215 protein-coding genes and 4 pseudogenes (1 of these 219 only partly in view) are annotated in these 228,477 nt (G+C 67.4%); 110 read left to right on the forward strand and 109 right to left on the reverse strand.

The genetic code is table 11. The annotated features are described in order from the left end of the window. From ACL03I_RS06470 to ACL03I_RS06505, 8 genes and pseudogenes are all read left to right on the forward strand, one after another. The coding region (locus tag ACL03I_RS06470) for a phosphotransferase (RefSeq protein WP_412805372.1) at positions 1-366 on the forward strand (366 nt) is incomplete at its 5' end. Between the two features lie 128 nt (positions 367-494). Further along, a pseudogene (locus tag ACL03I_RS06475) lies at positions 495-647 on the forward strand (zinc-binding dehydrogenase); the annotation flags it as partial. 144 nt (positions 648-791) lie between these two features. Continuing rightward, positions 792-1,433: a TetR/AcrR family transcriptional regulator gene (locus ACL03I_RS06480; protein ID WP_412805591.1), complete on the forward strand. Its 642-nt coding sequence runs from the start codon at positions 792-794 to the stop codon at positions 1,431-1,433. Between the two features lie 605 nt (positions 1,434-2,038). Continuing rightward, complete coding sequence (locus ACL03I_RS06485; RefSeq protein ID WP_412805373.1) at positions 2,039-2,923, forward strand: SCO6745 family protein; 885 nt, start codon at positions 2,039-2,041, stop codon at positions 2,921-2,923. Between the two features lie 35 nt (positions 2,924-2,958). Then, positions 2,959-3,882, forward strand: coding sequence for an alpha/beta fold hydrolase (locus ACL03I_RS06490; protein ID WP_412805374.1), 924 nt, complete (start codon positions 2,959-2,961; stop codon positions 3,880-3,882). A 133-nt stretch (positions 3,883-4,015) separates the two neighbouring features. Continuing rightward, positions 4,016-4,720, forward strand: a complete 705-nt coding sequence (locus ACL03I_RS06495) for a hypothetical protein (protein WP_364433891.1) — start codon at positions 4,016-4,018, stop codon at positions 4,718-4,720. Between the two features lie 450 nt (positions 4,721-5,170). After that, positions 5,171-6,700 carry a long-chain-fatty-acid--CoA ligase gene (locus ACL03I_RS06500; protein WP_412805375.1) on the forward strand — a complete coding sequence of 510 codons (1,530 nt, stop codon included), beginning with the start codon at positions 5,171-5,173 and terminating at the stop codon, positions 6,698-6,700. A 254-nt stretch (positions 6,701-6,954) separates the two neighbouring features. Further along, positions 6,955-7,284, forward strand: a complete 330-nt coding sequence (locus tag ACL03I_RS06505; protein WP_412805376.1) for a TetR/AcrR family transcriptional regulator — start codon at positions 6,955-6,957, stop codon at positions 7,282-7,284. Between the two features lie 117 nt (positions 7,285-7,401). Here the strand turns inward: ACL03I_RS06505 and ACL03I_RS06510 are convergent, their stop codons facing one another. Further along, complete coding sequence (locus ACL03I_RS06510; protein WP_412805377.1) at positions 7,402-7,794, reverse strand: CSLREA domain-containing protein; 393 nt, start codon at positions 7,792-7,794, stop codon at positions 7,402-7,404. 275 nt (positions 7,795-8,069) lie between these two features. Further along, on the reverse strand, positions 8,070-9,425 hold the full coding sequence (locus ACL03I_RS06515; protein ID WP_355074381.1) for an MFS transporter: 1,356 nt from the start codon (positions 9,423-9,425) through the stop codon (positions 8,070-8,072). A gap of 533 nt (positions 9,426-9,958) precedes the next feature. Here ACL03I_RS06515 and ACL03I_RS06520 point away from each other — a divergent pair. From ACL03I_RS06520 to ACL03I_RS06580, 13 genes are all read left to right on the forward strand, one after another. Beyond that, entirely contained in the window at positions 9,959-11,614 is a 1,656-nt protein-coding gene (locus ACL03I_RS06520) for an ABC transporter substrate-binding protein (RefSeq protein ID WP_412805378.1), read from the forward strand. A 3-nt stretch (positions 11,615-11,617) separates the two neighbouring features. Then, the gene (locus ACL03I_RS06525; RefSeq protein WP_356967601.1) at positions 11,618-12,622 is read left to right on the forward strand and encodes an ABC transporter permease; all 1,005 of its coding nucleotides are present in this window, start codon (positions 11,618-11,620) and stop codon (positions 12,620-12,622) included. Next, positions 12,619-13,470, forward strand: coding sequence for an ABC transporter permease (locus tag ACL03I_RS06530; protein ID WP_355074376.1), 852 nt, complete (start codon positions 12,619-12,621; stop codon positions 13,468-13,470). Before ACL03I_RS06525 ends, ACL03I_RS06530 begins: the two co-directional genes overlap by 4 nt. Continuing rightward, the gene (locus ACL03I_RS06535) at positions 13,470-15,119 is read left to right on the forward strand and encodes a dipeptide ABC transporter ATP-binding protein (RefSeq protein WP_412805379.1); all 1,650 of its coding nucleotides are present in this window, start codon (positions 13,470-13,472) and stop codon (positions 15,117-15,119) included. The genes ACL03I_RS06530 and ACL03I_RS06535 overlap by 1 nt, the downstream gene beginning before the upstream one ends. Positions 15,120-15,213: 94 nt before the next feature. After that, positions 15,214-16,119, forward strand: coding sequence for a LysR substrate-binding domain-containing protein (locus ACL03I_RS06540; RefSeq protein ID WP_356967595.1), 906 nt, complete (start codon positions 15,214-15,216; stop codon positions 16,117-16,119). A gap of 287 nt (positions 16,120-16,406) precedes the next feature. Next, positions 16,407-17,603, forward strand: a complete 1,197-nt coding sequence (locus tag ACL03I_RS06545; RefSeq protein ID WP_412805380.1) for an acyl-CoA dehydrogenase family protein — start codon at positions 16,407-16,409, stop codon at positions 17,601-17,603. Next, on the forward strand, positions 17,600-18,940 hold the full coding sequence (locus tag ACL03I_RS06550; protein ID WP_412805381.1) for an LLM class flavin-dependent oxidoreductase: 1,341 nt from the start codon (positions 17,600-17,602) through the stop codon (positions 18,938-18,940). The genes ACL03I_RS06545 and ACL03I_RS06550 overlap by 4 nt, the downstream gene beginning before the upstream one ends. Beyond that, positions 18,940-20,289 (forward strand): NtaA/DmoA family FMN-dependent monooxygenase, encoded by a 1,350-nt coding sequence (locus ACL03I_RS06555; RefSeq protein WP_355074366.1) that lies wholly within the window; start codon positions 18,940-18,942, stop codon positions 20,287-20,289. Before ACL03I_RS06550 ends, ACL03I_RS06555 begins: the two co-directional genes overlap by 1 nt. Next, complete coding sequence (locus tag ACL03I_RS06560; protein ID WP_355074364.1) at positions 20,286-21,326, forward strand: aldo/keto reductase; 1,041 nt, start codon at positions 20,286-20,288, stop codon at positions 21,324-21,326. The genes ACL03I_RS06555 and ACL03I_RS06560 overlap by 4 nt, the downstream gene beginning before the upstream one ends. Continuing rightward, entirely contained in the window at positions 21,323-22,360 is a 1,038-nt protein-coding gene (locus ACL03I_RS06565; protein WP_412805382.1) for an aldo/keto reductase, read from the forward strand. The genes ACL03I_RS06560 and ACL03I_RS06565 overlap by 4 nt, the downstream gene beginning before the upstream one ends. 61 nt (positions 22,361-22,421) lie before the next feature. Next, complete coding sequence (locus ACL03I_RS06570) at positions 22,422-23,642, forward strand: acyl-CoA dehydrogenase family protein (RefSeq protein WP_412805383.1); 1,221 nt, start codon at positions 22,422-22,424, stop codon at positions 23,640-23,642. Positions 23,643-24,904: 1,262 nt separating this feature from the next. Beyond that, positions 24,905-25,711, forward strand: a complete 807-nt coding sequence (locus ACL03I_RS06575) for an alpha/beta fold hydrolase (RefSeq protein WP_355074359.1) — start codon at positions 24,905-24,907, stop codon at positions 25,709-25,711. A 44-nt stretch (positions 25,712-25,755) separates the two neighbouring features. Next, positions 25,756-26,754, forward strand: coding sequence for a class I SAM-dependent methyltransferase (locus tag ACL03I_RS06580; protein ID WP_412805384.1), 999 nt, complete (start codon positions 25,756-25,758; stop codon positions 26,752-26,754). A gap of 243 nt (positions 26,755-26,997) precedes the next feature. Here ACL03I_RS06580 and ACL03I_RS06585 read toward each other — a convergent pair whose 3' ends face one another. The 3 genes from ACL03I_RS06585 to ACL03I_RS06595 form a co-directional block, all read right to left on the reverse strand. Next, positions 26,998-27,783 (reverse strand): SDR family NAD(P)-dependent oxidoreductase, encoded by a 786-nt coding sequence (locus tag ACL03I_RS06585; protein ID WP_412805385.1) that lies wholly within the window; start codon positions 27,781-27,783, stop codon positions 26,998-27,000. A gap of 212 nt (positions 27,784-27,995) precedes the next feature. Next, positions 27,996-28,907, reverse strand: coding sequence for an NAD(P)H-binding protein (locus tag ACL03I_RS06590; protein ID WP_355074356.1), 912 nt, complete (start codon positions 28,905-28,907; stop codon positions 27,996-27,998). A 106-nt stretch (positions 28,908-29,013) separates the two neighbouring features. Continuing rightward, on the reverse strand, positions 29,014-29,307 hold the full coding sequence (locus tag ACL03I_RS06595) for a hypothetical protein (RefSeq protein WP_412805386.1): 294 nt from the start codon (positions 29,305-29,307) through the stop codon (positions 29,014-29,016). A gap of 632 nt (positions 29,308-29,939) precedes the next feature. Here ACL03I_RS06595 and ACL03I_RS06600 point away from each other — a divergent pair. Together ACL03I_RS06600 and ACL03I_RS06605 are read left to right on the forward strand one after the other, a co-directional pair. Beyond that, on the forward strand, positions 29,940-30,683 hold the full coding sequence (locus tag ACL03I_RS06600) for a thiamine pyrophosphate-binding protein (RefSeq protein ID WP_412805387.1): 744 nt from the start codon (positions 29,940-29,942) through the stop codon (positions 30,681-30,683). 339 nt (positions 30,684-31,022) lie between these two features. After that, positions 31,023-31,421: a nuclear transport factor 2 family protein gene (locus ACL03I_RS06605; protein ID WP_355074351.1), complete on the forward strand. Its 399-nt coding sequence runs from the start codon at positions 31,023-31,025 to the stop codon at positions 31,419-31,421. Between the two features lie 276 nt (positions 31,422-31,697). Here ACL03I_RS06605 and ACL03I_RS06610 read toward each other — a convergent pair whose 3' ends face one another. Then, a complete protein-coding gene (locus ACL03I_RS06610) occupies positions 31,698-32,270 on the reverse strand; it encodes an NADPH-dependent FMN reductase (RefSeq protein WP_412805388.1) in 573 nt (190 codons plus the stop codon). 274 nt (positions 32,271-32,544) lie between these two features. Beyond that, complete coding sequence (locus tag ACL03I_RS06615) at positions 32,545-33,579, reverse strand: zinc-dependent alcohol dehydrogenase family protein (protein ID WP_412805389.1); 1,035 nt, start codon at positions 33,577-33,579, stop codon at positions 32,545-32,547. Between the two features lie 239 nt (positions 33,580-33,818). Between ACL03I_RS06615 and ACL03I_RS06620 the strand changes: the two genes are divergently transcribed. The 3 genes from ACL03I_RS06620 to ACL03I_RS06630 all read left to right on the forward strand — a co-directional run bounded on the left by ACL03I_RS06620 (position 33,819) and on the right by ACL03I_RS06630 (position 35,345). After that, on the forward strand, positions 33,819-33,968 hold the full coding sequence (locus ACL03I_RS06620; RefSeq protein WP_412805390.1) for a hypothetical protein: 150 nt from the start codon (positions 33,819-33,821) through the stop codon (positions 33,966-33,968). A 228-nt stretch (positions 33,969-34,196) separates the two neighbouring features. After that, entirely contained in the window at positions 34,197-34,661 is a 465-nt protein-coding gene (locus ACL03I_RS06625; protein ID WP_412805391.1) for a hypothetical protein, read from the forward strand. Positions 34,662-35,081: 420 nt separating this feature from the next. Next, entirely contained in the window at positions 35,082-35,345 is a 264-nt protein-coding gene (locus ACL03I_RS06630) for a hypothetical protein (protein ID WP_412805392.1), read from the forward strand. A gap of 112 nt (positions 35,346-35,457) precedes the next feature. On the opposite strand, the gene ACL03I_RS06635 is transcribed toward ACL03I_RS06630, so the two are convergent. The 8 genes and pseudogenes from ACL03I_RS06635 to ACL03I_RS06670 all read right to left on the reverse strand — a co-directional run. Next, a complete protein-coding gene (locus ACL03I_RS06635) occupies positions 35,458-38,214 on the reverse strand; it encodes a TIR domain-containing protein (protein ID WP_412805393.1) in 2,757 nt (918 codons plus the stop codon). Between the two features lie 338 nt (positions 38,215-38,552). Continuing rightward, positions 38,553-38,714: a recombinase family protein gene (locus ACL03I_RS06640; protein WP_412805394.1), complete on the reverse strand. Its 162-nt coding sequence runs from the start codon at positions 38,712-38,714 to the stop codon at positions 38,553-38,555. Positions 38,715-38,764: 50 nt separating this feature from the next. Continuing rightward, on the reverse strand, positions 38,765-39,046 hold the full coding sequence (locus tag ACL03I_RS06645; RefSeq protein WP_412805395.1) for a hypothetical protein: 282 nt from the start codon (positions 39,044-39,046) through the stop codon (positions 38,765-38,767). A 314-nt stretch (positions 39,047-39,360) separates the two neighbouring features. After that, complete coding sequence (locus tag ACL03I_RS06650; protein WP_412805396.1) at positions 39,361-39,708, reverse strand: DoxX family protein; 348 nt, start codon at positions 39,706-39,708, stop codon at positions 39,361-39,363. 9 nt (positions 39,709-39,717) lie between these two features. Then, on the reverse strand, positions 39,718-39,846 hold the full coding sequence (locus tag ACL03I_RS06655; protein WP_412805592.1) for a fumarylacetoacetate hydrolase family protein: 129 nt from the start codon (positions 39,844-39,846) through the stop codon (positions 39,718-39,720). Next, the gene (locus ACL03I_RS06660) at positions 39,789-40,034 is read right to left on the reverse strand and encodes a fumarylacetoacetate hydrolase family protein (RefSeq protein ID WP_412805593.1); all 246 of its coding nucleotides are present in this window, start codon (positions 40,032-40,034) and stop codon (positions 39,789-39,791) included. Before ACL03I_RS06660 ends, ACL03I_RS06655 begins: the two co-directional genes overlap by 58 nt. Then, the gene (locus tag ACL03I_RS06665) at positions 39,965-40,219 is read right to left on the reverse strand and encodes a hypothetical protein (protein WP_412805601.1); all 255 of its coding nucleotides are present in this window, start codon (positions 40,217-40,219) and stop codon (positions 39,965-39,967) included. Before ACL03I_RS06665 ends, ACL03I_RS06660 begins: the two co-directional genes overlap by 70 nt. 80 nt (positions 40,220-40,299) lie before the next feature. After that, positions 40,300-41,110 (reverse strand): annotated as a pseudogene (locus tag ACL03I_RS06670) (AMP-binding protein); the annotation flags it as partial. A gap of 23 nt (positions 41,111-41,133) precedes the next feature. Here ACL03I_RS06670 and ACL03I_RS06675 point away from each other — a divergent pair. Both ACL03I_RS06675 and ACL03I_RS06680 read left to right on the forward strand, forming a co-directional pair. Further along, positions 41,134-42,237: a bifunctional 3-(3-hydroxy-phenyl)propionate/3-hydroxycinnamic acid hydroxylase gene (locus ACL03I_RS06675; RefSeq protein WP_412805397.1), complete on the forward strand. Its 1,104-nt coding sequence runs from the start codon at positions 41,134-41,136 to the stop codon at positions 42,235-42,237. Between the two features lie 14 nt (positions 42,238-42,251). Further along, positions 42,252-42,401, forward strand: coding sequence for a hypothetical protein (locus ACL03I_RS06680; RefSeq protein ID WP_355074340.1), 150 nt, complete (start codon positions 42,252-42,254; stop codon positions 42,399-42,401). Positions 42,402-42,555: 154 nt separating this feature from the next. Here the strand turns inward: ACL03I_RS06680 and ACL03I_RS06685 are convergent, their stop codons facing one another. Further along, a complete protein-coding gene (locus ACL03I_RS06685) occupies positions 42,556-43,233 on the reverse strand; it encodes a TetR/AcrR family transcriptional regulator (RefSeq protein WP_364433841.1) in 678 nt (225 codons plus the stop codon). A gap of 113 nt (positions 43,234-43,346) precedes the next feature. Between ACL03I_RS06685 and ACL03I_RS06690 the strand changes: the two genes are divergently transcribed. Beyond that, positions 43,347-44,936, forward strand: a complete 1,590-nt coding sequence (locus ACL03I_RS06690) for an MFS transporter (protein ID WP_412805398.1) — start codon at positions 43,347-43,349, stop codon at positions 44,934-44,936. 38 nt (positions 44,937-44,974) lie between these two features. After that, positions 44,975-45,370, forward strand: a complete 396-nt coding sequence (locus ACL03I_RS06695; RefSeq protein WP_355074448.1) for a transposase — start codon at positions 44,975-44,977, stop codon at positions 45,368-45,370. Positions 45,371-45,472: 102 nt separating this feature from the next. Here ACL03I_RS06695 and ACL03I_RS06700 read toward each other — a convergent pair whose 3' ends face one another. The 4 genes from ACL03I_RS06700 to ACL03I_RS06715 form a co-directional block, all read right to left on the reverse strand. Next, complete coding sequence (locus tag ACL03I_RS06700) at positions 45,473-46,708, reverse strand: FxsB family cyclophane-forming radical SAM/SPASM peptide maturase (protein ID WP_412805399.1); 1,236 nt, start codon at positions 46,706-46,708, stop codon at positions 45,473-45,475. Positions 46,709-46,730: 22 nt separating this feature from the next. Beyond that, positions 46,731-48,524: an HEXXH motif domain-containing protein gene (locus ACL03I_RS06705; RefSeq protein ID WP_412805400.1), complete on the reverse strand. Its 1,794-nt coding sequence runs from the start codon at positions 48,522-48,524 to the stop codon at positions 46,731-46,733. Positions 48,525-48,540: 16 nt separating this feature from the next. After that, positions 48,541-49,779 carry an FxsB family cyclophane-forming radical SAM/SPASM peptide maturase gene (locus ACL03I_RS06710; RefSeq protein WP_355074332.1) on the reverse strand — a complete coding sequence of 413 codons (1,239 nt, stop codon included), beginning with the start codon at positions 49,777-49,779 and terminating at the stop codon, positions 48,541-48,543. Between the two features lie 67 nt (positions 49,780-49,846). Then, positions 49,847-49,999 carry a hypothetical protein gene (locus ACL03I_RS06715; RefSeq protein ID WP_354957206.1) on the reverse strand — a complete coding sequence of 51 codons (153 nt, stop codon included), beginning with the start codon at positions 49,997-49,999 and terminating at the stop codon, positions 49,847-49,849. A gap of 1,467 nt (positions 50,000-51,466) precedes the next feature. On the opposite strand from ACL03I_RS06715, the gene ACL03I_RS06720 reads away from it, so the two are divergent. Together ACL03I_RS06720 and ACL03I_RS06725 are read left to right on the forward strand one after the other, a co-directional pair. Further along, a complete protein-coding gene (locus ACL03I_RS06720; protein WP_412805401.1) occupies positions 51,467-53,257 on the forward strand; it encodes an HEXXH motif domain-containing protein in 1,791 nt (596 codons plus the stop codon). Beyond that, a complete protein-coding gene (locus ACL03I_RS06725; protein WP_412805402.1) occupies positions 53,250-54,488 on the forward strand; it encodes an MFS transporter in 1,239 nt (412 codons plus the stop codon). The genes ACL03I_RS06720 and ACL03I_RS06725 overlap by 8 nt, the downstream gene beginning before the upstream one ends. Before the next feature lie 130 nt (positions 54,489-54,618). On the opposite strand, the gene ACL03I_RS06730 is transcribed toward ACL03I_RS06725, so the two are convergent. Further along, positions 54,619-55,071, reverse strand: a complete 453-nt coding sequence (locus ACL03I_RS06730; RefSeq protein ID WP_412805403.1) for an Lrp/AsnC family transcriptional regulator — start codon at positions 55,069-55,071, stop codon at positions 54,619-54,621. Between the two features lie 158 nt (positions 55,072-55,229). Here ACL03I_RS06730 and ACL03I_RS06735 point away from each other — a divergent pair, with 158 nt between their 5' ends. Then, the gene (locus ACL03I_RS06735) at positions 55,230-56,255 is read left to right on the forward strand and encodes a DMT family transporter (RefSeq protein WP_412805404.1); all 1,026 of its coding nucleotides are present in this window, start codon (positions 55,230-55,232) and stop codon (positions 56,253-56,255) included. 92 nt (positions 56,256-56,347) lie between these two features. Here ACL03I_RS06735 and ACL03I_RS06740 read toward each other — a convergent pair whose 3' ends face one another. Together ACL03I_RS06740 and ACL03I_RS06745 are read right to left on the reverse strand one after the other, a co-directional pair. Then, positions 56,348-57,313 (reverse strand): alpha/beta fold hydrolase, encoded by a 966-nt coding sequence (locus ACL03I_RS06740; protein WP_412805405.1) that lies wholly within the window; start codon positions 57,311-57,313, stop codon positions 56,348-56,350. A 677-nt stretch (positions 57,314-57,990) separates the two neighbouring features. Beyond that, positions 57,991-58,857, reverse strand: coding sequence for a LysR family transcriptional regulator (locus ACL03I_RS06745; protein WP_412805406.1), 867 nt, complete (start codon positions 58,855-58,857; stop codon positions 57,991-57,993). A gap of 80 nt (positions 58,858-58,937) precedes the next feature. Here ACL03I_RS06745 and ACL03I_RS06750 point away from each other — a divergent pair, with 80 nt between their 5' ends. After that, positions 58,938-59,420 (forward strand): cupin domain-containing protein, encoded by a 483-nt coding sequence (locus ACL03I_RS06750; protein ID WP_412805407.1) that lies wholly within the window; start codon positions 58,938-58,940, stop codon positions 59,418-59,420. A 59-nt stretch (positions 59,421-59,479) separates the two neighbouring features. Then, positions 59,480-59,842, forward strand: a complete 363-nt coding sequence (locus tag ACL03I_RS06755; RefSeq protein WP_355074320.1) for a DoxX family protein — start codon at positions 59,480-59,482, stop codon at positions 59,840-59,842. A 34-nt stretch (positions 59,843-59,876) separates the two neighbouring features. On the opposite strand, the gene ACL03I_RS06760 is transcribed toward ACL03I_RS06755, so the two are convergent. The 3 genes from ACL03I_RS06760 to ACL03I_RS06770 form a co-directional block, all read right to left on the reverse strand. Further along, on the reverse strand, positions 59,877-60,236 hold the full coding sequence (locus ACL03I_RS06760) for an aldo/keto reductase (protein WP_412805408.1): 360 nt from the start codon (positions 60,234-60,236) through the stop codon (positions 59,877-59,879). A gap of 336 nt (positions 60,237-60,572) precedes the next feature. Continuing rightward, complete coding sequence (locus ACL03I_RS06765; protein ID WP_412805409.1) at positions 60,573-62,099, reverse strand: amidase; 1,527 nt, start codon at positions 62,097-62,099, stop codon at positions 60,573-60,575. Positions 62,100-62,368: 269 nt separating this feature from the next. Further along, positions 62,369-63,037 carry a TetR/AcrR family transcriptional regulator gene (locus ACL03I_RS06770; RefSeq protein WP_379253465.1) on the reverse strand — a complete coding sequence of 223 codons (669 nt, stop codon included), beginning with the start codon at positions 63,035-63,037 and terminating at the stop codon, positions 62,369-62,371. Between the two features lie 97 nt (positions 63,038-63,134). Between ACL03I_RS06770 and ACL03I_RS06775 the strand changes: the two genes are divergently transcribed. Beyond that, positions 63,135-64,580, forward strand: a complete 1,446-nt coding sequence (locus tag ACL03I_RS06775; RefSeq protein WP_412805410.1) for a DHA2 family efflux MFS transporter permease subunit — start codon at positions 63,135-63,137, stop codon at positions 64,578-64,580. Next, positions 64,577-64,852: a hypothetical protein gene (locus ACL03I_RS06780; protein ID WP_412805411.1), complete on the forward strand. Its 276-nt coding sequence runs from the start codon at positions 64,577-64,579 to the stop codon at positions 64,850-64,852. The genes ACL03I_RS06775 and ACL03I_RS06780 overlap by 4 nt, the downstream gene beginning before the upstream one ends. A 14-nt stretch (positions 64,853-64,866) precedes the next feature. Here the strand turns inward: ACL03I_RS06780 and ACL03I_RS06785 are convergent, their stop codons facing one another. Continuing rightward, on the reverse strand, positions 64,867-65,517 hold the full coding sequence (locus tag ACL03I_RS06785; RefSeq protein WP_356967508.1) for a TetR/AcrR family transcriptional regulator: 651 nt from the start codon (positions 65,515-65,517) through the stop codon (positions 64,867-64,869). A 212-nt stretch (positions 65,518-65,729) separates the two neighbouring features. After that, entirely contained in the window at positions 65,730-66,857 is a 1,128-nt protein-coding gene (locus tag ACL03I_RS06790; protein ID WP_412805412.1) for an NADH:flavin oxidoreductase, read from the reverse strand. A gap of 111 nt (positions 66,858-66,968) precedes the next feature. Here ACL03I_RS06790 and ACL03I_RS06795 point away from each other — a divergent pair, with 111 nt between their 5' ends. Next, complete coding sequence (locus ACL03I_RS06795) at positions 66,969-67,436, forward strand: MarR family winged helix-turn-helix transcriptional regulator (RefSeq protein WP_355074309.1); 468 nt, start codon at positions 66,969-66,971, stop codon at positions 67,434-67,436. Positions 67,437-67,572: 136 nt separating this feature from the next. Here ACL03I_RS06795 and ACL03I_RS06800 read toward each other — a convergent pair whose 3' ends face one another. The 4 genes from ACL03I_RS06800 to ACL03I_RS06815 form a co-directional block, all read right to left on the reverse strand. Beyond that, complete coding sequence (locus tag ACL03I_RS06800) at positions 67,573-67,845, reverse strand: hypothetical protein (RefSeq protein WP_355074307.1); 273 nt, start codon at positions 67,843-67,845, stop codon at positions 67,573-67,575. A gap of 119 nt (positions 67,846-67,964) precedes the next feature. After that, positions 67,965-68,525 carry a choice-of-anchor K domain-containing protein gene (locus tag ACL03I_RS06805; RefSeq protein WP_412805413.1) on the reverse strand — a complete coding sequence of 187 codons (561 nt, stop codon included), beginning with the start codon at positions 68,523-68,525 and terminating at the stop codon, positions 67,965-67,967. A gap of 526 nt (positions 68,526-69,051) precedes the next feature. Continuing rightward, a complete protein-coding gene (locus ACL03I_RS06810; RefSeq protein ID WP_355074304.1) occupies positions 69,052-70,335 on the reverse strand; it encodes a serine hydrolase domain-containing protein in 1,284 nt (427 codons plus the stop codon). A gap of 265 nt (positions 70,336-70,600) precedes the next feature. Beyond that, on the reverse strand, positions 70,601-71,365 hold the full coding sequence (locus ACL03I_RS06815) for a potassium channel family protein (RefSeq protein ID WP_364433777.1): 765 nt from the start codon (positions 71,363-71,365) through the stop codon (positions 70,601-70,603). Positions 71,366-71,697: 332 nt separating this feature from the next. Here ACL03I_RS06815 and ACL03I_RS06820 point away from each other — a divergent pair, with 332 nt between their 5' ends. Then, positions 71,698-73,032, forward strand: coding sequence for a carotenoid oxygenase family protein (locus ACL03I_RS06820; RefSeq protein ID WP_412805414.1), 1,335 nt, complete (start codon positions 71,698-71,700; stop codon positions 73,030-73,032). A 195-nt stretch (positions 73,033-73,227) separates the two neighbouring features. On the opposite strand, the gene ACL03I_RS06825 is transcribed toward ACL03I_RS06820, so the two are convergent. Continuing rightward, complete coding sequence (locus ACL03I_RS06825; RefSeq protein WP_412805415.1) at positions 73,228-73,920, reverse strand: dienelactone hydrolase family protein; 693 nt, start codon at positions 73,918-73,920, stop codon at positions 73,228-73,230. 477 nt (positions 73,921-74,397) lie between these two features. Then, entirely contained in the window at positions 74,398-75,348 is a 951-nt protein-coding gene (locus tag ACL03I_RS06830) for a zinc-binding dehydrogenase (RefSeq protein WP_412805416.1), read from the reverse strand. Between the two features lie 77 nt (positions 75,349-75,425). Here ACL03I_RS06830 and ACL03I_RS06835 point away from each other — a divergent pair, with 77 nt between their 5' ends. Continuing rightward, the gene (locus ACL03I_RS06835; protein WP_355074295.1) at positions 75,426-76,034 is read left to right on the forward strand and encodes a TetR/AcrR family transcriptional regulator; all 609 of its coding nucleotides are present in this window, start codon (positions 75,426-75,428) and stop codon (positions 76,032-76,034) included. A gap of 191 nt (positions 76,035-76,225) precedes the next feature. On the opposite strand, the gene ACL03I_RS06840 is transcribed toward ACL03I_RS06835, so the two are convergent. The 3 genes from ACL03I_RS06840 to ACL03I_RS06850 all read right to left on the reverse strand — a co-directional run bounded on the left by ACL03I_RS06840 (position 76,226) and on the right by ACL03I_RS06850 (position 78,274). Further along, a complete protein-coding gene (locus tag ACL03I_RS06840) occupies positions 76,226-77,056 on the reverse strand; it encodes an LLM class F420-dependent oxidoreductase (RefSeq protein ID WP_355074294.1) in 831 nt (276 codons plus the stop codon). Positions 77,057-77,352: 296 nt separating this feature from the next. Then, positions 77,353-77,583 (reverse strand): DUF6400 family protein, encoded by a 231-nt coding sequence (locus tag ACL03I_RS06845; protein ID WP_355074292.1) that lies wholly within the window; start codon positions 77,581-77,583, stop codon positions 77,353-77,355. Positions 77,584-77,821: 238 nt separating this feature from the next. Then, a complete protein-coding gene (locus ACL03I_RS06850; protein WP_355074290.1) occupies positions 77,822-78,274 on the reverse strand; it encodes a winged helix-turn-helix transcriptional regulator in 453 nt (150 codons plus the stop codon). A 90-nt stretch (positions 78,275-78,364) separates the two neighbouring features. Between ACL03I_RS06850 and ACL03I_RS06855 the strand changes: the two genes are divergently transcribed. Together ACL03I_RS06855 and ACL03I_RS06860 are read left to right on the forward strand one after the other, a co-directional pair. Then, the gene (locus ACL03I_RS06855) at positions 78,365-78,655 is read left to right on the forward strand and encodes a dihydrofolate reductase family protein (RefSeq protein WP_355074288.1); all 291 of its coding nucleotides are present in this window, start codon (positions 78,365-78,367) and stop codon (positions 78,653-78,655) included. 46 nt (positions 78,656-78,701) lie between these two features. Next, entirely contained in the window at positions 78,702-79,133 is a 432-nt protein-coding gene (locus ACL03I_RS06860) for a pyridoxamine 5'-phosphate oxidase family protein (protein WP_412805417.1), read from the forward strand. Positions 79,134-79,151: 18 nt separating this feature from the next. Here ACL03I_RS06860 and ACL03I_RS06865 read toward each other — a convergent pair whose 3' ends face one another. After that, positions 79,152-79,544 (reverse strand): hypothetical protein, encoded by a 393-nt coding sequence (locus ACL03I_RS06865; protein ID WP_355074285.1) that lies wholly within the window; start codon positions 79,542-79,544, stop codon positions 79,152-79,154. Between the two features lie 227 nt (positions 79,545-79,771). Between ACL03I_RS06865 and ACL03I_RS06870 the strand changes: the two genes are divergently transcribed. Beyond that, the gene (locus tag ACL03I_RS06870; RefSeq protein ID WP_412805418.1) at positions 79,772-80,428 is read left to right on the forward strand and encodes a VC0807 family protein; all 657 of its coding nucleotides are present in this window, start codon (positions 79,772-79,774) and stop codon (positions 80,426-80,428) included. A 50-nt stretch (positions 80,429-80,478) separates the two neighbouring features. Here ACL03I_RS06870 and ACL03I_RS06875 read toward each other — a convergent pair whose 3' ends face one another. From ACL03I_RS06875 to ACL03I_RS06885, 3 genes are all read right to left on the reverse strand, one after another. Further along, positions 80,479-81,225 (reverse strand): ABC transporter permease, encoded by a 747-nt coding sequence (locus tag ACL03I_RS06875; RefSeq protein ID WP_412805419.1) that lies wholly within the window; start codon positions 81,223-81,225, stop codon positions 80,479-80,481. A gap of 165 nt (positions 81,226-81,390) precedes the next feature. Then, positions 81,391-82,824, reverse strand: coding sequence for an aminobutyraldehyde dehydrogenase (locus tag ACL03I_RS06880; RefSeq protein WP_355074281.1), 1,434 nt, complete (start codon positions 82,822-82,824; stop codon positions 81,391-81,393). A 495-nt stretch (positions 82,825-83,319) separates the two neighbouring features. Continuing rightward, positions 83,320-83,742 (reverse strand): VOC family protein, encoded by a 423-nt coding sequence (locus ACL03I_RS06885; protein ID WP_412805420.1) that lies wholly within the window; start codon positions 83,740-83,742, stop codon positions 83,320-83,322. A gap of 93 nt (positions 83,743-83,835) precedes the next feature. Here ACL03I_RS06885 and ACL03I_RS06890 point away from each other — a divergent pair, with 93 nt between their 5' ends. Then, positions 83,836-84,837 (forward strand): helix-turn-helix transcriptional regulator, encoded by a 1,002-nt coding sequence (locus ACL03I_RS06890; RefSeq protein WP_412805421.1) that lies wholly within the window; start codon positions 83,836-83,838, stop codon positions 84,835-84,837. Between the two features lie 139 nt (positions 84,838-84,976). On the opposite strand, the gene ACL03I_RS06895 is transcribed toward ACL03I_RS06890, so the two are convergent. Further along, positions 84,977-85,381, reverse strand: a complete 405-nt coding sequence (locus tag ACL03I_RS06895; protein WP_412805422.1) for a hypothetical protein — start codon at positions 85,379-85,381, stop codon at positions 84,977-84,979. 481 nt (positions 85,382-85,862) lie between these two features. On the opposite strand from ACL03I_RS06895, the gene ACL03I_RS06900 reads away from it, so the two are divergent. Continuing rightward, positions 85,863-86,303, forward strand: coding sequence for an RICIN domain-containing protein (locus ACL03I_RS06900; protein ID WP_355074272.1), 441 nt, complete (start codon positions 85,863-85,865; stop codon positions 86,301-86,303). Positions 86,304-86,462: 159 nt separating this feature from the next. Here the strand turns inward: ACL03I_RS06900 and ACL03I_RS06905 are convergent, their stop codons facing one another. From ACL03I_RS06905 to ACL03I_RS06945, 9 genes are all read right to left on the reverse strand, one after another. Then, positions 86,463-87,689, reverse strand: a complete 1,227-nt coding sequence (locus tag ACL03I_RS06905) for a vWA domain-containing protein (RefSeq protein WP_412805423.1) — start codon at positions 87,687-87,689, stop codon at positions 86,463-86,465. Beyond that, positions 87,686-88,330, reverse strand: coding sequence for an SRPBCC family protein (locus ACL03I_RS06910; RefSeq protein WP_412805424.1), 645 nt, complete (start codon positions 88,328-88,330; stop codon positions 87,686-87,688). The genes ACL03I_RS06905 and ACL03I_RS06910 overlap by 4 nt, the downstream gene beginning before the upstream one ends. 13 nt (positions 88,331-88,343) lie before the next feature. Next, positions 88,344-89,231, reverse strand: coding sequence for an AAA family ATPase (locus tag ACL03I_RS06915; RefSeq protein WP_412805425.1), 888 nt, complete (start codon positions 89,229-89,231; stop codon positions 88,344-88,346). Next, positions 89,228-89,821 carry a nucleotidyltransferase family protein gene (locus tag ACL03I_RS06920; RefSeq protein ID WP_412805426.1) on the reverse strand — a complete coding sequence of 198 codons (594 nt, stop codon included), beginning with the start codon at positions 89,819-89,821 and terminating at the stop codon, positions 89,228-89,230. The genes ACL03I_RS06915 and ACL03I_RS06920 overlap by 4 nt, the downstream gene beginning before the upstream one ends. Next, positions 89,818-90,711, reverse strand: a complete 894-nt coding sequence (locus ACL03I_RS06925; RefSeq protein WP_412805594.1) for an XdhC family protein — start codon at positions 90,709-90,711, stop codon at positions 89,818-89,820. Before ACL03I_RS06925 ends, ACL03I_RS06920 begins: the two co-directional genes overlap by 4 nt. A 26-nt stretch (positions 90,712-90,737) precedes the next feature. After that, positions 90,738-93,128, reverse strand: a complete 2,391-nt coding sequence (locus ACL03I_RS06930; protein WP_355074263.1) for an aerobic carbon-monoxide dehydrogenase large subunit — start codon at positions 93,126-93,128, stop codon at positions 90,738-90,740. Further along, positions 93,125-93,643 carry a (2Fe-2S)-binding protein gene (locus ACL03I_RS06935; RefSeq protein WP_355074262.1) on the reverse strand — a complete coding sequence of 173 codons (519 nt, stop codon included), beginning with the start codon at positions 93,641-93,643 and terminating at the stop codon, positions 93,125-93,127. Before ACL03I_RS06935 ends, ACL03I_RS06930 begins: the two co-directional genes overlap by 4 nt. Positions 93,644-93,645: 2 nt before the next feature. After that, a complete protein-coding gene (locus tag ACL03I_RS06940) occupies positions 93,646-94,536 on the reverse strand; it encodes an FAD binding domain-containing protein (RefSeq protein ID WP_355074261.1) in 891 nt (296 codons plus the stop codon). 80 nt (positions 94,537-94,616) lie between these two features. Then, positions 94,617-95,750, reverse strand: a complete 1,134-nt coding sequence (locus ACL03I_RS06945; protein ID WP_355074259.1) for an XdhC family protein — start codon at positions 95,748-95,750, stop codon at positions 94,617-94,619. Positions 95,751-95,814: 64 nt separating this feature from the next. Here ACL03I_RS06945 and ACL03I_RS06950 point away from each other — a divergent pair, with 64 nt between their 5' ends. Together ACL03I_RS06950 and ACL03I_RS06955 are read left to right on the forward strand one after the other, a co-directional pair. Beyond that, complete coding sequence (locus tag ACL03I_RS06950; RefSeq protein WP_355074257.1) at positions 95,815-96,771, forward strand: LysR family transcriptional regulator; 957 nt, start codon at positions 95,815-95,817, stop codon at positions 96,769-96,771. A gap of 153 nt (positions 96,772-96,924) precedes the next feature. Then, positions 96,925-98,127: a phosphatidylserine decarboxylase gene (locus ACL03I_RS06955; RefSeq protein WP_412805427.1), complete on the forward strand. Its 1,203-nt coding sequence runs from the start codon at positions 96,925-96,927 to the stop codon at positions 98,125-98,127. 127 nt (positions 98,128-98,254) lie between these two features. Here ACL03I_RS06955 and ACL03I_RS06960 read toward each other — a convergent pair whose 3' ends face one another. Beyond that, positions 98,255-99,232, reverse strand: coding sequence for an ADP-ribosylglycohydrolase family protein (locus ACL03I_RS06960; protein ID WP_355074253.1), 978 nt, complete (start codon positions 99,230-99,232; stop codon positions 98,255-98,257). A 408-nt stretch (positions 99,233-99,640) separates the two neighbouring features. Here ACL03I_RS06960 and ACL03I_RS06965 point away from each other — a divergent pair. From ACL03I_RS06965 to ACL03I_RS06975, 3 genes and pseudogenes are all read left to right on the forward strand, one after another. Further along, positions 99,641-99,796, forward strand: a pseudogene (locus ACL03I_RS06965) (TetR/AcrR family transcriptional regulator); the annotation flags it as partial. Between the two features lie 12 nt (positions 99,797-99,808). Continuing rightward, positions 99,809-100,300, forward strand: coding sequence for a TetR/AcrR family transcriptional regulator C-terminal domain-containing protein (locus ACL03I_RS06970; RefSeq protein WP_412805595.1), 492 nt, complete (start codon positions 99,809-99,811; stop codon positions 100,298-100,300). Between the two features lie 826 nt (positions 100,301-101,126). Next, positions 101,127-106,583 (forward strand): ATP-binding protein, encoded by a 5,457-nt coding sequence (locus tag ACL03I_RS06975; RefSeq protein WP_412805428.1) that lies wholly within the window; start codon positions 101,127-101,129, stop codon positions 106,581-106,583. Positions 106,584-106,768: 185 nt separating this feature from the next. On the opposite strand, the gene ACL03I_RS06980 is transcribed toward ACL03I_RS06975, so the two are convergent. Further along, the gene (locus ACL03I_RS06980; RefSeq protein WP_412805429.1) at positions 106,769-107,653 is read right to left on the reverse strand and encodes a universal stress protein; all 885 of its coding nucleotides are present in this window, start codon (positions 107,651-107,653) and stop codon (positions 106,769-106,771) included. 813 nt (positions 107,654-108,466) lie between these two features. On the opposite strand from ACL03I_RS06980, the gene ACL03I_RS06985 reads away from it, so the two are divergent. After that, positions 108,467-109,084 carry a hypothetical protein gene (locus ACL03I_RS06985; RefSeq protein WP_412805430.1) on the forward strand — a complete coding sequence of 206 codons (618 nt, stop codon included), beginning with the start codon at positions 108,467-108,469 and terminating at the stop codon, positions 109,082-109,084. After that, on the forward strand, positions 109,081-109,731 hold the full coding sequence (locus tag ACL03I_RS06990) for a hypothetical protein (RefSeq protein WP_355074245.1): 651 nt from the start codon (positions 109,081-109,083) through the stop codon (positions 109,729-109,731). The genes ACL03I_RS06985 and ACL03I_RS06990 overlap by 4 nt, the downstream gene beginning before the upstream one ends. 61 nt (positions 109,732-109,792) lie before the next feature. On the opposite strand, the gene ACL03I_RS06995 is transcribed toward ACL03I_RS06990, so the two are convergent. Beyond that, entirely contained in the window at positions 109,793-110,236 is a 444-nt protein-coding gene (locus ACL03I_RS06995; RefSeq protein ID WP_412805431.1) for an FAD-binding oxidoreductase, read from the reverse strand. A gap of 218 nt (positions 110,237-110,454) precedes the next feature. Between ACL03I_RS06995 and ACL03I_RS07000 the strand changes: the two genes are divergently transcribed. Both ACL03I_RS07000 and ctaD read left to right on the forward strand, forming a co-directional pair. Then, positions 110,455-112,248 carry a thiamine pyrophosphate-requiring protein gene (locus ACL03I_RS07000; protein ID WP_412805432.1) on the forward strand — a complete coding sequence of 598 codons (1,794 nt, stop codon included), beginning with the start codon at positions 110,455-110,457 and terminating at the stop codon, positions 112,246-112,248. Positions 112,249-112,276: 28 nt separating this feature from the next. Continuing rightward, positions 112,277-113,974: an aa3-type cytochrome oxidase subunit I gene (gene ctaD / locus ACL03I_RS07005; protein WP_412805433.1), complete on the forward strand. Its 1,698-nt coding sequence runs from the start codon at positions 112,277-112,279 to the stop codon at positions 113,972-113,974. 20 nt (positions 113,975-113,994) lie between these two features. On the opposite strand, the gene ACL03I_RS07010 is transcribed toward ctaD, so the two are convergent. Further along, a complete protein-coding gene (locus ACL03I_RS07010; protein ID WP_412805434.1) occupies positions 113,995-115,431 on the reverse strand; it encodes a short-chain fatty acyl-CoA regulator family protein in 1,437 nt (478 codons plus the stop codon). Between the two features lie 154 nt (positions 115,432-115,585). On the opposite strand from ACL03I_RS07010, the gene prpD reads away from it, so the two are divergent. The 6 genes from prpD (at position 115,586) to ACL03I_RS07040 (ending at position 122,828) form a co-directional block, all read left to right on the forward strand. After that, a complete protein-coding gene (prpD, locus tag ACL03I_RS07015) occupies positions 115,586-117,088 on the forward strand; it encodes a 2-methylcitrate dehydratase PrpD (protein WP_412805435.1) in 1,503 nt (500 codons plus the stop codon). Beyond that, a complete protein-coding gene (prpB, locus tag ACL03I_RS07020) occupies positions 117,088-118,002 on the forward strand; it encodes a methylisocitrate lyase (protein ID WP_355074235.1) in 915 nt (304 codons plus the stop codon). Before prpD ends, prpB begins: the two co-directional genes overlap by 1 nt. Continuing rightward, complete coding sequence (locus tag ACL03I_RS07025) at positions 117,999-119,105, forward strand: bifunctional 2-methylcitrate synthase/citrate synthase (protein WP_356967428.1); 1,107 nt, start codon at positions 117,999-118,001, stop codon at positions 119,103-119,105. The genes prpB and ACL03I_RS07025 overlap by 4 nt, the downstream gene beginning before the upstream one ends. A gap of 429 nt (positions 119,106-119,534) precedes the next feature. Then, positions 119,535-120,227, forward strand: coding sequence for a DUF6069 family protein (locus ACL03I_RS07030; RefSeq protein WP_412805436.1), 693 nt, complete (start codon positions 119,535-119,537; stop codon positions 120,225-120,227). Positions 120,228-120,484: 257 nt separating this feature from the next. Then, complete coding sequence (locus ACL03I_RS07035; RefSeq protein WP_412805437.1) at positions 120,485-120,799, forward strand: hypothetical protein; 315 nt, start codon at positions 120,485-120,487, stop codon at positions 120,797-120,799. A 316-nt stretch (positions 120,800-121,115) separates the two neighbouring features. Continuing rightward, on the forward strand, positions 121,116-122,828 hold the full coding sequence (locus ACL03I_RS07040; protein ID WP_412805438.1) for an acyl-CoA dehydrogenase family protein: 1,713 nt from the start codon (positions 121,116-121,118) through the stop codon (positions 122,826-122,828). Between the two features lie 260 nt (positions 122,829-123,088). On the opposite strand, the gene ACL03I_RS07045 is transcribed toward ACL03I_RS07040, so the two are convergent. Next, a complete protein-coding gene (locus ACL03I_RS07045; protein ID WP_412805439.1) occupies positions 123,089-123,985 on the reverse strand; it encodes an SDR family oxidoreductase in 897 nt (298 codons plus the stop codon). Between the two features lie 134 nt (positions 123,986-124,119). Here ACL03I_RS07045 and ACL03I_RS07050 point away from each other — a divergent pair, with 134 nt between their 5' ends. Further along, the gene (locus tag ACL03I_RS07050) at positions 124,120-124,764 is read left to right on the forward strand and encodes a TetR family transcriptional regulator (RefSeq protein ID WP_412805440.1); all 645 of its coding nucleotides are present in this window, start codon (positions 124,120-124,122) and stop codon (positions 124,762-124,764) included. A gap of 244 nt (positions 124,765-125,008) precedes the next feature. After that, positions 125,009-126,238, forward strand: coding sequence for an erythromycin esterase family protein (locus ACL03I_RS07055; RefSeq protein WP_412805441.1), 1,230 nt, complete (start codon positions 125,009-125,011; stop codon positions 126,236-126,238). A gap of 118 nt (positions 126,239-126,356) precedes the next feature. Here the strand turns inward: ACL03I_RS07055 and ACL03I_RS07060 are convergent, their stop codons facing one another. After that, entirely contained in the window at positions 126,357-126,677 is a 321-nt protein-coding gene (locus ACL03I_RS07060) for a TetR-like C-terminal domain-containing protein (protein WP_412805442.1), read from the reverse strand. Here ACL03I_RS07060 and ACL03I_RS07065 point away from each other — a divergent pair. The 4 genes from ACL03I_RS07065 (at position 126,668) to ACL03I_RS07080 (ending at position 131,640) form a co-directional block, all read left to right on the forward strand. Next, positions 126,668-127,822 carry a hypothetical protein gene (locus ACL03I_RS07065; protein WP_412805443.1) on the forward strand — a complete coding sequence of 385 codons (1,155 nt, stop codon included), beginning with the start codon at positions 126,668-126,670 and terminating at the stop codon, positions 127,820-127,822. The genes ACL03I_RS07060 and ACL03I_RS07065 overlap by 10 nt on opposite strands. A gap of 86 nt (positions 127,823-127,908) precedes the next feature. Further along, positions 127,909-128,751 (forward strand): dienelactone hydrolase family protein, encoded by an 843-nt coding sequence (locus tag ACL03I_RS07070; protein ID WP_355074216.1) that lies wholly within the window; start codon positions 127,909-127,911, stop codon positions 128,749-128,751. 105 nt (positions 128,752-128,856) lie between these two features. Next, positions 128,857-130,083 (forward strand): thiolase family protein, encoded by a 1,227-nt coding sequence (locus ACL03I_RS07075; RefSeq protein WP_412805444.1) that lies wholly within the window; start codon positions 128,857-128,859, stop codon positions 130,081-130,083. A gap of 3 nt (positions 130,084-130,086) precedes the next feature. Further along, entirely contained in the window at positions 130,087-131,640 is a 1,554-nt protein-coding gene (locus ACL03I_RS07080; RefSeq protein ID WP_412805445.1) for a class I adenylate-forming enzyme family protein, read from the forward strand. A 72-nt stretch (positions 131,641-131,712) separates the two neighbouring features. On the opposite strand, the gene ACL03I_RS07085 is transcribed toward ACL03I_RS07080, so the two are convergent. From ACL03I_RS07085 to ACL03I_RS07140, 12 genes are all read right to left on the reverse strand, one after another. After that, positions 131,713-132,999 (reverse strand): uracil-xanthine permease family protein, encoded by a 1,287-nt coding sequence (locus ACL03I_RS07085; RefSeq protein WP_379253663.1) that lies wholly within the window; start codon positions 132,997-132,999, stop codon positions 131,713-131,715. Positions 133,000-133,308: 309 nt separating this feature from the next. Next, positions 133,309-134,634: a UDP-glucose dehydrogenase family protein gene (locus tag ACL03I_RS07090; protein WP_412805446.1), complete on the reverse strand. Its 1,326-nt coding sequence runs from the start codon at positions 134,632-134,634 to the stop codon at positions 133,309-133,311. Beyond that, positions 134,627-135,577 carry a glycosyltransferase family 9 protein gene (locus tag ACL03I_RS07095; RefSeq protein WP_412805447.1) on the reverse strand — a complete coding sequence of 317 codons (951 nt, stop codon included), beginning with the start codon at positions 135,575-135,577 and terminating at the stop codon, positions 134,627-134,629. Before ACL03I_RS07095 ends, ACL03I_RS07090 begins: the two co-directional genes overlap by 8 nt. Next, on the reverse strand, positions 135,568-136,257 hold the full coding sequence (locus ACL03I_RS07100) for an SDR family oxidoreductase (protein ID WP_355074207.1): 690 nt from the start codon (positions 136,255-136,257) through the stop codon (positions 135,568-135,570). Before ACL03I_RS07100 ends, ACL03I_RS07095 begins: the two co-directional genes overlap by 10 nt. Positions 136,258-136,278: 21 nt before the next feature. Further along, a complete protein-coding gene (locus ACL03I_RS07105; protein ID WP_355074205.1) occupies positions 136,279-137,661 on the reverse strand; it encodes a PfkB family carbohydrate kinase in 1,383 nt (460 codons plus the stop codon). Continuing rightward, a complete protein-coding gene (locus ACL03I_RS07110; RefSeq protein ID WP_355074204.1) occupies positions 137,658-138,221 on the reverse strand; it encodes a D-sedoheptulose-7-phosphate isomerase in 564 nt (187 codons plus the stop codon). The genes ACL03I_RS07105 and ACL03I_RS07110 overlap by 4 nt, the downstream gene beginning before the upstream one ends. Continuing rightward, a complete protein-coding gene (locus ACL03I_RS07115; protein ID WP_355074202.1) occupies positions 138,218-139,261 on the reverse strand; it encodes a glycosyltransferase family 9 protein in 1,044 nt (347 codons plus the stop codon). The genes ACL03I_RS07110 and ACL03I_RS07115 overlap by 4 nt, the downstream gene beginning before the upstream one ends. Next, positions 139,258-140,757 (reverse strand): HAD-IIIA family hydrolase, encoded by a 1,500-nt coding sequence (locus ACL03I_RS07120; RefSeq protein ID WP_412805448.1) that lies wholly within the window; start codon positions 140,755-140,757, stop codon positions 139,258-139,260. Before ACL03I_RS07120 ends, ACL03I_RS07115 begins: the two co-directional genes overlap by 4 nt. Next, on the reverse strand, positions 140,754-142,376 hold the full coding sequence (locus tag ACL03I_RS07125; RefSeq protein WP_355074199.1) for a carbamoyltransferase family protein: 1,623 nt from the start codon (positions 142,374-142,376) through the stop codon (positions 140,754-140,756). The genes ACL03I_RS07120 and ACL03I_RS07125 overlap by 4 nt, the downstream gene beginning before the upstream one ends. A 120-nt stretch (positions 142,377-142,496) precedes the next feature. After that, entirely contained in the window at positions 142,497-143,468 is a 972-nt protein-coding gene (locus ACL03I_RS07130) for an NAD-dependent epimerase/dehydratase family protein (protein ID WP_355074197.1), read from the reverse strand. Positions 143,469-143,476: 8 nt separating this feature from the next. Continuing rightward, positions 143,477-144,784 (reverse strand): glycosyltransferase, encoded by a 1,308-nt coding sequence (locus tag ACL03I_RS07135; RefSeq protein ID WP_412805449.1) that lies wholly within the window; start codon positions 144,782-144,784, stop codon positions 143,477-143,479. 31 nt (positions 144,785-144,815) lie between these two features. Next, entirely contained in the window at positions 144,816-145,793 is a 978-nt protein-coding gene (locus ACL03I_RS07140) for a glycosyltransferase (RefSeq protein ID WP_355074195.1), read from the reverse strand. Positions 145,794-145,952: 159 nt separating this feature from the next. Between ACL03I_RS07140 and ACL03I_RS07145 the strand changes: the two genes are divergently transcribed. From ACL03I_RS07145 to ACL03I_RS07160, 4 genes are all read left to right on the forward strand, one after another. Beyond that, positions 145,953-147,344, forward strand: a complete 1,392-nt coding sequence (locus tag ACL03I_RS07145) for an aldehyde dehydrogenase family protein (protein WP_412805450.1) — start codon at positions 145,953-145,955, stop codon at positions 147,342-147,344. 89 nt (positions 147,345-147,433) lie between these two features. Beyond that, on the forward strand, positions 147,434-148,321 hold the full coding sequence (locus ACL03I_RS07150; RefSeq protein ID WP_355074192.1) for a polysaccharide pyruvyl transferase family protein: 888 nt from the start codon (positions 147,434-147,436) through the stop codon (positions 148,319-148,321). Further along, entirely contained in the window at positions 148,318-149,202 is an 885-nt protein-coding gene (locus ACL03I_RS07155; RefSeq protein WP_355074191.1) for a glycosyltransferase family 2 protein, read from the forward strand. Before ACL03I_RS07150 ends, ACL03I_RS07155 begins: the two co-directional genes overlap by 4 nt. 3 nt (positions 149,203-149,205) lie before the next feature. Then, on the forward strand, positions 149,206-150,102 hold the full coding sequence (locus ACL03I_RS07160) for a glycosyltransferase family 2 protein (RefSeq protein WP_355074189.1): 897 nt from the start codon (positions 149,206-149,208) through the stop codon (positions 150,100-150,102). A gap of 35 nt (positions 150,103-150,137) precedes the next feature. Here ACL03I_RS07160 and ACL03I_RS07165 read toward each other — a convergent pair whose 3' ends face one another. The 3 genes from ACL03I_RS07165 to ACL03I_RS07175 form a co-directional block, all read right to left on the reverse strand. Further along, positions 150,138-151,115, reverse strand: a complete 978-nt coding sequence (locus tag ACL03I_RS07165; RefSeq protein ID WP_412805451.1) for an acyl-ACP desaturase — start codon at positions 151,113-151,115, stop codon at positions 150,138-150,140. A 115-nt stretch (positions 151,116-151,230) separates the two neighbouring features. Then, positions 151,231-152,013 carry a sigma 54 modulation/S30EA ribosomal C-terminal domain-containing protein gene (locus ACL03I_RS07170; RefSeq protein ID WP_412805452.1) on the reverse strand — a complete coding sequence of 261 codons (783 nt, stop codon included), beginning with the start codon at positions 152,011-152,013 and terminating at the stop codon, positions 151,231-151,233. Positions 152,014-152,253: 240 nt separating this feature from the next. Continuing rightward, positions 152,254-152,868 (reverse strand): hypothetical protein, encoded by a 615-nt coding sequence (locus ACL03I_RS07175; RefSeq protein ID WP_412805453.1) that lies wholly within the window; start codon positions 152,866-152,868, stop codon positions 152,254-152,256. Between the two features lie 827 nt (positions 152,869-153,695). Here ACL03I_RS07175 and ACL03I_RS07180 point away from each other — a divergent pair. After that, positions 153,696-154,295 carry an SLATT domain-containing protein gene (locus tag ACL03I_RS07180; protein ID WP_355074183.1) on the forward strand — a complete coding sequence of 200 codons (600 nt, stop codon included), beginning with the start codon at positions 153,696-153,698 and terminating at the stop codon, positions 154,293-154,295. On the opposite strand, the gene ACL03I_RS07185 is transcribed toward ACL03I_RS07180, so the two are convergent. Genes ACL03I_RS07185 through ACL03I_RS07195 form a run of 3 tightly spaced genes read right to left on the reverse strand, consistent with a single transcriptional unit; the run spans position 154,204 to position 156,209 of the window. Beyond that, a complete protein-coding gene (locus tag ACL03I_RS07185; protein ID WP_412805454.1) occupies positions 154,204-155,022 on the reverse strand; it encodes a TVP38/TMEM64 family protein in 819 nt (272 codons plus the stop codon). The genes ACL03I_RS07180 and ACL03I_RS07185 overlap by 92 nt on opposite strands. Positions 155,023-155,034: 12 nt before the next feature. Beyond that, a complete protein-coding gene (locus tag ACL03I_RS07190) occupies positions 155,035-155,442 on the reverse strand; it encodes a VOC family protein (protein WP_355074179.1) in 408 nt (135 codons plus the stop codon). Positions 155,443-155,453: 11 nt separating this feature from the next. Continuing rightward, positions 155,454-156,209: an arsenate reductase/protein-tyrosine-phosphatase family protein gene (locus ACL03I_RS07195; RefSeq protein WP_412805455.1), complete on the reverse strand. Its 756-nt coding sequence runs from the start codon at positions 156,207-156,209 to the stop codon at positions 155,454-155,456. 139 nt (positions 156,210-156,348) lie between these two features. On the opposite strand from ACL03I_RS07195, the gene ACL03I_RS07200 reads away from it, so the two are divergent. The 3 genes from ACL03I_RS07200 (at position 156,349) to ACL03I_RS07210 (ending at position 159,107) form a co-directional block, all read left to right on the forward strand. After that, positions 156,349-157,596 carry a TIGR03618 family F420-dependent PPOX class oxidoreductase gene (locus tag ACL03I_RS07200; RefSeq protein WP_412805456.1) on the forward strand — a complete coding sequence of 416 codons (1,248 nt, stop codon included), beginning with the start codon at positions 156,349-156,351 and terminating at the stop codon, positions 157,594-157,596. A 159-nt stretch (positions 157,597-157,755) separates the two neighbouring features. Continuing rightward, entirely contained in the window at positions 157,756-158,199 is a 444-nt protein-coding gene (locus ACL03I_RS07205) for a pyridoxamine 5'-phosphate oxidase family protein (protein WP_355074173.1), read from the forward strand. 110 nt (positions 158,200-158,309) lie between these two features. Beyond that, positions 158,310-159,107, forward strand: a complete 798-nt coding sequence (locus ACL03I_RS07210) for an SDR family NAD(P)-dependent oxidoreductase (protein WP_355074172.1) — start codon at positions 158,310-158,312, stop codon at positions 159,105-159,107. A gap of 50 nt (positions 159,108-159,157) precedes the next feature. Here ACL03I_RS07210 and ACL03I_RS07215 read toward each other — a convergent pair whose 3' ends face one another. Continuing rightward, positions 159,158-159,541 (reverse strand): ester cyclase, encoded by a 384-nt coding sequence (locus ACL03I_RS07215; RefSeq protein WP_355074170.1) that lies wholly within the window; start codon positions 159,539-159,541, stop codon positions 159,158-159,160. Positions 159,542-159,628: 87 nt separating this feature from the next. Here ACL03I_RS07215 and ACL03I_RS07220 point away from each other — a divergent pair, with 87 nt between their 5' ends. After that, positions 159,629-160,219, forward strand: coding sequence for a TetR/AcrR family transcriptional regulator (locus ACL03I_RS07220; protein WP_412805457.1), 591 nt, complete (start codon positions 159,629-159,631; stop codon positions 160,217-160,219). Here ACL03I_RS07220 and ACL03I_RS07225 read toward each other — a convergent pair. Continuing rightward, complete coding sequence (locus ACL03I_RS07225; protein ID WP_412805458.1) at positions 160,182-161,453, reverse strand: FAD-dependent monooxygenase; 1,272 nt, start codon at positions 161,451-161,453, stop codon at positions 160,182-160,184. The genes ACL03I_RS07220 and ACL03I_RS07225 overlap by 38 nt on opposite strands. A 535-nt stretch (positions 161,454-161,988) precedes the next feature. On the opposite strand from ACL03I_RS07225, the gene ACL03I_RS07230 reads away from it, so the two are divergent. Then, positions 161,989-162,483 (forward strand): anti-sigma factor antagonist, encoded by a 495-nt coding sequence (locus ACL03I_RS07230; protein WP_356969294.1) that lies wholly within the window; start codon positions 161,989-161,991, stop codon positions 162,481-162,483. Positions 162,484-162,847: 364 nt separating this feature from the next. On the opposite strand, the gene ACL03I_RS07235 is transcribed toward ACL03I_RS07230, so the two are convergent. Then, the gene (locus tag ACL03I_RS07235; RefSeq protein WP_412805459.1) at positions 162,848-163,369 is read right to left on the reverse strand and encodes a MarR family winged helix-turn-helix transcriptional regulator; all 522 of its coding nucleotides are present in this window, start codon (positions 163,367-163,369) and stop codon (positions 162,848-162,850) included. Positions 163,370-163,427: 58 nt separating this feature from the next. Between ACL03I_RS07235 and ACL03I_RS07240 the strand changes: the two genes are divergently transcribed. The 3 genes from ACL03I_RS07240 to ACL03I_RS07250 all read left to right on the forward strand — a co-directional run bounded on the left by ACL03I_RS07240 (position 163,428) and on the right by ACL03I_RS07250 (position 166,222). Then, positions 163,428-164,153 (forward strand): SDR family NAD(P)-dependent oxidoreductase, encoded by a 726-nt coding sequence (locus ACL03I_RS07240; RefSeq protein ID WP_412805460.1) that lies wholly within the window; start codon positions 163,428-163,430, stop codon positions 164,151-164,153. 178 nt (positions 164,154-164,331) lie between these two features. Then, positions 164,332-165,153, forward strand: a complete 822-nt coding sequence (locus tag ACL03I_RS07245; protein WP_412805461.1) for a DUF1684 domain-containing protein — start codon at positions 164,332-164,334, stop codon at positions 165,151-165,153. 4 nt (positions 165,154-165,157) lie between these two features. Beyond that, entirely contained in the window at positions 165,158-166,222 is a 1,065-nt protein-coding gene (locus tag ACL03I_RS07250) for an LLM class flavin-dependent oxidoreductase (RefSeq protein ID WP_355074158.1), read from the forward strand. A gap of 39 nt (positions 166,223-166,261) precedes the next feature. Here ACL03I_RS07250 and ACL03I_RS07255 read toward each other — a convergent pair whose 3' ends face one another. Together ACL03I_RS07255 and ACL03I_RS07260 are read right to left on the reverse strand one after the other, a co-directional pair. Continuing rightward, complete coding sequence (locus ACL03I_RS07255; protein WP_412805462.1) at positions 166,262-166,846, reverse strand: DUF2505 domain-containing protein; 585 nt, start codon at positions 166,844-166,846, stop codon at positions 166,262-166,264. 63 nt (positions 166,847-166,909) lie between these two features. Next, positions 166,910-167,068, reverse strand: coding sequence for a hypothetical protein (locus ACL03I_RS07260; protein WP_412805463.1), 159 nt, complete (start codon positions 167,066-167,068; stop codon positions 166,910-166,912). A gap of 104 nt (positions 167,069-167,172) precedes the next feature. Between ACL03I_RS07260 and ACL03I_RS07265 the strand changes: the two genes are divergently transcribed. After that, positions 167,173-167,823 carry a TetR/AcrR family transcriptional regulator gene (locus tag ACL03I_RS07265; protein WP_412805464.1) on the forward strand — a complete coding sequence of 217 codons (651 nt, stop codon included), beginning with the start codon at positions 167,173-167,175 and terminating at the stop codon, positions 167,821-167,823. A gap of 129 nt (positions 167,824-167,952) precedes the next feature. Continuing rightward, the gene (locus tag ACL03I_RS07270) at positions 167,953-168,870 is read left to right on the forward strand and encodes an alpha/beta fold hydrolase (protein ID WP_412805465.1); all 918 of its coding nucleotides are present in this window, start codon (positions 167,953-167,955) and stop codon (positions 168,868-168,870) included. On the opposite strand, the gene ACL03I_RS07275 is transcribed toward ACL03I_RS07270, so the two are convergent. Continuing rightward, on the reverse strand, positions 168,854-169,060 hold the full coding sequence (locus tag ACL03I_RS07275) for a hypothetical protein (protein WP_355074149.1): 207 nt from the start codon (positions 169,058-169,060) through the stop codon (positions 168,854-168,856). The two genes, ACL03I_RS07270 and ACL03I_RS07275, sit on opposite strands and share 17 nt — an antisense overlap. Positions 169,061-169,194: 134 nt before the next feature. Here ACL03I_RS07275 and ACL03I_RS07280 point away from each other — a divergent pair, with 134 nt between their 5' ends. The 5 genes from ACL03I_RS07280 (at position 169,195) to ACL03I_RS07300 (ending at position 173,381) form a co-directional block, all read left to right on the forward strand. Next, positions 169,195-169,845, forward strand: coding sequence for a cyclase family protein (locus tag ACL03I_RS07280; protein ID WP_355074148.1), 651 nt, complete (start codon positions 169,195-169,197; stop codon positions 169,843-169,845). Positions 169,846-169,969: 124 nt separating this feature from the next. Next, on the forward strand, positions 169,970-170,950 hold the full coding sequence (locus ACL03I_RS07285; protein ID WP_412805466.1) for an acyl-CoA desaturase: 981 nt from the start codon (positions 169,970-169,972) through the stop codon (positions 170,948-170,950). Between the two features lie 12 nt (positions 170,951-170,962). Beyond that, positions 170,963-171,220 (forward strand): acyl carrier protein, encoded by a 258-nt coding sequence (locus tag ACL03I_RS07290; RefSeq protein WP_412805467.1) that lies wholly within the window; start codon positions 170,963-170,965, stop codon positions 171,218-171,220. A gap of 2 nt (positions 171,221-171,222) precedes the next feature. Beyond that, a complete protein-coding gene (locus tag ACL03I_RS07295) occupies positions 171,223-172,125 on the forward strand; it encodes a cyclopropane-fatty-acyl-phospholipid synthase family protein (protein ID WP_355074143.1) in 903 nt (300 codons plus the stop codon). Next, positions 172,122-173,381, forward strand: coding sequence for a cytochrome P450 (locus tag ACL03I_RS07300; protein WP_412805468.1), 1,260 nt, complete (start codon positions 172,122-172,124; stop codon positions 173,379-173,381). Before ACL03I_RS07295 ends, ACL03I_RS07300 begins: the two co-directional genes overlap by 4 nt. Here the strand turns inward: ACL03I_RS07300 and ACL03I_RS07305 are convergent. After that, a complete protein-coding gene (locus tag ACL03I_RS07305) occupies positions 173,359-173,520 on the reverse strand; it encodes a hypothetical protein (RefSeq protein WP_412805602.1) in 162 nt (53 codons plus the stop codon). The two genes, ACL03I_RS07300 and ACL03I_RS07305, sit on opposite strands and share 23 nt — an antisense overlap. On the opposite strand from ACL03I_RS07305, the pseudogene ACL03I_RS07310 reads away from it, so the two are divergent. The 5 genes and pseudogenes from ACL03I_RS07310 to ACL03I_RS07330 all read left to right on the forward strand — a co-directional run. Continuing rightward, a pseudogene (locus tag ACL03I_RS07310) lies at positions 173,498-173,641 on the forward strand (hypothetical protein); the annotation flags it as partial. The gene ACL03I_RS07305 and the pseudogene ACL03I_RS07310 sit on opposite strands and share 23 nt — an antisense overlap. Positions 173,642-173,801: 160 nt before the next feature. Next, the gene (locus ACL03I_RS07315; protein ID WP_412805469.1) at positions 173,802-175,535 is read left to right on the forward strand and encodes a fatty acyl-AMP ligase; all 1,734 of its coding nucleotides are present in this window, start codon (positions 173,802-173,804) and stop codon (positions 175,533-175,535) included. Positions 175,536-175,539: 4 nt separating this feature from the next. Beyond that, complete coding sequence (locus ACL03I_RS07320) at positions 175,540-175,986, forward strand: PaaI family thioesterase (RefSeq protein ID WP_412805470.1); 447 nt, start codon at positions 175,540-175,542, stop codon at positions 175,984-175,986. 16 nt (positions 175,987-176,002) lie between these two features. After that, positions 176,003-177,211, forward strand: a complete 1,209-nt coding sequence (locus ACL03I_RS07325; protein WP_355074135.1) for a cytochrome P450 — start codon at positions 176,003-176,005, stop codon at positions 177,209-177,211. A gap of 27 nt (positions 177,212-177,238) precedes the next feature. Continuing rightward, a complete protein-coding gene (locus ACL03I_RS07330) occupies positions 177,239-178,063 on the forward strand; it encodes an alpha/beta fold hydrolase (protein WP_412805471.1) in 825 nt (274 codons plus the stop codon). A gap of 34 nt (positions 178,064-178,097) precedes the next feature. On the opposite strand, the gene ACL03I_RS07335 is transcribed toward ACL03I_RS07330, so the two are convergent. Further along, positions 178,098-178,949 (reverse strand): crotonase/enoyl-CoA hydratase family protein, encoded by an 852-nt coding sequence (locus ACL03I_RS07335; protein ID WP_412805472.1) that lies wholly within the window; start codon positions 178,947-178,949, stop codon positions 178,098-178,100. Positions 178,950-179,187: 238 nt separating this feature from the next. Between ACL03I_RS07335 and ACL03I_RS07340 the strand changes: the two genes are divergently transcribed. Then, entirely contained in the window at positions 179,188-179,949 is a 762-nt protein-coding gene (locus ACL03I_RS07340) for a 3-hydroxyacyl-CoA dehydrogenase (RefSeq protein WP_355074129.1), read from the forward strand. A gap of 86 nt (positions 179,950-180,035) precedes the next feature. On the opposite strand, the gene ACL03I_RS07345 is transcribed toward ACL03I_RS07340, so the two are convergent. Together ACL03I_RS07345 and ACL03I_RS07350 are read right to left on the reverse strand one after the other, a co-directional pair. Continuing rightward, the gene (locus ACL03I_RS07345) at positions 180,036-180,929 is read right to left on the reverse strand and encodes a hypothetical protein (RefSeq protein WP_412805473.1); all 894 of its coding nucleotides are present in this window, start codon (positions 180,927-180,929) and stop codon (positions 180,036-180,038) included. 98 nt (positions 180,930-181,027) lie between these two features. Then, positions 181,028-181,789, reverse strand: a complete 762-nt coding sequence (locus ACL03I_RS07350; protein ID WP_355074127.1) for a bestrophin-like domain — start codon at positions 181,787-181,789, stop codon at positions 181,028-181,030. Between the two features lie 1,060 nt (positions 181,790-182,849). Here ACL03I_RS07350 and ACL03I_RS07355 point away from each other — a divergent pair. The 5 genes from ACL03I_RS07355 to ACL03I_RS07375 all read left to right on the forward strand — a co-directional run bounded on the left by ACL03I_RS07355 (position 182,850) and on the right by ACL03I_RS07375 (position 188,875). Then, on the forward strand, positions 182,850-183,962 hold the full coding sequence (locus ACL03I_RS07355; RefSeq protein WP_355074125.1) for a hypothetical protein: 1,113 nt from the start codon (positions 182,850-182,852) through the stop codon (positions 183,960-183,962). Positions 183,963-184,320: 358 nt separating this feature from the next. Next, on the forward strand, positions 184,321-185,586 hold the full coding sequence (locus ACL03I_RS07360) for a cytochrome P450 family protein (RefSeq protein ID WP_355074441.1): 1,266 nt from the start codon (positions 184,321-184,323) through the stop codon (positions 185,584-185,586). A 156-nt stretch (positions 185,587-185,742) separates the two neighbouring features. After that, positions 185,743-187,173 (forward strand): hypothetical protein, encoded by a 1,431-nt coding sequence (locus ACL03I_RS07365; RefSeq protein ID WP_412805474.1) that lies wholly within the window; start codon positions 185,743-185,745, stop codon positions 187,171-187,173. Between the two features lie 134 nt (positions 187,174-187,307). Further along, positions 187,308-188,183: a DUF4231 domain-containing protein gene (locus ACL03I_RS07370; protein WP_364426605.1), complete on the forward strand. Its 876-nt coding sequence runs from the start codon at positions 187,308-187,310 to the stop codon at positions 188,181-188,183. Between the two features lie 308 nt (positions 188,184-188,491). Next, on the forward strand, positions 188,492-188,875 hold the full coding sequence (locus ACL03I_RS07375) for a VOC family protein (protein WP_355074122.1): 384 nt from the start codon (positions 188,492-188,494) through the stop codon (positions 188,873-188,875). A 117-nt stretch (positions 188,876-188,992) separates the two neighbouring features. Here ACL03I_RS07375 and ACL03I_RS07380 read toward each other — a convergent pair whose 3' ends face one another. The 3 genes from ACL03I_RS07380 to ACL03I_RS07390 all read right to left on the reverse strand — a co-directional run bounded on the left by ACL03I_RS07380 (position 188,993) and on the right by ACL03I_RS07390 (position 193,031). After that, positions 188,993-189,424 carry a hypothetical protein gene (locus tag ACL03I_RS07380; RefSeq protein WP_364426599.1) on the reverse strand — a complete coding sequence of 144 codons (432 nt, stop codon included), beginning with the start codon at positions 189,422-189,424 and terminating at the stop codon, positions 188,993-188,995. A gap of 137 nt (positions 189,425-189,561) precedes the next feature. Further along, entirely contained in the window at positions 189,562-191,142 is a 1,581-nt protein-coding gene (locus ACL03I_RS07385) for a serine hydrolase (protein WP_412805596.1), read from the reverse strand. Positions 191,143-191,309: 167 nt separating this feature from the next. Beyond that, a complete protein-coding gene (locus tag ACL03I_RS07390; RefSeq protein ID WP_412805475.1) occupies positions 191,310-193,031 on the reverse strand; it encodes a GMC oxidoreductase in 1,722 nt (573 codons plus the stop codon). A 187-nt stretch (positions 193,032-193,218) separates the two neighbouring features. Here ACL03I_RS07390 and ACL03I_RS07395 point away from each other — a divergent pair, with 187 nt between their 5' ends. Further along, a complete protein-coding gene (locus ACL03I_RS07395) occupies positions 193,219-193,917 on the forward strand; it encodes a TetR/AcrR family transcriptional regulator (RefSeq protein ID WP_355074115.1) in 699 nt (232 codons plus the stop codon). 52 nt (positions 193,918-193,969) lie between these two features. Next, positions 193,970-194,956 (forward strand): NAD(P)H-dependent flavin oxidoreductase, encoded by a 987-nt coding sequence (locus ACL03I_RS07400; protein WP_412805476.1) that lies wholly within the window; start codon positions 193,970-193,972, stop codon positions 194,954-194,956. Positions 194,957-194,961: 5 nt separating this feature from the next. Here the strand turns inward: ACL03I_RS07400 and ACL03I_RS07405 are convergent, their stop codons facing one another. Then, positions 194,962-195,156, reverse strand: a complete 195-nt coding sequence (locus ACL03I_RS07405) for a hypothetical protein (protein ID WP_355074114.1) — start codon at positions 195,154-195,156, stop codon at positions 194,962-194,964. A gap of 34 nt (positions 195,157-195,190) precedes the next feature. Further along, positions 195,191-196,510: a family 1 glycosylhydrolase gene (locus tag ACL03I_RS07410; RefSeq protein WP_412805477.1), complete on the reverse strand. Its 1,320-nt coding sequence runs from the start codon at positions 196,508-196,510 to the stop codon at positions 195,191-195,193. 615 nt (positions 196,511-197,125) lie between these two features. Between ACL03I_RS07410 and ACL03I_RS07415 the strand changes: the two genes are divergently transcribed. From ACL03I_RS07415 to lexA, 4 genes are all read left to right on the forward strand, one after another. Beyond that, complete coding sequence (locus ACL03I_RS07415) at positions 197,126-197,584, forward strand: nitroreductase family deazaflavin-dependent oxidoreductase (protein ID WP_364426583.1); 459 nt, start codon at positions 197,126-197,128, stop codon at positions 197,582-197,584. 62 nt (positions 197,585-197,646) lie between these two features. Further along, positions 197,647-199,941: a molybdopterin guanine dinucleotide-containing S/N-oxide reductase gene (locus ACL03I_RS07420; protein WP_412805478.1), complete on the forward strand. Its 2,295-nt coding sequence runs from the start codon at positions 197,647-197,649 to the stop codon at positions 199,939-199,941. A 32-nt stretch (positions 199,942-199,973) separates the two neighbouring features. Beyond that, positions 199,974-200,951 (forward strand): LysR family transcriptional regulator, encoded by a 978-nt coding sequence (locus ACL03I_RS07425; RefSeq protein ID WP_412805479.1) that lies wholly within the window; start codon positions 199,974-199,976, stop codon positions 200,949-200,951. A gap of 29 nt (positions 200,952-200,980) precedes the next feature. Next, a complete protein-coding gene (gene lexA, locus ACL03I_RS07430; RefSeq protein ID WP_356964431.1) occupies positions 200,981-201,643 on the forward strand; it encodes a transcriptional repressor LexA in 663 nt (220 codons plus the stop codon). A 135-nt stretch (positions 201,644-201,778) separates the two neighbouring features. Here the strand turns inward: lexA and ACL03I_RS07435 are convergent, their stop codons facing one another. The 13 genes from ACL03I_RS07435 to ACL03I_RS07495 all read right to left on the reverse strand — a co-directional run bounded on the left by ACL03I_RS07435 (position 201,779) and on the right by ACL03I_RS07495 (position 216,274). Continuing rightward, positions 201,779-203,254: a phytoene desaturase family protein gene (locus ACL03I_RS07435; protein WP_412805480.1), complete on the reverse strand. Its 1,476-nt coding sequence runs from the start codon at positions 203,252-203,254 to the stop codon at positions 201,779-201,781. Then, the gene (locus tag ACL03I_RS07440; RefSeq protein ID WP_412805481.1) at positions 203,251-205,011 is read right to left on the reverse strand and encodes a DUF3556 domain-containing protein; all 1,761 of its coding nucleotides are present in this window, start codon (positions 205,009-205,011) and stop codon (positions 203,251-203,253) included. Before ACL03I_RS07440 ends, ACL03I_RS07435 begins: the two co-directional genes overlap by 4 nt. 32 nt (positions 205,012-205,043) lie before the next feature. Next, positions 205,044-206,522, reverse strand: coding sequence for a class I adenylate-forming enzyme family protein (locus tag ACL03I_RS07445; protein WP_355074101.1), 1,479 nt, complete (start codon positions 206,520-206,522; stop codon positions 205,044-205,046). Positions 206,523-206,654: 132 nt separating this feature from the next. Next, a complete protein-coding gene (locus tag ACL03I_RS07450) occupies positions 206,655-207,884 on the reverse strand; it encodes a PucR family transcriptional regulator (protein ID WP_356964427.1) in 1,230 nt (409 codons plus the stop codon). 16 nt (positions 207,885-207,900) lie between these two features. Then, positions 207,901-208,527, reverse strand: coding sequence for a TetR/AcrR family transcriptional regulator (locus tag ACL03I_RS07455; RefSeq protein WP_412805482.1), 627 nt, complete (start codon positions 208,525-208,527; stop codon positions 207,901-207,903). Between the two features lie 83 nt (positions 208,528-208,610). After that, entirely contained in the window at positions 208,611-209,708 is a 1,098-nt protein-coding gene (locus tag ACL03I_RS07460) for an acyl-CoA dehydrogenase family protein (protein ID WP_412805483.1), read from the reverse strand. Further along, positions 209,705-210,898 (reverse strand): acyl-CoA dehydrogenase family protein, encoded by a 1,194-nt coding sequence (locus tag ACL03I_RS07465; RefSeq protein WP_412805484.1) that lies wholly within the window; start codon positions 210,896-210,898, stop codon positions 209,705-209,707. Before ACL03I_RS07465 ends, ACL03I_RS07460 begins: the two co-directional genes overlap by 4 nt. A 22-nt stretch (positions 210,899-210,920) precedes the next feature. Continuing rightward, the gene (locus ACL03I_RS07470) at positions 210,921-211,373 is read right to left on the reverse strand and encodes a MaoC family dehydratase (RefSeq protein ID WP_412805485.1); all 453 of its coding nucleotides are present in this window, start codon (positions 211,371-211,373) and stop codon (positions 210,921-210,923) included. Between the two features lie 17 nt (positions 211,374-211,390). Then, positions 211,391-212,152, reverse strand: coding sequence for a 3-oxoacyl-ACP reductase FabG (gene fabG / locus ACL03I_RS07475; protein ID WP_355074091.1), 762 nt, complete (start codon positions 212,150-212,152; stop codon positions 211,391-211,393). Between the two features lie 41 nt (positions 212,153-212,193). Further along, a complete protein-coding gene (locus ACL03I_RS07480; RefSeq protein WP_412805597.1) occupies positions 212,194-213,177 on the reverse strand; it encodes an NADPH:quinone oxidoreductase family protein in 984 nt (327 codons plus the stop codon). Positions 213,178-213,187: 10 nt separating this feature from the next. Continuing rightward, on the reverse strand, positions 213,188-213,943 hold the full coding sequence (locus tag ACL03I_RS07485; RefSeq protein ID WP_355074089.1) for an SDR family oxidoreductase: 756 nt from the start codon (positions 213,941-213,943) through the stop codon (positions 213,188-213,190). A gap of 25 nt (positions 213,944-213,968) precedes the next feature. After that, positions 213,969-215,186 (reverse strand): acetyl-CoA C-acetyltransferase, encoded by a 1,218-nt coding sequence (locus ACL03I_RS07490; RefSeq protein WP_355074087.1) that lies wholly within the window; start codon positions 215,184-215,186, stop codon positions 213,969-213,971. Between the two features lie 584 nt (positions 215,187-215,770). Next, positions 215,771-216,274, reverse strand: a complete 504-nt coding sequence (locus tag ACL03I_RS07495; protein ID WP_355074085.1) for an SPW repeat protein — start codon at positions 216,272-216,274, stop codon at positions 215,771-215,773. 143 nt (positions 216,275-216,417) lie between these two features. Between ACL03I_RS07495 and ACL03I_RS07500 the strand changes: the two genes are divergently transcribed. From ACL03I_RS07500 to ACL03I_RS07530, 7 genes are all read left to right on the forward strand, one after another. Then, the gene (locus ACL03I_RS07500; RefSeq protein ID WP_355074084.1) at positions 216,418-216,840 is read left to right on the forward strand and encodes a MarR family winged helix-turn-helix transcriptional regulator; all 423 of its coding nucleotides are present in this window, start codon (positions 216,418-216,420) and stop codon (positions 216,838-216,840) included. A 283-nt stretch (positions 216,841-217,123) separates the two neighbouring features. Beyond that, complete coding sequence (locus ACL03I_RS07505) at positions 217,124-217,966, forward strand: ABC transporter permease (RefSeq protein WP_355074082.1); 843 nt, start codon at positions 217,124-217,126, stop codon at positions 217,964-217,966. After that, positions 217,967-218,695 (forward strand): ABC transporter ATP-binding protein, encoded by a 729-nt coding sequence (locus tag ACL03I_RS07510; protein ID WP_355074080.1) that lies wholly within the window; start codon positions 217,967-217,969, stop codon positions 218,693-218,695. Continuing rightward, positions 218,692-220,281 (forward strand): FAD-binding protein, encoded by a 1,590-nt coding sequence (locus ACL03I_RS07515; protein ID WP_355074079.1) that lies wholly within the window; start codon positions 218,692-218,694, stop codon positions 220,279-220,281. Before ACL03I_RS07510 ends, ACL03I_RS07515 begins: the two co-directional genes overlap by 4 nt. Next, entirely contained in the window at positions 220,281-220,622 is a 342-nt protein-coding gene (locus ACL03I_RS07520) for a 4Fe-4S dicluster domain-containing protein (RefSeq protein ID WP_355074077.1), read from the forward strand. The genes ACL03I_RS07515 and ACL03I_RS07520 overlap by 1 nt, the downstream gene beginning before the upstream one ends. A 16-nt stretch (positions 220,623-220,638) precedes the next feature. After that, positions 220,639-221,640 carry an ABC transporter substrate-binding protein gene (locus ACL03I_RS07525; protein ID WP_412805486.1) on the forward strand — a complete coding sequence of 334 codons (1,002 nt, stop codon included), beginning with the start codon at positions 220,639-220,641 and terminating at the stop codon, positions 221,638-221,640. Between the two features lie 139 nt (positions 221,641-221,779). Further along, entirely contained in the window at positions 221,780-222,550 is a 771-nt protein-coding gene (locus ACL03I_RS07530; RefSeq protein ID WP_412805487.1) for a 2-phosphosulfolactate phosphatase, read from the forward strand. A gap of 13 nt (positions 222,551-222,563) precedes the next feature. On the opposite strand, the gene ACL03I_RS07535 is transcribed toward ACL03I_RS07530, so the two are convergent. From ACL03I_RS07535 to thrS, 6 genes are all read right to left on the reverse strand, one after another. Next, positions 222,564-223,181 carry a TetR/AcrR family transcriptional regulator gene (locus ACL03I_RS07535; RefSeq protein WP_412805488.1) on the reverse strand — a complete coding sequence of 206 codons (618 nt, stop codon included), beginning with the start codon at positions 223,179-223,181 and terminating at the stop codon, positions 222,564-222,566. Positions 223,182-223,242: 61 nt separating this feature from the next. Further along, on the reverse strand, positions 223,243-224,751 hold the full coding sequence (locus ACL03I_RS07540) for a flavin-containing monooxygenase (RefSeq protein ID WP_397075759.1): 1,509 nt from the start codon (positions 224,749-224,751) through the stop codon (positions 223,243-223,245). Beyond that, positions 224,748-225,605: an SDR family NAD(P)-dependent oxidoreductase gene (locus tag ACL03I_RS07545; protein ID WP_356964416.1), complete on the reverse strand. Its 858-nt coding sequence runs from the start codon at positions 225,603-225,605 to the stop codon at positions 224,748-224,750. The genes ACL03I_RS07540 and ACL03I_RS07545 overlap by 4 nt, the downstream gene beginning before the upstream one ends. After that, positions 225,589-226,494, reverse strand: a complete 906-nt coding sequence (locus tag ACL03I_RS07550) for an alpha/beta fold hydrolase (protein WP_412805489.1) — start codon at positions 226,492-226,494, stop codon at positions 225,589-225,591. Before ACL03I_RS07550 ends, ACL03I_RS07545 begins: the two co-directional genes overlap by 17 nt. Continuing rightward, entirely contained in the window at positions 226,491-227,834 is a 1,344-nt protein-coding gene (locus tag ACL03I_RS07555) for a cytochrome P450 (RefSeq protein WP_412805490.1), read from the reverse strand. The genes ACL03I_RS07550 and ACL03I_RS07555 overlap by 4 nt, the downstream gene beginning before the upstream one ends. 110 nt (positions 227,835-227,944) lie before the next feature. Continuing rightward, positions 227,945-228,477, reverse strand: the 3' end of a protein-coding gene (gene thrS, locus ACL03I_RS07560; protein WP_412805491.1) for a threonine--tRNA ligase. 688 nt of this gene lie beyond the right edge of the window; only the last 533 of its 1,221 coding nucleotides appear in the window; its start codon lies off the right edge, out of view; the stop codon is at positions 227,945-227,947.

Here is a 228,477-nt window from a genome sequence, read left to right on the forward strand (position 1 = left end):
ATCGGCGTGCTGGACTGGGAACTGTCCACGCTCGGAGATCCGTTGGCCGACATGGGTTCTATGCTCGCCTACTGGCCCGAGCCGGGGGAGGACACGGGGGGAGACTTCCCGGTCTCCACACTCGCGGGATTCCCGAACCGGGACGAACTCGCCCGGATGTACCTCGACGAGACCGGCCGGGACCCGCAGGCGCTGAAGTTCTGGCACGCGCTCGGTCTGTGGAAGGTGGCGATCATCGCCGAAGGTGTCCTGCGCCGGGCGATGGACACCCCCGCGAACAAGGCGGCAGCCGGCACCCCGACCGTCGAGCGCATCGATGCTCTGGTCCACAAGGCCATCGTTATCGCCGATGCCGCGGGGATATGAATCCCCGGCCATCGACACTTATCAGGAGAAACTTCTATGAAGGCATGACGCGTCAACCACGCCGTGGTCGGTGATCGGGTCGTCGGCACCACCGCACTGCCAAGCGGCGCGTTCGCGGAGTACGCGCTGATGAACCAAGCGAAGACTTCGTGCAAACAGTCGAGGAGTTCACCGGCGGCCACGGCGCGGATATCGCTTTCGACCCGGTCGGCGGCGACGCCTACAGCGGGTCGACCGAGTGCATCGCCTTCGAAGGCCGGATCGTCGCGATCGGCTTCGCCCTGAACCGTGGCTCCGGCGCAATGGTCGACGTCGCCTGCGGTTCGCCGCGGCATGATCTGGCGAGCTCCGATGGTTGCGTTGCTATAACTGTTCCCATGTCACGATCGACCGCAGGGGACGAACACGAGGGCCCGCCGCCGTCCATGGCGAACTCCGCGCTGCTGCGCGAGCTTCCGGCCACCGGTCGGGGATTGCGGACGCGCTCGGCCTTGATCGCAGCTGCCCGTACGGTGTTCGAGCGTTCGGGCTACCTCGACACCCGGCTGGTCGACATCACCACAGAGGCCAAATGCTCGTCCGGCACCTTCTATACGTACTTCTCCAGCAAGGAGGAGATCTTCGCGGCTGTCCTCGAGTTGGCGCAGGAAGACATGATGCATCCAGGAATGCCGCATGTGGACCCCGACGCCGACCCTGCTGGGATCATCGAGGCGAGCAACCGGGCGTACTTCGAGGCGTACAAGCGCAATGCCAAGCTGATGGCGTTGCTCGAACAGGTCGCCAGCATCGACCCTGAGTTCCGCAAACTGCGTCGGCGGCGCGCGGAGGCGTTCGTTCGGCGAAACGCCCGCAGCATCGAGTCCCTGCAGGCGCGGGGACTCGCGGACACGGAGGTCGATCCGCTGTTGGCCTCGCGCGCACTGTCCGGGATGATCAGTCGGCTCGCGTTCGACTACTTCGTGACCGGTGAAGACACACCGGAGGATCTGAGGGTCGACCTGGACGAACTGACGCGCATCGGAACCCGGTTATGGGTCAACGCGCTGCGCATCTCTCCGCTGTGAGCCAGGCCCGTCCGAGCCGCACAAAGCACCTTTCAGGCGACCTCCGCGCTGAATGGTGCTCATCATTTCCCGCCTTTTCCGGTCATTTCTGTGTGATTTTCTGTGTCGTGTGACCGGTCGCAGGCCGGTGTGCCAGACGGTGGTACTCGAACTTTCGGCGAACGGCGAACCGTCGTCTTCGACAATATAGCTCCCGGCCCACCGGCCGGGGTCGAACCCGGCAAGGTCGTCGAAGCCCCCGTGAGCCCTGCGGGTAGGGCGACAGCCGACACCGGCGCCTCCGGGAGTTCCGCCGTTCCGGCAGGACCGTAAATGACGTCGATTTCGGATCGAGACTTGACGTAGGTCACAACTTGATGTTGAGTTCAGCTTCAATGTTCGGCCCGCCGGAGGGAGGGTCGAAGCCTAGATCCGAAACACGACGATCGAGGGAACCGCATGGCCCCACTCCTGACTGTGAACGATCTGTCTCGCGGGCTTCTGGTCGCGGGCAGGCCGCTTCGCGAGGTCGGTGTCGCACCCGCCGCAAGCGAGGGCGCCGGCCCGGTCGGCGAGCTGCGATGAGTTCCGTGACCTTTCTGCCAGTCGAATTCGAAAGAATGACGATGTCCACTGTTTCGCCGGAGACCGCCCGGCTCACCTTCCGTGCTCTCGAACTGATTCACGGGATGATCTACTTCAGCCCGCACGGGCAGGAGTGCTATGCCGAAATCGGCTTGCAGGGGCGGGCCCCGACATATTTCGCGCCCCGCTCGGCAGCGATGGGCCCGGTACCCGCGGAAGTCGCCGTCGCGACATTCTTCAACTTCAATCCGGTGGCGGTGCGCTCCGCGCTGCCCGCGGCCTGGCACACCGCCACGCCTGGGCACGTCCTGGAGGCGCGGTACGAGGCCGTCGACCGCTCGCTGCGCCAAGCATGGGGCGAGGACGTCGACGGTCCAACGGTTCGGGAGGCGGCCGATCTCGCACGCCGTGCCGCGGAACGCGCCTGCGATCGGCCTCAGGGACGTCCGCTGTTCGCCGGACACGCGCAGCTGCCGTGGCCGGACGCTCCGCACCTGGTGCTGTGGCACGCGCAGACTCTGCTGCGCGAATTCCGAGGCGACGGACACGTCGCGCTGCTGTTCACCGAAGGCCTCGATGGTATGGAGGCGCTGATCACGCATGCCGCGACGGGGGCCATCAGCGCGGAAGTCCTCCGCGTCAGCCGGTACTGGAGCGAAGAGGAGTGGGCCGCGGGCATCGAGCGGTTGCGTGCTCGCGGGTGGCTTCTGGATGGGCCCGGCCTCGCCCTCAGCGAGGAAGGGCGGCGGCGCCGGCAATCGATCGAGGACCGGACTGACCAGCTCGCCGTGTACGCATACGAAGCAATCGGATCGGAGGGGTGTTCGCGTCTAGGCGAGTTGGGCATGCCGCTGACGAAGGCGGTTGCGCAGGCCGATCTGGGTTTCCCGGCCGAGCTGATCGCCCGGTACCGGGACGGCCGGTGACCGGGGCGCCGAGGCTCGAGCAGGAGGAGGTGCGGATGACGGTCGATGTTGCGGCGTGGCAGGCGCTCGGATCTCGGCGGATCGCCACGAACGGGATCGAACTGCGGGTCGTCGATCATGGCGAGGGACCGGTGGTTGTCCTCTGCCACGGATTTCCCGAACTCGCATTCTCGTGGCGTCATCAGGTTTTCGCCCTCGCCGGGGCCGGGTATCGCGTGATCGCCCCGGATATGCGCGGCTACGGAGGTAGCTCGCGGCCGTCCGAGATCGAGGACTACGACGTATTGACGATCTGCGCCGACCTGGTGGGACTGTTGAACGCCCTCGGCGTGGAGGATGCCGTGTTCATCGGACACGACTGGGGTGCCGCCGTGGTCTGGCAGATGGCACTGGCCTATCCCGGCCGGGTGCGGGCGGTGGCTGGACTGAGCGTTCCACCGGCGCCGCGCGCGCCGGTTCCACCGCTGGGGATTCTGCGTTCCCGGCTGGGAGATTCGTTCTACATGTGCTGGTTCCAGGAGCCGGGAGTCGCGGATGCCATGCTCGCGCAAGACGTTCGATGGACACTCCTCAATAACGACACTCCCTCGCCGCAGGCGCTGGCGCTGCGGCCGAGCGGAGAACTACCGCGTCCCCCGTGGTTGTCGGAGGACGAGCTACAGGTATTCGTGGACGCGTTCGAGCACACGGGCTTCAGTGGAGGACTGAACTACTACCGGAACATGGACCGGAATTGGGAGCTCACGGCCCCGCTCGACGGTCACGTCATCACTCAGCCGTCGCTTTTCCTGACCGGTTCCAAAGATGCGGTTCGCATGTTCATGCCGGCCGAAACGATGACATCGGTCCTCGCGGATCTGCGCGAAAACATTGTGATCGCAGGCGCCGGCCATTGGATTCAGCAGGAGCGACCAGCGGAAGTCAACGAGGCGCTGGTGAAATTCCTCGATTCCATCTGATGTGGATGGAGTCGGGCGCGATGCGCGGGAGCGGTCGGAGACGGTTTCGTCGGCGGAACCGAATCGAATCGCACCCGTGCGTGTTCGCAGTCTCTCGAACGTCTGGTTCGAGGCACAAAGAAGAAGGAAAAAGATGAGGAAAACGATTGCAGCAGCGTCGCTGCTCGTCTCGACGCTCGGCATAACCGCCGGAACGGTATCGGCGGCACCGGCCGATACCGCGGCGGTCGGTTACAAGGTATCGGTCGGAGAGCGGTCATCGGTGATCGATCTCGCGGCCGGCTCGATTGCCGTCGAAGAGGGGGTGCTGAAGATCAAGGCCCCCGGCGGTGCTGTGGTGGCGGGTTCGGAATTGTCTTTCCGGGTCGATGATTTCGTCTTCCCGATCGCCGCCGATATCCGCGACCGCACTGCTACCTTGACGCCGCAGTTCGACCTCGAGCACGCCGCCTACAAGCCGGTGGCGCTGCCCTACGAAGACCAGGCTCCCTGGAAGACCCAGTACGACCGGGAACAAGCCGCTTGGGCGCGACTGTCCTCCACGATCCTCATGGGCGCGACGATCGGTACCGCCGTCGGCGGCATCGGCGGCGCGGCTGTCGGTTGCGTGCTGGGCGGGATCGCCGGGGCGACCGTCGCTTCCGCGGCGATTATCGGCTTGTTCGGAGGCTTCATTCCGGCAGCCGCCATCGGATGTGTGGGCGGAATCATGGCCCTCGGCGCGCTGGGGACGTTGGCAGGCCAGATTCTCGTCACCGCTCCGGTCGCGATCATGGCGGCAGTCCAGTACTTCACGACGATCAACCAGCCGATGCCGGCCCCGGCCCCGGCGAAGTGACGCCAACCCTGCCCAGCCGGTTTCGCCGGCTGGGCAGGGTCTGGGCTTTCATGACAGACTTCGCCGCCACGAAGCTGCCGAACCTCGGCTGGAGTGCGGACGAGGCCTCTCCGGTAGCGGTCATCGAGGCGAGCAACCGTGCCTACTTCGAGGCGTGCCCTCGAAGAGGAAACCTCGCTGGACGACCTCGTTCGAACGGCTACCCGCCTGCGGGCCGACGCGTTGAAAATCGACGAGGCCGCGAGCTGAGTGAACTGGCCGGGGACCGCGTCGTCACCGGAAATACCGGCGCAGTCCCGGTGCGACCGTTAGCGGCTGTTCTGGTCGCATCACACGGTTTCCTTGCCGATGCGGTTGTCGCAGATTTCCCTTTTGACAGTTATTGAACTTGACGCCAAGTTCAATTACGGTGCGAGGGGGATTACCAGCTAGGCCAGAAGGAGGAATCGGATGGTCAACGTCGCCGGTCCGATGTGGAAGAACGCGCTCGATCGGCCCGAGGCGATCGCGATCAGGGCGCAGGGCGAGGAATGGAGCTATGGCCGGCTGAAGGACTCGGTGGCGGCCTTCGCCGGTGCATTGCGTGCCGCCGGGATCGACAGTCGCGACCGCGTACTGCTGGTGGCCCCGAGCGTTCCCGAATTCGTTGTTGCCTACCTGGGTGCGCACCTCGTCGGCGCCATCGTCATCACCATGAACACGATGGCGACCGGAGCCGAAATCGGTTATGTCCTCGACGATTCCACGGCACGCCTGGTGATCGCGTGGCACGAGGCGACGACATCGGCCGAGACGGCCACGCGGGAGCGCGGACTCCCGCTCTGGGTGCTCGAGCCGGGCGCACAGCGTGATCGGACGGAGCCGCTGTCCGAACCCGTCGATCTCGCCCCGGATGATGTCGCGGTTCTGCTGTATACCTCCGGTACCACCGGCAAGCCGAAGGGCGTAGAGCTCACGATCGCCAACCTGCACGCCGCGTCGACGATCTTGATCGACTACCTCGGGGTGACGAGCGAGGAGCGGATGGGCACCGCGCTGCCGCTGTTCCACGTATTCGGACAGTCGGTCGTCATGAATACCGCTCTGCACCTGGGTGCGTCGCTGTCGCTGCTGTCGCGGTTCGATCCCGGCCGCATGCTCGAGATGGTGCGCGCGGACGAGATCACCCTGATGTCGGGTGTCCCGACGATGTGGAACGCGATGCTGCACGCCGGAGGGGACTTCGGGCCCGAGCAGTTCGGGAGTCTGCGGATGGCTTCGTCGGGCGGTGCCTCACTCCCGGGGGAGGTCATCCGAGCTTTTCGGGCCCGGTTCGGCTGCGAGATCATGGAAGGCTATGGGCTTACCGAATCGTCGGGAATAGCGACGTTCAACCCCGTCGGGAAGGACCCGAGGGTGGGTTCTGTGGGTCGTCCGTTGCCCGGCATGCGAATCGAAGTCCGGGACGCCTCGGGCTCGGTACTCGCTCCCGGTGAGGTAGGCGAGTTGTACCTGTCCGGTCCGACGATCATGCGGGGATACTGGAACCGGCCGGAGGCCACCGCATCCGACCTGCGCGACGGCTGGCTCGCCACCGGGGATCTCGGCAAGGTCGATGACGACGGCTATGTCTACATCATCGACCGGGCCAAGGACATGATCATCCGGGGCGGCTACAACGTCTATCCCCGTGAAGTCGAGGAAGTGTTGTACGGGCACCCCGATATCGTCGAAGCGGCGGTGATCGGTGTGCCCGACGAGCACTACGGCGAGGAGGTCGCCGCGGTGATCGCCCTGGCGCCCGGAGCGGAGCCGACACCGGATGAACTGCGGAGTTGGGCCAAGGAGCAGCTGTCGGCATACAAGGTTCCACACCTGTTCGCGTTCGTGGACCAGTTGCCGAAGGGCGCCACCGGAAAGATCCTGAAGCGGGCGATCGACTGGAAGTCGCTGCCAGGCCTGAACGATCCGGCGGACAGGGGAGCGGTTGCCCGTCGGTGAGCTGGGCGGCTTACGCCGTCGAGGTCTCCCCGCGCCTTGATGGGTGTGACGCAGGTGTCGGCAGGACAGGCCTGTCGTCCCTGCGTCACCCGGCTCGTGAAGTCTGTGCCGAGCCGTGCGCGCACTCTGATATGGAAGATGTGGGTGCGACGCAGAAAGTTGCTGGAACCGACTCTGACGACCTTGCCGCACGGGCCGCACAGCCTCGCTCGTGATCTGGTGGCGGGGTCGCAGCGTCAGCGGCTGTTGTCGGTGTGACCGTCGTTGTCGCGGATCGCGGCTATCTCACTGCGACGGTCGCAAATATCGCTGCCGCGGCGAAGGTTTCGCGCTGGACGTTCTATCAGCACTTCCCGGACAAAGAGGCGTGCTTTCTCGCCGCAGCGGAGACGGGTCGCGATCTGATGATCGATCATCTGGAGCAGGTGATGAGGCAGGTGCTCTCCGAACCGGTGGAGCCACTCGAGGCCCTCCGGCGCGGGGATCCGGGCGTATCTCACCCTGTTGCGTGGGGAACCGTCGTTTGCCCGGCTCGTTCTATTTGGAGACCGCCGTGGCCGGGTCTCGTGCATATCTGGCGGTGACCGAGGCGACCAACGAGGCCGTGCGCTGGATCTTGCGTGACGGCGGGGATTTGCTCGCGCTCGAGGACGCGGTGATGTACATCCACCGCGCATTACTCGGGCGGGTACGCCTGCCGACTAGGACACGACTCTGTAGCCTGCCCCGGTGAGCTCCCAGGAAGCGTCGTCGCTGGTGTCGCCCCCCTCGGAGACAAACCGCGCGAACGCCGTCGCGCAGTTGGCCGATGCGATACCGGAGATGTTCGCCCTGATGGCGGAGTTCCGCACGGTCGGCGCGGTGAGGTTCAGGTCTCCCGTGGTCGGATCGGCGTTGCGGCCCTGCACTTTCTGTGGGTCGGGCGGTATCGCCAAAACATAGCGGCCGACCAGCACCACGATCGTGCTGCCCGGACGGGCATTGGCCACCTGCACCGCGGCGCGCAGGGTGCAGGTACCAGAAGCCATGCGGCACAATCGGCTTCCGAGATCGGCCGCGGTTTCGTCCGCAGTGGTGTCGACCGTGATCACCACCGGCGTATCCTCACCGGGCGCGCTGTCGGCGTGGGCCGTTCCGGGGAATCCGCCTGCAGTTCCAACGGCCAGGGCTGCGATGGCAGCAGCGCCGGCCGCCGCGGCGGATGTTCTCGTCCTCATGAAAGTCTTTGATCCAATCATGAACCTGAAGTTGTAAACGCTCGCGTATAAGTCAGGTACGTGAGCGTTTACAACTTTGCAGCAGGCCAACGCCCAGTGGTGGCGTTTACGTGAATCCTGTTGGCAGTTACCCAGAGATCAGACGATGCTGATCAGGACGGCACGGAGACGGAGGCGTTCCCGCCGGCTGTCGCGGGCTGACCGGCCGACACGGTTTCCGGCAGTGCCCATGCGCAGCCGAGCGTGCACAGCGCCATGACCATGAGGAAGGCGGAGACCGACGCTGTCGAACCGGTTGCCGCCAGCAGCGCGGTCATGAGGAAGGGCGTGCCACCACTGACCAGGATGGCGGCCAGCTGGTAGGACAGCGTTATGCCGGAGTAGCGGATTCGGGGCTCGAACAGTTCCGCGAGATACGCCGCCAACGGGCCGTACACCAGCCCGGAGCCGATGCCGCTGCCGACAGTGGTTGCGATCATGATCGCCGTGAGTGAGCCGCTACCCACCAGCCAGAAGAAGGGGAATGCCCACAGCGCCATGAGCGCTGCCCCGATCAGTATCAATGGGCGGCGACCCACACGGTCGGACAGCGAGCCGGCGAGATAGATGATGGGCACTCCGATGGCCGAGGAGAGCAGAGAGACGGCCAGCAGGCTGTTGCGGGCCAGGCCGAGTTCGCGCACACCGTAATCGAGCACACCGGCGACGCTGATGTAGAAGATGGCGTTTGTTCCGAACAACAGCCCGGCGCCGAGCAGAACCCGCTTCGAGCGCGTGCGCAGTACTTCGAGAATCGGGGCCTGCGCGACCGCGGTCGAGGCCACGGCGGCTTTGGTTTGCAGCCGGCGGAACTCGGGGGAGTCCTCGATGCGGAGTTGGATGAACAGCACCACCGGGAACAGCGCGGCGCTGGCCAGGAACGGGATACGCCAACCCCAGCTCAGAAAGTCGGCACCCTTGACGTATGCGCTGACCAGAAGGAACGCGCCGGTGCCCAGTAGCAGGCCCAAGGGCACGCCCATCTGGCCGAAGGTGCCCGCTTGGCCCTTGCGGTTCGGCTTGGTGGTTTCGGTGAGCAGCAGGGTGACCCCGCCCCACTGGCCTCCTACGGCGATGCCCTGGAGGAACCGCAATGCCACCAGCAGAATCGGCGCGGCCACGCCGATCGTCTTCGAGGTGGGCAGCAGGCCGATCGTGCAGGTGGATGCGGCGACCAGGATCAGGCACGAGACCAGTGCCGGCTTGCGGCCGAAGGTGTCGCCGATGTGCCCGAAGATCAGTCCGCCCAGTGGCCGGGCGATGAAGCCCGCCCAGAAGGTGCTGAAGGACAGCAAGGTGCCCATCAGCGGCGACGCATGGGGAAAGAACAGCTTGCCGAATACCAAGGCAGCGGCTGTTCCGTAGATAAAGAAGTCGTACCATTCGATCGAACTGCCCACCAGGGCAGCGGCCATGAGGCGCCGTAATTTCTTCTGGTCCGGGCTGCCGGAATCCGAATTCGGAGTCATACCTATCTCCAGGGTGAGAAACGAACCTGATGTGACGCGGGTCACCGTCAGTGGTCGGCACGCTACTTGAAGTTGACGTCGTATTCAATAGATTCCGCGAGATTCTCGGCATGCACTCCGGCATGGGCCGGTCCGGGGTGTGATGCTCACGCGGCTGTGTGAGCGGGGAACCGGCCGGGCGCTGGACCACACGGTGATCCCGTTCCACCGTGCGGAGACCGGGCATTCCTGGTTTCACGAAAACTGAACGATTCTCGAAGACGAGCTTGGTTGTTCCGGCTACCGGCGCTGTGCAGACTGCACTGTGGATCGCCGGTGCGGTCCGCTGTCCGTCGAGCGGTGAAGGAGCGTGACCATGCGATTCGCGGTGTCCACGCGCTCGGCGGTGCGGCAGGCGTTCGCCGACTGTTGTCGCTGACGCGAAACCACTTCGCGCGCCGCCCCGGACGGTTTGTTCCCGGGGTTCTCGGCCACCACTTCGCCACCCACGGCATTCGCCGCAAGGGGACGGCCACTCGTCAGGAGTTTGTCAGATGTCATCACGCAGGTTCTCGAGGGCGGCGGCGCTCATCGCCGTCACCATCACCGCCGCGGTGCTGGCCGGATGCGCGGCGCCGGCCAACCGGGTCGCGGGCGGCGGCGACGGCGGCACGCCGGTCGCGGGCGGGACATTGCGGTTCGCGGTGCTGGACGCACCGGCCAACCTCGATCCGCATTCGGGCAGTTCCTACCCCGAATCGCTGATCACCAGCAATATCACCGACAAGCTGACCTACCAGAACCCCGAGACCGGCGCCATCGAACCGTGGCTGGCCACCTCATGGGACATCGATCCCGAGCTCACCCGATTCACCTTCCATCTGCGCGACGACGTCACCTTCAGCGACGGGTCGAAATTCACCGCGGATTCGGTGAAGGAGAACTTCGACCTGCTCGGTTTCGGCAACAAGGAACTCGGCATCGTGCCGGTGACCGCGTACTGGGTCGGCTACTCCGGCACCCGCGTGCTCGACCCGCGCACCGTCGAGGTAGCCTTCACCCGCCCGAATGCGGGCTTCCTGCAGGCGCTCTCGCTCTACTTCTCCGGCATCCTCGGGCACACCACCCTGCAGCTGCCCAAAGAGCAGCGCAGCTTGCCGCAGAATCTGGTCACCACCGGGCCTTTCACCGTCACCGAGCACGTCTACCAGCAGAAGACGGTGCTGAAGAAGCGTTCCGGGTACAACTGGGCGCCTGCCAGCCGTAAACACAACGGCGAGGCGTATCTGGACGCGGTGGAGATTTCGGTGATCCCGGAGGCCGGTGTGCGCACCGGAGCGCTACGAGCGGGCCGGGTGGACGCGATCCTGGATGTGAACAACACCGACGAGGCGCCGCTGACCCGCGAGGGCTACCGGATCGTGCCGCAGCTCATTCCCGGTCGCGACATCGCCTTCGACTTCAAGACCGACCTGTTCCCCACCAACGACCGCGCGGTGCGCGAAGCGGTCAAGCTGGCCTGGAATCGCGACGCGCTGAGCAAGACCGTGCTCACTCCGAGCTACAAGGTGTCCAGTTCGGTGCTGTCCGAACGGGTGCCGGGCTACGTCGACTTCTCCGGCACACTGAAGCAGGACCAGCGCAGGGCCGAGCAGATCCTGGAGGACGCGGGCTGGCGCAGGGGCGCCGACGGCATCCGCGTCGACCGCGACGGCCGCAGGCTGGAACTGGCGCTGATCGGCATCAACAACTTGGTGAACAACAAGCCTGCCTACGAGCTGATCCAGCAGGACCTGCGCAAGATCGGCGTCGACCTGAAGCTGAACGTGCTGCCGATCCCGGACTACCAGGCCGCCATCACCCAGCCGCAGCGCTGGAACATCCAGGTGGCCAACCAGAGCCGCGCGGACGTCGCGGTGCTCGAACAGGTGTACTCGCCGCAGTTCGGCAACATGGCCAAGCTGGCCCAGGGCGATCCGGTCTATCAGCAGGCGATCGACACGCTCGGCGCGGTCAGCAAGACCATCGACCCGCAGCGGCGGGCGGCCGCGGCCCAGGCGGCGCAACGGTTCCTGTTGGAGGACCAGGTGCTCACCGTGCCGGTGTACAACCCGGCCCAGGTCACCGCGGCGAATCCGAAGGTGCACAACGTGGGCTACGAGGCGCAGTCGCGCAACGTCTTCTACGACACCTGGATCGAGCCGAGGTAACCGATGTTCCGCTATGTGCTGGCCAAACTCGGCCAAGCGGTGTTCGTGGTGTGGGGCGCGTACACCGTGACGTTCGTGCTGCTTTACGTGCTGCCTTACGACGCGGTGGATCTGTTGTTCGACCCCACCCAGGGTGACCTCGTCACCGAGCAGGACAAGCAGAACGCGAGGGAGTACTACGGACTCGACCACGATCTGCTCGGCCAATACCTGAACCGGCTGTTCGCGGCCGCCCGCGGTGACTTCGGGGCATCCACCCGCACCGGCGAGCAGGTGTGGCCGCTGATCATGTCGGTGCTGCCGCAGACCGCGCTGCTCGCCGCCTGCGCGCTGGTCCTGGCGGTGCTGCTGGCGCTCGCGGTCACGTTGATCTCCGCCTACACGCGCGTGCGGTGGCTGAGCGGCCTGTTCGCCGCGCTGCCCGCGGCGGGTGTGTCGGTGCCGGTGTTCCTGGTGGGATCGGCGATCCTGCAGGTGTTCTCGTTCCAGCTCGGCTGGTTCCCGCCCATCGGCAACGACGGCTTCGCGGCGCTGGTGCTGCCCGCGGTGACCCTCGCCATCCCCGTCGCGGCGCCGATCGCCCAATTGCTGCTGGAGAACGTCACCGGCGGCCTGCGCTCCGGTTACGTGACCGTGTCGGTGGCCAAGGGCGCGACGCGGCTGTGGGTGCTGGTGCGCGATGTGCTGCGGAACGCGGCACTGCCCGCGCTGACCATCGCGGGCGTGACCTTCGGCAATCTACTCGCGGGCGCGGTGATCGTCGAGACGGTGTTCTCCCGCTCCGGTCTCGGCAGGCTCACCGAGACCGCGGTGCGCACCCAGGACGTGCCGCTGGTGCAGGCGGTGGTGGTGTTCGCGGCGCTGGTGTTCGTCGCGGTCAACTTCGTGGTGGATCTGCTGTATCCGCTGCTGGACCCGCGCCTGCGCAGCCGGTTGCGCCCGGCGGCGCGCAGGGCGCAGGCCCCGGCGTCCACCGCGCGGCCGAACGGGCAGGAGGTGACCGCATGAGCGCGCCGACCGCAACGGCTCGCACCGTGACCCGGTGGCCGCGGCGGCTGCTGCTGGCCGCCGCGGCCGCCCCCGGGCTGACGCTGGCCTGGCTGGTCGTCGGGGTGGTGCTGGCCTGGGCGGTGCTGCCGTCCTGGTTCACCGGGCACGACCCCCTCGAGGGCGACTCGTCGGTCAGCTTCGCCCCACCCGGCCCGGCCCATCCGTTCGGCACCGACCGGCTCGGACGCGATCTGCTGGCCCGCGCGATCTACGGCACCTCCACCACGGTGAGCGCGACGCTGCTCGCCGTCGCGCTCGGTTTCCTCATCGGCGCCGCGATCGGCCTGTTCAGCGGCTTCGTCGGCGGCCGGATCGACGCGGTGATCATGCGCTGCGTCGACGTGCTGCTGGCCATCCCCGGCCTGCTGCTGGCCATGACGGTGGTCACCGCGCTCGGCTACGGCACAGTGAACATCGCCGTCGCCGTGGGTGTTTCGGCGATCGCGGCGTTCGCCAGGGTGATGCGGGCGCAGGTGCTGAAGGTCGCCGCCTCCGACTATGTCGAGGCCGCCTACGGGTCCGGTGCGGGTTTCGGGCGGGTGGTGCTGCGGCACGTGCTGCCGAACTCGGTATCGGCGGTGCTCGCGCTGGCCGCGCTGGAGTGCGGCTCCGCCGTGCTGGCCGTGGCCGCGCTCGGTTTCCTTGGCTACGGCGCGCCGCCACCGCAGCCGGAGTGGGGTCTCGCGGTGGCCGAGGGCCGCGACTACCTGGCCACCTATCCGTGGATTTCGATCCTGCCCGGCGTGCTCATCGCCGTGGTCGTGTTGTCGGCCAACAGGATCGGCCGATCGTTGGGAGAATCGTGATGGGCGCGAACGAACCGCTGCTGCGCGTCGACGACCTGCGGGTGCGCTACCGGTCCGCGCACGGCGACGCCGTCGACGGGGTGTCCTTGGCCGTGCGCCCCGGCGAATTCGTCTCCATCGTGGGCGAATCCGGCTCGGGCAAGAGCACCACCGTGCACGCCGCGCTGCGGCTGCTGCCGGACTCGGCCCTGGTTCGAGCGCGGGCGCTGGAACTCGACGGCCAGGACGTCGCGCGGTGGCGGGAACGCAGGCTGGCGCGGCTGCGCGGCCCGTTCGTCGGATTCGTCCCGCAGGACCCGGGCACCTCGCTGAACCCGGTCAAGCGGGTGGGGACCCAGGTCGGCGAGGCGCTGCGGCTGCATCGGCGCGTCGACGGCGCCGCGGCCCGCGAGCTGGCCGTCGCGAAGCTGGAACTCGCGGGATTGTCCGATCCCGAGCGGGTGTACCGACAGTATCCGCACGAGCTGTCCGGCGGCATGAAGCAGCGGGTGCTGATCGCGATCGCCCTCGCCAACGACCCCGCCCTGCTGGTGGCCGACGAACCGACCTCGGCACTGGATGTGACGGTGCAGCAGGTCATCCTGGACCATCTGGCGCGATTGCGCGCCACACTCGGGCTCGGGGTGCTGCTGGTCACCCACGACCTGGGCGTGGCCGCCGAGCGCTCGGACCGGTTGATCGTGATGCGCGATGGGCGCATCGTCGAGGAGGGCGCGACCGCGGGCATCCTCGCCGCGCCGAGCACCGCGTACACCCGCGAGCTGGTCGCCGCAGCGCCCTCCCGGCACAGCGAACCGCTCACGCCGACCGGCGCCACGGCCCGCAGGACACCCGACCGCGGCTCGGTCGTGCTCCAGGTGCGCGCGGTGGCCAAGACCTTCGGCGGGCAGGTCCGCGCGGTGGACGACATCTCCCTGGACGTCGTCGCTGGATCGACCCACGCGGTGGTCGGCGAGTCCGGCGCGGGCAAGTCCACGCTGGCCCGGATCGCGGTGGGACTGACCGCACCGGACACCGGGGAGGTCCTGTTGCACGGCGAGCGGATCAGCGGATTGTCCCGCAGGCGGTCGCGGCCGATCCGGCGCGGGATCCAGTTCGTCTACCAGAACCCGTATTCCTCCCTGGATCCCAAGTTCGACGTCGAGACGATCATCGCGGAGCCGCTGGTATCGCTCGGGCTGCTGTCCGACCGTGCCCGGCGACGACAGCGCGTGGCCGAACTGCTGGACGCGGTGGCGCTGGACCGCTCGCACCTGCGTCGCAGGCCCGCCGAACTGTCCGGCGGGCAGCGGCAACGGGTGGCGATCGCCCGTGCCCTGGCCGCCGGACCGCGGATGCTGGTGCTGGACGAGGCGGTCTCGGCGCTGGACGTGTCGGTGCAGGCGCAGATCCTGCAATTGCTGGTCGATCTACAGCATGAGCAACGGCTCACCTACCTGTTCATCACCCACGATCTCGGCGTGGTGCGGCTGATCGCCGACGACGTCACGGTGATGCGTGGCGGGCGAATCGTGGAAACGGGTCCGGTGGCGGCCGTTTTCGCCGAGCCGTCGGCGGAATACACGCGGCTGCTGCTGGCGGCGGTCCCCGGGGCGCCCGCGCGTAAGCCGGAAACCCCTTTGCCCGTGGGCGCGCTGTCACCGACTTGATCCCGCACAGAATCGTTCTGATCGTAAGCATTTCCTCCACCGTTGCCGAGGCCGATGATCATGATCCGGAACAGGCAGCGAAAGCGAGGCAGTCGTGTACGACATCCGGCGTCTTATCCTGTTGCGGGATCTGGCCGAACGCACGACCATGACCGCGGTATCGGAGCTGCACGGCATCACGACCTCGGCGGTGTCGCAGCAGTTGCGCATCCTCGAGGACGAAGTGGGCACCGTGCTGACCCGCAGGGAGGGCCGGGTGCTGCGCCTGACCCCGGCGGGCCGGGTGCTGGTCGACCACACCTCGCGGATCATCGCCGCGCTGGAGGAGGCCGAGAGCGCGGTGGCCGCCACCGCCGAGAAGGTCACCGGGGTACTGACCCTCGCGACGTTCCGCACCGCGCAGTCGCGGCTGGCGCTGCCCGCGGCGGCGCAATTGCGCGCGGAGTACCCGAATCTGCGGGTGCGGGTGGTGGACCTGATGCCGGTGGACTCGGTGCCCGCGGTGCGGCTGCAGGAGGTGGATCTGGCCATCACCTACGCCTATTCCTTCCGCGCCCGCGACCTGCCGCTCGGCCTGAGCTCGGAATTCCTGTTCGGCGACCCGCTGGTGCTACTGGCGCCGGACGGAGTACGGGAGCGGGTCCGCCAGCACGGACTCGCGGCGGTCCGGGACGCGGACTGGATCGCCGCGCGCGACGGCGCACCGTCGATCGTCTCGGTGCTCTACGCCTGCCGCGAGGCCGGTTTCGCACCCCGCATCGAGCACCGCAGCGGCAGCTTCGCCGGAATGGCCGAGATGGTCGAGTACGGGCTGGGCGTCACGATCGTGCCGGAGATGTCGGTCGACGACGAGCACCGCCACCTGATCGCCTGCACGGTGGCCAACGGGACACGGCAGATCGGGGTCACCTACCGGCAGGCGTCGCTGGAACGTCCCGCGGTCGCGGCCGCCATCCGCGCCCTGCGCACCCTCGCCAGCCCGCAGCGATTGGCGTCGTGAACCGCGTCCGGACCGTCGAGAAAAACTAAACAATTCTCGTAGGACGACTGCCTTGTTCGCCGGTTTCGCGCTTCCGATACTGGGATCGCAGGCGGCGCGAACGAAAGGAGTCCCCGTGGCAAAGTATGAAACACGTTGGGGCACAAAACGTTCAATGCCGTTCCGCTGTCGCCGGTGACGCCGGAATTCCGTCACCGTATTCCATTCCTGGCCCTTGCGGCCACGCCTTGCGAACGAGTTTGCCGAGAAATCATGAATTGTGTGCCACCGCGCGCCGCGAGCGCGTCATGACCGAAAAATTGCCAACGACCGCCGATCCCACGCCGACCGGCCTGGACGAGCACGCGCTGACCGGCGTGCTGGCCACGATCGCCGCGCGCGCCGAGGAACACGACCGGGCCGGGACCTTCCCGTTCGCGGCGTTCGAGGCGCTGCACGCCATCGGCGCGCCCGCCTTGACCGTCCCGGTCGCCTACGGCGGGCGCGGCGCGGGCATCGCCGAAGCGGTGGAACTCATCGAGCGGGTGGGCGCCGCCGACCCCTCGGTCGGCCTGATCCTGCAATGGAACTTCACGAACCACCTCGGCATGCTCCACCCGGACAGCCCGTGGCCGGGTGAGTTGAAGGAGCTGGTGCTGCGGTCGGCCGCCGCCGACGGCGCGCTGATCAACGGTCTCGCGGTGGAGCGCGAACTCGGCAGCCTGGCGCGCGGCGGCGTGCCCGCGACCACCGCGACCCGGCTGCCGTCGGGCGACTGGCGCATCGACGGCGAGAAAGCCTACGCCACCGGCATTTCCGGTCTGACCTGGTTCACCGTGACGACCAGCACCGCGGAGCCGCAGCCGCGCATCGCGACCTTCCTGCTGGACCGGTCGGTGACCGGCTGGCGAGTGGAGCGTACGTGGAACCACCTCGGCCTGCGGGCCTCCGACACCCAGTCGGTGATCTTCGATGCTGCCGTTGTGCCGCAGGCCCGGCTCGTCGACCTGCGCGATCCCTCCACCGGCACGGCGAAGGTGCGCCGCGCGGGCCGCCAGGCGCTGCCGCTGCTGCTGGCCGCCAACTACAACGGCGTCGCGGTCGCCGCCCGCGACTGGCTGGTGCGCTACCTGCACACCAGGGTGCCGACCGCGCTGGGCGCCTCCCTGGCCACCGTGCCGCGCTTCCACGACCGCGTCGGGGAGATCGAGGCGTGGATCCAGACCAGCCGGGCGCTGCTGCGCCACGCGGTCGCCAGCCTGGCCTGCGAACCGGCGGGCGCGCTGCCCGCGCTGGCCAAACATGTCGCGACCACTACCGCCATCCGGGTCACCGAGTCCGCGCTCGACTTGACCGGGAACCCGGGGCTGGATCGCCGCAACCCCCTCGAACGCCACCACCGCGACGCCCTGGTGGGGCGAATCCATTTCCCGCAGAGCGATTTCGTGCTGGCCGACCTGGGTCGCACGGCGCTGGCGGCGGCCCGAGCAGTGGAGCGACCATGAGCCGACGGCAAGTGCACCTGAACGTCAATATCCTCAACGCCGGCGTCTTCGGCGGCTCCTGGCGTTTCCCGGGGACGGACCCGGTGGCGAGCTTCGGGCTCGACCATTACGTGCGGATCGCCCGGCGGGCCGAGGAGGCCCGGTTCGACGCCGTCTTCCTCGCCGACGGCCCTGCCATCCGGGAGGACATCCGATACCGGCCGTTCAACAGCTTGGAGCCCTCGGTGATCCTGGCCGCGGTGGCCGCGGCCACCAGCCGCATCGGGTTGATCGCCACGCTCTCCTCGAGCTACAACCACCCCTACGACGTGGCCCGCCGCTTCGCTTCGCTCGACCTGCTCAGCGGGGGCCGCTCCGGCTGGAACGTGGTGACCACCGCGGGAGCGGACGCCGCCCGCAACTTCGGGTTCGACGAGGAACCCGAGCACGGGGCCCGCTACCAGCGCGCCGCGGAGTTCGTCGCCGTGGTGCGCGCGTTGTGGAACAGCTGGGAGCCCGGCGCTTTGGTCGGCGACAAGTCCGCGCACCGCTTCGCCGATCCGGACAAGATCCATCCCGTCGATCATCGCGGCACGCATTTCCGGGTGGCCGGTCCGCTCAACGTGCCGCGGTCCCCGCAGGGCGAACCCGTGGTGGTGCAGGCGGGCGCGTCCAGCGACGGCCGCGGGCTGGCCGCCAGGGTCGGCGAGGTGATCTTCACGGCGGCGCAGACCGAGCAGGAGGCCGGTGAGTACTACCGCGACGTGAAATCGCGCGCGGTGGCGCTGGGCCGCCGCGCGGAGGACGTGCTGATCCTGCCGGGTCTGTCGACGGTGCTCGGCTCGACCGAGCGGGAGGCCGCGCAGCGACGGGAGCTGCTCGACGAACTGGTACCGCCGGACTACGCGCTGAACCGGCTGGCCGCCCAGCTCGGCGTGGACCGTGAAGCACTGCGGCTGGATGCGCCGCTGCCGTGGCACCTGCTGCCCGAGCCGGACCGGGCCGGCGGCTCGCAAACTTTCTACAAGATCGCGCTCGGGCTGGCTCGCCGGGACAACCTCACCGTGCGCCAATTGCTGCGCGAGCTCGGCGGCGGCGCGGGCCACCGCATCGTCACCGGCACACCGGAACAGATCGCCGACGCGATCGTCGACTGGGTGGACAAAGGCATCGCCGACGGCTTCAACCTGATGCCCGACGTGCTGCCGGACGGATTCGACGATTTCGTCGACGGCGTGGTGCCCATTCTGCGGCGGCGCGGCGTGCTGCGCACCGAGTACGAGACCACCACACTGCGTGGGCATCTCGGGTTGCCCGTCCCCGGACACACCCGCCCCCACGCGGAAGGAGCCGCCTGATGACCCGCACCCTGCACTTCTTCGTCAACGTCGGCAGCTCCGGCTACCACCCCGCGGCTTGGCGCGAGCCCGGCCTGCCCGCCGACGCGTTCATCCGGCTCGAGCACTATCAGCACGTGGCCACCGTCGCCGAGCGCGGCGCGCTGGACGGACTGCTGTTCCCGGACATTCCCGTGCAGCAGCCGGGCATCGCCCGCGCCCCCGCCGCGACGCTCGACCCGATCCTGGTGACCTCGGCGCTGGCCGTATCGACCGAACGGATCGGGCTGATCCCGACGGCGACCACATCGCTGAACCTGCCCTACAACCTCGCCAGGCGCATCCTCTCGCTCGACCACGCCAGCGGCGGACGGGCGGGCTGGAACGTCGTCACCACGTTCGAACCGAACGCCGCCCGCAATTTCGGCATCGAGTCCCTGCCCGAGCGCGACGAGCGTTACCGGCGGGCCGCGGAATTCGTGGAGTTGACCCAGAAGCTCTGGGACAGCTGGGAAGCCGACGCCGTCATCGGGGATCAGGCGGGTGGCCGCTTCGCCGACCCGGACAAGGTGCACGCGGTGGACCACCGCGGCGAGTTCTACGCCGTCGCCGGTCCGCTGAACGTCACCAGGTCGCCGCAAGGACGTCCGGTGCTGGTGCAGGCCGGCGCGTCGCCGCAGGGCAAGGCGTTCGCGGCCGCGCACGCCGAGGCGATCTACACGACCCAGTTGAGCGCGACCGCGGCCAGGGAATTCGTCACCGGGGTACGGAGCGCTGCCGCTGCCGCGGGCCGGGACCCGCGGGCCATCCGGATTCTCCCGGGACTGGTGCCGGTGCTCGGCGCGACCGAAGCGCAGGCACGCGAACGCTTCGACGCGCTGCAAGAGCGGTTGCCCGCGGACAGCGCGCCGGTACGCGCACTGGCCCGCTGGCTCGGCTACCCCGACGAAGAGCTGGATCTGGACGCGCCGCTGCCCGCGCGGCTGACCGCGCTGCCCGATGGTCGCATCGGCCCGCAGGGCTTCTTCGAATCGCTGACCCGCTACGCCACCGAGACCGGTCACACGGTGCGCAGGTTGCTGACCGAGTTCCTCGGCGGGCACCGGGTGGTCGCGGGCACCCCCGTCGCGGTGGCCGACCACATCGAGCGGTGGTTCCGCGAGACCGGCGTCGACGGTTTCACCATCATCCCGGCCGTGCTGCCGAGCTATCTGGAGGAGTTCGTCGATCAGGTGATCCCGGAACTGCGCGCCCGTGGCCTGTTCCGGGAGGGCTACGAGCACACCACCTTGCGCGGCCATCTCGGCCTCGCCGAACCGGCGAATTCCTTCGGCCGTACGCACTACGAGAAAGTGACCACCCCACGATGACACTCCGCTATCTCGGCCGCACCGGTGTGCTGGTCAGCCCGCTCACCCTGGGCGCCATGAATTTCGGCGCCTGGGCCAACCGCGACCACGACGACGCCGCGCGCATCATCCACCGCGCGCTCGACGCGGGCATCAACGTCGTCGACACCGCCGACGTCTACTCCCAGGGCGAAAACGAGGAGATCGTCGGCAAGGCCCTCGCGGGCCGCCGCGACGAAGTCGTGCTCGCCAGTAAATTCCACGGGCAGATCGGCGCCGACCCGAACTCGCGCGGCAACTCCCGCCGCTGGATCATCCGCGCCGTCGAGGACAGCCTGCGCCGGTTGAACACCGACCATCTCGACCTCTACCAGGTGCACCGCCCCGACCCGGACGTGCCGCTGGAGGAGACGCTGCGCGCCCTGCACGACTTGGTCGCCGCGGGCAAGATCCGCTACTACGGCACCACCACCTTCGAACCGCACCAACTGGTGGAGGTGCAGTGGGTGGCCGAGGACCGCAATCTGACCCGCCCGGTCAGCGAACAGCCGCCGTATTCGATCCTGGCGCGCGCGGCGGAGCGGGCCACGCTGCCGATCGCTCAGAAGTACGGGCTCGGGGTGCTCACCTGGAGCCCGCTGGCCGGTGGCTGGCTGTCGGGGCGATACCGGCCTGGGACGGACGCGCAGCCGTCGAGCAGGCTCACCAGGCAACCGCATCGGCACGATCCCGCGCTGGCGGCCAACCAGCGCAAGCGCGCAGCCGCCGAGGAACTGGCGAAGCTGGCCGACGACGCGGGACTCTCACTGGTGCACGTGGCGCTGGCGTTCGTCCTCCAGCATCCCGCGGTGAGCAGCGTCATCATCGGGCCGCGCACCCTCGAGCAGTTGGAGGGACAGCTCGGCGCGGTGGACGTCCGGCTCGACGCCGCGGTGCTCGACCGCATCGACGAGATCGTCGCACCCGGCCTGACCATCAGCCCCGCCGACGAAGGCTATCTGCCGCCTTCGCTCACCGACTCCGCCACCCGCCGCATCGTCCGAGGAGCCCACTCATGAGCCTGTCCGATCTGCGTGTCCTCGGCCGCACCGGGGTGCGGGTCAGCCCGTTGGCCCTCGGCGCCATGAACTTCGGCGCCCGCGGCCGCACCACGCACGAGGAGGCGATCGCGGTGATCCACCGCGCGCTGGACGCGGGCATCAACATCGTCGACACCGCCGACACCTACTCGCGCGGCGAATCGGAGACCATCGTCGGCAAAGCGCTGCGCGGCCGGCGCGACGAGGTGATCCTGGCCAGTAAGTTCCACAACGCCGTCGACGACGACCTCACCCACCGCGGCAACTCGCGGCGCTGGATCGCCCGCGCCGTCGAGGACTCGCTGCGCAGACTCGGCACCGATCATCTCGACCTCTATCAGGTGCACCGGCCCGAATCGGTCACCGCGATCGAGGAAACCGTCGCAGCGCTGGATGATCTGGTCCGCGCCGGCAAGATCCGCTACTACGGCACCTCCGTGTTCTCGCCCGGCGAGTTGATCGAGACCCAGTGGGCGGCCGATCGGCGCAAGCTGAATCGGCCTGCCACCGAGCAGGTTCCGTATTCGCTGCTGGTGCGCGGCATCGAACGCGAGACGCTGCCGATCGCGCGTCGGTACCGGCTCGGCGTGCTCACCTACGGTCCGCTGGCGGCGGGCTGGCTGTCCGGCAAGTACCGCGCGGGCGCGGCGCAACCCGAGTCCTACCGCGCCGACCTGATCGCGGGTCGTTTCGACATCGCCGCCCCGGCCAACGCCGCCAAGCTCGCCGCGGCCGAAGCGCTGGCGGTGCTGGCCGAGGAATCCGGGCTCACCCTGGTGCAACTCGCGGTGGGCTTCGTCCTGTCGCACCCGGATGTCAGCGCCGCGATCATCGGCCCGCGCACCGCCGAGCACCTCGACGCCTACCTCGGCGCGGCCGCGGTGACGCTGAGCGCGGACGTGCTCGATCGCATCGATGAGATCGTCGCTCCCGGAATTGTTTTCAGCGATCGCGACACCGGAGCGATCCCGCCCGCGCTGGCCGACCCGGCGTTGCGGCGCAGCGTCGCCTGAGCGCCCCGCGCCGAATCCGTCCTTCGCCGGTGGCGCACCGGCCCCTACTCCAGGAGTTCCGATGACCAGCATCGATACCGCCGCGGCCACCATCGCGCGCCCCGGTTCCCCCGAGATCGCTGCCTTCGTCGCCGAGGTGACCGCGGACGCGGCGCGCCGACGCGCCGAGGGCGGCGACGAGCCACCGCACGCGGCGATCGCGGCGGCCAAACGGCTGCGTCTCGGCGCGGTCCGGGTACCCGCCGATCTGGGCGGCGGGGGCTGGCGGATCTCGGAGCTGTTCGATCTGCTGATCGACCTGGCCGAGGCGGACCCCGACGTCCCGCACATCCTGCGCATCCACTTCGGCTTCGTGGAGGAATTGTTCCGGTTGCCCCGCACCGGCAAGAAGGCGGCCTGGATCCCGGAAGTGCTGGCGGGCAAGCTCTTCGGCGGAGCGCTAACCGAATTGAGCAATCGTTCCGCGGGCAGCTGGACCTACGACAGCACTTTGACGCCAGCACCCGGCGGGGGCTACCTGCTCAACGGGCGCAAGTTCTACAGCACGGGCGCGCTGTATTCCGACTACGTGCGCATCAGCGCTGAGGTGCCCGGACAAGGCCTGCTCACCGCCGTGGTCCCCGCCGACCGGGCCGGCGTCGCCCATCTCGACGACTGGGACGGCATCGGCCAGCGGCACACCGGCAGCGGCACCACGGTGCTCACCGACGTGGCGGTGGCCGAGTCGGAGACGCTGCCGTGGCGCGGTTCGGATTCCGGCGTGCCGCCGCGTCAGGCGTTCCCGCAGTTGTACCTGCACGCCATAGCCGCGGGCATCCTGCGGTCCGCGGCCGCCGACGCCGCCGAGCTGGTGCGCACCCGCAGGCGGAACTTCGTGTTCGCCAATACCGAAGAGCCCCGCCACGATCCGCAACTGCTCGAGATCATCGGCACGATCTCCGCCACGGCCTTCGCCGCCGAATCGCTGGTGCGCGCCGCCGCGCTGGCGCAGGATCGCGCCTTCGACGCCGCCCGCGCCACCGGGATCGACGCGGACCTCGAACACGACGCGGCGGTGCTGGCCGCCAAAGCCAAGGTCGCCATCGAGGAGCCCGCACTGCGGGCGGCGGGGCGCATCTTCGATGTCGGCGGCGCCTCGGCCACCCGCGCCTCCGCACAGTACGACCGGCACTGGCGCAACCTGCGCACCCTGTTCTCCCACAACCCTGCGGTGTACAAGGCCCGCGCGCTGGGCGACCTCCTGGTCAACGACACCCCGCTGCCCGAAGCGGGTCACTTCTGAGGCCGGAGTCATCGCTCGGAAACATCAATACGGCATGCAACGCCGAAGCTGCGCGCGACGGCTGGGTGCACACGGGTGACATCGGCAGGCTCGACGAGCACGGCTTCCGCTGCGTCGTCGACCGTAAGACGAACTGATCGTCAGCGGTGGCTTCAACAGCTGCCATCGGTGCGGTCTCGCGTTCGGACCGCACTCTCCGGCGCCGGGTGTTCCGCACGACAGACGTTCGCGCCGCAGCACTTCCGATGGTTCGTGTGAAACGCCTACGCGAACGACTGAGCCGGTCGGACCCCCGCGAGATACTGCGGGAGGAAAGCCGTTGGTTCCACGGCACCGAACCCACCTGGACGCGCGTCGAAGCGCGCGGTGTCGCCTCCGTCGGCCGAATCCGGGTCACCCGCACGTGGACCGACGCACACCAGTAACGCCATCTCGACCTCGAGCCGGTCGTCTATCGGTCGACCCCGCCGCTCGATCGCTCGCGGCGGCTCGTACTTCACGGAATTGAAGTGGCTCGGGCCATGTCACCACCCAGCAGCGCGGCACCGCTTTACCGCCGCAGCGAGGCCCGGTTGACGATCGTCACCCGGATCACCGGGACAACCAGGCCAGGCGGCACTCGCTGCGCGGCGGGCTATCCACGTGCCAATGGGCAGCAGGTCGATCACGATTGAGCTCATCCATCCAACCGGCGAATATTGACACGGTTACGCTGCAGGTTGAAGCTGAAGACCGGTGTGAGCAGTAGTCTCGTACAGCGGGGAGGGCCGCTGTGCACCACGACGGACCATCGGCAGCGTAGAGGCGATGGTTACGTGTCGGGATATCTTTCCCCGCTCGGTTCATGCGATGCGAAGCCTTGAACGCAGGTTCGGCTCCCCACCGATCGTTCTGATCCACGGGCTTCGGATGACGCCCGCAACTGCGACCGCGCTGGGCGGAGCGCTACGCTCTCGCATCGGCGACGAGCCCCGCGGGCACGTGGGCAGGGCCGACCAGCGACCTACCTACAAGGTGGTCGTCGCGGATGTCCCGAGTTCCGTGGAACTGAGCGGCGGCTCCGGTCGGCGCAGTGCTTCGTTCAGGTGATGACGAGTTGCTGCCCAGCGCGGGCACGAGCCTCGCACAGACGCGATTGTCGGAGTGGCTGACCCGCCGGGTGACCCAGTCGTGCGGGCGGCAGCGTGCCGCCCGCACCGAACACAGGCCGCTGTCGGGCCGGATCCGGCTTGAGCACGTCCTGCACAGCGAAGGAGCACGCCATGAGCTTTGTTCGATTCGCCCGAACCGCGCTCGTCACGATCGCCCTCGTCGCCGCCTCGGCCGCGGCGCTGGCCGGTCCGGCCGCTGCCCGAGGATTGCCCACAGTCGTCTTGGTGCACGGCGCCTTCGCCGACACCACCAGTTGGGACCCGGTCGCCGCAGAGTTGCGCGGCCGCGGCTACACCGTCGCCGTCCCCGACAACCCCCTGCGCGGACCCGGCTACGACGCGGCCACCGTCGAGAAGACCCTCGCCGGGATCTCCGGGCCCGTGGTGCTCGTGGGCCACTCCTACGGCGGCGCGGTCATCAGCAACATCCACAACCCGAACGTGCAGGCCCTTGTCTATGTCGCCGCGTTCGCGCCGGCAGAGGGGGAGCCCGTCCAGCTGGGACTGGATCCGATCCGATTCCCCGGTAGTCAGCTGCTCCCGCCCGTCTTGCAGGTCAAGCTCGTCGACGACGCGCACGCGATCGGCGGCAGGAACCTCGACGGCTACGTTGCCTCCGACGCGTTCCACCGGGTGTTCGCGCCGGATGTCAACGATGCGACGGCCGCGACCATGCTGGCTCACCAGCACTCGATCGCGCTGTGGGCCAACCTGGAGCCGTCCGGGCCGACATCCTGGTCGAACACTCCGAGTTGGTCGCTGATCCCCACCGGCGACAACATCATCCCGCCCGCTTCGCAGCGCTTCATGGCCGGCCGCATCGGGGCGCACACCACCGAGATCGCCGCCTCACACGCCGTGCTCGTATCCCAGCCCGTCGCCGTCGCCGACGTCATCGTCACCGCCGCGGGCAGCTGACCGGGGGCAGGTCGAACCCCTATACCTGCCCGCGGTCGTCAGCGGTGCGCGCAAGGGCGTCGGCCTCGCGCGATCACCGAAGCGCTCGTCGCCGAGCGCCCGCACGTGGTGGCAGGAGCACACACACCCACACCGACGAAATCTCCACCTCCGGCCGCCGGCGAGAGTCTGACGCTCGCAGGGTCGGCCGCGATCCGTGGGACGAGTTCTTCTTCCGGTTCCTGGATCCGACCCGCACCTACAGTTGCGCGTTGTGGAACCACCCTGAGGACACACTCGAACAAGCCCAACTGAACAAGATCGACCTCGCGTTGGGCAAATGCGACCTGCGACCCGGAATGACCCTGCTCGATGTCGGGTGCGGGTGGGGATCAGCCCTGCTGCGCGCCATGGACACCCGCCAGGTCAACACGATCGGGTTGACCGTCAGCCGCAGCCAATACCGGTACGTGCGCGACCAGCTCGTCGACCGGCTCGCGCGCGGACATCCGTGCGGCCGGGTATGGCTGCAGGGCTGGGAAGCCTTCGACGGCCACGCCGACCGCATCGTGTGCATCGACGCCTTCGAATACTTCCACCACGACAGCTACGGCGAGTTCTTCCAGTTCGCCCACCACGCCCTGCCCGTCGGGGGTGTGCTGCTACTGCAAACCATCGTCGGTTACCACCGCGACGGCCGGCGCGCCCACGCTATCGAGCACACCGGCATCGATGACGCGTTCATGCAGTTCCTCACCGGCACGGTCTTCGCCGGTGGCCCACTGTCGGCCCCGACCGGCCGCGGCCCCAAGGGCGTCACCGCATACGCCGAACACGCCGGCTTCACCGTCACCGTCATCCAGGCGATGGGACCGCACTACGCCACCACCCTGGACCACTGGGCGAGTGCCCTGCACGAACACCGCGACCACGCCATCGAGCTCACCGGAACCGGCATCTACAACGCCTATATCCGGTACCTGACCGGATGCGCCGACTACGCCCGCCGCGGCCACATCGACGTCATGCAATTCACCTGCACCAAACCCGGAACACCGCACTGAAACGGACACGAAGAACACGCGGCCACATTGGTTGCGCGGCGGGTTCATCGAGTGCGGCTGGCTTCCGGTGGAAGCGGTGAGGGCGACGAGCAGTCCGACACGCTGACGAAGCTCCGAGCTCCAGTGGCGCGTCGGTAGGCCGATGGCAGGACCGGTGGCTTGTCCGCGCGGGAGGGCACCTCGTCGGGGTCGAGTCCGCGGTCGATGCCGGCCGTGGAGCGGGTCGTGTGTGACTGGTCGGCCTCAAATCGTGGTCACGAAGCCGCCGTCGATCCTCAGATCGGATCCGGTGATGTTCGCGGACCGGTCGCTGGCCAGGAATACGACCAGGTCGGCAACCTCGTCCGGAGTGGTGAACCGGCCCATGGCGGCAGCACCGGCTGTCGCGGACCGCACCTGTTCCGGGCTCTGACCGCTGGCGTCGGCGATCGTGTCGGCCACCCCACCTTCGTCCAGCCACAGCCCTGTCGTCACGGGCCCGGGGCTGATGGAGTTGACGCGAATATTCCTCGGCCCCAATTCCTTCGACAATGCCTTGCCGAAATTGGTGACGGCGGCCTTGGTGGCGCAGTAGTCGTAGATGCCGGGGTCCGGATAGTACGCGTTGACCGATCCGACAATGACGATCGATCCACCGCCACGGCGATACATCTGTGGCAGCGCGGCGCGGGTCGGCCGCACAGTCCCCATCACATTGAGATCCCAGGATGCCTGCCACTGGTCGTCGGTAACGCGCGCGATACCGCCCGGTTGGACAGTGACCGCCCCGACGTTGTTGACCAATACATCGATGCCACCGTGATCCGCCGCAGCCGCGATCAGGTCATCCGCGCCGCCGGGCAGCGACAAATCGGCGGATACAAAGGCCACTTTCCCGGCATCCACCAGCGCCCCGAGACCGGCTCCTCGGCTGCGTGATCCGGCCACGACGTGAGCCCCGGCGTCCACCAGCGCCTGGGTGATCGCGAGCCCGATACCTTTGCTGGCGCCGGTCACCACGGCGACTTTGCCCGACAGATGTAGATCCATACGTTTCTCCCATCGCGAGCTCGGTTGTGACTCCGAAGACGCTACGCCCGGCTCAGCTCTCTGCTTCGTCGAAGGCATACGGACTCTCCGAAAGGCTTTACATCCGCGGTCTTCCGTCGCGTCTGCGCAATCATCACCGAGCCCCCATGAATCCTGGGCCGTGCACGTGGTCGCCGTCCCGAGCCTCCGCACGACCCCGCATCTGACGAGCACTACGAGAACAGCTCCGTGTGTTCGGCGATGTACCGCCCAACCGTGGATGGCGGCTGTCCTGTGATCTTCTCGACGTCGTCGGTGGCTCGGTCGTAGCGCCCAGCGCGGTGCAGCAGTGCCATGGTGGCCAGGTGCTGCTCGACGTGCGCGGGCAGACCTCGGGGCTCGAGGACCTCCTCGACCCAGGTTTCCTGGGGGATGTCGGTGCCGCGAATCGGCCGGTGCAGTCCCAGGGTGTACTCGGCGGCCAGGCCATCGATGTCCAGACTCTGCGGACCGGTCAATTCGTAGACGTCGCCGATGCGGTGATTGGGATCTGTAAGTACTGCCGCAACCGTGCGTGCCACGTCGCTGGTCGCTATCGGTGACGTTCGACCCGTTCCGAAGGGGAGGGCCAGTACGTTTCGCTCGCGCAGCGACGGTGCCGCGAATCCGGTGAAGATCGGATTGTCCAGAAACACCGTCGGCCTGATGTGCACGGCCGGCACACCCGACCAGTTCATGACATGCTCGGCGAGATAATGCAACCGATGTTGGCGAGACTCGCCCACACTGGTCAGCGTCATTTGAGAAACGGTCATCTGGGACATGTTCACGATCACCTCGAGCTGGCCGTATGCCAATGCGGCGTCGCAGACGACCGCCGTCGCCTGCAGGTAGCCCGGCGAAACTCCCATCGAAAAGAACATGCGATCAGCACCGGTCATCGCGCCGACCACATCTCGTGGCTCGGTCAAATCGCCGACGACGACTTCAGCGCCCAGCGCGCGCAGCGGCTCGGCTCGGGCGTCGTCGTGGTGCACCAACGCGCGAACGCGGTCCCCACGTTCCCGCAATCGCTCGATCACTTGCCTGCTCACGCCACCGGTGCCACCACCCGCCCCGGTGATCAGATACAAGGGCGCACTCATGCTCGCTCCTCACGGTGTGTTTTCCCAATGCTCGGCCAGGGGAGTGCGGCGAACCGCTCGAGCATCACACGGGACAACAGCAGCACCGAGCTACGTGGCCGGTGGTTCACCACGATGCGCTGGGCTTTCCGGCGGCGTCGAAGGTGACCTGAACAATGACGTGAATCGGCACGCCGGGGACCGATGAGGTGTAGTCCTCGAGGAAACTGTTCTCGTCGCATGGCCCGCCGTAGTGGAAATCTTGAAACTCATATATTTCACGGGCGGCGACCACGACTTCATGGACGGCATGCGCGCCTTGTATGGCGCCGTCCGACGCCGCGCCTTCCTCGGTTACATCGTCGGCGAGATTGTCCAGCCACGCTGGATAGTACGGCTTCCCCAGGTATGTCGATGTCACGCCGCGCCTCCCGTGGAATCCGGTAGCGAGCCGGCTCGCCGACACGCGCCCACGATGTAAGACCTATGACCCGTGCAACTATATCGACCGGCAGCCCCGGTTGCGGAAAGCCACTTGGACAATGCGGTAACGGCGCGCTCGCAGAACCGGCATCCGTGGCGCAGGAATAGGCGCGATGCGCCGACACTCCCGACCGCCGACGATCACGCGCTCAGCGGCATTACCCCATTCGCGGGGAGTGTCGAATATTACGACACTCCCCGCTCATTCGGAACTCTTGGCATGAGGTAAACGGGGTGATGTCCTGTGTAGTGCGTTCCCGTGGCGAACCGGGGTGTACACGTCGCGTGCGTAGTGAATCCCTCGCCGAACACCTACGCGATCTGCGACTATTAGGAGGGGTGTTCGAGTTCGATCCACCCGCGAACCACTGGCATCCGTACCTAGAACTGCGAGGACCTTGCAGAGGCGATTTTGACCGCCACGTACTGCGTTCGTTCCGGTGGAATGCACGCACTGTGTGCCTGTGGACGAGTTCATGTTCGGTCGGCGGCCCGTTCGAAACGATGGCGTCACCGTGATCCGATGTCGATTCGGAGGAGCACATGGTGTCTACGAGTGAGGCACGACGAATGACGATCGGCGATTTTCTGCTTCGCCGTCTGGCGGAGGCCGGGATAAGCCACCTGTTCGGTGTCCCCGGCGACTACAACCTCGAGTTGCTCCAGCAGCTCGAGGACAGCGGCACCATGCGTTGGGTCGGCACTTGCGGTGAGCTGGCCGCGTCCTACGCGGCGGATGGCTACGCGCGGCTCAATGGCATGGGCGCGCTGCTCGTGACGAACGCCGTAGGCGCGATGAGTGCGATCAACGGGGTCGCCGGATGCTATGCCGAGCACGTTCCGGTGGTCTGTATCTGCGGGTCGATTCCGCTCAGGTCCATCGATCGCGGCTTGGGGATGCATCACACGATGGGCGACGGGACGTGGGATCGCTTCCTCGGTGCTTACGCGCAGGTGACTGCCGCGCAGGCCAGGCTGACCCCCTGCAACGCGGCTGTCGAGATCGACCGACTGATTCTCACCGCATGGCGGGAGAAACTGCCCGTGTACGTGGAAGTGCCGTCCGACATCGCCTACCTCGATATCGAGGCCCCGTCCGAGCCGCTGGCCCTCGAACAACCGTCCAGTGACCCCGAACGGTTGCAGTCGTGCATCACCGCCGTCGCGCGCCACTTGTCCGATGCCAGGTCACCGGCGATTCTGGTGGATCTGGACGCCGACCGGTTCAGCGTCGCCGCCGAGGTCATGGAACTCGCCGAGAAGATGCAACTTCCTATCGCGGTGAGCAGCACGGCAAAGGCGGTGATCGACTAGACGTTCCCTCACTAGACCGGCGCGCCGCGGGCCGAGCTTCGAGAAGGTCGCAGGCGCGCGTGGCCGCAGGCGACCCCTGGGACGAGCGTGCATACGAAATGTACCCGCCCGCAATGAAATCCCTATACCGCGAGCGCGGAGCCACCTTCGGCAAGGAGCGCTACGGCGAACTCGGCATATCGCGCGAGGATGACGAGAACAGCATCTCTCGAACATTGTTCGGCAGCTCCTGCGAGGCCGGATCGGACTGCATGGCAGCGGATCCGCCGAGACTCCTACCCATGTGCACGACGTTCGATCGGGAGCTACAGCCACCCGCATGAACGGAAAGGAATCGCGATGACCAGTTCCCCCGCCGACCTTATGCGACGCAATCTTCTGGACGTCTTCAACGAACCCGACCCGGCTCGCCGGGCCGCGGCCATCGCCGAGACCTATGCCGAGGACGTGATCTGGCACGAACCGGACCGAATTCTGCGCGGACGCAAGGACCTCGAGCGCCGGGCCGAGGAGTTGCGTGCCGAAAACCCGGACTGGACCTTCCGGCCCTTCGGTCCGGTGTCGGAACTCGACGACATCGGCCACCTCGGCTTCCAGTACGGCCCCGTCGACCGACCTCCGGTGATCAGCGGCATGGATATCGCTCGTACCGAGGACGGCGTCATCATCGAGCTCTACACCATCGTCACCGAGACTACGGCGGCGACGGTGCTGACGGCCAACCTGTACCGCGGCTGACCGTTCTCGAGCGCTGGTCCGACGGCACCATTCGGCTGTACTGGGCAAGCGAACTCATGTTCGTACCGCCAGATGATTCCGGGCAGGATCCCGGGCGCCCCGATAACGGTGGAGACGCCTGGGCACTGTTCGATCTGGCCACTACGCCGCCGTTCCGGCGATGGCGAGTTCGACACTCGCCCGCGAACTGGTGACGACGCTGACGGAGTTCGCGGACACTGTGGCGATTCGGCGCCGGCGGAGGCGACCCACGTGCCACGGGCCGGGAAGATCGGGTCAGCCGAGTTGGGGGACCACGCTGTGCACGCGGGTGATGAAAGTGGCGAAATCCGCCATGAACCGGGTGAGGAATCGCTTCGTCGAGTCGTCGAGGACATCGCCATCAGGGGTGAAGACGTCCGGGTGGAATTGGATGTAGGCCTCAGGGGAATTCATCTGCGGGGAATTGCAATAGCCGAGCACGCTGCGCAGACTGAGCTGAGCGAGCGCGGTGCCGAGTTTGCCCGGCGAGGCGCCGATGACGGCGGACGGCTTGAGCGCGAACGAGTTGTCGCCCCATGGGCGGCTGGCCCAGTCGATGGCGTTCTTCAGCGGTCCCGGGATCGAGCGGTTGTATTCCGGCGTCACGAACAGCACAGCGTCGACAGCGGCGATGGCCGCCTTGAGTGCGCGGCCCTCCGGCGGGTAGTCGACGTCGTAGTCGCGGTTGTACAGCGGCAGATCCTTGATCGGAATCTCGGTGAACGACAACTGGGTCGGCGCCAGCCGGATCAGAGCCTTGGACAGGATCCGGTTGGCGGATTCCCTGGAAAGACTGCCGACGATGTAGCCGACCGTGTAGGTACTCACGCGTTGCCTCCTGACCAGAGAGGTGCCCGGTGCTGTACGAAGCGCCGAGCGTCGTCGACGCGCGGCGGTTTCACGAGACTGCACGGACAACGTAGCACTTCACAGCGGTCGCGGCGCCCGAGAAACGGACGCTGCCGGTCGGCGGCGGTGTCGCGGTAGTGGATGGACCGTCTGTGGCTGAGCCGTTTGCTGAAGTGAGTGCGGTCCAGCTTCATCTAGTGCGGTCGTTGCTCATCGGATTGATCAATGGCCCCGGCCGATCTCGGCTTGAAAGTCATGGAACGCCCCCCTCTTCGAATACGAAAAGGGGTTTGCCCCCGTGTGCGGGTGTTTCGGCGAGCGAGACGGCTTCGGTGAAGTGTTCGAGCGGGAATGGCTGACCTGGGGGAATGTTCAGCACTTCGTCAGCGACGAGATCGCGAACGTCGGACAGCGCGCGCAGCGCATCCTGAGGTGAGGTAGTGCCGAGCCAGTGGTAGAGCCAGAAGCCACGGACCACTTTGGTTTCGTAGATGATCGAGCGTGCCGGCAGCGGGATCGTCAGCGCTGCCGGGTCGGCTTGGCGGTGGGTGGAGAGTGCGCCGTAGACCACGACCTCTCCGCCCGGAGCCAATGCCTGGGATACCCGGGCACCTACCTCGCCCGCGACACAGTCGATGGCCTTGCGCACCCCGGGCGGTCCTGCGATTTCGGTGACACGCTGCAATAGGTCCTCATCCGCGGTGCAGATGACCTCCTCCCCACCGAGCGTCTTGATCTCCTCGACGGCATCGCGTCTCCGCACGACGTTGATCGTCCGAATACCCAAATGTCTGGCCAGTTGGATGACGAGCCGGCCGACAGTGGAGCCCGCGGCCGTCTGCAACATCCATTCACCCGGCCGTACGTCGAGTTCGTGAGTCACCAGTAACAGCGCGGTCAACGGATTGACCGCGAGCTGGCAGGCACTGGAATCGCTCAGATCATCGGGGACCGGCAGAAGCCTTCCTGTATCGGCGACGATGTATTCCTGCCACGTGCCGGTTACACCGACGGTCACCACGCGCTCGCCGATCCGCAGTCCCTCGGTATCCGGACCGAGCGCCTCGATTCGGCCCACGCATTCCATACCCACCACGGTGGGAAACTCGGGGGAGAAACCGTAGCGGCCACGCAGCATGTGCAGATCGCTGGCGTGGATCGGTGTCGCTTGCACGCGGATCAACGCCTGACCGGCTTCCGGCGTGGGAACGGGCCGTGATTCCAGCCGCAGGACGTCGGTTGGCTCGCCGATTTTTCCGGCTACGAGCGCGCGCATGGATTGTGGCATGAGCGAACTTTCGGCTCTCGGCGCCCGACTAACTCGGGCGTTCTGGACAGGAACACGCCGGTGTCGACGTCGGCGACTGGGCTCCGGACCTTTCTTTTCGATGGAGCAAGACCCGTGCGCACGTTGCCGTCGGCGTCCGGTCAATGCAGGCCGATGATCACCCGCTCACACCGGCCGATTACCGGCCGTTTCGCCTCTACCGCCCCAGGTATGACGCCAGAAGTTACCCCACAGCAACTGTGCTGGACGGTCGACTCGCCGATCCGATGCCCAGCTACCGGGTGAGCGAGGTACTCGGCGATCTGGCCATCGACAACGACAACGAGAAGCGGCTGCGGGCGACATGGCGGATTTCCCTGCGCACCGGATCGAGCGGGGACGACCGATAGACGACGACCGCGCTAGAGGTCGAGATAGCGTTGCTGGTGTGGCGAGTGGTACGGGGCGCCGCGTTGCGCCGGGACCCGCCGCAGCTCTTGTCGTGGTGACAAACGTCCGGTGAGACTTCGTACTCTCGGGACGATGGCGCGATCTGCGCGCCGATCTACTGTTTCGGCGTCGATCTCGAGCGAACCGCACAGCAGCGCGGCGGACCCATCCAGGAGAAAGATTTGATTGTGTTCATTCCGACCGAAGAACCATCGTCACGATCGGATACTCCGGCCGCCAACGATGCCCACTCGGCGATGAACAGCGCCGAGAATTCTCTCTCGCCGAATACCGAGCACGCATCCGACGATATTCTCCCGCTCGGACCGCCCGCACTGGTTCTGGGCATCGTGCTGCTCGGCGCCGGGTTCGCCGCGCTGCTACCGGCTCGGAGTTGGTCACGCGACTACGGCTCGCTGGCCCTCCCCGCCTATGTTCTTTACATCAGTCTCGCCGGTTCGCTGAGCGTCTGGGGTCTCCGGCTGGCCCACCGGCAGCACGTCCGAGCGCTTCGCAGCGCGACCGACCAGCGGAACTCCGCGGCGAGTTCCGTCGCGCAACGCGCTCGCCCGAGCGCCGAAACCCATCCCACGTTCGTGCGGCAAACGCAGCGATCAGACGCCGGGATCGGTGGCCGCGCGCAGGACCGGTAAGGCCCCCATCGCTAGGAACCGCATTCGGTCCTCCGAGTCCATCGGCAGGCTTGGGCACGCGACGACCGAGTGCCCTGGCGGACGCATCGCGGCCTTTGGCGATGAGGTGGACGAACCGGGCGAGATAGGTTTGAGGGCGCGGCCGCCCACTGCGCTCGTCGTGCGAGCCGGTCCGATCACCAGGCTCCGGCCGCGTACACGATGCCACCACGCCGATCGAGGTGTACCGGAGGCGCCTCCAGCAAGTTTGGCAGCAATGACCTTCAGAATCAATGCGTGTCTGCGGTATTCGGCTCAGCACGTCTAGCGTGTGCTGGTGAGTCGCAGCTGGTCGCAGCGAGTTTCTGGTGTGGATGCCTTTGGTACCGGGTGCCGAGACGAGGGGGCCGGCCGTTTACAGCGGCGCGGTGGTGCTATTCGGTGAAGGACACGACATTGTGCCTCGACAACGGCTTCGACAACACGATCAAGGAGGTTCACGTGGCCGAGAAGAGCTACCGCTCCGCCGATACCGGCGAATACGTGAGCGAGGAGACCGCAGCGGAGAACCCGAAGACCACCCTCGGTGAGGATGAGCCTCACGACGGGGACAACCGGCGCGACCGCTCAGCAATTACTGGACATTTCGTCAAGCCTGACACCAGCCGCCGTCACCCCGATACCACCGTGACCGAGAACGGATGACGCATCGAGTCGCGCCACCGTTTCGAGGCGGCGGCCAGTCCGGCATTCGATGGGAACTGCTCCGCGACAACGGCGGTTCGGTGTTTTTCGGTCACCCGGTGTTCGGGCGTGTTCAGCAGGGCGGCCGATAGGGACGGCCGTGTAGGTAGAGTCCCCAGTCGCCTTCCCAGAGCGGCCCGCTGACCTGCGCGCAGATGCGGGGGATGAGTTCGTCTGGCGTGGTGTCCCACGATATAGGTGGGTGATCGTCGTATTGGGCGTGCACCCGTCCGCGCTCGTCGAACCGAAGCGCGCGCAGGTGGACGGACAGCTCGGCGGGTAGGGACCAGGCGAACAGTTCCTGCGGTGCGGAGCGGTCGCGCAGGTCGAACAGTCGAACCGAACGATTGTCGCCCACTGCGAGCACGGTCGCGTCCGAGGACAGGCCAATGGCATACGTCGAGAGACCTGACGGGCTGCCGATGGATGCGGTCAGCCGCGCCTTGTCCGGATGTGTCAGATCGAATACCCGTATTCGGCCGTCCTCGTCGCCGAATACAAGCACACGACCGTCGCGGCTGAGGGTCGTCGCGGAGACCCGGTTCTTCTTGTCCGGGTACGTGGCGACGATCCGGGGAGTTCGCGGGTCGGTGGCGTCTACGATCGACATGCTGCCGTCGCCACCGGCGATGAGAATCAAACCCCGTTCGACGGCCTCCACCCGGCTTATTCGGAACTCGCTGTCGAGCGTGCCCAAGGGCACCGGATGGGTTCTGTCACCGACATCGAAGATCTCGAGTCCGTCGGGTACGCCAATCGCCAGTTCGGTACCTGTTGGGTCGAACGACAGCGCTGCACTGAGCCCGGTCATACTGTTGCGTATGTTCACGGTCCCGACTTGCACCGGGGCAGCCGGATCGCCTACATCCCAGAGGAACACGGAGGTGTCGTAGCCGCCGACGGCCAACGTGCGCCCATCAGGGCTGAACGCCAGTGCCACGCCGGTAGCAACAGGCAGGACGGCGGTCACCACTGGTCGGTCGACATCGACGAGATCCCGGAGCACCACCTCTTGGCTGCTGCCGGATGCCAGCAGCCGTCCATCCGGACGCACCGCGATCGCGGCGGCCTGGTCCGTCAGATCGGTGAGCGCGGGGCCGTAAAGACGCCAGGTACGGACCCGCCCGCCGAAGGAAGCGGTCACGACATCGCGGCCGTCGGCGGTGAAAACGGCCCCTGACACCATGTTCACGCCGTCGTCCAGAACCTTCTCGATATGAATCCTCGCCAGGTCCGCGGTGTTCCACAATCTGGCGCTGTCGCGGCTCGCGGTGACCAAGTGGTGACCATCGCGACTGAAGACCGCAGTGCATACAGGACTCTCGTGCTTCTTCACTATCGCAGGGGCGGCAGGACCCGCGAAATTCCATACCGCCACCCGGCCGTCGTTACCGCCAGCCACCAGGGACCGTCCATCCGGTCCGAAATCCGCGACGCACACTCCTTCCGGACGGCCTGACAGAACCGCGCCCGGCGCCGGGGAGAGGGGGTCGGCCACGTTCCACAGGCGGATCGCGCCGTCGGGAGCTTCGACGGCCAGCATGCGCCCATCCGGGCTGAAGGGGATCGACAGAACACCGGATACACCGTCGGTGATGCTGCCGGCCCGGCTCGGATGCGCGGGATCAGCGATCGACCATAGGTCAACCCGCCAGCCCTCGCGCCGGATCTGCCCGCCGACCGCCAATGTGCGGCCGTCTGGACTGAATCGAAGTGATACGACAGGCGGGCCGACGAACTGCGCGACAGCAATTGGGTCGGCCGGATTCGTAATGTCCCACAGACCAACGGTGCCATCGAGACTGCCGGTGGCCAGCAGCCGGCCGTCCGGGCTGAAAGTCACCGAATAGGTGAATCGAAGGGCCAGCCTGCTCAACGCGTTGGACCTGTCCGCAGCGGTCAGATCCCACAGTGTGACGGTTTGTGACTCGCCTGCGGTAGCCAGCAGCATCCGGCCGGAATTGATCGCCGCCACGGAATCGGTGAAACCGAGGTAGGTCTCCCGTGGGGTGGCGACCGCGGCCAGCAGTCCGGACCACGCTTGGGAGGTCGGCGCGTACCGGTAGGCCAGAATGTTCAACTGCCTGGCGAGGTTCTGCTGCGTCGGTCGAACCCCCGCGGCATCCGCCGCGAGCCGACGCGAAAGCGCAATATCGCCCTGGTTTCTGGCTTCCAGCAGCTGCTGTCCCGCGAAGACCACAGCCACTACCGTCGCCACGGTCGAAAAAACGACGATGACGAGGGCCGCTCGGCGCAGCCTCAACCCTCTGCGATCCGCACTGTCGAGGTCGTCCGGGCTCCTGTCGTGCACGGGTGCGGCCAGTTTGCATATCGCGGACCGAAATGGACTGTTGCGCAACGTGAGCCGACGGGAATCGAGGTCGCGCAGGTCGACCCACAGCGGCTCACCGCGGAACCATCCGTCGAGCTGCGGTGGTAGCGCCGTGGTGCGCGATCGATCGAAGTCGCCGAGCCGCTCGTCCCAGTGGATCTCACCGGCGGCTACGACTATCAGGAATTTCTCCGGCGTGCCGATCTGCTTCCAGAACTCCACCTCCCGCCGCACCCCCTTGGACGCGGCGGCCTGCGGGGAGGCCAGCAGAATGAAGAACTCGGACTTCCGGATCGCGAGTTCGAGGGTGGCCCACAGGTCTGCGTTCGCGGGCAGACTCGTGTCGTCTCGGAATACCCGCAACGCACGTAATCTGTACCAGCGCCGGGCCAAACGGTGCAGACCCTGCTGTACCGCGGTCGCAACCACCCGGTCTTCGCCGTGGCTGTAGGAAATGAACGCGTTGTAGTCGTATTGTCTGCTCCGCGAATCGGCCACCGCACCAGCATGGCGCACCCAAACCCGTGCCGGTGCCAAAGACTGCTGAAAGCCCCTACACCGGCTTCACGGGCAACGTCGGTCGAAGCGCAGAAGCAATCCGATGGAACAGCATCTCGGAACTGATTATCGGCGAATGACGCGGCAAATCGGCCACTGAGTTGTAGCTGTTGAATCGGCGCAGGTAGTTGTAGATCATCGCTCGCGATACGCCGATCAGTTTTCGGGACCGAGGAGACGGTCTCCTCCGCCCGGCACGGGCCTGGTGGATCTGTTCGGCGGTAATCGCCGGTGGTGTGACGAGGTGTTGCCGGTGGGTCCGTGCGGCGGGCCAAGCCCTACTCGGTGCCGTCGATGATCAGCTCGCGGATGAATTCGGCCAGCGCGGCGAAGGAGTGGAAGACCAGGCGCCCGCCGGAGATAAGGTCCTGCAGCGATCTGCCGAACCGACTGAAGAGCAGGGTGGTGATGCTGCCGGTGATGCGTCGGGTTCGGGTCAATTTGTGCATCACGGGTCCGGTCGATGCAGGCGGTGTGGACAGGGCCGGCGTCAGCTGGCCTTCTCGACGAAGGACGAGCTCCAGGCCGTATCTCCGGTGTGGGCTTGCTCGCGGGCCCAAGTGAAGTGGTGGCGGGCCGAGGCCAGCAGCAGTGGCCCCGCGGCTAGGCCGGCGGCCGCGAACTTCAGGTTCTCGCGGCGGGTTTCGACGAGGATGCTGCCCAGGCCGCTGGCGAACCACGTCCACAGGACGATGTTGTAGGCGGGTAGCTGGTTGGGGTGCAGGCCCTCGGCTTCGTCCAGCCAGGGAGGAACCCGTACCGCAGCGACCACGGCCAGTCGGTGAAGTGGACCAGAACCGAGGCCACGGCGATCCCGGCGTTGAATGCCAGCGCGGGCCCATCATCGGGTCGATTGCGGAAGGCTTTGCGCCACATCAGTACTGGCGTCAACGACCATAGGACGTTGGTGGCGCGGCGGCCGAGCTCGGGTTCGAGGAAGACACCGACTCCGGCCCAGCGCTCGAAGGCGTTGTGCCCGAAACCTCCGAGGGTGGCCAGCGCGTTGAACAGCGGCGGGCGCGGACGCGCGGTGTTGTCGCGGCGGGTGAACAGTGACATGAGGGTTCTCCTATCGGGCGGCGATCGTCAGGACGTCGCGATGAGCGTCACCAGCGCCACACTGGCGACGAAGGTGACAACAGCAGGTAGATACGCGCTGGCCTGGTCGTGGGCCAAGCGGTGGTAGATCAGCGCCGCAACCATCAGTGTGGCGGCGGCCGTGGCCGCAACGGCGCCGAGCGGGGGCACCACCACTCCGATCGCCAAAGCAGCGGCGAGGGCGAGTTCGAACAGACCCAGCAGCCGGAATCGATGCACCGGAATGGCGAAATGTTCGGCGTCGGTGCGTGATCGGCTGGTCGCGAGGGCCTTGCTGGCACCGGTGACGATGAAAAGGAGCACCAGCAGTGCGGTGATGATGGTCGCGAGGGACATGGTGGCCTCCTACTCGGCCGTGCAGGTGTTGCGTAGTTCGCCGAGCCCTTCGATAACCGAGCGGATGGTGGTCCCCGGGGTCAGGAAGCGGGCCGGGCTACGTGAGTAGCCGACGCCCTCGGGCGTTCCGGTGAAGATGTGTCGGTCGGCAGCGCGATGTCGTCGGCCGGACCGGTGATCGAGGAGGTGAACTTCGTGAACACCAGCGGTTGGGTCGGTACGGCCAGACCGGTCTCGGCGCTGTGTCCGGCGTAGTTCAGTCCGACGGCGAAGATCTGGTATGGGCGGACAACCGGTGGCCCGAGGCGTTCGAGTTGGGCGAGCAGATCGGCGCGGTCAGGCTCGCATCGGCTTTCGGACGTGTGGTGTCGAACCACACACGGATCCGGTCGAGGTTCGCGATCGCGTGGTCGAGGTCGCTGGGCAGCGCGCCGCCGGAGGCGTGAGCGATGTCGATGACGCCGTCGTCGGTGACGATGGTGGCCCGGCCGTCGAGGTTGGCGAGTCTCATTGTGGGTGTGCTGCTTTCGATCTGATCGGCGTTGCAGAAGCGCGCGGATAGAGCCTGAAGCCGTCGGGGTCACGCCAATAGTCGACCGGGCACTGTGCCAACACCGCGTACACCGTCGGTACCGCGCTCATCGCGGCAATCCGGTAGTGCGCCACGTTATTCCAGAACTCCGCATAGAGGGCGAAGTCCCGGTATCCGAGTGGACCCGTCCACACTACGGACTGGCCGCGGAACAGCGGTGCGAGCAGGGTTACGACCAACGCGTTGACGTGAAACAGCGGAAGCGCCGCGAACATCACCGCGTCCTCGTCCAGCCCAGAGAAGTTCCTCGGCGGAGGTCTCGAGGGTCGAATTGTCGGTCATCGGGCGTACCTCACGACCGTGCGCTGGCGGCCCAGGTCGATCGCTCCATCGTCGGTGCCGATCACGGCCTCGACGGTGTCGCCATCCTTCAGATACTTGCTCATGCGACAGGCCGCCATTGATCGGCGCGGCGATACCCGCCACCTGCGCGGCGAGGGTGGCCGGTATCAACTGCGCGCAATTGGGAGCGATGAGCGCGACCGCGTCGGTGCGGCGCACGCCCAATTCGTGCAGCAGGTTCGCGTACCGGTGGACGTCGGCGAGCAGTTCGCCGTAGCTGCGTCGCAACGGCTCTCGCCAGCGCGCCGCGTCCGGAAGCACGGTGAATGCGTTGTGTTCCGGCCAAAGCGTCGCCGCGCGGACGAGCAGGGCATAGGTCGATTCCGGCAAGCCGCGCGCCGCGAGCGGCACGGATTCGATCACCGCCAAGTCTTCCGGACCGGCATAGCGGGGCAGATCGGTGTGCTGATGATCAATGGCCCGAGCCTGTTCGCCGGATATGTCACCGGTCGCGACGAGCACGGGCATGTCCGAGAATCGGCTGCGTCGAAGTGGATTTCGACGACAGGACCACCGGGAGGGCCGAGTCCGTTCGAGCGCGGTACGTCCTGGGTTGCGACGGGGCGAACAGTCTGGTGCGCGGTGCGATCGGCGGACGCATGCAGGATCTGCGATTCGACCAGCGGTGGCTGGTGGCCGACATTGCCACGACGGCCGACCTGGGTCATTGGGAGGGCGTACAACAGAGCTGCGATCCGTCGCGAGCGGCCACCTTCATGCGCGTCGGAAGAACTCGATACCGGTGGGAATTCCGATTGCACCCGGCTGAGACCGCGACCGACTATCGGGATCTCCTCCAGCTTCGGCCGTTGCTCGCCCCGTGGCTCGACGAAGCAGCCTACGAGCGATCCGAACTGGTGCGGGTCGCGGAGTACACCTTTCGTGCTCAGCTCGCCGACCGGTGGCGCAGTGGGCGAGTGTTCCTGCTCGGGGACGCCGCCCATCTCACCCCGCCATTCATCGGGCAGGGGATGGGTGCGGGTTTGCGTGATGCCGCCAACCTCAGCTGGAAGTTGGCCGGAGTGCTGCGCGGTGAGCTGTCCGAGGGGGTGCTCGATACCTACGAAGCCGAACGAAAACCACACGCACGGGCCATGATACGGCTGGCCAAGTTCACCGGCCTGACGATGACCGAAGGCGGAGAACTGGGTAACCGCCTGCGTAACCTCATCGCACCGCGACTGCGCGTCGTGCCCGGCCCCACCGGCATGGTCACCAGCGGAGAGTCCCCGCCCCTCCGCCGTTCCTCGCTGGTGGAGGCGCCGCGGATGCGTAGAGGTCTGACCGGCCGGCTCGTCCCGAACGACCGCTTGGCCGATGGGCGGCGCGTGGACGACGTCGTTATAGGGCGATACGCCATCATCACCACGGCCGAATTATCGCCAGGTGATCAGGCGATCGTGAAACAACGCGGCGGTGTCGTGCTGCGCCCCGAGCCGCATACGGATCTGTGCCGCTGGATTCGCCGCGGCCACGTGAGCGCGCTCCTGGTCCGGCCGGACGGCATCGTGCAGAGCTGCCGGGGAAGCCTGCCTGCTCTGTGCGCGTCGCTCCCGCGGTTCGCGCCGAGTATTCCGCGGACACGTGCGAGCTGAACGTCGCGGCCAAGGTGACCGAGCAGCAGGTGACCGGCCAGATCGAGCAGGTGATGTCCGGACTGAAGGGGTTGTCACAGGTCGCCGCCATCGTGGATCCATACAACTGTGGTCTAGGGCTCGCCGAGCGTCGTCCGATCACGCTTTCGTCATCCTCGAAGTAGCCACCGGTTTCCACCGCCTCGCGCCGCACTCTGATCAGTGCCCGATGCCGCTCGTTGCGCCGAAACCTTGCTCGGTGTCTAGCGCATCGGCGGCGATATCGACCCGTTCGATTCGCGATCCAGCCGTGCGGTGATTTCGGGGTCGGTCGATGCTCTACCGCACGTCATCGGCGACATCAGGCGCCGATGACGAGTGAGCGTTCTCCAAACCGGCTGCGATGACGGCGATTTCGCCCGCCTGTCCCGGTGGCACGCCGAGTGCGACCAGGCAGGCGCGGGCAGCCGCCACGTCGGGGTCGGCCTCGGTCCAGCTTCCGTCGGTGCGCGCCTCGAGCAGTGCCAGAACCAGCCCGGCGAGCGCGCGGGACAGCGCTTGGGCGGGGAGGTGATCGGAGTACACGCCGAGCTGCTGGCCGTGGCGCAGCATGGCCGCGCCGTGCTCGTGCACAGGCGCCAGCCGCTCCTCGATCCGCGCGCCCAGGTTCGTCTCGGTCAGCTTGAACAGCAGGCGGTATTTGTCGCCGACCCGCCAGAGGGCGATCGTGCACCGGGCCGAGGTCACCGTCACCGGCTCGTCCGGGTCGAGCGAGCGCAGCGTGTGTGCGATGTCCTCTGACGCCAGGTCGAGGAGGCCGTCGATCAGTGCCTCCCTGGTCGGGAAGTGGCCGTAGAGAGTTCTGCGCACGACGCCTGCGGCCGAGGCGATCTCCTCCATGCTCGCCGCGGGATTGCGGGCCAGTTCGGCTGCCGCGATATCGAGGATCCGCTTCCGATTGGCCCGCGCTCGTGTGCCCGGGGTCGTCGAGGAAGTCGTGCTCCTGGTCGCTGTCATGTGAGTCCCTTCACGTCGAAGCCTTCCACAGTTGCGCATCGTTGTGCAAATTCTATACATTGCACAGCAATGTGCAAATGCACAATGGTGTGCAGATAGTGAGAGGAACGGATGTGTCTCTGCTAGTCACCTCACCGGTGGAACCGGGTGCCGTATACAGCCGCCGCTGGGCCGCGCTCGCCGTGTTGTGCCTGAGCGTGCTGATCGGCGTCATGACGAATACGTCGCTGATCGTGGCCGCTCCCGATATGACCCTCGACCTAGGTTTGTCCAGCCAGGACCTGCAGTGGGTCGTCGACGCCTACACCATCCCGTATGCCGCCTTGATGCTGCTCATGGGTGCGATCGGCGACAAGTACAGCCGCCGCGGCATGCTGATCCTGGGTCTGGCCGTCTTCGCGGCCGGCGCGGTGCTGGGCTCGACCGTCGACAGCGCCGACTGGGTGATCGCCGCGCGGGCGATCATGGGGACCGGGGCGGCGATGATCATGCCCGCGACGTTGTCTTTGCTCGTGGCGACCTTCCCGAAGCGGGAACGCGCCGTGGCCATCACGATCTGGACCGCTACCACCGGCCTCGCGCTCGCGGTCGGTCCGTTGGTAGCGGGCTGGCTGCTCACCGACCACGGCTGGGCGTCGACCTTCCTGATCAACGTTCCCATCGCGGTCATATCGATAGTCGCGGCGCTGATAGTGGTCCCGCCGTCGCGGGCGCACACGACACAGCGATTGGACCTCATGGGCGGCGCACTGTCGGTCGTTGCGGTCGCGGCGCTGGTGTACATGATCATCGAAGGTCCGCGCAACGGCTGGCACACCTCCGCGGTGCTCGCCGGTGTGGTGGCCGCCTTCGCCGCGGCGGGGTTCATCGCCTGGGAACTGCGGCATCCCAACCCGATGCTCGATATCCGCAAATTCCGCGATCGTGCGTTCGCGGGTGCGAATCTCGCTGTGCTGCTGTTCTTCCTGGCCGCATTCGGCGCGATCTACTACGTCACGCAGCATCTGCAGTTCGTGCTCGGATACGACGCCCTCGCCACCGGCGTGCGGCTGCTGCCGCTGGCGGGCGCGGTCTTCGTCGGCTCGGCGATCACCGGCGTGCTGACGCCGCGCCTCGGGCTTCGGGCGATGGTGGTGGCGGGCATGCTGCTCGGCATCCTCGCCTTGGCGGCGTTGACCCAGGTCGACGCCGAGTCCGGCTACTCGGCGTTCGCCGGGCCACTGGTGCTGATGGGCCTGGCTATCGGACTGAGTGTCTCCCCGGCCACCGACACGATCATGGATGCCTTCCCGGAACGGCTGCTCGGCGTGGGTGGCGCGGTGAACGACACCTCGGTGGAACTGGGCGGCACGCTCGGCATCGCGATCCTCGGCTCACTTCTCGGCACCGCCTACGGCGACGAGATCGCACCGATCGTCACCGGCCGCATGCCCGCGGAAGCCGCCGGCGCGGTACAGGACTCCATCGGCGGCGCGCTCGTTGTGGCCCAGCGGCTCGACGAAGCCGGGATGCACCAACAGGCAGCCCAGTTGGTGTCCGCCGCCGATGCCGCCTTCGCCCACGCCGTGTCACACACCAGCCTGATCGCGGCGATCGTGCTGGCGGTCGGCACCCTCGCCGTCGCCGCACTGCTGCCCGGCGGGCGCAAGAAGGGGTCCGTCGCCGCTTCGAGTGCGGTCAAGGAAGAGATCACGGTCGGCTGACGCGGTCTGCGCTCCAACCGCACAGCGTGGGCACGCAGATGCGTGCCCACGCTTGCGCTGTCGGTGGAGAGGGCGTCTCTGTAATCGGTTCTCACAGCTGTCGGGGATTGCATGTGTCGATCTCCGATCCGGCGACGTGGAACGACCTCAGGTCGGGTGTCGGTGACCAGGATGGTGGCGGTGAAGTGCGGCGATCAGCGTGTCCGGCGAACCCCAGCCCCGGTTGGTGCCGTCCAGCGCTTCGGCTCGGTCGGGTCGGGTGGTCCGACGCGTTGGATTGGCTGTCGTCGGGCACGAGCAGCGCATCGCGATGTGTCACAGATGAAGGTCGTCGGGTTGCCGACCTCGCCCGCGCCCCAGGAGTCACCGAGGCCACCCTGTACCGCTGGAAGCGGCAGGCCCTGGTCGACCGTGGTCGCGCACCCAGCGGATGAGCGTATCCGTGGGTGTGACCGGCGCGGTTTCCAGACGTTCGGCAAGGTCTGCGTGACGCTCGCACCCAGCCTCCGACGATGATCCATGCGCCCTGGCAGTGGTCACCCGTGGAGTGCCGTGGCGACGTCGGCGCGCATTCGCGATTCGATGTGGCGAATCAATTTGGCCAGGTCGGCGCAATACACCGAGGGATTACGGAAGCCGTCGCCCGCACGGTATCGCGTGACGTAGTGACCACCGCCGCACACGGTGTGTATCGAGCAGGCGCGGCAGGTGTCGCTGAGCGCGTCCGCGCCGATCTGGCGCGCCACGATCTCGGGTACCAGCATCGCCTGGTCGAGCGGATTGCGTTGGCCGGAAGGCAGTTTGGTCGCACCCGAGAAGGTCGCCTTCAAGTCGTCGATCTGCGCTACACTTCCGTCGGTTTCGATCACCGCTATGCGGGTGGGGCCGAGGCCCCATACCTCTGATTCCACGGTCCCGCCCAGTATCAGGTCCATGATGTTCTCGAACATTCGGATCCGCGTGTCCAATTGCGGCGCGCCATACCAGCGGTCGAAGATCGGGATCAGCCAGTCCGCATACGGAGTGGTTCCGGGATCTGCGGATAACCCAGGCGGCGGCGTCGTCCAATTGCCCAGTGGAATCTCGAAATTGACTTTCGGGGGCTGAAACGCGAGTAATCGTTCGTAGGCCTGCAAGGGGTCGTTTGCGAGGTCGATGACGCAGAGCAGACCGTTGAGCAGATGCCGCCGATCGCCGACCGTCAATTTCTCGAGGGCGGCAGCGACCCGGGAGTAGCTGCCCGCGCCGCGGCGGTCCCGGCGATGGCGGTCGTGACTGCGCTCATCGCCGTCGAGACTGACGGTGATGCCGATGTCCCAGTCGTCGCAGATCCTGAGGAACTCGTCGTCGAGCAGCACGCCGTTGGTCTGCAGAGCGAGGTTGACAGCGGTAATCGGCTCCAGCGCCGCCCGCGCCTGCGATGCGAAATACTCGAGATCGGCATGACCCGCCATGAGCGGTTCGCCGCCGAAGAAGACGAGACTCACCGCGGGTGGGCCGAACCTGCGAACGTGATCGGCGATTGTTCGCAGGGCGTCGTCGAAAACCTCCCGGCGCATCGCCTTCGGCTGCTCCCGCCAACTCTGGTCGGCCATTTCGTAGATGTAGCAGTAATCGCACGCCAGATTGCATCGACTGTGAATCTTGAGGAGAAACTCCGTAAACGGAAGCGGCTCGAATCCGTTGCGCTGCAATTCGGCCACGTCGAGTCCCGTCTCGGGCCATGACTTCCGCACTGTGGGCAGCCCCAGTGCCACCGATGTCGGTTCCATTGTGTGCTCTCGATTCCTGGTTTCAGATATCGGTGCGTGGGCGGTCGGACAACCACCGCACCAGCTCGACGACGTCGGTCTCGGTGCCGTCGGACAGCAGCCGCTGGTACAGGCGCGCCGCCACCTCGGCCCGATCGTTGAGAACGCCGAAGTCGTTGTCGGGAAACAGTTCCGGCAGGCTCGAGGCCAGACCAGCCCAGAGCTGCGGGAGCAGCGGGTCGACGCGCAGCTCCAGGGCGTACAACTCGACGGCCTCGGCAGGCTCGCCGGCCAGGTGGGCGCGAGTGCCGCGGGGCAGTTCCGCGGGCGCGACGCTCGAAGCGGCGGCCGGGTCGTGCATCCTCAGCCGTACCGGAATATGCAGATCGCGGTGGCGATCCGGGATCGTCTCCTGATCCACGTACCGTATGGACGGCAGTTCCGCGGGAGGTTCCGCTCGCGCGACCCACAGCTCCGCCAGCTCGGCCAGCTCGGCGTCGTCGGATGTACGATTGCGCACCTGCCAAGAAGTGCGATGTGCCACCAGAATCTCGGCCACCGCGTCGCGAGCCTCCGCCGGCACGTCCTCGTCGGCCCACGGCCGGACGCCTGCGGTCAGCGCGCTCAGGAACTCCTCTCCACTCTCGGTCAGCAGGCCAGAACCGGATGCCTCCTCCATCGCGGTCGCCAGTTGTGTACGCCCGCGCTCGAATTCGATGTGCGCACGCGTCGATCGGTGGCAATCGGCATGCCGGTGTACCCGCCAGAAGTCGGTGACCCCGAAGAAGGCGTAGATCCCGTGCAGCAGACCGAGGATCGGCCGTGGATCATCGCGCCACGGCGCGTAGAAGCGACACGTCGGGTCGGGATCCACGATCAGCACCTGATCGGCGAGCATGGCGAGTTTGCTGTGCTGGATTTCGTGAATCAGCGACACCGCCATTTCGCAGGAGTCCTTCGGGGCTGTGGTGTACACACAGCCGGTCCCGCTGAAGGCGGTGTGGCCGACGGTCGCCGCCGCCGGTCGCGCGGTGAGCGGCGTCAGTAGCCGCAGGCAGGCACGCATCGGCGTCAGATAGCCGGGGAAGTCTCGTTGCAGGACGTGCCAGGCCTGCGCGAAATCCTCTCGCCAAGTGTGGAATTCGTCGGTCGTCAGCCGCGGTGCCGTACCCGAGGGCAGGTCGCGGAACGGGTCGAGATCATCGAGGACGACCTCCGGTTCGCCGTTTCCGCCGTGCAACCGCCGCAGCGGCAGCCACGCCGGGTCGGACTCGTCCGCAGGCGACGCCACCGAGATCGGGGCGCTGCCGTCAGCGACGATGCGTATCGCGCCATCCCCCCAGTTCAGCATGCAGTGGCCGTAGTCGCCCGCGGATCCAACCCGCGCCATCCCGACCCCGGGCAGCATGACTTCGCCGTTGCGTACGACAACCCGCATCGACCCGCTGGGCAGATTGGTGACCACGGCGGCCGCCGCCAACCAGCCGAGGTAGCCGCAGTCGGCCCACAACGGAGTTGGTTCCCGATCGTCCGAGCCGTTGCGCAAGCGCTGGAGCACGCGGCCGAGCCACACCCCGGTGTGCGGGTAGGCCAGCAGTGCCTCGACCGCGCCAGGATGTGACTCCTCCAGCTCGGTGAGGACCCGATAGGCATCGGAAAGGCCGGCGGCGTCGTCGATTTCCGGGTGGTGAGCGGTGACTTCGGTGATGAGCGCGCGTAGTAGTACGAGTCGTATGGTCAGCATGTCCGAAGTCATCCGGACGACGGCTGCCTCCGTGCCGTAACCGGTGAACAGCTCGGCCGCTGCATGGTCGATACCGATGGTCGGGGCGGACATGGTTGCACTCCTGTCGTCAGTGATCTGCGGCGGCGGCGAGGTCGGTGCGGACCCGCGCTCCGATGTGGTGGATCAGCTTCGTCAGGTCCGCGCAATACACGGAGGGATTGCGGAAGCCGTTATCGGCGCGATACCGGTGCACGTAGTGCCCGCCGCCGCAGACGCTGTGGATCGAACATGCCCGGCAAGTTTCACTCAGGGCATCCGCGCCGATCTGACGAGCGACGATCGCGGGTTCCAGCAGTGCGAGGTCGAGCGGATTGCCCACGTTCGCGGTGCGCAACTTGGTGGCCCCAGCGAAGGCCGACTTCAACTCGTCGACCTGCTCCAGAGTGCCGTCGGTTTCGATCACGGCCAGCTGTATGGGGGCCAGCCCGAGTAATTCGGAGGTCACGGAGCCGCCCAGCAGCAGGTCGATGATGTCGTCGAAGATCCTGACCCGGGTCTCCAGCTCCGGAGCCCGGAACCAGCGATCGAACACCGAAATGAGCCAGTCGGCGTAGGGGGTAGCGGTGTGGTCGGCGGTCCGCGCCGGTGGTGGCGTCGTCCAAGTGCCGTGCGGAAGCAGAAAATCGACCGCCGGGGGTCGACAGGCCAGCAACGCTTCGTAGGTCCGCACCGGGTCGTTGGCCACATCGATGGTGCAGAGCAGGCCGGCGAACAGGTGCCGGTTCTCGTCCGCAGTCAGTTGCGTGATCCCGGCCGCGACGCGCGTGTAGCTCCCGGCGCCCCGCCGATCCCGGCGATGCCTGTCGTTACCGCTCTCGTCGCCGTCGAGGCTGACTCCTACGCGAACATTCCAGCGCGCGCAGATGCGCAAGAACTCCAGGTCGAGCAGCACGCCATTGGTCTGCACGCCCAGCCGCACCTCGGTGATCGGCTCCAGTGATTCGCGCGCCGACCGGGCGAAGTATTCGAGATCGCGATGTCCGACCAGCAGCGGTTCGCCACCGTGGAACACAAGATCCACCGCGGGCAGCTGGAAGCGGCGAGCATGATCGGCGATCATCTGAAGGGCCTCGTCGAAAACCCTGCGGCTCATGGTCTTCGGTTGATCGCGCCAGCTCTGATCGGCCATCTCGTAGACGTAGCAGTAGTCGCAGGCCAGGTTGCAACGGCTGTGGATCTTGACAACGAATTCCGTGAACGGCAGCGGCTCCCAGCCACGGCGGCGCAGTCCTTCGACATCCAATCCGATTGCGGGCCAGGACGTTTGCACCACGGGTACGCCCAACGGCACCGGGCCGGACTCCATATTCGCTCCCTCGAGCTGCGGGAACGGCCACGGGCGCGCTGCTACCGAGTCGCCCGTGGCCGCGTGATCACTTGGTGGGGTTGATGAACGACTTGAATCCGCCGGGGGCCCTGTCCTGCGAACCCTTGGCGTAGCGCTCGAGGGCGGCTCGCATGGCCGGAGTGCAGTGGGTGGCCAGCTCTTCCGTGTTGAGTGCCGCGAGTTCATCGAGTCTTCCCATTTACGGGACCTCCTTTTCTGTATTCCCGTAACGGCGCAGCAAATGCCAGGCGTTGCAAGAATTGATCGGCTCGACAATGCCGACAAGTGAACGGGATATCTACCAATGGGTGACGATTGTCGTCCCGAGAGTGATCTTAATCGCGTGGAACGTACGATCGCTCACGCCTGTCCCCGTTGTTGGGAAGGACATCTCGCACTCGCGCAACAGCTATTCACGGTGATGGGCGAGTGCGAGGTCGTATGGAGCTCAGATTTGCAGGGGGGCCGTTGGGTCAGCTCTTGATGTCGCTTTCAACTCGAACCCGCTTCGCTGCAAAGATGCGTGCAAGCGTGAACCGGCCCAGTTCGACAGAAAGTCGCATACCGCCCATTACGGACAATTCGCCAACTGGCGGCAATTCCTGCCGAATGCCCGCGCAGCGGCACGGTGTGCAGGTTGATGGGTAGCCGTCAATTCTGTGGGGCCAAGACCGCGAGTGCGCCGCCGATCATCTCGCGCAACCGAATCCGCCGGTTCCACCTCGAAGGTCGCGGTCTGCTCCATGGCGCTGCACAACTTTCGTGTCACCGTGGCCAAGGCGGCTCCGAAAGTCGCCGATAACACCGAAATAGCAACCGACGCGGCCGTCACAGTGACGTAACTCGCTGCCATGGCGGGCAAGGTCTGCCAACTCCGCGACCTTGGCCGTCACGGTCGCACTCGCCGCGATGTCCAGCGCCTTCGCCACGCCCGGTTCGGGTCCGCCATATGCGGGCGTCTATGCCGCGACCAACTGCTCGTGCGAATGTCCTGGTAGACCCCACCCATATCCTTGATCGCACCGGTCACCGTGCCGCAGCCGGATCCCTTCCCTTGGATCAGGGCACTCGCTGCCGTGCCGCGTTCGCCGATGCTCTCCGGATACTCCCGATTCCCAACCATGGGAGTTTCGATTGTCAGGAATCCCATTGTCTTGCAATAGACTTCAGCCAACGGGGCCGATGGCATGTCGTCCAGCGAAGGTAATCTCCCAGAACGGTCGATTATCCGACTGCGCGATCGGCAATTTCACTGTCCGTACACGGGAGTGAAAGAAGGAGGTATCTCGTGGAGCATCTTGCCGAACCCGCCCGACAGGAGCGGCGCAGTTGATGGTAAGTAGTCCCGCGATATAGAAATTGACCACGGGTGGTCTGGTGCAATACTACCCGTGGTCGTTCACGCAGGTGGACGGAGCAAGAGATGGCGCCGTTGCCTGTATCGATAGGACATTTCCGGGAGCAACCCTTCTGGTCCGCGGCGGGATTGGATGCGACCCGGCTACCTTGGAAACCGGCGTGCGATTCTTCGGTGACATCATCGATCTTCTGCTCGGCGGACATCCGACATCGGAATTCGCTGGACTCACGCCCATTCGATTTGCCGTGATCTCGTGTCGGTACGGACTTCGACTCTGCCATCGACACCTAGCGACGGGACACCCATATGCCAACGACAGTCACCGGGATCGACGATGTCACGGCCAGCTCGAGTTCCGGATACGGAACCGAGCCTGCTATCGCGACGCTGACCGAAGGCGCGCTGTTGATGCGGCTGATCCTGCTGCGCACTCTCATCGCCGAAACCACGTCGCGGCCGGAAATTGCCGACGCCGCAGGACTTTCCCTTGCCTACCAGACGCTGGCCGAATTGCAACGATCCCATCCGGCCGAGGTCGCTACGCTGTTGTCGTACCCGCATGTCGGCCCGTGGCTCGCCCAGGTCCTGCAGCGCCTCCATGCCGAGCCCGACGACGCGCCGACCCCACTGTGGGCCGACTGTGGCTACCTGGGCTGGCTCGCCGCGGCAGGCGCCATCGCCTGTTTGCCCGAAGGTTCCATCAACCTCGTAGTGCGGAACGGCGTGGTGATGTTGCCCGGGATCGGCAGGGCCGAGCTCGGCCCTGCCGAGGACAACGGGCACTGCGAACTGCACTGGACACGGGACGGCGCGCTGCGCTTCACCCGGGGAACCAGCACAGTTCTGGTCCCGTCCCAGGATGACGAGTCCGATCCCGCCTGGCTGCCGCTGCGGCGATTGCGGGGGGCGGATGCGGAACGGGAGGTGTTCCTCGACGACCTGGACCCGTTCCGATACTTGCTGGACGGGCAGCAGCCACCACGGCTCACGACCGCCCAAGCCGGCACATGGCAACAGGATTTCGCGGCGGCCTGGGAACTACTGCGCCGAGACTTCGACCGGTACCTCGTGCCGATGCGCAGTTGCTTGCAGTCTTTGGCGCCGCTGAGTGCACAACCACTCGCGGCGAGCACGAGCCACACCGCATTCAACGGAGTCGGCTGCGTCTACACCACGGCCCCCGCGGACCCATGCCAGCTGGCGCTCACGCTGATCCATGAGGTCCAGCACACGAAGTTCACGCTGCTGACCGATCAGATCGTGCTGTTCGATCCCGACTCGGTGTGCCGCTTCTACGCGCCGTGGCGCGACGACCCACGTCCGATCATGGGCCTGCTGCACGGGATCTACGCATTCTTCGGAGTCACCGACTTCTGGCGAATACATCGTCACGCCGACTGCCACCGATCGATGGAAGCGAATGTCGATTTCGAATTGTGGCGTCTACAGGTGGAAGGTGCCGTGGCGCAGGCATCGACCTCGAGTCTGCTCACGGAGGCGGGTTCGCAATTCCTGAACGCGCTCAGCGCTGAAATGCGCCCGTGGGGAGAGGAGGACGTGCCCACGGCGGTCAGGGTCGCCGCGTCCGAGGTGGCGATAGCGCATCGGACGTTTTGGCAGGTGCGGAACCTGACACCGGACGTCGCCGGCATCGCCGAGCTGGCCGTGCGCTGGATCGCGCGGGCGCCACGGCCCGACGGCCTGCCGCCCGCGGATCAGGTGGACCAGAGCACCGTGCCGAACGATCATCGCCGCCTGCACCTTCCAGCGCAGCTGAAGCTGCTGGACCACGCCGCGGCCGAAGCTCTGTCGATCCCCGAGCAGCCGCGCGGCGACCGGGCCTATCTGGCGGGTGACATGGCTGCGGCGGTCGCGCTGTACACCGAGGAACTGCGCGTCGACCCGCTCCGGCCACAGTTGTGGGCGGGCTTGGCGCTGGCGTTGCCGAAGCTCCACCCGGACGATGACTTCAGCGTTCTCGATGACAGGGCCGAGGTCGCCGCCCACCTGTGCCAGGTACTGCTGGCGGATGCCGAAGGTGTCGAGATCGTCGAGCTGGTGCGGTGGTTGTCGAGGTATCCGCGCACTCATGGGTAGATCGGGAATCCACGCCAACCGGAACTTCCTGCTGCTGTGGTCCGGAAACGCGACATCGCTGGTGGGCTTCCACGGCGTCCGAATCGCCTATCCGATGCTGGTTCTCGCGGTGACCGGCTCGCCCGCCGCGGCGGGATGGGTCGGTTTCGCGTTGAACCTGCCGAGTCTGATCTTCCAGATCCCTGCAGGCATCGTCGCGGACTATTCCAACCGGATCCGGACCCTGGTGATATGCCAGATCACCGGGTTGATCGCGGCCTGCCTGGCTGCCGGGGCGGTCGCTGCCGAGCTCTCGAGCCTCGCGCTGATAGTCGGTGTCACGGCGTTCATCGAGGGCAGTGTCTACGTCTTCGTCGGCCTCAGTGAGCTGGGCGCGATCCGCGACGTGGTGTCACACGCACAGCGACCCGCCGCGTTCTCGTTCCTCGAGGCCGAGCAACCGATCGCCATCCTGGTCGGACGAGCAGCAGGTGCGGCGGTCTACGGCGTGGCCCGCTGGCTGCCGTTCATCGCCGACGCCGTGTCGTATCTCTACTGCCTCGTCGCACTGTTGCTGATCCGTCCGGACTCGACAGCACCGCAGAAAGCCGCCGAGCCCGATCGTCATTCGGTCCGGCGTACGATCGCCGACGGCTTCCGTGTCGTTTGGGCCGAACCTTTCCTGCGGACGTCGACGGCGATGATCGGACTGTCGAATATCGTCATTCAGCTCGTCTTGCTGCTGATATTGGTGGAACTGAAGAACGGCGGCGGTCCCGCGTGGACCGTCGGCGTGGTGCTCGGCGCCGCGGGCGTCGGCGGAGTACTGGGCGCCGCCGCGGCGGCACGGCTCACCACTCGCTTCCCTCCTCGGAATGTCTATCGGGGCGCGCTGTGGGCATGGACGGCGCTGCTCGTTCCAATGGCGCTCAGCGCCGATCCGTTTGTGCTGGCCGCGTGTTGGTGTGGCATCGGCGGCGTGGGGGTCGTCAGCAACGTCGCGTTGACGATATCCCGGCTCGATGTGATCCCCGAACAGACCCTCGGTCGCGCGGTCGCGACGATGGCACTGTTCTGCGACGGCGCGGTCGCGCTCGGCGCGCTCGGGGCGGGCTATCTGTTGTCCACAGTTGGCGCCGTCGCCACGCGATGGTTGGCACTCACGGCCATGTTCACACTCGCCGCATACGCAAGTACTCGCACCACTCGCTCTCGCGATCTACCACTTGCGCTGACATCACCCGATTCCTGAGGCGCGAGCCTGCTCGTCCCAGTGGGGCAGCAGTGCCGCTCGGGCAGCGCGATCCATGATGAGATTCTGCTGTCTGCTCTCGATGCCGAGCCGACCGCGCCGCCGACCAGCGAGGGGCGAGCGGGAGGCTTCAAATCGGCTCGACGACGTTCTTCCGTAGGTGTCCGTAGACCACTGAGGTGCGTACGTCTGCGAGTTCCTTTCGCTCGGTCAGCTTGTCCAAGACCACCGAGTGCAGATGGTCGGTGTCGCGAACGGCCACATGAAGGAGGAAGTCGTCGGTGCCTGTCAGCGTGAAGATTTCGATCACCTCGGGCATTCGCGTTACGAAGGCTTGGAACTGTTCGATGACCGCACGTGTAGGCGGTCGTATCCGTACGGCGATGATCGCCTGCAGCCCCCGGCCGAGCGACGGGAGGTCTACCTCGGCGTGGTATCCCAGCAGCACGCCGCGCTCACGGAGGGAGCGAATCCGCTCCAAGCAGGTCGAGGGTGCGATGCCCAACTCCTGGGCCATGTCCCGGTTGGTGCGCCGACCGTCCAACTGCAAAAGCCGAAGTAACGCCGAATCTACTTCATCCATATTCCGTCTCTCTGGTAAAACTCCGAATCTAATTCGGATATACTGCCAGGCTGCCCGGCTGATTGCTACCTTGATTGCCATATCTCCGTTCATAATTCGCCTCCGATGAAGCGGACGAACAGAGATCAGAAGTTTTTGGACGGTAAGGAGCACGGGAAGTGGATGAGCGGCAGGCCGAAGTTTTGGCGATCTGTTCGGTCGTAATGGCCGCGCTGTTGTGGAGCAGCTCGTACGCGGTAACCAAACTGGTGCTGACGGACGTCGGCCCGCTGAGCATCGGGGCCATCCGTTTCACGCTCGCCGCGGTACTGCTCGGGATCATCATGTTCTTGCGCCGCAACCCGGCCGTCAGACCGGATGCCCGTCGGCGGCGGCTGATCTACCTCAGTGGGTTGCTGGGCATTACGGCCTACTTCGTGCTGGAGAACATCGGCGTCGAGCTGTCGACCGCCTCCGACGCCTCGTTGATCGTGGCCACCTACCCATTGATGACCATGCTTTCGGAGCTGGTGGTCTTTCGGAGCAGAATGCCGCCGCTCCGGGTCGGCGGTGTGCTGCTGGCTACCCTGGGGGCTTTCCTCGTCGTTCACAACGGGGCGGACGTTGGAGGCAGCGGTCGCTGGTCCGGCGACATTCTGCTGTTGCTCGGCGGACTGGTGTGGGCCGGGTACAACATGCTGGGCAAGTATGCGGGGCACGGGCAGGACGCGGTGACCCTCACCTACTACCAGACCATGGCCGGCGCCGCCGGCTTCCTGTTCGCCTCGCTACCGGAGTTGAAGCATTGGCGGGTACCCGACGCCACGGCCTCGGCGCTGCTCGTGTATCTGGCCGTCGCATGTTCCGTCGGCGCCTTCCTGCTCTACAACTACGGCCTGCGCCGGATGGCCTCGAGCGTCGCGGTGAACATCCTCAACCTGGTGCCGGTGTTCGGTGTGCTCGGTGCCGTGGTGATCAATGCGGAGACGGTCCGGCCGGCGCAAGTCTTCGGTGGGGTCATCATCATCGCCGGGGTGACACTCGGATCGGTCGAGCACCGCTCGCCCGCCGGGAAAGTCGCAGTTCCCCGAACCGACCCGGCCACCGAGTGCGTGCGAACGAGTTCGTCCTGCAGGGTTGCGGTCGAGTCGTCGTCGGATTCGGCCCCGTCAGTGATCGACGAGAGGATGCGCCTGAATCGGTAGGGGAGTGGGCTTCAAGATCACGATCGCGTCCTGCTCGGTCGACTGTGCCCGAATGTCCGTGACTCCCTGCCTCGTCGGACCTCGACGCCGAGCTACCGAGTGAACCGAGCGATGTCCTCGGCAACGCGCTCTGGTGCTTCGAAGGGGAACGCGTGACCGAGCCCGGGGTAGATCAGCAATTCCGAACCGTTGATGTAGCGATGTAGCACGATGGAGTTGGCGGCGGGTTCTTGCTCGTCGTTCTCCGCGCCCAAGATGAGGGTGGGCAGCTGCAGGGCCGGCAAGCTGCTGATGACGTTGGTGGTGGGGTTGATGAGCCAGTCGGTCATCGCGGCGCGTTGACGGTTGAGTCCGGTGAGGTTCGTCCCGATCCTGTTGAGGCGCAAGCCTGTTCGTCGACGCCACGCTGACAGAGCGTCGGGGTGGCCGCTGAAATACAGTGGAATGACCTGGTCGGCAGGCGCAAGCGGGTCGAACGCGGGCAGGCCTCGGACCAGACTGGGCGGATCGGGCAGCACCTGCTGTGTTCCGCCGGGGCCGGTTCCCATCAGGACCAGGGCGCCGACGTCATCGGGATGGTCCACGGCCATGCGTTGCGCGACGAATCCGCCGAGGGAGAAGCCCACCACGGTGGGGCGGCCCAGGTGGAGCGCCTGGATCAGGGCTGAAGCCTGATCGGAGAGCTGAGGGACAGTCGAGATGGCCGAAGAGCCGGCCGGGGTTCGTCCCACGCCGTCGGAGTCGAAGATGACGACGTGATTGGTCATGGCGAGGCGGTCGAGCAGTGCCGGATCCCAGTCGTCCATGCTGAGTCCGAGACATGGGGTCAGCAACAAGGTCGGTCCATGTCCGAAGCTGCGGTAGGCGATCGGCAGCCCCGCGACGGTGACGACGTGCGTGGGTGCCGTCAGCGACGGCGACCGGTCGAAGTGATCGGCCGTTGTCGACTCGATGTCGGTATGGGCAGGCGGGCGGGCCGTAGGGGCGGCGTCAGCGGCGGTGGGCGCGACCAGCAGCATGCTGGTTGCCAGTGCGGCCACGACGGCCGAGACGGGCACCGAGCATCGCGAGACGGGTCGCCCACGGTGGGGCATCGGCCCGCTGCCGGGTGTTGCCGGAGTTGGCTGCAGTGGATGGTGGGCGGACATGCGGGCTCCTCGCCGTTGCGGGATGGACTGAGTGGATGTGCTGTGATGGGCGTAGGCGTGCTGTTCGGACACACGTCCACTGCCTCTTCGGGTCTGAATGGTCGTCCCCGCGCATAGGAGATGCCGGGGGCCCGAAAGGATTCACAGCTGTCATCTGCCAAGAGGCGAAGCGGCGACCACGAGATCGTCACCGATACACCGCGTCGGCGGCGACAATCCGAGTCGGCCGGCGTATTCCGGTGCGACACCTGCGAGGCCAGGGCAATTTCGTCGCGGTGCTTCTCACATTCGATGCGCCACGTTCTGCAACATTCGGCCGGTTATAGGCTGCGCGGCGCGGCCGCGCCAGGACAGCGTCCCAGATTGCCTGGGCTGGGTGCGCGCCGTATTGACAAGTCCCCTGATCCCACGGGTGAGTCTTTACGCCCGAGTTCGGAAAACGACGGCGCACCCCGTCGAACGCACTGAGATGCCGCCGGTCGATCGATTGACTCGGTGATCGGCTGTGGCGCAGGACATCCGCTCGAGTAGCCGATTGAGTGCGTCTCGCGCCGAGCTTTCCATCCGGCTCGTGGACCGGGTCGCCTTCACTGCCGAGGCGGGGGATCGAGGTATGCGATCGTGGCTATCTGCACGAACGATCGGATCAGGGGGTTGGCGTCACCTTCATTCCAGGCAACCACCACTCTGCTCGGTGCCATGTCGATCAGTGGGACCGTGCCCAGTCCCTCTGGCACACTGTGCCCGAGCGGGGATATGCCGACGGTGCCGTTCCAGAGCACGGCCTGCACACATTCCTGAACGACCCGCACTACCGGACCTTCGCGTGTCCGGCCCCCGTTCCAATAGGTCTGCCAGGTGGGATCGGTGCCGTCGGGGAACTGGAACCAGCGGCGGCCGGCCAAGTCGGCCAGCGTCAGGTGGTCGCGGCGGGCCAGTGGATCGTCGGCGCGCAAGACGGCCCCGACCGGGTCGGCACGCAGTTCATGCACGGTCAGGGCGGTGTCGTCGAACGGGGCCCGGGTCACTGCGACGTCGACCAGGCCCGCCCGCAGTCCGCAGGTGGGGTCGGTGAGATCGGTGTCGCGGATGCGGATGTCGACCTCGGGATGCTTGTGGCGGTAGGCCGCGGCAAGCCTGGTGACACCGGGGTCGGTGCCGTCGCCCAGGATGCCGACGGTGAGATTCGCGGTTCCGGCCGCGGCGGCGACCCGCACGGTGGCGCGCTCGGCCTGATCGAGCAGGGCGCGCGCCTCGTCGAGCAGCACCATCCCGACCCGGGTGAGGCCGATGCCCGTGGGCGACCTGTCGAACAGGGGCGCACCGACTTCCGACTCCAATTGCCGGATGGCGCGGCTCAGGGGCGGCTGGCTCATGTGCAGCCGGGCGGCGGCGCGACCGAAATGGCGTTCCTCGGCAACAGCTACGAAGTAGCGCAGCATACGCAGCTCCACGCTGGCACGATACCCGTCCGGTATCGGCATCGCAGAACAGGTCTTGGACGCCCACGACAACTCGGCGGTGCAATCGAAACATGTCAGACGACAAAAACAACTCCGGCACAACCGTTTCGGTGGTGGGCCCGGGCGAGGGAGAGCTGATCATCCTGGGCGCCACGCGAATGCGCGTCCTCGAGGACGGCAGCAACACCGCGCACCGCCTCGGTCTCGCCGAATCCATCATTCCCCCACGCACACCCGGACCACCGCAGCACCGGCACGCCCAGCACGACGAAGGGTTCTACATCATCTCCGGCATGCTGCGGTTCACCGTCGGCCACACCGACTACGACGTGACAGCGGGCACGCTCGTGATGGTCCCACCCGGCACCCCGCACACCTTCGCCAACATCACCGATCGACCAGCCGTCATGCTCAGCACCTTCACCCCCGACCTGTACGTGCAGTACTTCCGCGACCTCCAGGACATGGTCGCCGACAGCCGGGGACTGACACCGCAGGTGAACATCGAGGTGATGAGCCACTACGCCACCGAGCCCGCCACCGACTTCGCCTGAACCCCAGCGGGCCGGGGCGCTTTCGCCTCGGCCCGCACATGACACCTCTGGATGGAATCGTGAACATCGCATTCTGGATCACTGCCGGTCTGCTCGCCCTCTTCTACCTCTACGCAGGCGGACTGAAGATCACCCGAAGCCGGGATCAACTCCGGCCCATGATGTCCTGGGTGGACCGCATACCACTGTCCGTGATCCGGACCGTCGGCGCACTCGAAGTACTCGGCGCACTCGGGCTGATCCTTCCACCTCTGACCGGCCTGACGCCTGGGCTCGCGGTCGCCGCGGCCATCGGGTTCGTACTCCTGCAACTCGGTGCTATCCCCGTCCATCTGACCGGCGTAGACCACAAAGTCGCCCTCAACATCACCCTTCTTCTCATGGCCGTCGTGACCGTTTGGCTCGCAACCATCTGGGTGTGATGCGAGATTATCTCGGAGTCGGCTTCGCACCGCCCTACATGCCGTGTTCCCAGCTGCCGCGCGTGTCGACGTCCGCAGCGTCCGCCAGCGCCTCCGGCTCCGCGATATCCTCGTCGGCGAGTTCGATGCCGTGAGCTCGGACCAACCCGTCGATGTAATCCGCCTTCGTGACCCCGATGATCGGGGTGGTCCCCTTGGCGATGGCCCAGGCGGTGGCGACGTCGGCGGCGGACGCGCCTCGGTCCTCGCCGATCGCCCCCATCCGGTCCGTCAGCGACTGCAGCTGGGGGAGGATGCCGTTGTACACGGCCGCCCGGCTGCTGCCCTCCGGCAACGGGTGGGCCGGGCTGTACCTGCCGGTCAGCGCCCCTTGTTCGAACCTGATCACGTACACCGCCGAACCCGGCCACCGCACCCGAAGACCGGCCCAAACTCCTCGCCAGCTGGGCAGCTACGCAATCTCGGGCAGAAGAGCCCACCCGCCACTCTCCTCAGCCCGGGCCGCTCTGATCCGTCGCGGTTCACCCGGCCGGGAATCCGGAGTACGAACTCGACCGGCCCGCGCGAAGTTTCCTATACCCGCTGATTCACTATGTCTCGCGCGGGACGCGCGGGGGCCATGCCGGTGTGAACCGGATGGCCCGAGGAGTCGAAAGTGCGAACCCCCGTACTTGGTTTCGCCTCACACTGTTTGTTCGTCATCCGCTCGACCGGCACCCGGTAGTGCACCTCACTTCGGTGCCTGGAAGCCGCCGATCTTCTGCTCGAGCAGTTCGGCCAGCCGCAGCGGGGTGCGGTCCTCGAACATCGGACCGATGAGCTGCACTCCCACCGGCAGGCCCTCGGGTGAGCGGCCCGCGGGTATGGCGGTGGCGGGCAGGCCGGGCATGGTGGCCATACCGGCCCAGACGAGCTGGTCGAAGTACGGGTACTCGACGCTGTCGATGTCGATGTGCCGGTCCTCCAGACCTCCGTCGTGGTCGTGCGGGAACGCGGGAGTAGGCGTGATGGGGCACACCACGGCATCGAACTCGGCGAACAGTTGCCGCCAGCCGTGGCGGTGGAGTTCGCGACGGTTGTTCGCCTCGACCCAGTCGCGGTGGCTGAGCACCATGCCGCGCAGCCGCGCCGCATCGAGGCTCCGGTCGTCCGCGCTCAGTGCGGCGGCTTGGGTCCGCAGCTGTCGGTACACGTCTAGGGGAAGACCCGCGGCGGCGTTCGACAGCATCAGCTGCATATAGAGCGTCGCCGCTTCGATCGGATCAGGCAGCAGCGGGCTGTGCCGTTCGACGCGGGCGCCCTCGTCGACGAGGGCCTCGGCGACCCGGTTCACGCCCGCCCGCACCGCCGATCCGGTCGGAATGAGCGGATGTTCCTCGATGATCAGGACACGGAAGTCGGCCAGCCGTTCGTGGCGCGCGGGCGGCAGTGCGACGTCGTAGGCGACGCCGTAGGTCAGCGGGTCCGGTCCGGCCATCACGTCGAGCAGGAGCGTGAGGTCGCGGGCGGTGCGCGCCATCGGACCGACAACAGCGAGGTCGAGATCGACCGGCAATGCCGGCGCCGGCGGTGCGACCATACCGCGGGACGCCACCAGTCCGAGTGTCGGCTTGTGCGCGTAGATGCCGCAGAAATGCGCGGGGGTGCGCAGCGAACCGGCGAGGTCGGAGCCGATGGACAGCGCGCCGAATCCGGACGCCAGGGCCGCCGCGGAACCGCCGGACGACCCACCCGAGGTGCGGCTGTGGTCCCACGGGTTGTTGGTGGTTCCGTAGATCTCGTTGAAGCTTTGGATATCTCGCAGCGTCAACGGCACATTGGTCTTTCCGAGCAGCACCGCGCCGGCGGCCTTCAGCCGCGACACCTGTACCGCGTCCTCGGCAGGCACATAATCCTTGTACTGCGGCATGCCCCAGGTCGTGGGCAGTCCGGCGATGTCGTAGGACTCCTTGACCGTCACCGGAATACCGAGCAGCGGCCGATCCTCGCCGCGGGCGCGCGCCTGGTCGGCAGCGCGTGCGGCGGCCCGCGCATTATCGAAATCCGGTACGCAGATCGCGTTGATCGCCTTGTCGTCGCGCTCGATACGCGCGATCGCCTCGTCGGTCAGTTCCACCGATGTCACTTCACCGGCATGCAAGGCGGCCGCGAGTTCTTCCGCCGACTGAAAACTCCAATCCATGAATCCGACGGTATTGGCCTGCCGGAGAGGACATAAAATGCCGCTTCGCGCAATGGAAAGTCGAGCGGACACCATGCACCGGTGAAGTCATGCGCTCGTTCTGCCATCGCCGGACATTCCACGCCAGGTCACAGCGTCGGCAGCGGGCCAACTCCATGAGCGCGGGGCATAAGAATGCCGCGCCGGGCAACGGGATATATGTCTCATATGCTCATCCGCGGTCAACGCGTTCGTAATCACTTCCGCCGACCTCTGGCCTAACGCGCACACCGACTGCGAGAAACCGCCGGAAACACCGATACCGAGATATTCCCGAGCGTCGCCGCGCCCAGGAAGAGCCCGGATCAGGCCCCTTCCGGTGATTCGGCCGTGCCGAGGCGGCGGATAAGGGCGCGGAGTTGAGTGCGATAGTACTCCTCGAATTCCGGTGAGCCGGGAGTCTTTCCGGTGGCTCGCAGGGCGGCCTCGGGGAGCATCAGGGGCGCCAAAACCATGCTCATGACGGCCATGCGGACGAACGCGGGATCCAGCTCCGGGGCTATCTGGCCGCGCTCCTTTGCTCGGCGGAGGTTGGCCAGATCGGTGTCGATGACCGTGGCGTCGTCGATGTAGTCGGATTCGGTGCCGCCCCCGGTCAACCCGCGCCAGATGACCAGGCGGGCCGGGCGTGGGTCCGCCAGCGCGGCGGTGAGGTAGCGGGCGGCGGTCTCATCGAGGGGAAGTGCCGGATCGGCACGCTCGGCCTCGGCCTCCGGCCAGTGCCGTTGAATCTCTTGATAGAGGTTTTCCTTGCCGCCGAAGTAGTAGGCGATGAGCTGTTTGTTCACCCCCGCGCGAGCGGCGATGTCCTGGACCCGCGCACCGTCGAAGCCCTTTGCGGAGAACTCATCCAGGGCCGCATCCAGCAGAGCCTGACGGGAGCGCTCCGCGTCGCGGCGGCGCTCGTCCGCGCTGGGGGCGCGGCGCGGACGGCGGGCCGGGCCTTCGGGCGTCGGATCCGTGCTGCGGGCCATGCGAACAGGTTACCGGTTCGGGTGACTGGTTCAACCAGTCGGATGCATTGTCATCCAATTGGTTGACAGAGTTTCCCGTGTGGATGACACTGCGAAGGTGACTGCTTCCAACGTTTCCGACGGCGTGACCACCGGGCTGAGCCCGCAGGCACGTCGGGCCGTGGTCGTCGTATTGGTCGGCGCGGTGCTCGCCTTCCTCGACGCCACGATCGTCAATGTCGCTCTGCACTCCCTGGCTACGGCCCTGGACGCGTCGCTGGACGCCATCCAGTGGGTCGTCACGGCTTATCTCCTGGTGCAGGTGGCGGTGCTGCCCGCCAGCGGCTGGGCTGCCCGCAAGATCGGGCCAAAGCGGCTCTATATGAGCACGCTCGGCCTGTTCACCGTCGCCTCGATCGCCTGCGGACTCGCGGACTCCGTGGGTACCCTGATCGTCGCCCGCGTCGCGCAGGGATTCGGTGCGGGGCTGATGATTCCCGTCGGGCAGTTGATCCTGATCACCAGCGCTGGGCAGCGCGGCATGGCGCGAGCCATGGTGGCGGCGGGACTGCCGATGGTGCTCACACCCGTCATCGGGCCGACCATCGGCGGACTGTTGTTGCAATACGCGGGCTGGCAGTGGATCTTCCTGATCAACGTGCCATTCGGCGTGCTGGGCCTGGTGCTGGCGTGGCGACTGCTCCAGCCCGACGAGCCGACCGAAGCCGCGGGTCCGTTGGATGTCGTTGGACTGGTGTTGATTTCACTCGGAACCGTGGGCGTCACTTTCGGATTGGCTCGCGCCGGAGTCCGGAATGTGACCGATCCGCAGGTGCTGGTTCCGGTCCTGGCCGGCGTCGCCGTCATCGGCCTTTTCGTCGTGCACGCGACGCGATCCGCGCATCCTGTTCTCGATCTGCGGCTGTGGCGGGATCCGCTGTTCGGTGCGGGTGCGGTCACGACGCTGGTGCTGGGCGCGGTGACCTTCGGGGCGATGGTGCTGCTGCCTCTGTATTTTCAGGTGATCCGAGATCAGGATGCCGCGCACACCGGAATGCTGCTGGCCCCGCAAGGGCTGGGCGCGGCCGTAGCCATGGGGCTGTCGGCACCCATGGTCGAGCGGCTCGGCGGGCTCACCAGCGTGATCGGTGCGGTGATCGGTGTCGTCGCCACGGTGCCGTTCCTGTTCGTTGCCTGCGACACGCCGTACTGGCTGCTGGCCGCCGCGATGATCGTGCGTGGCCTCGGCATCGGACTGGCCGCGACACCTGCCATGACGGTGGCGCTGCGCAACCTCGGCCCGGCTCAGATGGCGGATGCCACACCTCAGCTCAATATCATGCAGCGCATCGGCGGATCCATCGGCACGGCCGTGTTCGTGGTGATCCTGCAGCAGGGGCTGAGAGACAGCGGGATCCAGCACTCGGAGCAGGCGGAGGCGTTCGCGACCACTTTCACCTGGGTGCTGGGAGCCGCGCTGGTCGCCATTATTCCCGCGGCCGCGTTGGCCGCACGTGGCGGACGCCTCGACGCGGCCGGTGACTCTCTCGGCAACGAGCCATGATCCGATTGGCAAAGCTCACCGGGGTGGTGATGACCGACGGTGGCGAGCTGGGCCACCGGCTGCGCGGCATCATCACACCACGGATACATCGACTGCCCGGTCTCGCCCGTGTGATGTCCAGCGGCGAGATACCACCACTGCGCCGCTCGGCGCTGGTGGCCGCTCTACTGCTACGGCGCGGCTCGGCAGGGCGTCTGTTGCCCAACGATCGCCTCGAGGACGGGCGCCGCCTCGACGAGGTCGCGGATAGACCTGCGCCACTCCGAGCATGACGATGCCACCGGAACTATGGATCGGGCACTAGCTGCGGCTGCGGGGGCAGGGGGTGGGAGACGAGCTTCTGCGCCGAACGCTTGTTCATGCCGAACATGCGCAGCACATGGAAGGTCATCTCGTCGGTCAGCGCGCCCGCATCGGCCCCGGGTTGGGCGTCCAGGAGTTGCAGCAGGCCCAGCAGCGCGCCGCCTGCGGCCATGACGGCCATGTCCGGGTCCATCGGCTCGAACCGGCCCGCCTCCTGGGCGGCGATGATGTCGCGGCGGGCACGCGGGGCCAGGCCCTCGTCCCGAAGCAGCACCGGCATGCCGGAATTCAGCAGCACCCGCACTATCTCCGGCGCCTGCCGCTGGAGACGGCCGGTCATCCGGAAACTCACCGCGAATACCTCGGCCGGGTCGTCGTACAGCTTCACGATCTCGTCGCGCATCTCGCTGTAGACCTGCAACACCGAGCGGACGGCTTCGTCGAACAGCTCTTCCTTGGAGGTGAAGTGGTTGTAGAACGAGCCGAATCCGACGTCGGCGGCGTCGGTGATCTCTTGGATGCTCACCGCCGAACGTCCTTCCGCCAGGAACTTCCGTGCCGCGCCCAGCAGTGCGTTGCGGGTGCGTTCCCGGCGGCGGTCGATGCGATTTCGCACCACGGGGTCGGCGGACATGGATCCCTCTTCCATCGGCGAATGTCACTGTAATCGTATCTGATGGCTCCATCAGATACGATTACAGTGGTGACGGCCTCCCGGCGGTGGTCCATGCGCCGAACGCCGGGTGTCCTGGATGCGCTCGCCCGGCGTGGCTCGCTATGGATGCCCACGGTGCGCTCGATCCGCCGTTTCGCTCGGATCGACGACGACGGCCTGCTGAAACTCGCTTACCTCAGCGTCTTCAGTGCCGCCGCGTCGTACGGCTTCAGCTCGTCGATCCGCCCCGCCAGGACCTTGGACGCCCACTCCGGGTCCTGGAGCAGGGCGCGACCGACGGCGACCAAGTCGAATTCTTCGCGCTCCAGGCGATCGAGGAGGTTGTCGATGCTACCGAGTTCGGCGCCCTCGCCGGTGAAGGCGCGGAGGAAGTCGCCGTCGAGGCCGACCGAGCCGACGGTGATGGTGGGCTTGCCGGTGAGCTTCTTGGTCCAGCCTGCCAGGTTCAGGTCCGAGCCGTCGAACTCCGGGAGCCAGTAGCGACGGGTGGAGGCGTGGAAGGCGTCTACGCCGGCTGCGGCGAGCGGAGCCAGGATCGCTTCCAGCTCCTGCGGCGTCTCGGCGAGCCGTGCGTCGTAGGCCTCCTGCTTCCACTGCGAGTAACGGAAGATCACCGGGAAGCCGGGCGAGACAGCCGCGCGAACAGCGGCCACGATCTCGGCGGCGAACTTCGTACGGGCCACGGTGCCGCCGCCGTAGGCATCCTCACGGCGGTTCGTTCGCGCCCACAGGAACTGGTCGAGGAGATAGCCGTGCGCGCCGTGCAGTTCGACGCCGTCGAAGCCGATGCGCTCGGCGTCCGCCGCGGCCTCGGCGAAGGCGCCGATGACGTCGTCCAGGTCACCCTGGGTCATCGCCTTACCGAGACCCTCGGTGCCGTCGACGCGAATACCGGAGGGGCCGACGGCGGGCGCATCGGGGTAGGGCGCGTCCCCCTGGTTGCGGACCATGCCGATGTGCCACAGCTGCGGCACGATGGTGCCGCCTGCCGCGTGAACGTCCTCGGCGACCTTCGCCCACCCCGCCAACTGCTCTTCACCGTGGAAGCGCGGCACACGGTCACTCTGCCCAGCGGACTCGTGGCCGACGTAGGTGCCCTCGGTGACGATCAGGCCCACGCCGGCGGCGGCGCGGCGGGCGTAGTACGACCGCACATCGTCACCGGGAACACCGCCGGGGGAGAACATGCGCGTCATCGGCGCCATCACGATGCGGTTCGGGACGGTCAGGCCGTTCAGCGCGACGGGCCGGGAGAGGATCTCGGCTGTGCGCGAGGCGTCGGACGCGGTGACGATCACTGGGTACTCCTCGTTGGTACGACTTCGATGGTTGAGAACTTCAAGCAATGGCCACACACGCTAAGGGTAAATATTTGAGATAGTCAAGTTTCTGCGGATAGGCTGGTTGCCATGGCAGAAGCTCCCCGCGTCGACACGGCCCAGTTGATGGAGCTGCTCTCGGTGTCGCTCGGCGTCTACTACGGCGACTTCACCGTCGCGGCGGCGAGCGAGAACTTGACGGCGAGCCAAGGCAAGGCGCTGACCGTGCTGCGCCGAGGGCCCGTCGCGATGCGCGCCTTGGCCGAGACCTTGGCCTGCGACGCCTCCAACGTCACCGGGATCATCAACCGGCTGGAGAAGCGTGGCCTCGTGCGACGAGAGGCCAGCGAAGCCGACCGGCGCGTCACCAATCTCGTCATCACGCCCGAGGGCGAACAGATAACCGACACGATCCGGGCGAAAATGCGCGCCACCCAGGACGGCCTGAACAGGCTCAGCGACCAGGACCGCGACTGTCTGTACGAACTGTTGGAACGAGTTTTCGTCTCCCGGCTCGTCACCCGAGCGGACTCACCTGCGTCGGTCGCAGGTCGATAAGCGCCGACGACGCCGGCACACCGACCCGAAAGAGCTGTTCCAGGCCAACCGTGACCGACGTTGGCGGTCTCCGCCTGATTCTGGACGACGTAGACGCTCCCCCGAAGGGCAGCCTCTGGGGGAGCCGAACCGTGCATCAAGCGGAGCCGCGATTCCCAGGACATCCGCTGTAGATGTCCCAGCCACCACTGATCTTCTTCCCACCCGCACCGGCCGTCCACGTCGCCGTGCCGTCCCGCCCCCCGTCGTGGCGATACCAGTGCAGATCCCCGTTCGGCTTGATGCCGTAGATGACGCACATGGAGACGTGGTCGTTCGGGACTCCGGCGGCGTGCATCGCGGCCCGATAGCGCCACAAGGAAAGACCGTCGGCGCGGCTAGCTGCGCCCGGGTCACGGTGGTCGATCATGCACGCTGGATTGCCGCGGCCGGGCCCGGCGAACACGCCGTCGGGCCCGGCTGTGAAGTGTCCGTTTACATCAGCGTCCCGCCACACCAGGACATAGGATGGGCGCCGGGCGAGTATCTTCAGGAACCCGGCTCAACCTGGGGTTCGAATTTCGCAACGAGCCAGACTCTCTTGATTTCCCCTTCGGGATTTTCGAAGTACGGCTTCACTTCATCCTTGTCATCCAGGAAACCGCTGATGGTCACCAGGTATTCGGTGCCGTCGACGCGGACGATGTCGTTCTCGTGGACTACCGGCGGTCTCACCACATCGGCGACGTCGCCCGGCTGGTTGGGCGTCTCGTCGTGACGGAAACGCAGGGTGAACGTATGGTCGAATCCCTCGTCGTGGAAGTCGACGGTGACCTTCAAGAAAACCGAGAACTGACTGTGTGGCAGGTGAATTCGACGGTTGTAGTGTGTGAATATGCCGAGCCTGAAGTTCTGGCCGTCGAGGCGCGCGTCGACATCGGTGAGGCCGGTGAAGTCGTAGCCGCTCTTCTCCTCGTCTTGGCTGCCGCCCCATCGGATACTCGATTTGATGCCCGTGCTCGACCTGACTCCGGGCTGTCGCAAACCCTCGAACTGCGACTCGTCCACGCTGACGCGCGTCCAAACACCTCTGGTGTCCACTTTTCCCATGACAGACATGCCCCCTTGTTTCCGGACCGATCGGCGAACTGCCTATCTACCGTGAGACACATCATCCCCCACAGAGGGCGACCTGTCATCGAAATCGGTTGTGCGACAGGGATAATTGGGTCGAGCTGCTACTCGGAGATCTTCGCTGGACCCATGCGCGTCGAAGACGGTGAAGGCAGGTTGGTGCGCGCATCTCAGGGGTGTCGTAGCCACTGGTCGAGGGCGTGCTCACCGACGAAGGTGAGTCGGACCATCCTTGTTCGGCGACGTGTTCGCGTAGGAGTGCTGCTGGGTGCGCATCGATCGCCAAGTCCAGTTCGTCGCGAACATCTTTCGGAGCTGTCTTCGAATGCTATGAGACCAAAAGGAACTACGGATCGGTTGCGCGGCCCGGCGTCGTGATATGTCGGCGGCGGCGTGGTGCGCGACGCGGATTGCGGCACGCCGCAGCCCGCGGCGCCCAGCGCAGAAGTGCTGGCGCCGCGGGGCAGCGAGATGACCTTGGCCGCATATACGCGTTGTGCCGCTACGGAATTCCAGGGGTCGCCGGGTGCGGGCCGACGCAGCCGAGTATGAAACAACCCGGTGGCCAATTCGCGAACGGTGCGGACATGGGTTTACCCAGGCAGGACAGCGGGTTGCAACCTGGGTAGGCCATCGGGCCGATGCCGAGTGCGGCGAGTGTCGCGTCCGGGTTCGAGATCATCGGATCGGACAGTTGGACATCGGATTGCTGTTCGTAGGGCGCCGCAGCGGGTATGCGAGGGTCCCGGAAGGCGGCGCCGACCGCGCGCAGGACATCGTGCGGGAAGCTCAACGCGCTCCCCGGCACCGTGACACCGGTCCAACTGACCATCAATCCGAGGCTCGGCACCACGAAATTGTCCTGGCGCATCATTCCCGACATCTGCATCGCATCCGGCGGCAGTCCAGGAAAGTAGTTGCCGCAGTCCGGCCCGTTCACCACGAACAGGAAGCCATAGCATGGGTTCGTCGGGGCGGGCCGGCCTGCCTGCGCGAGATATTCCGCGGAAATGATCTGGTGACCGCCCCACTGGCCGCGATTGGTGAGCAGCAGTCCGAGCTTGGCGAAGTCGTCCGGTGGCAGCAGTAGATGCGCGTAACCGTAGGTGTTTCCACTGCGGTCCCGTCCCCAGAAGTAGTCGGTCGGCGGAATTCCCAACGGATCGAAGAGCTTTCGTTGCGCGTACGTCTGAAAGTCCTCATCGACCGCACGCTGGATGACGTACACGAGCAGATCGACAGCGCGCTGACTGTAGCGCCACTCGGTGCCCTGCTGTTGATCGATCGGCATCGCCAGCGCCTGCGCCACCACATTCGGGTCGATTTGCGCCAACCCGGTGATGCCCTCCGAGGCCACCGCTACCCGCATGCCGCTGGATTCGATGAGCAGATTCCGCACCGTGATCGCGCGATGTCCGGCATCACCGAGCTCGGGCGGCAGATAGGCGCCGATCGGGTCATCGAGCCGCAGCCGCTGCTCGTCGACCGCGATCCCGGCTACCATCGAAACCACACTCTTGGTGCTACTCCATAGATTCCACGGCACACCGGCGGCCCGCGCGGTGTTCGGGCCGGTCGCGATCAGGCAATTGTTCCGAAAGATCTGCAGCGTCGTGCGGGTCGAATCCGCCGCGAGCGCCACTGCCTGGCGCAGCGCGGGCGAATCGAGTCCGACCTCCTCCGGGGTCGCTGTTTCCGGTACTCGTCCACTGCTGACCGCGCAATGCCTCAGCCCGTCCGGTTCGGCATGCGCCGTCACCGGCGCACCGATCCCGAACATCGACATTGCCGCCGTAATAGCGACCACCGCAACACTTCTCATAGCTCGACCCACGTCGGCCTCCGCTCTCGACGAACTCCACCTGGCTCATCGCCCCCACCTCACCCCCGGTTACGGCCCTGCGCGCCCCTACTTGCAGGGGCGGCCCCGCACCGGCCCGCATCCGCTGGTGGTCGCGGCTGTGGCGAATCATGTTGAAATCCGGCCGACACCGCAGGGTCGCGTTGGCGACTCTCGCCGGAGATGGGCATTGTCACCGAGGATGCGTGGGTCATTCGGCCGGCACGGTATCCGGCTCGATCCCAGTGGATCGCAGAGCGGCCACCTCGGCACGTAATGCTCTGATCTCTGCGACGAGTTCGGTGATCTCCCGATCGGTACTCTCCACATTCGCCTCGACGCTCTTCAGCTGATCCATCACCCAGCTGGTGGTGGTGCCGATTGCGAAACTGATCAGGCCGATGCCCAAGGTCATCAGGATCAGCGAGATCAAACGGCCTTCGGTGGTCACCGGATACACATCGCCGTAGCCGACGGTGGTCACCGACACCATCGACCACCACAGCGCGTCACCGAAATTGTGGATCTTGCTGTCGGCCGCCCCGTACTCGGCGTCGAAGAATGCCAGACTGCACAGCAGCAGAAGCAGTAGCGAACTAGTTCCGACGAATACCGCGAGCCTGGCTCTGGTCGTCGTGTTCCGGTTCAGGGTGCCGATCACGAGCATGGCCGCCCGCAACAGCCGCAGGGGGCGAAGCGGCGGCAACACCACGATCAACAGGTCGACCGGGTGGGTACGCAGGAATCGCAACCGGTTCCCGGACAGCACCAACCGCACGGCGAAATCCAGCGCGAACGCCGCCCAGATCAGCACGTCGACCCGGGTGAGCCAGGCGTCCAGGCGAGGCGATGCCCCGGTATCGAGCACCTGCCAGGCATAGACGCAGAGAAACGCGACGGCCAGCACCATCAAGGGGATGCCGGTCGTCCGCTCCCAGGACTCTCTGCGGGTGCACTCGGAATGTGTTTCGGTCATCGGACTACCTGTGTCGCTGCGCAGCGGTGTCGGCGACACCGCGGGTTCGGCCGCCGAGTCCCGAAAGAGACCGGCCGTTCTCCAGCCGATTCTCACACGGAACCCAGGTCACCGTGCCTATCCCGGTCGTCATTCCAGCGACGAGTCGGCCGGCGCCATCCGCGACGGCCGCCGCCGGCGCGGATGGCGGTGATCGAGTCGCGCATATTTTCTTGCGCGGCGCTGAGCTGGGAGTTCGGTGAGCGGCTCAGGGCTTCGCCGAAAACAAGTCTGTTTGTTCGGGAATTGTCTCGGCATCCTGGCACGGCGATCCGGGGAAGGGAGATCCGACGATGACAATGCCGTCGCACGCAGCCGTGCCGCTGCATCTGGCCGGGAACAACGCGCCGGTCACCGAGGAATGCACCGTGGAACCAGCGGAGGTGATCGGAGAAATACCCGCAGACTTGAACGGAATGTTCGTGCGTAATGGTCCCAACCCACGGACCGGTTGGTCACCGCACTACTTCGCCGGGGACGGCATGGTCCACGCGGTCGCCTTGACGGAAGGACGCGCGCGCTGGTATCGCAACCGCTACGTGCGCACCCCGCTCTACCACCACCCGGGCCGATCGCGCTTCGAACTCGGCTTCGACCCGGCGACCGCGACAATGGATTACCGGGTCACCACGGCCAACACTCACGTCGTCAGCCACGCGGGCCGACTTCTGGCGCTCGAGGAAGGCGGCTTCCCCTACCAGCTCACGCCGGAACTGGAGACCGTCGGACCGTTCACCTTCGACGGCGCGCTGCGAACGCCGATGACCGCGCACCCCAAGATCTGTCCGGAATCCGGCGAGTTGCTGTTCTTCGGTTACCGACTGCGCCCGCCGTATCTGACCTACCACCGTGTGTCACCCTCCGGCGAGCTGCTCCGGACCCAGCCGATCGAACTTCCGCGCGCCACGATGATGCACGACTTCGCCGTGACCCGGCACCATGTGGTCTTCATGGACCTGCCGGTCGTGTTCGACCAGGTCACCGCAGCGTGGCGCTGGGACGACGGACATCACGCGCGGTTCGGCGTGATGGCCCGCGCCGGTGGCCCGGTCCGCTGGTTCGACATCGAACCCTGCTATGTGTGGCATACCCTCAACGCATTCGAGGCCGACGGCGCCATCACCCTCACCGGTACGCGGGTGGCAGCATTGTGGCGGGACGGCAGCGACGATATCGGCGGCGGACTGCCCCGCCTGCACCAGTGGCGCCTGCTGCTTGCCGAGGGCACCGTCACCGAACAGCAGGTGGACGACGCGGTGGCCGAGTATCCGCGCGTCGCCGACAGCATGGTCGGGCTCCACCACCGCTTCGGTTACCTGGTCAGCTTCTCGCTCGAAGCCGAACCGAGCCACTCCCGCATCTACCGCTACGACTTCGCCGACGGCGCCTCACGGCGCACTCACCGACTGTCGGAAGGGCGTACCTGTGGTGAGGCCGTGTTCGTCCCGCGCGCCCAGGCGACGGACGAAAACGACGGATACCTGATGAGTTTCGCCCACGATCGTCTTCACGGAAACGGCTACCTTCTGATTCTGGACGCCGCCGACCTCGCCAGCCCTCCCATCGCCGAAGTCCACCTGCCCGTCCGAATCCCCACCGGCTTCCACGGCAGTTGGATCCCCTCTTGACTCCATCTCCAGCTGTTGCGCCGACCGCCCGCGCGGTCTCCTCCAATCCGTGTGTCGAGGCAGCGCGGCGCGCAGGTGTGCGGCCGATGCCGCGGTGTCCGGGGCCGCCGTCGCGGACGGCGGGGAGCGTTCGATGCTCTACTGGTCCGACAACGCGGGCGGAGGCTCCCCGACGCCGATCTCGCGGCGTCGCGGTCACCGTAGGTGCTGGCCGAAGAACGTGAATACCCTCTGCCACGCGTCCGCGGCGACTTTCTCGTTCTCGCCGAACCCGAAGATGCGCGCCACCGCCTGCAGGGGAGTGCGGTCGGCGAAGCTGTGACCCGCGCCGGGGTAGGTCTTGACGTCGTGTGGAATCTTCTTCTGGGTCAACACTTCTTCGAGGCGCGGGCCGCTACCCCGGTTCATCGGATCGCGTCGGCCGAAGCTGGCGACTATGGGGCACGCGCCCTCGACGATTTCGGCGTACTTGCTCTGCAGGGGCGGTGGATAGAACGGCGCTGATGCGCCGAAACCCTTCGTAGAGGCGACGAGGGCGAACCCGCCGCCCGAGCAGAATCCGGCGATGCCGACTGCACCGGTGCAGTCGGACCTTTCTGCCAAGCATTTTCGTGCCGCCGCGATGTCGTCGAAGGTGCGGCCTTCATAGGCCATGAGATCGTTGAACATCGAGCGCATACAGCGGATCATCCCGCCGCGGGAGTACAGGTTGGGCACGATCGCCAGATAGCCGTTGCCGGCGATGCGACGCGCGATCTCCCGGTGGGGGTCGCGGAGCCCAAGGGCGTCGTGGATGACGACCACGCCAGGCCAAGGTCCCTCGCCGGACGGAATTTCGAGCACCGCGTCGATGGTTTCGTCGAGCGTCTGGATGCTGATGTCTGTCATGGCGCTCTGACTTCCTTCGGTGGGTCGGGGCGAGTTTGTCGGGACGTCGAGCGGTGGACATCCACACGGCCAGCTGAATGCGGTGTCGAGTCTGCTGCGCAAACTCCGATTATCCCAGTTCAGGAGCCTTTTCCAGGTCGACGCGCCTGTGCTCGACCCAGCCGGTCGAACAGAAGCTACCTCACCGCCCGCACCATCGAACTCGAATTGAAACCAGCACTATGTTATTGCGATCGTCGGCGCTTCCGGCTGTCGAACGTAGGGGTCCACCGCGGAAGGCAGGGGATGATGGGGCTATGGCAGTACCGACGCCGCCTCTGAAACCGATACGGCCTGTGAATCCGATGGAGCGCGTCGAGCCGAATCGGGCGGTCGGGGGCTGGGCGGTCCGGCCGCCGAGAAATCTTTCCGGTGGTGCGGGAGGGGCAAATCGCCGGGGCGCGGAGACCTGGCGCTGGATTTCGGCGACGCGATCGCTCACGGCGTCAGGACGATGCGACCGAAAACCTCTCCGGCGTCCATCTTCCGATGCGCCAGCGCGGCCTGCTCCAGCGGCAGCAATTCGTGCACTACCGCATCCAGTTCCCCGCGAGCCGCGGCGGCGAACTGCTCGGCGCGGATCGCTCGCTGGGCGGTGTGGTCGATGGTGTCTGCGCTGAAGGTTGCGAAAGAGAGCGACTTCTGGAACGCCGTCATCATCGTCATACCGAAATCGGCCGGTGGATAGCCCGCGACGATTCCCGCGACCACCATGCGGCCGTTCGGCGCGAGTTTGCCGAGGAACGACGGGACGGCGGCGCCGGCGACGATGTCGATGATGACGTCGTAGTCCGCGCCGCCGGTCCCGGCGCGGTCCAACACCTGGGTGGCGCCGAGGGCGCGGAGCCGATCGCCTCTCTCCGGCGAGGAGGTCGTGACCGCGACCGCGGCGGCGCCGGCGCGAGCGGCGAGCTGCACGGCCGAGATTCCGATACTGCCCCCCGCTCCGCGCACCAGCACCGACTCGCCTGCGGCGAAGCGGGCGTGAGCGAGACCGAAGTGCGCCACGACTCCGGAGCTGCCCAGGGTGACCGCCGCGGCCGGAGACAGGTGCTCGGGCAGCGCGAGGATCTGCTCGACGGCGGCGACGGCATGTTCGACATATCCGCCGCCGACCCCGGTGAACGCCCACACCCGCCGCCCCACCCACGAGCGGTCGACACCCGCGCCGACCGCGGTCACGACCCCGGCGACCTCGCTGCCGGGGATGTGCCCCTCCCGGAAGCCGTAACTGCCGAGGGTGCCGCGCCGGATCACCGCGTCCACTCCACCGACGCCGATCGCCTCCGTGGTGACGAGCACCTGACCTGCGGCGGGCGACGGGATGCGAATGTCGGCCACTGCCATGCCGTCAGGGCTTCCGAAGGTCCGGATCTCGATGGCTTTCACTGGCTCTCCTCGTCTCCCGTCAGCCCCCCGAGCCGACGCTAACGGACGCATGCGTCCGCTTAGCTAAAGTGAGAGCGGTGGCCGACCGTTTGCCTCACACTCTGCGTTCGGATGCCAGGGACAACCGCGAACGCATTCTGGACGCCGCGCGTGCTCTGTTCGCCGCCGAGGGAATGACCGTGCCGATGCGCGATATCGCCCGCCATGCCCGGGTCGGGCCCGCGACGCTGTACCGGCACTTTCCGACCAAGGAGATCCTGGCCACCGCCGCGTTCGCCGGTGAGATGCGCGCCTGCCGCGCCCTCGTCGAGCAAGGACTGTCCGACCCGGATCCCTGGCATGGCTTCTGCCAGTTCATCGAGAACATCTGTGCGCTGCACGCCGACAACCGCGCCTTCACCGAGGCGTTCACCTCGACCTTTCCCGACGCAATCGACTTCGCCGCCGAACGTGCCGCTGCGCTACGGGCGGTCGGCGAACTGGCCCGCCGCGCCGAGAAGACCGGGCAGCTGCGACCCGACTTCGCAGTCGCCGACCTGAGCCTCATGCTCATGGCACACCGAGGAATCCGGGCCGGCTCGCAAACCCGTGTGGCGGCCTCGCGGCGCTTCGCCGCGCTCATGATCCAGGCGTTCCGCGCCTCGCCTGAGAACGGTCCGCTGTCGGCAATGCCGCGTGCGCGGTAGGAGTCGCTTTCCGCCGCAACGCAACACCGCGGGACGGTGGCAGCCTGCACACCCTCCGACCCCGGCTACCTCTGCGGCAGCGGATGCATCCGTCGCCAGTGCTCGACACCGCTGTGCGCACCCATCGAACCGTCGATCGACGTGGATCAGCGAATGGCCGGCCTTACGAGAACGCGGCCCGGCACGGTTATTCAGTCGGCCGCGGTCAGCAGCGGCGCGAGTTGGCGCAGCGAGCCGAGATAGTCCGCATCCAATGCCTGCAGCGCAATGTGGTCGGCACCAGCCTTCAGATGCTCGACCAGTTGCCCGGTGACCTCGACGGGCGTGCCGTGCACCGTGAGCACATCGATGAGACGGTCACTGCCCGGTTTGGTCACATCGTCCTCGGAGAAGCCGAGACGCCGCAGGTTCGAGACGTAATTGCGCAGGCCGAGATACATGTCCACCATCTGCCTGCCGACTTCGCGCGCCCGCTGCGGATCGTCGTCGAGCACGAGCTTCTGCTCCGCGACCAGCAGCGCGGAGCCGAGGATCCGGCGCGCCCGCGCGGTGTGCTCCGGCGGAGCCAGATACGGCAGCGCGCCGGCGGTGCGCTCACGCGAGAGTTCGAGCACCTTCGGCCCGAGGGCCGCCAGTGCGATCCGCTCCTTCGGCACCCCGGCCTTGTCGAGCTCGTCAAGGTACTCCACCAGCGCGTCGTACGGTTTCTGATACGGCTTGTTGGCCTCCGGGTGCCCCACGCCGATACCGAGCAGGAAGCGGCCGGGGAATCGCTGTTCGATCCGGTGGAACGATTCGGCGACCGTATTCGCCGGTGCCGTCCAGATATTCACGATGCTGGTGGCGACGATCAACGTCTCCGTCGCCTCGAGCAACGACTCGACCACCGGCAAGTCGGCGGGCGGCGACCCACCGAGCCACAGCGCGCTGTAACCGAGACCCTCGAGTTCGGCGGCATCCGCGGGAGCGAATCCCCGGTAGCCGCGCCATACTCCGTACCGTCCGAGACCGTCGATCGCCATAAACGTCCGAACCTTCCTTTGCCTCCGCTGGTCAGCGACCCGCCGCTGAAGGTATACCGTTTCGCGTCCCGGCCCACGCGGGCGTGGACGCCGGCGGGCGAAGATTTCCTCAGGAAAACGATAACGGTGCGGACGACCGGCGCCTACGACCCGGGTGCAGTCCGTCCACTCGGCCGTGTCCCTGGTCCCGCGACAGCTCTGGATGAGTTCCGGATGCCGGCTCGGGGACGATCCGTCCGGCGGTCGGGCTGTCGCACACGCCGAACACCGGTCACGGTTCGTACTCGGCGGTCGGATCAGTGCGCAGTATCGCGTGTCGCTCGATCCGGCAGGATCCCCGCTTGGACGAGTTCCTCGTAGATTCGCTGCTGCTCATCGTCGAGATTCGAGTACAGCATGGTGTACGCCAGCTCTTCCTCGGCGAGCACCGCGACCGGATCCCAGTCGTCTCCGAGCGCCGCCAAGACGGCGCTGCGCCGCCGTGCCTCGTCCAGCGTGAGGTCGTAAGCGAAATTATGGTCGGCCATTCGGCATCTCCAACCAGGTTCTTTCCAAAATGAATGGACGACGATGCCCAACCACACCTTTTGGCGCAATGATCTGCATCACGTTCTGTGATATGTCTTCGTCACATTCGATGTCCGTACATGCGCTGGACGGCGGAGTAGAGCGAATGATCGGAAGCGTATTCGGCCAGCGATTGATCCAGGCCCCGAATCCCGCTACCCGGCGCCCTCGCAACTGGACGCAACGCAAGCGGGCGGGTCATCCGGCTGCGCCGGGGCCCGGCAGTGTGTCGATGTCCTCCGCGTGCATCGGCTCGCCGCAGTGGGCGCAGCGCAGGTCGACGTCGCTGATCCGGCCGCACGCGTGGTGGCGGTAGAGCACCGGCGGGCCTTCCTGGCCCGAGAGCCATCTGTCACCCCAGCGGGTCATGACCATGAGCAGGTCCACCAGCTCGAGACCCTTCTTCGTGAGGTGGTACTCGTAGCGTGGCCGCTGGTCGTAAGGACGCCGGACGAGCACCCCCTGATCGACGAGGTGGTTCAGCCGCTCGGTCAGGACCTTGCGGGAGATTCCCAGGTCGGCCTGGATCTGGTCGAACCGATTGAGCCCGACCCACACATCCCGCAGGACCAGCGGTGACCACGGCTCCCCGATGACGTCGAGCGTCCGCGCGATCGAGCACGCCATCCCGCTGAAGTTCGTGCGCTGCATGGAAACAGCTTACCCATTGGAGTTCCTTCAGGGAACTGAAGGTGCTACGGTTCTGAAGTCTCTTGAAGGAACTCAGAGAGGAATGTGGAGATGAGCAAGGTTTCCGACCGCCAAAACCTCGTCACCACCGGCATCGAGGACGCGATCGCGGCAGCCCGTGAGACCGCAGGCGACAAGGATGTCGCCCTCATGGGCGGCGGCGTCGTGACCGAGGCGTTGAAAGCGGGACTCGTCGACGAAGTGGTTCTGCATCAGGTGCCGGTCCTGCTCGGCGAGGGCAGGCCCTTCTTCCGGGCGCTGCCCGAGCAGGTGCGTCTGCGTCTGGTCGAAGCCGTTCCCGCGCCGGGAGTCACTCACCTCCACTACGAGATTCAGCGTTGACCCTTCGATATCGATACCGAGAACTCACGCCCAGGAGATGACAAGCATGCTCGACCCCGAAGTGCGCCGCGTGCTCGAAGGCACCTCGATCGCCCACCTCGCCAGCATCCTGCCCGACGGCGCACCCCACTCCGTCCCCGTCTGGACCGGCACCCACGGCGACCATATCGCGATCATCACCGGCCCCGGCTATCGCAAGACTCGCAACATGCGCCGCGACCCCGGATCGCACTGTCCCTCACACCGGTCGACAACCCGCTCCGGCCGGTCGTCATCCGCGGCAGGGTCGTCGCATGGCTCGAAGGCGACGCCGCATGGGAGATCGTCAACCAAATCTCGACGAAATACACCGGCAACCCCTACTCGCGGCAAGAGGAGCGGTTCATCGCGCTCATCGAGCCGACCCGTCAAAGCATCGGCTGAAACCGCGGGGCTTCACCCCGGCCGGATGTCCCTACCGTCCATCGCATCGGGGTAGTCGGTGGTTGTACAGCCGTCAGGGCGCATCCAACACACTTGCCGGAACCCCGTAGGGCAGGAACCGCACCCGACGGCGATCATCGGTGTTGTCGCGATGCGCGCGCAAGGCCTCGAGTTCGCTCGGAAAGACCTGCTCGACCTTGGCCTCGCCGATGTCGTCGACTCTGTAGATCACCCACACCCCGCTGCCGGTCTCCCCGGTGGTCTCGCCCTCGGGTTTCGGTGGACGTGGCTGTTGTGGCTGGACGAACTGACCGAGCAGCGACGCCAGTGAACCGACGGTCGCGTGATCTACGCGATCCAGGTATACACCGGCTTTCCCGAGCAGGTCGCGGAGCTCGGTGCCCGCCCCGCGCAGTGCGCGTTCGAAATCTTCCGGATCGATGCCGAAAGGCCCGTTGGTTGGCATCGCATGTGCTCCTGGGGACGAGTTGGGTGCTACGTCCTCAGTGTCCTCGCCGAACGCCGACTCCGCCACGTCGAACGGCTGCGGGTCCGGGTCGGGTGCCGTTCAGGGGCGGCTACCGCGGCATGACAGTTGTCATGCCCGACATGTGACGGTTGACAGATCCCGGACGGCTCTCGCGTTCGTAGATTCGATTCCTGTCCGGCCCGTTCTTACAGGAGTTGCCCACCATGATCGTCGACGACACCGTTTCCCCCGCCGCGCAGGTTGCCACTGGGCGTCCGGACCTGCGAAAACTGTTCGCCCCCGTGGCGCGTGACATCCTGGTGCCGATAGCGGCCTACTTCGTGCTGCACGCGCTCGGCTGCTCCGATTTCATGGCGCTGCTTGCCGGGGCGCTGGCCTCCGCGGCGACCGTGCTCGTGGAGGTGGCGCGGAATCGCCGGATCGACCTGTTCGCCGGAATGGTCTTGGGCGGCTTCGTGATCGGACTGATCGGGTCGCTGCTCAGTGGCGACGCCCGCACGCTCATGGTGCAACAATCCGTGGTGACCGCCGGTATCGGCGTCACAATCCTCATCGGCCTGTTCTTCGGCAAACCGCTGACCTACTACGCCGCCCGCCGCGTCATGGCGACCGGCGACCTGGCCGTCATCGAGCACACCTACCGCACCAATGGGCTGGCCCGCCGCACCCACGTCCGCCTCTCGGCATTGTGGGGCGTGGGACTGGTCGTCGAGGCCGCGACCCGGATCGTGTTGGTCTACCGGCTGTCGGTGCCCACCATGGCGTGGTTGTCCACGGTGCTGATGACGGCCACGTTGACGGTGCTGGTGGTCGTCACCGTCCGGATGGTCGAGCGGATGCGCAAGGCGCTCAGGGGGTGACCGGCGCGGGGCGGTGCGGCACCTTCGGCTGGTACTGATCCATTGTGTCGTTATCGTGGTGTGCGGCGAACCTTCGATCGTGCGACCAGTTCGGTGGTCACCGCTACCGCGGATGCTTGGGCCAGCAGCAGGCCGGTGAGAACCAGCATCTGTACCGCGGCGGCTTGCAGAGCTGAACCGCTGGCGAGCAGCACACCGATGAATGCGCCGGGCAGAGTGACCAATCCGACTGTGCGGGTCTGATCGACGCCCGGTAACAGCGCATCACCCGTACTCGGACGGACGACCTCGAGTCGTGCTTCGCGTTCGGTGAAGCCCAGACTCATCGCCGCCTCCACTTCACCCCACCGTTGTTCGACCGTGTCGAGGGCTCGACGGGCGGCGAGCGACGTCGCGGTCATCGTCCCGCCCAGCACGATTCCGCCGATCGGGACCAACGCCACACCGGTGAGTGGGACCACGCCGCTGATCAGCATCAGCGGCACCACCACCCCGATTCCCGCCCCGAGCGCGACGGTGAGCCACATTCCCGACCAGCCGGCCGAGGACCGCTGCGCGGCGGTCGCCACCGCGGCGGCGAACATGACGGCCAGGACGAGCACCGCGGACCAGAGCTGTGCCAGCGCCGCGGCCAGTACCAGCGCGACGATTCCGAGTTGTGCGGCGCCGCGGATCGCGGCGCGCGGAGCCACGGGAGTCGGTCCCAATCGCGCCACCCGATACCACGCGGCTGTCAGAGCCACCATCACCACGCACAGCACCGCCAGTTCGACGCCGGGCTCTACGGTCGCGTGCACCCGCGCCCCTTTCGTCTTCGCTCACGGCACCGGATTCGTTGCCTACGCTGTTGCGATTGTGCCGCCGACCGGCCTGGATCACACGAGTAGGTGATGGCGACGCCGCAATTGGCGCATGGTGCTGCCGGTGGCGGCGACCGGCTGTGCTGTCATCGTCGTGGGGCTTCAGTCGATCTTGGCCATCACATGCTTGACGCGGGTGTAGTCCTCCAGCCCGTACATCGACAGATCCTTGCCGTGTCCGGACGACTTGAACCCGCCGTGCGGCATCTCGGCGACCAGCGCGGTGTGGGTGTTGATCCACACGGAGCCGAAGTCGAGCGCGGCCGACACGCGGAGCGCCCTCGACACGTCCTTGGTCCACACCGAGGAGGCCAGCCCGTATTCGACGCCGTTGGCCCACCGGATCGCCTCGTCTTCGTCGGTGAACGACTGCACGGTGATCACCGGGCCGAAGATCTCGTTCTGGCTCATCCGGTCATCCTGCAACAACCCCCCGATGACCGTCGGCTCGACGTAATACCCGTGGTCGCCCTGCCGGTGTCCACCGGCCACGACCGAAGCGTGATCGGGTACCTCGTCGAGGAAGCCGAGCACCCGCTGTAGTTGGTCGGCGTTGTTGACCGGTGGCACCCAGGCATCCTCGTCATCGGCGGCTTTGCCGAAAGTGGTTGTCGCGCCGCAGGCCTGCTCGGCCAGCGCCGCGGTCAGATCGTCGGCCACAGAGCCGTGACCGAGCACTCGGGTGGCCGCCGTGCAATCCTGCCCCGCGTTGAAATAGCCCGCGGCCGCGATACCCTGGGCGGCAGCAGCGATATCGGCGTCGGGGAACACGATGACCGGCGCTTTGCCGCCCAACTCCAAATGCGTGCGCTTCAGGTGGCTCCCGGCCGACTCCGCGACCGCACGGCCCGCGGCCACCGAACCGGTGATCGATACCATCTTCGGAGTCGGATGCGCGACCACCGCCGCACCGGTCGCCCGGTCACCGGTTACCACGTTGAGCACACCTGGCGGCAGGTGTTCGGAGGCCAGTTCGGCGAGCATCACCGTCGTCACCGGAGTGGTTTCGCTCGGCTTGATCACCACGGTATTGCCTGCCGCTATCGCGGGAACGAACTTCCAGATGGCCATCATCATCGGGTAATTCCACGGTGTCACCTGCCCGATGACGCCGATCGGCTCCCGGCGGATCCAGGATGTGTGGCCCGCCAGGTACTCGCAGGCCGACTTGCCCTCGAGTACCCGTGCCGCTCCCGCGAAGAATCGGGTCTGGTCCAGCATCTGCGGGATCTCCGCGGCCGAGGTGATGTGGTTCGGCTTGCCGGTGTCGCGGCCCTCGGCCTCGACAAGCGCGTCGGCGGCATTCTCCAACTCGTCGGCGAAATCCAACAGCGCCTTCTGGCGTTGCGCCGGCGTCGTCCGCTTCCAGTCGCGGAACGCTCTGGCGGCCGCTGCGTACGCGTTGTCGATGTCCTGTTCGTCGGACACCGGGGCGGTACCGTACCGATCGCCGGTAGCGGGGTCGACCAGTGCCATCGTCGCACCACCGACCGAGTCGACGAGCTTGCCGTCGATGAAGTTCTGAACCACTGTCATGATGCCTCCTCGATCGCTCTGTTCTGTCGACGATTCGTTGGCGTGGGATGGTCGGTCGACTCGGCATCTGGTCGCCATCGTCGGGCTATCAATTATCGTCGATATTTGATTTATCGATATCGAATGAATTGATTTTACTCCTCTCGTGACTGCCGAGGACTATGCTGCTGGAGTCCTGCTTATCCGCGCCGAACAGTGTCATTTCATCCGATTGCGACGAATTCCGCCTCGCTAAGAATATTGTCGTTCCAGATGTCGGAAAAGTTGTGCACCGCCTTCACCCCCCGCCGACCGGCGTTGCCGCCGCCCATCGGGATATCGAATCATGGCTCGTGGCCCGTCTGGCCACGAAGGCGGCGGCGAATTCGATTGGGTTGGTGGAATGCGGCGGCGATTCTGCGGCAGATGCAGATTCGTCGACGCGAAGTGTCCCAGGCGGCCCGGCGGGGAAGGCGGATGGACATCGGGGCGGGAGCGCCCCGATGACGCAACGAGTTATCCGTTGTATTCGCTGACGACGTCGACGACCCAGACCACACCGAAACGGTCCCGCAGCATCCCGTAGGCGGTCGCCCAGCTCGCCGGGCCTATCGGAATCACCACGGTGGCGCCCGCGGTGAGTTTCTCCCAGTAGTCCGACACCTCGTCGACGGTCTCTCCGCGCACGGAGACGAAGAACCCGTTCTCTCCAGGGTGGTAGTCCATCGACGAGGGCACGTCGTAGGCCATGACGTGGAACCCGCTGTCGGCCTGTACCTGGCCCCACATGATCTGGTCGGCCTCGGACTCGTCACGGACAGCTCCGGCGTCTCCGTAGGTGACGACGGCGAGGTGGCCGCCGAAAACGGACTGGTAGAACGCCAGCGCGGCGCGGGCGTCACCGCGGAAGTTCAGGTGGGTGGTGGTTGTGAGGGACAAGGTTGCTCCTGATTCGGCTCGATGGCTGACGTGAGCAACATTCGCAAGGGTAGTGGCCAGGTTGTGTCCTCTACTTCGGGCAGGATGACAAACATGCCGAAAACTTCCGCGCGACTGCTGGCACTGCTGTCCCTGCTCCAGGCGCGCCGGGACTGGCCGGGAATGCTGCTGGCCCAGCGGCTGGAAGTCAGCCCGCGCACGGTACGCCGTGACGTGGACCGGCTGCGTCAACTCGGCTATCCGATCGTCACCAGCAAAGGCCCGGACGGGGGATACCGGCTCGGCGCGGGTACACAACTGCCACCGCTGCTGTTCGACGACGAGCAGGCCGTCGCCCTGGCCGTCGCACTGCAGATCGCCACCACCGCAGGCGCCGGTATCGACGAATCCGCGGCGCGAGCGCTGACCACCATCCGTCAGGTCATGCCCGCGCGGCTACGCCACCGCATGGACACTCTTCGGATCACCGCTGTCGCACCGCCCGCCGACCAGTCCGCACCCGAGGTCGGCACGGAGGTTCTCACGGCGATCGGCGCCGCCATCAATGCCCGCGAAGTACTGCGTTTCGACTACAACGGCGCGTCCGCACCGCTTGCCGCCGCGCACCCGCCGCGTCGAGTGCAGCCCCACCATCTCGTCACGTGGGGAGGGCGCTGGTACCTCGTGGCGTGGGACCTCGACCGTGACGACTGGCGGACGTTTCGAGCCGACCGGATCACCCCGCGCATCCCCACCGGCCCCCGCTTCGTTCCGCGCGAACTCCCTGCGGGAGATGTGGCCACCTTCGTGAGCAGCAGATTTCGCGGTTCGGACGCGAACGGCGGATGGCCCTGCCGCGGTGCGGTCATCCTGCACCTGCCCGCCACCGAGATCGCACCGTTCCTCCACGACGGAGTGGTCGAGGCGCTCGGTCCCGACCGCTGCCGAATCGTCCTGGGCTCGTGGTCGTGGCCCGCGCTCGCAAGCTCTCTCGGCAGGTTCGACGCTGACATCGAGGTCATCGGCCCGCCCGAACTCACCGCCGCTTTCGCCCACCTGGCCCGCCGCTACACCGACGCAGCGAACAGCGGACCCGGCCGGCAGGTGTGCGGGTGAGTCGTTGTCCGGCGGCGCACTCGAATCAGCACGGAACCGCGTCGGGCCCGAACCGATCGCCGGGATCGAACACACCGAGCAGCCGTATACCTGACGAGCAGGTGCGATATACGAGAGGGTGTTGCCTTCGGCTGAACAATCACGCAGGTGGTCGGCAACCGTAACTTTGCGGCATTCGATACCACGGGCGCGGGCAGACCCTGGCGCACGCGGAACACCGGATAGGCCGAGCTTCGTTGACCACCAGCTTATTGCCGACGAATGTGTGCACGATAAGAGACTTCGAATGGCCGGCGTCAACCAAACCGGTGAAGACGAAGTCGTACATGGTGAGGCGTCTTCCGCATTCGCAGACGATTTTTTGGAGGTAGTACTCGTCGCCGGCGAGAATGCCCTCTCGCAGGTCGAGGATCCGCTCCATCCGTGCGATGTCGACGTCATCTGATTTGGTCGACTTCGTATCGTCTCTGAGTTCGGCAACACTCGGTCCCGATTGTTCGAATTTCTCGCGGGACAGCGAAACGACTCGATCGTAGTCAGCCATTACCGTCCTCCAGGTTCTGGGAGCCATCCCCTCGGCTGCGGTGTCCGGAGGCCGAGTGTAGCCGCCGTTGGATTCGTGGGCCGCATCCGCTCTGCGTTCTCGTTGGCGTGTCGCTGCGCGCGGAATTCGAGATGATTTCCGAGTCGCCCCCCGGTCGCGCCGTGCACCGGCGCGGGGTGCCGACCGCCGCTCACCGCAGACAGCCGACAGAGTCACCGGGCGGCGGTGGGTGGAGACAGCGCGAGGTGTCGGGGGTAGGTCCCGACCGGACGGTTGCCGACTACGCAGATCGTCCGCAGCTCGCTGTGAGCAGTAGGGGCCTCTGTCTCGTTCGGAGGAGCCAGGCGGCTGCGATCGCGCCCGTACCGACGTGATTCTTCGGTCGATGGGCGGGGTAGCCCAAAGGCACGGAATCTTCTGACGCGAGGCTCGCGGGAACACCGTGGCCTCGGGATCTAGCGGATGGTGAGGACGACGGATCATGACCGGTTTGAGCGAGGGTGTCTATCGGATCGTCAATGTCGGCGCCGGTTGTGTGCTGGCGCTCGACAGCGCTGATCAGGTGACGGTGGTGGCGGAGCCAGGTGTCGAAGACGGCTGGCAGCATTGGCTGTTGTCCAGAGCGCCGGAATTCGGCGAGGGAATTTGGTATATCGGCAGCGGACGCACCGGCACCAGGCTCGGACTCGGCGACGGGGTGGTGAGCGAGGGAACCCACCTCGAGTGCAGTGGGACGCCGATGGGGTGGCAGATCACCGCCGAGGAAGCCCACCCCGACTGTTACCGCATCGCTGTCTGGGCCGCCTGCGAGTTCGTCCTCGACCTGCCCGGTCACGACGGTGAAATCGGACCCGAGCAGATCGGGCTCGCGCGATCCGCGCCGATCAGCCGCACCCAGCAGTGGCAATTCCAGCACACCTGATCATCCGCCGGACGGCGGACAGCGCGATCGAACAGGACGCTGTTCGAAACTCAATCATGTGGAACCCCGGTCGGAATGGGCGCGCGCAGTAGTCGGTGCGCCTCGGGTGTGCCGTCGAGGGCTCGGGTGGGTTCGCGCCACCGCAAGGTTTCTCGATGATCACCGGGAGGGGATCGGGTATCGGTCGGCGGACACAGTCGACGATGCCAGAATCCGAACGAACGCGTGTACCTCCGCAAGAGTGTGCGCGGGCATCATGGTGTCGCAGAACGGCAGGGCTGCCGCCATCGCGCCGGTGGCCGGCTGGAACCCGGACTCCCCCGCACGGGGATTGAGCCAGATGACGCGCCAAGCCCGGCGTCTGATCCGGGCCATCGCGCGGGCCAAGAGATCGGGAGTGTCGCTGTCCCAACCGTCCGAGGCGATGACGACGACGGCGCCGCGCACTGCGTTACCGGACGGAGTCGCCAGCAGTGTGCCGAGGCATCGGCCGATGTGCGTGCCGCCGTAGCGGTCGAGCACCTTGTCGTTGGCCCGGGCCACCGCCACCTCCGGGGAACGGTGCGCGAGCACGGGGGTGAGCCTGGTCAGGGAAGTGGAGAAGGCGAACGCCTCGGGTCGATCGGACGAACGGCGTTGCATGGCGGCCCGCATCAGGTGCAGGTAGATCGTCGAATACGGCTGCATGGAGCGGCTGACGTCGCAGATCATGACGATCCGGCGCGGGCGACGCCTGGGACGGGTGCGGACCAGCACCGCCGACTCCCAGCCGGTGCGCCGCGAGTGGTTCATCGTCGCCCGGAAGTCGATCCGCTTGCCATGCGGATCACTTTCCTGGCGCGTGCTGCGGCGCTGCGGCCAGAGCGCCGCCGCCTGCTCCAGCCAGGCGCCGATCGTTCGCAGATCGTCCGGATCGAAGCAGGCGAACGGTTCCTGTTCCCGTGCGGCGAACCGGCTCGGCAGCACGTCCGGCAGCGCTGGAGCCTGGTCGGTGGACCGGTCGGCGCCGGTTGCCGATCGCGGCGTCGCCCAGGGGACATCACCGCCGTGCCGAGACCGCCCCCGACCGACTGTGCCCGGCGCCGACGCGCGTTCGGCCGGTAGTCCGTGCGTTCGGCTCGCCGGGTCCACACCCAGCACCGCGTCGGCGAACACCGCCGCGAAGACCGCGTCGAAGGCGGCGAGATCTTGCATGCGATCGACGAGCGTCAGTCGCATGGCCCAGTAGAGTTCGGTGCGCGAGCGCGGCGCCATGCGACGCCAGGCTTGCACGAACAGCGTGGGACCGCTCGGCGCCACCGCGACGCCACTTCCCCGCAGCCGCGCGACCACCGCGACGGCGAACGCCGCCAGATCCACCCCGCGCAGCAGTGCCGCCCGCGTCATCGATTCGTGCGTATCCGCTTGCGCAGCAGAATTATTCCGAGCACTGCCGCGAGTGCGAACACGACCGCGGGCGCATATTTCTTGATCATCGCGGGCCCCATGAGTTCGACAAGGTCCAGCGGCGCGGGCTCGGGCGGCGCCACCGGCTGCGCTGCTCGGCGGTCCGGCTCGGCTACCGGCTCCACAGAGGTCTCATCGGCAGCCGCGAGTTTCGTCTCCAAGGATGTGACGAACTGATTCATCATCTTCTCGGACACCTGTTGCAGCATTCCGCTGCCGAACTGGGCGAGTTTGCCGACAACCTTGAGGTCGGTGTCGACGGTTACCCGGGTCCTGCCGTCGTCCGCGCACAGCCGTGTAGTGATGGTCGCGGCGGCGTTCCCGGATCCGTGTGCATCCCGGCCGCGCCCGCTGATGACGGCGCGATGGTCGTGTTCGTCGCGCTCGACGAATTGCGCTTTACCGGTGAATTCGCTGGTCACCGGGCCGACTTTGACCTTCAATCTGCCGAGGAAGTCGTCTCCCTGCCATCCGACCATCTGTGCGCCTGGCAGGAGCGGGACGACCTGTTCGAGGTCGGTCAGTACCTCCCATGCCTGCTCGACGGGTGCGTTGACGGTGAACTCGTTGGCGATCTTCATTGCGGCATCCCTCTCATCCGGTAGCCAGGTCTCGCGTGTATTCGGCGAACGCCTCCCGCACGGTCGCGCGGTCGTCGGGTGTCTTCGCCAGCGCGCTGAGTGCTGCGACCGCTTCCGGCGCGACGAGATCGGCGACATCGAGCGTCGCCAACGCGGCGATCCAGTCGATGGTCTCGGCGACGCCGGGCGGCTTGTCGAGATCGAGACCGCGAGCGTGCGCGACGAACAGGGTGGCATGTTCGATCAGCGCATCGGTCGCCCCGGGCACCGTGCGTCGCACGATCGCCACCGCGCGGGACGGTTCGGGATAGTCGATCCAGTGGTAGAGGCAGCGCCGCCGCAGCGCGTCGTGCAGGTCGCGACTGCGGTTCGAGGTCAGCACCGCGAGTGGCGGCCGCTCGGCGGTGAAGGTGCCGAGTTCCGGCACGGTCACCGCGGCCTCACCGAGGAATTCCAGCAGCAACGCCTCGAATTCGTCGTCGGCACGGTCGATTTCGTCGACCAGCAGCACCGGAGGCGTCGGACCGCGATAACGGACACAGCGCAGAATCGGACGGTCGACCAGGAATGCCTCGGTGAACAAGTCGGCTTCGGTGAGATCGGCGCCGCGCGCCTCGGCGAGCCGAATGCTGAGCAGCTGACGCTGGTAATTCCAGTCGTACAGCGCTTCGTTCACGGTGAGGCCCTCGTAGCACTGCAGGCGGATCAGCGGAGCGGCGAGCGCGGTGGCAAGGGTCTTCGCCGCGGTCGTCTTGCCGACTCCCGGCTCGCCTTCCAGCAGTAGGGGCCGACCCAACGTGGTGGCCAGATAGAAGGCGGCGGCGGTACCGGTGTCGAGCAGGTAGTCGTCGGCGTCGAATCGCCGGACCACGTCCTCGATATCGGCGAACGGCGAGATCATGGCGAGGTCGAGGCGCGCAGGCGCTCGTAATCGGCCCAGGTGTCCACATCCAAGGGCGCCGCTGCGTCGACGTCGAGCCGGGACACCGGGACGCGGCCCGACTCGATGATCTTCCAGACCGCCTTGTCGCCGTGCAATCGGGCCAACTGGCCGAACAGACCGCGGGGCAGCCAGAACGGATGCCCGACGCCGTCGCGGTAGCCGCAGACCGTGATCGCCGCGGTCGTCGCGTCGGCGATCAGTCGTTCGACGGTCGCGGCCGACAGACCCGGTTGATCACCGAGCATCAGCACGATTCCGGGGGCCAGGGGATGTACCGAGCCCAGGGCCGAACGCAACGACGAGGAACAGCCCGAACCGAAGTCGTCGGCCACGACCACCTCCACACCGGTGAGATCGACCTGCTGCCGGACCGCTGCGGCCGCCCCGCCGAGGGTGACGATGATCTGACCGAAACCGCAGGCTCGAACCGCGTCCAGTGTGGCGCCGAGAAGTGTCGTATCCCGGTATGGCAGTAGCTGTTTCGGTGTGCCGAGACGCCGTGAGGTTCCCGCCGCGAGTACGACCCCGGTGACGAATCCGTTTGTCATGAGCCCGTCTTCGCCTCGGCGAAGGAAGTGCGGCAGCCGGAGCCGCAGAACCAGTAGTCGATGTCGTCGATGGTGAGATGTGGTGTGTCCGGCCCGACCACCACGGTCATACCGCACACCGGATCGAGCGCCTCGAAAGCGACGCTCGACAGGCGAACCGGGACGGCCAAGCCGCCTTTGCGGATCGCCTGGATCACTTCCGCGACGATCGAGACGGCGATCTCCGCCGAGGTCTTGGCGCCGATCGGCAGGCCCACCGGGGTGCGCACGCGCATCTGCTCGGCTTCGGTCAAGCCGAGCTCGTCCAGAATCGACGCTCCCCGGATCTTGCTGGCCACCAGACCGACATACCCCACACCCGAGTCGAGCGCGGCGCGGATCGTCTCGGCTTCCGGGCCGCCGTGGCTCGCGATCACCACCGCGGTCGTGTCGGTCAGCGAATCCGGCGAGTCGGATCCGCCGATACCGCGCTGCACATCGAATCCCACCAGTGCGCACAGCTCGGCCAGTGCGTCCGCGATCGGTGTCGCGCCGCAGATGCGCACCAGAGGAGCCGGGACCTGCGGCTCGAGGAATATCTCCAGCGCTCCGCCGGACAGACAGGGATTCACCACCACAGCCGCGCCGGGGGCTTCGGGAAATTGCAGGTCGCCGTCGGGCAGCACGCGCAGCAGCACGCTCTCGTTCGATTGCAGGGCGCCCAGCGCGGCCTTGCGGACCGAGTTCTGGGCGCACTGGCCGCCGACGAATCCTTCGATCGTCCCGTCCTGCAACAGGATCGCCTCGTCCCCGGCATGCGCCGAGGTCGGCTGCTGCGCTCGGACGACGGTCGCGTGCACGAACGGAGTCCGGGTCCGAACCAGTTGCTGGGCACGCTCGGTCATCTTCATCGGTGTTCCCATCGCTCCCACCCCGCTCAGACGGGCGGTGTGGCCCGGCCCTGCATCGCTTCCCAGACCCGCGACGGCGTCAGCGGCATGTCGGCGTGCCGAACCTTGTAGGGCGCCAATGCGTCCACCACCGCGTTGACCACTGCCGCCGGTGATCCGACGGTCGCCGATTCGCCGATACCTTTCGCGCCGATCGGGTGGTGCGGCGAAGGAGTGACCGTGTACCCGGTCTCGAAATGCGGAACCTCGAGCGCCGTTGGGATGAGGTAGTCCATCAGGGATCCGCCGAGGCAGTTGCCGTCCTCGTCGAAGGCGATGATCTCCATCAGCGCCATGCCGATGCCGTCGGTGATGCCGCCGTGCACCTGACCCTCGATGATCATCGGATTGATCCGGGTCCCGCAGTCGTCGACGGCGAGGAAGCGCCGGACCTTCACCACGGCCGTCCCCGGGTCGACATCGACGACGCAGAAGTACGCGCCATAGGGGTAGGTGAGATTCGCCGGGTTGTAACAGATCTGCGCGTCGAGTCCGCCCTCGATACCCTCAGGCAGATCACCCGCGCCGTGTGCTCGCATCGCGATCTGCTGGATCGTGACGGCCGCGGACGGGTCGCCTTTGACGTGGAACAAGCCCTTCTCCCACTCCAGATCGGCGACGGATACTTCGAGCATTCCGGACGCGATGATCCGGGCCTTGTCGCGCACCTTCCGCGCCACCAACGCGGCAGCGGCGCCGGAGACCGGAGTCGAGCGGCTGCCGTAGGTGCCGAGGCCGAACGGGGTCTGATCGGTGTCGCCGTGGACGACGTCGATGTCGTCCGGCGGTATCCCGAGTTCCTCGGCGACGATCTGGGCGAACGTCGTCTCGTGTCCCTGCCCCTGGGTCTGCACCGACAGCCGCACAACGGCTTTGCCGGTCGGGTGGACCCGCAGCTCACACCCGTCGGCCATCCCGAGCCCGAGGATGTCCATATCCTTGCGCGGTCCCGCGCCGGCTGCTTCGGTGAAGAAAGCCATCCCGATGCCCATCAACTCACCGCGGGCGCGCTTTTCCCGCTGCTCTTCGCGCAGGGCGTCGTATCCGATCATGTCCATCGCCAAGCGCATGGTCTTCTCATAGTCACCGGAGTCGTAGACCCAACCGGTCTTGCTGGTGTACGGGAACTGTTCGGGCCGGAGCAGATTGCGCAGCCGCAGCTGCGCCGGATCCATCTTCAGTTCCTGCGCGAGGCAATCCACCAACCGCTCGACGAAGTAGACGGCCTCGGTGATCCGGAACGAGCACGCGTAGGCGACGCCGCCAGGGGCCTTGTTCGTGTAGACCGCCGTCATCTTGCAGTAGGCGGCCTCGATGTCGTAGCTGCCGGTGAAGACACCGAAGAAGCCGGCCGGATACTTCAACGGGGCGGCCGTGCCGTTGAACGCGCCGTGATCGGCGAGCACGGTGGACCGGATGGCCAGGATCTTGCCGTCGGCGTCGGCCGCGATCTCACCGAGCATGATGTAGTCGCGGGCGAACCCGGTGCTGGTCAGGTTCTCGCTGCGATCCTCCATCCATTTGACCGGTTTGCCCAGTAGCAGCGACCCCACGATGGCGCAGACGTATCCCGGGTAGATGGGCACCTTGTTGCCGAAACCACCGCCGATATCGGGTGCGATCACCCGGATCTTGTGCTCAGGCAGCCCGGCCACCATCGCGTAGAGCGTGCGATGGGCGTGCGGCGCCTGACTCGTCGACCACAGGGTGAGCTTGCCGGTCACCGGATCGAGATCCGCGACGGCGCCGCAGGTTTCCATCGGGGCGGGATGCACGCGCGGATAGACGATCTCTTGCTCGACGACGACGTCCGCACGGGCGAACACCGCCTCGGTCGCGGCGGCGTCACCGGTCTCCCAGTCGAAGCAGTGGTTGTCCCGCTTGTCCTCGAGATCGTCTCGGATCACCGGCATCTCGGGCGAGAGCGCGGTCCGGGCATCGATCACCGGAGGGAGCATGTCGTATTCGACGTCGATGAGTTCCAGGGCGTCACGCGCGGCGTAGCGGTCCTCCGCGACGACGAAGGCCACCTCCTGGCCTTGGAACCGGACCTTGTCGGTCGCCAGCACCGCCTGCACGTCGTTGGAAAGCGTCGGCATCCAGGCCAGTCCCTTGGCGGCGAGGTCCGCGCCGGTGACGACCGCCTTCACCTTCGGATGCGCCTGTGCCGCGGAGACGTCGACGCTCACGATCCGCGCGTGCGCGAACGGCGAACGCAGGATCGCCATATGCAGCATGCCGGGCAGTTGGACGTCGTCGACGAAATTGCCGCGTCCGCGGATGAACCGGGGATCCTCCTTGCGGAGCATCCTGCCGTGCCCGCACGGCCTGCGGTCGTTGTCGACGCGGTCTTCCGGCCGGGATTCGACGGCGGTCATGATGTGCTCCCTACCGGCGCCGCGGTGGGCGCGGGTTCTGGCTCCGCCGCTTCGCCCCGTTGCTTCGCCGCGGCCCACTGGATCGACCGCACGATGGTGGTGTATCCGGTGCAGCGGCAGATCTGGCCCGAGATCGCCTCCCGGATGGTCTGCTCGTCGGGATCCGGGTTGCGGTCGAGTAGTGCCCGGGCCGTGATCATCATCCCGGGCGTGCAGAATCCGCACTGCAGCCCGTGACACTGCATGAAGCCTTCTTGCACGGGATCGAGCTTGCCGTCGACCTCGAGTCCCTCGACGGTGCGCACCGAACGCCCGCCGGCCATGACGGCCAGCATCGTGCACGACTTCACCGGTTCGCCGTCCACCTCCACCACACAGGTGCCGCAGTTGCTGGTGTCACATCCCCAGTGGGTTCCGGTGAGCCGCAATTGGTCTCGTAGGAAGTGCACGAGCAGGGTGCGCGGCTCGACGTCGGCGCTCACCTGCTCGCCGTTGACGGTCATGGTTACCTGCATGGCTAGTTCCCTCTCAGCGCGGGATCGTTCGGTACGCGCTCGACCGCGGTGCGCAGCGCGCGGATCGTCAGTTCGGAGGCGAGGTGGCGCTTGTAGTCCGCGCTGCCACGCGAATCGGAAGCGGGTGAGCACGCCGCGCTCGCCCGGCGGCCCACCTCCGCGAAGATCTCTTCGGTGGGCGCCTCACCGATGAGCAGGTCCGAGGCGGTGGCCAGCGCCGCCGGATCGGGCTCGACGGCGGTCAGGCCGATCCGGGCGGCCGCTATCGCACCGTCGCGCAGTGTCACCGTCGCGCCTGCCGCCGCGATCGCCCAGTCGCCGACTCGGCGCTTCACCTCCTTGTAGGCGCTGGAGGTCCGATGCCGCACGGGAATTCTGATCTCGATCAGAAGTTCATTGCGCATCATGGCGGTCTCGTACGGGCCGACCAGGAAGTCGTCCATCGCGATCTCCCGGTCACCGGACGGTCCGCGCACCAGGCTGGTGGCGCCGAGAACCGTGCAGACCGTGGTCAGATCCTCGGCGGGATCGGCCTGGCACAGCGAGCCGCCGATCGTGCCGCGGTTGCGCACGACCGGGTCGGCGATCACGCGCTCGGCGTCACGGAAGATCGGGCATACCGCGGCGAGATCGTCGGATTCGAGCAGATGCCGGTGCCGCACCATCGAGCCGATGCGCACCAGGGTCGGATCGGTGACTATATAGCCCAGCTCGGCAGCCAGGTCGTTGATGTCGATGAGATATTCCGGATTGGCCAGGCGCAGTTTCATCATCGGCAACAGGCTGTGCCCGCCCGCGATGATGCGCGCCTCCTCTCCGAGCCGGTCCAGGAGTCCGATGGCGTGATCCACGCCCGTCGCGCGCTCGTATTCGAATGGTCCGGGCACCTGCATGTGACCCACCTCACGTTCATGGGGAGAAGCTCAGCTTCTGCGCCGCTGAACTGGGGGTCAAGGCCGGATTAAGTAATCACTTAATCGGCTGTCGGTGCCGTGTGGTGAATCCGTCCGCCGGTTCCGGTCAGCGAACGGCCGTGCCCACCCCAGCGCCGCGCGATGATCTCGGCCGCGATGGACACCGCCGTCTCCTCCGGCGTCCGGCCGCCCAGATCCAGCCCGATCGGGCTGGCGAGCCGGGCGAGTTGCTCCTCGGTGAGTCCGGCCTGCCGCAGGCGCGCCAGCCGCTGGTCGTGCGTGCGGCGCGACCCCATGGCGCCGACATAACCGATCCGCGGCGCCCGCAGGGCCACCTCGAGCAGCGGAACGTCGAACTTGGGATCGTGGGTCAGCACGCAGACGACGGTCCGCGCATCGACCGCGCCTGCCGCGATCTGCGCGGTCAGGTAGCGGTGCGGCCAGTCGACGACGACCTCGTCGGCGGTCGGGAACCGGGCCGAGGTGGCGAAGATCGGCCGCGCGTCGCAGACGGTCACCCGGTAGCCGAGAAATGATCCCTGCTGCGCCACGGCGGCGGCGAAATCGATGGCCCCGAACACCAGCATCCGCGGCTGCCTGGCATGACTGGCGACGAAAACCGCCATGCCCTCGCCGCGACGCTGCCCGTCCGGGCCATAGGACAGCACCTCGCTGCGGCCCGCCGCGAGCAACCCGGCCGCGTCATCGATCACCGCGTCGTCGGTGCGCGCCGACCCCAGCGTGCCGCGCGCGTCACTCGGCCGGATCAGCAGCCGCCGCCCGATCCGGCCGGGGTCCGGGTGCTCGATGACGGTCGCGATCGCGACCGGCCGGTGCTCGGCGATGTCCGCGGCCACCTCGCCGAGTTCCGGAAACGTCTTCCGGGAGATGGGTTCGACGAAGATGTCGATGATGCCGCCGCAGGTGAGGCCGACGGCGAACGCGTCGTCATCGGAGAACCCGAACCGCTGCAGCACCGGAAGACCGGTGCGCACGACATCGGTGGCGAGTTCGTAGACCGCGCCTTCGACGCAGCCGCCGGAGACCGAACCGCCGACCGTACCGTCCGGGGCGACGACCATGGCGGCGCCTGGCGGCCGCGGCGCCGAGCGGAAGGTGCGTACGACCGTCGCGACCCCAGCCGTGCCCCCGGCGTTCCACGTTGCCATCAGATCCGTGAGCACGTCCTGCATGATGCGTCCTCCGGGCGCGATACGGCGGTAGGCACCGCGTCCACCTCCAAACTAGACTCGGATCGTGACGCCCGCCCAGCTTCGGGCCTACTCGACCGTGGTGCGGCTCGGCTCCGTCCATGCGGCGGCCAGAGAGCTGGGGATGTCCGACGCCGGTGTCTCGTTGCACATCGCCCAGCTGCGCAAAGAGCTCGACGACCCGTTGTTCACCCGCGCCGCCGCGGGGCTGGCCTTCACGCCCGGCGGATTGCGCTTGGCCAGCCGGGCCATCGAGATCCTCGGACTGCAACGGCAGACCGCGATCGAGGTGAGCGAAGCCGCCCATGGCCGACGGCTGCTGCGCATCGCGGCATCGAGCGCGTTCGCCGAACATGCCGCGCCGGGCCTCATCGACTTGTTCGCGGCGCGGGCGAAGGATCTGGCGGTCGAGCTGAGCGTGCACCCCACCAGCCGGTTCCGGGGTCTGATCGAGACCCGTGCGGTGGACATCGCGCTCGGGCCCGGGCCGGAGAACGCCGACACGGCCATCGCCGCCCGGCCGTTCCTGAAGTATCAGATCATCTCGGTCGCGCGCCCCGACAGCCCTCTGGCGGGCGCCGCCGCACCTCCGGCGCTGCTGCGGGAGCAGCCGTGGATGCTGGGTCCCAGCGCGGGCAGTGTGGACGGGCACATCGCGACGATGCTGCGCGAGTTGGCGGTACCCGAATCCCATCAGCGGATCTTCCAGAGCGACGCCGCCGCTCTGGAAGAGGTCCGCCGGGTCGGAGGCATCACCCCGACGATCGGTTTCGCCGTGGCCGCCGATCTCGCGGCCGGTCGGTTGATCCACGTCAAGGGACCAGGGCTCCAGGTATCCGACGAGTGGTGCGCCACCACGTTGCCGCCCGATTCCCGCCAGCCCGCGGTGTCGGAACTGCTGCGGTTCATCACCACCCCGCGATGCATCCAGGCGATGATCCGTGGGTCCGGCGTGGGCGTCACGCGGTTTCGCCCGAAAGTGCATGTGACCCTGTGGAGTTGAAATCGCGACTGCTGCGCACCGTTGACGGGATGCTTCGCCTCGAGTCGGCACGACGGCCTCGATGGCGGAGTCGATGTTGTCGGCGATGCGGAACATCTGGCCGCCGCGGGCCGCGACGTAGAGTTGGGTTTGCACGGCCGGCAGGAGGCTGATGTGAGCGAGCCGGACAGGATCATCCAGCATTTGCGGCGGGCCCTCGGCGCGGAGGACGGCCTTGCCGCCCGGCTCGAGCACTCGTTGGTTCAGGCCCGCGCATCCGCGCAGCCGCAACTGGACCCCGCGCTTTTCGCGGCGCTGGATTGGCCGCAGAATCTCGAGCAGTACGAGGCCTACCTGGAGCGTTTCCTTCGCTGGGTGCCCGTGGAATCCGATGCGCCCGTCTGGACCGCACCCGCGCCGGAGCGGGGTTACGCAGGTGAGGTCACCGATCGGATGTGCCACTTCTTCTGGCTCGTCGACCAGCACGTGGGCGATGACCAGACGGCGATCGCCGAGTCTTCGGCGGCCTTCCGGGATTGGGTTACCGAGTTCGCGCGCGAGTGGGGCGGCTTCCTCGACACCACCCGGTCCTTCGGCCCCGAAATCCTGAACAGCTTCATCGACAACGCCCCGGAGTATCGCGTCGGGGAGTCGTTCGTCGACGGCATCCCCAACATGCCCAGCGGCTGGTTGACGTTCAACCAATTCATCGCCCGCGAGCTCAACGGCGGTCTGCGTCCGATTTCCGACCCGGGCGACAACCGGATGATCACCTCGCCGGCGGACTGCATCTTCCAGCATCAGTACGCCATCGACGCCGGATCGAACATTCCGGCCGTCCCCATCAAAGGCACCCACAGGTACGGCAACATCACACGACTCCTGGCGGGCAGTCGCTACGCCGAGAGTTTCGCAGGGGGAACGTTCGTCCACTACAACTTGCCGGCCTGCGCCTACCACCGCTTCCATCTACCGGTCTCGGGCCTGGTCGCGGAGTCCTACCTGATCAACGGCAAGGTTTTTCTGAAGGTCGAGATCGACGATCACCACCTGGTCTGCCGAGACGACGCCCAGACGGGCTATCAGTTCTCTCAAACCCGCGGTGTCGTCACCATCGACACCTCCGTCGCACCGGCCGGTGACATCGGCATCGTCGCGGTCGTTTGCGTCGGCATGTCCCACGTGGGTTCGGTCGTGCTCACCGCGGTCGAGAACAGGCAGATGGAGAAGGGCCAGCAGTTCGGCTACTTCCAGTTCGGCGGCTCCGACATCATCCTCCTCTTCCAGAACAAGCTCGATCTGCACGTGAACACCGACGACGACTACCGGCTCGTCGGATCACCCGCAGCGCACTTCGCGTCGGCGACCAACCGCTGACTTGAAAAGCTTTGCGACCACGAGGCTCTGGGCCGCGACCGGTGCGGCGGGCGTCAGGGTAGGGGAGGAAGTACGACGGGGGAGTGGCGTCTTGGTGTTGGGGATCCACGGCGTCAGCTGGTTGTTCTCACGACGCGCCGGATAGCCACTTCCGGAAGCGGCCGGAAACGGAATCTTTGCGCCGTGGTGGTCGGCGGGTGGGGTCGAACCAGCTGGGCAACGGTTCTCGCGCGGCGAGCCAGGTTCGCGGCACTCCTCCGAGCGGGCCGGGGTGCGTGTCGGTGCCGGTGTGGGCGGCGACGATTCCGCCGACGATGGCGCTCGTGGTGTCGATATCGCCGTCCGCGGCGATACACGTGGTGATCGCGGCCGGGTAGTCGTCGAGATGCGTCGCCGCTACCCAGATCGTGAACGGCACCGTGTTCTGCGCGGTGACCCGGGATCCGTTGCCGAGTTCGTCCGCGGCCTCCTCCGCGGAGGCCTCGAGCAGACTGCGAGCACGGCGAATCAGGCGGGTCGTCTCGCCATCGTCGAGGCGGTCGAGGACGCCGGTGATGAAATCCGCTGGCGTGGGCCGACTTCCGCGCAGGCGAGCATGTGCGGCCTGACCGGCCGCGAGCGCCACCGCGACCGCGCCGAGGACGCCCTCCGGATGCAGATGCGTCACCTGCGCCGATCGCGCCGCTTCGGCGGCGATCTTTTCCGGATCGTCGGCGTAGAAGGCGCCGAGCGGAGCGACCCGCATGGCCGCACCGTTTCCACAGGATCCCTGGTTGTCGTACACGGCTCCGGCCGCCTCCCGCCAGTGCACGCCGTCGCGGATCCGGCGCAAGGTACCGACCGCTAGGAAGCCGTAGTCACGGCTCGGGTCGAATCGGCGCGCGAAGGCGGCGGCGAGCCGATCCTGGTCGATCCCACCGCGACCGATGAGTTCGGCAACCACGGTGCAGGCCATTTCGGTGTCGTCGGTCCACCCGCACTGCCGGGCCGGGAGATTGCCGGCCCGAAGATCCGGAATCGACCGGCCCATGATGGGAAATTCCGCTCCCAGCGCGTCTCCCACGGACAGTCCATCGAGTGAATCGAGCATCAACTCAACATGCATCGCGTCTGATGGTAGCCATCCGAAACAGCGGTACATACGAATGCGCAGGCTGGGCCGTACCTGAACCGAGCGCTGACGGCGGAACGCCCAGCTGGGCGAGATGGGTGAATTCGCTGCCGTCGGGCGCCACGGGAACAATTGCATGTTCATACTTAGATATGCGCATCAAGATATGTATCACCCGTAGAGCCGTTGACGGCAATGCAGCGCTTGTCCTAGCCTCGGCGAGGTGAACAATGATCACCCGGCGGTCGTAACCACTTCCGTCTCGCGTTCGGGAGATCTGGACGGCCTCCGCTTCGTAGATGTCCGTGGGGTGACTCGACGGCTCATATGTGTCGATCACGTGGGGGGAGGCACTCGCCGCGTCCTTGAGCCTGCTCGCGGCGCGGGATCGGCGCGATAGCGATGACCAAGCGCGGGTTGACCCGGGATCGTCTGGCCGACATCGCTCACGATTACGTCTCGGAGAACGGTCTGGACGCGCTCACGATGCGACGGCTGGCGGCCGCGGCGGGGGTGACGCCGGGTGCGTTGTACAAGCATTTACGGGACCGGAAGGATCTCCAGCGTGCGATGGCCGACACCATTTTCCGGGCCGTCGACCTGTCGGATATCGACCTCGGCAACCCCGATGTCGCTCAGACGATGATCTGCTGTCGGCGTATTCGTGCGGCGATACTTCGTTTCCGTGAGGGAGGGCGCGTCGTCGCGGGCTCGTACTCGCCTTCGCCGGAGACCATCAGAGTCTCCAGTACGCTGACGACACTCCTCCGCGGTGTGGTTCTGCCGCAGTTCGGCGTCGGCGAGATCGTTTTGGTATTGCGTTCCTACATCACGGGTTTCGTCATCGAGGAACAGGCCTATCTCGAACTGAGCAACGCGGGCGAGTGGGATTCCCTGGTGGCGCGAATTTCGACCGGTGATCATGCCCGGCAGGAGGGCGCCGACGATGTCCTCGCGATTATGACCGGTGATCGGGATCTGAGGTTCGCGGACGGATTGCGCGCTGTTCTCTACGGCAAGGTTCGAGATTCGGCGAACATCCTTGCCCCGGTGCATAACTGACCGCGGCGTCGGATTCGGCCGAATCGACGGGCGCGGCCGCATCATGGCTGATCGGCTCAACCGGTTCGCGGTCTGTCCGGACGTCGACGCATCGGCGAAGGCGGTGCGCTTCATATGCATCTGCGACCTGGGTCGGCGCGTCGGGCCTCCCGGGTGCGGGGTGGCAGCGCGACGGGGTGAATCGGCATCCGAGCCTTTTGTATGCCTACGGTAAAGCCGAGGTCGGGAAGATCGCGATCGGAACGCGCTACGGCGGGCGCATCGAGTCATTTGCTCCGTACCACGGGTGAGGAGGTGAACCCGGGACAACTACGCGGTGCCTCGTCACGGGGTCGTCCGGTGGGTCGCGAAGTGGCGGGTTCCCCGTTCGTGGGAGGGGAGACGTCTGCGAAAGGGAGACGCCGTTCGCGTGCAGGTTGCGGCGCCACAGCTCTCGGTACTCGCTAAAATATTCGAAACCGACCAGTAATTCGCGTTTCTGGTTTCGTAGCGGAATCCGACGACGCGAGCGTACGCGAGGCGGAAAGATTGACGCGGCACCGGCCTGCCTCTAACCTTCGCGTGGTGAACGATGCTTACCATGCGGCGTCGGGGTGGCCGTCGCAGGTATCGCCATCTCTGCGACCAACGGCTGCCGGATCACTCCACGCTTCCCTGACCGTCGCAGTCGGCAGCGGGCTACCCGGCGCGCCTGCCCCGCACCCGCGCGACGATACGGCCGAGTAACCACCGGACAGGTGTAATTGCACCGACCGGATGTGCGACAAAGGGTATCCACCCTTTTGCCCGTCGACCGGGCCACAACTTCGGAGAGGAAGGACGGCGAGTGTTCAGCCGCATCGCCATTGTGAACCGGGGAGAGGCCGCCATGCGCCTCATCCACGCGGTCCGAGACCTGGCCGCGGAAACGGCACGTTCGATCGAGACCATCGCCTTCTACACCGATGTCGATCGCAACGCGACGTTCGTGCGCGAGGCCGATATCACCTATGACCTCGGGCCGGCCTCCGCGCGACCGTACCTGGATCTGAAGGCGCTCGAACGGGCGCTGTTGGCGACCCGGGCCGACGCCGCGTGGGTCGGCTGGGGCTTCGTCGCCGAAGATCCGGCGTTCGCCGAGTTGTGCGACCAGATCGGCGTGACCTTCATCGGTCCGGATGCCGAGGCGATGCGCAAACTCGGCGACAAGATCGGCGCGAAGCTCATCGCCGAAGAGGTCGGTGTACCGGTCGCGCCGTGGAGCCGCGGCCCGGTCGAGACCGTCGACGACGCGCTCGCCTCCGCCGCCGACATCGGCTACCCGCTCATGCTGAAAGCGACCGCGGGCGGGGGCGGGCGCGGTATTCGCGTTGTCACCGACGAGGCCGAGTTGGTCGACGCCTACGAACGCACCCGGCAGGAGGCCGCCCGCGCGTTCGGCAGTGGTGTGGTGTTCCTCGAACGGCTCGTCACCGGCGCTCGCCATGTCGAGGTTCAGGTGATCGCGGACGGTCAGGGCACCGCTTGGGCGCTGGGTGTGCGCGACTGCTCGGTGCAGCGGCGTAACCAGAAGGTCATCGAGGAGTCCGCGTCACCGGTGCTGCGGCCCGAGCAGGTCGCCGAACTCAAGGCCTCGGCCGAGCGCCTGGCGGTCGCGGTCGGTTACCGCGGCGCGGCGACCGTCGAGTTCCTCTATCACCCCGGTGACGAGCTGTTCGCGTTCCTCGAGGTCAACACCCGTCTGCAGGTCGAGCACCCGATCACCGAGCAGACCACCGGTTTCGACCTGGTTCGCGCGCAACTGGCGGTGGCTTCGGGTGAACGGCTCGAGGGCGAGCCGCCCGCCGAGCGTGGGCACGCCATCGAAGCGCGGCTCAACGCCGAGGACCCCGACCGCGACTTCGCTCCCGCGCCGGGCCGGATCGCCCGCTTGGACCTGCCCGCGGGGCCGGGTATTCGGGTCGACACCGGTGTCAGTGAAGGCGATGTCATCCCCGCCGATTTCGATTCGATGATCGCCAAGATCATCGCTTACGGCCGCGACCGGTCCGAGGCGCTGGGTAGGTTGCGCCGGGCCGTCGGGCAGACCCGGGTGATCATCGAGGGCGGCGCTACGAACAAGAGTTTCGTCCTCGAACTGCTGGACCAGCCCGAGGTGATCGACGCGAGCGCCGACACCGGCTGGATCGACCGGGTGCGCGGACAGGGTCGCCTCGTTTCGCACCGCAACTCCGCCGTCGCGCTCGCGGCCGCCGCCATCGATGCCTACGAGGAAGAGGAACGGGTTGAGCGGGACCGCCTGCTGTCCACCGCCGCGGGCGGTCGTCCCCTGGTGCAGCACCACGCGGGCCGACCGCTCGACCTCAAATTGCGCGGAGTCGGCTATCGGGTGCGCGTGGCCCGTACCGGCGCGCATCGGTTCCGCATCGGCATCGAGGCGGGCGAGGACATCCGCACCGCCGATGTCGACCTGGTCCGCTATGACCGGCATTCCGGCCAGATCGTGGTCAACGGCACCGCCTTCCGCGTCACCGCGGGCACGCACGGGCCGATCCACGTGGTCGACGTCGATGGTGTGACCCATCGGGTGAGCCGGGACGAGGGCGGCGTTGTCCGCTCACCCGCACCCGCGCTCGTGGTCGCCACGCCGTTGCAGGTCGGCGACGAGGTCGAGGCCAACGCGCCGCTGCTGGTGCTGGAGAGCATGAAGATGGAGACGGTGCTGCGCGCACCGTTCAAGGCGCGGCTGAAGGAATGCGCCGTCTCGGTCGGTACCCAGGTGGAGACCGGGGCGCCGCTGCTGCGGCTGGAGCGCCTGGTGGACGACGCGGTCGAGGAGACCGCGGCCGTCGGGTCGGTTGAACTGGACCTGCCCGCCGGGGATGCGCAGGCTCATCCGCACGAGCGGATCGTCCGACGATCGCAGGACCTGCGCGGCCTGCTGCTCGGTTTCGACGTCGATCCGCACGACGACCGCCGGGTGCTGACGGATTACCTCGATGCCCGCCGTATCGCCGTCGCGGACGACCGCAGGCCGCTGGCGGAGGAACTCGAGCTCATCGACGTGTTCACCGACCTCGCCGAGTTGAGCCACAACCGGCCGTCGGGTGAGGACGCCCAAGGGCATGTCCACAGTGCCCGCGAGTACTTCCACACCTACCTGCAGAGCCTGGACGTCGAACGGGCCGGACTGCCGGAATCGTTCAAGAGCAAGCTCGCGCGGGCGCTCGGCCACTACGGCGTGTCCGATTTGGAACGTTCCCCCGAGCTCGAGGCCGCGGTCTTCCGGATCTTCCTCGCCCAGCAACGCACCGACACCGTCGCGGTCGTGACGGCACTGCTGCGGGAGTGGCTGGGCGAGCGGATGCCCGATCGAGCCCTGCGCGAACCGGTCGGTCTGGCACTGGAACGGCTGGTCGCCGCGACCCAGGTGCATTTCCCCGTAGTCGCCGATCTTGCTCGCGGTCTGGTGTTCGGCTGGTACGGCCAGCCGTTGCTGCGGCGTAATCGCGCCCGCGTGTACACCAATGTCCGCCGGTCCCTGCGGTACCTGGACACCCATCCCGACGCGTCCGATCGCGCGGAGCGTATCTCCGACATGGTCCGCAGCACCGAACCGCTGGTGCGGTTGCTGGGCCAGCGGCTTGTGCGCGGCAGCGACGACAACACGGCGATGCTCGAGGTGCTGACCCGCCGGTACTACGGCAACAAGGGGCTCACCGGCGTCCGCACCCACGACGTCGACGGATGCCGCTACCTGATCGCCGACCGCGACGGTGCGAGCCTGGTGTCCGCCGCGGTGCGCTTCGACGCGCTCGGCGCCGCGGTGCGCGGGCTGGCCGAACTGACCGGCGACGCGGTGTCGATCGACGCCGACATCTACCTCAGCTGGGAGAAGCAGCCCGCCGACTTCGACGCCATGGCCGCGGCTTTGCACTCGGTGCTCAGCGCGCAGCCGCTGCCGAAGCAGGTGCACCGGATCACCGCGACAGTCGCGGGCAGCAACGGCGCGGTCATGCATCACCACTTCACCTTCCGCCCGTCGGCCACCGGCCCGGCCGAGGAACGACTGATCCGCGGCCTCCATCCGTACATCGCGCAGCGGATGCAAATGGAGCGGCTGCGCAAGTTCGATCTGACGCGCCTGCCGTCGTCCGACGACGAGGAGATCTATCTGTTCCGGTGCGTCGCGAAGGACAATCCGGCCGACGACCGGCTCATCGCGTTCGCCCAGGTGCGGGACCTGACCGCGCTGCGCGAACACGACGGACGGCTGCTCGCGCTGCCGACCGCCGAGAGCACGATCGCCACCTGCCTCGACTCGATCCGCCGGGCGCAGTCGCAGCGGCCGTCGGCGAAGCGGCTCAACACCAATCGCATCGTGATGTACGTCTGGCCGCCGCTGGATGTCACCCGCGCCGAGCTCGAGCGGATCGGCGGGCATGTGCTGCCGACGACCGCGGGCGCCGGACTCGAGGAGATCGTGCTCATCGCGCGGGAACGCGACGCGGACACCGGCGAGTTGACGAAGGTGGCCATCCGGATCAGTTTCGATGCCGCGGGCGGCACCGTGGTGACCTTCGGCGAGCCGTCCGACGAACCGATCGAACCGCTCGACGCTTATCGGCAGAAGGTGCTGCGCGCCGCGGGCCGCAATGCGGTGTACCCCTACGAATTGACCGGCCTGCTCGGCGATTTCACCGAATACGACCTCGACAGCGACCACACGCTGGTCCCGGTCGACCGGCCGAAGGGGCGCAATACCGCCGCGATCGTCGCCGGCGTCATCACCACGGCCACCCCGAAACACCCGGAGGGCGTCACGCGGGTGGTGCTGCTCGGCGACCCGACGAAAGCATTGGGCGCGCTGTCGGAACCGGAGTGCAGGCGGGTGATCGCCGCACTGGACCTGGCCGAGCGCCTGGAGGTGCCGCTGGAGTGGTACGCGCTGTCGGCGGGCGCTCGCATCTCGATGGAATCGGGCACCGAGAACATGGACTGGGTGGCGGCCGCGCTCAAGCGGATCGTCGAATTCACCCAGGCGGGCCGCGAGATCAACATCGTGGTCGCGGGCATCAATGTCGGAGCTCAGCCGTACTGGAACGCCGAGGCGACCATGCTCATGCACACCAAGGGCATCCTGGTGATGACGCCGGATTCGGCCATGGTGCTCACCGGTAAGCAGGCGCTGGACTTCTCCGGCGGCGTGTCGGCCGAGGACAACTTCGGCATCGGCGGCTACGACCGGGTCATGGGTCCGAACGGACAGGCGCAGTACTGGGCGCCGAACCTGGCCGCGGCGCGCGACATCCTGATGGCGCACTACGACCACACCTACATCGTCCCTGGTGAGCAGGCGCCGCGGCGGTCGCAGACGAGCGATCCCATCGATCGCGACATCTCCGATTTCCCGCACGTCCTGGCGGGCAGCGACTTCGCCACCGTCGGCGAGATCTTCTCCGCCACCGCGAATCCGGACCGGAAGAAGCCGTTCGACATCCGCACGGTGATGCGCGCGGTCGCCGACCAGGACCACCCCGTGCTGGAGCGCTGGGCGGGCATGGCCGACGCCGAGACCGCCGTCGTGCAGGACGCGCATCTGGGCGGAATCCCGGTGTGCCTGCTGGGCATCGAGTCCAGGGGCGTGCCGCGGCACGGTTTTCCGCCCACCGACGGCCCGGACACCTACACCGCGGGCACGCTGTTCCCCCGGTCGTCGAAGAAGGCCGCGCGGGCGATCAACGCCGCGAGCGGCAACCGTCCGCTGGTGGTGCTGGCGAACCTGTCGGGCTTCGACGGGTCGCCGGAGTCGATGCGCAAGTTGCAGTTGGAGTACGGCGCCGAGATCGGCCGTGCGATCGTCAACTTCGACGGTCCGATCGTGTTCTGCGTGATCTCCCGCTATCACGGTGGCGCGTTCGTCGTCTTCTCGAAGGCGTTGAACCCGAACATGACCGTCCTGGCGCTGGAAGGCTCATTCGCCTCGGTGCTCGGCGGCGCGCCCGCCGCGGCGGCGGTGTTCTCCGGTGACGTCGCCACCCGCACCACGGCCGACCCGCGGGTACAGGAGCTGGAGGTGCGCGTCGCCAACGCGGCCGGTACCGATCGCGCCACTCTGAGCGCCGAACTGGACGAACTGCGCTCCTCGGTGCGCGCGGAGAAACTCGGTGAAGTGGCCGCGGAGTTCGACCGCATCCACAACATCCAGCGCGCCGTCGAAGTCGGCTCTGTCGATGCGGTCATCCGCGCCGATGAACTGCGGCTTCGCGTCATCGAGGCCATCCAGGAGCGCCTGGACGGCTGACGGCGGGCGGGCGGCGTCCTCGGCGGGCGGCGGCTGGACGGTCGGTTGTGCTCGATAGCGGCACAATCCGATCGGCAGTCGTCGCCCGCCCTCGTGTGCGAGCTCGGCTACGCGCCCACGGCTCCCCGTGGTGCACCGTGAATCGGTAGCGTTGACGGTCCGTCGATCGCGGTGGCGGTGCCCGTCTATCGCCCGTTCCGGGGGTGCCGCGCAAAGCTCGCCGGTCTTGTGACGATCACCGGCACCTGCGCCCCGTGTAGTACGGCTCTACTGACCGAACCGAGCGGCATCGCGGAGAAGTCGTCGTGCCCGCGGCTGCCGACGACGATCGACCGCGCTTTCTCGCCCGCCTCGAGCAGTCGCCTGGCGGGGTGGTCCTCGACCACGACACGCCTCACCGTCACTTCCGGATACGCCTCGCTGTACCCTGCCAAACTCCGGTCGAGCAATCCCTCGCCACCCTCCCGCGATTCGATGAGCGAGCCGGGGAAGCCGGACAACGCGTGGACCGCAACGAGATCGGCGCCGCGAAACGCCGCTTCGTCGAAAGCCAAGGAGACGGCTGCCGCGCTGCTCGTGGAGGCGTCGACGCCGACGACGACAGGCCCGTCGCCGTGCTCGACGCCACGGGGAACGACGGCAACGGGGCATCCCGCCTGCCGCGCCAGCGCGGTGCTCAGCGATCCCAGCATCGCGCGGCTGAACGCGCCGAGGTCATGGGCGCCGACCACGAGCAGCCGCGCGGTCTCGGATCGGCGGCGCAGAACCGGAACGGGGGCGGCGTTGGTCAACTCCGCGGTCACGTCGATCCGATTGATCGGAGCGGATTCGGCGATGGCCGTGGCGTACGCGATCTCCAACGCGTCCGGGCCGCCCCAGCGATAGCTGCCGGGGGCGGACGGCCCGAACTCGACGCCGGAACCGTGGTCGCCGAGGCCACCGGTCAGATAGACGAGGTGCAGCGGTGCGTGGCGGTGGGCGGCGTCGATGGCGGCCCAGCGCACGGCGGCAAGCGCCACCTCGGAACCGTCGACACCCGCGAGGATCGGAGCCTTGCTCGAAGTGAACATGGGTTCTCCTCCGGTTCGCATGCGGGGGCCGTTGTCGGGCCGGGTCGAGATCGTGGCGGCGTACCTGCGAGTGTCCGTCTCCTCGGCGAGGCGGCAGTAGAGCAACCGGTAGCCAGCGGCGAAGGACCAAGGTCCCGCTCTTGCACGCGGCCGGGAGCCGCCTTCCCCGCGGCGACCTCTGCGGCGAAGTCGCGGAGCACGGATGGTGCGTTCGAGCCTCGACTGGTGATACATCCGCTGGCCTCGCCGAATCAAGGGCGGTGCCGAGGCAGACGGGTACGGGCGCGACTACGGGAAACGGGTAGTCGGCTACTCGCGTCGGCAGGTCGAGGAGAGCGAAGGCTCGACTGCATCCTCGGGAGCATGCCTGTCTCGGGGGAGGTGATCATGAGAAACGATTCGCGAGTATTCCTTGTCGCGGCGGCCGTAGCGGGACTGCTCGGCGCGGTGTCGGTACCGGTCGCGGCACCGGAGCCGGTTACCACCGTGCCCAACCCGTCGCCGGTCACGTCGCAACCCGCTTGGCCGAACAGCACGCCCACGGATGACTGGCCGCCCAAGACTACGCGGTCCGATTGGACGACCACCCCGACGACACCGGAGCCCACGACGGGGAAACGGGAGCCCACGACCACGACCGAACCGGAACCGACAACCACGACGACAAGGCCGGAACCGACAACCACGACGACAAAGCCGGGACCGACGATCACGACGACGAAACCGGGACCGACGATCACGACGAAACCGGTCCGTACACCTGCGTCGCCACTGAGTTCCGGTCCTTCCCCCGTTCCGCCCGAGAGTTCCGCCGTGCTTCCCGCACCCGTGCTCGTCGCGCCGGCCACGGCCGAACGCGGCACCGTGATCACTGTGCACGGCGAGCGCTGGCCCTGCGGCCTGGTGCGGGTGCTTCCGGACTGGTCCGCAGCGGTGACCGCTCAGGTTCAGGGTGGTTCGTTCGATGCTCGCGTCGATGTGCCAGAGGGAGCCGAACTGGGTCTGCACTCCATCCCCGCCGCCTGTTCGGAAACCTCACAGCGCATTGTCGCGAAGACGTCCGTGGAGATTTCACCCGCGCGGCTCGTCCCCACATCCAACGGACCCGGAACCCCGGAACCGACCGGCGAGCCTCCGCCTCCTCCGGAACAAGTTGATGCGGGCAACCCGGACACCGGCCCCGTCGGCATAGTGGGCCTCGGAGGGTTCCTCCTTGCCCTCGGTGCCGCGGCGCTGGTCGTACGGGGTCGCGGGAAACGCCCGGGCGGCGCGTCGCACGAGGAGGATCCGCATCTGCCACGGGTACAGGTGCGTGTGGTCGCGGACGTCCCCCCATCCATCCACGTTCGCCAGGGCGCCCGCGCTCCCGACGTCCGGGTGCGCCTGCGGGCCCGCGAGCCATGGCTGAATGTCAAGGAGGTATTCGGATGACAAGTCCAGCGTTGATCAGGGCTCGGACAGTACTGTTCCAGAACGCTCCGCACGATGTCGGTGTGGGCGAGTTGGCCGAGTGCCTGCACGAAAGGGGCGCTGAACACTTGGCACTGCGCCGGGCGCCGGGCGTGGCCGCACTACTGGAGTCGGCGGCGCTGCACGAGGTGGCCGAGACGATAGATGGGCTGCTCGAGGTCGACTTGGGCACTGTCGCGATCGAGGGTTGGCGCCGCTACGACCGGCTACGCATGGCGGCGATGCGTACAAGTGCGGGCGGAGCCGAGCAGGTGACGCTGTTCGAACACGAGATCACCCAGACCTACCATCCGTGCCTGGATGTCACCATCGACGGAAATCCGGTGGGGGAGTTCACGATCGAACTCTGCGTCGCGCTACTGCTCCAGCCGCTCGCCGCCACCGTTCGCAACGGCATGCTGGCGGCGCTCGGCCCCGGCGATTGCACCGTGACGGTATCGATCGGCGCGCCGGAGCTCGGGCCGATCATGAAACGCCAACGTACGCTGCACACGGCGACCATGATCGACCTCCGATGGCCCATCCCGCTCGTCGAGCAGCCCGGAGCCTCGTCGGTCGATCGCGTGCACCGGGTGCGTCCGCCGCAATCGCGGTGGACCGGCGGGTGATGAAAAAGTATGGACGTCAGGGCATGTCGCCGCCCGGGCCTTCACCGGCCGGGCCGTGCTCTCATTCCGTCGAGCCGGAAGCGCGGCGAGAGCTGTCGGTCGTGCAGCTGACATGGGTGGACGGCTTGGGGCCGACCATCAGGCCGGTGGATGCCAGCTCGGTGTTGAGCCGGTCGAGCGCGATGCCCGGCTCGACCACGGCGGTGGCGGCGGCACGGTCCACCGACACCACACGCGTGCAGTATTTACTCCGGTCCATGACGATCGCCGCGTTGCGGCATTGCCCGGCCAGGCTCGTGCCGCCACCACGCGACACCACCGGCACGTCGTGCGCGCGACAGACGGCGACCGCCGTGGCCGCGTCCTCCGGTGTGCGCGGCACGACCACCCCGAGGGGGACGGCGCGATAGTTGGACGCATCCGTCGAGTACGTCGCGCGGCTTCCTGAGTCGAATCGAACCTCTCCGTCGATCCGCTCGGTGAGTTCCGCGCGCAGTGCCTCCAACGGCTATTGGGAACGACCGGAAGCGCTGTGATGGCCGGGCAATTGAAGCGAACGCGCCATTTCGGGCACATCGTCTCGACGACGGCAGGTGAGCATCGGAACAGACGAGAACACCGCGCGGATACCCGTCCGGTCGCCGCGTATGCCTCGGGTTGAGGGCTGCCGGCCGGGGTAATCGGCCCCGGAGACGACACCTCGAAGGCGGACAGGAGAACGACATGGCTGACCAGGTCGCCGACTATGTCTTGCGACGACTGCGTGACTGGGGCGTGCAGCAGGTGTTCGGCTATCCGGGCGACGGCATCAACGGCTTGATCGCCGCGTTCGGGCGGGCCGACAACAAACCCGCCTTCATTCAGGCGCGCCACGAGGAGATGGCCGCGTTCCAGGCGGTGGGCTACGCGAAGTTCAGCGGCGAGGTCGGCGTCTGCACTGCCACGTCGGGTCCGGGAGCGATCCATCTGCTCAACGGCCTCTACGACGCGAAACTCGATCACGTGCCGGTCGTGGCGATCGTGGGGCAGACCGCGCGCAGCGCGATGGGCGGCAGCTATCAGCAGGAAGTCGATCTGCAGAGCCTGTTCAAGGATGTCGCCTCGGACTACTTGGTCGAGGTGAACGTTCCCGATCAATTGCCCAACGCGCTCGACCGCGCGTTCCGTATCGCGACCACCCGCCGGGCCCCCACGGCGCTGATCATCCCCTCCGATCTGCAGGAGGAGCGCTATCAGCCGCCCGAGCACGCGTTCAAGCAAGTGCCATCCAGCCCGCCCTCGGCACTGCATGCCACGGTCACCGCGGATCGCGCCGGCATAGAACGAGCCGCCGAGATCATCGACGCCGGGTCGCGGGTGGCGATCCTCGTCGGGCAAGGCGCCCGGGACGCCGCCGAGCAGGTGATGAAGCTGGCCGAGATCACCGGAGCCGGGGTGGCCAAAGCCCTGCTCGGCAAGGACGTGCTATCGGACGACCTGCCGTACGTGACCGGATCCATCGGGCTCCTGGGTACCCGGCCCAGCTATGAACTGATGCGCGACTGCGACACCCTGTTGATCATCGGATCGAATTTCCCTTATTCGCAGTTCCTTCCGGACTTCGGTCAGGCGCGTGCGGTGCAGATCGACATCGACGGCGCCATGATCGGCATGCGATACCCCACCGAGGTCAACCTCGTCGGTGACGCGAAACGAACACTCACCGAACTGCTTCCGCTGCTGAGCCGCAAGTCCGATCGCAGCTGGCGGACGACGATCGAATCCAACGTGCGGCGCTGGTGGGACACGATCGAACGCCAGTCGCTGCTGGACGCGAAGCCGGTCAATCCCATGCGGGTGGTGTGGGAACTGTCGCGGTACATCCCGGAGGACGCCATCGTGACCGCGGACTCCGGGTCGTCCACCAACTGGTATGCCCGCTGTCTGCGGTTCCGCGGGCAGATGCGGGGTTCGTTGTCGGGGACGCTGGCGACCATGGGGCCCGGTGTGCCGTACGCGATCGGCGCGAAGTTCGCCCACCCGGACCGGCCGGTGGTCGCTCTCGTCGGTGACGGTGCGATGCAGATGAACGGCGCGGGCGAATTGCTGACCATCAGCCGTTACCACGAGCAGTGGCGCGATCCACGGCTGGTGGTGTGCGTGTTCCACAACAACGACCTGAACCAGGTCACGTGGGAGCTGCGCTCGATGGGGGGCGCGCCGAAATTCGAGGAATCGCAGTCGCTGCCGGAGGTCTCCTACGCCGAGCTCGCCCGCACGTACGGTCTGGGCGCCATCGCAGTGGACGACCCGAACGACCTCGCGCCTGCCTGGGAAGCGGCGCTGTCGGCCGAGCGGCCCACGGTGCTCGACGTCCGCTGCGATCCGGAGGTACCGCCGATCCCACCGCACGCCACCTGGGACCAGATGAAATCCACCGCCGAAGCGGTGCTGCGGGGCGACCCCGACGCATGGCATCTCGTGGCACAAGGCGCGAAAGCCAAGGCCCAGGAATTCGTCCCCGGCCACCGCGGGTGATCTCGCCGGTAGCAGGTGAGGAGTATCGATGACTCAGGTGTCGTATCCACTCGCACCGCAGGTCACACCGACCAGGCCGTTTCCGGCGCGGACGGCTCCGAAGGGCTCGGTGTTGTGGCGGCTGGTCACCACGACGGACCCGAAGGTGCTCGGCATCATGTATCTCGTCGCCGCTACCGCCTTCTTCATGCTCGGCGGTCTGATGGCGCTGCTCATGCGCGCGGAACTGGCACGGCCGGGCCTGCAGTTCCTCTCACCCGAGCAGTACAACCAGCTGTTCACCATCCACGGCACCGTCATGCTCCTGCTGTATGCGACTCCGACGGTGTTCGGATTCGCCAACGCGGTCCTTCCGTTGCAACTCGGAGCACCCGACGTGGCATTTCCACGGTTGAATGCCTTGAGCTTCTGGCTGTTCCTCTTCGGCGGAACGATGGTGGTCTCCGGATTCGTGACACCCGGCGGCGCGGCTGATTTCGGATGGACTGCGTATACGCCACTGAGCGACATCATCCACGCGCCCGGCCCCGGAGCCGATCTGTGGATCATGGGCTTGGTCGTATCCGGTTTGGGCACCATTCTCGGTGCGGTGAACATGATCACCACCATCGTCTGCCTGCGCGCGCCCGGCATGACGATGTTCCGCATGTCCATGTTCGGGTGGAACATCCTGGTGACCAGCGTGCTGGTGTTGCTCGCGTTCCCGATTCTCACCGCCGCCTTGATGGCGCTGGCCTACGACCGGCATCTCGGCGGGCACATCTACGACACGGCTACCGGTGGCGTCCTGCTCTGGCAGCATCTGTTCTGGTTCTTCGGGCACCCCGAGGTCTACATCGTGGCCCTGCCGTTCTTCGGGATCATCAGCGAGATCCTGCCCGTGTTCAGCCGCAAACCCCTGTTCGGCTATGGACCTCTGGTGTACGCCACCATCTCGATCGGAGTGCTGTCGGCAGCGGTATGGGCGCACCACATGTTCGCGACCGGGGCGGTGCTGATGCCCTTCTTCTCGATGATGACCTTCCTGATCGCGGTGCCGACCGGGGTCAAATTCTTCAACTGGATCGGCACCATGTGGAAGGGGAACCTGACTTTCGAGACCCCGATGCTGTTTGCCGTCGGCTTCATCGTCACTTTCTTGTTCGGCGGGCTGTCCGGCGTCATCCTCGCCAGCCCGCCACTGGACTGGCAGATTCACGACACCTATTTCGTCGTAGCCCACTTCCACTACGTGTTGTTCGGCACGATCGTTTTCGCCACTTTCGGCGGAATCTACTTCTGGTTCCCCAAGATGACCGGGCGCTACATGGACGAGCGCCTGGGCAGGCTGCATTTCTGGACGACATTCGTCGGCTTCCACACGACCTTTTTGGTCCAGCACTGGCTGGGCGCCGAAGGTATGCCCCGCCGGTACGCCGACTATCTGCCGACCGACGGCTTCACGGCGCTGAACGCCATCTCGACCATCGGATCGTTCATTCTGGGCGTCTCGATGGTCACGTTCGTGTGGAACGCGTTCCGCAGCTACCGCTACGGCGAGGTCGTCACCGTGGACGACGCCTGGGGCGCGGGAAATTCACTCGAATGGGCCACGACCTGCCCGCCTCCCCGGCACAACTTCTACGAACTCCCCCGTATTCGATCCGAACGCCCGGCCTTCGAACTCCACTACCCGCACATGCGAGAACGGATGCGCGCGGAATCGTACGTCGGCTGGGGCTCGTAGGTGGCATGAAGCCGGTGTGATCATCGCGGTTCGCCGCGATGGTCGGCCGGGGTGTAGGGGATGTTGGCAGCGCGGTTCTCATCGACCCGGATCGCGCGCCCGAGTTGCGGGAAGGCGCGCTGGGCGCAGTCGGGGCGTTCGCAGATCTTGCAGCCCGCGCCGATGGGCACCGCGGAGGTGTCGTCGTGGATGGGCAAGCCGTGGGAGTAGACGAGCTTGTCGGCGTAGGCGAGGTCGCATCCCAGGCCGATCGCGAAATCCCTTCTGGGAGAGAGGTATCCGGGGGTGCTCTCGTCGGTGGTTCGGGCCAGCCAGAGGTATTTGCGTCCGTCGGGCATCTCGGCGATCTGGGTACGGATCCGACCGGGCGTGGTGAAGGCTTCGTGGACGACCCACAGCGGGCAGCTGCCGCCGACCCTGGAGAAATGGAACGCGGTCGCGGATTGGCGTTTGGAGATGTTGCCCGCGCGGTCGGTGCGTACGAAGAAGAACGGGACTCCGCGTCGTCCGGGGCGTTGCAGTGTGGACAGGCGGTGGCAGACGGTCTCGAAGCCGACCTCGAACATCGCCGACAGCAGATCGATGTCGTAGCGCAGCTCTTCGGCGGCGTCCCGGAACCGGGTGTAGGGCAGGATCAGCGCCCCGGCGAAGTAGTTCGCCAACCCGACCCGCAGGAGCTCGCGCGATTCGTCAGCCATCGACTCCACCCTCGCGGTCAACGCATCGATGGTCGCGGTCTGGGTGAGAAAAGCCAGCTGCGTGGCGAGCTGAAAGGCCCGCTGACCGGCGGAGAGCCTGCGGGCGAGCGTGATACGGCCCGCTTCGGGGTCGTAGACGCGCTTGGGGCCGGGGCGGTGTGGGTCGTCGGATCTGATCGCGACCGTGATGCCGTGCCGCTCGCGCAGGAGTTTGCTCAGTTGCAGGTCGAGGCCGCCGATGCCCAGACCGTGGTCGGCGAAGAGTCGTTCGGCGGCCTGGTCGAGTTCGGGGATGTGGTTGCGGTGGTCGTAAAAGAAGTCGCGCACGTCCTCGTACGGCATGGCACGACCGGGGTCGGCGGTAGGGCTTTCGATACCCGCGGAGAATCGTTCGAGTTGTTCGGTCGCGCCACGCAGACGTCGGTGCAGGCTCACCAGGACGCGGGCGGCGGCGGGCACCCGGGAGACCAGGTCGTCGAGTTCGGCGGTGGACACCGTCGCGCCGTCGGGATCCTCGGCGAAGACGTCGTGCAGGTCGGCCAGCAGTCGCGCGTCGGTGTCGGCGGCGAAGAACCCCATGTCCAGATCGAAGGTGGAATTCAGGCGTAGCAGCACCGGCACCGTCAGGGGCCGCTGATCGTTCTCCAGCTGGTTGACGTAGCTGACCGACAGCGCGAGCGCCTTCGCCAGGCCCGATTGCGACAAGCCGCGTTGCTCGCGCAGTGCGCGCAGCCGTCCGCCCGCATACATCTTCTGCATGCTCGCGAATGTAGCACCACGAGATTTCGCAATTTCCACAAATTTGCTGATTGCGGTACGCAAAATTCGGCATTTGTAACGGATTTCCCGCGTGCATAGGCGTGTGTAGTGTGCGAAAAGAAACCCGGAAATCGATGATCTGGAGGCTTTCGTCGTGAAAAACCACTTCGTCCGCACGCGTCGCTCCGCTGAGCACTTCCCCCGCGAGGAGCACCTCGCGTGGCGGATCGCCGAGGTTGCCGCGGACCCGGTGGCGGTCGCTCCGGAGACCGAGGAGATGATCGTCAACCGGATCATCGACAACGCGGCGGTCGCGGCGGCGTCGGTGACGCGTCGTCCGGTGGCCAACGCGCGCGCCCAGGCGCTGGCGCACCCGTACCAGCCGGGCGCGACCGTCTTCGGCGTCGACGGCCGATGCTCGCCGGAGTGGGCGGCCTGGGCTAACGGCGTGGCCGTGCGCGAACTGGATTTCCACGACACGTTCTTGGCCGCGGAGTACTCCCACCCCGGCGACAACATCCCGTCGATCCTGGCGGTAGCCCAGCATGCCGGACGCGGCGGGCGGGATCTGATCCGCGGGTTGGCGACCGGATACGAGATCCAGGTGGACCTGGTGCGGGCGATCTGCCTGCACGAGCACAAGATCGACCACGTCGCCCACCTCGGCCCGTCCGCCGCCGCCGGTATCGGCACGCTGCTCGGCCTGGACACCGAGACCATCTATCAGGCCATCGGTCAGGCACTGCACACCACCACCGCCACCCGGCAATCGCGCAAGGGAGAAATCTCCAGTTGGAAGGCCTACGCACCCGCTTTCGCCGGGAAGATGGCGGTGGAAGCGGTCGATCGTGCCCTGCGCGGTGAAGGCGCGCCGTCGCCGATCTGGGAAGGGGAGGACGGCGTCATCGCCTGGCTGCTGGGCGGCCCCGACAAGGAGTATTCGGTGCCGCTGCCCGGCCCGGGTGAACCCAAGCGCGGCATACTCGACACCTACACCAAGGAGCATTCCGCCGAATACCAGAGCCAGGCGCCGATCGACCTGGCGCGCCGGTTGCGTGAGCGGATCGGCGACCTGGACCGGATCGCCTCTATCGTGCTGTACACCAGCCACCACACGCACGTGGTGATCGGCACCGGATCGGGCGATCCGCAGAAGTTCGACCCGACGGCGTCCCGCGAAACCCTCGATCACTCCGTCATGTACATCTTCGCCGTCGCCCTGCAGGACGGCACCTGGCACCACGAGCGCTCTTACGCCCCCGAACGTGCACAGCGGCCCGACACCGTCGAGTTGTGGCGCAAGATCTCCACCGCCGAGGACCCGGAGTGGACCCGGCGCTATCACTCGACCGACCCGAACGAGAAGGCGTTCGGCGCCCGTGTCGAGGTCACGCTGAAGAGCGGCGAGGTGATCGTCGACGAACTCGCGGTCGCCGACGCGCACCCGCTCGGCGCGCGGCCGTTCACCCGCGACCAGTACATCGCCAAGTTCCGGACGTTGGCCGAGGGAGTGATCGACGCGGGCGAGCAGGACCGCTTCCTCGACGTGGCCCAGCGCACCCCGCAGTTGTCCGCCGAGGAACTGGGTCAGTTGAACTTCACCGTCTCCGACGAGGTACTCGCGCGGGCGCCGAAATTGCCGGAGGGACTGTTCTGATGACCGGCCTGCTGGCCGCGGCCACGCCGGCCGCCGACAAACGCGCCGCGTTCCGCGCGGGGCTGGCCTCCGGAACGATCCAGCGTTTCCCGGGTGCGTTCAATCCGCTGGTAGCCAAGCTGATTCAAGAAATCGGCTTCGAAGGCGTGTATGTCTCCGGCGCGGTGGTCTCGGCCGATCTGGCGCTGCCGGATATCGGGCTCACCACCTCGACCGAGGTGGCGGAGCGCGGTCGGCAGATCGCGCGCGTGACCGATCTGCCGGTGCTCATCGATGCCGACACCGGCTTCGGCGAGCCGATGAGCGCCGCGCGCACGGTCTCGATGCTGGAAGACGCCGGAATCGCGGGCTGCCATCTCGAGGATCAGGTGAATCCGAAACGGTGCGGTCACCTCGACGGCAAGGCTGTGGTGCCGGTCGAGGAGATGGTGCGCAGGCTCCGGGCCGCGGTGTCCGCCCGGCGGGATCCGAATTTCGTGCTCTGCGCGCGCACCGACGCCGCCGGGATCGAAGGCATCGACGCCGCGATCGATCGGGCCGGGGCCTATGCCGAAGCGGGCGCGGACCTGATTTTCACCGAAGCGTTGCGCACCGTCGCGGATTTCGAGAAGTTCCGGGCCGCGATGCCGATTCCATTGCTGGCGAATATGACCGAGTTCGGTAAGTCCGAACTCATCCCGGCGGCGACACTGGAGCGGATCGGCTACAACGCGGTGATCTACCCGGTGTCCACCCTGCGGTTGGCGATGTTCGCGGCCGAAGCCGGGTTGCGGGAGATCTTCGAGCAGGGCACGCAATCGGGCTCGCTCGATCGAATGCAGCCCCGCTCTCGCCTGTACGAGCTTCTCCAGTACGAGCGATACAACGAATTCGACTCCGACATCTTCGATTTCACTCTGGGAAGGAACCAGTGACCATAGCCAAAGGCCTAGCAGGCGTCGTCGTCGACACCACGGCCATCTCGAAGGTGGTGCCGGAAACCAACTCTCTGACCTACCGTGGCTACGCCGTACAGGACCTGGCCGCACACTGCGGTTTCGAACAAGTGGCGTATCTGCTCTGGTACGGCGAGTTGCCCTCGGACGCCGAACTGGAGCGGTTCCAGCAGCGAGAACGCGCGTCCCGCCGGGCCGACCGGTCACTGCTGTCGCTGGTGGCCAAGTTGCCCGACACCTGCCACCCGATGGATGTGGTCCGCACCGCCATCAGCTACCTCGGCGCGGAAGACCCGGCCGAAGACGACAATTCGGCGAACGCCAACCGCGCCAAGGCTCTTCGCATGTTCGCGGTGCTGCCGACCATCGTCGCGGCCGACCATCGCCGTCGCCATGGCCTGGACCCGATCGCACCGCATTCCCATCTGGGGTACGCGGAGAACTTCCTGAACATGTGCTTCGGGACCATCCCGTCGCGCGCGTTGGTGGAAGCGTTCGAAGTGTCGTTGATCCTCTACGCCGAGCACAGCTTCAACGCCTCCACCTTCGCCGCCCGCGTCGTCACCTCCACGCAGTCGGACATATACAGCGCCGTCACCGCCGCCATCGGCGCATTGAAAGGGCCCCTGCACGGCGGCGCGAACGAAGCCGTCATGCACGACATGCTGGAGATCGACGACCCCGCGCTGGCCCAGGCATGGTTGCGCAACAAGCTGGCGCGCAAGGAGAAGGTGATGGGCTTCGGCCACCGCGTCTACAAGAACGGTGACTCCCGCGTCCCCACCATGAAGAAAGCCTTCCTGGATATCGCCGCGGCGACCGACGGCCAGAAGTGGGTGCGTATATACGAGGTCCTCGAACGCACCATGCGCGAGGCCACCGGCATCGAACCGAATCTCGACTTCCCGACCGGCCCCGCCTACTACCTGCTCGGTTTCGATATCGAGGTGTTCACCCCGATCTTCGTGATGAGCCGCATCACCGGCTGGACCGCGCACATCATCGAGCAGGGCGAATCCAACGCGTTGATCCGGCCACTGAGCGAATACGTCGGCGTCCCGCAACGGACGGTCGTCGCCTGAACTTTCCGCACTGCGGATCGTGCTCAGGTGCGATCGGCCGGGAACCGGGAGGAGTTGTCGGCCCTGATCTTTTCGCCGACTCTCGGTGGCGGGCGGGGCGCTCGGACTCGCCCAGGCCCGTTGCGTATCACCGCGCGGCGCCGCCCCGGCGGGGAGTGTTCGCCCGCCCGCGATTCTTCCCCGCTGCGCCGGATGAACGGTTGGTTCCGGGCCGCGGTCGGGGCCCATTCCGGGTTCTTTCATCTGGGCGATGGCGATCCTCAGGCCCCGATCGGAGTCCGGCACCTTAGTGATCTCCGCCATGGCGGCGCTGGCCTGTGTGACGACTGCGCGCAACGGAATTGGATAGGGGGCAGCGGCCCTTGCGGTCCCGCCCTACACTCGACGCACACGCAAGCTCTCCACGGAGGTGATCGGCGGTTGAATCCCATGAATCCGCGCGACCAGCACACCGCACGTTATGAAGCCGGTTATCAGCCGGGCGATTACCGTGATCCCGGGTACGGCCAGGATCGCGGGTACAGCCAGGCCTCGGGATACGGCCAGGAACACGGGTACGCCCAGGATCACGGGTACGCCCAGGATCACAGATACGACCAGGGTCACAGATACGACCAGGCGTCCGGATACGGCCAGGACCAGGGACAGGGCGCGTATCAGCACTCCGAACGCCCGGAGAGGCAACCTCGGTCGCGGCAGGAGCCGGACGTCAATATCGGCATGTTCGTCGGCGGTGTGATCGCCGCGGCGGTGGTGACCGCGCTCGCGGCGTGGTTGTGCGCCTGGATCATCGAGATCGTCGCCACCCGGGTGAGCGAGAGCGGCAAGTTCGGGGTGTGGAACCCGATGGCCCAGGATGCGTACTGGTTCGCCGTGGTGGCATTCATCTGCGCGCTGTTGGGCGGGGTGCTGTGGTATCTGCTGCGCTTGGGCACTCCGTCGCCGGAGTTGTTCTTCGGCTGGATCGTGGGCATTCTGACCGCCGCGGCGGTGATCATTCCTCTGGCACTGTCCAGCGACCTCTGGGTCGGCATCTCCACCGGGATCGAACATTTGGTGATCGGGCTCCCGATCCTCAGCCTCGTGCGCATGGTGGGCGCGAAGAGCATCGTGCCCCGGTGATCGACCCTGCGTAGTGTTCGCCCGCGCGCTGCCGCGAGCCGGATGCCTCCCTCACTCAGGGTGGCCGTGGCGCCGGAGGATTCGTCGGGTGTGGGAGCGCGGTTGATCGAGGAGCGTGCACCTTTCGCCTCGCCGGTTCATCCGCGTGGGTATGTGACTGCTTATTCGCACTACCGTCAACATTGGTGGTAATGGTCGGTGACCGCCTCGCCGATGCGTGTCGAGCGGCCTGCTTGCTCGACTATGTCGCGGATCATATGGAATCCGCTGCCGAACTAGCGGTCATCCACTCCGCGCGGCGGATCCCGGAGCGCACGGTCGAACTGCTCGACATCGTGGCTCGTTGCGCGTTGCTCACCGCGGAGTTCTTGTCGACGTCAGACGAAGCGGCATCGCGGGCGTATGTGAACGAAATGCGATCTCTGGCGGCGCATTCCGCGTACGTGAGCACTTCGCGCTCCATCGGCTCCATGGCCGAGGAAGGCCTCGCCGAGCTGCACGACGAACTTCTCGCCACGGTAGCCGCATTTCGCGCAGCGAGCCGCGCCTGCGTCGCCGCGATCGCCCGGTGATGCTGGTGTGGCGGCGATCGGCGAGGGGATCCCCACTGCGAGACATCGCATCTGGTCCGGAACCACCCTGGCTCAGCGGCGGCAGGCGTGTCGATCCGCTCTGCTGGAAGCGGCACTCGACATGATCGGTGCGTCCGGAGCGGCCGGTGTCACCATGCGCGGCGTCTGCCGGCGGGTGGTCTCACCACGCGGTACTTCTACGAGAAACGCTGACCGCTTACCGTCGCCTGTAACGCGGACCCCCGTCCGATGATTGACGGCAGCTGCCGTCAGTTCTAATGTGATGGCACTTGCCGTCAGTTCGAAAGGTGTCGTCATGGCCCTGTTCAACCCGAAGACCGAGACGTTCGAGGAGTTCGATCCCGCCACGCGGGCTCGGCTGCGGTCGGTGGTCGACTTCTTCGAGCGGAAGGGCAAGCAGGCGCTCACCAGAGACGCGCACCGAGCGGAGTGGTACGAGGACTGGATGCGGTTCCTGGCGGAGAGTCGGATCATCGCCTACATGGCGACCCCGCGGGCGAGTTCGGGCGCGGATCCGGAGAAGCGCTGGGACACCGCGTTCATTTCCCGGTTCAACGAGATCACCGGCTTCTACGGATCGCAGTACTGGTATGCGTGGGGCGTCTCCACGCTCGGCCTCGCCACCATCTGGCAGAGCGCCAACGGCAAAGCGCATCTGCGTGCGGCCGAGGAACTCGACCGCGGCGGGATCATCGGGTTCGGGCTGTCGGAAAAGGACCATGGCGCCGACATCTACGCTACTGATATGCTGCTCTCTCCCGATGGCGCAGGGGGTTTCACCGCCACGGGCAGCAAGTACTACATCGGCAACGGCAACGTGGCCAGGATCGTGCCGACCATCGGCAGGCGCACCGACCTGGAGGGTTCCGACGCGTACGTCTGGTTCATCGCCGACAGCCAGCACCCGAACTACCGGCTGGTCAAGAACGTCATCCACGGGCAGAACTTCGTCTCCGCCTACGACCTGGTGGACTATCCCGTCTCGGCCGACGACGTACTCCACGTAGGCCGCAAGGCGTTCGACTCCGCGCTCGCCGCGGTCAACTGCGGCAAGTTCAACATCGGCATGGTCGCGTTGGGGATCGTGGAGCACTGTTTCTACGAGACGATCAACCACGCCGCCGCCAAGGTCTTGTTCGGGCACCCCGTCACGGACTTCCCGCAGGTGCGCCAGATCCTGAGCGACAGCTACGTGCGCATGACCGCCATGCGGCTCTACCACGAACGAGCGATCGACTACATGCGCTGCTCGACCCCGGAGGACCGCCGCTTCGTGATGTTCAACTCCATCGGCAAGATGAAGGTCACTCGCGAGGCCGAGCGCGTGTTCCATGAACTCTCGGATGTCATCTCCGCCAGAGGATTCGAGAAGGACTCCTACTTCGCGACGGCGCGCGGCACCATCGACTCGATGCCACGGCTGGAGGGCACCGCACACGTCAATATGGCCTTGACGTTGAAATTCATGCCGAACTTCTTGTTCAACCCCGCGGAACTGCCGCCGGTCCCGGTGCGACGGGATCCCGGCGACGACGAGTCGCTGTTCCGGCAACCGGGCGCGGCGGGGTTGGGCGCAGTGCGATTCGCGGATTGGCGGCCGGCGTACGAACGCTATCGGCACCTGCCCAACGTGGCATTGTTCGTCGAGCAAGCCGAGCGCTTCACTCATTTCCCCGTGCAGGCACCGCCTACCCCGGCCCAACTCGAGGATCTGGACTATCAGCTCGCGGTGGGGGAATTGTTCACGCTGCTGCCTTACGGGCAGCTCATCCTGGAACAAGCCGAGATCAAAGGGGCGTCCGAGGACATTGTGGACTCGATCTTCGAGATATTCGTGCGCGACTTCTCCTCGTACGCGCTGGGAGTCTTCTCGAAAGCCTCCTCGACCACCGCTCAACAGGATTGGGCACTGAGCGTGCTGCATAAGCCGATCATCGACGTCCAGCGAACCGCGCGCCTGCACGACGAGGTGATGAGCCACGCGGGCGTGTTCGAAATGAACCCGTAGCCGGCTGCCCCTCCTCGACGGCGCACGCCGTCGCCGTCGCCGTCGCCGTCGAGGACTGTCGAGATTACGCAGGAACCTGTGGTCTCGAGGCGGCGCGGGCCGAGTTCGCGGCCGCACCGGTGCGGACACCGGCCTTTTCTTGTGGTCGCCGAGGCGGTGATCGCCACAGGGCGTGCTGGGTCGGGGAGGCTACCGGTGACCACGATGGAAGGCTGGCCAGTGGAACCGCCCCGGCGACGGCATGAACTTGCGGCGGCCGATCAGTGCGCCGTGTAGGCACCGGCGTCGAGGTCCTCGATGAGGGTCGGTCCGGTAGGTGTCCAGCCCAGCAGCTCTCGCGTCGCCTCGCTGGTTGCCGAGAGGTCCATCGCGAAGAATGCGCCGATCCACCCGAAATGACCTTGGATGTCCTGCGGGGCGATGGAGGTCACGGGCAGGTCCAGTGCTCGGCCGATCGCATCGGCGATCACGCGGCTCGGCACGCCCTCTTCGGCGACGGCGTGCAGGCGAGCTCCCGCCGGGGCCTTGCCGAGGCCGAGCGTGACCAGTCGGGCGGCGTCGGCTCGATGGACCGCGGCCCACCGGTTGGCGCCGTCGCCGGGGTAGCCGGAGACGCCGGTCCGGCGGGCGATCGCGGCGAGGGTCGCGATGAAACCGTGGTCCCCGGCGCCGTGCACGGTTGGCGCGAAACGCAGGCTCACGGTGTGCACGTCGCGGTCGACGTACTCGAGCGCCAAGTTCTCGCTTCCTCCGCGCGGCGAGTCGGGGCCGTGGAACGGAGAAGGGTCGGCCTCCGTCGCGGGCCTGCCCTGGCTGAGGGCGGCGACGCCCGACGCGAGCAGGAAGGGGCGGCCGGTGCCGGCGAGCGCGTCGCCGATGGTCTGAACGGCGGCTCGCTCGGCCGCATTGGAGGCGGCGAGGTCGGACCAATCGTGTTTGTTCGCCAGATGAATGACGGCGTCGGCCGCCTCGGCTCCGGAGCGGATGCTGTCGAGGTCGTCCAGGTCGCCGCGGCGGACCTGGGCGCCTTTGGCCTCGAGGGCTGCGGCGGATCCGTCGGATCTGGCCAGTCCGGTGACCTCGTGGCCGTCGGCGAGCAGGTCGGCGACGGTGCCCGAGCCGATCCATCCAGAGGCTCCGGTGACGAAAACATGCATGACGTGAACTCCTTCGTCCACTCCGCCGCTGAAGCGGGGAGCGATCCCTACGAGGTGATGTCTGTGACTGACGTCAGTCACAGACATCACCTTACGCCTTCATGTCAGTAGCTGTCATCACTACACTTGGCGACATGGCACGTTGGGAACCTGGGGCCGCGGAGCGGCTGCGGCAGGCCGCGCTCGAACTGTTCGCCACCCGGGGCTTCGAACAGACCACCGCCACGGAGATCGCGCAGTCCGCCGGCCTGACCGAACGCACGTTCTTCCGTCACTTCAGTGACAAGCGGGAGGTTCTCTTCCGCGGACAGGGCTTACTGGTCGAAGCGTTCGTCACCGGCGTGGACGCCGCACCCCCGGACACCTCCGCGATCGACATCGTCGCCTCCGCGCTGCAGTCCGTAGCGTCGTTCTTTCCCGACGAACGCCGGTCGGACTCCCGTACGCGACAATTCGTGATCGACCAGAACCCCGCACTACAGGAACGCGAGCGGCACAAGCTCGCAGGTCTCGCCACGACGGTCGCCGACGCCCTGCGCGCGCGAGGCGTCGACGACCTCGCCGCGAGGCTGGCGGCGGAGTCGTGCATCACGGTGTTCGGGATCGCTTTCACGCAATGGATTCGCGAAGACGAGCAGCGGTCGCTCGCCGAGATAGCAGCCGATGTGTTCGGCGAGTTGCTGACCCTCGCCGGAAAAGCGACAGCGCATCGCGCGACGCCCGCGGATCGCGCCGCCGGGCAATCTCGAGAAACTGTCGCCGCCCGCCATCGCTCATGACGCCGATGATGCTCGGCTCACTCGATCGGCCCTTCCTGCGCTCCGGCGCGGCCGACCTCATCGCGGCGCGTCGGTCGCGGTAGGCGGGGGCGGACGGGCTCGGTGACCGCGATTCGGCAATTGACATCCGCCCCATCCCGAAAGTACCTTTGCGAGCAAAGATAAATGTCTTTGGTATCAAAGGCATTGTCGAGAGCGCTCCGCCGCGCCAGGTCCGGCGGGCCCGTTCGCCGAGGAGCAGACCATGTCGGATGAGACGCACGACTCCGCGCACGTGACGCGTTGGATCCGCGACTGCGCCCGCCCCCTCGCCACGCTCGACGCCGATGGATCGCTCATGGACTTGGCGGCGTTGGCCGACCGGGCTGACGGCACGGTCGTCGTCGGAGTCGGCGCGACGACCCGCGCGGGGCACGAACTGTCCGTGACCGCACACCGGATATTGCGACTGTTCGTGGAAACTCTAGGTTTTCGGGCGCTCGCCCTGCTCGATGACGAATCCGTCGTGGCGGCCATGGACGAATACGCGCGGACGGGTGCCGGGGACGTGCGGGCGATTCTGGGCGATGCGTGGGTGCCGTGGCGCACCGCCGAGACAATCGCGGTTCTGGAGTGGGCGCGCGAGTTCAATCGTGCGCATCCGCACGATCCGGTACGCCTGTTCGGCCTGGCTCCCGAGGCCGCCAAACCGGCGCACTACGAGCGCGTGACTAGGTTCGTGGAAAAAGTTGCGCCGCAAAGGAAGGCGGATCTCGGATCGCACTACGACCCGATTGTGACAGCCCATCGGCTGGGCGAGCACATACAGCGTGCGAACGGCGCCCACCCCGGGCGCCCATTCGCCGACCACGCCCAAGACGCGCTGACGCTGGTCGAGTCGTTGCCGGGCGCCGCAGGCGCACCCGAAGTCCTGGACGCGGCTCGCCTCATCGTGCGGTACCACGAGAGCAGCACCGCCTCGGGTCGCCGTGACTTCGCCGCCGAATCCGTCGATGCCGCTCGCCGCATCGTGGACTGGCACGACCGCACCGGGCACCGGATCGTGTACTGGGAAGGAGTGTCCAACACCGCCGTCGCGCGAGAGCTCACCGTTGCCGCTATGTCACAACGGTTTCCGAACACGGGATCCCTGCTCCGTGACCGCTTCGGAACCGGTTATCTGTCGGTCGCGCTCACCTTTCATCACGGCAACGTCCGCGCCGACCTGGCTGTGCCCGCTCCGGCGGAGGGCTTCGCGGACACTGTGCTCGACCAACCCGAGCTCGGCAGTTACCTGCTCGATCTGCGGACCGCACCCGCGGGCGCGGTTCGGCAATGGCTGCATCGGCCCGCGAAGCTCCGCCTCATCATCGGGACCTACCGCCCTGACCGCGACGTCGATCATCACATCGCCGGTGCCGGACTGGGCGACTGGTTCGATGTCGTCCTGCACATCCGGACCATCACCCCGACGCACTCGCTCGCCCAACCGTGACGCATGCGCCCGCCGTCGCGCTCCACGACCCTCGACAAATTACGCCACTCGACTTCGATCGACGGTGGCGCCGCGCACTTCTGACGCGCTCGACGCGGTCCGAGTAGGCGGCGCGCTCTCATTCGCCGCCCTGCCCGACGTGGGGCCGCACGAGGGGCAGGTAGATGGTGTCGATGATCTCGGTGATGGTGCTGTCGGGGATGGTGGTGACGCCGCGGACAAGGTACTCGTTGCGCAGTAGATCGACCGCCACGGTCGCGATTCGCGGCGACAGTGCTTCGGGGCGGGCTTGGCCACGGGCGATGGCGCGACCGAGAATCGTCAGCCATCGGGTGACGCTGGTGTCGAACAGCTGATCTCGAACTTCGCGGAGCAGGTCCGGTTGGCTGTGCATTTCGGTGGCCAGTACGTGCAGTAGGTCTCCCTGTCGTGACGTCATTCGGTCGGCGGCTCCGAGAGCTCGCCGCGCACCAGCCGGGCCGAATCCGTTTCTGGCAGTGCGAGATCGAGCCATGCCTGCCGTTGTTCTGGGCCGGTACGGCCGGTGACTATGTCGCTCAGCTGCGGGTCTTCCACGAGGCCGTGAAACAGGCGGACCCCGCGGCGCTGGTGGTACTCGGCGCGGCGGTGCCGGGGGCGATGCTGGGCGACGGACCGGCCGGAGCGCACACCTGGGGGCGCTTCTTCGGAGAGGTGCTGCGGGATGGAGCGGAGCATTTCGACGTTTTCGACATCCACCCATACGGCGACCCGTACACCGTCCCGGAACTGGTGCGAGCATGCCGAGCGCAGCTGGCCGCCCACGGATGCGAAAAGCCGGTCGTCGCAAGCGAGCACAGTGGGCCGCTGCCCACGGATTTCCCGGACAATCTGCCGCATCTGGCCGATGTGCTCGCTGTTCATCAGCAGCAGTTCCTCGGGAAGGCTCCTATGCCCGACACCCTCGAAGAGATCGAAGCCACGGCGGACGCGCCGGTGGTCGAGCTCTACCAGCGCATGGCCGAACTGCCGCCCACGTTGCAGATGTTCATGAACGGGTGCGCACCGGAACTGGAGGAACACCGGCACAGGCTGGCCTGCCGGGATGTGGTGGTGCGCACGATGCTCGCGCTCGCCGAGGGCATCCGGCGCAACTTGTACTACCCGATCGCCCCCGAATGGGAGTTCTATCGCGACAGCCGTGCCGCGGGTGCGCTGATGTTCGGCAAACTCCAGCTTCTGGACAGTGCGGGCGGAACCATCGGTCGGCGGCATCCGGCCGCCGACACGTTCGAGTTGATGGCACGCCTGCTCGACGGCGCCACCCGGGTTCGGCGGATCACCGTCACCGATCGTCCCGACTTGTACTTGTTCGAAGCCGAGCGGAATCAGGGTACTCCGGCGCTGGTCGTCTGGGAGCGGCGCGGCATCGCCGATCAGGATGATTCACCGAACGAATTCGTCTGCGACTGGCCGTTTCTCCGGGCGCATGTAGTGGATGCGCACGGTGCTCGGGTGCCGGTCGACATCGCTGGGGGAGTGCTTCGGGTCCCGGTCTCGTCGACGCCGCTGTTCATCGACGGCGCTGTCGAGGGACAGCGGTGACTCCGGGCGCATCGGGGAACATTTTTCCTATAACCGGCGAGTCCTGCCGGTCGATAGTGAGGGCCCGTTCACGAGAAGGGCTACACATGAGCGACGACGATCTTCATGACTTCGAGCGCGATTCGTTCACCTACGACGGCAAGACCCGCGCACTTTTCCGCCAAGGCGCCGGTCCCGCCGTAATCGTCATGGCGGAATTCCCGGGCATCTCACCCGAGGTGTTCGACTTCGCCCGCCGCGTCGCGGGTTTGGGGTGCACGGCGGTGGTGCCGCACCTGTACGGCAACCCGGGTCGTGACCCCAGCCCCGCCGCGCACGGGCTGGTCTCCGCGTTGGCGAACGTCGCCGGTCAGCTCGGGCCGATCTGCGTCAGCCGGGAGTTCGTGGTGCTGGCCACCGGCCGCACCTCACCGGTCGTGCACTGGCTGCGTGCGCTGGCCGAACACGAGCACCGCCGCTGCGGCGGACCGGGTGTCGGTGCCGTCGGGATGTGCTTCACCGGTGGATTCGCCCTCGCCATGGCGGTCGACGACCGTCTGATCGCGCCCGTACTGTCCCAGCCGGGGCTGCCGCTGGGTTTCACCTCGCGACAGAAATACTCCATCGACCTGTCCGCTTCGGACCTCGCCCGCGTCAAACAACGTTGCGCCGACGGACTTTCGGTCATGGGCTTGCGATTCTGCGGTGATCGACGTTCTCCGGCCGAACGATTCGACTTCCTGCGCGACCAACTCGGCGAGGCGTTCATCGCGATCGAACTAGACGACGCCGCGGCCAACCCGGACGCCGTGCTCGATCCCCACTCGGTCCTGACCGAACACCTCATCGACGAACCGGGCCAACCTACCCAGGCCGCCCTACACCGAGTACTGGATTTCCTCGGCAGTCGACTCCTGGCGGATCACCAGCCGATCGGTGAGCGCCCTTAGCGACGACTCCTGTCGTTCCGCGAGGTCGATGCGACTCCGCACCGCCTTCGGCGCGGGCCGGCGTCGATCGGACCGCATCGACGACTTCGAATCGAAAGGAAAATCATGACAACCCCCGTCTGGGTCGCCGGTGTCGGAATGACGCCGTTCGGCAGACACCACGGAAAGAGCGTCAACGATCTCACCCGCTGGGCCGTCACCGACGCGTTGCGGGACTGCGGTGCCTCCGCCGACGCACTCGACGCCGCGTTCTTCGGTACCGCCACGCAAGGTGCGCTCGAGGGCCAGCACATGATCGCGGGGCAGATCGCCTTGCGGGCCTCGGGTATTCAGCGCATTCCGATCGTGAACGTCGAGAACGCCTGCGCTACGGGCGCCTCCGCGTTCGCGCTCGCGGTGGATCGGATCCGGTCGGGGGCCGCTGATGTCGCGCTGGCCGTCGGCGTGGAGCGCATGCACGTCGACGACCCCGAACGAACCATGGCGGTGTTCGACAGCGCCTACGACGTGTCCGATCCCGCCGCGCTCGAGCGCGTCCTGCTGGAGGTGGGTGGTGACGTCGACGACCACGACCTGGGGCGCCGCTCGGTCTTCATGGACATCTACGCGGCTATCGCTCGCAACCACATGCGTCTGCACGGCACGACCCAGGAACAGATCGCCGCGGTAGCGGCCAAGAATCACGACCATGCGGCCGACAACCCGCGCGCGCATTACCGCAAGCCGATGACCGTGGCGGACGTACTCGCGGGGCGGCAGCTGTCGTACCCGCTCACCGTCCCGATGTGCGCGCCGATCACCGACGGCGCGGCCGCGGTGATCGTGTGCAGCGAGGCCGGGCTCCGGCGGCTCGGCGCGCCGAAATCGGTGCAGGTTCTCGCCGCCGTCCTCGGCAGCGGAGCGGACCGCGACGCGACGACGTTCGAGGGACACCCGAGCCGTACGGTATCCGCACGCGCCTACGAACTGGCAGGAGCCGGTCCGGAGGACATCGACGTGGCCGAGGTTCACGATGCCACGGCATTCGGCGAGATCCTGCAGACCGAGTTGCTCGGCCTCGTTCCGCTCGGTGCGGGTGGACCGGCGGCGCTGCGCGGTGAGACCACGCTCGGGGGCAGGATTCCGGTGAATCCCTCCGGCGGCCTGGAATCCAAGGGGCATCCCCTCGGGGCGAGTGGGCTCGGCCAGATCTTCGAGCTCACGGAACAATTGCGCGGCAACGCCGGTCCGCGTCAGGTGGACGGGGCGCGAATCGCGTTGGCGGAGAACGGCGGTGGTTTCCACCGCGGCGACGAAGCGGTCACCGCCGTCATCGTGCTGGGAAGGGTGTGAGACATGGCCATCATCGATTTCTTCGATCGAGGGCGGGCGATCAATCCGGCGGGCGTCGCCTACCGGACCGACGACGAGGTCTGGACTTTCGACGAAGCCGGTGCGCTGTCGTGCCGAATCGCCCATGCGCTACTGAGCGCCGGCATGCGGCGCGAATCGAAAATCGCCGTGCTGTCGCCGAACTCACCGCTGGCGTGGATCTGCGTACTCGGCGCATGGCGCGCGGGCGCGGCGTGGGTCCCGCTGAACCCGGCCCATCCGGTGAGCGAGAACATCCGGCTGTTGCGGCGCTTCGACGTGGAAGTGTTGTTCTACCACCCTGCTCTCGCCGACCAGGTAGCGGAACTGAAGACGGCAGCACCCGAGGTCGGCGTATACATCGCGTTGGCGGCAGGGACCGACGATGTGACCCTGCGGGACTGGACCGCCCAGCATCCCACCGCGCCACCGCGGGTCGGCTACGCCATGGACGATGTGGTCGCCGTGGCGCCGACCGGCGGAACGACCGGTGCACCCAAGGGCGTCATGAATACGCACCGCAGTCTGTCGGCGATGGTGACCCACCAGATGATGGCGCTGGTCCATCCGGCGGGCGCACCCATCGTCAACCTGGCCGCGGCCCCGATGACGCACACGGCCGGGCTGTTCAGCCTGCAGGCCACCGCACGCGGGGGCGCAGTCGTCATCATCCCGCGCGCGACACCGGAGCGGGTCCTCGATGCCATCGAGCGGCACCGCGTCACGGATCTGTTCCTTCCGCCGACGGTGATCTACCGCTTGCTCGAGGCGCTGCGGCAGCGGACTGCCGACACCTCGTCCCTGCGCTACCTGACCTACGGCGCGGCGCCGATGTCGACCGAGAAACTCCGCGCCGGAATCGAGCGGCTCGGGCCGGTCTTCCTGGAAGGCTACGGGCAAATGGAAGCCCCCGCGGCGATCTCGTTCCTGCGGCCCGACGAGCACCTGATCGACGGACGGGTTGCGCCCGAGCACCGACTCCGTTCGTGCGGACGACCCTATCCGCTGGCCACGGTGGCGATTCTGGACGAGTCCGAGGCGGAGGTGGCCGCGGGTGTGACCGGCGAGATCTGTGTCCGGGGTGATCTCGTGATGAAGGGCTACTACAAGGATCCCGAACACACCGCGGAGACCATTGTCGACGGATGGCTGCACACCGGCGACCTGGGGCATCGCGACGCGGAAGGCTACCTCCACATCACCGACCGGAAGAAGGACCTCATCATCTCTGGCGGTTTCAACGTCTTTCCCGGCGAGGTCGAGCAGGTGATCTGGAGCCACCCCGCCGTGCGGGATTGCGCGGTGGTCGGCGCCCCGCATCCCGACTGGGGTGAGGTCGTGACCGCTGTGGTCGAACTCGAGGCGGGGCAGACCGTTGGCGAGGCGGAGCTGATCGCCCGGTGCCGCGAGCGGCTCGGCCCGGTGCGGGCGCCCAAGGCGGTCGTCTTCGTCGACCAGCTCCCTCGCAGCGTCAATGGCAAGGTCTTGAAGAAGGAAGTGCGGGAGCGATTTTGGGCCGACCGCAGCACGAGGATCTGAGGGTCGTACTCGTATTCCTCCAGGTTCCCAGCGCATGGAGCGTCGATCGCTGTTGCCCGGAATCGCCGACGGTCACCGATCCGTCGGTTCCACCGGCTTCCGCACCCCGTGCGCGTTGTCAGGGACGACCGTCCCGCGCCATCCCCCGATGAGCCGCATGGCGTGGTAGATCACCAGCGCGGCGACGGCGCCCAGCGTGATACCGCCGAAGTCGAGTTCGCCTACCACCCATGTGAAGTCGGCGATGCCGATGACCAGCGGGATGGCCGCGGTGAACTGGTTGATCGGCTTGCCGAAGTCCACCCGGTTGCTCACCCAGATGTGCACGCCGAGGATTCCGACCAAGCCGTAGAGTGCCGTCGTCACGCCACCGAGCACCCCGGCCGGGATGGCGGCGATCACGGCTCCCACCTTCGGTGAGAGGCTGAGCGCGATCGCCGCGGCGCCGGCCACCCAGTACGCGGCGGTGGAGTACACCTTCGTCGCGGCCATCACGCCGATGTTCTCCGCGTACGTGGTGGTCGCCGAACCGCCGCCGCTGCCTGCCAGTACGGTCGCCAGACCGTCGGCCGCCAGCGCGCGGCCCATGCGCCGGTCGTAGTCGATACCGGTCATCGTGGTGATCGACTTGACGTGCCCGATGTTCTCCACCACGAGTACCAGGACCACCGGCAGGAACATCGGGATCACCGAGAGGTGGAAGCTCGGTGCGTGGAAGTCGGGCAGCCCCACCCAGGAAGCCTTCCCGATCGCCGCGGTGTCGACCTCGCCGCGGGCGAGCGCGAGCAGATAGCCGAGCACGACACTGGTGACGATCGCCAGCCTGCCGAGCAACCCGCGAAAGAGCACCAGACACAGGATCAGCAGGACGAGCACGACCGTCGCGGTGATCGCGTCCTTCTCGAAATTCGTCTTGGCGGTCGGCGCCAGGTTCAGCCCGATCAGGGCGACGATGGTGCCGGTGACCACCGGCGGCATCAGCGCTTCGATCCAGTGGGTGCCTGCGAAGTGCACCACCGCGCCGATGACGATCAGCACGACGCCCACCACGACGATGCCGCCCAGCGCCGCACCCATTCCGGCGGAGGCGGTGGCCGCGAGGACCGGAGCGATGATCGCGAAACTCGAACCTAGATAGCTCGGCAGCCGGTTGCGGGTGATCACCAGGAACAGCAGGGTGCCGACCCCGGAGAACAGCAGCGTCGTCGACGGTGGGAACCCGGTGAGGACCGGCACCAGGAAGGTGGCGCCGAACATCGCCACCACATGCTGCAATCCGATGCCGATCGTGCGCGGCCAGGTCAATCGCTCGCCGGGCGCGATCACCGCGCCGGTGGCTACCGGAGTCCACCGGAACATCGATCCGGTTCGCGATTCGGGCGTCGTCATGGGAGCAGTGTGCGGCATCGACGGCCGGCGCGCTGTGCCGGACTCCTCGGCCGAGATATCGCATGCTGTCGTGCCGCGCGTCGACCTCGTCCTGTGCCCCGTAGGCGTGGGCGCCGGACGGTGCCGAAGTCGTCGCCCACGCCTTCGCGGTGTAGCCCGGCTGCACCAGCCAGGCGGGGGTGCGGGCGTAACCGACGCCGGACGGCGTTCCGGTGGCCAGCAGGTCGCCGGTGCCGAGACCGGCTTCGCGTACTCGACCTGGGCCCTGCACGAGCGTGTCTAAAAGGTCCGTCCGCCGTCGGAAGCGCCGGTGGTGCCGTTGCCCAGCACCGTGAATCCGGTGCGGGTGAGCAGGCGCTCGTCGAGAAGGTTTCTCGTGTCGACGATTACGGGTCGGTCGACGTCGGTCGCGAGTTTCGCCCAGTCGAGCGAACGGAATTCGGGCCACTCGGTGAGGATCACCAGCGCGCCGGCGTCTTTCGCCACGAGGTAGGGGTCGTCCACCACGCGGATGCCGTCCAGACCCGGGGTGCCCGCCGGCACACACGGGTCGTAGGCGGTGACCACGGCGCTGTGCCGGGTCAGCTGCCGCGCGACCGCGACGGCGGGGGAGTCGCGCAGGTCGCCGGTTCCGGCTTTGAACGCGAGGCCGAGCACGCCGATCCGGGTTCCGGCCAGCGAGCCGTCGACCGAATCGGTGACCGCGCGGCGGATCTTGCGCAGCACCATCGCCTGCTGACGGTCGTTGGCCTGCAAGGCATTGCGAACCATGGCGAAGTCCACACCCCGAGCTTCCGCGGCACGCAGGAGCGCGCGCGTGTCCTTGGGCAGGCACGAGCCGCCCCAGCCGGGGCCGGGAGCGAGAAAGGCGGGACCGATCCGGTCGTCCATCCCCATCGCGCCGGTGACCTTGGTGATGTCGGCGCCGACTCGTTCGCACAGTTCGGCCAGTGTGTTGACGAACGAGAGCTTCACCGCGAGAAACGCGTTGCTGGCGTACTTTGCCAGTTCGGCGCTGGCAGAGTCGGAACGCAGCACCGGTGCGCCCGTTCCGGCGTAGAGCGCCGCGACACGGTCGGCCGACTCCCGATCGTGCTCGGCCGCGCCGAGGAGAACCCGGTCGGGGCGCAGGAAATCCTCGACCGCGTGGCCCTCCCGGAGGAATTCGGGGTTGCTGACCACCGCCGTGCCCGCGAGACCGGACAGGGCGGGAATCCGCGCCGCCGTCCCCACCGGGACGGTGGATTTGGTGACGAGCACACAGTCCGGTGGCAGGACAGTGGCCAACGTCCTCAGCGCGTCCTCGAGCACGCCGAGGTCGGCCGTACCGCCGGTGCCCATGGGCGTGGGAAGGCACAACAGGACCACTTCGCATTCGTGCAGCGCCTGCGCGTCCGATGTGAAGACCAGCCGATTTTCCTCCAGTCCCTCTCGAACCAGTTCCGGCAACCCGGGCTCGACGATCGCGACCGCACCCGTACGCAGCGCCGCCACTTTGGCTTCGTCGTTGTCGACGCAGATCACGTGGTGTCCGAGGTGGGCGAGGCATGCGGCGCTGGTGAGACCCACATAACCGGCGCCGACCACGCCGACGCGACTACCCATGGCGGACCCGCTGTCCGAGCAAGTCGGCCGCGACCGTGAGCACATGTTCGGGTCGCACCATGAGCAGGCCCGGATCCGGATAATCGGCGTGCGGGTCGCCGACCGTCCCGGCCCACAGCGCGATGTGGTGTTCCGCGTCCGGGGGCGGCCCCCACCGGTTCGGGGGCGTGGGCCCGAACAGCACTACCGACGGTGTGCCGAACGCGGTGGCGAGATGCCCGACGCCGGTGTCACCGCACACGACCAGAGCCGCGTCGGCCACCAGTGCGGCGAGTTCGGTCAGATCGGTGCGTCCCGCGTACACCGCCGAGGGCGGTAGCCCGGCCTTCTCGGCGACCGCGTTGGCCAAGCGCATTTCGTCCCTGCTCCCGGTGATCACCACTCGATGACCGTCGGCGACGAGTTCACGCGCCACTCGCGCGAAGCGTTCGGACGGCCAGCGCCGCGCGGGATACGCCGCGCCGGGATGGATCACGACCGCATTCGATTCGGGGGCGGGTCGCGGTGGGGCCGGCAGCAGCAGTGCGGTTGGATCGGCGTCGATCCCACCGTATTCCAGCAGGCGGCACCAGCGATCCACTTCGTGCACGTCGTCGCGCCACGCGGGGCCGGGCAGGTCGGGAAATTCCGGATTGTGGTGGGTCAGTAGTGCATCGGGGCCTGCCGTCAGCAGATCGCGGATGCTCTCCGGTCCTTTGCCGTGCAGGTTGACCGCGAGACTCGGTGGCGCCGTGGGCCATCGAAGCGCACCAAGTCCCGCCGTCGGCAGCAGTTCGTCGACCGCGTCGATGAGGCCGACGAGGTCACGCAGCACGTCCGGCGCCGCGAGCACCACCCGGTGGCCGGGGTGGGCGCTTCTGATCCCGCGCAAGGCGGGCACGATGGTCAGCAGGTCGCCGAGCCCGAGTGCCCGCAGCACCAGGATCGTGCGCGTCAGGGCCACGATCCCTCTTCCGAGGCGCACACGACCATCTCCCTGACCTCGCAGCCCGGCGGCTGCCGGAGCGCGAAGACCACCGCGTCGGCGACGTCCCGCGGTTGGTTGAGTTTCGCGTCGGGCGGCGGCTTGTACTGCTCGTCGCGGTCGTCGAAGAACGCCGTGTGCATCCCGCCCGGGATGAGCAGGGTCACCCCGACGCTGCCCGCCGTTTCGGCGGCGAGCGCCCTGGTGAAGCCCACGACGCCGAATTTCGAGGCGCAATAGGCGGTCGCGTGACCGACCGCCTTGATGCCCAGGGTGGAAGCACACGTCACGACCGTTCCCTTGCTCTCCCGCAGCGCCGGAAGGGCGGCACGAATCACGGCGGCGGTGCCGAACAGATTGACCTGGACCACGTATTCCCATTTCTTCGTGGGCACTTGGTCCAGTGGGCCGCAGGCGTCGGTCCCCGCCGCGGTGAACACGCCGTCGATCCGGCCCCCCGTGCGCTCGATGATCTCGTGCACGGCCTGTTCGGCGGCGACGGTGTCGGCGAGATCGGCACGCACGAAATCGACGGGTGCCTCGGGCTCCACCCGGTCGATCACATAGGGGCGGCCCCCGTTCGCGCGGACGGCGGCGGTGACCGCCGCGCCGAGCCCGGAAGCGCCACCGGTGATCAGGACATTGCCGAGGGTTCGCATCGCGCTCCTTACGTTCTCGGGTCAGCCGCCGACCTGGCTCGCGGTGACCAGTTGTGTAGTCGAGTAACCGGGAACAGTGGGTATCAGCGCGATCTCGCCGCCGTAACCGCGAACGACCGCGGCCTCGGGGAGATCCACGCCGGAGTAGTCGCCGCCCTTGACCCACACATCGGGGCGAAGGCGGTCCAGCAGTGCGCTCGGCGAGGATTCGTCGAACACGACGACGGCGTCGACCGAGGACAGTTCGACGAGCAGCCGGGCACGGTCACGTGCGGTGACGATCGGCCGGCGCGGCCCTTTCAGGCGCCGCACCGACGCATCGGAGTTGAGGCAGACCACCAAGGCGTCACCCATGGCGCGAGCCTGGCGCAGCAGGCTCACATGGCCGGGATGCAGCAGATCGAAACAGCCACCGGTGGCGACGAGTCGGCCGCCACGCGCCCTGATTCGCGCCGCCACCTCGAACGCCGACTCGTTCGTGTCGGTCGGCCCCGCCGTGGCCACGGCCGTGCTGTCGCACGTGGACAACGTGGCCGCGCCGCCCGCCGCGACGAACCTGGCCGCCGCGTCGACCGCGTGCGACACCGCGTCGGCGACCGTGGAGCCGCCGAACAGGGCGGCGGTCGCGGCCGAGGCGAATCGGTCACCCGCGCCGCAAGTGTCGGAACCGGGATGCCCGGCGAGACGGACGTCGGCAGGTACCGGAACCACAGTGAGCCGTTTCCCATTGGCCAGGACCGCTCCGCCCGGACCGGTGGTAACCGCGACGGAATCCGCTGCCCACTCGTCTCGGAGCACCTTCGCCAACTCGTCGGGTTCGACATATCCCGGCGCGAACTGGCGTGCCTCTTTCAGGTTCGGCGAGACCAGTTGTGCTCCCGGTGTCGGCGCGGGGCCGCGCGGGTGCGGATCCCACACCACCGGTACCGACCGAGCCAGTTCGGTGAGCAGGCTCCGGATCCGGGGATGCGCGGCGACACCCCGGCCGTAGTCCGCCACGAGGATTGCCCCGGCCGCCCGCAGTGTCCTGGTAACTGCGGCGCTCACCGAGCCGCCGTCCGCGGTGCCGTCGCCGGTGTCCATTCGCAACAGCGACTGTCCCGCGGCGCGGACGCGGGCCTTGCGAACCGTCTTGCCGCGCAGCGCGATCGGAACGACTCGAACGTGCTGGTCGAGGAGCCGGGTGAGGATGCGGCCGTCGTGGTCGTCGGCGGTCGCCGTGATGAGCGAGACCTCGGCGACCGACTGCGCGGCCAGCGCGGCGGCCAGCCCGGCACCGCCCGGGCGTATCCACTGGCGTTCCACGTCCACGACGGGCACGGGCGCTTCGGGCGACAACCGCTCCGCGACGCCTTCGATGTCGACGTCCAGAATGCTGTCGCCGACCACGACCAACGGCTTCATGTCGGTACCCCCAGTGCATCGTCGAGCGCCGAGCACAGAGCGTGTACCAAGACCAGATGCACTTCCTGCACAGTGGCCGTGGTGGGCGCGTCCACGGCGACGGCGTCGTCGCACAGCGCCGCGAGCGGATTGGGCGCAGGCCCGGTCATGGCCCACGTGACGACGCCGATGTCGTGCGCCGCTTTCGCCGCGGCAACCACGTTGTGGCTGGTGCCGCTGGTGGACAACAAGACGAGGATGTCGTCGGGCCTGCCGTGCGCGCGGACCTGGCGGGCGAACAGTTCGGTCTCGCCGTAGTCGTTGATGATCGCGGTACCCGCCGAGGTGTCGGCGTGCAGCGCGATCGCCGAGAACGGACGGCGCTCGTTGCGGAAGCGGCCGACCAGCTCACCGGTCAGGTGCTGGGCTTCCGCGGCGCTGCCGCCGTTACCGCAGGCGAGCAACCGTCCACCGTTGGCGAGCACGACCGCGAGTTGCCTGCCCCATCTGCGGATATCGGGTGCGAAGCAACTGGTGCGGTCCAGCGCCGCGTGCAAAGCCGCGAAATGGTCTTCGATCACCCCGCACCTCCTGTCCGCAGGCGCGTGAGGCTGCCCGCACCGAGTTCTTCCGCCACCGTGACGACCTGCTCGGGGGTGATCGAGTCGAGGCACGGATGCCCCGCCACCGGGCAGACCCGGGCTCTGCTGCCGCGGCACGGCGCGCGTTGGTCACCGAGCATGGCCACCGGCACGCCGTAGGGGGCCCACCGCTCGGCGGGCACGACCGGTGCGAACAGCGAGACCACGGGTGTCCCGACGGCCGCGGCGAGATGCGCCGGGCCGGTGTTGGGCGCCACCACGACGCTCGCGTCGCGGAGCACGGCGGCGAGTTCGGGCAGGGTCGTGGCTCCACCGAGGTCGATGCCGTGTCTGCCCGCGACGGCGCCGGTGAGCGGCCGGTCGGCGGGAGCGCCGGTCACGATCACCCGGTGACCGGCGCTGGTCAGTGCGGCGACGATGGCCGCGGAACGGGACGGGGACGGCTGCCGCGCCGGTACCGACGCGGCCGGATGCATGACCACGTAACCCGGTTCGCCGGTGAGCCCGCCGACCTTCGGCAACGGCTGCCGGACAGCGAGTTTCCCGTCGTCGCCGGGCGGCAGCCGGAAGCCGGCCGCCGCGGCGAGCGACAACGCCCGTTCGGCTTCGGGCGGATCGCCCTCGACGCGATGGCGCAGATCCAGCAACGAACCGGGGTAGTCCTCCGAGATCGCGCCGATCCAGGGAATACCGGCCATCCGAAGCAGCAGCGCCAGCGGCAGCGGCGACTGGTGGAAGGACGTGAGGATCAACGCGAGATCCACCTCGAGCGCGCGTATCCGCTCGACAAAGGCATCGATGCCCGCCGACGTGACCGCCGGTGGCTCCAGATCGATCCACGGCGCGCGCCACGTCACGACCTGCTCCACACCCGGCAGAAGATCCGCGGCGGCTCGGCCGCGCGGCCCGGCCAGCAGCGTCACCGAATCGACCTGCGCGGCCACCGCTCGGACGCACGGCCCCGCCAGCAGCACATCGCCGAAATTGTCCATGCGGGCCACCAGCGCCCGGCCGGTCACGGCACACCCGCCATCGCCAGCCGGACGGCCTCGGTCAGATCCCGCGCCACGGTCGCTTCGCGACGCGCGCGGTGCACCTCGCCGGGAAGGGTTCTCGCCGTCGGCACCAGGATCGCGCGTGCGCCCGCGGACTGCGCGGCGGCGACGTCGGCGCCGGTGTCGCCGATGACCACACACCTGCCGATGTCGACGCCGAGATCCGCGGCGGCCTGCCGGATCAGGCCCGGCTCCGGTTTGCGGCACCCGCAGCCGTCGCCTTCGCCGTGCACGCACACCTGCCAGGTCGCGAACGGTCCGAGCAGATCCTCGACTCGGGCGTTCACCGCGGCGAGCTGTTCGAGGCTGATCAATCCTCGCGCTACGCCGGACTGGTTGCTCACGATGCCGAGCTGGATGCCCGCCGCGCGCACTTTCCGCAGCGCGTCGGCGGCTCCTGGCACCGGCTGGACCTCGGTGGGGTCGGCGAGGTAGGGGACATCGATGATGAGGGTGTCGTCGCGGTCGAACAGCAACGCCAGCGGCGAGGCGTGGGTCGCGTTCCGGTGACGCAGCTCGCCGCGCAGTCGGTGCCAGCACGCGGCCGGTGGAATCAGCGCGCTGCTCAGCGTCATCCGGCCGATCTCGCCGGGTGTTCGGGGTCCGGGTGCGATCCGGCGCGCTGCGAATGCACCGGTCAGCGCCGTCCAGATGGCCGCGAAAACGAGGGCGGGCAGTTTACGGCCCGCGACGCCGAGCGCCACGGCCACCGCGCCCGCGGCCGTAGTGAACGCGTGGCGGCGGAGAAGTCCGGCCTCTTCGCCGATCCGCTGCCGCCATCGAGCGCCGTATTTCCGCCGCAATAGGGCGTTGTCGGCGTTCCCGCGTTGTGCTCGGACACTGGCCATCGGTCCCGATTCGCGAAGCGGGTGGCGAGTGACGCGTTGTCCGGCCGCGATGACGTAACCCGCGAGGCAGACCCGGAGTGCCAGATCGGCGTCCTCGCGGAACGCCCGCGGGAACCGTTCGTCGAAGCCACCCACCGCGATCAGCGCGGACCGGCGATAGGCCATGTCCGCCGTGATCCACCGCGCCGTGGCCAGCCGTGCGATCCCGCGTTCGGCGTCGGTCGGCCTGCGGTGCTTCGGCAGTGGAACCTCGATGCGGGCCGTGGAAGCCGCCGTGTTGTCGTCGAGATCACGCAGGTCCTCCGCCAAGCGGGCGGGCCAATCCGGCGCGGTGAGCACATCGTCATCGAGGAAAGCGATCCAGGTTCCTTCGGCATGCCGCCACCCGGCGTTCCTGGCCGCGGCGGGTCCGCGTCCGCCCGAGCGGATGACCTGAACCGAAGACACCGTCGCGGGCAACGGTAGGTCCCCGGCTCGGGGCCGATCGTCCACCACGATGATCTCCCGTGGTTTCGGTCCCGACGCCGTGTCCAGCGACTCGAGCAGCGCGCGAAGACTTTCCCGGCCCATGGTCGGGATCACGATGCTGTAGTCCACGGTGGGGCCGTTCATGGGCGACGGACCACGAATGAGCCGATGGCGAGCAGATCGATGGGTGCCGAACCGAAGCATTCGAGGGCGTCGCGCGGTGAATCGACCATCGGCCTGCCCGCCGTGTTCAGGCTGGTGTTGATCACTACCGGCAGACCCGTGTGCCGCTCGAACTCCGCCAGCATGCGTGCCAAAACCGGCTTGTCGGCGGGATCGACGGTCTGTACCCGCGCGGTGCCGTCGACATGTGTCGCGGCGGGAATCCGCTCTCGCCACTCCGGCGCGACGTCGTGCACGAACAGCATGTACGGGCTCGGCAGCGGCCCGCGTCCGAAGATCTCGGACGCCCGGTCGGCGAGCACCATCGGTGCCAGCGGCCGGAACTGTTCGCGCCCCTTCACATCGTTGAGGCGTTCGAGATTCGCCGACCGGCCGGGGTGAGCGAGCAGCGAACGGTGGCCGAGTGCGCGCGGGCCGAATTCGGACCGGCCCTGGAACCAGGCCACCACCTGGTCTTCCGCGAGCGCTTGCGCCACGTCCGCCGCGATGTCGTTGGATTTCGTGTACCGGACCTTGGCCGTGCGGAGCACGGTTTCCAGCTCGGCGTCCGTCCATTCGCGGCCGAGGTCGGCGCCCCGCATCGGGGTGACCCGCTCCCCGAACTCGGCCGCCAATTGCAGCGCGGCGCCCAGTGCGGTGCCCGCGTCGCCCGCGGCAGGCTGGACCCAGATCCGCTCGTAGGGGCCTTCGGCGTGCAGACGGCTGTTGGCCACGCAGTTCAGCGCGATGCCGCCGGCCAGCGTGAGGGTTCGCTGCCGGGTCTGGCGATGCAGCCAAGAGGTCAACTCGAGCAGCACGTCCTCGAGTCGTCGTTGGACGCTGGCGGCGAGGTCGGCGTGGTCTCGGCCGAACTCACCGCCGATGACCGTGGGGGCGAAGTCCGACCAGTTCACGGCCTCGGTACGGAAACCACCGTCCCGGGTGGAATACACGAGTTGGCGGAACCGATCGAGGAATCGGGGGGTGCCGTAGGAGGCCAGTGCCATGACCTTGTACTCGTCGCTGGACCGGGTGAAGCCCAGATGCTCGGTGAGGTCCTCGTACATCAATCCGAGCGAGTGCGGCAGCCGCTGTGCCGCCAGCTCCACGAACTTGCCGTCTCGATATTCCCCGGCGAGATAGGACTGGCTCTCGCCGCGTCCGTCGGCCACCAGCACCGCCGAGTCGCCGGACGGGGCCGCGAGGGCCGCGGACGCGGCGTGCGCCAGGTGATGTCGCACGAAACGCACGATGGTGGGATCGAGTCCGGGCAACGCGGCCGCGAGGAAAGCGGGCGCTCGGAACGCGTAGTCCGTTCTGGTCGCCTCGCTTTTCCGATCGAGACCGCCGAGCGAATGATCGACCAGTGCCGGGTCGTAGGAGTAGCCCACCGCGTCGAGCTGGTCGGGGCGTAATCCCGCTCGCTCCAGACACCATGCGGCGGCTTGTTCGGGCAGTTCCCATGCGGAGAAGGGCACCGGGCGCTTGCCGTGCTTGCGGCGGGTGAACCGCTCTTCCTCGGCGGCCGCGACGATTTCGCCGTCCACGATCAGAGCCGCAGCAGGATCATGAAATACCGCGTTGATTCCGAGAATGCGCACGGGCCGCCTTTCTGTTCGAGACGCGGTTCGAGACGCGCGGGACCCGGTTCGCCCGCTGGCATACAAGGGGGGCGCTACCCGGTGAAGTCGCGACTAAACCGATCCGCCGTCGGGCGCCGCTCAGCGCACGGACTCTTCGGCCGACTCGGCGGTGCGCCCGGCGAACCAGTCGATCGTGCGGCGCAGTCCTTCCTTCCTACCGATCAACGGCCACCAGCCCAATTCGCGCCGGGCCAGCGAGATGTCCGGGCAGCGCCGTTTCGGATCATCGATCGCGCTGTCGACATACGTCACGATGGAACGGCTGCCGGTTGCCGCTCGGATCTCCTCGGCGAGGCCGCGGACGGATATCTCGTGCGGATTGCCGATGTTGACCGGCCCCGGATGGTCGGTCGACGCCAACGCGAGCAGGCCGCGCACCGTGTCTTCGACATAACACAGCGAGCGGGTCTGCTCGCCGGTTCCCGCGATGGTGAGCGGTGCGTCCGCCAACGCCTGTGCGATGAAGGTGGGCACCATCCGGCCGTCGTCGGTACGCATGCGGGGACCGTAGGTGTTGAAGATCCGGGCGATCCCGGTGTTCGCGCCACGCTCCCGGCGAAATGCCATCGTGAAAGCCTCGGCATACCGCTTCGCCTCGTCATAGACGCTGCGCGGCCCGACCGGATTCACGTGACCCCAGTAATGCTCGGGTTGCGGGTGGACACCCGGGTCGCCGTAGACCTCGCTGGTCGATGCGAGCACGAAACGAGCTCGATGCCGCTCGGCCGAATCGAGGGCGTTGGCGGTGCCGAGGGAGCCGGCTCGTAGCGTCTCGATCGGCAGTCGCAGGTAGTCCGGTGGCGACGCGGCCGACGCGAGGTGGAAGACGACATCGAAGAAGCCCATCGTCGGCAGCGGCTCGGTGACGTCGTGCTGGATGAGGTCGAATCCGGGACGGGCCAGCAGCCGGGCGACGTTGTCCGGTGTGGACGTGGCGAAGTTGTCCAGCGCGACCACGACGGTGCCCGCGTCGAGCAACTGCTCACAGAGGTGTGATCCGACGAAACCGCATCCACCGGTGACCAACGCGCGTTCGCAGGGTTCGGACATGCTGTGGCCTACCCGCGGCCGCTCGCGCGAAGACCACGATCTGTCGACGGTGACTCGGGAGCAAGCTTGCCGCTGTCGCCGGTGCCGTCGAGCGAACGGCTGTCGGTGGGCCCATGTCCGTTGCGCGCGCCCGCGCGTGCGGTCACCCGGCGGTACGCGTGGAGGGTTTCAGTGGCGATCCGATCCCATGAATAGCGCGACTCGACACGCTCGCGCCCGGCGCGGCCGTAGCGCTCCCGGACCCCTGGTGTGGTCAGCAGCTCGCCGACCGCGTCGGCCAGTTCCGCGGGCTCCCGCGGTGGAACCAGCCTGCCGGTCACACCGTCGACGACGGTATCGATGAAGCCGCCGACCGCGGTGGCCACCACGGGAACGCCGCACGCCATCGCTTCGAGTGGCGTCATCCCGAAGGGCTCGTACCACGGCGTGCACACGGCCACGTCCGCCGATCTCAGGAGCGGAGCTATCCGGGTCCTCGGCACCCGGCCCAGCATGCGCAGCCGTTCTCGTACGCCGAGTTCGTCCGCCAGGGCCAGCAGCCGCCTGCCCTCCGGGTCGTCGGCTAGCTCGGCATCGTCCGGGCCGCCGACCAAGACCAACTCGGCGTTCCGCAGTCCGGTGAGCGCGGTGATCGCGGTGTCGAAACCTTTGCGGGGCACCAACCTGCCGACGCTGATCATCCGGTACTCGGCCGACTTCGGCTCTTTCGGTCCTTCGGGTGCGAACTGTTCGAGGTCCACGCCGCACGGGATCACCGAAGTCTTGGACCGGGGGACGCCAAGCCTGGCCAGTTCGAACACCTCGTCGGTGCAGGTGGCGATGATCCGGTCGGTTTGTCCGGCGATCAGCCGTTCGAGGCGTATCCGGTCGGCCGGACTGGTGTCGTTCGCACCTTGGTGGCGGCGCTTCACCACGCCCAGCGCGTGAAAGGTCTGTACGACCGGAATGTCGGTGGGGCGTGCCCCCGACAGGGCGGCGAGTCCGGACATCCAGAAATGCGCGTGCACGACATCCGGCCGCAGGTCGCGCCAGTGCTCACGCAGGAAAATGCCGAATTCGACCATGTGCGGCAGCAATTCGTCCTTCGGCAGCGGACGAGCGGGACCGGCCGGGACGTGGACGACGCGGTAACCCTGTTCGGCGGTAACCATGTCGGGCGCGTCGGCCTCCTCGCGGCGCGTGTAGACGGTGACCTCGTGCCCCTGCCTGCACAGGGCAGCGGACAGCTCGGCGACATGAACGTTCTGCCCACCGGCATCGACGCCGCCCAGCACCGCGAGCGGACTGGCGTGTTCGGACACCATCGCGATCTTCATGATTCCGCCTTCTCTCTCCGGGACACTGCCTTCATTCGGTGACCTCGGCGAGCAGGGCATCCCACCGGCGCAGGAAGACCTCGAGGCCGTAGTGCTCGAGCGCGAACTGCCGTCCCGACTTGCCCGCCAGCGCCGCGAGATCGGGTTCGTGGAGGAACTCGTGGAACTTCGCGGTGAGCACCGCGACATCGGTGGAGACGGCACCGGCTTCGGGTGGCACCGCCATGACGGCCTCGGTGGTGGCGAGGGCTACCACCGGCATGGCCAGGTGCATGGCTTCGAGAAGGGACAATCCGAGCGAGGTCCAGCGCGCGGTGTGCAGGTACACCCTTCTGCGCGCCATGTCCGGATGCAATGCCGACTGCCGCAAGTCGCCGATGCCGCGGATCGGGTGCCCGGTGGACCTGTTCGCCGTGTAGGCGCCGGCTCCGATCCCGTACACATCGATCGGTCCCGCCATCGCGAAGTCGGGCAGGAGATCACTCCCGGTGATCCTTCCGCGCCGCATCGGCTCGTTGATCAGCGCCACGCCATGGGGCAGTTCACCGGTGTAGCGCGCGCCGGGGTCGACGATTCCGTGCGGCACCACCCGGGTGGGCGCGCGTCCGCTGTCCCACATCAAGTCGTTGAAATGCGTGACGTGCACGAGCGGGATGTCGGCGCGATCCGCCAGCGGATGCCTGCTGGTGGCAGCGCTGGGCCGCGGCGCGTTGTGCTCGACGAAGACCGCGGGAATATCGGGCCCGGGACGACGACCGAGCCATCGTTCGGTGAGCTCGATTTCCTCCGGGCGCTGGAGCACGACCACGTCCGGCTCGGTTTCGCGCAAGTGGTCAGCGGGCACCTCCGCGGCGGACGGCCAGTCGCGGCCGCACCGTCCACGGCCCCACGGCCCGCCGCCTTCCACCACGGGCAGCAGATAACGGTGCCGCCCTCGGACGAACGACGTCGTCCACGAGCCGTGCACGTGCCACAGCAGCACCGTGAGCCGCTCGATCTTTCCGGCCATGCCGGTAGCTCTTGCCTATTGCCGCCGGATCAAACCTGGTCGGCGCGGCCCGATAGCAAACTTGTGGCTATGTCGATGTCCTGGGACTGCCGCGCGGCGGTACCGATGCGGCCGACGCGCGACCGGTTTGAACCATGGATGCCAGGCAATGGCCGCGATATGAGCGCACCCCATGCTGCCCCGTCGGCCACTGAACTCCGCGCGACCGAAACAATCGAGATCTTCGATCCCGCCAGCGGCGCCACCGTCGGCAAGGTGCCCATGTCGGATGCCGCCGAGATCGATCGGCAGGTTGGTCTGGCGAATCGCGCGCAAACCAGCTGGGCGCGAACAACGGCGGCCGAGCGGGCCGTCGCGGTCCGCGCCGGTGCTGCCCTGCTCCGCGAGCATGCCGATGAACTGGCCGAACTCAATCGGATCGAAACCGGACGTCCACGGTCGGAGAGCAAGGAGGGGGTGCTGGCCGGTGCCGCGACGCTCGAGCAATATGCCGAACTGGGACCGTTGCACCGAGGCCGAAGTCTGCAAGGAGCTTTCGAGGCGACCGACCTCATGGTCTGGGAGCCCCGCGGCGTCGTCGTCGCGCTGACGCCGTGGAACGATCCCGTCGCGGTGTCCTGCGGTTTGCTCGGCGCGGCGTTGGTCACGGGAAACACGGTCGTGTACAAGCCGAGCGAACGCGCACCGCACACCGGAGCTCTGCTCGGCGAGTTGCTTTCCCGAGCGCTTCCCGGCGGCGTTCTGCAGACGGTGCAAGGCGACGGCCGGGTCGGCGCGCTGCTCGCCGCACGTCTCGATGTGGACGTCATCGCGCATGTCGGCAGCACCGCCACGGGACGGTCGATCGCGCGCAGCGTCGCCGACACCGGTGCGAAGGCACTGCTGGAGAACGGTGGCAACGACGCGCTCGTCGTCGACGCCGGTGTGGATCCCGTCTGGGCGGCCGGGCAGGCGGCGCTCGGCGCGTTCGCGAACTCCGGCCAGATCTGCGTGTCCGTCGAGCGGATCTTCGTGCACCGGGACGTCGCGGAGGCCTTCCTGGCGGCGCTGGTGGCCGAAGCCGAGTCCTGGAACCCGGCGCCGCTGGTCGACCGTCATCATCGCGAGCAGGTCCACGCGCACGTCCGCGACGCGGTGGAGCGCGGCGCCGAACTGCTGACGGGCGGTGTGCTGCCGGACGGCGCCGGTGCGCACTATCCGGCCACCGTGCTGGCACAGTGCGATCCGGCCATGCGGATCATGCGGGAGGAGACCTTCGGTCCGATCGCGCCGGTACGGGTGGTGGATACGTTCGAGCAGGGCATCGCCGAGGCCGCGACCGACGACTACGGGCTCGCGGCCACCGTGCTCACGCCGTCGATGGCCAACGCGCAGCACGCTTGGCGGGAACTGCCGGTGGGGACGGTGAAGATCAACTCGGTGTTCGGCGGCGCGCCCGGGGGAGCGGCGCACCCGCGGCGGGCCAGCGGGTCCGGTTTCGGTTACGGGCCGGAATTGCTGGACGAGATGACCCAGACGAAGGTCGTGCACCTGCGCCCGGCCCCGAGCTAGGACGCCGCACCCCGGTCTTCGCGGTCACCGAGCGGAGAGGTCGCCGTCGCGGCTGATTGACCTGGAACGCAGCGGGTATGGGCAGAGACATGCGGGTACTTGTCACCGGGTGGCCCAGCTTCCTGCACGGGGAAGCGACGGCCGGGGACGTGTTGAGCATGAGCCGAGTGTGTGACGCGCTGGTCTCCGCCGCGATACCCCACGACACGGCGTGGAGCCCGGGGTTTCGTTCCGACGGGATGAATCTGGACGACGCGGACTCCGGGCGATATTCGCACCTGGTGTTCGTGTGTGGGCCCGCGCACGGTGAACAGGTCCGATTCCTGCACGAACGGTACGCCAACTGCCGACGCATCGCGGTGGGCGTCTCCATCCTCGATCCGGCCGATGCCGCGGTCACCGGGTTCCACCGCATCTTGCCGCGCGACGGTCCGTCCATCGCGCGACCGGACATGGCGGTCGGGGCGTCCACGGTGAGCGTCCCCGTGGTGGGAGTCGTCTTCGCCCCTGGCCAGGCCGAGTACGGCGTGGCCAGGCGGCATCGGTCGGTGCATCGCGCGTTGCTGCGGTGGCTGCGCGAACTCGACTGCGCGCGACTACCGCTCGACACCAGATTGACGTCCGACGATTGGCGCCTGTGCCGCACACCCGACCAGCTCGCGTCGGTGTTCGCTCGCCTGGACGCGGTGATCACCACTCGACTGCACGGCTTGGTGCTGGGACTGCGAGCCGGGATCCCGGTCCTCGCGGTGGATCCCATCGCGGGCGGAGGGAAGGTCACCGCGCAGGCGAGGGCGCTGGACTGGCCTGCGCTGGTGTCTGCCGAGCAGACCGCCGACGCGGGCGCGTTCGACCCGTGGTGGCGCTGGTGCCTGGCACCGGCGGGGCGCGAACGCGCGCGGCGGCGGGAGTTCCCCTCGGCCGACGCCTTGACCAGCGACCTGCTCGACGAACTGCTCGCGGGACGGCCTGCGTGAGCGCGCCGACGGTGGCGAAGACCACCGTCGTCATCGCCACCCGCAACCGCGCGGCCGAACTGGCCCGCACCTTGACCGAATTGCGCGCACTGCGCCCGGCTCCCGCGATCGTGGTACTGGACAACGCTTCGGTCGACGGCACGGTCGGCGCGGCGGAGGCATTCCCGGATGTGCGCGTCGTCCGGCTGCCCCGCAATCTCGGCGCGGCGGCGCGCAACCTCGGCGTCGCACTGGCCCGCACGCCCTACGTCGCGTTCAGCGACGACGACTCGTGGTGGGCCGAGGACGCGCTGCGCGAAGCCGAGCGGGTGCTTGATGCCCATCCGCGACTCGGCCTGATCGCAGGACGCACGCTTGTCGGCGCCGACCACCGTGACGATCCCGTCAACGAACTGATGGCGAGCAGCCCGCTCGGGCATCCCCCCGGTCTGCCGGGCCCGTTGGTTCTCGGCTTCCTCGCCTGCGCGGCGATCGTCCGGAGAGAGGCGTATCTGCAGGCCGCCGGGTTCAGCCCGCTGTTGCATTTCGGCGCCGAGGAACGCCTGCTGTCACTCGATATGGCGGCGTGCGGCTGGGACCTCTGTTACGTGGCGCGAGTGCGCGCCCATCACCACCCCTCGGCGCGGCGACCGCCGCACGCGTGGCGCAGACGGACCGAACAGCGCAACAACGCGTTGATCGCTTGGATGCGACGGCCGTTGCGGCGGTCCGCTGCCGAGTCCGCGGGCCTGTTGCGCCGAGCGGCGCGGGACCCCCGAATGTTGCTGGCGTTCGCGGGGGTCGTTCGCCGCCTGCCGAGGGCGCTGGCGCAGCGGCGCACGCTGCCGCCGGAGGTCGAGCGCCGTGCCAGGACGCTGGAACTCGCCCATGGAAGGAAGTGACGGATGGTCACGGAACGAATGACGGTCGTCATCATGACCCGCAACCGGCGCGAACAATTGCTGCGCACCCTGGCGCACATGACCACGCTGCCCGACGCGGCGCCGATCATCCTCGTCGACAACGGGTCCACGGACGGCACCGCCGACGCGGTCGCCGCGGCGTTCCCCTCGGTAATACTCATCCGCTCGGCGGAGAACCTCGGCGCGGTGGCCAGGAATATCGCGGTCGAGCGGACGGCAACGCCGTATGTCGCGTTCTGCGACGACGACACCCGATGGCAGCCGGGCGCCTTGACCCGCGCCGCCGATGTGCTCGACCGATACCCCGGCCTCGGCTCGGTGACCGGACGATGCCTGGTCGCACCCGATCTCCGAGAAGACCCGATCACGCCGGAACTGCGCGACTCACCGGTCGTCGGGCCCGACTGGCTGCCCGGTCCCGCTCTGCTCGGCGTGATGGCCGCGCTGTCCGCCTTCCGGGTCAGCGCGTTCCGGGAGGTCGGCGGCTTCTCCCGGCGTCTGTGGTTCGCGGGCGAAGAGGAACTGCTCGCCCTCGACCTCGCGGCGCACGGCTGGTGGATGTGCTGGATGGAGGACATCCTGATCCACCACGAGCCGTCCACCACCCGTGATCCGACGCACCGTCGCAGGCTCGGCATCCGGAACACGTTGTGGACGCTGTGGTTGCGCCGCCCGGCCCGCAGCGCCGCCCGGCGGACCGCCGTCGTACTCGGATCGGCCCCGGCCGACCTGACGACCGCCGCGGCCGTCCTGGACACACTGCGTGGGATGCCGTGGGTGCTGCGCGAACGAAAAGTCCTGCCACCGCCAGTGGAGGCGGGCCTCGTGCTGCTGGAAGAATCGCAGCGCCGTTCCCCCGCGCGTCGCTATGTGGGCTGACGGTCGTCTCGGCGGGGAGGACCTACCCGGTCGTACTATCCCGCAGCGGCGCCGACACCCCGGCGTGCTTCCCGAGCGAGGGCACGGTCGCGTTGTTCCTCGAATCGGGGAATGCGCACTTCCGTAAGGTCGTCCAAGAAGGCGGCGAGTCGTTCGCGGGCTTGCTCGCCGCGTGGCCCGAAGTCGTCGCGGTCGAGGATGTTCCACTGCCGGATGACGGGTTGGAGCACTTCTTCCAAGTGCTGGCGCAGATCGTAGATGCCGTGTTTGGCCATGAGGACGCCGTTGCGCCGGAAGTTGGGCATGCCGGTGCCCGGCATCCGGAAGTAGCGCACGATCAGGTCGATCGCTTCGATGGCCTGATCGGGCACCAGATCCAAGGCGGCCCCGCACATGCCGCGGTAGAAGATCATGTGCAGGTTCTCGTCGGCGGCGATGCGTTGCAGCATGCGGTCGGCGACCGGGTCGTCACAGACCGCCGCCGTGTTGCGATGGCTGATGCGGGTGGCCAACTCCTGGAAGGACACGTACGCCACCGAGTACAGGAACCCGCCGTCGAAGTCGGTGTCCGCTCGCTCCACCGGCGCACCGAAGCCGGTGGACATGTGCGTCATACGGTCGTTCTCCAACGCGACCGGGTCGACGCCCCGTGTGACGACCAGGTAGTCACGCAGGGCGATGCTGTGGCGGGCCTCCTCGGCGGTCCATCGTCCCACCCACGACCCCCACGCGCCGTCTCGGGAAAAGCTGGCACTGATCTCGCGGTGATAGGACGGAAGGTTGTCCTCGGTGAGCAGATTCGTGATCAAGGCCGCCTTCGCCACCTCGGAGAGCCGTGATTGCCTTGGCTCCCAATCGATCCCGCCGAGCATCGCGAAGTTGCGTCCTTCGTCCCAGGGCACGTAGTCGTGGGGATGCCACTCCTTGACCATGGACAGGTGCCGGTTCAACGCGGCACCCGCGAAAGGTTCGAGCTCGGTGAGGATCTCCAGCTGTGTCAGATCACGCGCCAACGTCGTGTCCGCCTTTCTTTGCGCATTGCTTCGGAAGGGAGAGATGATCGGCCCGGCCCGGTCGCGATCAGCGACGACCGAGGCCGGACGGATAACGCCGGGGAAGTGACGACTTTCAGGCGGTCGCCGTGTCGATGGCGCCGGTGCGGGGTGCGACGAGCGTCAGGCCGCCGTCGTAGCGGCGATACATCAGATGGCCGCGTCCCGACGGTGGGTCGGTGTAGAACAGGAACGGGAATCCGTATTCGCATACCCGTTCCACTGCTCGTGTTTCGGTGAGCGCCGGTGCCGGTCGGGGGTTGATGGTGAACAGTCCCGAACTGCCGACGATCGAGTGTGGCGTATGGACACTGTGCTGGCGCGCCATCCGCAGCCCGAACGGTCCGGCGCGGTAGACGACGGCGTCCTCCCCGGTCTCGGCATCGGTGAACAGATGCGCGTCGTAATCCATCGCGTCCAAGAGCGCCGTCGCCGCGGGCAGCGAGCCCGTTGTCAGCGCAACCGCCTTGCGGCGGACCAGTTCTCCCGGGCCGGGTGCGTCCAGCGGCCGACGGTCCGGATCCGGCCACGGCCGCGGCTCCCACGGCTTCTGCAACGCCTTGATCTGCCGTTGCAACCGGATCACCGTCGGCAACGCGTCACCACGACGATGCGCCAACGTCTGGATTCGCGCGAAGGTGTCACCGACGGACAGATTCACCTGGATGACCATCGGGCCGTCGTCGCTGTCCGGGGCCGTGATCCGCAGGCGGGCGGCGCCCGCGACAGGGAATCGCCGCAGCAGGCGGCCGACCGTACCGGCGAAGCGTTCCCGCTCGAGGGCCGGTACCCGGCCGGTGGCGAACACGGCGACTTCCGGGAACGACGTCGACGACCACACCTCCGACACCAGCGACATCTCATCCTCCACTGCTCTCGCCCCACCGACTCACCTGGCAAGACTGTGCCCGCAGCGTGGGTTGTGCCCGTAGGGCCGAAAGTCCGCTACGCCGATTACTTTCAGCATCGTGAAGTCCCTCGGCGATCGGCCGTCCCGTCGCGTGGGATCGTGAAGGCCGCCGATGCGACGGCCGGCCACGTGTGCCGACCGGCGGCAGATCGAGGCGTCAGCGGAGCGTGAGGTGGCCCGCGGGCCTGCTCACTCGACGCGTCCGGCCGGTTCGCCGGAACGCGCACCGGCAGTACGCAGTGGCAGGCGCAGCGCCGTGGCCGGACGGTTGTAGGCCCATTGGGCGACGGCGATGACGGCCGAGCCCAGCGAAGTGATACCTGCGAGCAGAGCCCAGTGGGTGAGACCCGCGGTGTTGTAGGAGACCTGCCGGACTCCCGGCGCGATCAGGCTGCCGTTGCCGAACGCCCAACTCGTCACCATGCCGACCTGCCCGCCGAAGTCCGTGGAGCGGGCGAGCATGGCGCGCAGCTCGGGAGCCTTGCTGTTGACGTAGAGCACGGTGAGCAGGACCAGCGCCGCGGTCGTCACCGCGCACGCCGTCGCCGTGCGTGACAGGACCTCGGTGCGAAGCCGGAGATTCACCACCACCACGCAGACGGTGAGGACGATCGCGCCCGCGGACAGCAGTGCCAGGGCGCCGCTGATCCGCGCGGTGGGCGGCTGCGACGACGACCAGACGTTCAGGTAGGAAGTGGTCGCGGTGATCCGGCCGAAGGCATCGGCACTGGCTTTGCCGTCGGCGCCCACAGCCCTGAGCCACGGCTGGAACAGCAGGATCAGCGTGACGATACTGCCGGCCACGGCGCACAGGTAGCCCCAGTGGCCCCGCAACGCCGACAGGGATGCACGGAATTCGCCGTGCCGTCCCGGCGCCGCGCTCGGTTCTCGCTCGAGTCGAGTGTCCTTTGCTGACCACGGCGTTGGCTGCACTTCGCTCCGAACTCGAGGACAAGGGTTCGCCGTCGGGAACCCGGGTGGACAGGGCGGTCCCGACTGCGGTCGGCCTCACGCACGGTAGGCAGCAGGGTTATCCGGACGTTAAGAGCTGCCGAACGCTCGGAGAATGGTTGCGATCAACGCGATTTTGAAATCTCGGTGGGGCGCCTGGGCGCAGGTGCGGAAATGGAGATCGGCTCACCCGGCCACCCCACCCTTCGCCCGGCACTTCGGCTTCCAGGTCTGTGTGAACATTCGAGCAGACGGACTACCGCGTTCGGGAAGAGTTCGGTGCATTCTGCCGACGTCGGACAGCGGTCGGTGCAGCGCCGTTCGTCCGCATCGCAGGCGGGCGTCGAAAGATCTGTAGCACAGTCCGATTCGGTGCCGTTGCAATCTTTCCGGCAGCGGTGCCGGAATTGACCGGCGACTTACCTGGAGGCCACGTGTCGTCCGAATCCGTTACTAAGTCGCAACTTTCGTCGATCCACGCATCGCAACACCTCGGCGCGGTCGACGCGGAATCAGTCCACGATCTAGCCGCGAGCTGAAAAACCTTGCCGCACAAGATGAAACGGTGCATCCGGCGGTGCCGATCGGACGTGCCGAGTAGGGTTGCCGACGCCGCTCCGGCCGCCTGGCAAACGGCCGAAAGGTGATTCTGGAGCCGTAGGCGAGATACAGTACGGGCCGTGACAGAGCACCGATCGCCCATCGGCGGGGATCGCTCGCAGGATCTCGGAGTACCGCGTTCGCTGGACCTCCGCTCCGCCGACTGGTCGAGTTCCGATGAGACCCTTGCCCGGCTGTTCCAACGTGTCGAGGCGTACGCCATGGACGCGCGCGAGTGGTATTCGCGGGACGGTCTAACGAAGCGGCGGGCGAGCCTAGCCCTCACCGCGGCGATGATCGTGCTCGGCTTACTCGGAATCCTGGTGCCCCTGCTGACCACCGCCGGAGTCCACGCCATCGACCCGAGCTGGGGATACATCCTGCTCGCCTGCGCCGCCGGAAGCGCGGCATGCGACCGTTTCTTCGGTGTCTCGACGGCGTGGGCGCGCGACATCCGCAGCGCGCAGTCGATCAACGCGATGCTGTGCGACTTCCAACTCGAGTGGGCTTCGGTCTCCCGCGCGCCCGCCAATTCGAATGGGGAGATCGACCGCAGGATGGGACTGCTGCGGGATTTCTCCTACCGGGTCAACGAGGTGATCGCACACGAAACCGACAGCTGGACCGGGCAATTGCAGCTGTCGGCGCAACCGCGGATGAGCAGGCTGGATCGGAGGTAGTGCCGGCTGCCGGTGTCGTAGGCGCGTTCGTTACTGGTTCGTCGGCGCCGAGACGGGCATCGACGAGCAGTCCGGCCGCTCCGATCGCGGCGCAGGCCACGGTGGTCGCGAGCAAGGCCGGGCTGGTGTGCCCGGTCAGAGCGTCGCCGAGCGCGACGACCGCGATCGTTCCTGGCAGCACGCCGACGACGGTGGCGACCAGGTAGGGCGCGAGCCGGACCGAGGACAGGCCGGCGCAATAGTTGATCAGCGCGAACGGCACCGGGCCGATCAGCCGCAGCGACCCCACCGCCAGCCAGCCGCGGCGGGCCAGGCGCCGGTCGACCGCGGCGACCGCCGGATGGGTCAGCAGCCGGGCCGCGACGGCTTCGCGGCCGACCACGCGCACGAGCTGGAACGCCACGACCGCGCTGACCGTGGTCGCGGCGATCGCGACGGCGACGCCGGTGACCGGACCGAACAGCAGTCCGGCGCTGAGAGTGAACGCGATCCGTGGCAGGACGATGGTCGCCGCGGCGTGCGCGGTGAAGAACACCAGCGGCAGCCACGGACCGGTTTCTTGTGCCCAACTGCGGATCTGGTCGGCACCCAGGTGCGGAACGAGTACCGCGCCGGCCACGAACACGACCGGCGGCAGCACGACGGCGATCAGCCGCGGATCACGCCACCGCGGCCCGCGGTGACCATCGGTGGCCGCTACACCAGCGGCGAGCTTGTCGACCGGCATGAGTCGATGCTCTCAGCGTGCTGTCGGGCGGGGCGCGGGCTGAAACAGTTCGACAAAGTTGCCGGAGGGGTCCTCGAGGAGCACCTGTTGCCCGCCGGGGCCGTCGACGATGTCGTTGCGGAAGGTGACGCCCGCGGCTCGCAGCCGTGTGGCCTCGGCGGCGATATCGTCGACGACCAGCTGGAGACGATTCCAGCCGCCGGGTTCCGGGGTAGCGCCATCGGGCATCGGGCGTGCCGCCGAACTCTTCGGCCCCGCCAGCAGCAACTGCAGTGGGCCGCGCACCACTGCGGCGAAGGCCGGGGAGGCGTCGAAGTCGACGGTGAACCCGAGGTGGGTGGTGTAGAACTCGACCGCCGCGGCCACATCGTCGATGAGGTAGCGGACTCGGGCGAGTTCGATCGGTGCGGTCGTGGTCATGACTGGATCTCCTAGTTGTTGTGTGCCGAGGACATGGCGGTGGGCATGGGTGGGAACCCGATGCGGGTGTCGAGTTCGGCGGCGAGACGACGGAACTCCGGATATGTGGCGCGGTCGGTGTCGCCGGTCGTGGCCGGATCGGGCAGGCTCCAATGCGTCGCGACGGCGCGGCCGTGGTCGCGGGGTACCTCGCGGATCTTGTCGCACAACGTGATCACGTAATCGAAGCGGCGGTCGGCGACCGCATCGAGCGCCTGCGGTCGCTGTGCACCCAGGTCGATCCCGTAGTCCTCCCGGAGCGCCCGCGCCGCGTTCGGATGGATCCGCGGTTTGGGATGGCTGCCCGCGCTGGCGACCCGGACGCCGGTCACGCGGTGCCGCAGCAGTGCCTCGGCCATCGGCGACCGGGCACTGTTACCGGTGCACAGGAACAACACCGAACAGTCCTTCGGCCATGGGCGGCCGGACGGAGCCAGCGCCGGATGCAAAGCAACCGCGGCGTCACCGAATGCGGCCGCGCACCGGGACAGGTCGAGATGGTAGTAGCTGTCGCGGCCGTCGAAACTGCTGCGGCGCGCGTCGACCAACCCGGCCGACCGCAGCAGCCGTAGGTGATACGACACCAGATTCTGCGGCTCCCCGACCGCTTGCACCAGCTCCCGCACCCGGCGATCACTCGCCGCCAGCTCGGTCATCAACGCCCACCGCAGCGGATGTGCTGTCATGCGCATCAGCAGCGGAACCGGCACTCGATCCGTGGTACCCACCTCGCCCACATTACATCAAACCAATTTGATGTATATACCGATCTCTGCTCGGTCCGTAGTTCGGCTTCATTGAACCAAATAGTGTGACAAGCAGTACTGTGAAGATGACTTATTTGAACTGGTCGGTTAATTTTGTGTCATGAAATATGTTGTGGTCGTTGGTGGTACCGATGGGATCGGCCGGGCTGTCGCCCTGAAGCGGCTTGCCGTTGGAGACGCCGTCGTGGTCGTCGGGCGAGACGCCGAGAAAGGCAAGAGCCTTCTCGCGGCAGCCGAGGAGCTCGGGGCGGGCGACCGTGCGCATTTCGTGCCCGCGGATCTCAGTTCGATCGGTGCGACCCGCACCGCCGTCGACGCCATCCGAACCCGTTTCACCACGGTGGATGCCCTGGTGCTCTGTGCCAGGCACTACCGGTCCGATCGGCTGGTGACCGCGGAAGGGTTCGAATACACCTTCGCGCTGTTCTACCTGAGCCGATTCGTGCTCAGCTACGAACTGATCGACCTGCTGAACACCGCCCCGAACCCGGTCATCGTCAATGTGGCCGGTCCGGGCAGCGGAACCGGCGAGATCCGCTGGGACGACCTGGGTCTCGAGCGCGATTACCACGGCCTGCACGCGCTCGCGCAGGGCGGTCAGCTCAACGATCTGCTCGGCATCGAGTTCGCGCGCAGGCCGGTGTCGGCGCGAGTGCGATACGTGCTGGTGCATCCGGGGGTGGTGAACACCGCCCTGTCCGGCGACTACGACGCCGAGATGGCGGCCAGGATCGAAACGATGCGCCGCACCGCACGACCGATCGACGAGGCCATCCGCCCGATCCTCGCGGTACTGGATGATCCGCCGGTCGAGGCGCTGACCGCGATCGCGCAGGGACAGCCGTTGGACGTGCACGGACCCGAGTTCGACACCGCCGCGGCCGCGCGGCTGTACGGCGAGACGACGAAGCTGCTCGGACGGTTGCAGTCGGCGGCGTCGGGCATTTCCCCGGCCAGGTTGCGGCAGGTCCTCGACTCGCCCGTATTCGGTGTCGTTGCCACGATCCAGCCCGACGGCAGCACACATCAATCGGTGGTGTGGATACTGCGAGACGGGGACGATGTCCTCTTCGTCGTGGGGGAGGGCAGTCGCAAAGAGCGCAACCTGCGCCGTGACGCCCGAGTCGGAGTGCTGGTCAACCCACCTGAGCAGCCCTACACCTACGCCGCGATCCACGGTACCGCGACCCTGTCCACCGAAGGCGGTCTCGAAATACGGGATCGTTTGGCGCTGAAGTACACCGGCAAGACCTATCGCGAGCACAATCCGGAAGCCGCGGCCACCTACGGGGATACTCCGATGGTCGTCGTCCGGGTCACGCCCGAACGAATCGTCGGCCGACTCTGAGCCGCGATCTTCTCTGAGCCCGGGCAGCAAGCACTGCCACGGCGCGCGCATGGCGTGGCCGGGTGTGTTACCGAGCGCGTTGTGCGGAAAATATCAGCGGTACTGCGCAGCTCGCTGTTCCCGACGGCCCGCGCCCGCTCGAGTACGTAGACTTCCGGCGTGACCGATCTCGCGGACTTCGCCCGGCTGATCGCCGGTGACCACGGACTTTGTGTCGTCTCCACCCTTCGAGCCGACAACACGATCCAGTCGTCGCTGGTCAACGCCGGCGTATTGCGACACCCGGCGACCGGTGCCGACGTGGTCGGCATGGTGGTACGCGGCGGCGTGCGCAAACTGGACAACCTGCGGGCCCGGGCGCGTGCCACGATCGTGGTCCGTGTCGGTTGGCAATGGTGCGCCGCCGAGGGGCCGGTGTGGATCGCCGGTCCGGACGACCCGGCCCCCGGGGTCGATGCCGAGCGGTTGCGGTTGCTGCTGCGTGAGGTGTTCACCGCGGCCGGTGGCGTGCACGAGGATTGGGACGAGTACGACAGAGTGATGGCCGCCGAGCGCCGGGCGGTGGTGTTGATCTCGCCGGATCGCGTCTACGGCAACGGCTGAGCTTCGCCGCGCCCCGGAAGAACCGGAAATGGACGCGGGGCAGCGCGTAGTTCCGATCATGTCGAGCGGGATCGGTTACCGGGATCGACAGGCTTGTTAGCGTCAGCCTGGTGAATCTCGATCTGGATGGAAAACGCGCGATCGTGACCGGCGGCAGCCGAGGGATCGGATTGGCTGTCGCTCGCGGGCTCGCCAACGAAGGTGTGGATGTGGTGATCGCGGCGCGTGCGGCCGAACCGCTCGCGGCCGCTGCCCGGACATTGGCCGAGGAGACGGGTCGGCGAGTGGTCGCGATACCGACCGACACCGGCGACGACGGCCAGGTCGAGGCGCTGGTGGAGCGCACCGTCGCCGAATTGGGCGGCGTCGACATCCTGGTGAACTCCGCCGCCACGCCGTGGAGTGCGGGCGCGAGCGCCGACCTGGCGGCCACCAGCGACGATGTGGTGCGGCGTGAAGTGGAGATCAAGGTGCTCGGATATCTGCGCACCGCCCGCGCGGTCGCCCCTCATCTGGTCGAGCAGGGCTGGGGCCGGATCATCAACATCAGTGGACTCGGTGCGCGCCAGGCGAATTCCATCGCCCAGACGATTCGAAACATCAGCGTCTCGGCATTGACCAAGAATTTGGCGGACGAGCTCGGTCCGAAGGGCATCAATGTGACGGTCGTGCATCCGGGGCTGACCAGGACCGAACGCCTGACCCAGCGGTTGACCGCGCAAGCCGAGGAGTCGGGGAATACGGTCACCGAACTCGAAGCCGAGCTGGCGAAGAATACGCTGCGCCGGGTCATCGACGCCGCGGAAGTCGCCGACGTGGTGACCTTCCTCGCGTCGCCCCGCAGTATCGCGATCACCGGCGACGCCATCGCGGTCGGCGGCGGCGTCCCGGGTCCGGTCTTCTACTGAGAGCGCCGCGCAGGGCGAACTTCGCCCGCGCGTAGCTCGCGCTCTGTCGCCTATCCGGCCGCCTGGAAGGGTTCCGCGACCATCCAGTGCTCGACGAGCCTGCCGTCGTGCACTCGGATCATGTCCATGCCCATCGTCTCGAATCGCTGACCGGTCGGCGGCAGGCCGAGAAAATCCCCGGTGTGCGTGCCGCGAACCGTGTACCGGTGCGCGACCCACTCTCCGCTTTCGATAGTCGCTTCCACGACGACCTGCAGATCCGGCGCGCCGGTCCACATCGATTGCCATTTCCGCCGCCAGTCTTCCCGGGTCATCGACTGTCCCTGGTCCCGTGATTCGGCGGCGATGTAGCTCAGCGCGGTGTCGAGATCACCGGTCGCCCTGGCGTCGATGATCGCCTCGCTCACTGCGGCCGGGCTCAGCGGATTGTTCATGTCACTCTCCTGAACCGATAAACGGGGACTATCCCCGCTATGGTGCCGTACGATACGGGGACTGTCCCCGGATAGACAAGAGTTCTCGTGCCGACCACCTCCGAGCCGTCCCCGGGCGCGCGGCCGCGCGCCGACGCCCGGCGCAACCGTGACCGGCTCCTCGCCGCCGCGGAGCGCGCGTTCAATCGTTTCGGCGCCGCCGCCTCGCTCGATGACATCGCTCGCGCCGCCGGTGTCGCCAATGCCACCCTGTACCGGCATTTCCCGACACGCGGGCACCTCATCACGGCCGTGTACCGCGAGCGGATCGACGCGCTGTGTGCCGCGGCCACCGATCTAGCGGGCGGCGATGCGGCCGGTGACGCCTTGCTCGGCTGGCTGAATGCGGTCATCGATCACATCGCGGTCAGCCGAGGCTTGCGCGAGGCGTTCGTCAACGCATATGGACTTCGCGACGGCGACGAAACCCCGGAAGTCGCAGCGTGGCATCGCATGACCGATGCCGCTGCCATGCCGCTGTTGCGGGATGCCCAAGCCGCCGGTCTCATTCGAGCCGATCTCGAGGTGACCGAATTGATGACCCTCGTCTCCGCGATCGCACACGCGGGCAACGGCGATGCCGACCATGCTCGCCGTCTGCTCACCCTGACCTTCGAGGGTCTGACGTCCGAGGGCTGAACGGGTCGCCACCCAGGCCTCCTGATGCGGTGGGCGGTGGTGGATAGTCGTCGACGGTCATAGCGTTGTAGACGCGTGTGCTTTTGGTGGCGAGGCGGAGGAAGGCGCGGCCGGGGCCTGCGGGCAGGGCGGATAACAGTCGGGTGGCCTGCACCAGTCCCGAGACACCGAGGCGGGATGTGGGGATCAGGGTCTTGGCTGCGCTGAGCGCGACCGCGTGGCCGCCGCGTATGTGTTCGGCCATCGCGTGTTCGTAGGCGGGGAAGGCGCGCTCGTGGTCGCCGCCCGCTCGTGCGAGTTCTCCGGCGAGGACGTACGCGCCGACGACGGCCAGCGTGGTGCTGCCGCCGACGGCCGGGCCGGGGCAGTAGCCCGCGTCGCCGACGAGCGTCACCCGGCCTCGGGACCAGGTGTCCATGCGGAGTTGGGTGATGGAGTCGAAGTAGAACGCCGGGGTGTGGTCGAGTTCGTCGAGCCAGCGGTCCACGTCGGTGTCGAAACCGTGGAATGCTTTACGCAGCAGCTCTTTCTGCCGTGACACGTCGTGGCGGTGGTAGTCGAGTTCGCGGTTGCTGCGGAACAGGAACAACGCACGCGCCTCGCCGAGGTGGCGTACACCGTAGATACCTGCGGTGCGGCCGACACCGACGTGGATGTGGAGTTCGCTGTCGCAGCCGTAGGCGCCGGGCAGGGTCATCACCCCGAGATAGGCCCCGGCGAAGGCGCTGAAGCGCGATTCCTCGCCGAAGACCAGGCGGCGCACAGTGGAGTGCAGCCCGTCCGCGCCGACGACGAGGTCGAAGCGGCGCTGCGCGGACTTCTCGAACCGTACCTCGCCCTCGAGTGAGATCGCGGTGATCGAGTCGCCGAAGAGATATTCGACGTCGTCGGAGGCGGCGTCATAGTAGATCTCGCTGAGGTCGTCGCGCATGATCTCGGCGTGTTGGTCGGAAGTGGCGCCGAAGATCTTGGCGAGATCCACGCTGGCGGGCCGCCGCGCGCCTTCGGGGTGGAGTGTCATCCGGTTCGTGCCGGTGGCCCGTTCCTGGATGCGCGCCAGCACGCCCATCTTCTGCGAGATGTCCATCGCGGGCCGGAACAGGTCGACCGCGTGGCCGCCGGTCTTGCGCAGGGTCGGCGCGCGTTCGACGACGGTGACGGAGAAGCCGTGCCTGGTGAGCCAGTACGCCAGCACCGGTCCGGCGATGCTTGCACCGGAGATGAGGATCCGCACGAGTATGCCTCCCTTTTTGCTGAAATCGCCGATCAGTTGGGCATCTTCGATCCGAAACTCCACTGCCACTTCGGATCTGGATCCGAACACCGACTCGACGCCGCAGCGGCGCTGGTCTCAGCCATTGGTTCTCCTTCGGACGGTCCGCACAGGGACTACCTTGCTGGGCGACCGAAGATTCGTCTTGAACAAATGTCAGCGTTCACGGTCGGCAGGAACCGCTCATACGATCGGCGTGCGGCCATGGGAAATCCGTGACGGCCCGGCGTGGCTACGTGCTGTTCCTATCCGGCCGTGACGGGTCGCCGTCGATCGGTTCCGCAGTTGGGCGCCTGCTGAGCAGCGCGCGGCCTCCCGCCTCGGCCGACTCCAACAGGTACCGCAGCCCGTCCCACGACCTGTCCAGGTAACCGCTCGGATCCGCACCGCTGTACAGATGGGCATGTCTCTGTTAGCAATAAGGGACGGGTCTGTCTTGAGGATGCAGGGTGGGCCGGTATCGAGCGCGCTAGGCGCGAAACGAATCGAGTGCCCTATGAGCACAGAATTGCACGGTCTCGGCGGCGCCGCCCAACCCTCGTCGGACGGGTGGAAAGACGCTCTCCTCGGACTGGACGCGACCATCGAACACCGCGGCAACGCGACCGTCGTCCACGTCCATGGTGAAGTCGATGCCTACACGCTGCCCGCGTGGCGGCGATTGCTATACGAGGCCGGAGCGACCACCGCGGCGCCGGGGTCGATCGTGATCGATGCGAGCGGTCTCGGCTTCATGTCCTGCCGTTCGCTGCTGATCTTGGCGGAAGAATCCGAGGCATGCCTGCGCCGGGGCGTCCGGCTGCGAGTGGTCGGTGACCGGCTGGTAGTGGCCCGCGTCGTGGCCGTCCTCGACCTCGACGCCCTGCGGCCCGTTCACTCCTCTGTCGAGGACGCGCTGGCCGACTCGCTGCGGAGCGGGCGATTCCACGGCATCGGGCCACGTGCGGCGTGGCGCGGTCACGCCGGAACACCGGAGCCGCGACCTCTCTGACGCTGTCTTCTCGGCACCGGGGCTCCGCTCGAATGCCCTGGTGCCGGGGTCGGCGGATCGAGCCTTGACAGGCGACGTGTCAGCAATCACATCGAACGAATCCTCTTCTTCTACGACCGGCTGTTCGGCCCCGGCAAGGATCCCGCCGTCGATCACGGCACGATCCATGCCACACCCGGTGACTGATGGACCGTGTTCGCTCAATCGCCGGACGTATTCCGGCACGCTGTGCGCGGTTTCGCCGTCTACCGCAACGCGATCCTCGATCCGGCCTCGCGCGAATTGGGTCAGAGCCGGGCCGGTCGTGGAAATCAGGGACCTGTCCGCGGATCTGTCCGGCGCCTGACCGAGTCGGCGCGGGGGTCTATGCCGGTTCGGCGGATCGGATCGCCGCCTCGAGTGTGCGCAGAGCCGCGGTGAGCACGGTGCGTTCGTCGGCGGCGAGTTGGTCGGTCAAGGCGGTTTCGTGCTCCAGTAGGGCGGGCACGACCTGTTCGATGTGGCGATGGCCGTCCGGCGTGAGCGAGACCAGGACGCCACGCCGGGTGGTCGAGGTCGGTTCGCGGGTGATCAGCCCGGCCGCTTCCGCACGGGCGAGGCGCTGGGAGACGGCGCCCGCGGTGACGAGGCTGCGGGCGGCGATCTGGCGGGTGGTCAGCTGGTAGGGCGGACCGGATCGGCGCAGGGTGCTGAGCAGGTCGAGGGTCGATTCGTCGATGCCGAGCCGCTGGAGGGTGCGCTGTCGCTCGTCGGTGAGGAGTTTGGCGACTCGCCACAGCGGCGTGAGGATCTCGATCGACTCGACTCGCGCGCCGGGCAGTTCGCGGCGCCATGCCGCGGCTATCCGGGCGGGCGACGGTATCTCGTCGTGTGCTTCGTGCGTCATTGCCGGAAGTCTCTCCCCTCGGTACATTTAGCGCTAAATATACCGAGAGGAGATGAGAATGCGCGGAACGGTCGTCGTCACCGGTGCGAGCGGGGGAATCGGACGCCGGGTGGCTCAGCGGTTCGCCGAAGGCGGGGCGGACGTGGTGATCACCGGGCGTTCGAAGGAACGGGTGGAGCGGGCGGCACAGGAACTCGGAGTGCGGGGAATCGTTTGTGATGCGTCGATTCCAACGGAGGTGGAGCGGTTCGCCGAATCGGTCGGGCCCGAAGTGGATGTGCTGGTGAACATGGCCGGGGGCAACACCGATCTCGTCGTCGGCAACGGTGCCGCGGTGTCGTTGGCGGAGTTGGCCGAGCAGTGGACGGCGAACCTGTCGACGAATCTCTTGAGTGCGGTCCTGACCACCTCGGCGCTGCGGGAGCGGCTGCGACCCGGTGGAGCGGTGATCAATGTCGGCTCGATCGGCGCGGAGTATGCCGCGGGGTCCTACGGCGCCGCGAAGGCGGCGCTGGCGGCGTGGTCGGCCGGCTTGTCGGCGCAACTGGCGCCGAAGGGTGTCACGGTGAACACGGTCGCGCCCGGTTACATCGAGAACACCGATTTCTTCCAAGGGCAACTCAGCGAGCAACGGCGTAGCTGGTTGATCGACTCCACGCACGACAAACGCGCGGGTGAGCCCGATGACGTCGCCGGGCTGATCGAGTTCCTGGCCTCCCCGCACGCCCGGCACATCACGGGCCAGACGATTCACGTCAACGGCGGTGCGCACACGACCAGATGAATGCTCCGTGAGCGGCGATTGGGTTCGGGCTGATCGCAATTCTGTTCGCGCACGGGCGCGTGCGGTTGAATCCGGTATCACCTCCGTTCGTCGTCCGGAGCGGTGTCGCACGTCTCGGCTCGAATCGTCGCGACGGCACCGAACCGGGGCGGACACGGCTTCAGACGAGGAGCACCACATGACAGCGCAGGCCGCCGCGGCAACTCCGACCGACGCCTTCGTCGCCGACTGGCAGGACTGGCAGCGCGGACAAGAGACGCGACTGGCCGACCCGCACGGATTCCTGGCCATCACCGATCTGCACTGGCTGGCCGAGACGCCGCAGCGATTCTCCGACGCGCCGGGTGCCTGGTCCACCGGCGCCGACGGTGTGACGGTGGTGCTCGACGACGGTGAGGAGCTGGTGGTCGACGGGACACCCGTGCGCGGCAGGCATGTGTTCGGGGTCATCCCCGAACGCGGCGGCGTGAACGCTGTCTGGGGTGACGCGGTGATCGAGGTCGCCAAGCGCGGCGGGCACGACATCGTTCGGCCACGGCACCCGGACAACCCGCTGCGCACGGCATTTCGCGGCACGCCCGCCTACGCGCCGCACCCGAAGTGGGTGGTCTCCGGGCGATATGTCGCCTTCCCGGAGCCGCAGCCGACCACGGTCGGCGCCGCTGTCGAAGGACTGGAACACGTCTACGACGCGCCGGGGCAGGTCGAGTTCGAGTTGGACGGACGGCCGCTGCGCCTGACCGCTTTCCCCGGCAAGGACCCCGGCGCCCTGACCGTGCTCTTCACCGACGAAACCTCCGGGGTCACCACATACGCCGCCAACCGGGTGCTGCAGCTGTCGCCGCCGGATGCCGACGGGTCGGTGGAGCTGGACTTCAATCGGGCCGCGAATCTGCCCTGCGCCTACACCGACCTGGCGACCTGCCCGTTGCCGCCCGCGGAGAACCGGCTCCCGGTCGCGATCGAAGCCGGTGAGAAGCTGCCGTACGAGCGCGGCTGAACCGATGAGCGACACGACACCTCGGATCAGGACGTTGTCGTTCCTGACGCCGGGCAACTATCCCGACGACGATCCGTACTCCGGGCTCGAGGACACGCTACGGCTGTTCGAGTACGGCGAAAGCCTCGGTTTCGACGGTGCGTGGATCCGGCAGCGTCATCTCGAGCACGGCGTCGGGTCGGCAGCGGTGTTCCTGGCCGCCGCCGGTCAGCGCACCAGTCGAATCCAATTGGGCACGGCCGTGATTCCCATCGGCTACGAAAGCCCGTTCCGGCTGGCCGAGGATCTGTCGCTGGCGGATGTGCTGTCGCGGGGCCGGTTGCAAGCCGGTTTCAGTGCGGGCACGCCGCCGCATGCCGACTTGCTCGGCGGCCTGGTCTTCGACGGGGACTGGCGCACCTACGACCTTTCCTACGGACGGATCGCCCGGCTGATCGAGAACCTGCGGGGCGACTATCTCGGTGACGCCGACACGGTGATCCACTCCCCGGGCAACACCCAGCGGCCGCGGTTACAGCCGCACAATCCCGGTTTGATCGACCGGCTGTGGTACGGCGGGGCCAGCACCCGTTCGGTGCGCTGGGCAGGGGAGAACGGGCTGAACCTCCTGACGGGGAACATCGTGTTCGGCGAGCACAGCGACGATTTCACCACCACCCAGTCGAGCCTGATCGGCGAGTACCGCGGACTGGTGGATCCGGCTCGGCCCGCCCGGGTCGCGGTGGGACGGGTGATCGTTCCGTTCGACAGTGCCGACCGCGCGACTCGCGAGCGGTACCGGCAGTACGCGGAGAGCAGGCGCGAGCGCACCCTCGGGCCGCAGGGGCCGCGGCGCGTCCTGTTCGCCCCGGACCTGGTCGGGCCCGCCGAGGAGATCATCGATCGGCTGCGGGCCGATCCGGTGCTCGCGCAGACTTCGGAACTGCGACTGGAGCTTCCGTACGAGTTCCACCGCGCCGACTACGAGCAGATCCTGCACGACACCGTGGAGTTGATCGCGCCGGCGCTGGGTCGTCGGACCGCGACCGGTACAGAGCACGAGACCGGTGAGGTGGCCGCCCCCGCGTGATCCTTGATGCCCGATCGACTCCGGGTGCCGGTCGACGTGTCAGTGGTTCGTGATCCAGGTATCGGTGAATTCCGCTTCCGCGGCGAGCATGTCGACCAGCCGTGCGACGACGGCCGCTTCGATCTTCTTGCCGAACAACGGGATCCCCACCTCGGCCGCGCCGTCCACGACCGCCACCGCGGCGGCATCCTGCTCGGTGAGCCGGACGGTGCCGCTCACCCGCGCGGGCACACCCTCGACGTCGGCGTCGAAACTGCCGCCCTCCTGGGTGTAGGTCTCGGTGCGGGTGACGACCAGGCCCTCGGGGCGCACCGCGGTGACGGCGCCGGGCAACTCGGCCGCCGCTATGGTCTGCACCATTCGCACGTGCAAACGGTCCTCGGCGGCATCGAACTCCACGAGAACTCCGCCGACCTCCTCGACGCGGTCTTTCCAGTACCGCTCGTCGGCCAGCGCCGCGCGAAGCGCGTCGGCCGGATGGGAGTAGGTGGCCGTGTACGCCAAGGGGGTCGCCATATCGGCACACGCTACCTGCCGCGCCGCCTGCCCGAGCCGGTGAATCGCCGAGTCGTGTAGCCGAATCCGCTGAATCACCTTGGCAAGCACCAGCTTCGACACCTGCATACCCAGTCCGGTATGTCTTCCAGTGCGGTGCGGCGTGCCTTGCCCCGGCGAGGAGTGGCCGTCTCAGACCGGGCAACCGCCCGTCGAGCCCGGGGGCGGCGCGAAGGAGTCCAGTGCGTACTCGCGGTGGTAGCGGACGAGCTTCTCGTATTGCAGGCGGTTGTAGGCCAGCGGGAGCAGCAGCAACCGATCCGGCAGCAGACGCCATGCCGCTTGCAGCACACGGACGTACGGCGAACTCGAGGTGGTGGCGCCGCTTCAGCTCGAACCCGGCCATGCGGCGGACGTCGGGGGTGTATGACCTCGGCCGAGCACACTTGGATCACGTGACCGGTGAAAGGGCGCAGCAGCAGCCACAACGGCGGGCCGACCTTGCCGCGCTGGACGCCCGATCGCGCCGCATCGTCGAGGCCGCCCGCGACTGCTTCGCCGAGATGGGTTTCGAGGAGACGACCATGGTCCGCATCGCCGAGCATGCCGGTGTCGGCGTCGCCACGGTCTATCGCCGTTTCGGCACCAAGTCCGCGCTGGTCCGCTACGCCCTCATGGCCGAGTCGCAACGGGTCGGGATCATTGTGGCCGAGGCGGTGCAGCGCGCGGCGGGTCCGGTCAGCGCGCTGGCGGAGATGTTCTCGGCGTTCGTGAGCGAGGCGAAGGCCCCCCGGTTGCTGACGCGCAGCCTTCGCGTCTCGTCCGCGGCAGGGGAACTCACCCGATTCCTCACCGGTGACGAATTCATCGAGCAGGGACGGGCATTGGTCGCGCGCTTCATCGTGCACTGGCAGAAGCGGGGCGAGCTGGGCGTCTTCGACGCCGAGGTGGTCGCCGAGCTGTTCGTCCGCCTGACGATGTCGTTCATCTCGAATCCGCGCGGCGCGCTCCCGCTCGCCGACGCCGCGGCGGCGAAGGAGTTCGCCCGGCGTTTTCTCGCACCGTTGTTGTTCCCGCATCCCGGCGGGGTTAGCCGCTCCCGATAGCGGCTACTGTTCGGCCGCACGCGATAAGCCGGGGATCTCAGTTCTCGCTGACGATCGATAGCGCCGCAGTGGTTTTCGACCGGTGCACGTGCCCAGAGCTTGTCGGTGCCATGTCCTACTGTCCGGGAGATGCGCAACAGGATTGCTGGATTCGCCTACGATCGCGTGACGGTCGGCGATGTCGGTCTCCACGTCGCCATGGCCGGAGCAGGCGCCCCGATCGTGCTCTTGCACGGCTTTCCGCAGACCCATTTCGCTTGGCGGCACGTCGCGACGGACCTCACTCGCGACCATCTGGTGATCTGCCCGGATCTGCGCGGCTACGGCGACAGCGACAAGCCCGTCGGTGAGCCGGATGGCAGCACCTACGCGAAACGGACGATGGCCGCCGACATCATCGGGCTCATGCGGGCGCTTGGCCATGAGCGATTCGCGCTCGCCGGACACGATCGAGGAGGATTGGTCGCGTTCCGCGCCGGTTTGGACCACCCGGACGCGATCAGCCATCTCGCGATTCTGGACGTGCTGCCCGCCGCGGACATGTGGTCCACCCTGCACGGGACATCCGGCATCTTCGCCTTCCATCTGTACCTGCTCGCACAACCTTCCGACGTGGCCGAGCGCATGATCGGAGCCGACCCCGATCTGTTCTTCGGGCACTTCCTCGACGACTGGTGCCGGATACCCGGCGCGATTCCCGGGGAAGCCCGCGCCGCATACCTCGCGGCTGCCCGCGCGCCCGGCGCCGTTCGCGCGGTGTGCGCCGACTATCGGGCCAGCGCCTCCATCGACAACGTCCACGACGAAGCCGATCGTCGTGCGGGCCGCCGGTTGACCATGCCCGTCGCCGCGCTCTGGCAGGATCCGGGCGAGGTCGTGCTTCCGTTCGATCCCCTATCGATCTGGTCGGGATGGGCGAACGATCTTCGCGCCGGGACCGTGCGGTGCGGACACTTCCTGCCGGAGGAGATGCCCGGCCCCGTCATCGAAGCCATACGAAACCTGATCGACCGACCCGCGGCGACGGCCGTCAGGGCAGATGCATGAGTTGCCGGGAGAGGGTGAACAGGCGGCGGGCGAGTTTGGTGACCGGCAGACCGAGCGGAAGCAGGATCACCGTCACGCATAGGATCGCGCCGACGAGCCACAGCACGGCCGCGACCAGCCCCAGTACCGTGCCGAGCACGGCCGTGAGGATCCCCAGCACGACGCCGAGCAGGCCCTGTAGCGCTCGCATGATGACCTTCCGGTGTCCATTCTGCGCTTCTTCGGCGCGACGCGCATGTGCCGATCGCGGTCGGCGCTTTCACCGCGTCCGGCTCCGCGACGACTCCGTGTACGGGCACGGGATCGGCCGGTAGCGTCCCAGGTATGAGCCGAGCGATCGTGGAGCTGTCGCATCCGGTCTCGGACGGCATGCTCACCTATCCGGGCCTACCCGCACCACGCGTCACCACGGCCGTGGCGCGCGACCGATCGCCGCTGATCGACATGGCCTACGACATCGCACGCGTGGATATGGTCGGCCACACCGGGACCTACATCGACGCGCCTTACCATTTCCACGCCGAAGGCGCCGACATCGCCGAGTTGCCGTTGGAACGGCTGTTCAACGTGCCGATCGTCCTTATCCGCGCGCGGGGACTGCGCGCGGTGGGCCCCGACCTGCTCGGTGATCCCGCGCTCCTGTGGGGCAAGGCGGTGCTGGTGCACACCGGTTGGTCGGCCGAGTGGGGTTCGGCCGCGTACCGGGAGCCCGGGCATCCGTTCCTGATCGGTGAGGTCGCCGATGCGCTGGTCGCCGCCAATGTGGCGTTGGTGGGCATCGACTCGCTCGACGTCGACGACACGTCGTTGCCGACACGTCCGTGCCATCACACGCTGCTGGGCGCGGGAATCCCGATCATCGAGCAGATGACGAACCTGGACGCGCTCCCCGGCACCGGCGCCAGACTCGTCGCACTGCCTGCGCCGGTGCGCGGGATGGGCTCGTTTCCGCTGCGCGTCGTGGCGTGGTGGTGACATAGACGCTTTCGATCCCACGATCGGGGGCTCTTGCTCTGCCGAAGTTCCTCTCGCCGGCGGGGTTACGGTCGAGCGGTCCCGCCGGCGAGATCGGGCCCCTGGACCTACGAGGTGTAGTCGAGTGATTGCCGAAGACAGTGATCCGAACGGCGAGAAGCCGGAACCCCGCAGGAAGACGATCAACAGTCCTTACATTCATCGGCTGCAACGTCGGCACTTCCTGCTATTCGATATTCTGCCGATTCTCGGCACGGCTGGTGCGTTCGCCTTTCTCCGGGTGCATCCGTTCGGCCTGACCGAATTCCTGCTGCTGTTCTCGATGTGGCTGGCCACCGGTCTCGGCGTGACCGTCGGCTACCACCGGCTGTTCACCCATCGCACGTTCACGGCGGCGCCGTGGGTCGCCGCGGTGCTGGCGGTGCTCGGCTCGATGGCCGGACAGGGCGGCGTGGTGTCCTGGGTGGCCCTGCATCGGCGGCATCACGAATACAGCGATCGCGAAGGAGATCCGCACTCGCCGAACCTTTCCGGCGGTGGTCTGCGCGGAACGCTGCGCGGCCTGGCGCATTCGCATTTCCTGTGGATGCGTCGCCACGAGTACCCGAACGTCGTGCACTACGCACCCGACCTCATCAAGGATCGCGGCCTGGTACGGGTAGCCCGCCTCTACTACTACTGGGTGGCGTTGGGACTGCTGCTTCCCGCGGTGGTCGGTGGGGTGGTGTCGCTCGGTTGGACCGGGGCGGTCAGCGGCCTGCTGTGGGGCGGCCTGGTGCGGATCTTCGTTCTCGAGCACATCGTCTGGGCGATCAATTCGTTCCTGCACATGTTCGGCACCCGCCGTTATGTCTCGCGGGAGAACAGCCATAACGGCGGCGTCTTCGCTCTGGTGACGCTGGGGGAGTCGTGGCACAACAACCATCACGCGTTTCCCGAGTCGCCGTCCTTCGGTTTGGACTGGTATCGGCTCGATCCCGGATTCTGGGTCATCAAAATGCTCGAGAGCTGCGGGCTGGCCTGGGATCTGAAAGTACCGTCCGCGAAACGAATGGCGGCCAAACGTCTTTCCGGAAATGCCGAACCCGTCGGCAACGCAGCGTGAGGAATACGCAACATGGATACGAGTAGAGAAGCCATCGTCCGCTGGTGCAGGGAGTACCTCGGAAACTTGCTCGAGATTCCGGCGGAAGCGGTGGACCCCGCCGCCGATTTCGACCGGCTGGGTGTGGATTCCGCCCTCGCGGTCGCGCTGCTGATCGAGGTGGAGCAGCGGTACGGCGTCGATCTCGCGCCGGAGGACCTGTTCGAGAACCCCAATATCGACGCGGTGGCCGGTTATCTGCACGAGCAGAGCCGCCGGAGCGTGACGTAGCCGTGCCCACATCCATCGGCGCCGATCGGGCGGACGCGGCGGCGGCCGCGATCCGGCACCACTACGACGCGGGCAACGACTTCTATCGGCTCTGGCTCGATTCGTCGTTGACCTACTCCTGCGCGCTGCGCGCGACCGGCGAGGACACCTTGGAGGTGGCCCAGGACCGCAAGCTGCGGTTCCACCTCGACGCGATCGGCGCCGACGATGCCGCGGCGGTGCTGGACATCGGCTGCGGGTGGGGTGCGATCCTGGAGCGTCTTTCCCGGCGGCATGGGGTCGCTCGGTCGGTCGGGCTGACCCTCAGCGCCGAGCAGGCCGAGTTCGTGCGGTCTCGCGACCTGGCGGGTGTCGAAGTGCTGCTGGAGAACTGGGCGCACTACGAACCGGACATCCGGTTCGACGGCATCATCTCGATCGGCGCCTTCGAGCACTTCGCCCGGCCGGATGACGCGCCTGCCGAGAAGATCCGGGTCTATCGGGAGTTCTTCACCCGCTGCCGCGACTGGCTGAACGACGACGGTGTGCTGTCGTTGCAGACGATCGTCTACGCCAATATGGATCGTGCGCAGGCGAGCGGGTTCATGCAGCGGGAGATCTTCCCGGACGCGGACCTGCCGACGTTCGCGGAGATAGCGGCCGCGGCCGACGGCGTCTTCGAGATCCGCTCCGTCGCGAACGGCCGTCTGGATTACGCGTGGACCTGCGCGGAATGGGCACGCCGACTGCGGGCGAACCGCGCGGAAGCCGTCGAGGTCGTCGGCCCGGAAGTGGTCGCCCGCTACGAGCGGTATCTCAAGCTGTCCGCGCTCGGTTTCCGGATGGGCAAGATCGGGCTGCTGCGGCTGGTGCTCGCGCCCTACCGCGATCGCTTCTTCTCCGGCCGGGAAGTGCGGACCGGATGAAAGTACGGGCACACGACCAGGTCCAGGCGAGCCGTGCACGAGTCCGGTTCAACCCCTTCGGCGCCGAGTTCCGGCGCGACCCCTATCCGCTCTACCGGCAGCTTCGCGAGGCACAGCCGGTGCACAAGACGCTGGGTATGTGGGTGCTCACCCGCCATGCCGATGTCCGCGGCGTGCTGCGTGACCGCTCCTTCAGCGCCGGGCTGATTCCCCGGCTGGTCGGCGAGCAGGCCGAGCGATTCGGGCAGCGCGATGTCGCGCGCATCCAGCGGCTGGGCCGCAAATCACTGGTGTTCACCGACAATCCGGACCACGCGCGACTGCGTGGACTGGTGAACCGGGTGTTCACCGCCTCGGCGATCGCCGAGCTGCGCCCCGTGGTCGTGCGGGCGACGGAGGAGCTTCTGCGGCGAGCGCGGGACGCGGGCGGGTTGGACGTGATCACCGAACTCGCGGCGCCCTTGCCGGTGGCGGTGCTGTGCGAGTGGATGGACCTACCGCGTGATCTGCGTGAACGGGTCGGCCCCTGGACCCACGACATCCGGTTCCTGCTGGAGCCGGGCCTGATGAAGGCCAGGGTCTTCGCGCGCGTATCCGCGGTCGTGGAGGAGTTCGCCGCGGCCTTGGACGCGGTGCTCGCCGAGCGGCGTTCCCGGCCCGGCGACGATCTGATCAGCCGGTTGCTCGCCGCGCGCACCGCGGGCGGCGACACGCTGAGCGACGAGGAACTCGTCTTCGTCTGCATCATGTGCTTCGTCGCGGGCAACGAGACCACGAAATCCCTGATCGGCAACGGAGTTCTGGCCCTGCTGCGCCATCCGGACCAAGCCGCGCTGCTGCGGGACCGGCCGGAGTGCGTGCGGGCCGCGGTCATCGAGGCGCTGCGCTACGACTGTCCGCTCCAGCTCACCAAGCGCCTGGCCACCCGCGATGCCGACATCGACGGACATCGCATCTCGGCCGGTGACCAGGTGCTGGTCTGTCTGGGCGCTGCCAACCGCGACCCCGCCGCGTTCGACCGTCCCGACGAGTTCGACCTGACGCGCACCGCCGTCGACCATCTGGCGTTCGGGCACGGCATGCACGGGTGCCTGGGCGGGCAGCTGGCCGCACTGCAAGCGGAGGTCGCCTTCGACCGCCTGTACCGGCACTCGGGCGATGTGGAGTTGCGTGACGGCGAGCTCGACCGGCAGGACCACAGTTTCATCATCCGGGGGCTGAAAAGCCTTCCGGTCACGCTCCGGAACGTCCGATGACGGCTCCCGGATCGACGAAATCGTGGCTGCGGTGGACGTCCACCGACGCGCCCGTGCGGCTGATCTGCATTCCGCACGCGGGTGCGGGCGCGTCCTCGTTCAACCGCTGGCCGGACTTGTTCCCGGCGGACATCGCCACGGTGCGGGTGCAGTTGCCCGGACGAGAAGATCTCGCGGGCGAGTCGCCGCTGCGCCGCGTCGGCGACGCGGTGGACGGGTTGCTGCCGCAGCTCGTGCAGTGGGGTGCGATGCGCGTCGCCCTCTACGGGCACAGCATGGGTGCGCTGGTCGCGTTCGAACTGGCCCGCGCGCTCGCCGCGCTGAACGCATCACCGATTCCCTGGCGACCACCTCTTCCACCATCGGCATCGCGCCGCCGTCGCCGCGGCGATGACCGCCGCATTGCAGTGAGGACCCGACATGCCGGACACCATTCTGCTTCCCGATATCCTCGAGCGCCGCGCCGCGGGCGAGCCGGACCGGACCGCCTACGTGTTCTTGGACGAGAACGGTTCGGAGGCAGCGGCTCTGACCTATCTCGAACTGCACCAGCGCGCGCTGGCCGTGGCCCAGGAACTCGGTTCGCGGTGCATGCCGGGTGACCGCGCGTTGCTGGTGTTCCCGCAGATCCTCGACTTCATCGTCGCCTACTTCGGCTGCCTTTACGCAGGGATCATCGCGGTGCCGGTGAATCCACCGCGCCGCGACCGAGTGCAGGACGCGACACGTTCGATCGTGTTCGATTGCAGGCCCGCCGCGGTGCTGACGGTCGGCGCGATGATCGAGACGGTGCGGCCGGTGCTGGAGCCGATCTGCCCGGTCGGGCACTGGCTCGCCGTGGACGACCTGCCCCCGGCGCACGCCGATCGCACGGCCATCGCCGCCGGACTCGACTCCGTCGCCTTCCTGCAGTACACGTCCGGTTCCACCGCGACTCCCAAAGGCGTCATGGTCACGCATCGCAATCTGCTGGCCAACGAGGAGATGATCCGGCAGGCCTTCGGCCACGATCGGGACTCGACGGTGGTCGGCTGGGCGCCGTTCTTCCACGACCAGGGTCTGATCGGCAATGTGCTGCAGCCGCTGTATGTCGGGGCGACCAGCATCCTCATGTCACCGGCGACATTCGTTCGTAGACCGCTGCTATGGCTGGAAGCCATCTCCCGCTATCGCGCGCACACCAGCGGCGGTCCCAATTTCGCTTTCGACGCCTGCGTCGCGCGCGCGGGCACGGGGGAGGCGCCGCGGATGGATTTGAGCAGCTGGAAGGTGGCGTTCAATGGCGCAGAGCCGATCCGCGCGGAGACGTTGACGCGATTCGCCGAGACATTCGCGCCATACGGATTCGACGCGCGGGCGCTGTATCCCTGCTACGGCCTCGCTGAGGCCACGCTTTTGGTCACGGGCAGCCGGAAGGGGCGTGGACCGACAAAGCTCGACCTGGACATCGAAGCGCTCGGGCGCGGGCGTTACGCCGATGGCGATGCGGACCGTATTCGCGCCGTCGCCGGTTCGGGCCGGGTGCTGCCGAAGGAAGCACTCCGCATCGTGGATCCCGGCACCGGACGAATCTGCCCGCCGGATCGGATCGGCGAGATCTGGGTCTCGGGAGATCATGTCGCACAGGGCTATTGGGAGAAACCCGAGGCGACCGCGCAGACCTTTCGGGCACGTTGCGCCGATGATCCCGCACGGATCTACCTGCGCACCGGCGACCTCGGTGTGCTGGTGGACGGCGAGCTGTACGTGGTGGGTCGGCTAAAAGATGTCATTATCGTTCGCGGCCGCAACTATTACCCGCACGACATCGAACACACCGTCCAGGCGGCGCATCCCGCGCTGCGGATCGGCGGCGGCGCGGCCTTCTCGGCGCCCGGACGCGACGGCGAACAGATCGTCGTGGTGCAAGAAGTCAAGCGTGCCTACGCGCCGGAGGACGACGTCACCGACATCGTGGGCGCGATCCGGGCGGCGGTCGTGCGGGAGCACGAATTGACCGTCGGCGAGGTGGTGCTGACCTACTCCGGTCAGGTGCAGAAGACGAGCAGCGGGAAGATCATGCGGGCAGCGGCCAGGAAGCGCTACTTGGCGGGCGGTTTCGAGGTCTGGTCGCCGCGCGTGGAAGAACCGGCGCAACTGCGGACGAGGAGCTGAATACATGCGGGCATGGCAAGCGGCGAACCCCGACTTCGAAGCGGTCGTGACGGGCGCGGTGCTTAGTATGCCCGCCGCCCGGCACCTGGGTTTCACCTTCGGCCGGGTGGCCCCCGGCGAGGCCGAGATCATCCAGCCGCATCGCGCGGAACTTACCCAGCACGACGGGTTCTTCCAGGGTGGAGTGCTCGGCTCCCTAGCGGATTTCGCTGCGGGCTCCGCGGCGGGAACCCTGCTCCAGCCGGGATGGGCGAACATGACGATTGATTACACGGTGAAGATCCTCGCCCCGGCCAAAGGGCCGAAGGTCGTCGCCCGAGGCCGGGTGATCAAGCCCGGCGTGCTCATCACCATCGCGGCCGCGGACGTCTTCTCGGTCGGCCACGAGGACGAAACATTGTGCGCCACCGCACTTGTCACCATGCGCAACGTGAAACTGGTCAACTCGTGAACCAGGAGGAGTGGCCGTGACCACCGACAGCTTCGTGTTCGATCCGTTCGCCGCGGGCTTCGCCGAGAATCCCTATCCGCACTACGACCGGCTGCGGGCCGCCGCACCCGTGCACGAGCACCCGCTCGGATTCTGGATCGTGTCGAAGTACGAGGATGCCGCCGCGCTGCAGCGGTCGGCGCAGTCGGTCGACGAACAGGATCTGACCCGTCTGCCGACCTGGAAAAGCGACAGCGGCGAGCTCGGCAAGGAAAACCGCATGATGCGCGGACTGTCCATGCTGGACCGGAATCCGCCCGATCACACCCGCCTGCGCCGCCTCGTCGCCAAGGCGTTCACACCCCGCGCGATCGAGGCGTTGCGGCCCAGGGCCGAGGCACTCGTCGATGCCGCCCTGGACCGCATCGCCGAGGCGGGCACCGCGGATGTGGTCGCGGGACTGGCGTTCCCGGTGCCCTTCGCGATCATCTCCGAGATGTTGGGCGTCCCGGTGGTCGAGCACACCAGGCTGCGCGAACTCACCGCGATACTCGTGCTGGCGCTGGAACCACTGCCCGATCCCGCCTTGCAGGCCGAGGTCCGGTCCGCCAACCAGGAACTGTTCGCCATGGTCGGCGACCTGGTCCGCTGGAAACGCGCCGCACCCGGCGACGACCTGCTGAGCAGGCTCATCACCGCCGAACACGATGGCGATGTGCTGAGCGAGGACGAGCTGGTCGCCCAGGTCATGCTGCTCTACATCGCGGGCCACGAGACGACCGTGAACCACCTCGCGAACGGCGTCCTCGCCCTGCTGCGCCACCCCGGCCAGGCACGACGACTCCGGGAAGACCCCGCACTCGCCGAGAACGCCGTCGCCGAACTGCTCCGATACGACACCCCCGTGCAACTGATGCGCCGGATCACCGTGGAGTCCATGCCGATCGGCGGCTCGGTGATTCCGCCGGGCAGCCTGGTGCTCGCCTGCGTCGGCGCCGCCAATCGCGATCCCGAGTTCTGGGGCGTCGACGGCGACGAGCTGCGCCTCGACCGGCCGAACGCGCAGCAGCACCTTTCGTTCGGCGCGGGCATCCATCACTGCCTGGGCGCGGCGCTGGTCCGGCTAGAGGCCCGGGCCGTCTTCACTCGCTTCGTGCGGCGGTTCCCCGAGGCGACCATCGACGAATTGCGCTGGAACGGACGGATCAACGTGCGTGGACCCGCGGAACTGTCCATTTCGGTGTAGCGCGATTTTTCGGAGCAGGACGAACTCATGCCCACGATAACGGTCGATGGCGTGCCGATCGCCTATGCCGACACCGGAACGCCGCGCAACCGCCCGGAGGCGGCCACCGTGGTGTTCGGTCACGGACTGCTGTTCGGCGGCTGGATGTTCCAGCCGCAAATCGAGGTGCTGCGCGAGCACTATCGCTGCGTCGCGATCGACTGGCGAGGCCAGGGCGCGACCCCGGCGACGGCTCACGGCTACGACATGGACACCCTCGCCGGTGACGCCGTCGCGGTGATCCGGCGACTCGGGATCGCTCCGGTGCACTGGGTCGGTCTGTCCATGGGCGGCTTCGTCGGGCAGCGGATCGCGGCGCGGCACGGCCCGCTGCTGCGCTCACTGACGTTGCTGGACAGCAGCGCCGAGCCGGAGGACCCCGGCAAGATCGGGGAGTACAAGCGGCTCGCGCTCGCGTTGCGCTTGTTCGGCGCGAAACCGGTGCTGGGCAGGATCGAACCGCACCTTTTCGGGCCGAGTTTCCGCGCCGACCCCGCGAATCGGCCCGTCATCGATGCGTGGGCCGCACGCCTGCGGCGCTGTGATCGTGCCGCCGTTCGCAGGGCAGTCCTCGGCGTGGCCGACCGGGCTTCGGTGGAACACGAGATCGCGGCCATCACGATGCCGACGCTCGTCGCTGTCGGCACCGACGACAGCGCGACGCCGCTCGCGCGATCCGAGCGCATCGCCGCGTCGATCCCGGGCGCGCGCCTGCACACCATCGCGGATTGCGGTCACACCAGCAGCTTGGAACAACCCGCGGCGATCACCGCGTTGCTGCGGGAGTTCCTCGCCACCGTCGACGGATCCTGACGCACCGACAGGTCGGTGATCAGCGCCGAGAGACTCACGGCCGGAACGGCGGGACCGCGAGATCGTCGCCGAAAAGGTCCGGGAGGTCGCGATCGACGCTGTCGGGGAAGCGCGCGGGGCGCTTCTCCAGGAAGGCGGTCACGCCTTCCCTGGCGTCGGCGCTCGCGCCTCGGTGGTAGATGCCGCGGGACTCGATGCGGTGCGCGATCATCGGATGCTCGGCGCCCAGGTTGCGCCACAGCATCTGCCGGGACAGGGCTACCGAGACCGGCGCGGAATGCTCGGTGACGCGGCGCGCGAGCGCACGCGCCTCGTCGAGCAGGGTGTCCGCCGGATGCAGCGCGGAGAACAATCCCGCTTCGTGGGCCTCGCTCGCGTCGACGAGGCGGCCCGAGTACACCCAGTCCAGTGCGGTCTGCATGGGGACCAGCCGGGGCAGGAACCAGCTGGAGCAGGACTCGGGAACGATGCCACGTCGATTGAAGACGAACCCGATGCGGGCGGTGTCGACGGCGATGCGGAAGTCCGCCGCGAGCGTCATGGTGATGCCGACGCCGACGGCGGGGCCGTTGACGGCGGCGATGATGGGCTTGCGAGATTCGAACAGGCGCAGGACGACCTCGCCGCCGCTGTCGCGGAAGGACTCCGCGGCGTCCTGGTCGCCCGCGACGAAGGTCTCCGCACCCGCTGACAGGTCCGCGCCCGCGCAGAAGGCGCGTCCGGCGCCCGTGATGATCACGGCGCGAATTCGATCGTCCCGGTCGCAGGTATCGAAGGCATCGATCAGCTCCGCGCCCATCGCGGTGGTGAACGCGTTGAGCTGCCGCGGGCGGTCGAGTGTGATGGTGGCGATGGCGTCGGAGACGTCCAGGCGAATATCGGCCATAACCAACAGCTTGCCATCACGACGATTTCCGCACTCTTGCAGGGGGTTCGGGTGACATTGGACGACCGGCGTATTGATTCGAAGAAGAATGACTGTTTACTTAGTGCTGCCCGTACGGTTAGCCTGTCGCCGTGTCTCGATTGGTCACGGCGCCTGGCTCCCCGTGTCGGGGTGACAGCGCGGACCAGTCGGACGGCGTTTCGCGCTGTCGTTCGACAACCCGGAGAAGAGGAGTGGGATGGAGATCAGCAACTCGGTCGCGGCCGTGACCGGTGGTGCGTCGGGACTGGGCTTGGCGACCGTGCGCGAGCTGCACGGCAAGGGAGCGAAGGTCGTGATCATCGACCTGCCGTCGTCCTCCGGCGAGGCCGTCGCCAAAGAACTCGGCGACGGCGTGGTCTTCGCGGCGGCGGACGTCACGAACGAGGAGCAGGTCACGGCGGCCCTCGACGCCGCGCAGGAGCTGGGCGATCTGCGGATCGCGGTCAACTGCGCGGGTATCGGCAACGCCATCAAGACCGTGGGCAAGAACGGGGCGTTCCCGCTGGCGGACTTCACCAAGGTCGTCAACGTCAACCTGATCGGCACCTTCAACGTGATCCGGCTGGCCGCCGAACGGATCGCGAAGACCGATCCGGTGGGTGAGGAGCGCGGTGTCATCATCAACACCGCGTCCGTGGCGGCCTTCGACGGCCAGATCGGGCAAGCGGCGTACTCGGCGTCCAAAGGTGGAATCGTCGGCCTGACCCTGCCGGTGGCGCGTGACCTCGCGGCCATCAAGATCCGGGTCGTGACCATCGCGCCGGGGTTGTTCCACACTCCGCTGTTCGCCACGCTGCCGGACGAGGCCATCGCGTCCCTCGGCGCGCAGGTCCCGCACCCCTCGCGCCTGGGCGACCCCAGCGAATACGCCGCGCTCGCGCGCCACATCGTGGAGAACCCGATGCTCAACGGCGAGACCATCCGTCTCGACGGCGCCATCCGGATGGCGCCCCGCTGAGGTGTGCCGGAGGGACTCCGAGTAGTGAGGACGGTGCGGGTGCCGGTTGTTTCGGCACCCGCACCATCCTTGCGCGGATCGGAGATCTAACGGGTTCGTCTGGGGCCGGGTGCGAGGCGGATACCGACGACGGTGATGACGGTGACCACCAGCACTGTCATCAGCCTCATGAGGTTCCAGACGGCCGGGTCGGGGGCCGGTTCGGCGGGTTGGATGTCCCGTCCGCGTGGCCGGTTCTGTGGGGCAGGGCGCGGCTCGGGTAGGGGACGTTCGGCCTGCGGCGGTATCGGTGTAGGGGCAGCTGCGGGAGCCGGAACGATAGGGAGTTCCGGGGCAGGCGGACCGAGTTGGAGGGGGCTCATAGGCGGGGGCGGGGTGGTGGGAAGCAGCAGAAGACACGTCAGCACTGCGCTGCCGGTAGCGGCACTGCCTGCGGCGGCGCTGCCCACGCCCGATCCACTCGATCCGGGGCCGATGAGACCAGGTACGAGGGAGCCGAAACCGCTGCCGGTCACGAGCCCGAGCAGGAGCAACGCGCTGCCCGTCACGGCGCTGCCGGTGCACGCCAGCTGGACGCTGCCGGTGTCGACTCCCGGCGTCGCGGCCGGTCGTTCCGCCGTGACGTCCGAGTGGGGCGCCGGGCGTGCCGCGCCGCCGGTTTCCGCATCGCCGGTGGCGAGCGGACCGCCGCGAGCGCCGGCGGTCCCGGCGCTGCCGGTGGCGACGAGGCCGGCGCTGCCGGAAGGCAGCCGAATCGGGCCGAGACTCAGGGACCCACCGGACGTCTCACCTTCGGCAGCGGCGCTACCGGACGATGTGGCGCGGCCGCCGCTGGAACCACCGCCCGCGAAGGCGCCCACCGGCTCGGATCCGGTCCCCGCACTCCCGGTGGCGAGGTCGCCGAGCGGCGGCCACGGCGGTGCCTCCGCCGAGGCTTCCAGCGGCTGGGCCACGAGTGCCGCTATGGTCAGGGGCAGCATCGCAGCGGCCAATCCCTTGGCCATTCTCGGTGTTCGAGATGTGTTTCGCTCGCGTCGCATGTGCAGTCGCCTCGTCGTAGTCGGAACCGGCCGGAAGATCACGTCGTGTGCTGGTACCGGGACAGTGCGAGTTCGAAGGCCTCCTTCGGGACCACGTTCCCACCGGAGAACGGCTCGTCGAGGTTGTAGATCGCCCGGATCACCACGCCGACGATGGCGCCGAGCAGCGCGGTTGTCACGACGGTGCGCTTGGTGACCTGGACGCCGGAGAGGACCACGCTGAACAGCAGCAGTACCGTGCAGATCCACATGGCCAGGTAGAGGAAGCCGGGAACGCGGTAACCGGCGTCCAGCGCGCGATCGGCACGTGCCTGCGCCACCGCGTCGAGGCTGGTCAGCGCACTGGTGCGAAGTGTGTCGACCTCGGGATCGGCCGGATTCACCGCGGCAACGGCGTCGCGCAGGGTATCGAGGGTGTCCTGGGTGGATTGACTGAGATGACCGTCGTCGGCCATCACGGCCCATTCCGCGGTGAGAACCTGCTCGGTGTAATCGCGCACCAGTCCTTGGATGCGCGTGTGGTCGGGTTCGGGCATCCCGTGCGCGGCCCAGTAGGTGTCGATGAGCGATTTGGCTTCGGCGATGGTGTGATTGCGCGCGTTGTCGTACTGCTGCCAGGCGATCACGACGATGAACGCCACCACCGCCATGAAGATCGTGTTGATCAAGTTGAGCACCAGGGCGCCGACGGTGTCGTCGTCGGTGTGCCGCCATGCCTTCGGATGTAGGCGATCCCCCGCCACGAAGACGACCACCGCGACCAGTGCGGTGAGAGCGGGCACGAGAAACTCGAAGGCCATGCGGGGACTCCATTCTGTCTGAGTGGTTCTCGCGACCGCCGCGTCGGCGAAGTACCGCAGCGCTTGTCGCACTACGGGTTCGATGAATTCCGGGCATCGCCGCGTCCGAGGTCGATCGATGCGGCTGCCCTCAGCGGTACTGCGGCGACCTGGTCATCCCGAGCGAATCATGCTCGGATCGGGAAGCTCTCAGCGCTGCCGACGGGACATCACGCGATCCCGCGAGCCGGTCGAGACGCTCAGCGGGTCGCGGCTACCAGGCGAGCCGGAATTGTCGCGGACAGGCATTTCGATGGTCATGCGTGGCCCTCACCCCCGAGATGGATACCGAGACGATCGACGAGCACGCTGTCGATGGTCTGCGTCTGTTCGGATCTGATCAGTGGTGCACAGCAAAGCGATAACACGACACGACGCCGATACGGACCAGGCGCCGCCGAATTGTCCTATCCAGCAGATCGGTTCGGACGACACCGATGGTAGACCGCGAATACGCCTGCGCGTGGGAAATTTTCGGAATGCCTCGCCGCAATTCGTCCAGGACGCGGCGCGGACTGCTGCGGTCGGTCGCCCCGGACTACGGTGACCGGTGCCGACCCCGGGTCAGTGTTGTGCGAGGAAGTTGCTGCTGCGCAGCCGAAGGGTGCGTGATGCGCGACTTTGCCGATCACCGAACGATGCCGGCAAGCACCCCGTATCGGCTGCACGCCTGCTGGAGTCAGCGCAATAGTGACCGCTGTGCCGGGTCTGGTGGGCGTTGGGTTCGTCCGGTGCTTTTGTCGCGGTAGTCGCCGCCGTTCGGGGCTCGCATCGAAGCATGGGGTTAAGCCATTGGCACACAACAGGTCCCGGTCCGCAGTGGCTGGCCGACTCGGCCGCCGCAGCACCTGCCGCGACGGCGGAACGGCTTCGGAAACGTTCATCCGCTGGTCGATAGCGTGGGAACATCAGGGGGTGCGGGATTCCGGCGTGTCCGTGTACGCTTGCACAGCTACCGATCGGCGTAACGGGAATGCTCCCGGGTCGCGGATCGCGCGTCCAGACAACAGAAGAGCCACAGATGACCAGATACGCGCATTATGTCGGCAGCCTGCCTGCCGAGCTGATGACGGGTGATCGTGCCGTCATGCAATGGTTTGCCGACCACAGCGAGGGACGGCCGGTGACCGCCGTGCCTTGCGATCTCGATCCGGACTGGATTCTCGACTATCTGCGCACGCGCAAGCAGCATGCCGACGTCTTCGAGATCGTCCGCCCCGGCGAGTACGCCGACTACAGCGACTTCCCCAGTTACGGCCTGAGATCCGGGCGCACGTTGGAGCCGCGGCACGTCTCGATGGACCGGGTCGAGCGGATCGGCCAGGTCGTGGACACGTTCGAATCGCTGCGGAGCGACCGTCCGGAGCTGGCCGGAACGAAAGTCCAGATCAGCCAACCCAGTCCGCTGGATCTGGCGATGTTCGTCTTCGCGGGCGCTGCGGTCTCCGGTGGGCTTCCCGTCTGGCCCGCCGTGCGGCGCTCCGGGCTCGTGGTCGGCGCGCTTCGGCAGCTGCCGGTGTTCACCGAAGCGGTGATTCAGGAGATGACCGAGGTCGTCGAACGGTACGGTGACCGCGTGGTCTGGCAGCTGGAGTCGCCGATCGCACTGCTGAGCATGGTCAAGGCCGAACGACTACGTTCGCAGTGGGTCCTGGCACCGCTCGTCGCGCGGCAACTCGCTGGTTTCCTCGGCCGGATGCACCGAATCGGCGCGGAAGCGATCGTGCACCTGTGCTACGGCGACTATCAGCACAAGAGCCTGCTCACCCCGCGCACCCTCACTCCGGCGGTGAAGCTGCTCGGCCGCACGGCACGGCTGCTGCGTGAACAGGGCACACCACTGCCGCCGGTGCACATCCCGTGCGCCTACGGCGCCGAGCCGGCGCCGCTGGACCCGCGGTTCTACGCACCACTGCGCAAACTCGATCCCGACTGGAAAGTGATCGCCGGTGTCGTCTCCCCGGACTCCGAAGAGGACAGCGCCCGCGCGCTCGCTCTCTTCGAGCAAGCCGCCGGACGCGAGGCCTACGGTGTCGCCACCGCCTGCGGACTCGGCCGATGCACGGTCGACGACGCGCGGCAGGCGGCCGCGACGACGGTTGGCCTGGCCGGCGGTGGGGGACCCGAACAGTGATCTGCCGTGCGGTAGCCGACCGCGCGTGACCGCAGGGGAGCGGCGACGCCCCCCAGGTGCGGAACACGACCCGGAGCCGATGCGCGGCGACCGGATCGTGCGCTCCCGACCAGCGCCTACAGCGTGCTTTCGTGCCGAAATTCGGCGAATTGCCTTGTCCCGACGTGCCTCTCGGCCGGATGTCGGCGCCGCCTTCGTCAGCGGAGGGATCGGAGCGTTGCTATGTTGCTAGCGTATGCGGGTCGCCGAGCTCTGGACGACAGGTCCCGGCAGGCACGTGTACCCGCTCACAGATCACTTTCGTCGAATTGCAGTTCCATTACCTGGAGTCACGTTCTTGACCACACCACAGTCCCCGATGGCCGCGCCGCACACCACTGGAACCGGAGCGTGCCCCGTCCAGCACGGACCCTTGACGGAAGCGGACGCCCCGCGCGTCCAGATGTATACGAAAGAGTTCGTCACCGACCCGCACCATGCCTACCGCGAGATGCGGAGCAAGCACGGCTCGCTGGTTCCGATCGAGCTGGCGCCCGGCGTTCCTGCCACCCTGGTGATCGGCTACCAGACCGCGGTGCGCATCCTCAGCGATCCCGACCATTTCCCGGCCGATCCGCGCACCTGGCAGAAGACCATTCCCGACGATTCTCCGGTGCGGCCGATGATGGAGTGGTATCCGGCGGCACGGTACAACACCGGACTCGCCCATGATCGCTACCGGCATGCTTCCGTCGACGCCATCGACGGGATCGATTTGTTCGACGTGCCTACCACGGTCGAACAGATCGCCGTCCCGTTGATCAATGCGTTCTGCGCGGACGGATCCGCCGATCTGGTCACCCAGTACGCGTTTCCGCTGGTCCTGGAAGTCCTCAACCAGATGGTCGGCTGCCCGGCCGAGATCGGCGAGCGAGTCGCCACCGGTATGGCCGCGCGCTTCGACACGGTGCGGGGGCCCGAGGGCATGAAGATGCTCAAGGATGCGCTGATGCAGCTGATCCGGCTCAAGCGCCAACATCCCGGCGACGACGTCACCTCGCGGCTGGCTCACCACTCGACCGAACTCGACGACATCGAGATCTTCGCCCAGCTGATGAGCTTCTACGGGGCCGGATTCGAGGCGCAGCGCAATCTGATCACCAACGCCGTGCTGCTGATGATCACCGACGACCGGTTCCGCTTCGGTGACGTCCTCGGACGGAACCTGTCCACCACCGACGCGCTCGACGAGGTCTTGTTCAACGATCCGCCGATGGCGAACTTCTGCACGACGTACCCGCGGCAGCCGATCATGGTCGACGGGGTCTGGTTGCCCGCGGACCAGCCGGTGGTCATCAGCCTCGCCGGGTGCAACAACGATCCTCAGATCCGTGGGACCGACGAGCCCGGTGGCAGTCGTATCGGCAATCGTTCCCATCTGGCGTGGAGTGCGGGTCCGCACGCGTGCCCGGCGAAATCCGTCGCCTACATGACGGTGCAGAACGCCATCGACCAGCTGTTCGACGCTCTGCCGGAAATCCAGTTGGGCAAGGCCGAACTGCAATGGCGGCCGGGACCGTTCCACCGGGCACTGATGGCCTTGCCGGTCGTCTTCCCGAAATCCGCGCCGGTCCGCGTCATATAGGCCCGGCCGATAACGAATGTGTCTTCACCGGCTCGGGTCCATACTGGTGCTCGCCGGTGAAAGCGGCTGACATGCCCGGCGATATCGCCGGCGCGACAGGCGCAGCCATCGGTATACGGATGTTCGTCGGCACAGGGGCGGGACGGTACGCCAGCGGTGGTCAGCGGAATGAGCGGCGGCGAGTTGTACGCTCGCGTCCGGGGCGAGGAGACCGCGTCGCTGCGGTCGGCGGCTGGAAACGCCGTTCGATTCGTGGCGGCCGTGGCGGCTGTTGTCGTGGTCTGGGCTCGCGGGCCGCAGCTGCTGGCGGCCTGGGTGCCCGCGGTGGACCTGTCGACGTGGCGGCAGCTGGTGCTGTTTCCGCTGGCCGTGCTGGGGGTGGGGGCGTTCGCCGCCGGTGCGGAGGCCGTCGCCGACGCATCGCAGGGGTTGCGGGCGCGATCGCTGCGGCGACGCGTGGACCGTGATCCCGATCAGATCGCCATGCTGGTGCCGCCGCTGGACACGCACATGGCCACGGTGCAGGAGGTCCGAAGTCACGGCGCGGCCGCGAGCCGACAGCTGCTCTGGGGCGTGGTGCCGGTCGCGCTGTTCGTCTTGGTCCTGGTCTACGGGGTGACCGTGGAGGAACCCGACGGAACGCAACGTCCGGCGCCGGAACTGGAGCCTGCCGTCCTCGGCCTGATGGTCCTGTCGGCGGCGGTATTGCTGGCATCGGTCGCGCTGCGGTGGCGGCGTTGGAATGCGAGCCGGACGGTCGAGAAGTGGTCGAAAGACCCCGCCTACAGCGCCAGGATCAGCCCGATCGGCCCGGACCCGAATTGGTCTCGCGCGAGCGAGATTCCGGCGCTCACCGTGCGGTTCACCACCCCGCCGCGGGGCAGGGGAGACCTTCGCGAGGTCTCGTCGCGGTCGAATGTGATCGGCGCGAAGCCGGTACAGATCGCCTATCTGCGCCTGTTCGACAATCGGGCGCGCGCCCGGGAATTCCTGCGCGGCGCGTGGCGCGAGTTCGGGTATGTGCATCTCCTGCGCAGCGCCGCGTCGGTGAGTCCGGAGGAGGTGCGAGACGTGCGCAGGCGCAATGCCTTCCGCACCATGTTCGTGGCGTCACCGCGCATGTTGCGCGAAGAACTGGCGAAACACTCGGACGAACCGTTGCCACCCGGACGCAGGCGGCTGCTCGGGGTGACCGATCTGGCGGTCAAGGTCCGCGACCCCGCGGGCAGCTATCCCGTTCGCTCGATCCTCTGCCACGTCAGCTTCTGGCAGGCGGCGGTGGACACACTGCTGTCCCGGGTCGACTACGTCGTGCTCGACCTCGCCGGATACGTGCCGGCGAACGCGGGAACACGATTCGAGTTGCAACGTGTGATCGACCGCTTTCCCATTGCCGAAGTCATCTTCCTCTGCGACAAGCGGAGTGACCGGGCGTTCCTGAAAGCGCAAGTGCTCTATCACTGGTCGCGAATGGACAGCCGCTCACCGAATTCCGGCACCACCCCGCGGACGGCCCGGATCGCCGTGACCGACGGTCATCGGGCCGCCACCCGGTATCTGATGGCGGATCTGCAAGTCCGTGGTTGATGTCGCGAATGCGTGGTCGGGAATGGCGATCGGCGATGGTCGACTCGTAATTCGAAAGCAGCGCAAAAGGATTCGATACGGACCTGTCGCCTGTTACGCTTCGGCCATGTCGGTTCGAACGCGTCCCGCGGCCCGTGCGGCAGGCTGACGACTACCCCGGGCTGTTCCAGTCCGCGGACACGGCGTCGCTGTACGGCCAGAAGTTCTATCTTCGCGCCTACGGAGCTCGGCTTTGGCTGGCCGTGGTGGCGGCGGCGTGCGCGGCATTCACCATACGCGTGGGCGCTTCGGGCACCGATATCGCGGCCATCCTCACGGCGATGGCCTTCGTCGGAATCCTCGCGGTCGATGTGGGCGTTCTGCGCGGACGTCCGGGTAAGTCCTGGTACGAGGGTCGCGCGCTCGCCGAATCGGTGAAGACCTTGACCTGGAAGTACGCGGTACAGGGTGCGCCGTTCGTCGGGACGCTGTCTCCGGGCGAGGCCGATCGGATGTTGATCGAGCGACTGATGCTGCTGCGTCAGGATATCTCGGCGCTGGCGTTGCGGCCGACCACCGCCCCGGCCATCACCGATCGCATGCGGCGGCTGCGCTCCGCACCGTTCGACGAACGGCGCCGCGTCTACTTGAACGACCGCATCCGGGAACAGCAACGGTGGTATGCGGGAAAATCCGGATACCACCAGCGCAGGTCTCAGTTGTTCGGCACGCTGGCACTCGTTTTCGAGGTCGCGGGTGTCGCGGGAGCGCTGGCGAAGGCGTTCAACGCGGTGAACTTCGATCTCGCAGGCATTTTCGCGGCGGGGGTGGCGGGCCTGGCCGCCTGGTCGTCGGCCCGTCAGCACAGTACCGGCGCCGCCGCCTATGCCGTCGCCTCGAATGAATTGAGCATCGTCGCCGAGGTCTTGGAACAGAACGACACCGAAGCCGCTTGGGCCGACGCCGTATCCGATGCCGAGGAAGCGATCAGCCGTGAGCACACGCTCTGGCGAGCCTCGCACGGCGAATGACCTGCGTGCACGACGGTGCCGCATCGATCGGACATCGGATGATCCGGCGTGGCTGCCGGATATGCCAGGCGTGGGCGCTTACCATGATCAAGCTGTGTGACGTGGCGGCGTCGCATGGCGAACGGGGAAGCGGCCCGTCCGGCGTGTTTCGTAGCGCCGGGCGGGCCGTTGCGTTCGGTCCGGCCTGCCTTCGGCCCGTGTGATCCGTCGCAGCGGCGACGGGTGCGGGGCTCGGATGTACCGCCCGCGTTTGCCACCGAGCGGTGCGGGTAGGCAACGACGAATGGCATAGGTCTGGAGGTCGGAATATGGCATCGAACAATGGGGTCGGACAGTTGCGCAGCGTCGTGCTGGATTGCCCTCAGCCGCGCAAACTCGCCAGGTTCTATCAAGAGTTGCTCGGGGGAGATCTGCTCGAGGACGATGACGACGACTGGGTGGTGCTGGTCGAGGCATCAGGTCGGCGCATCGCGTTCCAAACGGCGCCCGACTACCAGCCCCCGCGCTTCCCGGATCCCGAGGGGTCACAGCAAGTACATTTCGACGTCCTGGTGGACGATATCGAGCAAGCCGAGCCCGCTGTGCTCGCGTTGGGCGCGACACTCGTGCAGGACGAAACCGATGGTGCCTTCCGTGTTTATGCCGACCCGGTGGGGCATACGTTCTGTCTGGTGTTGCTCCCGGACGAGTAGAACTCCATCCGCGCCCGGTCCTGCCGCGCCGGAAGCGATCGCGCCATATGCGGCGGATGTCTTATCCGGGTGGCGGGCCGGGCCACGGCGGTACCGATCAGGCGGGCATGCTCCAGTTCATTCGGGCGGGGCCGGGTGCCGGATGTCATCGGCCACCGAACCGCCCGCGACATCGGCCGCCACACCGATTTCCTCCTCGTAGCGGTGCGCGGCGAGGACCTGGTCGCGGTCGTCGGTGATGTCCTGGAGCTTTCGGTCGTCCTCGGTGCCGGTGGCCTGGGTCTCCAGGACTCCGGCATCGGTGTCGGGCTCCTCTTCGGCGAGCCGGTCGCCGAGCGGTCGAGGATGAGATTGCTCCCACTGCGTCACGCCGTACTTCGTGACGCCGCTCCAGTGCTCCGGTGGGTCCATTCCGGCCTCGAGCGGGTCGGAACGCAGCCGATCCTCGTCGAGATCCTCGGCGCTGCTGAGGGCCGCCGCATCGGTCTCGACCGCGTCGGGCGCGCCGGTGTCCTGCGGCGGGTCGTATGTCTCGTTCGGTTCGGTCATCGCTGCCTCCTTTCCTGCATTCAGCGACTTCCCGCAACGGTGGTCGGCAAACCCCCGGGAAACGGATGGACGGCGTCCGCGACCGGCTGCGGGCCGTGCGCCGGAGCCCGGGGTCGCGGTCGGGGTGGGCGCGACCGTCACCGTCGGGTGAACACGCCGAGGTGTTCGGTGTCGTAGTACTCGAGGGTGAGTTTGTCGCCGTCGAACCTCGCCTGGGAGACCGATCCGTGCGGGGCGTTCTCGCCGGGAGGCGTGAAGACGAAGGTGTCGCCGTTCCAGTGCTTCAAGGGGAAGGTCATGTTGTTCGGGCCCAGGGTGAGCGTGAGGAATTGATCGGTGGCGCTGATCGTCGCCGGCCCGTAGTAGGCGTTGTCGTAGGTACCCGCGTATGCCGCCGCCGGTCGCGCGGGGGCGGGGTCGGCGGGCGGCTGTTTGCCCGCCAGCGCCCCGGCCGGTGCTCCGAGCGGCTGGAACGCCGTTCGATACAGAGTGCGCCAGTCCTGCTGGACCTCCCCGAACTGCACCAGGTCGGCGAACTCCGCGTTCAGCGTCTCCGGCACGCCGATCGGGGCCGCGTTGGTGAGCGTCACGATGCCGACGTCGGCCGAGGGGATCAGGGTGAACGCGGTGGCCGCGCCGAGGCCGAACGCTCCCGAGTGACCGAGCACGACGCGGCCTGCGGCGGAATCACTCACATTGAAGCCGAATCCGTAGAACCCGGCCCGCGCGTCCGGCGTTTTCGGTGGCGCCGACATGGCTTGCGGAGAGATTGCGGGCAGCAGATCCTCCGATGGCACCAGGACCGAGCCTCCGGCGGAGCCGTCGGCGAGCACCATCGTCATCCATTTGGCCATGTCGGTCACCGAGGAGCTGACGCCTCCCGCCGGGGACTGCGCGTCCGGTTGGCGCTGTGGGTTCGCCGGCTCGTACTTCCCCTCGATCAGCACGTGCCCCTCCGCGCGGTTCGCGCGGGACACGAAGTCGGTGTAGCGGGAACTGGTCGAATTCATGCCGAGGGGACCGTAGATGGTCTGTGCGGACAACGTCTCCCAATCGGTTCCCGCCGTGGTGGCCACGGCGACGGCGGCCGCGGTCAGCCCGAAATTGGTGTACTCGTAGGAATCGCGGAACGTGCCCAGCGGCAACAGCCGAAGCCGGTCGAGAATTTGACCGCGGTCGTAGCCGAGATCCTCCAGCAGGTCGCCCGCGTGATCGGGCAGTCCGGAGCGATGCGCGTACAGATCCCCGATCGTGACGTGCTCGGTGACGTAGGGATCGGCGAGGGCGAAGGACGGCAGCAGCCGGTGCACCGGAGTGTCCCATTCGACGCCTCCCGCGGCGATCCGGCGGGCGACGACCGTGGCCCCGACCGGCTTGGACAACGACGCCAGCTGGAAGACCGTATCCGGGTCGACCTTCTCGTCGGTGACGACGTTGCGAACGCCGAATCCCTTGCTGTATACGACCTTTCCGCCGTGAACGACGGCGACCGCCATGCCGGGAACCCCGGAGGAGGCGAACAGGTCTTCCGCGAGCCGGTCCAGCTCGCCCAGGGCATCGTCGATCCGGCCGTCCGGTATCGGCACACCGGCGATCCGGTTGGGCAGCACCGCGGAACTGGACGGTGCTCCCGCTCGCGTGGAGTCCGCTCCGTCGCCGCCGCACCCCGCTATCGCGAGGATGAGGACCGTCGCCATCGCCACGGGGCCGAGCAACATGCGCCGCAGTGTGCTCACGGATCGCCTCCTGGCTGTCGCAGCGACAAAAGACCAGATAAAGGCTAGTTGAGGCGAGATTGCTGCGCGGTCGGTTCGGGTTTTCGCGGCGACGGGCCCCGCACTCGCCCGCCGCCGTCGAATTCCGGCAGATCAGACCGGCGGCGGAGCTATCCGGCGGCGGGCGTCTCCCGGATCTCCACGATCGGAAGCACCAGCGCCGCGGGCGAAGTCGCCGGAACCGCCGGATTCACCGGTGCGATGGGAGCGATACGCCGGTATCCCGTGCCCACCGGTGGGCGGGCGTCCACCTGGCCCTTGTTCGGCCAGTACGCCGCCGCCCGCTCGGCCTGCGCGGTGATCGTCAGCGACGGGTTGACGCCCAGGTTCGCCGAGACCGCCGCCCCGTCGACGACGCTGAGCGTCGGGTAGCCGTACACGCGGTGGTAGCCGTCGATCACACCGTGCTCGGCATCGGCCCCGATCGCCGCGCCGCCCAGGAAATGGGCCGTGAGCGGGATGTTGAAGATTTCCCCCCAGCTACCGCCCGCGATGCCGCCGATCTTCTCCGCGACCCGCCTGGTGACGTCGTTGCCCACCGGAATCCAGGTCGGATTGGGTTCGCCGTGGCCCTGTTTGCTGGTCAGCTTGCGGCCGAACAGGCCGCGTTTGGTGTAGGTGGTGATCGAATTGTCCAAGTGCTGCATGACCAGCGAGATGATGGTCCGCTCACTCCAGTTCTTCGTGCTCAAGAAGCTGAGCAGGTTCATCGGGTGCCGCAGCACCAGGCCGAGGAAGCGCAGCCAGCGCGGGATCCGGCCACCACCGTCGACCATGAGCGTCTGCAGCAGCCCCATCGAGTTGGAGCCCTTGCCGTAGCGGACCGGCTCGATGTGCGTGTCGGGAGTGGGATGAATGGACGAGGTGATCGCGACGCCCTTGGTGAAGTCGGTGCCGGGGCGCACCTGCTTGGTCGCGGCGCCGACGATCGACTCCGAGTTGGTGCGCGTGAGCACGCCGAGCCGATCGGACAGGTCCGGCAGCACACCCTTGTCGCGCATGGCGAACAGTAATTTCTGGGTACCGCGCGTGCCCGCCGCGAGCACGACGTGCGCGGCGGTGAGCGTGCGAGGTTGCTTGCGAATCCAGGCGCCGGTACGAGCGGTGGACACGTCCCACGTGCCGTCCGGGTGCGGACGCAGTTCGGTGACCGTCGTCATCGGGATGACTTCGGCGCCCGCCTGCTCGGCCAGGTACAGGTAGTTCTTCACGAGCGTGTTCTTCGCGCCGTACTTGCAGCCCACCATGCAGTCGCCGCATTCGACGCACCCGGTGCGCTCCGGCCCGACGCCGCCGAAGTAGGGGTCGGGCACGGTCTTGCCCGGCTCGCCGAAGAACACGCCGACCGGCGTCTGCACGAAGGTGTCGCCGACACCCATGTCGTCGGCGACGGCCTTGAAGACCTCGTCGGCGGGCGTCATGTGCGGGTTCCGCACCACGCCGAGCATCTGCTGCGCCCGCTCGTAGTACGGGGTGAGTTCGTCGCGCCAGTCGGTGATGTCACGCCACTGCGGGTCGCGGAAGAACGGCTCCGGCGGCACGTACAAAGTGTTCGCGTAATTCAGCGATCCACCCCCGACGCCAGCGCCGCCGAGGATGAGGACGTTGCGCAGCGGATGGATGCGCTGGATTCCGTAGCAGCCGAGTGCGGGCGCCCAGAGGAACTTCTTCAGCTCCCAGCTGGTCTTGGGCAGTTCGTCGTCGGCGAAGCGCCGGCCCGCCTCCAGTACGCCGACCTTGTACCCCTTTTCCACCAGTCGAAGCGCGGTGACGCTGCCGCCGAACCCGGAACCGACGATCAGCACGTCGAAATCCGTCGTCCGCTGGTCCATGTGGAACTCCTCGATCGTGTCGCCAGTGACTCGGCTAACACTACTCCCGGGTAAGTAACGGTTCGCAAGTCGGCTCGAACCAGCCGATCACTCCGGTGATCAGCGGTGCCGGTGGTCGCCCGCCCCGGTTAAAGAGCGATGCTCTCAATAGTTGACAACGCTCTCGGATGCGCGCATCGTTTCTGTTATGCCGACGACACCCCGCGCCCGCGCCAGGGCCCAGACCATGAACGACATCGTCCGGATCGGGCGCGAACACCTGGCGACCGAAGGCGCCGCCGCCTTGTCCCTGCGCGCGGTCGCGCGTGACCTCGGCGTGGTCTCCTCGGCTGTCTACCGGTATGTCCGCAGTCGCGACGAGCTGCTGACCCTGCTCGTCGTGGACGGCTACAACGCCCTCGGCGACGCGGTCGACGAGGCGCTGGCCGAGGCCGGGGACGATCCGATCGACGGGCTGCGGGTTCTGGGTCGCACGGTGCGGCGTTGGGCACTGGCCGAACCCGCTCGCTACGGGTTGTTGTTCGGTACGCCGGTTCCCGGCTACGACGCACCCGCCACCGAGACCACCGCGCCGGGCACCCGGGTGATCGCCGCACTGCTGACCCTGTTCGCTCAGGCCCATCGTGCCGGCCGACTGGCCGCGCCCGGTAAGGAGCCGCGGATCTCCGCGCCTCTCGCGGGCAGCTTCGCGGTGATCCGCGACGAGTTCCCGCTCGAGGTGCCCGACTGGCTGGTCGTCCGCGGCGTAACGTTCTGGGTCGGCCTGTTCGGGGCGGTGAGCGCGGACGTCTTCGACATGTACGGCACCAACACTTTCGCCGACCGCGACGAATTGTTCGAACTCCAGCTCGACGGACTGCTGGACATGCTCGGTTACCGCGGGTGACCACCCGCGGTGACCGGGCGGCCCGGCACTGTTCATGGCACGGTGTGCTGCGATGGAACTCGTGACGACGCCCGGCGAACAGTTCCCCGCACACGACGCGATCGCATGGGCGCACCGGATGGGTGCGCGCATTCCACTGGTCAATGCGCCGATGGGGGGTGTGGCGGGCGGACGGCTCGCCGCGGCGGTGACCGCGGCCGGCGGGCTCGGGATGATCGGGATGGGCAGTGCCGGATCGGTCCGGGCGCTGCAGCGGGAATTGCCGCACCTGCGCGGCATCGACGGCCCGTTCGGCATCGGCCTGGTCGATTGGGTGGTCGCCGGGGAGCCGCGACTGCTCGAGGTCGCGATCGAGGCGCGTCCCGCACTGATCTCGGTGAGCTTCGGGGAAGACTTGGGCTGGGCCGCCCGAGTCGCGGACGCCGGGATCGTCCCGGCCACTCAGGTGTACAGCGGGCAGGACGCGCGGCGTGCGCAAGCCGCCGGTGTCGGCGTCCTCGTGGCCCGCGGCGTGGAGGGTGGTGGGCACGGCGCCGTGAACGCGTCGCTGCTGCCGCTGCTGGAAGAGGTGCTGGACGCGGTAATGGTCCCGGTGCTCGCGGCGGGCGGCATCGGCGCACCGGGGGATCTCGCCGCCGTGCTGCGCGCCGGGGCCAGTGGCGCATGGCTCGGCACCTGCCTGGCGGCCTCCTCGGAATCGCTGCTGTCGGATGCGGGCCGTCGTGCTCTGGTCGAGGCACGCGGCGACGACACGGTGCTCACCCGCGCGTACGACGTGGGGATGGAATTGCCTTGGCCCGCCAAGTTTCCCGCGCGGGTGCTGCGCACCGGGTTCACCGACCGGTGGACCGGGCGAGAAGAAGAACTCGCCATGGACGCGGCGGCCAAGCGCGCTCTCACCGCGGCGCTCGCCGCTGACGATCCCGCCGTCGCGCCGATCGACGCGGGGCAGGGGGTCGGCTCGATCACCTCCGTGGAACCGGCCGCGCGCGTGCTGGAGCGGCTGTGGGCGGGGGCGACCGGATCGGTCGTGAGCTGAGCGGTTCAGTCCTCGCTGCTGGTTCGCTCACCGAGATAGCGGATCAACTCGGGATCGGAAGAGACCAGGCGGTCGACCTCCTCTCCGCCCGTGCACTGGTAGAGGGCGACGGTGACCGAACCGGGCCGGCGTCCGGTGACCCGCCAGATTCCGCCGGAATCGGCCCAGCGCCGCAGCACCGCCACGGGATCGTCGGTCATCGTCCACCTCCACTCGATGGTGTGCCCCGAAGTGTCACCGCGGGACGGTGACCGGGTCGGAACAGCTGGCGGGCGCGTCGACGAAGGAACAATCCTTCGGCGCACGGGTCGGCCGGTAACCGGGCGCGACGCCGCCGGTCCGGGTGATGTCGGTGTATGCGGCCACCGCGTCCGTCGGCTTGCGCGTAAGGGCTGGATCGGTGAGGACGTCGACGGTGTAGAGGCCGAAACGTGGTGTGTAGGAGCCCCACTCGTAATTGTCGGTCAAACTCCAATAGTTGTAACCGATCAAGTTCATGCCGTCGGCCTTGGCTCGCTGGAGCCAGTAGACGGTGTCGCGGAGTGAATCGGCGCGGCTGTATCCGTCCGCGCGGGGCAGGCCGTTCTCGGTGGGCATCCCGTTCTCGACTATGTAGAGCGGCTTACCGGGGAACTGACGCGCATAGTGTTGCAGCGCGTAGTAGATGCCTTCCGGCTGCAGCGGGTTCTTCCACAACTCCGTGAAACTCGCCGTGGCGCTGAGGCTGTCGAGGGAGAGGCCGTAGTAGTAGTCGATGCCGATGTAGTCGAGCTTTGTGTCGAGCCTGTCCACCAGTGGTTTGTTCACCACATCCTCACCGCCGGGGATGTAGGCGACATTGCTGGTCACCATGGCGCCCGGCTGTACCCGGTGGATGTAGTCGTAAATGCTGTTGTGCGCCTGGGCGATCCGGTCTTGCATCGCGGGCGCGGCCGCGGGCGAAAGTCCGCCATGGCGCAGTTCGTTCAGCAGGTAGAAGGTCGGCTCGTTGAACGTCACCCACAACGGCTGGAACGGGGCGTAGCGATCGACGACCGCTCGTGCGTTGGCCAGCCAGTCCTCGACGAGGCCCGGGTTGTTCCAGCCCCCGCGGTCGACGGCCCAGCCCGGGTAGACCCAGTGGTCGATGGTGATCATGGGACGCATGCCGGCAGCTGTGATCGCGGCGACGACATCGTCGTAGAATTTCAGCCCCTCGGGGTCCCACTTGCCCGGTTCGGGCTGGACGCGTGCCCACTCGACGCCGATGCGGTACACCTTCACGCCCAGATCGGCCGCAAGGGCGATGTCGGAGCGGTAGCGCGCGTAGAAGTCGATCGAATCCCGGTAGGGGTCAGTCGTTTTCCCGGACGCGACGTAGCGGGACCAGTTGCTGTCCGGGGCATGGCCTTCCGATTGATATCCCGACGAGGCGACGCCCCAGAGGAAATCCGGGCCCATCGGGGTGACCGCGGCGGGCGGCTCGGGGCGGGCGGCTGCTGGGGCGGCGCCTCCGAGCAGTACCGCGGCGACGGCCGCCAAGGCGGCAGAGACATGGCGGCGGTGTGAACGCATCGAACTCCTGTTCCGAAAGGGGCTGGTCCTCGTCGTCCTTCGGGTGCTCGAACCAGGGTGGGGGGAGGACGGCACGGGGGACAGGGTAACTGGTCGCTTGTCCGTTTTCTCGAAAGTCGGGGAGTGGGCTGCGCTTCGAGGACTTGCGCGGAACGGAACTGCGTGGAGGGTGATGTGGCGGAGCCTCAACAACTAACATCGCAACAACTTGCATGTTAATACGTAGATATTCGCATTGAAATATGTATTTCCTCGTCTTCAAAACCACGGAACACCCCCAGAACCACCATGCGATCGTGCACGCACAACTCCGCTCAGGACGAGCCGATCCAAGATCGCGTTCGGCCTGGTCGGGCTCGAACCGGATCGGCGCAGCCAGGCCGGGCCGGGGGATCACCAGCGACCTCGTCCGGTGCGGTGACCAGCGGGATTGCGTAGAAACGGATGCAATACGAAACCTGCACCGCAACAGAAACTTCGCAATGGATATCGAAGACCGAGAGGCCGACTGTGCATAGATGTTGGTACGAGGTGTTAGATCTGTTGTAGAGCGCCTGCCAGCCTGCGAGTCGTACGGAGAGGTGTCCTGAAGTGGTGTCTAATCCGTTGCCGCGCGTGGCGAGACGGCTCGCTCAGCAGCGCTGGGTGATGCGGTCGGCGCCGGTCGTGCTCCGACTCGAGCGCGTGATCCGGCGGGTGAGCGGCGGGCGAAGGGGTGTCCTGGATCTGGCGGGGTTGCCGTCCATCGAGGTCACGGTGCCGGGTCGGAAGACGGGGATCCCGCGGACCACGTCGTTGCTGTATGTGCCGCATGGTGCGGACTTCATCGTCCTCGGCTCGAATTGGGGGAGTGCCGAACATCCGGCGTGGTCGGCGAATCTGCGTGCCGCGCAGACTGCCTCGGTCCGGCACGAGGGTGAGCAGTTCCTGGTCGCGGTGCGTGAGATCGACGGTGTGGAGCGCAAGCCCTTCTGGGATCTGGCGGTCGAGTTCTGGCCAGGTTATGCCATGGAGTACGAGCTCTCCGGCGGCCGTGTGTTCCGGATCTTCGAGCTGCGCCGTAAATCCGGCTGAGGTGGCGTTGGCGGGGGGACGGGCGGCGCCGCGATGTCGGTGGGGCCGATTACGGTGGGGCGGTGACCACGCATCTGACCCACTGGGGCGCGTTCGAGGCGGACAGCGACGGTGAACGACTGACGGAGGTCCGGCCGTGGCGTGGTGATCCGGAGCCGATGCCGTTGATCGGGAACGTCGCTTCTGCGCAGCACCACCCCACTCGGATTGATCGGCCGTATGTCCGCCGGGGTTGGCTGGAGAACGGGCCGGGGCCGGGGCCGCGCGGTTCGGAGGCTTTCGTTCCGGTGTCGTGGGAGCGGGCGTTGGACCTGCTGGCCGGTGAGCTGGGCCGGGTGTACCGGCGGTTTGGGGCGGAGGCGGTGTATGGCGGTTCGTACGGCTGGGCGAGCGCGGGGCGGTTCCATCACGCGCAGAGTCAATTGCACCGCTTCCTGAACTGTCTCGGCGGCTACGTCCGGCACGTGAACAGTTACAGTCTGGGCACTTCGACGGTTTTCCTGCCGCACGTCATCGGCGACATCGGCTGGTTGACGCAGCAGGCGACGGCGAAGGCGGTACTGGCCGAGCACTCCGAACTCGTGGTGGCCTTCGGCGGTCTGTCACCGAAGAACGCGGCGGTGTCGCCTGGTGGCGTCTCCCGGCACAACGTGCGGGGCTGGATCACGGCGGCGCGGGAGCGGGGCTGCCGGTTCGTGTCGATCAGTCCGTTGCGCGACGACACCCCGCCGGAGAGCGAAGCCGAGTGGATCGCGCCGCTGCCTGGCACCGACGTGGCGATGATGCTTGCGCTGGCTCAGGTGCTGGACGCGGAAGGTTTGGCGGACACGACGTTTCTGCGTGAGTACACGGTCGGCTTCGAGCGTTTCGCGGCGTATCTTCGTGGCGCGGTGGATGGAGTCGTCAAGGATCCGGAGTGGGCCGCGGCGATCACCGGGGTGGGGGCGGAGCGTATCCGGATGCTGGCGCGCGAGATGGCCGCCGCTCGAACTCTGGTGACGGTGAGTTGGTCGTTGCAGCGGGCGCGACATGGTGAGCAGCCGTTGTGGGCGGGTGTGGTGCTGGCGGCGATGCTGGGGCAGATCGGCCTTCCCGGCGGCGGGTTCGGGCATGGTTACGGCTCGGCCGCGGGCGTCGGGGAACCGGCGCGCGGGCCGGTTCCGCGACTTCCGCAGGGGCGCAACGGTGTCGATGCCTTCATTCCGGTCGCGCGGATCGCGGACATGCTGCTGAATCCGGGTGCGCCCTATCGGTACAACGGTCGGGATCTGGTGTATCCGGATGTGCGGTTGGTGTATTGGTGTGGCGGCAATCCGTTCCATCACCATCAGGATCTGGCCCGTTTGCGAATGGCGTTCGAACGGCCGGACACGGTGGTGGTGCACGATGCGTTCTGGACGGCTACCGCGCGGCACGCGGACATCGTGTTGCCGTCGACGATGTCCATCGAGCGCGATGACTACGGCGCGGGGGAAGGTGACCGGTCGTTCTTTCCGATGCGAGCGCTGACCCGCCCGCTTGCCGAGGCGCGCGACGATTATCGGATCTTCGCCGAGATGGCGGATCGGCTCGGGGTCGGCAAGGAGTTCACCGAAGGACGTTCGGTCGCGGAGTGGCTGCGGCATCTGTACGAGCGGTGGCGCGTAGAGCAGTCGCGTGCGGGACAGGAGTTTCCGGATTTCGACGCGTTCTGGTCCGGCGAGGCCCTCGAGCTTCCGGTGCCGGACCCACGGCAGGTGCTTGCCGCGGACTTTCGCGCAGACCCGGACCGGTACCCGCTGAGCACGCCCAGCGGGAAGATCGAGATCTTTTCGTCGACGATCGATGGCTTCGGGTACGCCGATTGCCCGCCGCATCCGGTGTGGCTGGAGCCGGAGGAGTGGCTCGGTGGCGCGGCGGCGGAGCGGTTCCCCGTGCAGTTGGTGGCGAACCAGCCGCGGACGAAGTTGCACAGTCAGCTGGACGTGGGCGCCTATAGCCAGTCGGTGAAGATCTCCGGGCGGGAACCGATCCGGATGCATCCCTCGGACGCCGAGGCTCGTGGTCTGCGTGCCGGTGAAATCGTGCGGGTGTTCAACGATCGGGGTAGTTGCCTGGCGGGGTTGGTCGTGGACGAGGGGGTGCGAGCCGGTGTCGCGCAGCTGTCCACCGGCGCGTGGTACGACCCCGACCCGGCGGATCCGACGTTCTGCCGTCACGGTAATCCGAACGTGCTGATCGCCGACCGTCCGTCCTCGACGCTCAGCCAAGGGTGCGCCGGGCAGCTCACTTTGGTGGAGATCGAGCGTTATGCGGGCCCGCTCACGGAGGTGGAGGTGGTCCGCCCGCCGGAGCGGACGGGCGCGGAAGCGTTGTGAGGTCGCCGAGCAAGGCGGAGGTTGCCTGGTCGATGGAGGTGATGGTGGATCTGGATCTGGCGGCGTTGCGGGCGTTCGTCGCGGTGGTGGAGGAGGAGCAGTTCGGTCACGCCGCCGCTGTGCTGGGTATCAGCCAGCAGGCGGTGTCCAAGCGCATCGCGAAACTCGAATCGCAGTTGGGTGCGGAGCTTTTCGAGCGTGGACGCGGCGGCAGCACGCCGACCGCAGCGGGTCTTCGGCTGTTGCCGCATGCGCGTTCACTGCTCGTGGGCGCCGAGGCGGCGGTGCGGTCCGTGCGCGAGCGGGTGCGGCCGTTGCGGGTGGCGGTTCTGGGTAAGCGTATGGCCGCGACGGAGTTGATGGAGTTCTATCTCGCGCGTCATCCGCGCTGTGAGACCGAGATCGTCATGTCGAACATGATCACGACGTCGCGGGAGGCGCTGCGCAGCGGTCTGGTCGACGTGGCCTTGGCCCGCGCGCACGGCGGCCCGGTGGCGTTGCCCGGTGACATCGTCGCGGCTCCGGCGTATCTGGAGCCGCTGTATCTGCTCGTGGGTAAGGACCATCCGTTCGCGGGCCGGTCGACGATCGGGTTGCGGGAGGTCGCGGGGCATCCGGTGTGGGTACCCGGTGCGGCCGTGCCGTCGGAGTGGGCCGATTTCTATCGAGAACTCAGCGCGTTCAGCGGGATTCCGATCGATACCGGGGGTCCGCTGGAGAATATGGCGGGAATCGTCGAACGTATCGCGGATTCGTCGTCGTTGGCGACCTTCGCCGGTGACGGCGGGCAGACGCCGTGGCATCCGAACGTGCGGCGGCTGATGATCGTGGATCCCACTCCGGCCTATCCGCTGGCGCTGCTGTGGTCGGCGGGTGACCGGCATCCGGGATTGCGGCATTTGATCGAGCATGTCGCGGAGAGCTACAACCGGGATACCGCCGCCGCCTGCTGGGTTCCCGAACCCGATCAGGAGTTGTTCGGCGTGCCCGGTGTGGTGGCCGGTCCGTAGTGTCGGCCCGTGCCTCTACCATTCCCCGGGTGACCGGATATGACCCGCTCGACGCGTTCGAGCACCTCGACACCTCGACGTTGCCGCCGCGCCAGCAGCGGATTCTCGCCACGATTCGGGACTGGGTTCTGCGGTACGGGTATCCGCCGAATACGCGCGAGATCGGTGACGCGGTGGGTCTGCGGTCGGCGTCGTCGGTGTCCAAGCATCTGAAGAGCTTGGAGGAGCGTGGTTTTCTGCGCCGCGGCCGGACGGTGTCGCGTCCGATCGACGTGCGGATGTTCCTGCGGGCTCCGGTGCGGCGGGAGACGGCGGAGGATTCGGTGGCGGTGCCGGTGGTCGGCGATATCGCGGCGGGTGCTCCGATCCTGGCCGAGGAGCATGCCGACGACACGATGACGTTGCCGCGCGAGTTGGTCGGCCGTGGCACGGTGTTCGGGTTGCGGGTGCGTGGTGATTCGATGATCGACGCGGCGATCTGTGACGGCGACATCGTGGTGGTGCGACAGCAGCACGAGGCGCATTCCGGTGAGATCGTGGCGGCGATGATCGACGGAGAAGCGACGGTGAAGGTGTACCGGCGGCGTAGCGGTCATGTGTATCTCGAGCCGCGCAATCCGGCCTACGAGGTGATCGACGGTGACGAAGCGGTGGTGCTCGGCAAGGTCGTGTCGGTGATGCGGCGGGTCTGAGCTCGGTGCGCTTGCTCGGTGGGCGTCGCGTTGACCGGTGCAGGGGTCTGGACCGACAGGGGATCGCGGTGGTCGAGCAGGTCGGGGCCTTGCTTGTCCCAGTAGCCGCCCAGGTCGACGCGACGCGCGCTGCGATCAATGTTCGGGGGAGTTCGGGCCGTTCCCGCCGCGTGGCACTGCGGATCGATGCCTCGGTGGGGCGGCGAATTCTCGCAGGGCCGCGACCGCGGCGTTGTATCCGCTCATCCCGTGCGCTCCCGGCCCTGGCGGGACGGCGGCCGAGCAGATGAACATCCGGTTCGCCACATGATAGGGGCGCCTGGTGATGCGTGGTCCGCCGAAGACCAGCTGGCGGATGCTCTTGTCGCCGGTCAGGATGTCTCCGGCCACATAGTTGGGATTGTAGGCCTGCATGTCGATGGGGCCTACGACGGTGGTGGCGAGGATGCGGTCTCGGAACCCCGGTGCGAACCGCTCGACCGCGTCGAGCATTACTTCGGTGATGTCCTCCGAATACCCTTGTGGCACATGGGCATACATGTCGACCGGGTGCATGTTTCCTTGTGAGCGTGTTGGGTCGGCGAGGTACTGCTGTCCGACGATGATGAACGGTCGGTCGGAAAGCCGACCTCGATGCACAGCGCGTTCGGCGCGGACCACGTCAGCTGCGCTGCCGCAGATGTGCAGGCTTCCCGACTTCCTGGCGTGCGGGCTGGTCCAGGGAATGCCGCCCGCTATGGCGAGGCTTATCTTGTATGCGGCGGGCCCGTGCCGGAAGCGTCGGTACGCCCGGGCGACCCGTGACGGCAGCCGGTCACCGGCGATGTCGGCGATAGCGGCCGGGGCAAGATCGAACATCACGAGGTCGGCCGGCGGCAGTCGGTCCAGCGACTCGACCCAGAACCCGGTCTCGATCTTTCCGCCCAGATCTCTCAGCGCCGCCGCCATGGCTTCGGTGATGGCGCGTGAGCCGCCCACCGCAACGGGCCACCCGTAGCGATGGCCCGCGGTGGTGATGCCGAGACCGATCGCCGCGGACAGGATCCGGTGCTGTGGTTGCCAGCCGTGCGCCATGTTCCCGGCGAACAACGCCCGTCCCCGCTCGGTCCGGAACAGCCGTCCGAGTGCGGCGGCGGGGATCAGGGTCGGGATGCCGAATCGGGCCAGCCGCAGCGGATGTGACGGTATCCGTAGGAGCGGTTGCATGACGTCCTTCGCCAGCAGTTCGTATCCAGCGGCGGGGCCGGCGAACAGGCGGCGCCAGATCGGCCCGTCCGGCCCGAGGCCCGCCGCGGTCTCCTCGACGGATTGATACAGCACTGCCGCTGTTCCGTCGTCGAGCGGGTGAACGCAGTCGATTTCCGGCCATGCCCATTTCAATCCGTAGCGGGCCATGTCGATTCCGGCGAAGAACGGTGAGCCGACGGCCATGGGGTGGGCCATGGCGCAGTGGTCGTGCAGCAGACCGGGGAGGGTCAGTTCGCCGGAGCGGGTGCCGCCGCCGATGGTGGCGGCACCTTCCAGCACGGTGACGTCGACCCCGTGCCGGGCCAGCGTCACGGCGGCAGCCAGTCCGTTCGGGCCGGAGCCGACCACGATCGCCGTGGTCATCGCGCACGCGCCGAGGGCAGATCCTGGGTGTCGTCGTGGTGGAGAGGATGAACCGGGAACAGATCGTCCGGCTCCGGCCATGGCTGGCGGGCAAGCATGTCCTCGACCAGTACGTAGCCCTCCTCGATGACTCCGGTTCTGGCATCGATGATGCGGTATGCCTGGCGTTGCCGGTGGATGGGCTGAGATTCGAGGACGACGACGCGAAGCTCGCCCTCCTCGAACTGGCAGCGCCGCTGCAGCGCTGTCAGCAGCTGTTCGTTGTGCAAGTGCCCTTCACCGAAGTTCCAGCCCAGCAGCGGGCCTGCGACAATCTCTCCGTCGCGGACGGCGTAGTCCTCCGGGTTGTCGACGGCGCGTGCGATGAGGCCGTTGAGTGCCCGGCCGTGGGTGTGCATCGATCGCCAGCCGAGCCCGGTCTGGATGAGGATGTCGGCGGTCTCGGGGCCGTACAGCTTGGTCAGCTGGGTGACCGGCAGCGCGGCGCTCATGGTGACGTGCTGCTCGAGTTTCAGCTCGGCGTCCCCGCGGAAACACCAGGCGCTTGTGGCCCAGTTGCCTGCGTAGTAGCGCATCGATGTCAGGAAGGAAACCCATTGCGGCCGAATATGTCCCACGACCGCGACAAGTGCGGAGAAGAGGATCATCGCGAGCACCAGCGGTGATCGAAGCTGCTGGACGTGGATGTAGCCGTAGTGTCCGAACAGGTAGAACAGGCTGAAGATGAAGAAGATGTTCCATTCCAGCGGCACGCCCATCGGGACGGTGGAGATGATGTGCAGGTGGAAAACGGCCATGAAGATGATCGCCGCCCAGGTCAGTGGGCCGCCGTGGCCGAGGAACACGAGGTAGGCGGGAACCAGGTATTCCACGACGGTGCCGCCGTGAGCCAGCAGAGCCGGGATACGTGACGGCCGCAGGTCCTGCGGTGGGTTGCGGTACATCTTGCGCTCGAGCCATCCGAGTCGCATGACGGGGCTGTTGCTCATCATGACGGCGACCACGTGCCCGAAGTGATGGTTGAGCTTGGACGTGGCCGCACCCCACCACAGCGCCAGCATGACCAGCTTGAATCCGATCACCATGTCGGCGAAGGGGACGAAGAACATCAGCAGCATCAACAGGTAGTGCTCGGGGCGTGCGGCCAGAAACACCGTCTTGTCTCGCAGCCCGAGCACGCAGAGGGCGATGACCAGAGCGACGACGACCATGGGATCGAGCAGGCCTACATGGCCGCCGTCCACCGGCGGAACGCCGCGGCCGGAGGCGAGCAACGCCTGGATTCCGGATCCGAGGACGACCGCGTACAAGGCGACATCGATGAGCCCGCGCTCGTCACCACGGGTGAACGGCACCTTGCCCGGCCATGGCGGCAGCCGCAGGGTGCCGGGGCGCAGGAAGTACAGCAGCCCGCCGAGCGGCGGCAGGAACCGCATGGTGAGCGGTCCGAACCCGCATCCGAGCCCGAGTATTTCGAACAGCAGAGTCCAGACGACGAGTTTCTGGTAGACGATCGGTTCGGTCCACCACGAGCTGATGTCGGTGAGCGCCCCGAGCCCGGGGGTCAGGGAGATCACCGCGGCCGCGCCGAGGACGTACAAGGCGCATTTGACGAGGTAGAGCAGGTAGACGGCAAGAGGCGTGCCGAAGCCGTGCTCGACCCAGTGCTCGGCGACGGTGCGCAGCCGTTCACCGCGCGGGCGGGTCTTCCATTCGGCGTAGTCGATGTCCGGAAGATCGGGTTTCGTGAATCCCATGGCAGGTGTCTTTCGAGAGGGAGAGGAGGGGGTCAGAGGGTGGCATCGACCGAGCGGCGGCGCAGAATCCGCTTGTCGATCTTCCCGACGGGGTTCTTCGGGATCTCGTCTACGGTCACGATCAGCTCGGGAAGCTTGTAGGCGGCCAAAGACTTCCGCAGTAGCTCGAGAATCTGTTCCGGCTCGACCGCGGCACCGTCGCGATAGGACACGAAGGCGATGGGCACTTCGCCGTAGACCGGGTGCGGTCGACCGATCACGGCGGCCTCGAGCACCTGTGGGTGGGTGTAGATCGCGGACTCGATCTCCTTGGGATAGATGTTCTCTCCGCCGCGGATGATCATGTCCTTGATGCGGTCGACCAGGGTGAGGTAGCCGTCGGCGTCCATGCGACCGATGTCTCCGGTGTGCAGCCAGCCATCGACGATCACCTTGGCCGTTTCCTCCGGCCGGCCCAGATATCCCCGCATCACGGTCGGGCCTTTGACCACGACCTCGCCCACCGATCCGGCGCTGAGGAAATTGCCGTCGCTGTCGACGATGGCGATCTCTTGGCCCGGCAGCGCGAGACCGACGGTGCCGGGTTTGCGGACACCGTCGAGTGGATTGCCCGTGCTCGCGCACGTCCCCTCCGACAGGCCATAGCCTTCGTAGATCGGGATCGCGTAGCGCTCCTCGAATCGGGTGAGCAGTTCGACCGGCATCGGAGCCGCACCGCAGAGCGCGAACCGGACCGAGGAGGTGTCGGGCCGGATCTCCGCCGGCAGCGCCGACAGCATGGCGTAGATGGCGGGTACCGCGGAGAAATAGGTCGGCCGCGCCGCCTCGACCCTGTCGAAAAAGGTCCGCGGCGAGAACCGGCCCGCGACTGTGGCCCGGCCGCCGGCGAGCAGCGGCGACAGCACGCTGACCACGATGCCGTTGACGTGGAACAGCGGCAGGATCAGCAGACTGTGGTCCTCGGCGGTCAACCGCATACCCGCGACCATCGTCTCGGCCATCACCATGATGTTCGCGTGCGTCAACTCGACGCCCTTGGGACGTCCGGTGGTGCCGCTGGTGTAGATGATCAACGCGAGCGCGTCGTTGGAGAACTCGGTCGCTTCCGCGGCGCCGCCGCGGCCTTCGTGCCGATTCAGCTCCGCCAGCGCGATTCGCTGCGGTTGATCGGCCTGGCCGGCCTCGCGTTCGTCAGCGCAGACAAGGACGCGCGCGCGGGAATCGGCCAGCTGATAGTCGGACTCGGCCGCGGTCGACGACGGGTCGATCGGCGTCGCCGCGGCGCCCAGCCGCCAAGCCGCGAACAATGTCACGATCAATTCGAGCCGGTTCGGCAACATCACGGCCACGACATCGCCGACACCGATCCCCGCCTCCGACAACCGATCGGCGTACTTCCGCACGAAGTCGAGGAACTCGGCGTTGGTGATACTTCCCGAATTGTCGTCGGCAAGACACGGGTTGGTGGGGAAGCCTCCGGCACGTATATCGGGCAGGGCAGCGAAGTGCATGTCGATCTCCTTGCTAACTCGGCAGCTCACTTGCGTGAACGCCACGTTAGGAAGGTGATGTGACCTGGACCATATTGTGAGCGCATGAAGATAGCGGGAGGGATCGTGCGCCGCGCACGACGGATGTCTCGGTCACCCCACGGGCTGCAGCACGGTCGACCCCAGCCATCGGCAGGCCAGCAGGGCGACCTCGACCTCCAGTCGTCGCTCCCGAAGCGAATGTCCCAGTACCGCCTCCGCCTTACGGATCCGGTACTGGACGGTGTTGCGGTGCAGCACCAGCCGCTCTGCCGTTGTCTGGAAGCTGCCGTTCGTCTCCAGGAAGACACGCGCGGTCTCGCGGAGTTGCGCCGTGGCATCGTCATCACGCGCAAGCGACCCGAGAATTTCGCTGATCCATGCCCGGGTGGCGGTCAGGTCCGAGCACATCAGCGCGATCGGGCCGAGCTGAGCCGAACAAGACATCGACGCGCGCTGCGGTGCCGGTGCGGACATCGCGACGACCTGCGCTTGTGCCGCCTGGCGATGGGTCAGTCGGAAGCCTTCCAGTCCGGTGGCAGGTCTGCCCACCGCTGCCCATGTCTGCTCCGGAGTGCGCACCGCGGCGGGATCGACATCCAGTTCCGGTTGTGGGAGCCACGCCCACAGGGTTGATTCGTCGGCCGGGATCAGCAGCGGTGGTCCTTGGCAGGACAACTGATCGGCGATGGCCGTCGCCACTTGTTTGGCCGCGCGCAGTTGGTCGGCGCCCGCGTCGGACCAAATGACCATGCCGAGGTGGGTTCGGTCGAGCCGATATCCCAGTGTGCGCTCGCTGTCATCCGGGTCGACGCGCTGTCCGGACAGGATCGAGCGCACCCTCGCGGTACGGACGGCCATCTGGTTCTGTAGCCACCGGTCCCGCTCGTCCTGGTAGGCGGTCACGACTTGTTGGGAGACCCGATCGATATAGGCGAACGAGCGGTCGGTCATCTCGGCCACTGCGGAGGTGATCAGGGCGACGTCGTTGGTCGCCGCGGTGAGCTCGCCGAGCATGTGGTCGTTGAACAGTCGCTGCCCGATGCGGTAGGCCCGCAGCAGGGCGGCGATCGAAGTGCCGCGCTGGGCCATGCGCCGGGCGTATTCCAATGCCTCCGTGGGAGCTTCGAGTTCGTCGATGTCGAGCCCCAGCTCGTAGATATGCAACGCGATCACGACGTTGCCGGTGACGCTGGCCCGCAGTAGTGACTCCACGCGGCTGTCGCCGCGCAGCTCCGGCTCGATGTGGAGCATCTGCTCCGTCAAACGTTCGGACAAGCCGAGCGCATGTCGGCTCAGTTCTCCCGCGATCCTCGCGAGCAGTTCCGCGGCGTCGCTCCGCATGATCATCCTGACCGCTTCACGATCGAGCGGACTCCGGGGGGCTCGACCTTCGACCGCCCACGATCCGCAGCGCGAGGTCCGCGTAATAGTCGCCGATGTCCTCCGGTGACCAGGAGCCACCCTCGTGGTACCAGCGCGCGATATCTATTCCCAGCGAAAGCAGTGCGGCCGCGGCCATATGGGTATTCGAGTTCTCGAACACCCCCGCGGCCGCCCCGCGCTCGATCAAGCACCGGACCTCGCCCTCGATCGCACGCCGGATTGCCTTGATCTCCTGTTGATGTTCTGGGCTCAGTGCGGCGAGCTCATAATTGATGATTCGGGCGACGGTGTGGGAGCGGGCGTGATGGATCGTGAACTCCCGCATCACGGCGATCAGTTGCTCGGCGGGGTCTTGTGCCGAAGCGATGGCAGTGCGGACGCGCTCCAGGGTCTCCAGGTGACCGGCGCGTGAGATCTGGTGGAGCAACTCTTCCTTGGAACGGTGATACACGTAGATCGTCCCCGTGCTCACCCCGGCGATCGATGTGATGTCGCGGGTGGTCGACCCGTGGAAGCCGCGTTCAGCGAAGGCCACCACCGCGGCGTCGAGCAGCCGCGCTCGGGTCTGGTCCGCGCGCGATAGGTCCTCTGTATCGGTCACCTGGACAGTATGGCTCTACACAACGAGCACGAGTTTGCCGGTATCGGCACCTGTGAGCAGCATGTTCAGTGCATTCAGCTTTCTCACGCGGGCAGCCCGACGAGGTCTGCCAGCAATCTCCGATGGTGGCCGGGACTTCCCAGTCCTATCTGGTCGGCCTTCGCGCGTTTGAGGTACAGGTGTGCCGGGTGCTCCCAGGTCATGCCGATCCCGCCGTGCAATTGGATGGCCTCCTCGGCGGCCCGCACCGCGATATCGCTGCAATAGGACGCCGCGACGGCGGTGGCGATCACGCTGTCGGGGTCGTCGGCCGCGTATGTTCCCGCCGCATACCGCGCGGCGGCCGAGGCCGACTCGACCTCGACGTACAGGTCGGCGAGGCGGTGCTTGATCGCCTGGAATCCGCCGACCACCCGGCCGAATTGGCGTCGCAGCTTCAGATACTCGACGGTTGTCTCCAGGCACCAGGCGGCGATTCCGGCTTGCTCGGACGCGAGGAGTGCGGCGCCGAGTGTCAAGCCGGATTGGATAGCTGCCCAACCGGATTCGGCGGCGACGACGACCCGGCCCGGCACGGAGTCGACAGCGACGTCAGCCAGCGGGCGGGTCATATCCAGGGAGACCACCGGCTTGATCTGCGCCGCGGCGGCCGTCAACGCGTGCACCTCCGTGCCGTCGGCCGTCTCGACGGCGGCCAGCAGCACATCGGTGTCGAGCGCGCCGGCGACGCTGGTAACCAGTCCGGACAGCCGGCCCTGCGCATCAGCCGTCAAGGTCGGGATGTGCGTCGCGAGCGCGGTGGAGAACGGCGTCAGCAGCGCTGCGCTGCAACTACCGTCGCCGAGTCGACCGACCAGCGTGGAGTCGCCCGCGAGCAGGACGGTCGCGGCAACGACGCTGCTGGTCAGAAATGGGACCGGTGCGACGAACCGTCCGAACTCCTCGAGGACGACGGCGGCGTCACGGGCCGTACCGCCCGCTCCGCCGCGGTCCTCGGGGATGAGGAGACCAGCGAGCCCGAGGTCGTCGGTGATCGATGTCCACAGCGTCCGGGTCAGTGTCCGATCGCCGTCGTAGGCCCGCGCGACCGCGGACGGGTCGCATCGGGTGGTGAGCAGGTCACGCACCGCGCTGCGCAAGGAGGTCTCGACATCGGTATCGAGCAGCAGGATGTCGCTCATCGGCTCAGGTCCTTCCAGGCGATGTCCTTGTCCGCACGGGGTTCACCCGGCAGCCCGAGGACCCGTTCGGCGATGATGTTGCGCAGGATTTCGGAGGTTCCGCCCTCGATCGAATTGCCTTTGGCCCGCAGGAAGCGGTAACCGGCGCCACGACCGGCGAAATCGACCCGGTCGGGGCGCACCATCGTCCAATCGTCGTATCGCAGGCCGTCCTCGCCGTGCAGTTCGACCTCCAATCCGGCAACCTGCTGGTTGACTCGGGCGAACGACAGCTTGACGGCGGAGGTTTCCGGCCCGGGCTGGCCGCCGGCCACCTGCTGACGCAGCCGGGTCGCCGCCAGCCGGGAGACCTCGGCATCCACCCACAATCGCAACAGCCGGTGGTGCAATTCGGGGGTGCGCTTTTCCGGGAATTCGCGCCAGAGGCCGGCGGCGGCGCGCAGCACTCCGCTCTCGCGGGGGAGCGCGCGCCCCCCGATCGAGACGCGCTCGTTGTTCAAAGTGGTGGTTGCGACTCGCCAGCCTTCTCCTTCCTTGCCGAGGCGGTGCGTGTCGGGGATCCGAACGTCGGTCAGGAAGACTTCGTTGAATTCCGCTTCGCCGGTGATCTGCCGCAGCGGCCGCACCTCGACTCCGGGTGCGGTCATATCGCAGATGAAGTAGGTCAGCCCCGCATGCTTGGGCCGGCTGGGATCGGTGCGTGCCACGAGGATCGCCAATTGCGCTTTATGCGCGACCGAAGTCCACACTTTCTGCCCGTTGACGACCCAGTCACCGCCGTCACGCACTGCTCTGGTGGCGATCGCGGCCAGGTCCGAGCCTGCCCCCGGTTCACTGAACAGCTGGCACCAGATCTCCTCCCCGCTCCACAGCGGACGCAGGAAGCGCTGCCGTTGTTCCGTCGTGCCGTGGGCGAGGATCGTCGGCGCGGCCATACCCAGACCGATACCGTTGATCGCCGCGTTGTTGTCCGGAGATCCGGCCTGCTCGAACAGGGCGTCGACGAACGGTTGCAGTTCCCGGTCGACGGCCCGGCCACCGAGCCCGATCGGAAAGTGAACCCAGGCCAGGCCCGCGTCGAACCTGGCGCGGTGAAAGGTCACGGCATCGGTGGTGGCCGGATCGTGCTTTTCGAGTACGGCTTCCACCCCGCGCCGCAGATCGTCGCGGACCGCGTCGGGTCGAGTCATCTGTCATCCTTCTGATCGGCCGTCACGGCACCAGCACCGCGACCGTCTCGGCCACACACGCGGGCTTGTCCGAGCCGTCGAGTTCCACGGTCACTCGGAGCACTGCTTGCGACCCGATCGTGCCCGGCACGAGCGAGACCAGTTCGACACCGGCTCGGACCCGGGATCCGGCTGGGACCGGAGTGGGGAATCGGACCTTGTTGGTGCCGTAGTTGACACCCATGGACAGGCCCCGCACGGCGTATACCTGACCGGCCAGCATCGGCACCATCGAGAGGGTGAGAAACCCGTGTGCGACGGTGGTGCCGAACGGTCCGGCGGCGGCTTTCGCGGGATCCACATGGATCCATTGGTGATCCCCGGTAGCTTCGGCGAAGCGATCGATCTGTTCCTGGGTCACCGTGTGCCAATCGCTGTATCCGAGGTGGGCGCCGACCGCGGCCTCCAGCTCGGACAGGCCCTGGAATATCTGCACAGCTCTCCTTCCTCCGTTCAGTTCCGTGGGCCGCCGGCCACGTAGATCACCTGGCCGGACACGAAGCCGGCCCCCTCGCTCACCAGGAACGACACGGTGTGCGCGATGTCAGCGGGAGTGCCGGTACGGGCAACCGGAATCTGGGCGGCCATCGCCGCCTTGAGCTCCTCGAAGGAGATGTTCATCCGGGCGGCCGTGGCCGCGGTCATCTCCGTCTCGATGAAACCCGGGGCGACCGCGTTCGCGGTGACGCCGAACTTGCCGAGTTCGAGTGCGAGCGTCTTGGTGAATCCCTGCAGCCCGGCCTTGGCGGCCGCGTAGTTGGCCTGGCCACGGTTGCCGAGCGCCGAGGTGCTGGACAGGTTGACGATGCGACCCCACTTCTGCTCGATCATGTGCGCCTGCGCTGCCCGGGCCAGCAGGAACGAACCGCGCAGGTGCACGTTCATGACGGCATCCCAGTCGTCGGCACTCATCTTGAACAGCAGATTGTCACGCAGGATCCCGGCGTTGTTGACCAGCACCGTCGGTGCGCCGAGCGCGGCGGCCACGCGATCGACCGCCTGGGTAACCGCGGCCTCGTCGGAAACATCGACACCGACCGCGAGCGCGCGTCCACCGGCTGCCTCGATGTCGTCGACGACCGTCTTGCAGGCGGCCTCGTCCAAGTCGAGCACGGCTACTGCCATACCGTCGGCGGCCAGCCGCCGGGCGACAGCGGCGCCGATTCCGCGAGCCGCGCCGGTGACGATGGCGGTCCGCTGTGTCGGATCGGTCATGAATACTCCTCGAAGATGTGATTGCGGGGGAAATGCTGAGTTCAGGGGGTGTAGACCACGCGACCGACGGTCTTGCCGTCCGCGAGTCGCTGCACGGCGTCGGCGACCTCCGCCAGTCCCAGCCGCGCGCCGACCAGAGGACGGATCGCGCCGTCGGCGGCAAGTGCGGTCAGCGCGCGATGGCATTCGGCGACGGCGCCCGGGTCCTGGGTGTTGTACAAACCCCAGTGCAGGCCGAGGATCGAATAGTTCTTGACCAGCGCATGATTCAATGCCGGTGCTTGGATCTCGCCGCCGGCGAATCCGACGACCACGATGCGGCCCTCGAAGGCGACGCATTTCGTGGACCGTTGGTACACCTCGCCGCCGACCGGGTCGTAGATCACGTCGGCGCCACGACCGCCGGTTACGTCCTTCACAACGTCGACGAAGTCCAGCTGATGCCGATCGATGACCACGTCGGCGCCCAGATCCTCGGCGTAGGAGGCTTTGTCGGCGCCACCGACAACTCCGATCACCCGGGCGCCCGCGGCCTTGCCGAGCTGGATCGCGGCGCTGCCCACGCCACCTGCCGCGGCATGCACCAGGAGGGTCTCGCCCGCGGTCAATCCGGCGCGCCGATGCAACCCGAACCAGCCGGTCTGGTAGCCGATGAAGAGCGAGGCCGCCTCCGCGTCATCCAGCGACGGCGGCGCTGGGAAGGTCTGGGCGGCTTCCAGCACGGCGAATTCCGCGAAACCACCGTGCGGCAGCGCCGCGCCTCCGAGCACCCGGTCACCGGCAGCGATCCCGGCCACCTCGGCGCCGACCGCCACCACTTCGCCACACAACTCGACGCCGGGCGTGAACGGCAGCGGCGGCCGGACCTGATAGAGGCCGCGGCACATCAGTACATCGGGAAAGTTCGCCGCGGCGCCGCGGACCCGCACGACGACCTGGCTCGGGCCGGGCTCGGGAACTTCCACCTCCTCCAGCCGCAGCACCGTGCCCGGTTCGCCCAGCTCATGGACTCGCCACGCTTTCATCCGCGCCATGTCAGATTCCGCCTGTCAGCGTGACGCCGCCGTCCACGACCAGCAATTGCCCCGTCAGCCAGCTCGCGTCGTCGGAGAGCAGAAACGCCACCACACTGCCGATGTCCTCGGGCACGCCGAGCCGCTTCAGCGGGTACGCCGCGGCGACCTCGTCCTCCCTGCCGTCGTAGAGAGCAGTGGCGAACTTCGTCTTCACCACCGCAGGGGCGACGGCGTTGACCCGTAGGTTCGGGCCGAGTTCGACCGCGAGTTCCTGAGTGATGTGCGTGAGCATCGCCTTGCTCGAACCGTAGAAGCCGATGCCCGGCGCCGGCTTGAGACCGGCGACCGACGACACGTTCACGATCGCGCCGCCGAAGTCCTTCATCCAGGCCCGATACGCCTGCTGCACCCACGACAGCGCGGCCAGGCAGTTGACCTCGACTATCTTGCGGGCCACGTCCAACGGCAGATCGACCATCGGCCCGAACGCCGGGTTGATGCCGGTGTTGTTGACGAGGAGGTCGGCGCTACCGAACGTGTCGATCGCGCGAGCGACGGTCTCCGCCTGGTGCTCGACGTCATCGGCACGGCCCGCGACGGCCAGCGCGCGGTCCGGCCCGCCCAGTGCTTCCACCGCTTCGTCGAGCGCGTCCTGTTTGCGGGCGGTGATCACGACTCGCGCCCCCTCGTCCACCAAACGCTGCGCGATGCCGAGCCCGATGCCCCGGCTCGCACCGGTGACTATCGCTGTCTTGCCTTCGAATCTGTTCATCATTGAATCCCTTTCGCGGAGTCAGCGGTTACGACAGGCGCTCCAGCACCATCGCCATGCCCTGACCGCCGCCGACGCACATCGTTTCCAAACCGATCTGCTTGTCGTGGAACTGCAGGGAGTTGATCAGGGTGCTGGTGATGCGGGCGCCGGTCATGCCGAATGGGTGACCCACCGCGATCGAGCCGCCGTTGATGTTGAGCTTGTCGAAGTCGACGCCCAGCTCCCGCGCCGAGGGGATGACCTGGGCGGCGAAGGCTTCGTTGATTTCGACCAGGTCGATGTCATCGATGGTCATCCCGGCCCGGGCCAGCGCCTGCTTCGACGCCTCCACCGGCCCCAAGCCCATGATCTCCGGCGACAGCGCGCTGACTCCGGTCGCGACGATCCGAGCCAGTGGCGTCAGGCCGAGTTCGGCGGCCTTGGTGTCCGACATGATGACGACCGCGGCGGCGCCGTCGTTGAGCGGGCAGCAGTTTGCGGCCGTCACCGTCCCGTCTGGCCGGAACACCGGCTTCAGTTCGGCGACCTTCTCCAGGGTGACTCCAGGCCGCGGGCCATCATCGTGCGAGACGACACTGCCGTCGGGCAGGGTGATCGCGGTGATGTCGCGCTCCCAGAATCCGTTGGCGAGGGCGGCCTCGGCGAGGTTCTGGCTGCGGACACCGAAAGCGTCCTGTTCGGCACGGCTCACACCGCACAGTTGCGCCACGTTCTCCGCGGTCTGCCCCATCGCGATATAGACGTCCGGCAGTAGATCCTCGGTGCGCGGGTCGGTCCAGGCCTCGCCGCCCGCAGCGAATTTCGCCGTACGGCGCACCGCGTCGGCGAATACGGGGTTCTCGGTGCCGGGCAGGCCGTCGGCACTGCCCGTGACGTAGCGGCTCACGGTCTCCACGCCGGCGGAGATGAAGACGTCTCCCTCGCCGGCCCGGATGGCGTGTAGCGCCATGCGGGTCGTCTGCAAACTGGACGAGCAGTACCGGTTGACCGTTGTGCCGGGCACCCGATCCAGGCCCGCCAGAATCGCCACGACTCGAGCGAGGTTGAAGCCCGACTCACCGGCGGGCTGGCCACACCCGAGCATCAAGTCGTCGATGCCGTTCGGACTGAGGGCCGGCACCTTCGCCAGCGCGGCCCGGACGATCTGCGCCCCCAAGTCGTCGGGCCGGAGATCCCGCAACGAGCCCTTGCCTGCGCGACCGATCGGCGAGCGGGCGACAGAGACGATGACGGCTTCGGGCATGACTGTGAACCTTCCAGCAAGTAACTGAGCGCTTGTTAACCTATCGACACCATGCTGGACGGACCGTCGATGGTCAATACGTCACAGTGAATTGGGACTGTGACACAGGGCACAGGCCGACGCGGTCGCTCAGCAGACGGCTTGCGTCCGACACAGCAGCCATCATTGGATGAGTACAGCGACGATCGAATGGATAGCCTTGTGGGGCAACGAATCCCCAGCCCTGTGCGGCAGCGGATCCGGCGGGACCTTCACCACACGATTCTGAGGTGCGCCGCCCCCGAGCGCGGCGGTACCGCCGCGCTCGGTGCGGTTGTGACTCTGCTGGTCACCACCATCGATGAGGGTCGGGACCTGTCGTCGATGTGCGGGATACCGGCCGACAGCTCCTATCGTCTGCTGCCGGCCTGACGGCTCCGCCTCACTTCAGGTGCCGGGCGAAGAATCGGATCCCTTCGTCCGCCCGAGCGGCCGCACCGCGAAAGAGGGCCTGGACCGGACACGCGTGCCGGCCAGGGCCGAATCAGCTGGACGCGCGTAGCGTCGATTCGCTCACTCGGCAGAGCGCTCGGGGAACTGCGTTTTCACCGTGTGGAGGTCTCCGGCCCGAGCCCGGACGGCCGCTGGGTTCGCGTCGCTTCCGCTCGAGGTGCTGGGCCGGTGAGTCCCCCGGTCCTGCGCATTCCGAGGAACATCGAGGCCAGGCCGAGCAGCACGGCGACGGCGCCGGTGACGACGTTGTTCCAGATCGTCGAGGTGGTATCGACGTTGCCGCTGACGATCCAGGGGGCGACGATCGTCCAGAGGCCGATCAGGGGAGCGGCCCAGACGATGCCGTGCGTCCGGCCGTACACCGAGGCGAACCCGAGTGCGAGCATGGCCAGAGCGATGCCGACGACGAGGTTGTTGACGGTCAATGTGGAGAGTCCGTTGAACCCGACGACCCAGGGGGAAATCGCGAGGTAGAGCCCGGTCAGGAACATCAGGCCGGTGACCGCTTGGGCGTCGGGTGCCTCGGAGGCGCGCTCGTACTTCTCCCGCAATTCCACGATGTCGGGATGCCGGCTCATCATGGTTTCACTACTCATGTTTCCACCACCCTTCGGACGTAGTGGCGTATCGAAGCTCTCCCGAGCCGGGCGGCTCACGATCGGTTCAGGAACGCGACCCGTCCTGATCGCCGCTCACTTATATCATCCTGTGATAATATCACTCCATGATGGAAGGGTCGATGTCCTCATCGGGCCACCTCACCGACCAGGAATACACGCGGCTGCTGGCGTTTCGTACCGTGCTGCGCCAGCTGCTGCGCTGGAGTGAGCGTGGGGCGGCCGAAGTGGGACTCACCGACACCCAGCACCAACTCCTGCTGGCGATCCGAGGGCACTCCCACCCCGGCGGGCCGAGCATCGGGGAGGTCGCCGGTTACCTGTCCGCCCGCCACCACAGCGTGGTGCAGCTGATCGATCGCACCGAGCAACTCGGCCTCGTCACTCGGAAACGAGGGCAGGGCACCGACCGTCGCGTCGTACACCTCACGCTGACCGAGGCAGGCAAGGAAACGTTGGCCTTGCTCAGCGCCACACATCGGGAAGAACTAGAGCGACTGACTCCCCTCATCGGCGCGCTGGACGATCTCCCCGCCGTAGGGTGAGCGTTGCTCGGTTCGGGTAGGGCCACTTGAGCCGGGATCACCTCGCGATCCGCTCCGGTGGGCCGGGTGTGCCGAGAAAGGTGCGCCCCTCAGCGGCCGAGCAAAGCGCTTGCCCCGTGCGGATTTCGCCCGTCCATGCCCGCATCGTGCCTGACGGGGGTGGTGCGGCAGGAGTGGGAGGACCCGCGCGCGGGTTCAGGATCGCGCTGATCGCAATCATTCTGTGAACCGTCTGCGCACCTTACTGTTCCGGACAGTACTTCTCGTGTGAGGACCGCGTCAGATGACATTGCAGTTGGATCCGACCACATCCGCGCCGCCTTCCGCCCCGGCCGAGGCGGTCGTCGAAAGCCCGGCCCCGTTCATCCGGAAGCTGATCGGCCTGGCCAGAGCGTCTTCCGGGCTGATTTTGGCGGTGATCGTCTGGCAGCTGGGCGCCCGATCCTGGCTCGGCACGACCACTCCGGCGCCGACGGAGGTGCTCGAGGCCGGGTGGGAGCTGATCAGGTCGGGCGAGCTGTGGCAACATCTGGCCGCCTCCGGGCGTCGGGTGGCGGTCGGGTTGGCGATCGGCATCGGCATCGGTCTGGTGTGCGGGGTGGCGGCCGGGTTGTTCCGCGTCGCCGAAGATCTGGTGAACGGCCCGCTACAGGCGTTGCGAATGTTGCCGACGCTGGCGCTGGTGCCGGTGTTCATCATCTGGTTCGGCATCGGCGATTCGTTCAAGATCGCGTTGATCATCGTCGCGCCGATCTTCCCGATCTATTTGAACGTGCTGGCCGGGATCCGGGGTGTGGACCGGCGGTTGGTAGAGGCGGCGGAGTCGCTGGGCCTCAACCGGTTCGAGTTGACCACCAAGATCATCCTGCCCGGTGCGTTGCCGCAGATCTTCGTCGGTTTGCGGCAGGCACTGGGCGTCGGCTGGCTCACCTTGGTGGTCGCGGAGATGCAGACCACGCCGGTCGGTCTCGGGTTCCTGATGAACGATGCCAAGGAGTTCCTGCGGACCGATCAGATCTTCTTGGTCCTGGTGATCTACGCGGTGCTGGGGTTGCTCACCGATCTGTTCGTGCGCGTGCTGGAACACCGGTTCCTGGCCTGGCGCACCGGATACGAGGGGAAGTAGATGACCGCCACCATCGGGACCGGTGTCCGTATCCGCGGGGCGGTGCGCGCTTTCGGCGGGCGCACGGTACTGCGCGGGGTCGACTTGGACATCGCGCCGGGGGAGTTCGTCGCCCTGCTCGGCGCCAGCGGGTCCGGTAAGAGCACGCTGCTGCGCGGCATCGGTGGGCTGGACCGCGGCTTCAGTGGGTCGTTCGACGTGCCGGGATCGAAGGCGATCGTGTTCCAGGAGCACCGGTTGATTCCGTGGATCACCGTGTGGCGCAACGTCGTTCTCGGCGTCGACCGGGCCGGCAAGGCGCGTGCGTTGACGGCGCTGGAGGAAGTGGGGCTCGTCGCGAAAGCGGATGCGTGGCCCGCGACCTTGTCGGGCGGGGAAGCGCAGCGGGTGGCGCTGGCCAGGGCGCTGGTCCGCAATCCGGAACTGCTGCTGCTCGACGAGCCGTTCGGTGCCCTCGACGCGCTGACCCGGTTGAAAGTGCAGGCTCTGGTGGCGCGCCTGTGGACGCTGCACCGCCAGTCGGTGCTGTTGGTGACCCACGACGTGGAGGAGGCGCTGCTGTTGGCCGACCGTGCGCTCGTGCTGCGCGAGGGCCGCATCGCCGAATCCTTCGACATCACCGTCGCCCGCCCGCGTTCGGTGGTCGACCCCGAATTCTCCGCACTCCGGCGCCGGTTGCTGCTCGCACTCGGCGTGAATCCCGAGGCACCGACAGGAGCAGACGTATGAGTGAACCGTTGCAGATCAGTACGGACGTCTTGGTGATCGGCGGCGGGCCCGCCGCCTGCTGGGCCGCGATCCATGCCCGCGAGGCCGGCGCCGAGGTGACGTTGGTGGACAAGGGCTACTGCGGGACCAGCGGCGCCACCGCCCCGTCCGGCACCGGCGTGTGGTACGTGGCGCCGGAGGCGACCGCGCGGGCCAACGCGAAGGCCAGCCGGGAAGCGCTGGGTGGGCATCTGGCCGATCACTATTGGATGGACCGGGTGCTGGATCAGACCTACGCGAACATGAATCGGCTCGCGGTGGAGGGACGGTATCCGTTCCCTGTGGATCCGGCCACCGGTGAGCAGATCCGTACCGGCGTGCAGGGCCCGGAGTACATGCGCCGGATGCGGGCGTGGGTGAAACGTGCCGGGGTGCGCATCCTGGACCATTCGCCCGCGCTGGAGTTGCTGGTCGACGACGACGGCGTGGTGCGCGGCGCGGCGGGCTACCAGCGTCAGGCCGACCGGGACTATCGCATCGCGGCCGGTGCGGTGGTGCTGGCCACCGGCGGTTGCGCGTTCCTGTCCCGGGCGCTGGGCACGAATGTCGACACCGGTGACGGCGCGCTGATGGCGGCCGAGGTGGGCGCCCGATTCTCGGGGATGGAGTTCTCCAACGCTTATGCGATCGTGCCGAAGGGGTCGACGATCACCAAGACCGCCTACTACGGTTACGCGACGTTCTTCCACGAGGACGGGCGGGTACTCGAGGGCGCGGGCTCGACCAAGGGCCGTTCGGTGATCGCGCGAACACTGTTGCGGGAGAAGGTGTTCGCGCAACTCGATCGTGCCGACGCGGCGGTGCAGGCGCAGATGCGGCTGGGGCAGCCCAATTTCTTCCTCCAGTTCGATCGGCGCGGTATCGACCCGTTCACCGACCGGTTCGAGGTGGATCTGCTCGCCGAGGGCACCGTGCGCGGCACCGGCGGCATCGATGTGGTCGACGACGACTGCGCCACCTCGGTCGCGGGCTTGTACGCGGCGGGTGACGCGGCGACCAGGGAGCGGATCTGTGGCGGTTTCACCGGTGGCGGCAGCCACAATTCGGCGTGGGCGATGTCGTCGGGCAGTTGGGCGGGCCGCGGCGCGGCGTTGTTCGCGCTGAGCTCCGGTGGGGCGCGCAGTGCCGATCTGCGCGGTGCCGGGCGCACCGGGTTGCGGCCGCAGAGCGCCGAGTCGGTCCGGGCGGCGGACGTGGTCGAAGCCGCGCAGCAAGAGCTGATCCCGTTCGAGAAGAACTACCTGCGCCACGGCGACCGGGTCGGGCCCGCGCTGGAGCGGCTGGACAACGTGTGGGAGCAGGCCACCCGCGGCTTGGGCGGCGGCACGGGGGACGAGCGGGTGCGCGCTCGGCAGGCCGCGGCCATCACCGCCGTGGGACGGTTGATGTACCGGTCGACGCTGGCACGGACGGAGACGCGCGGGATGAGCAAACGCGCCGATCATCCGGATCTGGACCCGAAGCAGCACCATCACATCCTGTCCGGCGGGCTGGACGAGGTGTGGACGGCGACGTCCGCGGCGGCGACCACTTCGGCGGTGGCGTGATGATCGAGATCTTGCGCGCTGGTGACTGCATCGGCTGCGACAAATGCGTGGACGTGTGCCCCACGAATGTCTTCGACCGCACCGACAGCGGAATCCCGGTCATCGCGCGGCAGTCCGATTGCCAGACCTGTTTCATGTGCGAGGCCTACTGCCCCACGGACGCGCTGTACGTCGACCCCGAGTCGACGCCGCTGGCCGATCACGACACCGTGCGCGGCGAGCACATCGGCCGCTACCGCAAAGAGCTGGGCTGGGGCCGCGGCCGCCAACCGGGCAGTCTGGTCGCGGTGGGGCCGCGTCTGCCGCACGGCACTCCGCCGCCGCGGTTGTCGGAACTCTGAACAACGAAAGCGAATCATGCGCATACTCCGGCTGATCGTGCCCGCTGTCGTGTCCGCCCTGCTGCTGGTTCTCACCGGCTGCGGGTCGGACGACGCGGGCTCGGCGACCCGCGCCGAGATCAAGACCCTCCGCATCGGCACCATCGGCACCGGCAACGTGCTGACCGGGCCGGTCGGCTTCGCCCATCAGCGCGGAGCCCTGTTGCCCGCGCTGAAGCCGCTGGGGGTGGACGCCATCGAGGTCTACAGCTTCCCCAACGGTCCCGACCTGAACCAGGCGCTGGTCGGCGGCCGCCTCGACGTCGCCACCTACGGTGACACGCCCGCTCTGGTCGCGCGTGGCAGCGGGTTGAAGACGCGGCTGCTGGCCATCGCGGCGGTGAATTACAACGCGGGCGTGGTGGCCAAGGATCCGGCGATCCGGACGCTGAAGGATCTGGCGGGCAAGAAGATCGGCGTGCAGTCGGGCTCCTACATCGATCGGTACCTGCAGGGTGCGTTGAAGGCCGAGGGCATCCAGGCCCAGCTGGTGCATCTGCTGGCCACCGACGCGGAGGCTCCGCTCAACGGCGGCGATATCGCGGCGGTCGCGCTGCCGGATGTGAACCCGTCGTCGTTCTTCCACGCGTTCCTGGCCAAGGGTTTCCACCAGGTCGACTCGATTCACGACAATCATCCCGATCTCGCGGGTACCAGTTCCTCGGTGAGCAGCCAGGACTTCCTCGACAGCCATCCGCAGTTCGGTGCCGCGTGGCAGTCGGTGATCGCCGAGGCCAACCGGTATGCGAAGGCGCATTGGGACGATTACGTGAACTACGAGGTGTCCCAGTCGAAATCGCCGGAAGCGGTGGTGCGCGCCACCGCGCGGGAGAGCTACATTCCCGACGAGATCTTCGCGCCGCTGGGCATCCAGTTGCTGACGGGAACCAAGCAGTTCCTCGTGGACCAGAAGAAGATTCGGGAGGATTTCGGTTTGGAGGAGTGGTTCTACCGGCCCGACCGGCCCAAGCAGGGCTGAGCCGAGCGTCGGTCGCCGAGTTCGCCGGGCCGGGCGGCGGGGACCCGTTCATGTGGGGCGAGTACGCGTTCGCCCAGGTCCAGCGGGGGACAGCGTCATTCGTGGCAGACCTCGGCAGTGTCGATCGGGAGGGGAGTTCGTGGCGGAGATCGCGGAGTGGGCGCGGCAGCGGCCGTGGGGGGTGCGGCTGGAGTGGGGGCTGACCGGTGCGCTGGCGCTGGGGCCCGGGAGCGCGTGTGTGGTGGTGGTCGACGTCCTGTCGTTCACGACGTCGGTGTCGGTCGCGGTCGAAGCCGGGACGCGAGTGCTGCCCTATCCGTGGCGGGACGGCGGTGCGGCGGAGTTCGCCGCGCGGCACGGCGCGGAGCTGGCGGTGGGGCGGCGGGCGGTATCGGAGCGGCAGCCGTGGTCGCTGTCTCCGGCGGCGTTGCGGTGCGCGCCGGTCGCCGAGCGGCTCGTGCTGCCCTCGCCCAATGGTTCGGCCATCTCCGCGGCCGTCAGCGGTGTGCCGGTGGTCGCGGCGTGCCTGCGCAACGCGAGCGCGGTCGCTCGCTGGATCGCCGGGCGAGGATGGGGAAGCGCGCGCCAGCCGGTCGCCGTGATCGCGGCAGGTGAGCATTGGCCCGGCCGCGACGGGCTGCGGCCAGCGGTGGAGGACTGGCTCGGTGCGGGGGCGGTCGCCGCGGCACTGGCGCGCAGCGCAGTCGGGCCGCTGTCTCCGGAAGCGCACGCCGCCGCGGTGGCGTACGGCGGGATCGCCGATGTGGCGGCGCTGATCCGGGACTGCGCCTCCGGCCGCGAACTCGCCGAGGGCGGGTTCGCGCAGGATGTCGCGGCGGCCACCGAACTCGACAGCAGCGGGGTGGTGCCGGTGCTGACCGATGGGGCGTTCGTCGACGCCGCGCGGTGAGCGCGGCCGGGCGCTAGCGGTGGGGGCCGATCAGCCCGATCGCGGATTCGACTGCCACGTCGATGATGTCCGCGATGTCGTCGCCGTCTTCCACGGTGGTGGCGATGAGTTCGCGGAAGCCGCCGAAGAGGATGGTCGCCACTTGGCGGGACGGCGGCTGTAGTCCGGCGGCCGCGAATTCGGGTGTGTCGGCGAGCTTCTGGATGAGCGCCACGAACGACTCGCCGACCTCGCGCTGCAACTGGCGCGTGTCGTCACCGAGGGCGGGAACGACACGGATCCAGCTGAGAGTGAGGGATGGCTCTTGCTGGGCGGTGCGTATCCACGCTTCGATGGCTTGGCGCACCTGGGTGCGCCAAGCCATGTGCGGGTCGACCGCGGCATCGATCCGCTGGATCATGTCCTTGTGGTGCTCGCTCAGCAGGGCGATGAAGCAGTCCTGTTTGCTGGTGAAGTGCTCGTAGAAGGTGCGGCGCGAGGTGCGGGCATAACGAACCACGTCGGCGACGGTCGAGTCCTGGTAGCCGCGTTCGCGCACGGCGGCGGCCATGGCGTCGAGCAGGCGGCGGCGGAACCCCGAATCCGTGCCGTTGTCGGCGGAGGTGCGGGGTACGGGCGCGGCGCGGGTCACGAGAATCAGGTTAGTTACTCCTTTCGGTTCGTCGCGTCCGGCCCGAGTCCGCGGCCGGATGTCAGGCCGTGGATTGCCCGGAATCGTGTGCCGATGCCATCGCCTGGTCGTCGTCGGAGGGTGTGCCGCCGCGGGTGAAGCGGATGGTGCCGTCATCGATGCGGCCGTAGCGGAGGGTGAGCACGTCGTGGGCGTAGCTCATGCCCAGCCGCCACGGAGCCCGCGAACCCGCTTTGGGGAATCGGTCGATGTCGCGCAATACGTAACCGGCCTGGAAGTCCAGCAGCGGTGTGGGTGTCACGGCGGGGTCGGGCCACGGGGTGGTCTGCCGGTAGCCGCCTGCGTCCATGTGCCGCAGCAGTCGGCAGACGAATTCGCTGACCAGATCGGCTTTCAGCGTCCAGGACGCGTTGGTGTAGCCGATGGTGAACGCGAAATTCGGCACTCCGCTGAGCATCATGCCCTTGTAGGCCATGGTGTGCTGCAGTGCGACCTCGTGTCCGTCCACCGTGAGGCGCAGGCCGCCGAGCGCGAGCAGTCGCAGCCCGGTCGCGGTCACCACCACATCGGCGTCGAGCTCGCGGCCGGATGCCAGGCGCAGCCCGGTCGCGGTGAACCGGTCGATGCGATCGGTGACCACCGTGGCGCGGCCGTCGCGGATGGCGCGGAACAGGTCGCCGTCCGGCACCAGGCACAGCCGCTGATCCCACGGCTGGTAGACGGGTTTGAAATGGGTGTCGACGTCGTAGCCTGCGGGCAGTTGCTTGACGGTCAGGTTGCGGATGAATCTGCGCATCTGCCGGGGCCGCCGTCGGCTCAGCTGGTAGATCAGTGTGCTGACCAGCACGTTCTTCCATCTGACCACGGTGTAGGCCCGTTTCGGTCCCAGGAGTGCGCGCAGCCGGTTGGCCAGGGCGTCGCGGGCGGGCACGGGCAGGATGTAGGTCGGGGAGCGTTGCAGCATCGTCACGTGCGCGGCGGTGTCGGTCAGCGCGGGTACCAGGGTGACCGCGGTGGCGCCGCTGCCGATGACGACCACCCGCTTGCCCGCGTGATCGAGGTCGGTGGGCCAGTGCTGCGGATGCACCAGCTGTCCGCGGAAGTCGCCGATGCCGGCGAACTGCGGGGTGTAGCCCTCGTCGTAGTGGTAGTAACCGCTGCACACGAGCAGGAAGTCGCAGGTGAATTCGCGGGTGCCGCCGTCGTGTTCGGCCGACACCTTCCAGCGTGACTCGGCGCTGGACCAGGATGCTTCGGTCACCCGGTGCCCGTACCGGATGAACCGGTCGATGCCGGCGTCGGCGGCCGTTTCGCGGATGTAGCGCAGGATCGCGGGACCGTCGGCGATGGCTTCGGCTTGCGTCCACGGGCGGAATCGATATCCGAGGGTGTGCATGTCGGAGTCCGAACGCACTCCGGGGTAGCGGAACAGGTCCCAGGTACCGCCGAGAGTGTCGCGTGCTTCGAGGATCGCGTAGGTGCGGTGCGGGAAGGCGGCCTGCAGGTGGTGGGCCGCGCCGATGCCGGACAGGCCCGCTCCGATGATGAGGACGTCGAGGTGTTCGCTCATGCCCGTGCTCCTTTCGGTTCCCGGGTGCGCAGGCTGCGCTCGAGCAGCGCGACCACACCGTAGTAGTGGGTGGGTGTCACCCGTGCCAGGGCGTCGAACAGGTAGGCGTCGGGGCCGACGAGGATGCGGGACTTGCCGTGTTCCACTCCGCGGCGGATGATTTCGGCCGCCTTCTGCGGCGTGGTCAGTGCTATGGTCTCGAATTCCGCCGCCATCTGCTCGTGCGTCCGGCCCCGGCCCTCGGGGTCCTTGCGGACGCGGGCGTTGCGGGCGATGTTGGTGCTGATGCCGCCAGGGTGGACGTTCACCGCGGATACACCCGTGCCGCGCAGTTCCTGGCGCAGGGCGTCGGTGAACCCGCGGACGGCGAATTTGGCCGCGCAGTAGGCGCTTTGGTTGGGCATGCCCAGCAGCCCGAACACGCTGGAGGTGTTGACGATCACGCCGTGGTCCTGCTCGACGAGAATGGGCAGGAAGGCGCGGGTGCCGTTGACGACTCCGTCGAAGTTGATGCGCCGCAGCCATTCGTCGTCTTCGGCCACGGCGTCGAGCACCGAGGAGGAGACCGCGACACCGGCGTTGTTGAACACCGCGGCCAGCGGCGCGGACAGCCAGTCGCGGACTTCGTCGGCAAAGGCGAGCTGATCGGCCGCGTCGCGCACGTCCAGGACGCGGGTCAGCACCGGCCCGGTCAGCGACGCCGCCGTCTCCTTCAGCCCGGCCTGGTCGATATCGGCGATCGCGACGGGAGAGCCGGTGCGGGAAAGCAACTGGGCGAGGCTGCGCCCGATCCCCGAGGCCGCGCCGGTGATCATGACCGGGCGGCCGGATAACGGCCTACGGATGCGGGGCATCGATGCTCCTGCTTTCGGACGTGCGGATGTGTTCGTGGATGAGGTCGGCGAGTGTCGGCCACACCGCGGCGGGCAGGTCGTGGCCCATACCCGCGAGGGTGTGCAGGCGCGCGTGCGCGATCGCGCGAGCGGTGGCGCGGGCGCCGGTCGGGGCGACCATCCGGTCACGGTCGCCGTGCAGCACCAAGGTCGGGGCGGTGACCGCGCGCAGTTCGCGGGTCCGGTCACCGGATTTCACGATGCCCGCCAATTGCCGGCCGACGCCCGCTGCGGGCCCGGGGTCGCGATCCCAGGTGCGGGCGGCTCGCGCGCGCACGGCGGACTCGTCGAAAAGGTATCCGGCCGAGCGGATGTGCCGGTACATGCGCACGGTGCGATCGATGTGCTCGTCGCGGGTGCGTGCCGGTCGGGCGAACATCAACCGCCAGGTCGACCAGGCCGGGCGGCCGACCCGCGCGGCGCCGGTGGTGGACATGATCGAGGTCAGGGATGCGACCCGGGCGGGATGGTGGGCGGCGACGGTCTGGGCGATCATTCCGCCCATCGACATGCCGACCAGATGCGCCGAGGGCAGCTCGAGCGCGTCGAGCAATCCGACGGTGTCGGCGGCCAGATCGGCCAGCGTGTACTGCTCGCGATGCCAGCGCCGCCGCAGCATCTGCACCGGCGCCGGTGGCGGGAAATTCGCGTGCGTCGAGCGGCCGACGTCCCGGTTGTCGAAACGGACGACCTGGCAGCCGCGCGCGACCAAGAGCTCGCACAACCCGTCGGGCCACTCGTGCAACTGTTGACCCAATCCGGCGATCAACAGCAGTGGGACACCGCCGGAGCCGTGCTGCTGGTAGGCGAGGGTGACGCCGCCGCCGACTTCGGCGAACTGCTCGCTCATACCGCCGCCTCGGCGGTGCGGTCGAGCGCTCGCCCACTGGACGGCGGTGTGCGACGGCGCACCACGGCGCGGCCCTTCTCGGCCGGGACGAGCGCGACGCCGCGGAAGTGCGTGCGCTCGTCGCGGGCATCGGTGGGTTCGAGCGTGAAATCGCGCAGCAGCGTGCGCAGCACGACGTTCATCTCCATGGTGGCGAACGCGGCGCCGATGCAGCGGCGGCTGCCGCCGCCGAACGGGATCCAGCTGAATGTGCCAGGACGGACGCCGACGAATCGGTCGGGGTCGAAGGCGCGGGCGTTCGGGAAGAGTTCCTCGTTGTCGTGCATCAACCGGATGTTGGCCACGACCTTCTGGCCCTTGGGCAGGGTCCACCGGCCCAGCTGCAGCGTTTCGGCCCGGACCTGCCGGAAGGTCGCGTCGATGACCGGCCGCACGCGCTGCACCTCCAGCAGCGTCGCCTCGCGCAGTTGTGATCCGCCTGCATCGGCTTCGGCGACCAAGCGGCGCAGGATATCCGGGTGCCTGCGCAGCCGCTCGATCGTCCACGACAGCGTCGTCGCCGTCGTCTCGTGTCCGGCGGTGAGCAGGGTCAGCAATTCGTCGGCGATCTCACTGTGTGACATGGCCGAGCCGTCGTCGTAGCGTGCTAGCAGCATCATCGCGAGCACGTCGTCGCGCTCCTCGATCCGGTCGCTCGCGGCGCGGTCGATGAGTTGTCCGACGATCTCGTCGTAGCGGCGGCGGTAGGCCGCGAAGCGGGCCCAGGGGCCGAACCGGCCCAGCGCCCGCTGGGGAACCGGGATCGCGGCGAGACCGGAGCCGATCAGGACGAGTCTGGGCAGCAGTCGGCGCAGTTCTTCGAAATCCGCGCCTTCGGCGCCGAAGACCGCGCGCAGGATCACGTTCAGCGTGATCCGCATCATCGAGTCCATCGTCGCGAACTCGCGGCCCGAGGGCCAGGACGCCATCTCGCGGACGGCTTCCTCCTCGATGAGCGATTCGTACACTGTCAGTCTGCGGCCGTGGAAGGGTGGGGTGAGCAGTTTGCGCTGCTTGCGGTGTTCGTTCCCGCTGAGCGCGAACAGCGAACCAGGACCGAGGAATTGACCGAGGTTGATGTCGATGTTGTCGACGAGGTCGGCGCTCGCGGTGAACAGGGCTTTGATCTCGGCGGGGTCGGCGAGTACGACGGACCGCCCGAATCGGGGCATCTGGATGGTGAAGGCCGATCCGTAACGGTCGTGCATGCGCCGCCAGGTCCGGGTGCGCCCCGTCAGGATCTGCAGGTTCTGCACGATCGGCGGGGTGGATGGCCCGTCGGGAAGTCGCACAGCGGGCATACGCCCACCTCCTCGTGTGGTACTTCGATGTACCACCCGTACGGTACGCGCACGTACCACGTTGTGGCAAGGCTCACATCATGCCGACCCGGGTTGCCGCCGCGATCCCGTCAGCAGTCGTCCCACAATGCCGCGCTGTGGGCGGCGAGCAGAGCGGCGATGCGGTCGAGCGCTTCGGCGGCGGGCAACGGGTCGAGGCGGCGGCCGTCACGCAGCCGCAACGCCACACGGTCGGCGGTGAGTTCCTCCGCGCCGATGATCGCCTGATACGGCGCGAGCCGGTGCTCCCGGATGCGAGCGGCGAGGCTGCCGCGATCCGGCGGCGCGACCGCCACCCGCAGCCCGCTCTCGCGGCAACGGCGTTCGAATCGGGCGGCCGCGCAGTGCTGGGCCTCGGTCACCGGCAGCACGACCACCTGGGTCGGCGCCAGCCAGGCCGGGAACCGGCCGCCGTGGCATTCGATCAGATGGGCCACGGCCCGTTCGATGCTGCCGATGATGCTGCGGTGCACCATGACCGGACGGTGCGCGACGCCGTCGGCGCCGGTGTAGCGCAGATCGAACCGCTCCGGTTGATGGAAATCGACCTGCACGGTGGACAGAGTGGCCTCCCGTCCCGCGCTGTCGCGCACCTGCACGTCGA

Source organism: Nocardia sichangensis (assembly GCF_047200615.1).
Classification (GTDB): domain Bacteria; phylum Actinomycetota; class Actinomycetes; order Mycobacteriales; family Mycobacteriaceae; genus Nocardia; species Nocardia sichangensis.

Coding starts and splice junctions, on each gene's coding strand:
- ACL03I_RS07230 (WP_356969294.1), top strand. CDS start 161,989: ATGAGCACAGAATTGCACGGTCTCGGCGGCGCCGCCCAACCCTCGTCG.
- ACL03I_RS06780 (WP_412805411.1), top strand. CDS start 64,577: ATGATCCGATTGGCAAAGCTCACCGGGGTGGTGATGACCGACGGTGGC.
- ACL03I_RS07160 (WP_355074189.1), top strand. CDS start 149,206: ATGGTCACGGAACGAATGACGGTCGTCATCATGACCCGCAACCGGCGC.
- ACL03I_RS06495 (WP_364433891.1), top strand. CDS start 4,016: ATGAGGAAAACGATTGCAGCAGCGTCGCTGCTCGTCTCGACGCTCGGC.
- ACL03I_RS07385 (WP_412805596.1), bottom strand. CDS start 191,142: ATGTTGCTCGGCCCCGTGGCGATGGCGACGGTCCTCATCCTCGCGATA.
- ACL03I_RS06870 (WP_412805418.1), top strand. CDS start 79,772: ATGATCGTCGACGACACCGTTTCCCCCGCCGCGCAGGTTGCCACTGGG.
- ACL03I_RS06650 (WP_412805396.1), bottom strand. CDS start 39,708: ATGTCCCTCGCGACCATCATCACCGCACTGCTGGTGCTCCTTTTCATC.
- ACL03I_RS06665 (WP_412805601.1), bottom strand. CDS start 40,219: ATGAGACTCGCCAACCTCGACGGCCGGGCCACCATCGTCACCGACGAC.
- ACL03I_RS07555 (WP_412805490.1), bottom strand. CDS start 227,834: ATGCCCGCTGTGCGACTTCCCGACGGGCCATCCACCCCGCCGATCGTG.
- ACL03I_RS07500 (WP_355074084.1), top strand. CDS start 216,418: ATGTCCTCATCGGGCCACCTCACCGACCAGGAATACACGCGGCTGCTG.
- ACL03I_RS06840 (WP_355074294.1), bottom strand. CDS start 77,056: ATGGCGATCGACGGTCTCGGACGGTACGGAGTATGGCGCGGCTACCGG.
- ACL03I_RS06860 (WP_412805417.1), top strand. CDS start 78,702: ATGCTCGACCCCGAAGTGCGCCGCGTGCTCGAAGGCACCTCGATCGCC.
- ACL03I_RS07270 (WP_412805465.1), top strand. CDS start 167,953: ATGCGCAACAGGATTGCTGGATTCGCCTACGATCGCGTGACGGTCGGC.
- fabG (WP_355074091.1), bottom strand. CDS start 212,152: ATGACCGATCCGACACAGCGGACCGCCATCGTCACCGGCGCGGCTCGC.
- ACL03I_RS07170 (WP_412805452.1), bottom strand. CDS start 152,013: ATGTCGCTGGTGTCGGAGGTGTGGTCGTCGACGTCGTTCCCGGAAGTC.
- ACL03I_RS07280 (WP_355074148.1), top strand. CDS start 169,195: ATGAGCCGAGCGATCGTGGAGCTGTCGCATCCGGTCTCGGACGGCATG.
- ACL03I_RS06695 (WP_355074448.1), top strand. CDS start 44,975: ATGCGTGCCCACGCTTGCGCTGTCGGTGGAGAGGGCGTCTCTGTAATC.
- ACL03I_RS06910 (WP_412805424.1), bottom strand. CDS start 88,330: ATGAAGATCGCCAACGAGTTCACCGTCAACGCACCCGTCGAGCAGGCA.
- ACL03I_RS07000 (WP_412805432.1), top strand. CDS start 110,455: ATGGCTGACCAGGTCGCCGACTATGTCTTGCGACGACTGCGTGACTGG.
- ACL03I_RS06550 (WP_412805381.1), top strand. CDS start 17,600: ATGAGCCGACGGCAAGTGCACCTGAACGTCAATATCCTCAACGCCGGC.
- ACL03I_RS06480 (WP_412805591.1), top strand. CDS start 792: ATGGCGAACTCCGCGCTGCTGCGCGAGCTTCCGGCCACCGGTCGGGGA.
- ACL03I_RS07435 (WP_412805480.1), bottom strand. CDS start 203,254: ATGACCACGGCGATCGTGGTCGGCTCCGGCCCGAACGGACTGGCTGCC.
- ACL03I_RS06920 (WP_412805426.1), bottom strand. CDS start 89,821: ATGACAAACGGATTCGTCACCGGGGTCGTACTCGCGGCGGGAACCTCA.
- ACL03I_RS06900 (WP_355074272.1), top strand. CDS start 85,863: ATGACCGGTTTGAGCGAGGGTGTCTATCGGATCGTCAATGTCGGCGCC.
- ACL03I_RS07215 (WP_355074170.1), bottom strand. CDS start 159,541: ATGAACAATCCGCTGAGCCCGGCCGCAGTGAGCGAGGCGATCATCGAC.
- ctaD (WP_412805433.1), top strand. CDS start 112,277: ATGACTCAGGTGTCGTATCCACTCGCACCGCAGGTCACACCGACCAGG.
- ACL03I_RS06710 (WP_355074332.1), bottom strand. CDS start 49,779: ATGGAGTCCGGCCCGGTGCCGTTGGGCGTACCCGTGGTGCAAACGTCC.
- ACL03I_RS06980 (WP_412805429.1), bottom strand. CDS start 107,653: ATGTTCACTTCGAGCAAGGCTCCGATCCTCGCGGGTGTCGACGGTTCC.
- ACL03I_RS06515 (WP_355074381.1), bottom strand. CDS start 9,425: ATGACTCCGAATTCGGATTCCGGCAGCCCGGACCAGAAGAAATTACGG.
- ACL03I_RS07335 (WP_412805472.1), bottom strand. CDS start 178,949: ATGGCCGATATTCGCCTGGACGTCTCCGACGCCATCGCCACCATCACA.
- ACL03I_RS06520 (WP_412805378.1), top strand. CDS start 9,959: ATGTCATCACGCAGGTTCTCGAGGGCGGCGGCGCTCATCGCCGTCACC.
- ACL03I_RS07135 (WP_412805449.1), bottom strand. CDS start 144,784: ATGAAGATCGCGATGGTGTCCGAACACGCCAGTCCGCTCGCGGTGCTG.
- ACL03I_RS07290 (WP_412805467.1), top strand. CDS start 170,963: ATGGATACGAGTAGAGAAGCCATCGTCCGCTGGTGCAGGGAGTACCTC.
- ACL03I_RS07330 (WP_412805471.1), top strand. CDS start 177,239: ATGCCCACGATAACGGTCGATGGCGTGCCGATCGCCTATGCCGACACC.
- ACL03I_RS07240 (WP_412805460.1), top strand. CDS start 163,428: ATGCGCGGAACGGTCGTCGTCACCGGTGCGAGCGGGGGAATCGGACGC.
- ACL03I_RS06800 (WP_355074307.1), bottom strand. CDS start 67,845: ATGATCGACCACCGTGACCCGGGCGCAGCTAGCCGCGCCGACGGTCTT.
- ACL03I_RS07460 (WP_412805483.1), bottom strand. CDS start 209,708: ATGAGCGACATCCTGCTGCTCGATACCGATGTCGAGACCTCCTTGCGC.
- ACL03I_RS07185 (WP_412805454.1), bottom strand. CDS start 155,022: ATGCCGGTCGACAAGCTCGCCGCTGGTGTAGCGGCCACCGATGGTCAC.
- ACL03I_RS07255 (WP_412805462.1), bottom strand. CDS start 166,846: ATGCAGGTGTCGAAGCTGGTGCTTGCCAAGGTGATTCAGCGGATTCGG.
- ACL03I_RS07235 (WP_412805459.1), bottom strand. CDS start 163,369: ATGACGCACGAAGCACACGACGAGATACCGTCGCCCGCCCGGATAGCC.
- ACL03I_RS06810 (WP_355074304.1), bottom strand. CDS start 70,335: ATGTCGATGTTCGGGATCGGTGCGCCGGTGACGGCGCATGCCGAACCG.
- ACL03I_RS07395 (WP_355074115.1), top strand. CDS start 193,219: ATGCCGACGACACCCCGCGCCCGCGCCAGGGCCCAGACCATGAACGAC.
- ACL03I_RS07275 (WP_355074149.1), bottom strand. CDS start 169,060: ATGCGAGCGCTACAGGGCCTGCTCGGCGTCGTGCTGGGGATCCTCACG.
- ACL03I_RS06685 (WP_364433841.1), bottom strand. CDS start 43,233: ATGACAGCGACCAGGAGCACGACTTCCTCGACGACCCCGGGCACACGA.
- ACL03I_RS07350 (WP_355074127.1), bottom strand. CDS start 181,789: ATGGCCTTCGAGTTTCTCGTGCCCGCTCTCACCGCACTGGTCGCGGTG.
- ACL03I_RS07040 (WP_412805438.1), top strand. CDS start 121,116: ATGGCCCTGTTCAACCCGAAGACCGAGACGTTCGAGGAGTTCGATCCC.
- ACL03I_RS06795 (WP_355074309.1), top strand. CDS start 66,969: ATGGCAGAAGCTCCCCGCGTCGACACGGCCCAGTTGATGGAGCTGCTC.
- ACL03I_RS07400 (WP_412805476.1), top strand. CDS start 193,970: ATGGAACTCGTGACGACGCCCGGCGAACAGTTCCCCGCACACGACGCG.
- ACL03I_RS06930 (WP_355074263.1), bottom strand. CDS start 93,128: ATGACCGCCGTCGAATCCCGGCCGGAAGACCGCGTCGACAACGACCGC.
- ACL03I_RS06555 (WP_355074366.1), top strand. CDS start 18,940: ATGACCCGCACCCTGCACTTCTTCGTCAACGTCGGCAGCTCCGGCTAC.
- ACL03I_RS07010 (WP_412805434.1), bottom strand. CDS start 115,431: ATGCAGAAGATGTATGCGGGCGGACGGCTGCGCGCACTGCGCGAGCAA.
- ACL03I_RS06605 (WP_355074351.1), top strand. CDS start 31,023: ATGACCAGTTCCCCCGCCGACCTTATGCGACGCAATCTTCTGGACGTC.
- ACL03I_RS07090 (WP_412805446.1), bottom strand. CDS start 134,634: ATGGGTAGTCGCGTCGGCGTGGTCGGCGCCGGTTATGTGGGTCTCACC.
- ACL03I_RS06915 (WP_412805425.1), bottom strand. CDS start 89,231: ATGATCTCGCCGTTCGCCGATATCGAGGACGTGGTCCGGCGATTCGAC.
- ACL03I_RS06820 (WP_412805414.1), top strand. CDS start 71,698: ATGACAATGCCGTCGCACGCAGCCGTGCCGCTGCATCTGGCCGGGAAC.
- ACL03I_RS06730 (WP_412805403.1), bottom strand. CDS start 55,071: ATGGATGAAGTAGATTCGGCGTTACTTCGGCTTTTGCAGTTGGACGGT.
- ACL03I_RS06850 (WP_355074290.1), bottom strand. CDS start 78,274: ATGCAGCGCACGAACTTCAGCGGGATGGCGTGCTCGATCGCGCGGACG.
- ACL03I_RS07545 (WP_356964416.1), bottom strand. CDS start 225,605: ATGCCCCGCATCCGTAGGCCGTTATCCGGCCGCCCGGTCATGATCACC.
- ACL03I_RS06855 (WP_355074288.1), top strand. CDS start 78,365: ATGAGCAAGGTTTCCGACCGCCAAAACCTCGTCACCACCGGCATCGAG.
- ACL03I_RS07520 (WP_355074077.1), top strand. CDS start 220,281: ATGATCGAGATCTTGCGCGCTGGTGACTGCATCGGCTGCGACAAATGC.
- ACL03I_RS06600 (WP_412805387.1), top strand. CDS start 29,940: ATGACGATCGGCGATTTTCTGCTTCGCCGTCTGGCGGAGGCCGGGATA.
- ACL03I_RS06530 (WP_355074376.1), top strand. CDS start 12,619: ATGAGCGCGCCGACCGCAACGGCTCGCACCGTGACCCGGTGGCCGCGG.
- prpB (WP_355074235.1), top strand. CDS start 117,088: ATGACCGGCCTGCTGGCCGCGGCCACGCCGGCCGCCGACAAACGCGCC.
- ACL03I_RS07200 (WP_412805456.1), top strand. CDS start 156,349: ATGAAATATGTTGTGGTCGTTGGTGGTACCGATGGGATCGGCCGGGCT.
- ACL03I_RS06545 (WP_412805380.1), top strand. CDS start 16,407: ATGACCGAAAAATTGCCAACGACCGCCGATCCCACGCCGACCGGCCTG.
- ACL03I_RS07070 (WP_355074216.1), top strand. CDS start 127,909: ATGAGCGACGACGATCTTCATGACTTCGAGCGCGATTCGTTCACCTAC.
- ACL03I_RS06890 (WP_412805421.1), top strand. CDS start 83,836: ATGCCGAAAACTTCCGCGCGACTGCTGGCACTGCTGTCCCTGCTCCAG.
- ACL03I_RS07050 (WP_412805440.1), top strand. CDS start 124,120: ATGGCACGTTGGGAACCTGGGGCCGCGGAGCGGCTGCGGCAGGCCGCG.
- ACL03I_RS07440 (WP_412805481.1), bottom strand. CDS start 205,011: ATGGGATTCACGAAACCCGATCTTCCGGACATCGACTACGCCGAATGG.
- ACL03I_RS07410 (WP_412805477.1), bottom strand. CDS start 196,510: ATGCGTTCACACCGCCGCCATGTCTCTGCCGCCTTGGCGGCCGTCGCC.
- ACL03I_RS07405 (WP_355074114.1), bottom strand. CDS start 195,156: ATGACCGACGATCCCGTGGCGGTGCTGCGGCGCTGGGCCGATTCCGGC.
- ACL03I_RS06500 (WP_412805375.1), top strand. CDS start 5,171: ATGGTCAACGTCGCCGGTCCGATGTGGAAGAACGCGCTCGATCGGCCC.
- ACL03I_RS07250 (WP_355074158.1), top strand. CDS start 165,158: ATGAGCGACACGACACCTCGGATCAGGACGTTGTCGTTCCTGACGCCG.
- ACL03I_RS07145 (WP_412805450.1), top strand. CDS start 145,953: ATGAGCGCACCCCATGCTGCCCCGTCGGCCACTGAACTCCGCGCGACC.
- ACL03I_RS06945 (WP_355074259.1), bottom strand. CDS start 95,750: ATGCAGGACGTGCTCACGGATCTGATGGCAACGTGGAACGCCGGGGGC.
- ACL03I_RS06990 (WP_355074245.1), top strand. CDS start 109,081: ATGACAAGTCCAGCGTTGATCAGGGCTCGGACAGTACTGTTCCAGAAC.
- ACL03I_RS07355 (WP_355074125.1), top strand. CDS start 182,850: ATGACCAGATACGCGCATTATGTCGGCAGCCTGCCTGCCGAGCTGATG.
- ACL03I_RS06535 (WP_412805379.1), top strand. CDS start 13,470: ATGGGCGCGAACGAACCGCTGCTGCGCGTCGACGACCTGCGGGTGCGC.
- ACL03I_RS06565 (WP_412805382.1), top strand. CDS start 21,323: ATGAGCCTGTCCGATCTGCGTGTCCTCGGCCGCACCGGGGTGCGGGTC.
- ACL03I_RS07080 (WP_412805445.1), top strand. CDS start 130,087: ATGGCCATCATCGATTTCTTCGATCGAGGGCGGGCGATCAATCCGGCG.
- ACL03I_RS06615 (WP_412805389.1), bottom strand. CDS start 33,579: ATGCCACAATCCATGCGCGCGCTCGTAGCCGGAAAAATCGGCGAGCCA.
- ACL03I_RS07320 (WP_412805470.1), top strand. CDS start 175,540: ATGCGGGCATGGCAAGCGGCGAACCCCGACTTCGAAGCGGTCGTGACG.
- ACL03I_RS06935 (WP_355074262.1), bottom strand. CDS start 93,643: ATGCAGGTAACCATGACCGTCAACGGCGAGCAGGTGAGCGCCGACGTC.
- ACL03I_RS07300 (WP_412805468.1), top strand. CDS start 172,122: ATGAAAGTACGGGCACACGACCAGGTCCAGGCGAGCCGTGCACGAGTC.
- ACL03I_RS06585 (WP_412805385.1), bottom strand. CDS start 27,783: ATGGATCTACATCTGTCGGGCAAAGTCGCCGTGGTGACCGGCGCCAGC.
- ACL03I_RS07495 (WP_355074085.1), bottom strand. CDS start 216,274: ATGAGTAGTGAAACCATGATGAGCCGGCATCCCGACATCGTGGAATTG.
- ACL03I_RS06590 (WP_355074356.1), bottom strand. CDS start 28,907: ATGAGTGCGCCCTTGTATCTGATCACCGGGGCGGGTGGTGGCACCGGT.
- ACL03I_RS07045 (WP_412805439.1), bottom strand. CDS start 123,985: ATGCATGTTTTCGTCACCGGAGCCTCTGGATGGATCGGCTCGGGCACC.
- ACL03I_RS06705 (WP_412805400.1), bottom strand. CDS start 48,524: ATGTCCGCCCCGACCATCGGTATCGACCATGCAGCGGCCGAGCTGTTC.
- ACL03I_RS06560 (WP_355074364.1), top strand. CDS start 20,286: ATGACACTCCGCTATCTCGGCCGCACCGGTGTGCTGGTCAGCCCGCTC.
- ACL03I_RS07550 (WP_412805489.1), bottom strand. CDS start 226,494: ATGAGCGAGCAGTTCGCCGAAGTCGGCGGCGGCGTCACCCTCGCCTAC.
- ACL03I_RS06845 (WP_355074292.1), bottom strand. CDS start 77,583: ATGGCCGACCATAATTTCGCTTACGACCTCACGCTGGACGAGGCACGG.
- ACL03I_RS06960 (WP_355074253.1), bottom strand. CDS start 99,232: ATGCATGTTGAGTTGATGCTCGATTCACTCGATGGACTGTCCGTGGGA.
- ACL03I_RS06895 (WP_412805422.1), bottom strand. CDS start 85,381: ATGGCTGACTACGATCGAGTCGTTTCGCTGTCCCGCGAGAAATTCGAA.
- ACL03I_RS06905 (WP_412805423.1), bottom strand. CDS start 87,689: ATGACGCGGGCGGCACTGCTGCGCGGGGTGGATCTGGCGGCGTTCGCC.
- ACL03I_RS07055 (WP_412805441.1), top strand. CDS start 125,009: ATGTCGGATGAGACGCACGACTCCGCGCACGTGACGCGTTGGATCCGC.
- ACL03I_RS06880 (WP_355074281.1), bottom strand. CDS start 82,824: ATGACAGTGGTTCAGAACTTCATCGACGGCAAGCTCGTCGACTCGGTC.
- ACL03I_RS06570 (WP_412805383.1), top strand. CDS start 22,422: ATGACCAGCATCGATACCGCCGCGGCCACCATCGCGCGCCCCGGTTCC.
- ACL03I_RS06925 (WP_412805594.1), bottom strand. CDS start 90,711: ATGAAGATGACCGAGCGTGCCCAGCAACTGGTTCGGACCCGGACTCCG.
- ACL03I_RS06700 (WP_412805399.1), bottom strand. CDS start 46,708: ATGGAACCGACATCGGTGGCACTGGGGCTGCCCACAGTGCGGAAGTCA.
- ACL03I_RS06485 (WP_412805373.1), top strand. CDS start 2,039: ATGTCCACTGTTTCGCCGGAGACCGCCCGGCTCACCTTCCGTGCTCTC.
- ACL03I_RS07525 (WP_412805486.1), top strand. CDS start 220,639: ATGCGCATACTCCGGCTGATCGTGCCCGCTGTCGTGTCCGCCCTGCTG.
- ACL03I_RS06940 (WP_355074261.1), bottom strand. CDS start 94,536: ATGCAGGTGCCCGGACCATTCGAATACGAGCGCGCGACGGGCGTGGAT.
- ACL03I_RS07085 (WP_379253663.1), bottom strand. CDS start 132,999: ATGTTCCGGTGGACTCCGGTAGCCACCGGCGCGGTGATCGCGCCCGGC.
- ACL03I_RS07505 (WP_355074082.1), top strand. CDS start 217,124: ATGACATTGCAGTTGGATCCGACCACATCCGCGCCGCCTTCCGCCCCG.
- ACL03I_RS06865 (WP_355074285.1), bottom strand. CDS start 79,544: ATGCCAACCAACGGGCCTTTCGGCATCGATCCGGAAGATTTCGAACGC.
- ACL03I_RS07540 (WP_397075759.1), bottom strand. CDS start 224,751: ATGAGCGAACACCTCGACGTCCTCATCATCGGAGCGGGCCTGTCCGGC.
- ACL03I_RS07100 (WP_355074207.1), bottom strand. CDS start 136,257: ATGCGAACCCTCGGCAATGTCCTGATCACCGGTGGCGCTTCCGGGCTC.
- ACL03I_RS07480 (WP_412805597.1), bottom strand. CDS start 213,177: ATGAAAGCGTGGCGAGTCCATGAGCTGGGCGAACCGGGCACGGTGCTG.
- ACL03I_RS07075 (WP_412805444.1), top strand. CDS start 128,857: ATGACAACCCCCGTCTGGGTCGCCGGTGTCGGAATGACGCCGTTCGGC.
- ACL03I_RS06715 (WP_354957206.1), bottom strand. CDS start 49,999: ATGGGAAGACTCGATGAACTCGCGGCACTCAACACGGAAGAGCTGGCC.
- ACL03I_RS07485 (WP_355074089.1), bottom strand. CDS start 213,943: ATGATGAACAGATTCGAAGGCAAGACAGCGATAGTCACCGGTGCGAGC.
- ACL03I_RS07140 (WP_355074195.1), bottom strand. CDS start 145,793: ATGGCCGGAAAGATCGAGCGGCTCACGGTGCTGCTGTGGCACGTGCAC.
- ACL03I_RS07345 (WP_412805473.1), bottom strand. CDS start 180,929: ATGCTGCCCCTGACCATAGCGGCACTCGTGGCCCAGCCGCTGGAAGCC.
- ACL03I_RS07130 (WP_355074197.1), bottom strand. CDS start 143,468: ATGTCCGAACCCTGCGAACGCGCGTTGGTCACCGGTGGATGCGGTTTC.
- ACL03I_RS07380 (WP_364426599.1), bottom strand. CDS start 189,424: ATGACCGAACCGAACGAGACATACGACCCGCCGCAGGACACCGGCGCG.
- ACL03I_RS07360 (WP_355074441.1), top strand. CDS start 184,321: ATGGCCGCGCCGCACACCACTGGAACCGGAGCGTGCCCCGTCCAGCAC.
- ACL03I_RS07445 (WP_355074101.1), bottom strand. CDS start 206,522: ATGCACTTCGCTGCCCTGCCCGATATACGTGCCGGAGGCTTCCCCACC.
- ACL03I_RS06765 (WP_412805409.1), bottom strand. CDS start 62,099: ATGGTGTCCGCTCGACTTTCCATTGCGCGAAGCGGCATTTTATGTCCT.
- ACL03I_RS06750 (WP_412805407.1), top strand. CDS start 58,938: ATGTCAGACGACAAAAACAACTCCGGCACAACCGTTTCGGTGGTGGGC.
- ACL03I_RS07515 (WP_355074079.1), top strand. CDS start 218,692: ATGAGTGAACCGTTGCAGATCAGTACGGACGTCTTGGTGATCGGCGGC.
- ACL03I_RS06815 (WP_364433777.1), bottom strand. CDS start 71,365: ATGACCGAAACACATTCCGAGTGCACCCGCAGAGAGTCCTGGGAGCGG.
- ACL03I_RS06720 (WP_412805401.1), top strand. CDS start 51,467: ATGCCAACGACAGTCACCGGGATCGACGATGTCACGGCCAGCTCGAGT.
- ACL03I_RS06970 (WP_412805595.1), top strand. CDS start 99,809: ATGGCCGACACCATTTTCCGGGCCGTCGACCTGTCGGATATCGACCTC.
- ACL03I_RS07340 (WP_355074129.1), top strand. CDS start 179,188: ATGGAGATCAGCAACTCGGTCGCGGCCGTGACCGGTGGTGCGTCGGGA.
- ACL03I_RS06490 (WP_412805374.1), top strand. CDS start 2,959: ATGACGGTCGATGTTGCGGCGTGGCAGGCGCTCGGATCTCGGCGGATC.
- ACL03I_RS07245 (WP_412805461.1), top strand. CDS start 164,332: ATGACAGCGCAGGCCGCCGCGGCAACTCCGACCGACGCCTTCGTCGCC.
- ACL03I_RS07120 (WP_412805448.1), bottom strand. CDS start 140,757: ATGAACGGCCCCACCGTGGACTACAGCATCGTGATCCCGACCATGGGC.
- ACL03I_RS07105 (WP_355074205.1), bottom strand. CDS start 137,661: ATGAAGCCGTTGGTCGTGGTCGGCGACAGCATTCTGGACGTCGACATC.
- ACL03I_RS07190 (WP_355074179.1), bottom strand. CDS start 155,442: ATGACCACGACCGCACCGATCGAACTCGCCCGAGTCCGCTACCTCATC.
- ACL03I_RS07035 (WP_412805437.1), top strand. CDS start 120,485: ATGGAATCCGCTGCCGAACTAGCGGTCATCCACTCCGCGCGGCGGATC.
- ACL03I_RS06575 (WP_355074359.1), top strand. CDS start 24,905: ATGAGCTTTGTTCGATTCGCCCGAACCGCGCTCGTCACGATCGCCCTC.
- ACL03I_RS06825 (WP_412805415.1), bottom strand. CDS start 73,920: ATGACAGACATCAGCATCCAGACGCTCGACGAAACCATCGACGCGGTG.
- ACL03I_RS07465 (WP_412805484.1), bottom strand. CDS start 210,898: ATGACTCGACCCGACGCGGTCCGCGACGATCTGCGGCGCGGGGTGGAA.
- ACL03I_RS07425 (WP_412805479.1), top strand. CDS start 199,974: ATGGAGGTGATGGTGGATCTGGATCTGGCGGCGTTGCGGGCGTTCGTC.
- ACL03I_RS07030 (WP_412805436.1), top strand. CDS start 119,535: ATGAATCCGCGCGACCAGCACACCGCACGTTATGAAGCCGGTTATCAG.
- ACL03I_RS06525 (WP_356967601.1), top strand. CDS start 11,618: ATGTTCCGCTATGTGCTGGCCAAACTCGGCCAAGCGGTGTTCGTGGTG.
- ACL03I_RS06805 (WP_412805413.1), bottom strand. CDS start 68,525: ATGGGAAAAGTGGACACCAGAGGTGTTTGGACGCGCGTCAGCGTGGAC.
- ACL03I_RS07150 (WP_355074192.1), top strand. CDS start 147,434: ATGCGGGTACTTGTCACCGGGTGGCCCAGCTTCCTGCACGGGGAAGCG.
- ACL03I_RS06725 (WP_412805402.1), top strand. CDS start 53,250: ATGGGTAGATCGGGAATCCACGCCAACCGGAACTTCCTGCTGCTGTGG.
- ACL03I_RS07490 (WP_355074087.1), bottom strand. CDS start 215,186: ATGCCCGAAGCCGTCATCGTCTCTGTCGCCCGCTCGCCGATCGGTCGC.
- ACL03I_RS07315 (WP_412805469.1), top strand. CDS start 173,802: ATGCCGGACACCATTCTGCTTCCCGATATCCTCGAGCGCCGCGCCGCG.
- ACL03I_RS07450 (WP_356964427.1), bottom strand. CDS start 207,884: ATGCGGAGCGACGCCGCGGAACTGCTCGCGAGGATCGCGGGAGAACTG.
- ACL03I_RS07375 (WP_355074122.1), top strand. CDS start 188,492: ATGGCATCGAACAATGGGGTCGGACAGTTGCGCAGCGTCGTGCTGGAT.
- ACL03I_RS07060 (WP_412805442.1), bottom strand. CDS start 126,677: ATGACGTCACGACAGGGAGACCTACTGCACGTACTGGCCACCGAAATG.
- ACL03I_RS07390 (WP_412805475.1), bottom strand. CDS start 193,031: ATGGACCAGCGGACGACGGATTTCGACGTGCTGATCGTCGGTTCCGGG.
- ACL03I_RS07510 (WP_355074080.1), top strand. CDS start 217,967: ATGACCGCCACCATCGGGACCGGTGTCCGTATCCGCGGGGCGGTGCGC.
- ACL03I_RS06785 (WP_356967508.1), bottom strand. CDS start 65,517: ATGTCCGCCGACCCCGTGGTGCGAAATCGCATCGACCGCCGCCGGGAA.
- ACL03I_RS06770 (WP_379253465.1), bottom strand. CDS start 63,037: ATGGCCCGCAGCACGGATCCGACGCCCGAAGGCCCGGCCCGCCGTCCG.